The sequence below is a fragment of the Streptomyces sp. LUP47B genome (assembly GCF_001746295.1).
Taxonomy (GTDB): Bacteria; Actinomycetota; Actinomycetes; order Streptomycetales; family Streptomycetaceae; genus Streptomyces.
In genome coordinates, this window is the sequence record NZ_MJAH01000006.1 from 703,014 (window position 1) to 933,699 (window position 230,686).

The window sequence follows — 230,686 nt, forward strand, 5'->3', positions numbered from 1 at the left end:
TGCACGAGTCGTTGTTCGTGGCGGCCGTGGCCCCGGTCGTCGTCGCGGTGAATCACGGGGATCTTCTTCCAGGGCACAGCGTGGAGTTGGCGGGCCTGGCCGCGGTAGCGGGCGCCACATTCGTGCAGGGCTGACGGTGTCTCAGGGACGGTTCCGGGAAGCCGCCGTGGACGGCGGGCCGAGACGCGCACGATCGCGGCCTGATGGCGGACTTCGTCCGTGGACGCTGGAGCGCCGAGCTCGAGGACCTGTTCCTGCGAGTGATCGGAAGATTCGGCCGGGTCGGCGCGGCGCCGGATGCGGGACTACATCCGGGCCTGCTGAGCTCGGTCGGCCGCAAGCACAGCCGGCGGCTGGCCGAGTACGCCGGTCACAACGGCCCGCACGGGCCGCAGCACCTCGTCGGTTATGGAGCGAGTGACGGAATCGGATGGCGTCCCGCCGGGTGGTGTAGCCGGTCAACGGACCGGAACTCGCAGGTCAGACCGGGTACTTCGGCCGGCTGGCGCCCTCTCGGCGTCTGACCGGGCCAGCGCTACCTCGTCGAGGGAATCGCTACCACGGGAATGAAATAGCCGCACGGCGGGCGATCACGGAACCGAACAACTGGGCGTCGCGTTGGAGTGGCCAATCATGCCGACCGGGTCCCGTACCGAACCGGCATGGTGTCAGTTTCACCATGCGCGCGTCCGGGGCGGGGCAACGGACCTGTGAGCGAGCCTCCCGTCCGGACGCGGCCGTACTCCCTGAGCCGGTGGCCCCCGCGAGACGGCCTGCCTCACATCGAGTTCAACGGCCCTGCCCGGCTTCCGTCGGGACGGGGTCCGCGCTCTCCCGCAACTCGCCGAGTACGCGCGCCTGCTCGGCCTGGTAGCGCTCAATGGCCGCGAGTTTGAGGCCTTCGTATCCACGGACCGCATCGGGCAGTTCCGCGAGTCGGCGGACTTCGGCCAGGTTCTCCTCGTTCAGGAGCGCGAGCGCGGTGCTGATCGACTCGCGGTACTCGGCGACGAGTTCACGCTCGATGCGTCGCATGTGCTGGAGTCCGAACACATCGAGGCGGGTCCCTCGAACGCGCCGCAGTGCACGCAGCAGTTTGAGGGCCGGGCGGAACCAGCTTCCGAGAGCGATCTTCCTTTCCATGCCCAGGGCTCGCAGGACGGGCGGATGCAGGCGGTAGGAGCGTCGGCTCGCGCTTCCGAATGCCGCGGTGATGTGGTCGTCCACGGCTGGGTCAATCGCGAGTCGTGCGACCTCGTACTCGTCCTTGTATGCCATGAGCTTGTGGAAACAGCGGGCGACAGCCTCGGTCAGCTCGGTCGAGCCGTCGGCGGCAGCGCGCTCCGTGGCCGCCACCGTGTGGACGAAGTCGACGTAGGCACGAGCGTAGCGCCTGTCCTGGTAGTCGATGAGGTCTGCCACGCGCACGGTGAGGAGGCGATGCAGCTCCGATTCCTCATCATCGGTGACCAACGCCACGAGCTCGGTGGTCCCGGCGGGCAGCCGCAGTTCCACGTCTGGGAGCGTCGGGCCGGCAAGCGCGGCACTCAGCGCCTCGGGGTCGGCGACCGCCTGGCGGCCTCGCCGGAAGGCTTGCACATTGCGTTCAACGGCGACTCCGTTCAGGGCGATGGCCTCTTCGATGGCCGAAGCCGGCATCGGCAGCAGCCCGGTTTGGTACGCGGCTCCCACCAGCAGCATGTTGGCGTACTGCTCGTCGTCGAACAGCCGCTCGGCCAGCGCGCCGGAGTCCAGAGCGATGAGCTGGCGCATTGCGTCGTGGACGGCATGACGTACGACATCGGGAGCCGGGAAACTGACGGCCGTGTCGACCACCATCTGCCCGGTGGGTATCTCGGTCGTGGTCATGACGGCGACGGTGCGATCCGCGGAGGCGACGGACAGGTACTGCGGGTCGGTCGCGACGAGCGGATCGCACGCGAGATAGAGGTCGCACTGCCCCGCGGCGATCTTGGCGCCCTGTTCGACGACATCCTCAGTGATCTTGATGTCGGAGACGACCGCGCCGCCCTTCTGGGCCAGTCCGGTCTGGTCGAGGCTGCGGGCGTGGCGGCCGTCGATGACGGCCGCGGTCGCCAGCACCTGCGAGATGGTGACGATGCCGGTTCCCCCGATCCCGGTGATCCGCATGCCGAAGGAGTCGGCGCCGGCCGTGCGGGCCGGCTCGGCGATGTCGGTGGCCCCCAGGGCGGGAAGCTCGGCGCGCTTCGGCTTGCCTGCGGGCGTGATGGTCATGAACGCCGGGCAGTCGCCGTCGAGACACGAATAGTCCAGGTTGCACGAGGACTGGTCGATCCTGGTCTTGCGGCCGAACTCGGTCGAGACCGGGTGCACCGACAGACAGTTCGACTTGCGGCCGCAGTCACCGCAACCCTCGCAGATGCGCTCGTTGATCCAGACTCGCGTCGTCGGCGCCTCGGCCTTGCCGCGCCGACGCGCACGCCGTTTCTCGGCGGCGCATTCCTGATCATGGATGAGGACCGTGACACCGGCAGTGGTCTTGAGCTCCGCCAACGCGCCCTCGATCTCGGCCCGGTCCAGAACCTTCACCGACTTCGGAAGCCGGGCCCGGGGTACGCGTGCCCTGTCCTCCGTCGTGATGATCACTTTGGCGACGCCTTCGTGCAGCAGCATGGCGGCGAGCCGGTCGACCGGAAGGGCGCCGACGGCGTCCTGGCCGCCGGTCATGGCGACCGTTCCGTTGTAGAGCAGTCTGAACGTGACGTTCACCCCCGCGGCGACCGCTGCCCGGACGCCCAGACTGCCCGAATGCATGAAGGTGCCGTCACCGATGTTCTGCACGAAGTGGTCGGCGTCGACGAACGGCTCCATCCCGATCCACTGAGCCCCTTCCCCGCCCATCTGGGTCATGCCGACGACCGGGCCGACCTGTTCGGGATCCATGAACACGACCATGGAGTGGCAGCCGATCCCAGCGCCGACCAGCGAGTCCCCGCCGGCGGTGGTCGAGGTGTTGTGCGGACACCCCGAGCAGTAGTACGGGCTGCGGGCCAGGAGCGGCAGCGACAACGCCGCACGGGCCTTGGGCCGCTGACGCCATGCGCGAGCGGCATCGATGCCGAGCCGCGCGAGCACCCTGGACAGCCCGGTGGCGATGCTGTCCGCGTCGAGCTCTCCTGAGTGACTGAACAGCGATCGCCCGTCCTGGTCCTGTTTGCCGTGGACGACCGGGGCGTTGGGGCGGCCGTAGAGGATCTCCTTGACGGCGGTTTCGAGGAACGGCCGTTTCTCCTCGACGACGACCAGCTGGTCGAGACCGTCCGCGAAGTCGACGATGGCATCGCGTTCGAGAGGGAAGATCATGCCGAGCTTGAGGATCCTGATGCCGTACCGGGCGAGGTCTTTGTCGGCGAGGCCGATGATGCGGAGGGCCTCGCGGACGTCGAGATAGGTCTTGCCGGATGTCAGGATGCCGATTTTGTCCGACGGCCCGCGCTGGACTACGCGGTTGAGGCCGTTAAGCCGGGCGTACTCCGCGGCGCGAGGGAGGCGGATGTCGTGCAGGCTGCGTTCGAGGGCCATGAGGTTGGCGCCCAGGAGCATGGAGCTCGGTTTGTGCGGGCTGGGGCTCCCGTCGCCCTCGGTGCCCGTGATCCGATCGCGTGCCACGACGGCCGTGGACGCTGAGTCCGCCACGGCGGTGGTGATCTTCAGGCCCGACCACAGGCCGCTGAACCGGGAGAGGAACTGCGCGTGGAGCCCGAAGTCGAGGACGTCCTGGGCATCGGCCGGGTACAGCGTCGGGATCGCCAGGTCCGCGAGCGTCGCCTCGCTGGCACACGGCACGCTGGACGACTTGGCTCCCGGGTCGTCGCCGACCAACGCGACGGCACCGCCGGAAGGGCCGGTTCCCACCAGGTTCGCGTGGCGGAGGGCATCGGAGGCGCGATCGAGGCCGGGGGACTTGCCGTACCAGATGCCCACGACGCCGTCGCACCGCGAAGCGCCGACCTGGCCGGCCAACTGGCTGCCCATGACGGCGGTCGCGGCGAGCTCCTCGTTCAGCCCCGGTTTGTGGACGATGTCGTGCTCGTGCAACAACGCCCCGCGTCGGCCCAACTCGATGTCGTAGCCGGCGAGTGGTGATCCCTCGTATCCCGAGACGAATGTCGCGGTACGCAGTCCGTTCGTGTTGTCACGCCGGGAGCGGTCCAGCAGAACGCGGACAAGAGCCTGGATCCCGGAGAGGTGCACGACGCCTTCCTCGCGGCGGTAGCGGTCATCCAGACGGAAGCGTCGGCTGCCCGGCTGCTCGGTCTCGGTGATGGGTGCAGTCATCGTCCTCTTCCTCACAACAATCTGGGGCTGCTGAAGGTCCCGCCCGTCTGCGCGTGCGCAGAGACGGCTTCCTCGCGGTCAGGCTGGTTCGGTCAGCCGCGCGGTCGCCCAGCCGAGCAGCGCGCCGCGGAACGCCGACACCAGTCGGTGCGTGATCTGCGTGGGCGACAGCGCGAGCGTGTCACGGAGATCGAAGATCTCCCGGGGGTCGAAGAGGACGTTCCACAGGAAGGCGGCCTCGTCCTCGACGCCGACGAGCTCGCCCACCCCGAGAATCATCACGAGCTCGCGGATGGGGCGGGCGAGGGCCTCCGCCTGGCCTTCCAAGTACGGCTCATCGGCCTTGTACCGCGCGAGGAACCCTTCCGATGACCGGCGGTGCACCAGCGCCGCGCCTTCGGCGAGGACGAGGTCCACCCAGAAGCCGCAGACACTCTCGAGCAGGGCCAGACCGTTGCTCGGCTGCTCGAGACTGTGATCGCGGAACTTGCTCACGATGTCCCGTCGGTAGGCACTGAGGGCGTCGTCCGCGGACTCGAAGTGCCGGTAAGCCGTCGCGACCGACACATCCGCCTGCCGAGCGATGTCGGCGAGGCTGATCGGCTGCTCGCAACGCTCGAAAAGCTCTGCGGCGGCCTGGATCAGCTTGGCGTTGTTCAACCGCTGATCCCTGCGCATGCGCGTCCTCTCCATGTACGCGGCTCATTTCGTGGGCGCCTGCTTGGCCTGCGTGCGCATGCCCTGCTCGGATTCCGCGATCCGCGCCAGCTCGGCGGCGATGTCATACGCCTTCTTCAGGGGCACTGCGACGATGCCGTCCGCGTCGGCCACGACCACGTCACCGGGGTTGATGACGACACCGCCGATAGCGACGGGCGTCCCGACGGCTCCCGGGCCGTTCTTCCACGGCCCTGCCGGCGTGACCGAACGCGACCACACGGGGAACTGCTGCTGCCGGATCTCGTCGCGGTCCCTGACCGCTCCGTCGACGATCGCTCCCACGGCTCCCCGTGAGGAGAAGTACTGGCTGAGGATGTCGCCCATCACGGCCCGGCCCGGGTAACCGAATCCGTTGATGACGAGGAAGTCGCCGGGTTCGATGTGCGCGACGGCGTCGATCACGGCCAGATCGTCTCCGGCGACCGTCAGAACCGTCAGGGCGCTGCCCACGGCACGGCAGCCGTCCCAGAGGGGTGTGATGCCACCGTCGGGCATGCCGAGGCGCCCGAGTGCGTCACCGATGTTCGCGACCGAGTGCCGCTGGAACTGCGCTAGCAACTCCCCGTCAGGACGCTGCCACTTCGGGCCGACCTCGATGTTGGGCGAGCCGGCCGATGTCGGCGCGTAGGTCATTTCTGTCCTTCCCCTGTCACGTGATGAATGGGTGCCTGGACGACGTCGATCTCGACGGAGGCGTCCGGGAGCCCGTGCGCCCGGGCTGTGACGGTGATCCGTCCCGTTTCCCCGGTGGCCCGGACGATCGCCAGGGCACGCCCCTTGAACGACGTGGCGGAATCGTCGAGGAAGCCCTCATCGGTGGCCGGAGCTCCCGTACCAAATCCTTGGAGGACACCAGGACCGTCGACCTGGATCGTGATCTTTGTGTCCCGGTTCGGGTTGAGCACACCGCCGTCGTCGATCAGGGTGATGTCGATGTAGACCAACCGCTGTGGATCGGCGCCGAGTTCGGTGCGGTCCGTCTCCAGGCTCAGGCGCGTGGGTTCACCGGCGGTGCGCAGCGCCGAGCGTCCCACCTCCGCTCCTCCGCGGTACGCCACGACCTCCAGGACGCCGGGCTCGTATGGCACGTCGGCTTCGGCGACGAAGTTCCGCTCGCTGCCGACGGGCACGGTCGCGACGGTAGTGCCGTTGAGCCGGAACTCGACCTCCTCGCCCGCCGCGTACGCCTCGACATGGAGCAGCGAGCCGACAGGAACGTCGAAGGTCCAGCTGGGGGAGACATCGGTCCAGGTCCATGCCCTGGGCTTGATCACGTAACCGTCCTCGCGGGGGCGTCGCACAGCGAGGTAGGGCGTCTGTGTGAGCCCGTAGACGATCTCGCGATAGTACGAGATCGGGTGACGCTGCCCGATGATGTCGATGTCCCCGCACTCGGCGGTGAGCCACGGGTAGGGGGCGCGGTGCACCTGCTGGTCCTCGGGATAGACGTGCCGGCCCGTTCCGACCTCCCCGAGGAAGTCCCATGCGGTCCAGGTGAAGTCGCCGATGACGTGAGAGTTCTCGGTGACGAGCTGCCACAGCCGGTCGATCTTCGTCGGGAAGGTCTCCGAGCCCACGACCACGCGGTTGGGATGGGCCTCCTTGTCCAGCACGTACCGGCTCTCGCCGTAGTTGAGCCCCACGACGTCGAGCAAGGAGGCGGGTTCGGCGAGTCGCTCACCGACGACCGGCGAGGCCATGAGGGCGTCGATCAGATGCGTCACCTGGCCCAGGTAGTCGTTCAGCCCCCGGACAGGCGCCGCGTCCTGCTCCAGTTCCGCCTTCAGCGCGGGGATCTTGTCGCGGGCGATGTACATGCCCTGGAGCGCGTGGGTGACCAGGCGGGTTGGGTCCTGCGCGCGTACCCGGTCGGCGATGCGGCGGCCCAGGCGCGTGCCGTGCGGGGTTCCGGCTTCGATGATCTCGTTGCCGATCGAGTACATGATGACGCTGGGGTGGTTGAAGTCCTTCGCCACGAGCGAGTCGACGTCGCGTTCCCACCACTGCGGGAATCTGCGCGAGTAGTCGTCACCGGACTTCGCGACCGTCCACACGTCGAACAGCTCGTCCATGACGAGCATGCCGAGACGGTCGCACGCGTCGAGCAGGGCAATGCTCATCGGGTTGTGCGCGGAGCGTACGGCGTTGAAGCCCGCGGCCTTCAGCATCCGCACCCGCCGCTCGGCGGCATCGGCGAAGTCGGCGGCGCCGAGAATGCCGTTGTCGTGGTGGATCGCACCGCCGCGGAGCTTGACGGTCTCGCCGTTGATCCGCAGGCCGCGGATCGGGTCGGCGGTGACGGTGCGGATACCGAAGTGCGTGGAAGCCTCGTCGAGCGGGTCGCTGTCGTCAACGAGGCGCACGGACGCGTGGTAGAGGTGGGGCGAGTCGACGCTCCACAGCGACGGCCGCTGGACGTACGCCCGCTGATGGGTGGTGATCCCTTCGCCCGCCAGGAGCGTGACCCGCGCCCGGTCGGACGCCACGACCTCGCCCCCGGCGTCCAGGATCTGGAGGAGCACTTCGACGACGCGAGTGCAGACGTCCTCGTTGACGATCTCGGTCTCCGCCACCACGGTGGCGAGATCGGCGTCGATGTCCGGCGTGGTGAGTCGCAGGCCGGTCGGTGTGACGTGGACGAGGTCGCCGACGAGGATGCCGACGGGGCGGTGGAGGCCGCCCCCCGAGTACCAGCGGGAGTCCTGGTGTGCCTGTGCGTCCACCCGGACGGTGTTGACCCGGCCGTACTGCAGGAAGGGGTCCGCGCTGACGTGGAAGCGGGAGTATCCGCCTGCCCACTGACCGGCGAGAGCACCGTTGATGTAGACCATCGCGTCGCGGTAAACACCTTCGAACTCGAAGGTGACTCGCTTCGTCGCCCATTCCTCCGGAACGTCGAACTGCTTCTCGTAGGTCCACTTTCCGTCGCGGAAGTAGCCCGTCTGCGGTCCACCGGAGTTCTGCGCGGACCGCCCTCCCCCCAGCATGGCGTCGTGCGGCAGTGTGACTTGTTCCTCACCGGCACCGGCGACCACGATCGCCTCGTGAACGGACACGAGAGGGCCGACGCGCCACGCGTCGTTGAACGGGATGCGGATCATTGAAACTTCCTTGCTCGATCGTTCTAGAGGGTCGCGGCCGTGGGGTCCCAGTTCTCGTCCAGGGGGGCCGGCGATGCCACGGTGGATTCGAGGGTCCGCGGTGCCCCGGCTCGTGCCGCCTCCTCTATGGCGAGGAGCACGTCGAGAACGTGGCAGGCGAGAGCGCCGGAGGCGCGTTCCGGTACGTCGTCGCGTATCGAGCGAGCGAGCTCCAGCACCCCCACTCCCCGGCCCCACGTGGACCCGACAGCGGGTACGTCTTCCGGTTCCGCATGGAGAGGGACGAACCTGCCTGTTCCAGCGAAGCGGTTGGGGTCGGGGACCTCGAGTGAGGCTTCCGTGCCGTGCAGTTCGAGGAGGTCGCGGCGGATCCCCGAATCGAAGCTCGTGACGAGGGTCGCCCGAGCGCCGGAGGCGAACTCGAGCAGAGCCATGTGCTGACTCGGTACGCGCACGTCGAACTCGGTCCCGGCGCCCGCACCGACTAGGACACGCCTGACGGCTCGTGCGGTGGAGGAAACCGAGCTCACGCGCCGGACGGCACCCAAGGTCTGCACGAGCGCGGTGACGTGGTACGGCCCCATGTCCAGCAGCGGGCCGGCTCCCTGGTCGTAATAGAAGGCGGGATTCGGGTGGGTGCCTTCCGGTCCCGGGGACTGCATGATCGCCAGCGCGCTCTTCGGTTCGCCGATGCGGCCCGCGAGGACCGCTCGTTGTGCCGTCTGCAGGGCACCACCGAGGAACGTGTCGGGTGCGCAGGCCACGCGAAGTCCTCTCCGGCCGGCCTTGTCCAGCAGCAGTCGTGCTTCGCGGCGGCTGATGGCGAGGGGCTTCTCACTCCAGACGTGCTTGCCGCTCGCGAGGATGCGGGCCGACACGTCGAAGTGGGCGGCGGGGACGGTGAGGTTCAGCACGATCTCGATGTCGTCGTGGGCCAGGAGCTCGTGGACGAGCAGGTGCCGCAACCCGAACTGCCGCGCACGAGCGCGGGCGCGCTCCTGGTCGAGGTCCGCTATCGCGACCACGTTCAGATCAGGGAACCGCGTCAGGTTCTCGAGGTAGTGGTTGCTGATGACGCCGGCGCCGATGACGCCGACACCCACTCGCTTGGAGTTCACCGGTCGACCTCCACCAGGTGGCGCAGGCTCTGCTGCACGGCTTCGAACGGGTCGCCCGCGTAGTCGTCCAGTTCCACGACGCGGACCGCGTCCGGTGCGGCCTTCAGGATGTCCGCCACCGGCATCGCACCCTGGCCAACCGGCTGCTGGTCCAGGAGGGTTGTGGTGTACGGGCCGTCCTTGACGTGCAAGAACCTGACGCGCGCCCCGAGCCGGGAGATCAACTCCACGGCGGACGTGCCACCGACCTCGGCCCAGAAGGTGTCGAGTTCCAGGACGACGTCCTCCTCCAGCGCCTCCGCGAAGACTTCGAGGCCGGTTCTGCCGCCGAAGTCCTGACGGACCTCGTGGTCGTGGTTGTGGTACCCGATGGTGACGCCTGCGGCCCGGGCAAGCCTCGCGACGCCGTTCAGACTCGCAGCCGCCGCTTCGATGTCTGCCCGCGTGGTCCAGCGCTGAGCGATGATGTGCGGTTCGATGAGCGTGCCGATTCCGAGCTCTGCTGCCACGCGGACAGCCGCGGAAGCATTTCCATCGACAAGGCTCGCGTGTGCGCTGAGAGGGCACAGAGGTGTCTCGGCCAGCGCACGCTGGTACGCGTCGCGGTACTGCTCGAACCTCCACAGCTCCACGTTCTCGAATCCCATACCGGCAACACGCGCGAGCGTCCCCGGGAGATCGGTCTCGATGGCGTTGCGCAGCGTATAGAGCTGCACTGAGTACAGGCGCTCCGTCATTCGCGTTCTCCCTGGTCCGGCGCGAGTTCTCCCGCATGAGCCGTTGTCACCGTCTCGGCCAGGACGGCGAGCGCGTGGTCCACCGGTTCAACTGAAGAGGGCAGGTTCAGGAAGCCGTGCAGTACGCCGGGCACCGTGACATGCCGCACGGGTACGCCCGACTTCACGAGTGAGGCCGCGAATGCCTCGCTGCTGGCGCGCAGATCGTCGTACTCGGCGTCGAGTACCAGGGTGGGACAGAGTCCGTCCAGGACGGCGCCCGCGGGGAAGGCGTAGCTGTGCGGATCCGGCGTGCCGCCCAGGTAGTTGGCCGTCATCTCGGCCACGTCCTCCGGCAGGATCCGGACCATGCGCGGCAACGGCGCGAACGCCTCGGCCAGCGGCGGCGCGAGGGGCGGCGAGACGGAGTGCATGGTCGCATAGGCCAGTACCACGGTGGCGGGCAGCCAGTTGTCGTCGCCCCGCAGGCGAAGTACGGCTCCTGCGGCGAGGTTCGCCCCCGCGCTCGCGCCACCGACGGTGATCCGCGCCGGCTCGATGCCGAGCACCGCGGCGTTCTTACGCACCCATCGGACGCCCGTCACGACGTCGTCGTGCGGCACCGGATACGTCACGCCGTCGGCCGCGAGCCGGTAATCCACGCTCACGACCACGGCGTCGGCCCTGGCGCACACCTCGCGGGCGGTCCAGTCGGCCTCGTGCATGTCGAGATCGCCGAAGGCCCATCCGCCGCCGTGCACCCAGACCAGGCCAGAGCGAGGCCGCTGCGGTGCTGACGGCGGCCGGTAGACGCGGACGGCTATCGGGCCGTGCGGGCCGGGAATGCTTTCGTCGCTGGTTTCGACGGAGGGCAGTGCCGGTGCCGCCTTCCAGGTCCGGTATTCCTGCAGGCGCGGTTGCACAGCCGGATCGGCGAGTGCCTGGCGCCAGGACGGGAGGTCCTCGATCAGGCTGAGCCGGGCGGAGATGCTGGGATGCAGGGTCATCAGGGTCAGGTCTCCAAGGGCACGGGGGGAAGCGGGTTGCAGCGTGCGTCGGCGGGAGGGGGCGGGGGAATTCCGCTCAGCCGCGTGGCCTGCCGGAGTGCCGGGCGGCAGGCCTACTTCACGCTCCCGGCGGTCAGGCCGGAGCGCCAGAAGCGCTGCAGGACGAGAAACGCGACGATCAAGGGGATCACCGAGAGGAACGCGCCGGTGATGGTGATGTTGTAAGGGATGCCTTGGTTCACCCCTTCCCGCCAGTTGGCCAGCCCGACGGTGACCGGCTGGAGTTCGTCGCTGTTGAGCATGAGCAGGGGCAGCAGGTAGTTGTTCCAGATGCTGACGAACTGGAACAGGAAGATGGTGACCAGCGCGGGGGACATGATCGGCATGGCGACCCGCCAGAAGATCCGGGCCTCGCCGGCACCGTCGAGTCGCGCGGCTTCGATCAGTTCGTCCGGTACCGACGCTCCGGCGTAGATGCGCGACAGGTAGACCCCGAACGGGCTGACGACGCTGGGCAGGAAGACGGCCCAGTAGGTGTTGACGAGATGGACCTGACTGAACATCAGGTACAGGGGCAGCGCGAACATGACGTCCGGGATCAGGACGGCGCCGAGGATGACGTTGAAGGTCAGGTCGCGACCACGGAAGGGGTACTTGGCCAGCGCGTACCCGGCCATGGCGGACAGCGTCGTGCTCACCGCCGCGCCGCCGATGCTGTAGAGGGCGCTGTTCAGCAGCCACCGGGCGAAGATGCCGTCCTGTTCCTGGAAGACGTCACGGATGTTGGTCCACAGATCGAAGTGGGAGAACCACAACCCGTTCGTGGTGAACAGGTAGCCGCTGTTCTTCGTCGCGGTGACCAGCAGCCACCAAACCGGGATGAGCGTGTACAGGGCGAAGAGCGCCATGACCGCGAACACGCCCGCCCGGCCGGCCAGCGATGACGTACGCAATCGCCCGGGAGGCCCGGCGGCGGCACGTGCTGCTGAGGGAGTGACGGTCGTCATGCGAAGGTGCCCTTCCGCTGGGTGAACTTGAGGAAGCCGAACGACAGCACGAAGGTCAGCAGGGCGAGGATGACCGACTGGGTGGCCGCGTAGTTGTAGTTGTTGATGTCCGCCGACTGCTGTGTGGCCAGGATCGGCGTGTAGGTCGGGGAGACGGTCGGGGCGACCTGACTCAGCACCGCGGGCTCGTTGAACAGCTGGGCGGTGCCGATGATGGAGAACACCGTGGTGAGGATCAGCGCCGGCCGTACCGCGGGAATCTTCACGTGCCAGGCGACCCGCCACCCGGAACAGCCGTCCATCACAGCGGCTTCGGTCAGTTCGCCGGGGATCGCCTGCAAGGCCGAGTAGATGATCAGCATGTTGAAGCCGGTCCAGGCCCACGTCATCATGTTGCCGATCGAGGCGAGCACGAGGTCGTCGGACAGGAAGTTCACTTCGAGCCCAAAGTGCCGCAGCGCGGCGGTGAACGGGCTGACGCTCGGCGCGTACAGGAACGACCACATGATCGCGGCGATCACGCCCGGCAGCGCGTAGGGCAGGAAGTAGATCTGCCGGAAGACCTTCTTGAACACGGCGCCACGCGAGTCCAGCAGCAGCGCCAGCAGGAGCGCCAGGCACAGCATCACCGGCACCTGCACGATGCCGAGCGTGAACACCCGCAGGAACGACGACATGAACCGGCTGTCGTGCAGAGCCGTCACGTAGTTGTCGAACCCGGCGAAGACAGTCGTCGACGGTCCCAGTCCGAGGCCGCTGCGGCGCGTCCTGAAGAAGCTCTGGTACACCGCGTAGCCGATCGGTGCGAGCAACATCGCCGTGAACAACAGCCCGAACGGTGCCAGGAAGAGCACCGCGGAACGAGTGTGGCCACGGCCGGGGACACGCTTCGCTGCCGAGCCGGCGATGGGGTGGGCGAGAGCGTCGCCAGGCGTTCTTGTCGCCATGCCTGCTCCTTGCTCGTGAAGTGGTCCCGTGAAGTGAGGAACCGACTGGTCATTGGTGCTGGTCGGGCTGGTCGTCGCCCTGCGGGGGCGCGGGCGGTGGTGGCACGGGGGAGGCCGGACCCCCGCATGTCGAGGCCAAGTGGGTGAACCCGCGGCGCCGGCGCCCGGCAGGTCAGGAAGGCCGCCGGGTGCCCGCCGTCGTTCACCGCGCGCGTCACTTCCCGACGCTCAGCCCCTGGCTCTTCATGGCCGCGACGGTGCTGTCCTGGACGGAGGTCACGGTCTTCGGGATGGTGCCCTGCCCGGCTCCGGCCTTCTTGAGCCCGTCCTTCATGTCGGACTGAACCTGGCTCATCGTCGGGCCCCACACCCAGCCCGTGCTCGTGTTCGCGGCCGCTGTCTTGAACACGTCGTAGATGTTCTGTCCGCCGAAGTACTTCGACGGCTGGTCCACGGCAGGCAGCTGCTGTCCGCTCGTCGCGGCCGGGTAGATGCCCGTGTTCTTGATCAGATTGGTGACACTGTTGCTGTCGGTGCTCATCCAGGTCGCGAACTCCGTGGCTTCCTTCGGGTGTTCGCAGCCCTTGAGCACCACGGTCGCCGAGCCTCCGCGGTTACCGGCCGCCTTCTGCCCGGCGGACCACTGGGGCATGGGCGCCACGGCCCACTTGCCGGACAGCTCGGGCAGGTTCTTGGAGATCAGCGGAGCAGCCCACACGGCGCTGACGAGCGACAGCAGCTGCCCGTCCTGCACCTTCTTGAACCAGGCCGTGTCCAGCATCGGGTCACTGGTGACCAGCTTCTTGTCCAGCAGGCCCTGCCAGTACTGCGCGACCTTGCTCGTCTGCGGGTTATCAATGGTCACCTGCCACCGGTCGTTCGCGGTACCGAACCACTTGCCTCCGGCCTGCCAAGTCAGCGCCCCCAGGTCATAGGCGTCCTGCGGCGTGGTCGTCAGGTAGGCCGAGGGGTTCGCGCTGTGCACCTTCTGCGCGGCCGCGGCGAAATCGTCCCAGGTCTTCGGTGGCGAGATCTTGTACTTCTTGAACAGGTCGCTGCGGTAGTACATCGCCATGGGCCCGGTGTCGACCGGGATGCCGAACACCCTGTCGCCGACGCTGGACATCTGCCAGGTCCACGGCACGAACTTGTCCTTGCCGGCGTCGGCGTACTGGGAGATGTCCTCCAGCGCGCCGGTGGCGATGAAGTTCGAGAGGGTGTCGTATCCCACCTGTCCGAGACAGGGTGCGTTGCCGGCCTTCACCGCGTTCTGCATCTTGGCGTAGCCGCCGATGCTGCCCGCCGGGATCTGGCTGTACTTGACCTTGATGTCGGGGTGCGACTTGTTCCACAGCGCCACGGACTTGTCGAGGCCGACCGCCGCCCCCCAGAACTCCACCGTCACCGGCTTGCCGCCGGAACTCGAACCGCCCGAGTCGCCGGACCCGCTACAGGCGCTGAGCGTGACGAGCGAGGCAACGGCCAACATGGCCCCAGCCCCCTTCACCCACCTTGAAGCCATGGGAACTCCTTCCGTCGGCCGTCCGCCTTGCGGAGCCTGCCGGTTGATCTGCGAGCGGCGTGTCGCGCATGGAGTCGTTGAGAGCTTCCCGTCATCGGGGACTCATCCCTACGAACACTGCCGAACGGCTTGCGATTGGGGTTTCACTTGAGGTGTGCGCCAGCCCTTGTTGGCCCGTCTGGCCTACGTGATGCGCTGGCCCCGCGGAGCAGGGTCCGAGGCTCGGAGTGCTTGCGTTCGAACTGAGCGGCTCACTCTGAAGTGCGAAGCGAATCTCAGTTGCGTCGACTATGGGGCCGGGTGCGCCGCCTGTCAACGCTTTCTCGTCGACTTTTGGTAAAGAGCCTGGCTCACCGAAAGGGCCGCTGGGCAGCACGGACTTCGGGACCTCTGTGACGCACTCGAGATCTCCGGGGGCCATGTGTATGCGCGCTGTCGGCCAGGCCGATATGTGATCGAAATCGAGGGGGCAGTGCTAAAGCGCGTTGATGACGTGCGTAAAGCGGCGCAGGCCCTCTTCGAGTGCCGCTTCGTCCGTGGCGAAGGACAGGCGTACGTGTCCCTCGCCCGACGGGCCGAATTCGGACCCGGCGCGTACGAGCACGCCTCCGTCGGCGAACCGTTGCACGAGTTCGACGGAGGGCAGGGCGCTGTCGATGCGGGGGAATGCGTAGAACGCTCCGAGAGGCCGGACGACGCTCACCGCGTCGAGACCGTCGAGGTGGCGCATGACCAGATCTCGCCGGCGCTGGAAGCGCCTCGAGAGTGCGTGCAGATCTTTGTCGGGAATGCGTAGCGCCTCGACGGCCGCGTCCTGGACGAAGGTGTTCAGAGGCCCATTGATCGTCCGGTGAACGAGGTTGATCTTTTCGGCGACAGCGGCGGCGGCGCAGATGAAACCGATGCGCCAGCCGGTCATTGAGTACGACTTGGAGAACGTGCCGGAGAGCACCACCCGGTCCCGCACAGAGATCAGTTCAGATGCCGAGGTGAACGTGATCTCGTCGAAGACGATGTCGCTGTATGCCTCGTCCGATAGGAGGTAGAGGTCGGGGTGGTCGCGGAGAATGGCGCCGACTCCTTCGATATCGGCTTTGGAGAACACCATTCCGGTGGGATTCACGGGATTGCACAGGATGAGCATGCGGGCTCCCGCTGCGGCCGCCGCGAGTTTGTGCAGGTCGATCGAGCCGTCAGGCCGCGTGGAGATCCACTCGGCCTTGGCCCCTGCCATGGCCGCGTGGTCCGCGTACAGGGAGTAGGTCGGTTCGGGGAGCAGTACTCGATCGCCCGGGTTCACCAGAGCGAGGACGGTGGCTGCGAGGCCGGCGCTGCCTCCGTGAGTGACGACGACATTCGCCGGGTCGACCTCGGGGCCCTGGGAACGCGCCAGGTGGGAGGCGATCTCCTGCCGGAGATCCGGCGACCCTGTGATCTGCGAGTAACGAGTGCGACCGGCGCGCAACGCCCGGACGGCAGCCTCCACCACTGGCTGCGGCGTGTTGCTGTCTGGTTCACCCATGGCCAGGGAGACGGCGCCCGGCACCGCAACGCCCAGCGTTTTGGGCCGCCTCGACGCTGCTCTGATGCGTTCCGGGAGAGAACCGGCCGTTAGGGAGGGGAGGGCGCTCATCCGATCTCCAGGGGGTCACGACGGAGGTAAAGTGCGAGCACATTCTCACATCGTGATGAGCGGTACAAGGGTGGGGGCGCGGATGGGTCGGCCGGAGGCAGGTGGTTGCAGAGGTCCGAGCGGGTGCCCGGTGGGCGCGCTGTGGTCCGGTGGGCATGCCTGAAGCCCACCGCAGACGCCGTGGGTGGTTGGTTCCTGGTGCTGAGCTACGGCCCCCGCGGGGAGCCGCCCCTCACCGGCTGCCGGTCGTGTGCCTCAGGATCCGGCCCAGCCCTGGAGAGCCCCGTAGTAGGCCGCCGTCAAACGGCTGATCGCTTCCTCCTCCGGGAGGCCGGTACTGATCAGGTCCAGGATCTCGCGTGGATCGAACATGGCGTTGTACAGGAACAACGCGTGATCGAAATGCTCGTCCGGCACGTCCAGGTGCCGCATCACACTGCGAATGGGGCGCTCCCAGGCGTCCCGGACCGGGGTGATCACCTCGTCGTTGTCGCGCAGGCGGGTGAGGAACCCCGTGCGCGACCGGATTTGGACCATGGCGGGGCCGTAGCTGCGGACCAGGCGAGCCCACTCCCGGACGACCTCCTCGAACAGGGCCGGGCCGGTCTTGGTGCAGTCATGGCTGTAATTGCGCAGCTGGACGATGACGCCGAGCAGGTAGGCCTTGAGGAGCTCCTCGACCGACGGGAAGTACCGATAGGCCGTGGCCAGCGACAGGTTGGCTCGCTCCGCGATGACCGCCATGGTCATCGCGCCGGGCTCGGTCCTGAGCGCTTCCCCCACGGCCTCCAGGAGCTTGCGCCGGTTGCGGACCGCGTCGCGGCGCATACCGCGCCCAGCACCCTGTTCCTCGTTCCTGACCGTCAGGGGGAGCCTCCCGGGATGCTTCGTCGGAGAGGTGTCTCACCTCTGGACAAGACGATAGTGATGTCCGTCCGAGTCGCTCAAGCGGCCGGCCCTTGGCTTGTGCCGGGATGTGTATGAATTGCTCTGCCGAGCTGGTACCGAGGCTGCACCATATGGACTGTCATTGCCTCGGAGAGGCTGGTGCGAGCCTGACCACCGGCGGGGCACCGGCGGCGATGCCCTCGACATTCTCCGGGTTCGGTGACAGCACCTGTGAGCGCCGGCCGAGTCCTGTGCTCGTAACGGCCCAGCACTCGGCATGGCGGGTGGTCCGTCGTAGGGGGCGACTGCCTGAAGGTGATCTTCCGCCGTCTTCCTCGGTGTCCCCCCGGCCTCAGACCGGCGGGCGAAGGGACGGATCTCAGCGTGGGGTGATCGTCACCTCGGCCCGGTTGAAGCGGGAGCTGTTGCCCCTGGTGTGGAACGGCGCGTTGTCGGGGCTGGGGCCCGTACTCGACGTGTCGGCCTGCGGCGAGTACTGCTGGTGCGGGTTGCCGGGGCCCAGTGCGAGCGGGATCGTCAAGCGCCCCTGGGCGTCAGCGGTGGCCGACCGCACTGAAGCTCCCGCGTGGTCGCGGACGGTGACGTGATACCGCGTGCCCGGTCGAGCCAGTGAGGGCGTCAGTACCGTGGCCGAGCCGTTCCCGACCACCGTGAAGCGGCGCTTACGGGCCACCTCCAGTGCGCTGAACTCGGTAACATCCCGCCGCATCCGTACGGTCCAGCCGTAGGCGCTGTACTGCGGCCTGATCGACGAGAAGGTGAACGACCGGGGAGTGGCGCGGTGCTGCGCGTGGCGGGCGAAGTAGGCCTTCAGGTGCGGTATCCAGTCCCGGAGGTCGGCCTGCCAGTAGGGCCATGTGTGGCTGCCGGGTCCGTAGTCGTGCCACCGGTGCCGGATGCCGAGATCCCGCAGGCGCTCGTGGAAGGACACGTTCTCCTGCCGGATCCGTTGTTCCGTGGCGTCCACGGCCTCGCCGTCGTGCCGGGGCTGGCCGTTGCCCGTGTACAGGGACATGTCCGTGTGGGCCAGATTGGCCGCCAGGTCCCAGGGGTTGTCCCCGCGCCAGCGGACTTCCTGCGTCGCCCACGGGCCCCAGAGGGAGGGGTGGAGCTGCTCGATGATGGTGCGCATCTGGACGTTCTGGTGGTCGACGTCTCCGGAGAACGAGCCGACGGCACCGAAGAGGTCGGGGTGCCGGGCGGCGTATGAGACGGCCCCGAACCCGCCCATCGACAGTCCGGCGGCAGCCCGCGCCCCGCGCTCGGGGATCGTGCGGTAGTGCTCGTCCACCCACGGGAGGAGCCTGGTGATATGGAAGGTCTCCCACATCGGCCGGCTGCGGTGGCCGTTGTTCCACCAGTCGGCATACCACTGCGTGGAGCCGGCGTCCGGCATCACTACGATCGCGGGCAGGCCAGCAGTGATCTTCTCCGCGGCACCGTCCTGTGTCCAGCTCGAAGCGCTCTGCCCTCCACCGTGGTACAGGTACAGCACGGGGTAACTACGTCCCTTCTCTGCGTCGTAGCCATGGGGGAGCAGTACGCGCACCTTGGTCGTGCCGTCGAGAGCGGACGAGGTGAAGGTCAGCTCGCTGAGCCGCGGCGAGAGTCGCTTTTTGTTCACCAGCGCGATGCCGGTTTCGGTGTGGGCTGCCGCGACTGCCTCGGCTGTCTTGGCGGGAGGGTGACTGCATCCGAAGACCATCACCGCGCCCAGAGCGAGTGCCGCGGGGATCCTCACGCGCCTGCCGTTCAAGATTGTCCGTCTCCTTGTCGTCATGTTTCGCTTCTCTGTCTGTTCCGGGCTCGCGGCGCGGACGGCAGGGCCGGTGCGAGACGCCCGCGGACCAGCCCGGTGGTCCTGGCCGACTCGCGGCCGAACTGGGGGTCTTGAGGTGAACGTGTCCTGGTCCCTGCGTCCGATGGCAGGGCGGCGGACCTGGATTCCGGCTGGGATCGAGGGGCGCTCGATGCCCAGCCGGGTCCCTCCTACGGGGTGGCGTCCGCGACGGTGTACACGGTGCTGTCGTCGTGGAACAGGACGCCCTCTCCAGGCTTGCTGACCTGGAGCTCGAGGTAGAGCGGCTGGTCGGTGTCCGGGGCCTCGAAGGCGAGTGGCAGTTGCCTGTTGCCGCCGAGCGCGATGCGGGTCTTGATCGTGCCGTGGTCGGTGACCTTCCCGTCGGAGGTGCCGACGTGGAGGCTCCAGGTGACGTTGACCCGGGTGCCGTGCAGGGTGTCGTTGAAGACCGTCAAGGCGCGGGTTGCCCGGCCGGGGCTGACACTGCCTGTGGTGGTGGGCCATTCTCCAGCTTCGTTGGAGATCTTGTTGGCGTTCCAGAAGCCGGTGTCGACGGCGGCGACAGGGTTGAACGCGTTCTGGATCAGTTGGATGTGGGGGTTGGCCCATGGGGCGGACAGGTTGTCCTCGCCGTACAGCGGATGCAGTCCCGCTGTCGGGTAACCCCATTCGACGTTGATGTCGGTGCGCTTGACACCGGGGACGACGGAGGACCAGAGGTCCAGCAGCGTGTAGGGCCGCACGTCCGAGGCACCCTGGCCACGCATCCGCAGGGACCCGGAGGCGAACCACACGGCACCCTGCGGAGTGTTGTCGCCGGGCCAGACGAACTCCGTTTGGCCCTGCGGCTTGCCGGCCGGTCCGTTGCAGACGCTCTCGGTGTAGGCGGCTGGGTATACCCCGTCGGCGTAGTGGCAGAAGACGGTGTAGTTGGCGTGCGCAAGATTGCCGGCGGTGGCGTCGACTGCGGAGTCGGTGCTGATGGGCCGGGTGGTGTCCATCGCCATGATCGTCTGGTACAGCGCCTCGTCGAACTCGGCACCGGCGCCCGGGTTTTCGGTGTAGCCCACGACCGGTTCGTTGGACTGGCTCCAACGCAGCACTGAGGCGTGGTTGCGGTCTCGCCTCACCAGATCGGCTGTGTGCTGAAGCATGTTTTCGCGGCCGGTGATGAAGTTCTGCCGGTTGTTGGAGCCACGGATGGCGGTCTCGTCCTGAATCATCAGACCGCGCGCGTCGGCGACGTCGAGCATGTAGGGCGTGGCCGGGATCTGGTGGATGCGGACGCCGCTGAAATTCAGCCGTAGATAGTTGTCCACGACCTGCGGCCAGCCGCCGTTGCCCTGCGAGGGCTCAAGGAACCCGGGCAGGGTGTCGTAGGCGTCGCTGCGGCCGTGGTGGTCGATGTTGTCGTAGTTCGCCCCCTGCAGGCTGTCGCCGCGGAAGTTGATGTGGCGCCCGTTGAGCTCGTAATGGTCTCCGTCCTGGGCGAGTTCGCGGAAGCCGAACCGAACTCGGGATCGGGAGGTGGTGATACCGGCGGTGGTGGCTTGCAGTCGCAGGTCGTGCAGCTGCGCGCGGTAGCCCGACCGGTGCGGGATGTTGGGCCACCAGTACGACTCCGAGCCTGCTCGCCACGACAGCGGACCCACGGTGATGGTCTTGGTGGCATGGGCCGGGACCGTGACCATCCTGCGGGGGACGGCGGGGTACGCCCAGTTCTCGTCGTTCCAGGAGTCCACCGTCCCGGTCAGGCGCACCTTGCGCGCCGTGCCGGTGGTGTTGGTGAGCTCGACGTCGTAGGTCAGGGTGCGGTCCGCGACCGAGGTCTGCACGAAGGTGTCGGAGATGTGCACCGCGGGGAAAACCTGGAGGTCGGCGGAGCGGAAGATGCCCTGAGCCACGTCGTCGGACCAGGAGGCGCCCTCGGGCACGGTGTAGCGGCCGTCGTCCCCGATCAAGGCCTTGCGCCCCTCGACCCGCACTCGGACGAGGTGAGAGCTTCCGGGCTCGACATAGTCGCTGATGTCGAACACCGACGGCGTGAACGCCGTCATCTGGCTGCCGACCTTCCGGCCGTCGACCCAGACGGTGGCCCGGTGGTTGATCGCCCCGAACGCGAGCTTGGTGGCCTGTGGTCCCGCGATGTCGGGCACGCGGATGCGCCGCTGATAATCGGCGACCGAGAGGTCGTCCCAGCCCTGCTTGAGCCAGCCGCCGCCGGGCACCTCGATGGTGGTCGACTCCTCGGTGGCGGGGGTGTCCTCACAGGTCATCGGCCCCATCGTGGGACGCGGACCGGGGGTGCAGGTAGTGGTCGTCACGGGATCGAACTGCCAGGTCCCGGCCAGGTCGACGTTCTCGGCGGGCCGAGGCCCGGACACCCCGCCCAGGTAGGAGTGCGCGAACGTGGGCGCCGATGTCTCCGGCGGGGCACCCCCGGCGCCCGGGGCACCACTCGCCGTGGACGCGACCGTGGCGGGGGAGAACAGGCCGGCGCTGACAAGCGCTGTAGCCGCCGCGATGGCGCGGAGCCAGCGGCGGGGGCCGTTCCTGGACGGGACCCTGGTTGGACGGGTGGTCATCCCTCACACTCCTCAGGTCTCCCGAGCTCGGCTCGGCTGCGTCGCACATCAACGCCAGGCGCGAGGCAGTGTGATCTCGGCGCTCGCATACCGGCCTGGTCGAGGATCCGGAGAGACCCGCCGCCAAGTCAATACCTACTCGAAGTAAATTTTCGAAGTGCCTGCATCAGCGCCACGTCGGCTGCGGTCAAAAGGCCCGACGTGGACACCGGCCGACGGCGCGAGTCAGTCTTGGTGCGAGGTGTGGTCGAGGAGGCAGGAGACGACCATGCGAAGAGCGGCGGTGGTGTCCAGGTCGGGGTCGAGCAGCCACTGGAGCTGCAGGCCGTCCATGAGGGCGGGGACAAGTTGGGTGAGGGCGTCGACGTCCACCGAGGCGTCCACAGTGCCTTCGGCGATCCGAGCCTCGATGTCACGCCGGCTCATGGCGCGCATGTGTTCGTAGCGGCGCTGGAACCACTCGTGTGCCGGGTGGTCGGGGTCGGTGGCCTCTCCGGCCAGCGCGGTGTACAGGCGGGCAAGCCCGGGTGAGCGCTTGGTCCTGGCCAACGCCCGTTCTGCCTCGCCCACCAGCGAGCCATCGGCGTCGTGCTCGATTGCCGCGGCCGCCAGGTCCCGCTTGTCCCGTTCCTCCAGCACCGCCAGGAGCAACTCCTCCCTGGAGCCGAAGTAGTGCAGCAGGCCCGGGCGGGTGATGCCGACGCGCGACGCGATTTCCTGCAAGGTGGAGTTGCGCAGCCCTTCTTTGGCCAGCACCTCAAGCGCGACCTCGATGATCTCCCGTCGCCGAGCGATCCCCTTGACGTACGGACCACGGGGAACGGGCTGACGACTCATGGCGCGAGAGTACTGGCGCGCTGGTCAGCACCACAAGAACCGACCGCGTGACGGCGGTGGCAGTGCTCCTCGGCTACGATCACGCGACCGAGGTGACGCTGTCTCGTCGGCGGCCGAGCTTTTCACGGGCCGGGTTGGTGTGGGTCGTAGCAGCCGACGCCGCTCAGTCGTCGTCGGCCTCCAACACTCGGCGAAATACCTCTTCACCGCTCAACGACCGACACGACCGCATGTCAACCTCGACTGCCCCCCCGGCTTAACGAACTGCCGGTAACAGGCCGATGTGCATCGTCCGCCGCTCTCGCTGCCGAGACCCTGGTGGAGGTCTTCACTCCGAAACCGGCCGAACGCTTCACCAACCGCTCGTTCGCCGGTCGGCGGTGAGTTCGGCGCGGGCCTCGTGCGGGTCGAGGACCTCGACGGTGGCACCCATGGAGAGCAAGCCGAGATGACCATCTCGTCGACGCGGGGCAGGTGCTTCTGTCGCTTCTTGACGATCTTCGGTTCGAAGTGGCCGTCGCGGTCGCGGCGCACGGTTATCTCCACCGGGCCCACGTCGGTCAGCACGGTCTTGGAGCGTTTGCCATTGCAGGAGTTACCGCGGTTCTTGCCGGCCGCATCGTGCTTGTCATAGCCGAGGCGGTCGGTGATCTCGCCCTCCAGGGCTGCTTCAGCAGCCGCATGGGCAGCTGCCGGCAGCCCGCCCTCGCCGGTCAGTTGCAGACCCTTGGCCTGGGCCCGGTGCACCAGTTCGTCGATCAAGTGGTCGTCCACGGCCTTCGCCGACACCATCTCTGCCGACTCGACAGACTTGGGATCGGTCACGTTCTCACTGGTCATCGATGTGTCTTCCATGATCGGGAGTTACATCGAATGTCTTACAGTCCCAACAGCCTCTGAGCTGGACAACGGTGTGAGGTTCCGGTCGGGCTGGGCCAGCCGGATCAGACGGTCCCGTTCCTCCTCGGTCGGGCGCAGTGTGTGGGCCACCGCGTCCATCACCTCGGCCGACATGGTTTCGCCGTAGCCCTGTTCCAGGCGTGGGTGGTACGCGTATGACACTCCCGCCAGCTGCGCCGGCTCCTCGCGTCGCAGGCCGGGTACCCGCCGTCGCTCGCATGAGGGCAGGCCGATGTCCTTGGGATTGAGCCGGGCTCTGGGAGACCGTGGAAACTGCTTGAGCTCGGCACGCCGGTCAGTCCGGCAGACAACTCGTCGTGGGTCGTACATGTGAAGACATCGCTGTCCTCCGTCTGCCAAACGTGCTCCCAGATGCAGAGGAGCGTAGCTTCTCCGGCTGGTCGGCGCGCAGTTGACGAGATCGCACACCGTGTGGCATCACCACTCGGCCCAACTGCGCGCCCACGAGGTATGTAGAGGTATGTACCCGTCGCCGAGACTCGGGCCCTGCTACGTGCCGGACGGAAGGCCGGCGCCGGCAACACTGCCGCTGACGCCGGTCATGATGGCGTTGATGATGCCCTGCTGGGTGACTGTGAGGGAGCGCCGGTTGAACAGCCCGAACCCGTACCGATCGGTTGCACCGTTGTCCCAGTAGATGGAGGCGGCGCCGTACTTCTTGGCGGTGGCCGCGACGGCCCGTGCGAAGTCCGCGCGATACCTGTTGTTCGACGAATCGAAGGATGACTTGTCGATGGCGCCGTATTCGCCCACCACCACCGGATACCCCTTCGTGACGAACACGTCGCGCATCATCTTGAACTGCGCGTCCAGATAGTCCTCCTGGCCCCAGGTCGAGGTCCTCGACGGGTTGGTCGCTGCCCGGCCCCACTGCGTGATGGTGCCGCTTTCCTCTCCGGCGAAGTCCCACGGGCTGTAGTGATGAACGGAGATCATGATCCGCCGCTCACTTGCGGGAATGGAGGAGGAGCGGTACTGGTCGGACGGAAGGGCGAAGCCGTAATTCCCCGCGGTGTAATCGATGTTCGTGTTCCAGCCGGCCACGAGCAGCCACCTCGAACTGTTGTTGCCGCCCGTCTTCCGCACGGTGTCCACGAAGATCTGGTTGTAGCTGTTGATGTTCGAGTAGCACGGTTGGGTCGGGCGGCCGTACTGCCCGTCGAACTCCTCGTTCATGGACTCCAGGATCAGACGCTGGTCGTAGTTCTTGAACCTGTTCGCGATCTGCTGCCAAGCCTTCTCGTACTTGGCCTTGATCGTCGTCTGGGAGGGGGAATCGCAGATCAGCCAGGAGCCGTTGACGCTCTTGTACCCGTCGCCGTGCATGTTGATCAGCACATGCAGGCCTCTGTTGTAGGCGTAGTTGACGACTTCTTGGACTCTGTTCAGCCAGGCTGCGTTGATCGTGTAAGTCGGGCCGGGCCCTATGGCTCCCAGGTAGGAGACCGGAATCCGGATCGTCTTGAACCCCGCCGCCCTCACTTTGTCGATGAGGGCCTGCGTCACCGTCGGCTGGCCCCACGCTGTTTCGCTGGGGTATCCGTTGGTTGTGGCTTCGAGTTGGTTCCCCAGATTCCATCCGGCGCCCATGTCGGCCACGATCTGAGAAGCGCTTGACTGTGCCACGGTATCGGCCGATGCCTGATGCGCCGCGCCGTACACAGATGCGGCAACTGTCAACAGGACGGCAAGGAAAGTGACTCTGATCTTCCCTGCTAGTGAAACCATGTGCTTTCCTCTCTTGCGTCCTTGAGGGTGTTGGGCCCTCAAGTGGATCTATCTGTAGGAGTGGGAGCGGCTGCCCGCTGTTCGGGTGGTGGTGTCCGGCCTGGAAACGTGCACAGCCGATTGCGCGGCGGCTGACCTCGCGGGCGTCCTTGGGCGGCCACGCGCCCTCTACGGCCCGGATGCGCGGCGATCGCGGCGGACGCGCGCACCCGAGCCGTGTGGTTGCTCCTCAGCTCAGGACGGATTCCCAGGTGGTGGTGGAGGAGGTGGCGTCGGCGCGAAGGCGGTCGCGGGCCCCTGCGTCGCGGTAGAGGCTCCACCGCATCCAGTCCACGGAGGTGTTGACGGTGCGGGAGTCGCCGAAGTAGTTGCTGTGACCGGCGCCGCGGAAGGTCAGGAACGCCTTTCCGGCGGGCAGTTCCCGGTACGCCTGGCGGGCGGAGGAGATCGGGCACGTTCCGTCCCGGTCGCCGTGCGTGAACAGGACCTTGGCGCGGACCGACGTGCTCGGGTTGCCCATGTCCACACAGGACATGGGGATCGCGGCGGTGATCCGTGCGTCCGGCCAGGCCGTGAGAAGGCCGTGAGTGGTCATGCCGCCCATCGAGTGGCCGGAGACACCGACTCCGACCGCTGTGTTGATGTGGCCGGCCAGCGGGTCGCTCGCCGTGTTGAGGGCGAGGGTCCGGGTGATGACCTCGGAGACGTCCTTGGACTGGTTGCCGTTGTAGACGTCCTGGCCACTGAGGTTGGCGAAGTGGGGGGCGGGGACGATGAAGCCGGCCTCGGCCAGGGGGCGGATGATCGCCAGGGAATTCTGCGGGCTGCTGCTCAAACCGTGCATGAACTCGCAGACCGGGAAGACGCCTTGGGCGACGGGGGCGTTGGTGACCGGGGAGCCACCGGGGGCGCCGGTGGCGGGGTAGTAGACGTAGGTGGTCCACCGGCGGCTACCGCGGCTCCAGGCGTACTGGCGCACGCCGACCGCGAACCGCTGGGTCGGGGCTCCCGCCCGCGCGGTGGCACCCGCCTGGCCCATGCCGAGCAGGGACATGCCTACGCCAGCGGCTCCGACCGCGCTCAAGGTCAGGAAGCTACGCCGTTGCATGGTCATGAAGACTCCTGGTGTGGGGGGTGTGCGGAGCGCTACTCGGTCAGGCGCCGGGAAGAGGCGTCGGTGATGCCGCGGCGGTGGGGCTGACCCAGGTGGTGGGGGGAGTGGTCGTGGGGGTGGTCAAGTCGCGAATCGCGCACGGTGGAGGACGTTCCGGTCCTGCCCGTGGTGGTCATCGGCGTGGTGTGGCCTTGCCTGCAGAGACGCGGCGAGCCGCTGAACACCGGCCGAACCGTGACTCATTGTGGGAGCGGCCTTCCGCGCCCACCTGCCCGCCTGTCTGATGGGGAGGCGTTGATTCTGCGGAAGCGGCGCAGGGGTGCCTCTCCTTCCACTCGTCGTGTGCCGCACCACTGGGAGCGTTCCCACCTGTCCTGCAACAGGTACATTCCCGATCGGGCGCCGATCTGTCAATCATTGGCGCCCAACTCTGTTGTCTTCGACGCGGATTCGACAGATCGCAGGCGCTGGAGGCACCGTGTGACGTCTTCGAAGCCCGCCCGATCACACTCGCGGCGGCCTGTTGTCAGCTGTGGCCGACGCCCGCACTCATGCCGGCGATCGTATGGGCCCTGATGTCGGGGTGCGGCCCCTGCGCGAATCGGGTCACTACGGAGCGGACATGGTCCTGGGCCGGCTGGAGCAGTCCGTCGTACACCGCGACGCAGACTTCCCGCGCCCGCGGCCGGGGCCAGTCGGGCGGCAGCAGACCGATGGGGAGCAGCGGGTCCAGAATGGGGAAGTGCCGGTAGGCGTGCATGACCTCGGTCCGTGCGCGCACCGCGTCGGCACCGGTGACACGGTCGGTGCTGATGTGCGGAAGCAGGCCGCTCCAACGGTCGATGAAAGCCCGGTAGTGCTCGGCGATGCCGGGCAGGTCCCACGCCTCGACCGGGTTGCGGTCGGCCTCCGTGTCCAGTTCCTCCTGCCGCGCGCGGAACACGGTCACCGCTCTCCGCGCCAGATCGGCCACCTCGATCCGCCCCTTCGGGGTCAAAGGATGCGGCGACACCCAGAGCGCGTCGTACAGCGGCGCGAATCCGCGCCACCGCAGCGCGGTGCGCAGTGCGCGCCGCCGCGTGCTCTCCTGTTCCGGGACGGAGAAGGCGATCAGTGTCCACCGACCGTCCCATGAGTCGGGTTGGGTGGTGAAGGTGGCGATCGAGCTGGCGCCGCTCCACAGATCGACGGCGGCCTGCGACGTCAGCCGGTAGGAGCTGTACCGTCCTTGTCGGCTGCTCTCCAGCACCCCTCGGCGCATCAGCCTGCTGATCGTCGTACGGGCGGCGCCCGCGGTCACGTTGAACTCTCCGAGCAGTGCCACGATCGCCGCCGACGGCAACCACGCCCGGACGGGGAACGTGTAGTCGGCGATCAATGTCACCGTGAGCCCCTGCGGCGATACGTCGCTTTGCCAGCCGGGCGACTGCACGGGGCCGGCGGCGCCGTCACCCTCGTCGGAGAAGATCTCCTCGAGGTGGGACAGGTTCGGCAAGGTCGGCTCCGGCGCGGTGGACAGGGTCGGCATCACTGTAACGGTTGTGGGATCGCCGGGTGCAGCTCCGCCGCGATTGCTCCACCAGGCGTGATCTCCGCGCGCAGCCGAAGGCGCGACGGCAGCGCCCAGGTGTGTAACACCGGTGCACTTGGAGGGCGGCGGCAGCGAACAGTCGTCCTTGGCTCCCTACTTGCGGGGGACGGCGCGTTGGGCGATGTGGGCGTTCGTCATCGTCAATGTGGTGGTCGTCGAGGTGCTGCCGGGTCGCGCAAGAACGAGGCGCTGACCGTCGCGGCTTCGTGACGACTCGTCACTACGACGAATTGAGGCGGCCTGGACAGAACCGACCCGGTGCAACGCCACCGAGGTTCTGGAACTACTTGGGGCCACGCGCGTACACGAGGATGCACTCCACGACGGCTGCAGCATCCAAAGGTGAGAGTCGGCGGCAGTCCGCGACCAATTCGGCAGCGATGGCCGCGAGCGTCCTGTGATGCTGGATCAAGACTTGGGCCAGGACGTACAGGCGGCGCAGGCCGCGAGAGGCGACGGCCAGCTTCGGGTCGAGTTCGTGCAGGAACCAGCGCGCGGCTTGTTGCCGATTGCGGTGCGCTGGGCCGCCGGGCGCCGTTGGTCGACCAACTGCTTGCGGCTACGGCGATCGCAGCAGCCGGGGTGGCGAGGAAGGCGTGCACTCCCTGGTGAGCGGGGAGTGCACGCCGGGGGTTGCACAGCGAGCAGGGTCGGATCACTCCGTTGCGAAGCGCCCTGGGGAGGATTCTGCGGCAGCTGCGGACGACGTGTCCGGCGGTGTGAGCACCCGGCGTACCGCGTCGGCGAGTGCGGGAGCCGCGTTCGCGTCGGCATCGGCGATCCCGACGCCGTAGCGGAACCGCACGGTCGCGCCGTCCTCGACGGTCAGTTCCTCGCTGAAGAACGGTGCCGGGTTGAGGCAGGCGAACTCCTCGGTCCGGGCGAACCACTGCGGCGGGTGGCTCGGGTTGGCCGCGTCGTCGACCATGAGCACGAGCGACTGCGTGTCCGTCTCGTCGTGGTGGCCCGCGAAGCCCATCCACTCCATGCGCCGCCCGCGGACCTCGTCGCCGCCCAGGCCTTCCTCGGTCACGAACTGTCCGCCGGTGAACGACCGAGGGCCCCGCCAGAACAGGCCGCCGTAGCCGGCGTTCTCCCGTCCCTTGGTGGTCGGGGACCCCATGGCGACGTCCGTTCCGGAGACGTTCGTCATCTGCGTCTCGAACGTCAACGCCCAGGCGTGCGGGGAGAGCAGGCTCGCTCGCAGCGTCCTGCGCTCGGTGAAGAACAGCGCGCCGGACTGGGTGGTCCAGTCCAGGTCGTGGGCGAACGTGGCCGTTCCGTCGGTCCTGTCCAGGTCGACGACCCGGCGGTGTGCCTGGGTTCCGTTGTTCTGCAGCTGGACGTAGAAGCGTCCGTGGATGTACGTGGGACCGCCCCAGAAGTTCTCCTCGCCCACGTGGGGCAGGGACCACGCGATGCCCTTGTGCCAGACGTGGTCGTGGGGACGGAACAGGCTGACCACCTTACCGGCCCGGGTGCGCAGGGGGTGGATGTAGGGCTTGGGCGATTCCAGCTGGACGGTGTCCGGCTGGTACACGTAGCGGAACAACTCGGTGCCGCCGTCGCGGACCGTGACCGAGGTGCCCAGGTCGTGGCGGATCTCAAGAGCGTTCATACGAGGGCCTCCTTGACCGGTTGCCACGGCACGGCTCCGCCGTCCATGCTGAGCGCGAAGGGGTCGTCGTCGGTCAGTTCGCCCGCGGCGACGCGGACACCGCGGAAGGCGGAGGCGTACGTCGCCGCCGCGAACTCCAGCGTGCGGCGCGCGTCTTGCAGACAGACGCCGGGTTCCTGTCCGGTCTCCCAGGCGTCGAACACGGCCTCGATCTGGAGCCTGTGGCCGCTCGTGATGTCCGGCTCGGCACCCTCGATCCAGAGGTCCGAGAGACCCTCGTGGCCGGGGGCCGGGGTGAACCGCCAGTGTTCCTCGCGGTAGCCGTAGAGGTGTTCGAGTTCGACCGTGGCGTATTCGAAGTCGAAGCGCAGGCGCGAGGTCTCCCGGGGGGACAGCAGGGAGTTGACCACCGTGGCGAGGGCTCCGTTGTCGAACCGGACGGCGGCGATCGAGACGTCCTCGGTGTCCGTGGGCCGGGCCTGGCGCTCGGCGAGTGCAGCGATCTGGGACCAGGGGCCGAGGACCGACAGCATGAGGTCGAACTGATGGATGCCGTGTCCCATCGTGGGGCCGCCGCCCTCGACGTCCCAGCGCCCCCGCCACGGCACCTCGAAGTACGCGTCGGGCCGGTACCAGAGGGTCTCGCAGGTGGCGACCAGTGGCCGGCCCAGTGCGCCGGAGCCGGCCAGCCGGCGCAGGCGTACCGCCGCCGCGCCGTAGCGGTGCTGGAAGACGGTCAGAACCTTGGAGCCGGTCTGCTCCTGCACCGTGGCCAGTTGGTCCATCTCGCGCAGGCTCAGTGCCGTCGGCTTCTCCACCAATGCGGTGACGCCGGCCTGCATCGCCATGGATGCCAGCGGTACGTGGGTCTGCGGGGGCGTACAGATGTGTACGAGATCGAGGTCTTCGCTCTCCAGCAGAGCCTGCGGGTCGTTGAACACGTGCGGCACGGAGAACCGGTCGGCGAACTCGGCGGCACGGGTGGGGTCGAGGTCGGCGACGGCGACCAGCCGGGCACGTTCGGAGAGTTCGGTGAGAGCTTCGGCATGAGCGTGGGCGATACCGCCGGTGCCGATGATGGCCACGCGGTACGGCGGCCGGGGGCTGGGCATGGGTGTTTTCTCTCTCTTGGTTCCTGACCCACTTCTCGTGGGGCTCCCGGGGGCCGTGGGCAGCGGCGGCGGCCCCCGGGGAGGAGGTCACTTGGCCGCGTCGATCTCGCCCTGGAGTTCCTTGATGAAGGCCTTCGCGGCGGCATCGGGCGAGGTCTTCTTGAAGTAGACCTCCTGGCTGTAGCGCTGCAGCTCCGGCTCGATGCCGCTGCCGCCGTTGGGGGTCACGACCGGCGACTCACCCGGGGTCACGGCGTTCATGTAGTCGGCTGCCGCCTTGTCGGTCCCGGCCAGAGTCGGCTGGAGGTGCTTGAGCATCTCCTTGTTGGCGGGGATGCCGCGCTCCGTCTTGAGGATGTCGGCGGCCGACGGGTCGTTGAGCATGAAGTTGATGAACGCGGCCGCCTCGGCCGGGTGCGCGCTCTGGCTCGAGACCGCCCAGTACATGGAGGGCTTGAAGAAGTTCGCCTTGGTGTCGCCGAGGCGGGGCATCTGCAGCAGTTGCACATGGGCGCCCGCGGCCTGCTGGATTGCGGTGATCTGGGTGTTGTACGCCCCCATCATGGCCGCCTTGCCGGTGGCGAAGCTGCCGGCGGTGACACCCGCGGTCAGGTCCTCGACCATCGTCGACGTATTGACGCTGGCCCCGGAGGAAAGCAGGTCCAGACCGTACTTCCACATGCCGGCGAGCGTCTCGGGCTTCAGCGAGACGTTGCCGTCCTTGTCGAAGAGGTTTTCACCGTGCTGACGGGCCCAGTACTTGACATCGCCGGCGGAGAAGCCGGGCGCGCCGGCCGCACCGTGGATCTTGCCGCCGCTCTTGTCCGTCAGCTCCTTCCCGATCTTGGCGTAGTCGTCCCACGTCCACGTTTTGTCGTCGGGAACCTTCACGCCGTACTTCTTGAACAGGTCGGTGTTCACGAGGATGGACATGACGCCGACGCCGACGGGAAGCGCGTACTGCGTTCCGTCGATCTGTCCGGTGGCCAGGGCCTGGTCGTCGAACTGCGAGGTGCTGAGGAGTTTCTTGGCCTTGTCGAGGTCGTACAGCGCTCCGCGGTCGGCGTACGAGGCGAGGTACAGCTCGTCCATCTGGACGACGTCGGGGGAGTCCTTGGCCGCGGTCGTCGTGGCGAGCGCGTCCCAGTAGCCGTTCCAGTCCTTGTACTGGCCCTTGACCGTGATGTTGGGGTACTTCTTCTCGAACGCCTTGATGACCTCGTCGGTGAGCTGGGCGCGGGCGTCCGCACCCCACCAGGTGGCGCGGATGGTGACCGGCTTGTCGCCGAGCTTGGGAGCGGACCCGGTGCTACTGCCGGAGCAGGCGGTCAGTGCGAGCGAGAGTGAGACCACCGCTCCGATCGCGACGCGTCTGAAGGGGCTGGGGTTCATGTGCTTGTCCTGTTCCTGAAGAGTGGGTCGGGTTGATGGCTGCGGTGCTCCCGAACGGCCATGACTCGGTCGCCTCCGCGTGTCCGGCAGTAGCCCCCGCGGTTACTTGCCGCCGGTGGTCGCGATGCCTCGCAGCAGGAAGCGCTGCCCTGCGAGGAAGACGAGGAAGACGGGAACGAGCGACACGACGCTCATGGCGAACACCGAGCCCCAGTCCGTCGCGCTCTGCTGGTCGACGAAGGTGCGCAGCGCGAGAGGTGTGGTGTACATGTCCGGGTCGGTCAGGTAAATGAGCTGGGTGTAGAAGTCGTTCCAGGTCCAGATGAAGGTGAAGATCGCGGTGGTCGCCAGGGCCGGGACCATCAGCGGCAGGATGACGTGGAAGAAGATCCGCGCGTGCCCGGCGCCGTCGATCCGCGCCGCCTCGTCGATCTCGCGCGGGATGCCACGGATGAACTGCACCATGAGGAAGATGAAGAAGGCGTCGGTCGCCAGGAACTTCGGCACAATCAGGGGCAGGAAGGTGTTGACCCAGCCGAGTTCCGAGTAGAGGACGTACTGGGGCACGATGATCACGTGGACCGGCAGCATGATCGTGACGAGCATGATGGCGAACCACACGCGCTTCGCCTTGAACTCGAGTCGGGCGAACGCGTAGGCCGCCAGGGAGCAGGCGAGGAGGTTCCCGAGGATCGCGCCGGTGACGACGATCGCCGAGTTGATCATGTAGTGGCTGAACGGTTGGGAGAAGGCGTTCCAGCCGTTGCTGTAGTTCTCGAAGCGCGGGTGCGTCATGGCGAGTCCCGCGCTGCGGAAGATCTGGCTGTTGGGACGCAGCGAGCTGACCACCATCCACAGGACGGGGTACAGCATCGTGAGGGCGCAGAGGGCCAACAGGCAGTGCTTGAGAGGGGCGCGCACGGCGCGCCTGACCCGGCGTATCGCGTGCGGGCGGGGGGCGGGCAGCGAGGGGGGTACGGCTGCGGTGTCAGTCATCGTAGAACACCCAGTACTTTGAGGCCCAGAAGTTGACGGCGGTGAAGGCCGCGACGATGAGGAGCAGGACCCACGCGAGCGCGGACGCGTATCCCATGTCGAAGTGGCCGAAGCCGCGCTGGTACAGGTACAGCGAGAAGAAGAGGGTGGAGTCGGCCGGCCCTCCGGTTCCGCCGGAGACCACGAAGGCCTGGGTGAAGGTCTGGAAGGCGTGGATGATCTGCAGCACCAGGTTGAAGAAGATGATGGGTGTCAGCAGCGGGATGGTGATGCTGCGGAACTGGCGCCAGCGCTTTGCGCCGTCGACGGAGGCCGCTTCGTAGAGGGAGGTCGGAATCTGCCGCAGCCCGGCGAGGAAGATCACCATGGGTGAGCCGAAGGTCCAGACGTTCAGGACGACGAGGGTCGACAGCGCGGTTCCCGGCTCCGAGATCCAGCCCTGCCCCTGGACACCGACGAGGGACAGGGCCTCGTTGACAAGGCCGTTGGTTCCGAACATCGCACGCCACAGCACGGCGATCGCCACGCTGCCGCCGATCAGTGACGGCAGGTAGAAGACGGAGCGGTAGAAGGCGAGGCCCCGTACTCCCTTGTCCAGCACCAGGGCGAGCCCGAGGGCCATTGCCAGCTGCAAGGGGACGGAGACGAGGACGTAGCTGAACGTCACTTCGAGCGACTTGTGCAGACGCTCGTCGTCGAGCATGCGCGTCCAGTTCTCGACTCCGTTGAACTGCGGCGGCTGCAACAGGTTGTACTTGGTGAAGCTGAGGTAGAGCGAGGCCAGCATCGGGCCGAGAGTGATCCCGAAGAGCCCGACGAACCATGGCAGTAGGAAGAAGAACGCCGCCTTGTTCTGCTGTCGCGCGCCCCGTTGGGACCCGCGCAGCCGGCGTAGTTCGTTGATGGAGCTCACGGCACTGCTCCCTTGAGCGGCGGCATCGGCACACAGTGGTGCGGGCCCGTCCCGGGCCTCGCGTCACCCGAAAAGTGATCGTTCACTTTGTGGGTTGCGAGGACCATAGTGAACGATCACTTTTTGCGTCAAGAGTGTGTAGTCTCTGACTTCACCGAACGTTGGCGGAAGGGTGGGGGAAGCGGATGGATGGCGCTGACACGGCGCGACGACGGCCTACGATCACCGACGTGGCGCGGCTCGCCGGTGTGTCACCCCAGACGGTGTCGCGGTATCTGCGGTACAACGGCGGGCTGAAGCCGGCGACCCTGGAACGCGTGGAGAAGGCCATACGGGAACTGGACTACCGTCCCAACCTGGTGGCGCGGTCGATGCGTACGCGGAAGACCGGCCGACTGGCGATCCTCATGCCCGCCATGGCCTTCAACCCCTCGCGCATGCTGGCGGGTGCTGGCGCGACGGCGCAGGACGCAGGGTTCTTCGTGGATGTCGTGAGTGCCGGGGGCGGCGTACGCGCGAGGAGCGACCGCCTGCTGGAGCTCGCCGATTCGGGACAGTACGAGGGCATCCTCTCCCTCGCCCCCGTGCTTCCCGCCGTGGAGAGCAAACTGCACCAGAGGACGGCCGTGGTGATCTCGGCCGACTTCGACGACGAGATGCGCGGCATCGGGCAACTGGCCGACGCCACGCCCCTGGTGCGGATGATCGAGCACTTGGCGGCGCTCGGTCACTCCCGGTTCCTCCATGTGGCGGGCGACGCGCAGTTCGCCTCCGCGAGGGCGCGCAAGCAGAGCTATCTAGAGACTGTCGAACGCCTCGGGGTCGAGTCCGTCGGGGTCTTCGACGGAGACTGGTCGGGAGAGTCTGGCATCGAGGCGATACGGTCGCTCCCGAGCCATGCGCGGCCGACCGCCGTGATCGCGGCCAACGACCTCGTCGCCGCCGGCGTCGTCCGGGGCGCCCGGGAGCGCGGCTGGGACGTGCCCGGCGACCTCAGCGTGACCGGTTGGGACAACGCCGGGGTCGGACAGTTCATGACCCCGTCACTGACCACCGTCGACGTGGAGCTCGAACAACTAGGCAGTACGGCCATGGCCAAGCTGATCGCGGGTCTGAGGGACAGCGCGCCCGAGACGGCTGAGGGCTCCCTGTTCCGCATCATCTGGCGGGAGTCGACGGCCGAGCCGCCCGCGGCAGGGCGTCTCAGCCGCAGGCGGTGACCAGCGCCACGGCCGGGTGGGCGCGGAGCAGGCGGACCGTGTCCGTCCCCTGCGCCTGCACCGCCCATCCGGCCCGGCCTTGGGGGCGGGCCGAACCGGCCGCGCACGCCGCACGTTCTCAGGTGCGCATCGTCCTCAGTTCGCGTAGACGTCAAGCCGGCCGCACATCCCGAACTTCCCCCGGGCAGCGGGCTGTTCAGACCTCACAGCGGCATCTGCGAGGTGGGGGGACTCTCCTCGCTCCAGCCAGTCGAGCTGCGCCCCGGTGGCCGCGGCGGAGGCCTCGGCACCTTGTCGCCACCGCTCGCGCCACTCGGCGATGCGGGGCCGTACGAGCGCGGCGGCCACACGGTGGAACGCGGCCAGGGCCTGCGGCCCCTTGGCCTCCCGGAGTGCCCGGTAGCCCTCCAGAGCGAGGTCCCGCCGGGCCCGGGCGACGCGCTCCTGCTCCTCCTCGGGCGCGTCGACCGGAATTGCGGTGACACGGGCGTACGTCTCCGGATCGGTCAAGTACTCCGGGGGCAGAGTGAGGACCGCATCCCCCGCCTCCGGCAGCCCGCTGTTCTGCATCAGAACGGTGATCCGCAGATCACCCTCGTTGACCAGCCGGTGGATGGTGCCCGGCGTGAACCAGGCGACCGTGCCGGCCTGGAGCGGAGTGACCTCGTACCCGGAAGCGGTCAGCGTCTGCACGGCCCCGCGACCGCCGGTGACGACGTAAGCCTCTGAACACGCCAGGTGCATATGAGGGGTACCGCCGCACACTCCGTCGGCAGCAGGCCAGTCGTACACCGACAGATGCGAGATGGCGACGCCCCCGGGTAGTCCGGTGTTGGTTGCGTTCATGTGTGTGTCAACACTCCAGTTCACTACAGTAAGCGCTTTCTATCTCTCTTAATTTACGTCCCGGCCGCCCAACCCGTCAATGTTCCGTTTAAAATCAGACCCGAATAGCGAAGCCGCAAGGAGGACGATGTGAACAATGGGTTGGTAGGCAAGAGCGTCTACGCCTTCGGCGACAGTATTGTGTACGGACATGTGTATCCCCACAGTTTCGTGGACGTAGTTGCAGAGCGCGAGGGCATGTCCCTCACCAAGTTCGCCCGGAACGGCGCGACCATAGGCGCCGACGCGCATGCTTCCGGAGGGCAGATACTCACGCAGGTCGAGCAAGCGACCGACATCGCGCCGGACTTCGTCATCTTCGACGGAGGCACCAATGACGCGCAGTCCATTTTCCGGGACCGCGCGTACACGCTCAGCACCTACGTGGAAGAGTTGGAGGAGACGCTGCACGTCATGGGGCGGAAGTGGCCCACCGCCCGCATCGTGTACGTCGCCGCCCACAAGCTCGGTTCGCGGGACTGGGACACTCAGGTGGCGCTGCGCGAGGTGACCCTGCAAGCCTGCCGCAAGTGGAACATCGCCGTTGCCGACGTCTTCGGAGAGACCGCGCTCGACACGCGCGATGACACCCAGCGTGCGAAATACACATTCGACGACCTGGTCAACGGTTTCCCTGGCACAGAGGGATCGGGAACACATCCCAATGAGGCGGGTATCGCCACGTTCTACGTACCGGTGGTGAGCGCCAAGCTGCAGCATATTTCACATTGACCAGTTGGCAATCGGATCTGCCTGGTCGATATCGACCAGGCAGATCCGATTCCTCATTTTCATGACGTCAGCCTGAGCCGAACATCGTGGGCGGGCGAGGAAGCGCTTACTGAATCGGTGCCCTTACCGAAATACTCACGCCACCAGCTGGCCTGGCTGTCACTGGCCGAACCCGGTACCGCGCGAGATCCGGACGTCGTCCACGTGGACCGCCCCGCGCTCACCCCCGTTCGAGTACCACGCGACCTTCGCGATCCCCGGCATCGAGGTGCGGAACGCCGCGTCGTTCAGCACGCGATGGCCGTCGATGTCCAGGTCGAAGCGCTGGTTCACGGTGTCCACGGTGAGCGTGACCCGGTACCACTTGCCATTCGTGTACGTACCGATCACGGAGTCCGTGGTTCCCTGATACGCGTGGATCTCGCCGCGGGCGAACGCGACGCTGACGGCCTGGACGCCGCTGGCGTTGTACACGTAGGGCAGCCCGAACCAGCCGGCCTGCGTGTCGTTGCGCATCACCTGCGTGTCGATGGTCACCACGCCCTGCAGCGGGGTGCTGAAGAGCCGGGCGAGGTTGGTACCGTCGGTGCCGCCGCCTTCGACGGTGCGGGTCAGCCGGACGCTCTTGTCGGTGGCGGACGGCGTCTCCACCACGGAGACGTCGTTGTTGGTCGAGATGACTCGCCATCCGTTGGTCCCGTCGGCGAGCGTGCCGGTCGCCCGGCCGTCGAAGGTGTCCGTGAACGCGATGTTGGGCGCGCCGCGTTCGAAGGCACCGATCTCCGGACCGTTCCCGATCGGCACAGGAGACCCGGCGTTGTCGAGGCCTCCGTTGCTGCTGACCGTGGCTCCGGCGTCGACGAACACCGATCCCGACTGGAGCGCGAAGTTCGCCGCCGTGCCGAGCCTCGGGCCGTTCTCGTCGCCGTAGGGCCCCGTGACGGAGGCATTCACGAACTGCGGAGCGCCGACCACGGCGTTCGCGTCGGACGTGGGCACGGTCGTCAAGTTGTCCGAGTAGCCGTTCTTGTTGTAGACGATGGTCGACTTTTGCACGAACGTGGGCGCGGACTGCCCGGAGACGAACAGGTTGTTGGTCAGCGTCGCCTTGCCGGAGACGCCGCCGGTCACCATGTTCGTCGAACTGGTGTTGGCGAAGGTGTTGTTGTAGATGTTCGCCACCGTGCCGCCCGTCTGCGACAAGTGGAGGTTCCACCGCGTGCTGCCGGTGATGACGTTGTAGCGGAGCACCACGCTGCCGAACTGGACGTTGGAGTTGCACGCGCAGAGCAGGATGCCGTCGCCGTTGTCGTGGAGGTAGTTGTACTGGAACACCTGGTTGGTGGTGCCGATGTCGGGGTCCAGGGCATTCTGGTCGGCGCCGCCCGACGAGAGGTGGGTGCCCATGATCTCGTTGTGCTGGACGGTGACGTTGTCGGCCATGTTGGTCTCGACGCCGGAGACGCCGACCCGGTCGATCACGTTGCCTTCGACGAGTCCGCCCCGGGTGCCGGTGAGGTAGATGCCATTGCAGCCGAAGGGGGTGTTCGCCTGCGTGATGTAGTTCCCGCGGAACGTGACGTTGGTGTACGGGGTGAACCTCGAGTCGGTGGCAGTGGCTCGCTTGCCCCAGCCGGTGAAGACGGCACCGGGCGCGTCACCGGCGTACTGCTTCGTGACGATCCCGCTGAACGAGGTGTTCTTGATGGTGGAGTTCTCCACGGTGATGCCGTCGAGGACTGTGGGGGCACCGGGCGCGGTGATGTCCTGGACGCCGGTGAGGAAGGCGATGCCGCCGGTGTCCTTCGAGCGGTCCCAGCCCTGCTGGAAGGTGATGCCGGGCTTGTTGTCGGCGGTGCTGCCGCCGACCCACTTGACCTCGCCGGTGACGTCGTGCACGTCCACCGAGTCGATCACGAAGTGGTGCAGGGTCTGGCCGTTGTCACCGTGCACGCCGATGCCGCGGAAGTCGCCGAGTTTCGAACCGTCGGTCGTCCCCGTGGGCACCGCGTTCGACACGTCGAGGTTGCGGATCTCCCAGTACTGCTGGTTGTTCAGCCGCACCGCGTCGCCCACTGCGCCCTGGCCGGCGATCTTCGGCTTGGCGCCCGTTCCGTAGCTGTCGATGGCGATCGGGGCGCCGTCGGCGCCGGACCCTTTCGGCCAGAGCTGCCCGGTCCAGCTGTCACCGGCCTCGAAGCGGATGGTGTCGCCGGGCTGGAACGTCGTTGCGTTCACCTTGCTCAGCGAGCGCCAGGGCGCGCTGCTGCTGGTTCCGGCGTTGCTGTCGCTGCCGCTTGTGCTCACGAAGTACGTGGTGCCCGCGGCGAAGGCCCGCTGCGCGGGGATGAGCACGATCGACGCGAGCACGACGGCCAGCGCGCACAGTGCGGCGGCTGTCGCTCGTGACACAAGTCTTCGGTTTACGGTCATTGTCCTCTTCTTGTCGTCCGTGGTGGTGAGGTACCGGCTCCTGTCGTGACGCCTCCAGCCGAGACGTCGCGTAACGACTCGGGGCGCCGGCGGCTCGGGACCGGACGGTGGACGCACCAACGGGTGCGCGACGACATGGGCACTGGTCCGGCCGGACACGCCCCATCGGGTGCTGAGCTCGGTGGCGGTTCCAAGAGTCGTGCTTCCGGTGTCACAGTGCCCTCCCGGATGTGCAGCGGGCCTTCGAGAACGTCATGCCTGCCCCTCGGAGCCGCGTCGGGAAAACGTATTCCGCGCAGTGTGCCCAGCGGTGATCGAGTGCGTCAAGGTTTCGAGCAGATGAACGTCAGCGTTGCGGAGGCCCCTGCCGGAAAGCCGACGGCGCCATGCGACAGCGAGCCGTGCGGCAGCCCGGCTGCTTCGTAAGGCGCTTGTCACTGGCTGCTCAACCCGTCGCCCGGCGGGGCCCAGCAGCGCAGGCGCATCTCATGGCCCCCGGCGCACGGGTGGGGCAGGCCGGGGGTCGGGCCTGCCCCACCCAAGGGCTCGGTTGCTCAGTCGGTCATGCCACCTTGACCAGCTTCCAGCGCTGGTTGCTGCCGCCGTTGGTGTACCACTGGTCGATGGGGGTGTTGTCGGTGGTCCCACCCTTGTACACGTCCACCTTGTACCCGTTCGACCGGGACTCGATCGTGTAGCCGCCGCTGTCGCCCAGGGCGATCAGCCACTGCTGGCTGACGCTCCCGCTGGGGGTCTTCAGCTGCAACTGGGTGCCGGGCCAGGTGGAAGCCGCGTTGATGTCGAGGGACTTGCCGCTGGTGACACCCGTGACGGTGAGGTAGCCGCCGCTGGTGTAGGCCAGTTTCCACTGCTGGCTGCCGCTGTTAGCGTCGGTCTTCTGAACGACGGGCGTGCCGTCGCTGGTTCCACCGTTGTAGGCGGTGAGCACCTTGCCGGTGCCGGCGCTGATGATCTTGTAGGTGCCGGACAGGTCGCTGACCGGCTCGTGGGTGACGGAGAAGTTGGAGTACTCGACGGGGTAGTAGCCGGCGGTGCCCAGGCCGGCCAGGCCCGCACCGTAGCTCGTGTCGGTGACCGTGCCGACGGTGTTTCCGTCGATCTTGGCGATGATGGTGCTGTTCTGGAAGGTCAGCGACAGGTTGTGCCAGGTGCCCGTGCCGGGAGCGGTGACGGTACCGCTGGCAAGGGTGGTCCAGTTCCACGCTTTGCTGCCGGCGGTGTCGGTCTTCAACAGCGACCAGGATCCGGTGTCGGACAGGCGCAGGTGGTAGGCGTTCATCCCCCCGGCGCTGAACTTCGTCTGGGTGCCGACACGGCCGAGGAGCTCTGCGGAGCTGCCGCTCTGCTCCAGCAGTACGTCGGAGCTGACCGTGTAGTTGCTCCAGCCGACGTCGCCCACGAGGGTGTAGGGCTGGAGGGCGTTCGTGGCCGGGTACCACCAGACGATCGGCTTCTGGGGTGCGGTCTGGCGCAGGCACTGGCCGGTGCGGCCCCCGGTGCAGGGGGCGGCCTGGAACGCGCCGTTCATGGAGGCGAAGTACTTCGCCTCCTGCCCGGTGCTGTAGCCGGCGAAGGAGTCCGAGTAGGGCATGACGAGCCGGTTGCGCGCGGGCGAGGTGGCCGTTCCGGCACCCTGACCGGTGGTGGTGGTCACGGTGTAGACGTGACCGGGGTCCAGGGTGAGGGTGTACGTGCCGTTGCTGGCGGTCAGGTCACTGTTCTGCACCATGCGCGGGGTGGCGCCGCCGGGCTGTGACAGGTCGGTGGACCACACGTGCAGGGCCCCGCCCGGCAGGCCGCCGGCGATGTCGAGGGTGACCGTCTGGGACGCGGTGGCGTCCATGGTCTCGAAGACGGTGCTCCAGGCGCTCTTGTCGGGCGCGGTGTAGCTGACGTAGCTGCCGTTGGCGCGGTCGCCGCCGAGGTAGCCGGAGGCGCTGTCGAGGTACTTCCAGCCGGGTGAGGTGAACTGCGTGGTCTGGGCGATTGACCAGGCGGTGCGGGAGACACTGTAGGCGCCGGACCACGGCTGGTTCGCGGTGACCAGGCCCTGGTCGTGGAAGTAGAGGTTCTGGTAGTCGGCGGCCAGCATGGGCCAGTTGATGTACGCGCTCATCTTGGCGTCGAGGTAGCCGCGGTTGATGGCACGGGCGACCGGGGCCGCCCCCGTCTCGGCGTTCTCCGAGCCGTTCTCGCTGGCCCAGAGCTGCTTGCCCAGCGACTGGGCGTCGGCGGAGGAGGAACAGGTGGTCATCGCGGACGCGTACGTGCAGGGATAGTGCGCGCCGACGATGTCCACGGCGCTGTTCAGGGCGCTGTCGGTCTTCATGGCGGTGGCGATGTTCCAGTTGGTCTCATCGCTTCCGACCAGCTTGGTCGAGGTGTAGCCGTTCGCGGCCAGGGCCGACTTCAGGTTCTCGTAGAAGGAGGCGCTGTACGTCTTCTCGTTCTGGCCACCGAGGTAGTCGATGCTCAGGCCGTGCTGCTTGGCGCAGCCCATCCAGTCGATCAGGTAGTTGATCCCGTCCGTCGAGTAGAAGTTGCCGTTCCCTATCCAGCCGGGGGCGCCCCAGGCCAGGGCGAAGAGCTTGATGTCGGGGTTACGGGCCTTGGCCTGCTCCATCACCCACCACTCGTAGCCGGCGTTGCAGTCGATGTCGCCCTTCGAGTGCTCGAAGCTGGCCTCGGAGCCGTCGGTCGAGTTGGTGTCGCCGCCGATCTCGACCTTGAGGATCTGCAGGGCCGCGCCGTAGCCGGGCTTGAACAGGTAGTCCAGGATCTGGTTGCGCTGGGTGGACGGGTAGTCGACCAGGAGGCGGGTGTTGCCGCCGCCGCCGCTAATCGCGCCCACGCCGTCGAAGGTGCGTCCGCCGCTGGTGCCGTCCACGGTGATCGCCGTGTCGGTGGCGGCATACGCGGGCGAAACTGCTCGGCCGGCCAGCAGGGCCAGTCCCATGAGCAGGGCGGCCAGGGCCGCCAACCGTCTGATGTGCCTGTCAGGCAGCCCTATGACGTCGTGCACGGGAGATCCTCCTAGGAGGGAGTGCGGGTGTGGGTGCGGCTTGCACTGAGACTCCGTCGCGTGGACCGCAGAGGCGGGGTCCGCCCGGGGGAGGAGTCTTTCCTCAGTGGGAAATCGTATTCCGCGCAGTGTGCCCGTCCGTGATCGAAGGCGTCAAGCATCGGTCAGCGGGTAAAAAATGCGGCTTTGATGCGGCAGTTCTGGTGGTCCGCAGGCGCTGTGCATGCCAGCGGGAGTGATCGGCTGTGAGGGTCGGTTCAGACGACGCGGATCGCGGTGCTGTCGCGCACCACGACCTGCCCGCGCATCATCAGATGCTCTGCTTCCGTACGGTCGGCGAGCGCGAGGCGGACGGCCTCGGCACCTGCCTGCGCCAGCGGCAACGACACGGTCGTCAGCCGCGGTGTCACGTCGATCGCGAGCTCGATGTCGTCGAAACCGGTCACCGAGACCTCGTCCGGCACCGCCACCCCGGCAGTACGGAAGGCGGACATCGCGCCGATGGCGATGGTGTCGTTGGCGGCGAGGACCGCGTGGGGCGGCTCCAGCCCCTCGGTGACCAGCCGCCGCGCCGCGTCGAACCCTCCTTGGCGGCTCACCGGGCAGTGCGAGATCCGGATGTGCCGCTCCTCGACGCCGCCGCCGCGGAGACCGGCTATGAAGCCTGCGGTACGGGCCGAGACGTTCCCCTTCCCGCGTACGCCGGCGAGGATCGTCACGTGCCGGTGCCCCGCCGCGGCGACGTAGCTGGCCAATTCCCTCGCAGGGCCGTGATTGTCGAAGCTGATGGAGTCGAACGGCATGTCGGTGTCACCGACGATCACTACCCGGCCGCCCTCGCGTTCGTAGCCGAGCAACTCGTCGAGCAGGCGCCCGCCGAGGGCGTTCGTGTCCAGGCGGCTTGACGTCAGAATGAGCGCACGCGGCCGCAGAGCACGCTGCAGGCGGACGGTTTCGAGCTGCCGCTCGGCGGTGCCGTGGGTCGACGAGACGGTCACGAACGCCCCAGCGTCACGCGCCCGCCGTTCCATCGCCGCGGCGACCATTCCCATCGACGGGGTCGTGAGATCGTCGCCGACGACCGCGATCGAGTCGTTCGCGCGCCGCATCGCCCGGGCCGCGGCGTCCGCGGTGTAGCGCAACGCTGCGGCGGCGGAGACGACCCGCTGCCGGTATTCCTCCGCGACCGTCCGGGAACTGCCGCCCAGCACTCGCGACGCGGTCGAAACCGACACACCGGCGGCCGCCGCCACGTCACGCAGGGTGACGGTCGGCCTGGCTGAATGGGGCATCGCGCCATCCCTCCCGCACCACGAAAACGAGCCGCCGCCGACGCTACCCGAGGATATCCCCGGCCAGGCCGCGGAGGTGCGGACGAAAGTGCCGGTGGCCGACTCGGGATACGGTCGCCCGGCTGGAAGGAGGTCGCGTCGGCTTGGTCGGATTCCGCAAGGCATGTGCGACAGCGGTGAGGGCACCGGCCTGCGGAGTGACCGTCGGTAGTGATGCCGTGACTTCCGGGCGCTGGGCGGCTCGGTGCACAATGTGCGGCATGGAAGATGGAGCGGCAGCGCCTGTACGGCGTCGCGGGGAGGCCGTATCCGAGGGGCGCCAGGTGACCCTGCATGATGTGGCGCGGACAGCGGGCGTCTCACAGGCGACGGCGTCGCGGGTGCTCAACGGCAGCGTCCGCAACGTCCGGCAGGAGAACATCGACCGCGTGCTCACCGCGGCCGCGGAACTGGACTACGCACCGCACCTGTCCGCCCAGGCGATCGCGCGGGGTTCGACGAACATCGCCGCGCTGGTCGTCAGCGGTGTCGACGACCCGTACTTCTCCTCCATCGCGGCAGGTGTGACGCAGGCAGCCGAGGCCGCCGGACTCATCGTGACCATGGCGGTCGCGGACCGCTCCCCGGAGCGGGAACTCCAGATCGTCGGGACGCTGCGCGGCATGCGCCCCCGCGTCATCATCATGACCGGCAGCCGCGTCGACGGCGCCGATGCCCGCGACGCACTCGTCGAGGAGCTCCACGCCTACCGGGAAGCGGGCGGCAGCGTAGTCCTGATCAGCCAGCACGACCTGCCGTTCCACACCGTCAGCATCGACAACTACGGGGGAGCGCGGCAGCTTGCCCGCGCGCTGGTAGGGCTCGGCTACCGGCGGTTCGCGGTGGTCCGGGCGGGGACCGGCCTCAGGACGTCCCGTGACCGGTGCAGCGGTTTCGTGGAGGGTCTGCGCGAGTTCGGCATCGACGTCGACGAACGGCTGGTGGTCGAAGCCGAGTTCAGTCGCCGAGGGGGGTGTGCGGCGGCCAGGGAGCTCGTCCGGCGGGGACTGGACGGAACGGAACTCGTCTTCGCGGTCAGCGACGTCATGGCGATCGGTGTGATGACCGCATTCCGCGACACCGGGCTCGTCCCTGGCCGGGACGTCGCCGTCGCCGGCTTCGACGACATCGGCCCGGCGGTGGACGTCGTCCCGGAGCTGACGTCCGTGAACGTGCCTCTGCAGCAGGTCGGACTCCGTGCGATGGAGCTCGCGCTCTCCGACGATGACGCCCCGCGGATCGTACCGGTCGACACGAACGTCGTGCTGCGGGCAAGCACACCGCCTCGATGATTGTGCCGGCTGATCGCGTGGTGAGCGTCGGCTGTCCGGCCCTGAGCTGCTCCGCCGGCCGACGCCCTCCTTGCGGGTGACGGTCTTCCGGCCTGTCGAGCGAGCTGTAGCCGATGAGTACGGCGCCGTCCTCGGGAGAAGCTCCGCTCAGATCAGGGCAAGACGTCGAGCCGAGCCGGGCGGCGGACCATGAGCAGGCCCGGAGCGGGCTCACGGCGATAGCCGGGAGCGAGCCGCCAACGGGGCCAGTGGTGCGGACGCAGTGGGCGCCGCAGGACTCCATCGGCTGGCCTGGCGGGTCAGCTCGGCGGGTTCGGGCAGTGAGACACCACCACCAGGAAGCCCGCCACATCCATGCCCAGGCTGCGGCCGCGGCGATGTGCTGGGCGGAGATGCCGGTCTCGGTGCAGTGGGTGGCCACGCGCACGGAGCGGATGCCCGGCGAGTGAGTGCGTCGCAGGTTGTGCTGGGCGCCGATGCCGGGCAGCAGCGGGTGGTCGAGAGCCGGATCGCTACTTCGGTCACCTCTGCCGTGAACCGTCGCTCGCGAGTGCCACGCAGGCTCGACGGCTTGGCCGGGAGCTGTGAACGAAGGTGGAGTTACTCATGCTCAAGAATCCACAGAGGAACGACTTGATACTGAGTATCAGAAGGGTCTAGAGTCTCGTATTGCAAGTTCGTTTCGAACGGGAGTGTCCTCATGAGCAAGATCTGGTTCGTCACCGGTTCCTCGCGTGGCTTCGGTCGTCAGTTCGTCCAGGCGGCCCTGGAGCGTGGTGACAAGGTCGCGGCCACCGCCCGCAACACCGACTCCCTGGCGGACCTGGTGGCCGCCCACGGTGAGGCGGTGCTGCCGCTGAAGCTGGACGTCACCGACAAGGCCGCCGCATTCGAGGCCGTCCAGCGGGCGCACGAGCACTTCGGCCGCCTGGACGTGATCGTCAACAACGCCGGACACGGCCTGTTCGGCGCGGTCGAGGAGTTGACCGAGCAGCAGGTCCGCGGTCAGATGGAGACCAACTTCTACGGCGCCCTGTGGGTCACTCAGGCCGCCCTGCCCCTCCTGCGGGCCCAGCGCAGCGGTCACATCGTGCAGATCTCCACGGTCGGCGGCGTCATCTCCTTCCCCAACCTGGGCGGTTACAACGCCTCCAAGTGGGCCCTGGAGGGCCTGACCGAGGCCCTCGCCCAGGAGGTTGCCGGCTTCGGCATCAAGGTCACCCTCGTCGAGCCCGGCGGCTTCGAGACCGACTGGGCCGGCTCCTCCGCCACGTTTGCCGCGCAACTGCCCGCCTACGACGACCTGCGCGCCGCCGTCGCCGCCGCCTGGGGCGACGTCAAGTCCGGCGACCCCGCTGCAACCGGCCCGGCCCTGCTGGGGATCGTCGACACGGACAACCCTCCGCTGCGTGTCTTCTTCGGTACGGCCCCCCTCCACCTCGTCCCCCAGGTCTATGCCGAGCGGCTGAAGACCTGGGAGGAGTGGGCGGCGGTCTCCGCCGAGGCCGAGGGCGCCGCGGCCTGAAGCCGCCGCGCGGCAGCGAGACGCCGCAGGCCGATCCGTGACGAGATGGATGGTTCGGGCGGCAGCCCGCAGACATGAAGGCGGGCTCGGTGGCCAGGAGCCACTCGCGGCTCCCGAAGTGTCCCGGGCGGCCCCGGCGCACTGTAGGCCCTTCCCGGCGAGGTGACGGGAAGGGTCGGGTGGGTACGGGGCGGTCATCCTCCCCTTCTGTCACCGGTGGCCGTCCAGTCGCCTGACCACCGACCGGAACCCCAGTCGGGCCCGCCCCCATCCGCGTCCAGAGTCATCCGTTCGACAGGGGACAGAGTCATGCCGGGCCCGGAGGGCAGCGGCCCCCTTGCGGGACCGCAAAAAGCATGACGGGGGTGCGTGCGTACGAGGAGGGTCAACTTTTCGGGGCAGGTGCCGGAGTCACCGCCGACCTCGGCGCGGCCGGTACGCCCGGCCGGGAGCGCTGAGCGGGCCTGCACTCACCGTCACGTTCCCTGCGCGCGGCGAGCGTTTCGTCGTAAGCGCTGCCGTCCCCGAGGAAGGACTGGGTGCGGCCGAGCAGGTCTTCCGGGTCAAGTGGAAGCGCCTCACGTTGCATCCGCTGGCGCGCTCCGTGGGAGTGACTTGAACGGCGGGCGTGGACAGTGTGGCCGCCGGGATCCCATGTTTCTGATGCTCAGTATCAGATTGAGTCGCTGTTGTACTCTTTACTCATGACCGACTCCGCCCGCACCTCCGCCCAGTCCGCAACCAAACCGCCCGGCCTGCGGGAGCGTATGCGCGCGACGGTCCGGAAGGAAGTCGTCGAGGTCGCGCTCCGGCTCTTCATCGAGCAGGGATTCGACGGGACGACCGTCGACCAGATCGCCGGTGAGGTCGGGCTGTCGCGTGCCAGCCTGTTCCGGTACTTCGGCACCAAAGAAGACATGGTCTTGCAGGGCTTGGAGGAGACCGGCCGTCAGATCGCGGAGGCGTTCGCCGCCCGCCCCGACACCGAGCGTCCCTGGGAGTCGCTGCGCAGGGCGTTCGACGTCCTCACGCAGTCGAACGAGCAGGCGCCCGAGCAGGCGCTCAGCTATCTGCGCATGCTCCAGGAGACTCCGTCGCTGCGCGCCCGGCACTTCGAGAAGCAGCTGAGCTGGCAGGCGATGCTGGAGCCGGAGATCGCCCGGCGGCTGGGCGTCAGCGCCGACCAGCCGGACGAGGTCGGGCCGAACGCGCTTTCCGGGGGCGCGCTCGCTTGTCTGGATGCGGCCGCGACGGGCTGGGTGGCCTGCGGGGGCGCCGTTCCCCTGGCCGTACTGCTCGACCGTGCGATGGGCACGCTGACAGAATAGTTTCACCAAGGTCCCCTGCCTCCTGGAGCCACGGGGGTAGGCAATGGGGTTTGTCCCTGGCGGAGTTGGCCGGGCAGGCGAGGCCGGCGAAGCAGACGCTCTCGAATCTGGAGCAGGACGCGGGCAATCCCATGGTGGACACGCTGTTCTCGATCGCCGTGGTGCTCGGCGTACCCGTGACCCGGCTGGTGGCCGAGTCGGTGGCCGCGAACCCCAGTCCGCGCTTGGCCACCTCCGAGCGGATCCCAGTGATGCGTTGACCGACGGTCGCGCAGCGTAGGCGAGGTTGTTCTCGACTGCCCGATGAACGCTTGGCGTTCTGTGCCGGGGCGTGCGTAGGGCGGCCCGCTGTTCTGGGACGGCGCGGTCGTGCCGGGCGCGGGCACGGCCCCAGCCACGTGCTTCAGGAAGCGGTGTCGTGTGTCTCGCCGAGGCCGAGGAGCGCGGTGAAGCGGGCTTCGGCCCGGTCGATCTCCCCGAGCTGAGTGAGGATCGAACCGGGGGTGGAGTCACCCACCACCTTCTGCATCAGCGGGGTGCGGTCCAGGATCGCGTCCCGGATCGGTTGCAGTGCGCGCGGCGCGTGATGGAAGACCTGCCCGAGGGCGTAGGCGTGCTGGGACTGTCGGGCGGTGTGCGGCTTGCGGGGGGCCTCGAAGGCGTCGAGTGCCTGGCGGACAGCGGCGTAGTCGCTCAGGTCCACCCCTGCCAGGCGGCGGCCGATGAAATAGCCGTCCTCAGTGGCCATACCGGCGCCGTACCCGGCGTACGGGGACGTGGGGTGAGCGGCGTCGCCGACGAGAGTGGCGCGGCCCTTGGACCACTGCTTCAGAGGCTTGCGGTCGCGGATCACCCAGCGCTGAACGTGCGCGGGGTCGGTCGCGGCGATCAGCTGGGGGAGCGGACGGGCGAAGGCCTGACCGAGGCTGGTCGCGATCGAGTGCAGGTCGCCCGAGAACTCCCGGCTTGCGTCGAACGCTTCGAGCACCCACCACTGGTGGCCGCCACGTCCCTTGTTACGGATGGCGGTCCAGCTCCCCTGCACAGTGCGGGTGTGGGAGAGGACGCACATCCCGGGCTCGGTCTCGACGCTCTCGTCGAAGGTATAGCCGCCGAAGATGTGCAGGTTGTGCTCGCGCTTGGGGCTGTCGCCCCACAGAGTGCGGCGGACCAGGGAATCGATGCCGTCCGCGCCGATCACGAGGTCCGTCTCGTGGACTCGTCCGTCCGCGAGGTGCAGTCGAACACCGTTCTCGTCCTGCTCGACGCGCTCCACCGTGTGGTTGACCTGCAGGACGCCCTTGGGCAGCGCGTCGAGCAGCCGCTCGTACAGCTCGGGGCGCAGCAGGCCGATGAAGCCGCCGCCGTAGTCGCGGACAACCTGCTCAGGAAGGGCCGCGCGGACCCGGCGGCGACCGCGGGCGTTGCGGAACTCGGACGTACAGGGCGCACCCAGGTCCTCGGTGTTCACCCCTAGCAGCCCGAGTGCCTTGATGGGGGGCGGCCACAGGTTGAGGATGTTGCCGGCGGGTCTGGCGTGCGGGTAGCGCTCGAACAGCACGACGTCGTGGCCGGCCTGGTGGACGGAGAGTGCGGCGGCCATGCCACCGGGTCCGGCACCGATGACGGCGACGCGGCCGCGCTTGGCGGGAGGCTTCTTCATGGTGGGTTCCTCAGCCTTGGTCGTCGTTGACCTGCCTCAAGCGACGGTGTGGAGTTTCGCGGCGGTGGCGGCGGTGATGTCGTGGTGGGTGACGCCGGGGGCGATTTCGACAAGGACCAGGCCGTTGTCGGTGACGTCGATGACGCCCAGGTCGGTGATGACGCGGTGGACGCAGGCCCGTCCCGTGAGGGGCAGGGTGCACTCGTCGAGGATCTTGGGGCTGCCGTCCTTGGCGGTGTGATCCATGAGGACGATGACGCGGCGAGCGCCGTGGACGAGGTCCATGGCACCGCCCATGCCCTTGATCATCTTTCCGGGGATCATCCAGTTGGCGAGGTCGCCGGTCGCGGACACCTGCATGGCCCCGAGCACGGCGGTGTCGATGTGGCCGCCGCGGATCATGCCGAAGGACAGGGCGGAGTCGAAGAAGGCTGCTCCCGGGAGCACGGTGACGGTTTCCTTGCCGGCGTTGATGAGGTCGGGGTCGACGTCGCGTTCACTGGGGTAGGGCCCGGTGCCGAGGATGCCGTTCTCGGAGTGGAGGACGACGTGGACTCCTGGTGGGAGGTGGCCCGGGACGAGGGTGGGCAGGCCGATGCCGAGGTTGACGTAGGAGCCGTCGGTGAGTTCGGCGGCGGCACGGGCGGCCATCTGGTCGCGGGTCCAGGGCATCAGCTGTGCACCGTCTCTCGTGCCTGGGGCGCGGAAGTCGTACGCCGTTCGATCGGTTTGTCGGCGGCTTGCGCGGGCGTGAGGGCGACGACCCGCTGGACGAAGACGCCGGCCAGATGGATCGCGTCAGGAGACAGCTCGCCCGGCTCCACGAGTTCCTCGACCTCGGCGATCGTGATGCGGCCGGCCATGGCGGCCAATGGGTTGAAGTTGGCGGCGGCCTTGTTGAAGACCAGGTTGCCGTGAGTGTCGCCGCGCCAGGCGCGGACGAGCGCGTAGTCGGTGGTGATGCCGTGTTCGAGGACATGCGGGCGACCCCCGAAGGAGCGCTTCTCCTTTGCGGGGGAAGCGAGGGCGATGCTGCCGTCCGCCGCGTAACGCCAGGGCAGGCCGCCGTCTGCTACCTGCGTGCCCACGCCTGCCGGCGTGTAGAAGGCCGGGATGCCGGCCCCGCCGGCCCGTAGCCGCTCGGCCAGGGTGCCTTGCGGTACGAGTTCGACCTCCAGCTCGCCGCTGAGGTACTGGCGGGCGAACTCTTTGTTCTCGCCGACGTAACTGCCGGTCACGCGGCTGATGCGGCCGTCGGCGAGCAGTAGGCCGAGTCCTTGGCCGTCTACGCCGCAGTTGTTGGAGACGACCTTCAGACCGGTGGTGCCCTGGGCGTGCAGGGCGTCGATGAGGGCGGCCGGTATGCCGGACAGGCCGAAGCCGCCAACGGCGAGTGAGACCCGGTCGGAGATGTCGGCGACCGCCTCGGCGGCGCTCGCGCTGACCTTGTTCACGTGCGGGTCCTTTCAGTCGGAGGTCGGCCGGGGGCGAACGGAGGAGCCGGGCAGTACCGCCGACTTGTCGCCGACGGCGACGAGACCGGCGCCGGTGATGTACGAGGCCTCGCCAGAGGCGAGGAGGACGACGGCGTTGAGCACCTCGTCAGGGAGGCGGGCCCGACGGAGTGGGATGTGGCAGCCGACGGCGTGGAGCGGGTGCTCGTCGGCGAACAGGTGGCCGCGCGTGGCTCTTGGCGTCGATCATTCCGGGATGACCCAGTTGGCCGGGCGTTTGTGTCATATCGGTGGCGGTCACGGTCGCTCTCGCCCGGGCCGGTGCCTCGATCGTGTCCTGCCCGCGCGGCCTCGGTGACCTTGTCGTCCAGCCTGCTCTCCGCCGCGTGGTTCATGGGCGCGTTCGCGGGCGTCTACGGGCGCGAGGGACGAGTTCCGGTTCGGCACCGACAACCACGGTGTTGGAGACGCTGCCTATGCCCTCGACGCTGAGGGTGACGGTGTCGCCGGGCTTGAGCGGCGGCGGGTCCTGGCGGCCGCGTACGCCCCAGAGTTCGGCGAGGCAGCCGCCGTTGCCGCAGGTGCCGGAGCCGAGTACGTCGCCGGGGCGGACCCAGGTGCCGCGGGAGGCGTAGGCGGTCATCTCCTCGAAGGTCCAGCTCATGTTGGACAGCAGGTCCTTGCCGACGACCTCGCCGTTGATCTCGGCGGTCAGCGCCAGGCGCAGGAAGCCGTCGCTGTCTCGGTAGGGCTCCAGCTCGTCCGCGGTGACGAGGTAGGGGCCGAGGGTGGTGGCGGTGTCCTTGCCCTTGCAGGGGCCGAGACTGACCTGCATCTCGCGGGACTGGAGGTCGCGGGCGGACCAGTCGTTGTAGAGGGTGTAGCCGATGATGTGGTCGCGGGCCTGCTCGGGGGTGAGGTCGCGGCCCTCGCGGCCGATGACCGCGGCGACTTCGAGTTCGAAGTCCATTGCCTGGCTGCCGGGCGGTACGGGGACGTCGTCGTGAGCGCCGATGACGGCGTAGGGGTTGGTGAAGTAGAAGGTGGGCGCGTCGTACCAGGCGTCCGGGGCACCCGAGACTCCGTCGATGCTGCGTCGTACAGCTTCGACGTGTTCCTCGAACGTGACGAAGTCGCGTACGGACGGCGGTTGGAGCGGCGGCAGCAGTCGCACCTGGGAGACGTGCGGCCCGCGCGGCACGTCCAGGCTTGCGTTGCCCGCCTCGCGCAGCGCCTCGGGACCGGCCTGGACCAGGTCGAGAAGCGTCCCCGTGCCGGGGCAGGGGTAGAGGGTGCCGTCGTCCTCGACGGTGGCGAGACGGCTGCGGCCGTGCTGCTCATAAGTGGCGAAACGCATGGCATTCCTAGGGAACTGGATGAGTTGACACAGGCCGGGGGCCCGGCGACATGGCAGGCGGGGGAGTACGCCGGGCCCCCGGGGTCAAGGGGTCAGACCGGCGGAGCGACGAAGACGCCGCGGTCGACGTCGTTGAGCATTTCCTTGGCGACCATCTCGTTCATCGGGTTGGACGTGCCCCACTGGTCGGCGTTCTCGGGCTTCGTCAGGTCGTAGATGTGCGGGTGCCAGGTGTCCTCGTCCAGCTTTTCGAGCTCGGTGGTGTACTCGACGGTGTTGCCGTGCGGGTCGAGGAAGTACGTGAAGGTGTTGTCGCCCGCCATATGCCGCCCGGGGCCCCAGATCTTGCGGGCGCCGGAGCGCATCACGCGGCCGGAACCGCGCATGTACTCGTCGATGCCGCGCATCTCGAAGGAGAGGTGCTGCAGGGAGGCGTGCGGACCGCTGGCGATGGCCATGGAGTGGTGCTGGTTGCTGATCCGCATGAAGTGCATGACGTCGCCCATGTGCGGCAAGGTCATCGTGTCGGACAGCCGGAAGTCGAGGTGCTGCTCGTACCAGGCGCGGGTGGCGTTGATGTCGGGAGAGTTCAGGACGACGTGCGAGAGACGGACCGGGATGGACTCCTTCTCCTCGATACGACGGTGCTGACGCGCCTCGACGTCGGCCGAGACCTCGATGGTGCGGCCGTCGGTGTCGAAGAAGCGGAAGCCGTAGCCGCCGCCGGGGGTGTCGACCTGGCCCGGCTGGGAGATCAGCTGCACTCCACCCGCGAGGAGTTGCTCGGCGAGCGTGTCCACGTCGGCGGGGTTCGCCGCGCCGTAGGAGATGAGGTCGAGGCGCTTCTCCTCGGCCTTGCGCAGCCGGACGATGTACTGCTCGGGGGAGCCCTCGGCGGCCAGGAAGGAGATACCGGAGTCCTCGGCGACCTTGGTCAGGCCCCAGACGCCGGCGTAGAAGTCGAGCTGCTTGTCGTAGTCCGGCACGGCCAGGTCGACGTGTCGCAGGTGGGTGAGCAGACGGTTGGTCATGTCGGGCTCCTCAGTTGAGACGCAGCAGCGCTGCCGCGTTGCCGCCGCGTACGGCGTGGAAGTGGGGGGCGGGCAGGTCTGTGACGTCGCGCAGAGCGCCGAGCGGGTCGTCGGTGCCCATGTCGAAGGGGAAGTCGGAGCCGAGCAGCACCCGGTCGGGGCCGGCCACCCGGATCAGCTCGCGCAGGACCTCCGGGTCGTGGACAAGGGAGTCGAAGTACAACTGCTTGAGATAGCTGCTGGGCGGGTGCGCGCAGCCGCGGGCGTCGGTGCGGGCGAGCCAGGCGTGGTCGGAGCGGCCGATGTGGGTGGGCAGATAGCCGCCTCCGTGGGCGGCGACGATGCGCAACCCCGGGTGCCGGTCCAGGACTCCGGAGAAGATCAGATGGGACAGGGCGACGGCGTTCTCGGTCGGCTGGCCGACGGTGTTGGACAGGTACCACCGGTTGAGGCGCTCGTCGAGCGTGCAGCCGAAGGGGTGCAGGAAGAGGATCGCGCCGGTTTCCTCGGCCCGTGTCCAGAACGGCTCGTACGCGGGGTCCGACAGTTCGCGTCCCGGCGCGTGGCTCGAGATCTCGACACCGCGCAGGCCCAGGCCGAGGGCGTGGTCGAGGGCTTCGACGGCGAGGTCCGGGTGCTGGAGCGGGACGAGGCCGAGGCCGTGCAGCCGCTGCGGGGCCTGGGCGATGTGCGCGGCGGTGCCCTCATTGGCCAGTTCCCACACTGTGCGGGCCAGGTCCTCGTCGGCCCAGTAGTGGTAGTGCGACGGAGACGGCGAGACCAGCTGGACGTCGACCCCGGAGGCGTCCATCCCGGCAAGCCGGGCCTTGACGTCGGTCAGCCTCGGGAAGCGGTCCCGGAACATCGGGCCGCTGACGGCGATGGCCTCGGGGCCGTTGCGGCGGGCGTCGAGATCGCGGGCCGCGGCCAGACCGGGGTGTCCGGCGACGGCTTCCTCGACCTGAGGGAGCAGGACGTGCGCGTGGACGTCGATCGTGGGTGTGGAGCTCTGGGGACTCACGGCGTTCACGGGGTCTCCTTCAGGACGGACATCGTGCGGCCCATCAGACCGGGTGCGTCGGCGTCACGGACGCCGTCCAGCTGCCACTGACCGAGTTGCACGGATGCCTCGACCACCATGCGGACACGGCCGATCCGGCGTTCGTAGAAGCCGGTCAGCAGAGCGTCGAGGGAACTCCAGTCCTGCTCCTCGCTCAGCATCTCGGCCAGTACGGAGGCGTCTTCCAGCGACATGGCCGCGCCCTGGGCGAGCGTCGGGGGACAGACGTGGGCCGCGTCACCGATCAGGACGACCCGGTCGCGGTGCCAGGAGCCCTCGACGAGCAGTCGCTCGAACCAGGTGTAGTTGACCTGGGCGGGGTCGGTGATGCTCGCGGCGATCTCCGGCCACGCACCCCCGTAGGGCGCGGCCAGCCGCCGCATCTCGTCCGCGTACGTGGCCGGGTCGATGGAGGCGCGGTCGCGGTTGGCCTCGACGAGGTAGGCGTAGATGGTGTTCTTGCTGGTGGGGCAGTAACCGGCGATGTAGCACGGTCCGCCGTAGGACAGCTGCATGCGCTCCACGCCCTCGGGGCGGGGCACGGGGACGCGCCAGATCGCCATGCCGGTCGGTTCGGGCTTGTCGCTGATGCCGATCATCGCGCGCGTGCGGGAGCCGACGCCGTCGGCGGCGATGACAAGGTCGTAGCGGCCCTCGGTGCCGTCGCTGAACCGGGCGGTGACGCCCGACGCGTCCTGGATCAGTTGCTCGGCGGTGGTGCCGAGGCGCACCGTCGCGCCGCTCTCGACGACGGCCTCACACAGAATCTCCTGGAGCCGGGGCCGCTGCATGCCGAAGATCGAGGGCAGGTCGTCCCCACCGGTGCGGTCGTCCTGCTGGACGTGGAAAACGGTCCCGTCGGGCGCGGCCATGCCGACGGCGTCCACGGCGTAACCGCTCTCCCGGACCTTGTCCCAGACGCCCACTTCGCGCAGCACACGCAGCGCGTTGCCCTGGAGGGTGATGCCGGAGCCGAGCACGTTCCAGTCGGGCTTGGCCTCGATCAGTTCCACAGCGATGCCCGCCCGCTGCAGCAGCACGGTCACGGCGTTGCCGGACGCGCCGCCGCCTATGACGAGGACGGTGCGGGGAATGGGGTCGTTCATGGGTTCTCCCTGAGATGGTGCCGCGCGACTGCGAGCGGCGGAGGGGGTCTTGCATGCCGGGCGGGCGAAGGGGGGAGCCGTCCGGGCGCAGCCCGCCCGGCAAGCCAGGGCGCTACTTGACGGCGATGGGGTTGACCGGTGAGCCGACGGACCCGGTGATGGGCAGGGGCGCGGCGGTGAGCCAGAACTCGTACCGGCCGTCGGCGGCGCAATGTGCGGCGAGGGCGTCGAGGTCCCACATCTCACCGATGAGCAGACCGATGTGGGGGATGGCGACCTGGTGCAGCGGCTGGAAGGCGTCGTCGAACTCGTTGGGCCGCACTTCGAAGCCCCAGGTGTCGGTGGCGATCCCGGCGATCTCGCTCCGGTGCAGCCAGCCGGCCGTACTGAAGCTCAGCCCCGGGGCCGGTCCGCCCGCGTAGGCGCCCCAGCCTTCGTGACGGGCGCGGGCCAGCCGCCCGGTGCGCACGAGGACCAGGTCGCCCCGGCCGACGGACACGCCGTGCGCCTCGGCGGTTGCGGTCAGGTGCTCCTCGGTGATGGCGAAGCCGTCGGGCAGTTCGCAGCCCTCACCGATGACCAGGCCCACGTCGAGGAGGACCCCCCGCCCGGCGACGTGCGGAGCCATGTGCTCGATGCCGGTGACCAGGTCGCCTTCACAGGTGACGACCTTCTCCGCCGGGCGGCCGTTCCACGCCATGCCGTGATCGAAGATGTGCCCGAGCCCGTCCCATTGGGTGGAGCACTGCAGGGGCATGGCGATCACGTCGTCGGCGCCACCGAAGCCGTGCGGAAAGCCCTGGCCGCCCAGAGCGGCCTCGGTGCCTGTGGCGAGCATCGTGTGCACCGGATTCGTACGCCGCAGCCAGCCTTGCTGCGGGCCGTCCATGTCGAAGGCCTGTGACAAGGAGAAGCTGACGCCGTCGCGGATCTGGGCCGCGCCCTCGCGGCGCTTGGCCTCGTCGAGGAAGTTGAGCGTGCCGAGCACGTCGTCCTCACCCCAGCGGCCCCAGTTCGAGTACGCCTCCGCGGCCTCGGCGATCGCCGCCTCGGGATCTGAACGGTCGATACGGCCGGCGCTCATCCGGCCTCCTCCGCGACACAGCGGGTGCGCTGGGCGCCGAGCCCGGTGACCGACCCGTCCATCACGTCGCCGTCGCGCAGCAGCCGGCCCCAGTGGATGCCGTTGCCGGCCGGGCTGCCGGTGAGGACGAGGTCGCCGGGAAGCAGTCGGGCGGTCTGGGAGATGTACGAGACCAGCCGTGCGACGCCGAAGATCATGTCCTTGGTGGACTCGTCCTGCATGGTCTCGCCGTTGAGTTTCAGGGTGACCTGCAGGTCGGAGGGGTCGGCGATGGAGCCGGCCGGGACGATCCACGGGCCGAGCGGGGTGAAGCCGGGGGCGTTCTTGCTGCGCAGCCAGTCGGTGCCGATCGGGGGCATGTCCCGGCGGAAGACGGTCGCGCGGTCGGTCAGGTCGTTGGCGATGGTGTAGCCCGCGACGTACTCCAGCGCCTCCTCCACGGTGACCCGGTAGGCGGGGCGGGAGATCACCGCGGCCACCTCCAGCTCCCAGTCGGGCTTCTCCGCCCAGGCGGGTAGCACCACGTCGTCGTAGGGGCCGCTGATCGTGGTCGGCAGGCCGATGAAGACGTACGGGAGGTCGTCGGCGGCCCGCTTGTCCATGACCGCCGCGACCTGGGCGCGGGCCTCCTCGACGGTGCCCGGGGCGTCCGGGGCGCGGTGTGCGACCGCCAGGTCGATCACGTGCTGCCGGTAGTTGGCGCCGGACTGGAAGATCTGCCGGGGCTCGACGGGCGCGTGCACCGTCATCTCCGCCAGCGGCCGCCAGTCGCGCGTCGGGTCCCCGGCGAGGGTGTGCAGCCGCGGCAGCTCCTCGTCCCAGCGCTCCAGGAGCGTGAGCGTGGTCAACGCGGGTTCGTTCAGTGCCGTGCGCAGGTCGAGCGCTCGGCCCTCCGGCGTCACGAGGCTCGGGAACCTGGTCTCGCCCGGTGCCGAAAGGGTGCCGATGGCGAACGGTCCGGAGAAGGGGGTAAAGGGTGCCGACGTGGCTGCGGATGTCACGGAGATTTCCTCCCGATTGCGGTGCCACTAATCTGGCCCGTAGATTGCAATCAGGGAAATTGATTTCCTGTATATAAGAATCCAGCCGGTGAATACCGATGGTGCCGGCTCCGGAATTGGGATGCTTCGTGAACTTGGCCAGCCTGGACCTCAACCTCGTCGTTGCCCTGCGCGCCCTCCTGCAGGAGCGCAACGTCACCAGGGCCGGGCAGCGCATCGGGCTCAGTCAACCCGCGATGAGCGCGGCCCTGGCCCGGCTGCGCCGCCACTTCGACGACGACCTGCTCGCCCGGGTGGGCGGAGGGTACGAACTGACCGCCCTCGGGCGGGCCCTCCTCGACCGGACCACCACCGCGTGCGACTTGCTGGAGCGCGTCTTCGCCAGTCAGGCCGAATTCGACCCTTCCCGCGAGGAACATGAGTTCACGCTGATCGCCTCGGACTACGCGGTTGCCGTCTTCGGCACCGAACTCGCCCGCACCATCCAAGCCGAGGCGTCAGGCATCCGGCTCAGGTTCAAACAGGTACCGAACGAATTCATCGACAGCACCGGGTCGCTGCTCAGCACCGTCGACGGGCTACTGCTGCCCCACGGCATCATCCGGGGCTTCCCCACGGTCGAGCTCTACCAGGACAGCTGGGTCTTCCTCGTCGCCGACGACAACCCCGAGGTCGGCGAGCAGCTCACCCTCGACGACCTGGCCCGACTGCCATGGGTGACGTACCAACGAGCCTACGACGCCCCCGCCGCCCGCCAGATCGCCATGCTCGGCATCGAGCCGCGCGTGGCGGTCTCCGTCGACAGTTTCCAGCTGATGCCCCTCCTGGTCGCGGGCACCCGCCGGGTAGCTCTCCTTCAGAGGCGTCTCGCCGACGAGCTGGACGGACTCGCACACGTCCGCATCATGGAACCGCCCTATGACGCTGTGCCGATCCAGCAGGCCTTGTGGTGGCATCCGGTCCACATGCACGACGCGGCGCACATGTGGCTGCGGGACACGATGGCCCGGGTCGCCGAGATGATGGAGGCGGCCGGTCGGCCTACGACTACGACCTCCTGTCCGCCCAAATGAGGGTGGGGCTTTGTGCAGCATCGGCAAAAGACACCGCCGAGCCACGGCCGACGCCGAATGGCGGCCGCCGCGTGGAGCCAGTTTGAGTAGTTCCGGTCCCGTACCAGCGGTGACGATCGCTGCTTGAGCTGCGTGCACCGGGTCGTGCCCCCGGGATGGGCGTGCAGGTAATCGCGGAAGATCCGCTCGTTCCGACTCCGCAGGCAGGGAGGAGGGCCGCTGCTGCCCCGCTTACAGCCCCTGTGGTCACGGACAACGGGAGGAGCGGACGGTCCATGGCTTCGTGGACCTGCACCGAGCCCACAGATGGAGGGCACTTCCGGTCCGTCTGTATCCGGCCTGGCCGCCTCGACAACGCACACGCGGTCGTGCGTCAGGTCGGCCAGTCAGCGCAGGAGTCTGCGGATGATGGTGGTGGCGGCGCTGATGTCGGTGGGCTGCCCGGTGAGGAGCTCGCGGTAATAGAAGGACTCGGCGACCCGGACGACGGCGTAGGCGAGGGTCGGGGCGTCGATGTCGTCGGGTTCGCCGATCTCGGACTGGATGAGCCGGCTGACGGTCTCGACTAGGCGGTCCTGGATGACGCCCTCACGCGAGGTCATCACCCGTAGTGCGGAGTCGGGGTGGTCGGCGACGAACCGACGCATGGCCGGCAGTTGTGCGCTGGTGGTCAGCATGGAGTGAACGAGGTCGGCGACCTTGTCGGCGCCTTGCCCGCGGCTCCGGGGATAGATCTGGGCGAACTCGGTTGTTGCGATCGCCCAGATCGCCTCGCCGATCAGGCGGTCGCGGTCGCCGTAACGCCGATACAGGGTGGCGCGGCCGATGCCGGCCTCGGCAGCCAGCGCCCGTGCGTCGATCCAGCCGTCCCGCAGGAACATCGCGACCGCAGCACGCAGCACCGGCTCGTCCGGGGGCAGCGGAGGCGGAACCTCTTGCATTTGAGACATCACCGCCCTAGTGTCTCACCTAATCTGACGAGACACATGCGCATCAGTGTCTCACTTTCGGGGGGAGTTGCCGTGGCCACAGTGAGGCGGACAATGCCGTTCGCGATCTATGTCGTGATGTTCGCGGCCCTTGCACTTCAGAGCGACCTGACGGGGTTCATGGTCTGCAACCTGCTTGTGCAACTGGCCGTCTTCGTCGTGGGCGCGTGCCTGCCGGCCCACCGCACCGGGTTCATGTCCTACGTGGATGTGGCCTGGCCGTGGGGCCTGGCCCTGATCGGGGTGCAGGTCCTGGCGTTCGGCGGCCTGGATTCGCCTGTGGCTGTCGCTACTGCGGCGATCTACCTGCTGATGGGCATGCGTATGGGCGCGTGGGCGCTGCGGTTCATGGTGTTCAAGCGGTTGCCCGGCGAGTTGCCGCGGTACCAGTACCAGCGGCGCCGATGGGAGCGCGACGGCTTCCGCAACGAGAAGGTGTCGCTCCAGGTCGAGATCATGGTCCAGTGCGGCGCCAACATCGCTGTGCTCGCGGTTCCGGCGGCGCTCGCCACCGTGCGCCCGGCCGGCCTCGATGTCGTGAGTGTCGCTGCGATCGCGCTGTGGGCGGTGTTCTGGGTCTTCGAATCGGTGGCGGACCTGCAGAAGGCCCGTTTCGCCTACCGCACCCGACGAGACGGTGTGCGCCGCACCTGCGACATCGGGCTGTGGCGCTACAGCCGTCACCCCAACTACTTCGGCCAGTGGATGCAGTGGAACAGTCTCATCCTGTTGTCGCTGCCCGCGCTGATCGACCGCTGGCCACACCATCACATCGTCTTCAGCCTGCTCACGGCCCTCGCCCTGGCCTGGATCTCCTGGACCACGTACCACATGCTCGTGCACTACACCGGCGCCGTTCCCGCCGAGTATTACAGCCGGCAACGACGCCCCGACTACATCCGCTATCAGCGCGTCACTAACCGGTTCTTTCCCGGGCCCCGACGGACCACTCATCAGTGAGCCCATCCGAGTGCCCCATCCGTGCGAGGCAGAGCGGCGGTCACGGGCGCCGTGTGCCGGGCGTGTCAGCGTCCTCGCGGTCTCGAACGGTGAGCCCCACCGGCCCTCGAGCCGGACCTCCGGCGAGCCGGGGTCCTCGGTGAGGGTGTCCCACCCCCACAGCGATTCTCGACCGCCCCCTGCACCGCTGCCGACTCGCCTCCATCGATGCCAGCAGCCAACGGCTCAACAACCGCCTCCAGGCCATCGAACGGGAAACCGGCGCGGCCTGATCGGTACGGCCCGGAAAGCACCCTGCTGACAAGGGAGTTGGCATCTATCACAAGCTTGTGGCCAAGGGCGGCTACCCGGTGTCACCACCGACTACGGGCCAGAGCGGTTCGTCTTACAGTCCCGCACGCGAAGATCACCGTTGTGGTGAGGTGAGGACGCCCCGCGAGAGAGCGACGGTGACGGCTGCGGTGCGGTCGTTGACACCCAGCTTGACGAACGTTCGCAGCAGGTGCGTCTTCACTGTCGCTTCGCCGATGTACAGCTGCCGACCGATCTCGCCGTTGGACAGACCTTGCGCGACGAGGCCGAGTACCTGAACCTCACGGGGGGTCAGCTGCTCCCCGGCCGGCGCCTGAAGGTGAGTCAGCAGCCGGGCGGCCACCGGCGGGGCGAGGACGGTTTCGCCGCGGGCCGCCGCCCGGATCGCGTCGGTCAGGGTTCCGATCGGGGTGTCCTTGAGGAGGTAACCGGTGGCGCCGGCCTCGATCGCCGGCAGGATGTCGGCGTCACCTTCATAGGTGGTCAGCACGAGCACGCGGATGCCGGGGTGCTCCTGGCGGATGCGCGCCGTCGCGGTGGCGCCATCGGTGCCCGGCATCCGCAGGTCCATCAGGACGACGTCCGGGTGCGTGGCGGAGGCGAGGACGATCGCCTCGTCGCCGGAGCCGGCCTCGCCCACGACCCGCAGGTCGTCGTAGGCCTCGAGCATGCCGCGGAGGCCGAAGCGTACGACGGGGTGGTCATCGACGATCAGGATGTTGACGGTCATCGAGCCGGTTCCGCCTGCTCAGTGGTCGGGTGTGGAGCTGAGATCACGCACAGGCCGTAGGCTACGCGCCGCCTGCTCGCTCTGGGGCATCGGCAGTTCTACCCGCACCGTGCTGCCCTGGCCGGGAGTCGATCGCACCGTGCAGGTTCCTCCCAGGGTGGTGGCGCGGCTGCGAATGCCGAGCAGGCCGTATCCACCTCGGATGGTGGCCGGGTCGAAGCCCTGGCCGTCATCGGTCACGTTCAGTGTCATGAGGCCGTCTTCGTGGCCCAGTTCGATCCGCACTGTTGTGGCGCCGGCGTGCTTGCCGACGTTGGCCAGGGCCTCCTGCGCGGTGCGCAGCAGGGCGATGTCGGTGCCGGTAGGTGCGCCGGACCGCTCGCCGACGATGGACACCTCGACGCGCGTACCCGTGTCGCGGGTATGCCGGGCGGCGAGCCGGTCCAGCGCATCCGCGAGGCTGCGGCCGGTCAGGTCGACCGGCGCCAGTGCGGCGATCAGCGAGCGTGCCTCCGCGAGGTTCTCGCGGGCGGTCTTTTCCAGGATGTCGAGCTGGCCGTCGGCGGCCGTCGGATCACGGGGCAGGGTCGTGCGTGCTGCCTGGGCGAGCATGAGGATGCTGGTGAAGCCCTGTGCCAGGGTGTCGTGGATCTCGGCGGCCAGGCGTTCCCGTTCGGCGTGGACGCCTGCCTCGTGGCCCGCGCGTTCCAGTGCGGCCCGTGTCCGGGTCAGTTCCTCGATCAGCGCGGCCCGCTTGCGGTTCTGCTCGCGGATGCCGGTCAGATAGGCGCCCACGAGGACCGTGACGGTCATGGGTACCAGCACGCTCACGCCGACCATCGCCAGCGTGTAGCGGCTGACTCCGACCCGCGCCACCATGGCCCAGGCGAGTTCGGCGTAGAGGATCAACAGCAGCGGTATACGTACCCGCCACCTCGCGACCATGACGAACAGCTGTGGGCAGAGCGCGAACAGCAGTGCGCCACCCATCGGGGCGATGGCGAGCAGAAGCGGGAACGCGACCGCCAGGGCGGCGAAGTAGGCCACCCCCCAACGCTCGTCGCGGTTTTCCATGGCCTGCGGTGCGACAAAGGCGTACCAGGCGACGATGACGACGAGCGTAAAGAGGGCAAGCAGGCGTTGTCCGAGCGCCACGGTGACGTCGGCCGCTATGGCGACGGCAAGGGGTATCGCGACGGCGCCGACGAGGACATGCCATCCGGCGCGGTAGCGGTATCCGAAGTCGACGGTGCTGCGTACTGCCACGCCTGCCCACCTTCGCCCGCCGAGATCCAGCCGCCAGTTTACGGGCGCCCACATCCAGGGTGCCGGGCTCGACGCCGAGGAACGTCCACGCACCGGTGGAGCCGTGCGTACGTCGATCGGTGGACAACGGAGTCCAACCAAGCGTTGTCGCCGCCGCCCCTCAGAACCGTCACGCTCGTTGTCGAGAACATCGGCTCCGCACCTGGAGGTACCCCTTGAAGAAGAACTGGTTCGTCCTCGGCCTCGGCGCACTGCTGGCCTTTATCGGCGTGGGCTGGACCTTGCAGGGACTCGACGTCATGAAGGGCTCGGCGATGAGCGGCGTGACGCTGTGGGCGGTCGTCGGGCCGATCGTGGCGATCGCCGGTCTCGTCGTGCTGGGTGTCGGATTCGCCCGGCTACGCCGGGTGGGCCGATAAGCGCCGATCAGATGTCCGGTATCGACATGGAGACTCAGAAGACAGATCGGCCGACACCGGGAAGACCGCCCAAGCAGTGGTACGGCGAGCTTGCCGGCGTTGCGGCCACCGCACTCGCCCTGGGCCTCGGTGAGCTGGTGGCAGCCGCGACGGGCGGGCCCTCAGCGCCCCTCGTAGCGGTGGGTGGCGTCGCCGTGGACGCCGCGCCGACTCCGGTCAAGGAGTTCGCCGTCGCGGTGTTTTACACGTACGACAAGCTGGCGCTGCAGGCGGGAATCGTGCTGGTGCTGGCGGTCTTCGCCGCGTTCATCGGTGTACTGGCGATGCGCCGGCTCTGGTACGGGCTGGCCGGCGTCGCTGTGTTCGGGATGATCGGCGTACTCGCGTCAGCCACCCGGCCCAGCGCCACGTGGGCGTACCCGCTGCCGACAGTGGCCGGTGCACTGGCCGCTGCGGGCCTTCTGGTGCTGCTGCGCCGCACCCTGCCGCGCCGTGCTGCGGTATCGGCGCAGGACCTGGGGGACGACATCGGCCCGGACACGGACGTGGCGGCACAGGGAACCCACGCCCCCGTGCAGGGAGCCAGTTCACCGTCGTCGAAGGCCGGCATCTCGGTGCTGGACGGCGCGGGACGGCCGCCGGGCCGACGTCGGTTTCTCGCGCTGGCGGTCGGGGCGATCGGTGCGGCCGCGGTGGCCGTACCGGGCGGACGCCGGCTCTGGGCACAGCGTGTGGCCGCGGCGCGGGCTGCAGTAGTTCTTCCGCCGCCGTCGAGCCCGGCACCGCCGCTGCCCGCCAAGGTCTCCGTCGGCGTTTCCGGAGTGGAGCCGTTCGTGACCAGGGCCGCGGACTTCTACCGGATCGACACTGCTTTGACGGTGCCGCAGATGGAACCGAAGGACTGGCGGCTGAGGATTCATGGCCGGGTGAAACGGCCGCTGACGCTGACGTACGAGCAATTGCTGGCACGGCCGATGGTGGAGCGGTACATCACGCTGGCGTGTGTGTCCAATGAGGTCGGTGGCGAGTTGGTCGGCAACGCGCGGTGGTTGGGGGTACCGATCAAGGATCTGCTGGATGAAGTCGAGCCGGATGACAGGGCGGATCAGGTGGTGAGCCGTTCCGTGGATGGCTACACCGCCGGTACGCCGACGGCGGCGTTGCGCGACGGGCGCGACGCGTTGCTGGCGGTCGGGATGAACGGGGAGCCACTGCCGGTCGAGCACGGGTTCCCGGTCCGGATGGTGGTGCCCGGGCTGTACGGATACGTATCGGCGACGAAGTGGCTGACGGAGCTGGAACTGAGTCGTTTCTCGGACTTCAGCGCCTATTGGGTACGGCGGGATTACGCGGCGCTGGCTCCGGTGAAGACCCAGTCGCGGATCGACACACCGGCCGCGGGCAAGCGTCTGAAACAGGGGCAAGTGATGGTGGCCGGGGTGGCGTGGGCGCAACATCGTGGGGTGTCCGCGGTGGAGGTCCGCGTGGATGACGGCCCGTGGCAGCAGGCACAGCTCGCGGCGGTGCCGTCGGTGGACACCTGGCGGCAGTGGAGCTGGCCGTGGCAGGCGACGCCCGGCGAGCATCGGCTGCAAGTACGCGCCACCGACAACACCGGCCAGGTGCAGACAGGACAGGTGCACGAGCCGTTGCCCGACGGGGCGACCGGCCGGCACACGATCAAGGTCACGGTTGCCTGAGCATTTCTCGCCGGGCGGGGGTTCCCGCCTGAAAGCTCGAATCTTCAAAGGGCTGCGGCCGTCGGCGCGGTGAGCGACTGGGCTGCTCACCGAACACCGAAGTGGCCCGTCGGCGGATGGTCTTGGGGTCGGACAACTGCTCGCTACCAGCATGAGTAGGAGATCCACAGCGGCTCGCGAGCCTGCCCCCAACCGCGTCGGCACAGAGCACGGGCGCAAGGTGCCACTGCCCGAGCACACCTGGCAGGAGGCTGGTTGGTGCCTCACGTTCGAGGCGATCCCGAGCTTTCCCGGCAAGCGAGGTGACCGGTCGAGCAGGACGATCGTCATCTACCCGCGATGTGGTTGGACGACGAATCGAGCCTTGTGGTCGACGCGGTCAAGAGGAAGGGAGGACAGTGCGGCGATCTCGCCGCCGGGGCCGGGGCCGGGGCCGGGCGCCCACGCAGGCAGCGGAGACGCCCGCCTGCGCGTCGCAGTCCGGCGGCCCCGGCCCTCCCTCACATACCGATCCGCGCCGCGATGACGCGGTGCCCCTGGTCGTTGGGGTGGACCGAGTCCGTCAGGTCGCCCGAACCCAGCCAGCCGGTGGTGTCGACGAAGGAGACCCGGGAGTCGCCACCGTCGACGGCCGCCTCGACCGCCGCCTGGGTCTGCGGGACGTACCGGCCGCGGAAAGTCTCCAATGCGAAGATCCACGCCTGTGGGTACGCAGCGCGGACCTTGCGCAGCAGGCTGGTGTACGCCGTCTGGAACTGCGCGGAGCTGACTCTGTGCCCCACGTCGTTAGTGCCGAGGTTGATGCCGACCGCGTTCGCCTGATAGCGGGAGAAGTCCCAGTCGGGGGTGGCCGCGTTCGGGTTGAGCTTGGTGAACTGCCGCTCCAGACCGACGCATCCGTCCCCCGCGGCGACCAGACAGGCGCCGCCCTGGGCGATCTGGGTGTGCTCGGCGCCGAGCCGTTCCCCGATCAGCCAGCCGTGTGCGTTTCAACGCGTGAAGGCCGGCAGCACTGGCGACTGATCAGCCGCCAGTGCTGCCGGTAGAGCATCGCCTGTCTGGTGGCACCGCGAACCCGAGAGGATGCGGTGCGCGACCAACTGTGGCCGCGAGGAGTTCCCTCGCGGCCACAGTGCTACCCGGTGCCGCACTACTCCGTTGATGTGAGCACCGGCTACTGAGCTGTTTCAGAGTGGCCACCGATGGGGTGACGGCGTCGAGGTCGCAACGCACGAGGCACCCGCGCCGTTGAGGGAGGTGTTCGAAGTCTCAACTCGTCAGCTCAGGTGCCTCGTTGATTCGCCATCCTGCCGTACTCGACCTCCCGCATGCGCTGGTCGAGTGGGTCACCATGCTCATCGTCACCCGCGAGGGTGACCGCCGCTGCAAGCTCCCTCCGCACCAGCGTGCGCTGGTCGCCCTGGTGTACCTGCGCAAGAACGACCCCCTGCCCCAAATCGCCGCCGCTTTCGGGATCTCTGTCGGTACCGCACACGCCTACACCACCGCGGTCATCGGCCTGCTCGCCGAGCGCGCCCCGGGACTGCTGAAGGTCTTGCGTGAGACCGACCCGGAGTACGTCCTGCTCGACGGAACCCTGGCGGAGTGCGACCGGGTCGGCGACAGCCGGGCCGACTACTCCGCCAAGCACCGCCTGCACGGAGTGAACCTGCAGCTGGTCACCGACCCGGCCGGCGCACTGCTGTGGATCTCGCCCGCACTGCCGGGCCGCACGCACGACCTGACCGCCGCCCGCACCCACCGGATCATCCGGATCTGCGAACGCCAAGGAGTCCCGGTCCTGGCCGACTGTGCCTACATCGGCGCAGGACCGTGGGTGACCACGCCACGGCGACGCCCGCCCAGAGGCGAACTGTCCCCCACGCAGCGGACCGTCAATCGAGCGCTGTCCCAGGCCCGCGCAGCGGTCGAGCGCGGCCCGGCACGACTCAAACGATGGCGGATCTTCCGCAAGGCGCGTTGCAGCCCGAATCGAATGACGTCAATCGCGGCAGCCGTTCTCACTCTGGAGCGGCAACGCTGAAAGAGCTCACTGAAGACACCAGTGCGGTCCGGTTGAGAACTGAGTGGCCTGCCGAGCGAAACGTCGATTACTAAAGTAATCCGAAATCAAATTCGACCCCGAATCGACCCCGGCGCCCCAGCTGGATCTACATCGTGGCCCTGACCTGGAGAAATATTACTGGACGAGAGTCAAGTCCTACAACCGCCAGTACTCGGCTGTCGAACTCGCGCAGACCCGCGGCTTCGAGGACGTCTGGCATCTCCTGGTCCACGGCGAACTGCCGCACGCCGGACAGGCCGTGGTCTTCCGTGCCGAGACCGCGGCACTGCGGCGGCTGCCCGACGAGGTGCGGGCGGCGCTGCCCGCGATCGCGGCGGCGAGTGGGCGGTCCGGACCGTTGGCCGGCATGCGCACCGCGTTGTCGCTCCTCGGAGCGGCGAAAGGGTTCCGGCCGGTGTACGACATCGACCCGGAGGAGCGGCGACGGGACACCCTCGTGGCCGCTGCGGCCGTGCCGACGCTGCTCACCGCGTTGCACCGGCTGAGCAACGGGCTGGAGCCGGTGGAGCCGCGTGAGGATCTCTCGTACGCGGCGAACTACCTTTACATGTTGACGGGTTCTGAGCCGGAGCCTCAGCGGGCGCGGGCGGTCGAGCAGTACTTGATCTCAACCATTGATCACGGATTCAATGCATCAACCTTCACGGCGCGAGTCATCGCGTCGACGGGAGCGGATGCGGCCGCGTGCCTCGTTGGGGCTGTAGGGGCGTTGTCCGGGCCGCTGCACGGGGGTGCGCCCAGTCGGGCGCTGGACACCCTCGACGCGATCGGCACGCCCGAGCGCATCGACTCCTGGATCCGTGAGCGGGTACTCTCCGGTGAGCGGATCATGGGCTTCGGTCACGCGATCTACCGCACGGAGGATCCGCGTTCCCGGATGCTCCGGGAGGTCGCCCAGCGGTTCGGCGGTCCCCGCGTGGACTTCGCTGTCGAGGTGGAACGCCAGGTCGAGGCGATCCTGGCGGAGCTCAAGCCGGGACGGGAGCTGCACACCAACGTCGAGTTCTACGCGGGCGTGGTCATGGAACTGTGCGGCCTGCCCCGCGAGATGTTCACGCCGACGTTCGCGGCGGCGCGGGTGGTGGGGTGGAGCGCCAACATCCTGGAGCAGGCGGCGGACTCGAAGATCATTCGACCGGTGGCGCGGTATGTGGGGCCGGGGGCGCCGGTGGCGGTGCCGCAAGCGGCCTGAGGAACGCGAAGGTCCGGCACCGGGAATGGTGCCGGACCTGGTGGGCTACCGGTCAGTGTGGGCTGCCGGTTCTACCGATGCCGTCGCGGGATCCGGGACGGCGAAGCACGACGGTGAGGCGCAGGTCGTCCTTCCGGAGCCGATCTTTGCGGTGGCGGCGCCGCGTTGGTGCCGGAGCTTCCCTGAGGGGGGACCGACAAGTGCGGTCATCTGCTCGATTTGGGCCATGACATCGCCTAGGTGTCGGGAATGTCGGCCTTGGCCCGCACGAGTGTCTCGCGCGTGATGACTACGATGCGTTCGTAGTCGGCCCGTGCCGCGTCCGCGGGAAGCTGGGAGTCCAGAGAGCCGGTCGCGTCCGTGCCGATGACGGCGAAGTTCCCGTCGGCCAACTCGAAGATGTCCGGGCACGTCGCGCCGGAGGTGCTGCCTCGTTCGCGCGGCGATGCGCCGAGGCGGCGAATGATCTGACTCACTGTTGTTTTCCCTCTGGTCTCACGAATGACGAGCAAGCGCACGGCGGTACGAGGCGAGGCGGCCCTGTGGGGTGCACGCGTCATCTGGCGACGTGGGCGGCGGTGGTGTGGGGCTGCCGTACGCGATCACGTGTGAGTCAACCCCGGCGGCTGAGTCAACCTCAGCGGCGCCTGGGACAACGGGATACTTGACCTGTTCGTTATGGGCCATGGGTGTGATTTCCACAGACGGTGGCTCGAGAGTTTTGCTATGCGCCAGGCGGCTCGCCGACCACCCACCACTCGTCTGTGTCCGAATCCTCCAGCTGCTGGAGCAGATCGTCCACCAATTTGCCCAGTTCTGCCTCGTCGGTGTCCGCAAGGCTCGCCCGCTGCTGCTGGGTGGCGTACCAGTACTCCCTGACGATCGGGTTCTGGAAGATTCCGCGGACGTGCTTGAAGAACTCCTCCTTGGACAGGTTGCCGATGCGGTAGTAGAAGAGCAGGTTCGTGTACAAGGCGTTGGCGAACAGGTACTGGCGGCGCTGCTTGGCGGACACCGGCGCCTCGTAGAGATCCAGGACCTCGGCCAACTCGGGATCGTCTATGGCCTTGCTGAGCAGTTCCCAGTGCTGGTGCTGTTGACTTGCAAGGTCGGCGTGCTGATGGGAACGGGCGACCTCTTCCAGTTGGTCCAGACGCGCATGGAGCGACCGCATCCTGTGTTGCTGCGCTGCGAGGGAGGCGACGGCACCCGCCACAGCGCCGACGCCGACCGCGGCAGCCGTGCGCAGGCCTCGCGTCCAAAAGCTCTGTGTGACCATGTCAACCCCCGATTCAAACGGCCGTCCGCCGGTCGTCGGGGTGCGGGTCGACTGATGGGGACCGGCGAGCGGTGGGCGGCGCTTGCCGTCTCCCAGGGTGCCGAGCGGCTCTGATCGGCGGGGGAGGCGGAGAGGAGGCGCACGGAGGGAAGTGAGGGTCGCACGAACCGGCGCCTTCCCCAACGTCTGCCCCGCAAGTGCTGCTAACAATCGTTCACTTCGCGGTGATTCTTCCGGCTCGTATCCTGGTCCGGCATTCAAACCCCGTACGTGCGCCGGGCCCGCGATCCGGCGCACGCGGCAGCGCGAAAGAGGTCGCACGTTGAGTCAGCCGAGCGGGAGCCACCGGCAGGTCCCGGTCGTCGTCCTTGCCGGATTCCTGGGTTCCGGCAAGACCACCCTCCTCAATCATCTCCTCCACCGCAGCGGCGGCAGCCGTATCGGAGCCATCGTCAACGACTTCGGTGCCATCGAGATCGACGCCATGGCCGTAGCCGGCGCGCTCGGCGACTCCACCGTCTCCCTCGGGAACGGCTGCCTGTGCTGCGCCGTCGACGTCAGCGAGCTCGACAGCTATCTCGCGCGGCTCGCCCATCCCGACACCGGCATCGACGTCATCGTCATCGAGGCCAGCGGGCTCGCCGAGCCGCAGGAACTCGTCCGCATGGTGCTCGCCAGCGAACAACCCGGAATCGTCTACGGCGGTCTCGTCGAGGTCGTCGACGCCGCCGAGTTCGACGACACCCGCGCCCGGCATCCCGAGATCGACCGGCATCTCGCCCTCGCCGACCTCGTCGTCGTCAACAAGCTCGACCGGGTGGCCGACGCCGAACACGTCCTCGCTCTGGTGCAGCGGCTCATCGACCGCGCGGCTGTCGTTACCGCCACCTACGGTCGCATCGACCCAGAGTTCCTCTTCGACTGCCGGCCCGCCGAGGAGCGCATCGGACAGCTCTCCTTCGACGACCTGCATGACGACCATGGCCACGGTGACGATCACGCCGGACATCTGCACTCCGGCTACGACAGCCTCTCCTTCGCCTCCGAGGAACCCCTTGACCCCCGCCGGCTGATGACGTTCCTCGACAGCCGCCCCGAGGGCCTCTACCGGATCAAGGGGTACGTCGACTTCGGGCCGTACGACGTCCGCAACCGTTACGCCGTCCATGCCGTGGGGCGCTTCCTGCGCTTCTACCCGGAGGCCTGGGCGCCGGGTGACGCCCGCCTCTCCCAGCTCGTCCTCATCGGCTCCGGCATCGACGCTCCCGCCCTCGGCAAGGAGCTGGAGGCGTGCAAGGCGGACAAGGGCACTCCACACGCAGACGGGAACGCCCCGCACGCCGACGAGGCCGGCATGTGGGGCGTCCTTCGCTACGTACAGGATCCCGACGAGCAGGACCCCGGCTTCTAGACCGGTCCCGCCACCACCGACACCGTCTTCGCCAGCGACACGCCCGAGCCGTCCCGGCGCGGGTCCATCTCCGGGAGGTCCGCCGGTGTGCCGTTCTTCTGCGCGGCGCGGGCCGGGACGGCGCCCGCCCAGGCCAGGGACAGGCAGTCCTCGCCCTTCAGGAACCGCTGGCAGCGCACACCGCCCGTGGCGCGGCCCTTGCGCGGGTACTGGTCGAACGGAGTCAGCTTGGCCGTCGTCTGGACCGAGTCGTCGAGCGTGCCGCGCGAGCCCGCGACCGTGAAGACGACCGCGTCCACCGCCGGATCCACCGCGGTGAAGGAGATGACCTTCGCGCCCTCGGTGAGCTTGATGCCCGCCATACCGCCCGCCGGGCGGCCCTGCGGACGGACCTGCGAGGCCTGATAGCGCAGGAGCTGGGCGTCGTCGGTGATGAACACGAGGTCCTCCTCGCCGGTGCGCAGTTCGATGCCGCCGACGATCCGGTCGCCCTCCTTGAGCGTGATGACCTCCAACTCGCCCTTGTTGGACGGGTAGTCGGGGACCACGCGCTTGACGACGCCCTGTTCGGTGCCGAGCGCCAGACCGGGGGAGGACTCGTCGAGCGTGGTCAGGCAGACCAGCGTCTCGTCGCCCTCCAGGGAGAGGAACTCCGACAGCGGGGCCCCGCCCGCGAGGTTGGGGGCCGCGGCGGTGTCCGGCAGCTGCGGAAGGTCGATGACGTTCAGCCGCAGCAGGCGGCCGGAGGAGGTGACCGCGCCGATCTCGCCGCGCGCGGTGGCCGGTACCGCCGAGACGATCACGTCGTGCTTGCTGCGCCTGGCGTCGGCGTCCTGCGGGAACGGCTCGCCGTTCGACGTACGGGCCAGCAGACCCGTCGAGGACAGCAGTACCCGGCACGGGTCGTCAGCCACCTGAAGCGGCACGGCGGTCACGGGGGCCGTCGCTCCGGCCTCCAGCAGGACCGTACGCCGCTCGGTGCCGTACTTCTTGGCGACCGCGGCCAGTTCGGCGGAGACCAGCTTGCGCAGTTCGGCGTCCGAATCCAGGATCCGGGTCAGCTCCGCGATCTCGGCGTTGAGCCGTTCCTGCTCCGACTCCAGCTCGATGCGGTCGAACCGGGTCAGGCGTCGCAGGGGCGTGTCCAGGATGTACTGCGTCTGGATCTCGCTCAGCGAGAAGCGCTCGATCAGGCGCTCCTTGGCCTGCGCGGAGTTGTCGCTGGAGCGGATGATGCGGATGACCTCGTCGATGTCGACCAGGGCGGTGAGCAGGCCCTCGACCAGGTGCAGCCGGTCGCGCCGCTTGGTGCGCCGGAACTCGCTGCGGCGGCGCACCACTTCGAAGCGGTGGTCGAGATAGACCTCGAGGAGCTCCTTGAGGCCCAGGGTGAGGGGCTGACCGTCCACCAGCGCGACATTGTTGACGCCGAAGGACTCCTCCATCGGCGTCAGCTTGTAGAGCTGCTCCAGAACCGCCTCCGGCACGAAGCCGTTCTTGATCTCGATGACCAGACGCAGGCCGTGCGCGCGGTCGGTGAGGTCCTTGACGTCGGCGATGCCCTGGAGCTTCTTCGAGCCGACCAGGTCCTTGATCTTGGCGATCACCTTCTCCGGGCCGACCGTGAAGGGCAGCTCGGTGACGACGAGGCCCTTGCGGCGGGCCGTCACCGTCTCGACGGCGACCGTCGCGCGGATCTTGAAGGTGCCGCGGCCCGTCTCGTAGGCGTCCCGGATGCCCGAGAGCCCGACGATCCGGCCGCCGGTGGGCAGATCGGGGCCCGGGACGTGCCGCATCAGGGCGTCCAGGTCCGCGTTCGGGTAGCGGATCAGGTGGCGGGCGGCCGCGATGACCTCGGCGAGGTTGTGCGGCGCCATGTTGGTGGCCATGCCGACCGCGATGCCAGAGGAGCCGTTCACCAGCAGGTTCGGGAAGGCGGCGGGCAGCGCGCCCGGCTCCTGCTCCTGGCCGTCGTAGTTGGGCGCGAAGTCGACCGTGTCCTCGTCGATGGACTCCGTCATCAGGCTCGCGGCCTCGGCGGCGCGGCACTCGGTGTACCGCATGGCGGCCGGCGGGTCGTCATTGCCCAGCGAACCGAAGTTGCCGTGGCCGTCGACCAGCGGGACGCTCATCGAGAAGGGCTGGGCCATGCGCACCAGGGCGTCGTAGATCGACGCGTCGCCGTGCGGGTGCAACTTACCCATGACCTCGCCGACCACGCGGGCACACTTCACATAGCCGCGGTCGGGGCGCAGGCCCATCTCGTTCATCTGGTAGACGATGCGCCGGTGCACCGGCTTGAGGCCGTCGCGGGCGTCCGGGAGCGCGCGGGAGTAGATGACCGAGTACGCGTACTCGAGGTACGAGCCCTTCATCTCGTCCACGACGTCGATGTCGAGGATCCGCTCCTCGTACGAGTCGTCGGGCGGCGGGGTCTTCGTGCTGCGGCGGGCCATCGCTGCCGGCTCCTCTTTTCTGGTCGCTCGCCTACGGGTCGCTCACGGCCCTTTGGCTCACTCTTGCTGAAGCGTGAACGGGATCTGACGCGGACCATTGTGGACCGCGGCACTGACAGTCCGGGCCGGGACCCGGCTGGGGCGCCCGGCCCGGTGCCGGCACAGCGCCTCCCTCACGATTGCCCGCAGGCTACGCGATCCGCTGTGGGCGTACGCGCTCCGGGAACTTCGCCGAGGGTCCGCACGCTTGCATACAGTGGCAGGACCGGCAGGACAACCGCGGTTTTCCACGACCGCGACCGCGATCGAAGGGACGTACATGCCCATGGGTCACACGGCCACAGACCAGGCAGGCACCGGGGGCCTGACAGCGACGGAGCACCGCCTGGCCAACGGCCTGCGCGTGGTGCTCTCCGAGGACCACCTGACCCCGGTCGCGGCGGTGTGCCTCTGGTACGACGTCGGCTCACGCCATGAGGTCAAGGGACGTACCGGTCTGGCTCACCTTTTCGAGCACTTGATGTTCCAGGGCTCGAAGCAGGTGCAGGGCAACGGGCACTTCGAGCTCGTCCAGGGCGCGGGCGGCTCGCTCAACGGCACCACCAGCTTCGAGCGGACCAACTACTTCGAGACCATGCCCACCCACCAGCTGGAGCTCGCCCTCTGGCTGGAGGCCGACCGCATGGGCTCCCTGCTCGCCGCCCTCGACGACGAGTCCATGGAGAACCAGCGGGACGTCGTCAAGAACGAGCGACGCCAGCGCTACGACAACGTCCCGTACGGCACGGCCTTCGAGAAGCTCACCGCCCTCGCCTACCCGGAGGGCCACCCCTACCACCACACCCCGATCGGCTCGATGGCCGACCTGGACGCGGCCACGCTGGAGGACGCGCGCGCGTTCTTCCGCACGTACTACGCGCCGGGCAACGCCGTTCTGTCGGTCGTCGGCGACATCGACCCGGAGCAGACGCTCGCCTGGATCGAGAAGTACTTCGGCTCCATCAAGTCGCACGACGGCAAGCCCGCGCCCCGCGACGGTTCCCTGCCCGAGACGATCGGCGAGCAGCTGCGCGAGGTCGTCGAGGAAGAGGTCCCGGCACGCGCCCTGATGGCGGCCTACCGGCTTCCGCACGACGGCACGCGCGCGTGCGACGCGGCCGACCTCGCCCTCACCGTCCTGGGCGGCGGCGAGTCGTCCCGCCTGTACAACCGGCTCGTACGGCGCGACCGTACGGCCGTCGCGGCCGGCTTCGGCCTGCTGCGCCTGGCCGGTGCGCCCTCCCTCGGCTGGCTCGACGTGAAGACCTCCGGCGACGTCGAGGTGCCGGTCATCGAGGCCGCCATCGACGAGGAGCTCGCCCGGTTCGCCGAGGAGGGCCCCACTGCCGAGGAAATGGAACGCGCCCAGGCCCAGTTGGAACGCGAGTGGCTGGACCGGCTCGGCACGGTCGCGGGCCGCGCCGACGAACTGTGCCGCTTCGCCGTTCTGTTCGGCGACCCGCAGCTCGCCCTGACCGCCGTACAGCGCGTCCTGGAGGTGAGCGCCGAGGAGGTGCAGGAGGTCGCCAAGGCCAAGCTGCGCCCCGACAACCGCGCGGTGCTCGTCTACGAGCCCACCGCCCCGGCCGAGATCGCCCAGAGCGCCGAGGACGCCGAGGGTGCCGAAGACCCGGAGTCCGCGGCCACCGTGGAAGCCACCGACGAGAACGAGGAGGCGGCCAAGTGACCGAGCTCGCCGCGATGGAGTTCCACCCGCAGCCGCAGGCGGGCGAGCCCAAGGTCTGGGCCTTCCCCGCCCCCGAGCGCGGGACGCTCGACAACGGCCTCACCCTCCTGCGCTGCCACCGCCCCGGCCAGCAGGTCGTCGCCGTCGAGGTGCTCCTGGACGCACCCCTGGACGCCGAGCCGGCGGGCCTGGACGGCGTCGCCACGATCATGGCGCGCGCCTTCTCCGAGGGCACCGACAAGCACTCCGCCGAGGAGTTCGCCGCAGAGCTGGAGCGCTGCGGCGCCACGCTCGACGCGCACGCCGACCACCCGGGCGTCCGCCTCAGCCTCGAAGTGCCCGCCTCCCGCCTCGCCAAGGCGCTCGGTCTGCTGGCCGACGCGCTCAGGGCGCCAGCGTTCGCGGACAGCGAGATCGAGCGGCTCGTCCGCAACCGCCTGGACGAGATCCCGCACGAGCTGGCCAACCCGTCCCGCCGCGCCGCCAAGGAGCTCTCCAGGGAGCTGTTCCCGGCCGACTCGCGCATGTCGCGCCCGCGCCAGGGCACCGAGGAGACGGTCGAGAACATCGACTCCGCGGCCGTGCGCGGCTTCTACGAGAAGCACGTGCGCCCCGCCACCGCGACCGCCGTGGTGGTCGGTGACCTCACTGGCATCGACCTGGACGCCCTGCTCGGCGACACCCTCGGTTCCTGGACCGGCTCCACGGGCCGACCGCGGCCGGTACCGCCGGTGACCGCCGACGACACCGGCCGGGTCGTCATCGTGGACCGCCCCGGCGCCGTCCAGACACAGCTGCTGATCGGCCGTATCGGCGCCGACCGGCACGCACGCGTGTGGCCCGCGCAGGTGCTCGGCACGTACTGCCTCGGCGGCACCCTCACCTCCCGCCTGGACCGCGTCCTGCGCGAGGAGAAGGGCTACACCTACGGTGTGCGCTCGTTCGGGCAGGTCCTCCGGTCCGCTCCGGACGGTTCGGGCGCCTCGATGCTCGCCATCAGCGGCTCCGTCGACACCCCGAACACCGGTCCCGCCCTGGACGACCTGTGGAAGGTGCTGCGCACGCTCGCCGAAGGCGGCCTCACCGACGCCGAGCGCGATGTCGCCGTCCAGAACCTCGTCGGTGTGGCGCCGCTCAAGTACGAGACCGCGGCGGCCGTGGCGAGCACGCTGGCCGACCAGGTCGAGCAGCACCTGCCGGACGACTACCAGGCGACCCTGTACCAGCAGCTCGCCGCGACCGGCACCGTCGAGGCCACCGCGGCCGTGGTGAACGCCTTCCCGGTGGACCGGCTGGTGACGGTCCTGGTCGGCGACGCCGCCGCCATCAAGGAGCCCGTGGAGGCCCTCGGCATCGGCGAAGTCAAGGTCGTGACGGCCGAGTAGAGGAATCCGACCTCAGGGGCCCTGGTGACGCAAGCGTCACCAGGGCCCCTGGATGTCCGAATTGGGCAGGAGGTTGCCTGTCTGCCCTGTGGGATGCGCTACAAAAGCCGTCATCGGTTTGGGGATTGAAAGTGGCCCCGCTTAGCGTCCTCTGGGCTGTCCGTCAGGCACTGCGCCGCGTCCGCGGCACCGGGCAGCCATCGCCGAGTCCCCGCATGGCGCGAGCCAGGGGAGCCGGGGACCCAACCACAAGTCCCTGGGGTGAATCGGACGCCCGCGCGCACCGCGAGGGGGTCCGTAGGAGACCTTCCTGCTCCGAACCCGTCAGCTAACCCGGTAGGCGAGAAGGAAGGAAAGGACCAGCCACCACATGGCGTTCACCTGCGCCACCGGGAAGCACCGTCGTCCCAGCCGCATGAAGCGCACCACCGCCCGCGCGGCGGGCGTCGCGGCCCTCGCCACCACCGGCGTCATCGGCACCCTCGCCGCCCCGGCCCTCGCCGCCGACAACTCCGTCGAGCAGACCGGTCTCATGCCCGTCGTCAGCGTCGGCGACTCCCTCGCCGACCAGCTCGACGCCCAGGCCGAGGCCCAGGCGCAGGCCGCCGCGCAGAAGAAGGCGGCGGCTGAGGCCAAGCGCAAGGCCGAGGCGCGCGCCAAGGAGATACGCGAGGCCAAGGAGCGCGCCGCCCGCGAGGCCGAGCGCAAGCGCCTCAACCGCTTCGTCGCCCCGATCTCCGGCTCCTACGTGTCCACCGGCTACAAGACCGGCGGCTCCCTGTGGTCGTCCGGCAGCCACACCGGTATCGACTTCCACGCCGCGAGCGGCACCTCCGTGCACGCGGTCGGCCGCGGCACCGTCGTGGAGACCGGCTGGGGCGGGTCGTACGGCAACGAGATCGTGATCAGGATGGCCGACGGCACGTACACCCAGTACGGCCACCTGTCGTCCATCGGCGTCTCGGTCGGCCAGTCGGTCACCCCGGGCCAGCAGATCGGACTGTCCGGCGCGACCGGCAACGTCACCGGGCCGCACCTGCACTTCGAGGCGCGCACCACCGCCGAGTACGGCTCGGACATCGACCCCGTCGCCTACCTGCGCTCGCACGGCGTGAACGTCTGACGACCCACCGCGCGATCTCCGCGAGGCCCCGGCTCTCCCGAGCCGGGGTTTCGTCGTTTCCGCGGCCCCGTTGTCCAAAAAATATCCTCGGATTCCGGTCCGCCGTCGGAAATTCCCGTTCATTGCAATAGAGTCACTGAACACACGTCAATCGGCGACGTTTCACGGGGATTAAGATGGAGGTCGGACATGCGTATTCCGGCGCACTCGGTATGCACGGCGATCCGGGACGACATCGTCGCCGGTGTCTACGAGCGCGGCAGCCGGCTCACCGAGGAACTGCTCGCCCGCCGCTACGGCGTCTCCCGTGTCCCGGTCCGGGAGGCCCTGCGCACGCTGGAGGCCGAGGGCTTCGTGGTGACGCGCCGGCACGCGGGCGCGTGCGTGGCCGAACCGACCGAGCAGGAGGGCGCCGACGTCCTGGAGATGCGGATGCTCCTCGAGCCGCTCGGCGCCTCGCGGGCCGCCCAGCGCCGCACCGAGGCCCATCTGAAGGTGCTGCGCGGCCTGGTCAGGCTGGGCCAGGAGCGGGCCAGGCGGGGCAACAGCGAGGATCTGCGCTCTCTGGGGGGCTGGTTCCACGAGACGCTCGCCCAGGCCTCCGGCAGCCCCGCGCTGACCTCGATGCTGACCCAGCTGCGGCACAAGATCGCCTGGATGTACGTCGTGGACGCGCCGGCCAACCCCGCGGAGTCCTGGGCCGAACACGGCGCGATCGTGGACGCGGTGGCGCGCGGGGACGGCGAGCGCGCGCGGGCGATCACGGCACTGCACACCGAGCGCTCGGGCGCCGTGCACCGGCTGCGGTTCGCCTCCGGGCAGGACCGCACGGACCGTGTGAGGACCTCGCAACATCCTGTAAACGTGACAGGTCTGCGGCATTAACACGGGCGCCGTATACAAAGAGAGGCTAATTCGAGGGGGAGTATTTCTGCTGCCCGTAAAAGGGAAATGCGAAGGGCCCGCCCGGTAATTCGGACGAGCCCCTCGATGCTTTTTAAGGCACCTTCCCTCAGACGGTCTCGGGAAGCTCCTCGAGCCCCTCGGCGACCAGCTTCGCGAGGCGGTCGAGGGCCGCGTCCGCGCCCTCGGCGTCGGAGGCGAGGACGACCTCCTCGCCGCCCTGCGCCCCCAGGCCGAGAACGGCCAGCATGGAGGCCGCGTTGACGGGGTTGCCGTCGGCCTTGGCGATCGTCACCGGGATACCTGCGGCCGTGGTGGCCCGGACGAAGATGGAAGCGGGGCGGGCGTGAAGGCCCTCGGCCCAGCCGACGTTGACGCGGCGCTCAGCCATGTGATGCTGCCCTTCGGTGTTCAGGGTTGTCTAGACCAGTTTCCCACACGTGAAGCGCCTCCGGACAGGACCCGAAGTCCCTCCGGGGGCAGTGGTCGGACCGCGGCCTCGGCCCGACGTGCGTCCTTGTGCGTTCTCGCGCGTTCTCCACAGACTGCCTCGCGCCGTTGTCGTACGCGAGCCGTACTCTGGGGCCCATGCAGAGCGCGTCGGACCGGCACGAGTATCCCGCCCACTGGGAGGCCGACGTGGTGCTGCGCGACGGCGGCACCGCGCGCATCAGGCCCATCACCGTCGACGACGCCGATCGCCTGGTCAGCTTCTACGAGCAGGTCTCGGACGAGTCGAAGTACTACCGCTTCTTCGCGCCCTACCCTCGCCTGTCCGCCAAGGACGTCCACCGCTTCACGCACCACGACTTTGTGGACCGGGTGGGGCTCGCCGCCACGGTCGGCGGCGAGTTCATCGCCACCGTACGCTACGACCGCATCGGCACCGACGGCATGCCCGCCGCCGCCCCTGCCGACGAGGCCGAGGTAGCCTTCCTGGTCCAGGACGCCCACCAGGGACGCGGCGTGGCCTCCGCCCTCCTCGAACACATCGGGGCGGTCGCGCGCGAGCGCGGCATCCGGCGCTTCGCCGCCGAGGTGCTGCCCGCCAACGTCAAGATGATCAAAGTGTTCACCGACGCCGGGTACACCCAGAAGCGCAGCTTCGAGGACGGCGTCGTACGCCTGGAGTTCGACCTGGAGCCCACCGACCGCTCGCTCGCCGTGCAGTACGCGCGCGAGCAGCGCGCGGAGTCGCGGTCCGTGCAGCGGCTGCTCACCCCCGGTTCGGTCGCCGTCGTCGGTGTCGGCCGCACCCCCGGCGGGGTGGGCCGCAGCGTGCTCGGCAACATCCGGGACTACGGGTTCAACGGCCGCCTGTACGCCGTGAACAAGGCGTTCCCCGACGAGCAGAAGGAACTCGACGGCATCCCCGCGCACCGCTCGGTGCGCGACATCGACGGCCCCGTCGACCTCGCGGTCGTCGCCGTGCCGGCCGAGCACGTCCACGAGGTCGTCGCCGAGTGCGGGGCACACGGCGTGCAGGGACTCGTCGTGCTCTCCGCCGGGTACGCCGAAAGCGGCCCCGACGGACGCGAGCGCCAGCGGGAACTCGTGCGGCACGCGCGCGCGTACGGCATGCGGATCATCGGCCCGAACGCCTTCGGGATCATCAACACCTCCCCCCAGGTCCGGCTGAACGCCTCGCTGGCCCCCGAGACACCCCGCCCCGGCCGGATCGGCCTGTTCGCCCAGTCCGGCGCCATCGGCATCGCCCTGCTCTCCCGGCTGCACCGCCGCGGCGCCGGCGTCACCGGCGTGACCGGCGTCTCCACCTTCGTCTCCGCCGGCAACCGCGCGGACGTCTCCGGCAACGACGTCCTGCAGTACTGGTACGACGACCCGGACACCGACGTCGTCCTCATGTACCTGGAGTCCATCGGCAACCCCCGCAAGTTCACCCGCCTCGCCAGGCGTACGGCGGCCGCCAAGCCCCTGGTCGTGGTGCAGGGCGCGGGCACCGCCCCGCAGGGCCACGCCGTTCGCGCGACGCGACTGCCGCACGCCACGGTCTCGGCGCTGCTGCGGCAGGCCGGCGTGATCCGGGTCGACACCATCACCGAACTGGTGGACACCGGCCTGCTGCTCGCCCGCCAGCCGCTGCCCACCGGCCCCGACGTCGCGATCCTCGGCAACTCCGAGTCGCTCGGCCTGCTCACCTACGACGCGTGCGTGGCCGAAGGTCTCCGGCCGTCGACCCCGCTGGACCTCACCACGGCAGCCGCGCCGGAGGACTTCCACGCGGCCCTCGCGCGCGCGTTGGCCGACGACTCGTGCGACGCGGTGATCGTGACCGCCATCCCGACGGTCGGCGAGGGATCGGCAGGCGACGCCGCGCTCGCCGAGGCGCTCAGGTCCGCGGCGGAGCAGGTCCCCGGCAAGCCGGTCCTCGTGGTCCACGTCGAGCTCGGCGGCCTCGCGGAGGCCCTGTCCGCGGCGACCAGCACCGCGCCGCAGGCCGCCGCGGGTCCGCCGGCGATCCGCCCCGACCACCCGTTCCGCGCCCTGGACCGGCTGCGCGCCACTCCGGCCCCCGCGGAACAGCCCGCCCCCGGGAACAGCGACCGCCTCATCCCCGCCTACCCCGCCGCCGAGCGCGCGGTGCGGGCCCTGGCCGACGCCGTGCAGTACGCCCAGTGGCGCCGGGAGGCCGCCGAACCCGGCAAGGTGCCCGAGTCCATCGACGCGGCCATCGACGAGAAGGGCGCCGCCGCCCTGATCGACGGCCTGCTCACGCGCGGGCAGGGCCTCACCCTCGGCAGCGAGGAGACCTGCGAGCTGCTCGCCATGTACGGCATCCAGGTCCACCGCGCCCTGCCCGCCACCACCGCCGACGCGGCCGTCCGGGCCGCCGCCGCCCTCGGCTACCCGGTCGCCCTCAAGGCCACCGCCCCGCACCTGCGTCACCGCGCCGACCTCGGCGGCGTACGCCTCGATCTCGCCGACGAGGAGCAGCTGCGGCGGGCGTACGCCGAGCTGACCGAGTTGTTCGGCACCCCCGACGAACTGCGGCCCGTGGTGCAGGGGATGGCCCCGCGCGGGGTGGACACCGTGATCCGGGCCGTCATCGACCCCGCCGCCGGCGCCGTGCTGTCCTTCGGGCTCGCCGGGGCCGCCTCGCAGCTGCTCGGCGACACCGCGCACCGGCTGGTTCCGGTCACCGACCGGGAGGCGGCGACCCTCGTCCGCTCGATCCGGACCGCACCGCTCCTCTTCGGCTGGCGGGGTTCCACCCCGGTGGACACACCGGCGCTGGAGGAACTCCTGCTGCGGGTGTCCCGGCTGGTCGACGACCATCCCGAGGTCGTCGCGGTCACCCTGGAGCCGGTCGTCGTCGCCCCGCGCGGTCTGAGCGTGCTCGGCGCCTCCGTGCGGCTCGCGCCGCCGCCCGCCCGCGACGACCTCGGCCCGCGGACACTTCCCGCGTACTGAGCAGCGGCGAGCGGTGCCTCGCAGTCAGTGCGCCCCCGTAGGATGGACGTCATGGCCAAGACCAGTACGACGACCCAGGGGCTGCGAACGGCGATCGAGCGCAGCGGCTACTACCCGGCCCTCGTGGCCGAGGCGGTGGAGTCCGCGCTGGGCGGCGAGCCCATCCGGTCGTACCTGGTCCACCAGGAGACGACGTTCGACCAGAACGAGGTGCGGCGGCACGTGACCGTGCTCGTCCTCACCGGCAACCGCTTCATTGTCAGCCACACCGACGAGCAGGCCGCCGACAGCACGTCCCCGACGCCGTACGCCACCACCTCCACGGAGTCCGTGAAGCTCGGCCGGATCTCGTCGGTCGTGGTCAGCCGGGTCGTCGCCAACCCGGAGCAGTACCAGCCGGGCAGCCTGCCCCGCGAGGTCGTGCTGACCATCGGCTGGGGCGCCGTCTCCCGCATCGACCTGGAGCCCGCCGCGTGCGGCGACCCCAACTGCGAGGCGGACCACGGCTACACCGGCAGCTCCACGGCGGACGACCTCAGCCTGCGCGTCAGCGAGGCGGGGGACGGCCCGGACACCGTGCGTCAGGCGCTCGCCTTCGCCCAGGCCATCTCCGAGGCGACCGCGGACGTCACCCGCTGATGGCGCAGCCCGCCGCCTGGGACCACCCGGAACCCCTCGCCCTCGACACCGCGCCCGTCCCCGAGTACGGCACCGGCTCCCTCGCCGACCTGCTGCCCACCCTCGCCGCCGGCATGGGCGTACCGGGCACGACCGCCGCGATCTCCGAGCTCACCCCCGCCGACCGGAACTGCGTGTTCCTGATCGACGGCCTGGGCTGGGAGCAGCTGAAGGCGCACCCGGACGAGGCGCCCTTCATGACCTCCCTGCTGGCCAGCTCGCGCGGCGGCACCGGCCGCCCCCTGACCACCGGCTACCCGGCGACCACCGCGACCTCCCTCGCCTCCGTCGGCACCGGCCGCCCGCCCGGAGCCCACGGCCTGCCCGGCTACACCGTGCGCAACCCGGCCACCGGCGAGCTGATGAACCAGCTGCGCTGGCAGCCGTGGACCAAGCCGCAGGTCTGGCAGCCGTACCCCACAGTCTTCCAACTCGCCGACCAGGCCGGCGTGCACGCGGCCCAGGTCTCCTCGCCGACCTTCCAGAACACTCCGCTGACCAAGGTCGCGCTCAGCGGCGGCACGTTCCACGGCCGGTTGTCCGGCGAGGACCGCATGGACCTCGCGGCCGAGCAACTCGCTGGTGGCGATCGCTCGTTGGTGTATACGTACTACTCCGAGGTCGACGGCGCGGGCCACCGCTTCGGCGTCGACTCCGACACCTGGCGCGGCCAGCTGATGTACGTCGACCGCCTGGTCCAGCGTCTCGCCGAGCAACTGCCCCCGAACAGCGCGCTGTACGTCACCGCCGACCACGGCATGATCGACATTCCCTTCGACGAGCAGCACCGCTTCGACTTCGACGAGGACTGGGAACTGCGCGCGGGGGTCGCCCTGTTGGGCGGCGAGGGCCGCGCCCGCCATGTCTACGCGGTGCCGGGCGCCGCGGGTGACGTCCTGACCTGCTGGCGCGAGGTCCTCGGCGAGCAGTTCTGGGTCGCCTCACGCGACGAGGCGATCGCCGCGGGCTGGTTCGGGCCGCCGGACCAGTGCGACGAGCGGGTGTACGACCGCATCGGCGACGTGGTCGCCGCCGCCCGCGACGACGTGCTCCTCATCGCCTCCGAGCGGGAGCCGAAGGAGTCGTCCATGGTCGGGAACCACGGTTCGATGACCCCCGCCGAGCAGCTTGTCCCGCTGCTCGAAGTACGCTCCTGAAACCGACCCGGCCCCATCCACCGCAGAAACCGAAAGGTGCTCGACCTCCCATGCCCGAGCTGGTGTTCTTCTCCGGAACCATGGACTGCGGGAAGTCCACACTGGCTCTCCAGATCGAGCACAACCGTTCGGCGCGTGGCCTGACGGGCATCATCTTCACCCGGGACGACCGGGCGGGCGAGGGCAAGCTGTCCTCGCGGCTCGGTCTGGTCACGGACGCGGTCGAGGTCGAGGACGGCCAGGACCTCTACGTCTACCTCGTCGACCACCTCTCCCAGGGCGGCCGGGCGGACTACGTGATCGCGGACGAGGCGCAGTTCCTCACGCCGGAGCAGATCGACCAACTGGCCCGTGTGGTCGACGACCTGGACCTCGACGTCTACGCCTTCGGCATCACGACCGACTTCCGCTCCAAGCTGTTCCCGGGCTCCCAGCGCCTGGTGGAGCTGGCCGACCGGGTCGAGGTCCTCCAGGTGGAGGCACTGTGCTGGTGCGGCGCCCGGGCCACGCACAACGCCCGTACGGTCAACGGCGAGATGGTCGTCGAGGGTGCCCAGGTCGTCGTCGGGGACGTCAACCAGGCCGACGACATCGGCTACGAGGTCCTGTGCCGCCGGCACCACCGCCGCCGTATGACCGCGGGGACGGCCCGCGCGGCCGCGCTGTCCCCGGACGTGCTGCCGGTCCCGTCGGCGGGGGCCCACTTCTGACCTGACGTGGTCAGGGCCGGTCCGCGCAACTCTCGACCGCACCGGGCCTCAGCGCGGGTCCTCGATCAGCGCGAACCGTGCCCCCTCCGGATCCGCCACCGTGGCCACACGGCCGTGCGGGCTGTCGTGCGGTGGGTGCAGGACGTGGCCGCCGAGGTCGGTGAGGAGGCGGGTGGAGGCGGTCGCGTCGGCCACCTCGAAGTAGGTCATCCAGTGCGGCCCCCGGTCCCGGGGAAGAGTGTGGCCGACGCCGTGAAGTCCGGCGACCGGACGGCCGCCGGCGTGCAGGGTGACGTAGTCGAAGTCGGCGGAGACCACCGGCTCCTCCTCGTAGCCGAACACCGTCTCGTAGAACTTGGCGACGCTCACCGTCTCGAAGGTGAGCAGCTCGTGCCAGGCGGGAGTGCCCGGTACGCCCGCGACGGACGTGCCGAGATGCGCCGCCGCCTGCCACACCCCGAAGACGGCCCCGGAAGGGTCGGAGCCGATCACCAGCCGCCCGGCGTCGCCTGCGTCCAGCGGTCCCACTCCCACCGTGCCGCCGCACAGCCGTACCGTTTCGGCGGTCAGGTCGATGTCGTCCGAGGCGAGGTAGGGCGTCCATGCCACCGGAAGATGGCGGTCGGGCGGCAGCTGGCCGATCCCGGCGACCTCCTGGCCGTCCAAGAGGGCCCGCACATAGGGCCCGAGCTGCTGCGGGCCCGGCACGAACTCCCAGCCGAACAGCGATCCGTAGAACTCCTGGGTCGCGGCCATCCCGTGCACCATCAGACTCACCCAGCAGGGCGTACCGGGCGTGTGCCGAGCGGGCGGGGCGGCCGACCCCCTTGCCTCGGTCATCGTCACTCTCTCCTCGGCCCCTCGCGGTGGCCGTGTCGTGTCCGTGGTCCGGACCTCCGTGCCGATGCTCGCACCACCCGCGGTGCCGCGCGCTCCGGGCACGCCGCCGCGAGGCCACCCGTGCCAGGAGGGTGCCTGCCGCGCGGCTTCCTGACCGTTGCCACGCGATGGCCGACGGGTGTCGATCGGCGGTACAGCATGTGCCCGGTCCCGTACGCCTCGTGATCGGGCCTGTCCGGCGGAGCACAGTAGCCGGAGCTGGACGACGCGGCCACCCCGTGCGCAAGGATGGTGGCCATGAACGCCATCATCTCCGCATCCGAACTCGCGAGCGACCTGGCGGGCCCGAACCCGCCCGTCCTGCTCGACGTCCGCTGGCAGTTGAGCGTGGCCAAGGCGGCCGGTGAGCCGCCCTTCGACGGCCGGGCCGAGTACGCGGCCGGGCACCTCCCGGGCGCGGTCTACGTGGACCTGGACCGGGAGTTGGCCGGTCCGGCCGGCTCCGGCGGGCGGCACCCGCTGCCCGACCTCGCCGAGTTCGGCGCTGCGATGCGCCGGGCCGGTGTCTGCTCGGGCAGGCCGGTGGTCGTGTACGACGGCGGACAGGGCTGGGCGGCCGCCCGCGCGTGGTGGCTGCTGCGCTGGACAGGTCACCCGGATGTGCGAGTCCTCGACGGCGGGTTGACGTCCTGGCAGGGGCCGCTGCAGTCCTCCGTGCCGGGTCCGGCGCTTGCCGAGGGCGACTTCCAGCCGGTGCCCGCGGCGGCCGGTCTCCTCGACGCCGACGCGGCCGCGGCGCTGGCCCGCGCGGGGGTGCTGCTGGACGCACGCGCGGGGGAGCGGTACCGCGGTGAGGTGGAGCCGATCGACCGCGTCGGCGGCCACATCCCGGGCGCCCGGTCCGCGCCCACCACGGACAACGTCGGTCCGGGCGGCCGCTTCCTGCCCGCGGAGGAGCTCAACGCCCGCTTCAAGGCCCTCGGTGCCGGCGACGACACCGAGGTCGGTGTCTACTGCGGTTCGGGCGTGTCCGGCGCCCACGAGGTCCTGGCCCTGGCGGTCGCGGGCATCCCCGCGGCGCTGTACGTCGGCTCCTGGTCGGAGTGGTCCTCGGACCCGGAGCGCCCGGTCGCCGTGGGACCGGATCCCCAGTAGCCCGCCCCTGTCCGGAGCACGAGAAAGGGCCGCACTCGGTGAGCGCGGCCCTCTTCCTCGTACGAGCGACTACTCCTGCTTCTTCCTCCGCGTCCCGAACACGATCTCGTCCCAGCTCGGGACCGCCGCTCTGCGGCCCGGACGGACGCCGTCCGCCTCGGCCTGACGGTCGGTCGCGCCGACGAGGCGGTCGCGGTGGCTGGCCACCGAACGCGGCATGAGGACGTCCGCGTAGGCGGAACCGGCCGAGGCCGCGGGAGCGGGCGGCTCCTCCACCTCGGGCTCCGGATCGGGAGTCTCCTCGGCGGTCGCCGGCTCGGACGGCCGCTCCGGTACGACCATGTCGCCCCGGAAACTCGGTACGGCCTCCAACAGGCTGGTCAGTGAGTCCCGTTCGGCGACCGTCTCCTCGACGGGCTCGGCCGGGGGCAGGCTCGGCCGGTCGAGGGCACGGTCCAGCGGACGGTCGCGCGGCAGCCGTGCGATACGCGGCACGAACGGAAAGCTGGGCTCCGGCGCGCCGAGGTCCTCGGACTCGCCGATCAGCGAGCGCGCCTCCTCGTCGACGGCCTGGACGAGCCGCCGGGGCGGGTCGTAGGTCCAGCTCGCCGAGTGGGGTTCGCCCGCGACGCAGTAGACCAGCAGCACCTCCCAGGTGCCGTCGTCACGACGCCACGAGTCCCACTGGACGGTGTCCTTCTCGGCACCGCGCAGCAACAGCCGCTCCTGGACGGCCTCGCCGAGCTGCGGACCGGCGTTCTCGCCGGGCCGGCGGACCGGAGTCTTGCGGGCTCGTTCGGCCATGAAGGCGCGCTCGGCGAGCACAGGGCCCTCGAAGCGCCGTACACGGTCTACGGGGATACCTGCGAGCTGGGCTACCTCTTCCGCGGTGGCACCTGCGCGTATACGCGCCTGGATGTCGCGGGGACGGAGATGGCTTTCGACCTCGATCTCGATCTGGCCGAGGCGCGGACGGTCGCCGCGCACCGCTGCGCGCAGCCGCTCGTCGATCGGAAGCGTGTACTCCGTTGAGTCGGCAGCCTTCAGCACCAGCCGTGTGCCGTCATTCGAGACGGCCACGACACGCAGTTCGGGCATGGGGACCTCCCGGGTGGTGCCTGCCGACGTCACGTGCGTCGCTGCTTCCGCTAGTCGAGTGTGACCTGCCCGGGTGCAGCCTGCCACAACCTTGCCGAGTTGCCCGGCGTGTCGGGCACAGGCCCTGGATCGCCGTTATGGCACGGTTACTTATTCGCAACGCTGAGTGACCAACTCCGTCACCCTGTGCAACTAGCCCCCTCCCGGCGTCCTTTGAAGGTCACGGACGCCCTGGCGGGAGACCGTACCCAGGGCTCGCAACAGTACTCCATTTGGGCCACGTGCGTGGATTGGCGCGCCACTCAACTTCGTTCAAGAAACGGCGTCCGGCCGTCCGTCGAGCGGTTGTCCGGATCTTGGGCGTGGCGTACTTCACGGAATCACCCGAAACGGAACTGCCGGCTTCCCGCATACGTCCGCCGATCATTGCGCTACGCCCCCAACACCCGCCGCAAGTAGTCGTTCTGGAAGCGCCGGTCGGGGTCGAGCCGGTCCCGGAGCGCGGTGAACTCGCCGAAGCGCGGGTAGACACCGGCGAAGTACTCCGCGTCGCGCGTGTGCACCTTGCCCCAGTGCGGGCGCCCCTCGTGCGCCGTGAAGATCCGCTCGGCGGCCGTGAAGTACGCCTGGTACGGCGTCCCCTTGACCATGTGGACCGCTATGTACGCGCTGTCGCGGCCCGAGGCGGTGGACAGAGTGATGTCGTCGGCGGGCGCGGTGCGCACCTCCACGGGGAAGCTGACCCTCAGTCCGGAGCGCTCGATCATCGTCTTCAGCTCGCGCAGTGTCGCAACGACAGCCTCGCGCGGGACGGCGTACTCCATTTCCACGAACCGCACCCGGCGTGGCGAGGTGAAGACCTTGTACGGGATGTCGGTGTAGGTCCGTGCGGACAGCGCCTTGCTGGAGATCCGTGCGATCGAGGGGATCGTGCCCGGCACCGCGCGGCCGACCCACTGGGCCACCTGGAACACGCCGTTGGAGAGGAACTCGTCCTCGATCCAGCCCTGCAGCTGAGGCACCGGCTTCTCGGGGCCCGTGCTGCGGTTGTTGCGCTTGGTGCTGGTGCTGCCGGTGTGCGGGAACCAGTAGAACTCGAAGTGCTCGTTCTCGGTCCAGAGTTCGTCGAAGGCGCTGGTGACCTTGTCGAAGCTCATGGGCTCCTCGCGGGCCGTGAGCAGGAAGACCGGCTCGACGGCGAACGTGATCGCGGTGACGACACCGAGCGCGCCCAGGCCTATCCGGGCGGCCGCGAAGACCTCGGGATTCTCCTTCTCGGAGCAGCTGAGGACCGAGCCGTCGGCCGTGACCAGCTCAAGTCCCCTGATCTGGGCGGCGATCGAACCGGAGTCGCGGCCGGTGCCGTGGGTGCCGGTACTGGTGGCGCCGGAGACCGTCTGCTCCATGATGTCGCCCATGTTGGTGAGCGACAGGCCCTCGCGCGCGAGAGCCATGTTGAGCCTCTTGAGCGGCGTACCGGCCTCCACCGTGACGGTCATGGCGTCCCGGTCAATGTTGCGGATGCCGGTCAAGAGTTGAGGGCGGATCAACACACCGTCGGTCGCGGCGATCGATGTGAAGGAGTGCCCGGTGCCTACGGCCTTCACCTTGAGACCGTCCTCGGCGGCCTTCCGCACGGCAGCCGCCAGCTCGTCGACCGAGGCGGGCGTGACCTCCCGGGCGGGGCGCGCGGTCACATTGCCGCCCCAGTTACGCCACGTGCCGTTCTTCGCGCTCGCTGCCGTGCTCAACGCTGCCTCCCCGACGTGGAGCCGGCCTGCTGAGCCGGCGGTACCCGAGGAAACCGACCGCGACCGCGACGGCCCCGGACACCGCCGGAACCCCGTACCCGGCGCGCGCACCGGCCGCGTCGATCACCCAGCCGGCCACGGAGGAGCCGAGCGCGACCCCGACCGCGAGCCCGGTACTGATCCAGGTCATCCCCTCGGTCAGCTGCGCGCGTGGTACGTGCTGCTCGATCAGGGACATCGTCGTGATCATCGTGGGAGCGATGGACAGGCCCGAAACGAACAACGCCACGGCCAGAAACGGCAAGTTTCCGACCAGTAGGAGGGGGATCATACTCACGGCCATGGCGCATATGCCCAGCAGCCAGCGAGGTTCGGGCCGTCCCCCGAAGTGCAGCAGCCCGAACACGAGGCCCGCGAGGCAGGACCCCGCCGCGTAGAGGGCGAGCACGAGGCTCGCGGCGCCCTTGTGGCCCTGCTCGTCGGCGAAGGCCACGGTGACCACGTCCACCGCCCCGAAGATCGCCCCGGTCGCCACGAAGGTGGCCACCAGGACCTGCAGACCCGGCGCGCGCAGTGCCGTACGGCCGCCGTCGTGCTCGCGCGGGTGCGGGGCCGGTTCGGTGGCCCGCTGCGTGGTCAGCCAGAACACACCGACCGCCAGGAAGCAGGCGGCCAGCAGCGGACCCGCCTCCGGGAACCAGGCCGTGGACAGCCCGATGGAGATGATCGGCCCGAAGATGAAGCAGACCTCGTCGACGACGGACTCGAAGGAGTACGCGGTGTGCAGCTGCGGGGTGCCGCGGTACACGGCCGCCCACCGCGCGCGGATCATCGCGCCGAGACTCGGCACCGAGCCGATGCCGACGGCGCACACGAACAGCACCCAGTCCGGCCAGCGGAAATGCGCTGCGAGCAGCATCCCGGCGGACGCCACCAGCGCGACAAGCGTCGCCGGGCGCAGCACCCGCCGCTGGCCGTGCAGGTCCACCAGCCGGGATACCTGAGGGCCGATCGCCGCGGCGGCCAGCGCGATGGTCGCCGACAGCGAGCCCGCGAGGCCGTACCTGCCGGTGAGCTGGGAGATCATCGTGACCACGCCGATGCCCATCATCGACAGCGGCATCCGGCCGACGAAGCCCGCGGCGGAGAAACCCTTGGAGCCGGGGGCGGCGAACAGGGCGCGGTAAGGGCTGGGCACAAGGTCTCCGGTCGGCCGGCGAGCGGCGGCTCGTGTGGCGGTAAGGCGCGAATACGCCTCATACAGCTTACGGGTGGGGGACCCCGACGCACCCGGCCGGACGGCCGGGAACCCGGTGGGCCACCCCGCCGTTTCCCGGCTGTCAGTACCGGATGACAGGATCGACCCATGCGAGACGTGCTCGACGCCACCCCCTACGACGCCCTGCTCCTGCTCTCGTTCGGAGGCCCCGAGGGCCCCGACGACGTGGTCCCGTTCCTGGAGAACGTGACGCGCGGGCGTGGCATCCCCAAGGAACGCCTGAAGGAAGTCGGCCGGCACTACTTCCTGTTCGGCGGGGTCAGCCCCATCAACGACCAGAACCGCGCCCTGCTGGACGCCCTGCGCAAGGACTTCGCGGAGCACGGGCTGGGCCTGCCGATCTACTGGGGCAACCGCAACTGGGCGCCCTACCTCACCGACACCCTGCGCGAGATGATCGCCGACGGCCACCGCCGCATCCTGGTCCTCGCCACCAGTGCCTACGCCTCCTACTCGGGCTGCCGCCAGTACCGCGAGAACCTCGCCGAGTCGCTGGCGGCCCTTGAGGCCGAAGGCCTGGAGCTGCCGAAGGTCGACAAGCTGCGGCACTACTTCAACCACCCCGGTTTCGTGGCGCCCATGGTCGACGGGGTGATCGAGTCGCTCGCCGAGCTCCCCGAGGACGTCCGCGACGGCGCCCACATCGCCTTCTCGACCCACTCGATCCCGAACGCGTCCGCGGACACCTCCGGCCCGGTCGAGGGCCATGGCGAGGGCGGCGCGTACGTCGCTCAGCACTTGGAGGTCGCCCGGCTGATCGCGGACGCCGTCCGTGAGCGCACCGGCGTCGACCACCCCTGGCAGCTCGTCTACCAGTCGCGCTCCGGTGCCCCGCACATCCCGTGGCTGGAGCCCGACATCTGCGACCACCTGGAGGAGCGCCACGCATCCGGCGTCCCGGCCGTGGTGATCGCCCCCATCGGCTTCGTCTCCGACCACATGGAGGTCCTCTACGACCTCGACACGGAGGCGAAGGCCAAGGCCGAGGAGCTGGGCCTGCCGATGCGCCGCTCGGCGACCGTCGGCGACGACCCGCGGTTCGCCGCCGCGATCCGTGACCTGGTCCTGGAGCGGGCCGGGGTGGAGCGCGGGCAGGAGGTCACGCCCTGCGCCCTCGGCGCGCTCGGGGCGAGCCACAACGTCTGTCCGGTCGGCTGCTGCCCGGCCCGTGCCGCCAAGCCCGCAGCTGCGGGCGTCGACAGCCCGTACGCGTGAGGAGCGCCGTGACCGACCCCCTGCACGCGGAACTGCTTCGGCTGGCCCAGGAGGCGGCCCGTCGCGCCGGCGCCCTGCTGCGGGACGGCCGCCCGGCCGACCTCGCGGTCGCCAGGACCAAGTCCAGTCCCATCGACGTGGTGACCGAGATGGACATCGCGGCGGAGAAGCTGATCACGGACCTGATCTCCGAGCACCGTCCGGACGACGGCTTCCTCGGTGAGGAGGGCGCCTCCACCGAGGGCACGAGCGGGATCCGCTGGGTGATCGACCCGCTCGACGGGACGGTCAACTACCTCTACGGGCTGCCGACTTGGTCCGTCTCCATCGCGGCCGAGCAGGACGGCGAGACCGTCGTGGGAGTCGTCGACGCTCCGATGCGCGGCGAGACGTACCACGCGGTCCGGGGCGAGGGCGCCTGGGCAACGGGTGCGTGGGAGGGCGAGCGCAGGCTGACGTGCCGCCCGGCGCCGCCCCTGGAACAGGCCCTGGTGTCGACGGGCTTCAACTACGTCACCGAGGTCCGTACCCATCAGGCCGAGGTGGCCCGGAAGCTGATCCCCCTGCTCCGTGACATCCGCCGCGGCGGCTCGGCGGCGGTCGACCTGTGCGATCTCGCCGCAGGCCGCCTGGACGGCTACTACGAGCGAGGCCTGAACGCCTGGGACTACGGGGCCGGTGACCTCGTCGCCCGGGAAGCGGGCGCCCTGACCGGCGGGCGCCCCGGAGAACGCCCGAACCCCAGCCTCACCGTCGCCGGCGCCCCCGGGGTCTTCGAGCCCCTCCAGGAGCTCCTGGAGGCCTTCGGCGCCTGGCACGACTGACGGACCGACTCCGGACGAACACGAGGTGAACGCGTCCGGACCGAGACGCAGCGGACCCCCGGCGCTGGATTCGCCGGGGGTCCGCTGTCGTGCCGCGAAGCCGATCAGACGCTAGGCGCTGACCTCCACACCGTGTTCGGCGGCCAGGCGGCGCAGGTCGTCGAGCTCGCCCTGCTCCACCTCGACGAGGAAGTCGTCGCCCTCGTTGCGAGCCCGTGTCAGATCGGTCTCGGTCGCCCTTATGCGCTGCAGAAGTCCTGCGGTGAATGCGTCCATGCTGCGCCCCCTCGTCCTGGGTCGTGGGTCGGTGGCACGGGGGTGTGCCGTTCGGAAGGGGCGATCACGTCTCCTGTGGGTGCCCAGCGCTGCCCTGCCGGGCGGCGACGGTGCCGGACACCCACGCCCGCTCTGCGGAAGCGGATCGCGTCGTGCCGCATGGTGGTACGGCACATGCAGAGCGTGATCGCGGGGTGTAAAGCCGTCCTCCCCCCGCTCCTTCCGACGGAAACCTCAACCGCGCGAGAAAATCCCGCATTCCCGCTCTCACACCCGTCTTTCAGCTGCCGCTCACCCGCCTTACAGCCGACTTATGGCCGAAAAGGGCAGGATGGAGGCCAACACTCACCCGGCCCCCTGCCCGCGCGTGCCCGAAGCGCGCTACGCGGGTGGACACAGGAAGGACAAGCGACGTGCGCGTACTCGTCGTCGAGGACGAGCAACTGCTCGCCGATGCGGTGGCCACCGGACTGCGCCGGGAGGCCATGGCCGTCGACGTCGTGTACGACGGTGCGGCCGCCCTGGAACGCATCGGAGTCAACGACTACGACGTGGTGGTCCTCGACCGCGACCTCCCTCTCGTCCACGGCGACGACGTCTGCCGCAAGATCGTCGAACTCGGCATGCCCACGCGCGTGCTGATGCTCACGGCGTCCGGCGACGTCAGCGACCGCGTCGAGGGCCTGGAGATCGGCGCCGACGACTATCTGCCCAAGCCGTTCGCGTTCAGCGAGCTGACGGCACGCGTGCGTGCCCTCGGCCGGCGCACCAGCGTGCCGCTCCCGCCGGTCCTGGAGCGCGCCGGGATCAAGCTCGACCCCAACCGCCGCGAGGTCTTCCGCGACGGCAAGGAGGTCCAGCTCGCCCCCAAGGAGTTCGCCGTCCTGGAGGTGCTGATGCGCTCCGAGGGCGCCGTCGTCTCCGCGGAGCAGCTCCTGGAGAAGGCCTGGGACGAGAACACCGACCCCTTCACCAACGTGGTGCGGGTGACCGTCATGACGCTGCGCCGCAAGCTGGGTGAACCCGCAGTGATCGTCACCGTCCCCGGCTCCGGCTACCGGATCTGATAGCCCGTGGCCTCGACTCCCGCTCCTCCCCAGGCCCCTCCGAAGCCCACCTGGGACCCCAGGCGGCCGGCACCGCCGCTGCCGTGGCTGCGCCCGACCATCCGCATAAGGCTCACGCTGCTGTACGGCGGCATGTTCCTGATCGCCGGCATCCTGCTGCTGTCGATCATCTACCTGCTGGCCGCCCAGGCGCTGAATGTGGGCAGCGAGCTGCCCTTCAAGATCACCGAGGGCAGACTCGCCAGCACGACGTGCGATCTGCCCTCCACCGCCCAGTCCGACGTCATGAACAAGGCGATGGCCGACTGCGTCAATGTGCAGCGCCAGCACGCCCTGGACAACCTCCTCAGCCGCTCGCTGCTGGCCCTGCTCGGCCTCGCGATCATCGCCTTCGCCTTCGGTTACGCCATGGCGGGACGCGTCCTGTCGCCCCTCGGCCGGATCCTGCGCACCGCGCGCTCGGTGGCCGGCTCCGACCTCTCCCGCCGTATCGAGCTGGACGGCCCGGACGACGAGATCAAGGAACTGGCCGACACCTTCGACGACATGCTGGAGCGCCTGGAGCGGGCCTTCACGGCCCAGCAGCGCTTCGTCGGCAACGCCTCGCACGAACTGCGGACACCGCTGGCGATCAACCGCACGCTCCTGGAAGTGCATCTGTCGGATCCGGGGGCGCCAGTGGAGCTGCAACAGTTGGGCAAGACGCTGCTGGCCACCAATGAGCGCAGTGAACAGCTCGTGGAGGGTCTGCTGCTGCTCGCCCGCAGCGACAACCAGATCGTCGAGCGCAAGCCCGTGGACCTCGCCGAGGTCGCCGAGCAGGCGGTCGACCAGGTCCACGGCGAGGCGGAGGCCAAGGGCGTGGCGATCCGCGGCGACCGGATGACGGCAGTGGTGCAGGGCAACGGCGTCCTCCTTGAGCGGATCGCCCTGAACCTGGTGCAGAACGCCGTGCGCTACAACGTGCCCGAGGACGGCTGGGTCGAGGTGACCACGGAGATCCAGCACGGCCAAGCGGTGCTCACGGTGTCCAACACGGGCCCCGTCGTGCCGGCGTACGAGGTCGACAACCTCTTCGAGCCCTTCAAGCGGCTGCGGGGCGCCGACCGCACCGGCAGCGACAAGGGCGTCGGGCTCGGTCTGTCCATCGTGCGGTCCGTGGCGCGGGCGCATGGCGGGCACATCACCGCTCAGCCGCGCGAAGGGGGTGGGCTCGTGATGCGAGTCACCCTTCCGGTCTGAGACCATGGCCCCCGCACTGAGACCGATACACAGGGATGTTCGCTTTGCGCGGAATTTTCTGGGCACCCGAGGGGCTACCCCATGTGTGATCGATCACAAGGAAGGTTTTCCCGCCATCTACTCTCCGTGATCATGCACCCTGTCGGAAAGCCGGGAAAATCCGGGTTTTCAGGGGTCCTGATCACGGGAAGTACACGGTGAGACGCCTTTGAAGTGCGGGATTCGGACCGTGTACGGTCCCGATCGCCATCCAACCCGATCACTCAAGAGGAGTCCGGTTGGGTGTCGATTGAGTAACAGACCTTGATGTGAGGCAAAATCTCCGCCTCAGGTCGGGCACAAGTCCGGCCTCTCACGCGTTACGTGCGCTGAGACACCGCAGACACCCAGAGGGGGAGAGCGACATGGCTACGGATTACGACACCCCACGCAAGACCGACGACGACGTCGACTCGGACAGCCTTGAAGAGCTCAAGGCACGTAGGAACGACAAGTCGACCTCCGCAGTGGACGTCGACGAGTTCGAGGCCGCCGAAGGCCTGGAACTGCCCGGAGCGGACCTTTCGAACGAAGAACTGGCCGTCCGGGTACTGCCCAAGCAGCAGGACGAGTTCACCTGCATGAGCTGCTTCCTGGTGCACCACCGCAGCCAGCTGGCCCGGGAGAAGAACGGCCAGCCGATCTGCCGCGACTGCGACTGAGGGCGGGTCGGGCATGACTGGCTCGACCCCTCCTTGGAAGCGCCGCTCTCTCCGGCAGGGAGCGGACCAGGGGCCGTCCGACGGCCCTCACCGCGCGCGTGACGACGAGCGGGGCTCTTCCGAAACGGGAGCCTCGCTCGAACCGGTGGCCGACCGGGCCGACCTTCCGGCGCCCACCGATACGACCAGGACGCCCGCACCCGTCGCCGGACGACGGGGGGCGGCGGTCCGGGACAGGGCCCGGGAAGGGGTCCGCAAGAGCGGCAGCAGGGCCAGGGCGGCCCTGGCGTACGTGACCGACCGGATCATCGAGAACGCCCCGCGTATCCCCGTACGGGACCTCGCGACCCTCCGCCGCCAGTTCCCCGGCCTCGGTCCCGAGGAGCTCGCGGACAAGCTTGTCGCGGGCGCCGCGAGCGCCACGGCGACGGTCGGGGCGGGGGTCGGAGCGGCGGCGATGCTTCCCGTGCCGCCGGCGATGCCGACCGAACTGGCCGCCGAGATCACCGGTGTGGCCGCGATCGAGCTGAAGCTGATCGCCGAACTCCACGAGGTCTACGGCGCACGGCCGCCCGGCAACCTCAAGGAGCGCAGCACCGCGTATCTGACCTCCTGGTCAGGAGAGCGCGGGATCGACGCGAAGAAGCCGTCGACCGTGAGCGTCGCGCTCAACAGCCAGATGAAACAGCAGCTGCGGCAGCAGATCATGAAGCGCACGGTCCGCAACCTGCCGAACCTGATGCCGTTCCTGGTCGGCGCGGCCGTCGGAGCGGTCATGAACCGCCGGGAGACCAGAAAGCTCGCCGAGCGGATCCGCAAGGACCTGCGCAGGAGCCAGGTGCCGTGGGACGAACTGACCCGGCTCCCGGCCCTGGAGACGCCCGCCGATCCGCTTCGGCTGGAGACGTAAGACTTCCGTGAGACTTCGGCCTCCACTGTCCGGACGGACGGGTGAAGTCCTGCACCAATGTTCTAGGCAGCGGCGGTTCGGGCTGCCTTCAGCGCCTCGGCCAGCCGCTCCGGCTCCCGCGTCGACAGATACAGATACGGCGTCGGGTCGTCCGGGTCGGTGACCTCCACCTTCAGCGCCCTGGGAATGTAGGAGCGCAGCAGCAGGAAGGCGCGGGTGTCCGCCTTGTGGGTCCGCCAGGCCCGGGCCTCCTCCGGGTCCAGGATCTCCGCCTCGCCCAGCGCCGCCACCGGGATCTTCGCCTCGCCCGCGATGAGGGAGTCACCGACGACGCGGATGCGCAGCGAGCCGTAGGCGCTCGCCATGATCGCCGCCACGGCGGTGCCGCCGACCAGGCCGCCGAGCAGCGGAAGCGTTCCGAAGGGAAGCAGGATCAGCGCGAAGGCGACCCCGACCAGGAAGGAGATCAGCCACCAGGAGCGGGGGGCGGTGAGACGTTCGTCGTACGGGGCGGCGGAGGGCTGCATGGAACCAAGCTTGGCACGGTGTCCTCGCGCGGCCGATGTCAGGGGGAGTCGGCGCCAAGCGCCGTCAGGCACGGTGGCGGTGGGAGACGGGCGGGCGGGTAAGGTCTGCGCCTGTGAGTGGTACTTCCCCGGCTCTCAAGCCTCCCGCCGACGCGGCGCAACCTGTGCGACACCCGGACGCTCCCGCGCCCGGTGAGCTGCTCGGTGCGCATTACGGCCAGTGTTTCGGCTGTGGCGGCGAGCAGCCCCACGGGCTGCACCTGGAGGCGCGGGCCGGCGAGGGGGTCTCGGTCACCGCCGAGTTCACGGTGCGCCCCGCCCATCAGGGCGCTCCCGGGCTCGCGCACGGCGGGGTGCTCGCGACCGCCCTCGACGAGACCCTGGGCTCGCTCAACTGGCTGCTGCGCACCGTCGCCGTGACCGGGCGGCTGGAAACCGACTTCGTACGGCCGGTGCCCGTGGGCACGGTGCTGTATCTGGAGGCCGAGGTGACGGCGGTGGCCGGGCGGAAGATCTACTCGAGCGCGACCGGCCGGATCGGCGGACCCGAGGGGCCCGTGGCGGTCCGTGCCGACGCCCTGTTCGTCGAGGTCAAGGTCGACCACTTCATCGACAACGGCCGTCCGGAGGAGATCCGGGCCGCCATGGACGACCCGGACCAGGTCCGGCGTGCCCGTGCCTTCGAGGTGAACCCGTGAGCCGCGACCCCCTGAACGTGCTGATCCGGCGCGTCGACCCCGACGTACCGCTTCCGGCGTACGCGCACCCCGGTGACGCGGGGGCCGATCTGCGGACCACCGAGAGCCGTGAACTGAAGCCCGGAGAGCGGGCCGTACTGCCCACCGGAGTGTCTGTGGCGCTGCCGGAGGGGTACGCGGCCTTCGTGCACCCTCGATCCGGTCTCGCCGCCCGCTGCGGTGTCGCTCTCGTGAATGCCCCGGGGACGGTTGATGCCGGGTACCGTGGGGAGATCAAGGTGATCGTGGTGAACCTCGACCCGCACGAGTCGGTGCGGTTCGAGCGCTTCGACCGGATTGCCCAACTCGTCGTCCAGCAGGTCGAGAGGGTCCGCTTCCAGGAGGTCGCGGAGCTTCCCGACTCGGCGCGGGCCGAGGGGGGCTTCGGGTCCACCGGCGGTCACGCCGCCGTGGGCGACGGGGGCGATACAAGCGCTGAGGCCGCCGTGGGCGGCACAACGGGTGGGAATCGATACGCTTCGGTCGTATCCGACCGGGAAGGACAGTGACGTGTTCGGACGTCGCAACAAGAAGGGTGCCGCCGAGGACGCGGCCGGCGAGGCCGAGCAGGTCGTCGACAGCGTCGACACTGAGGCGGACGAAGTAGAGCGCGAGCGCGTACGGCTGGAGCCGGAGCCGCGCCCCGACGGGCCCTGGGACGACACCGAGGTACGTGACCCCGCTGAGGGCCGCGTGGACCTGGGCGGAATGTTCGTGCCGGGCGTCGACGGCATGGAGCTGCGGGTCGAGGTCGCGGGTGACGCCATCGTCGCGGCCACCGTCGTGCTGCGCGACAGCGCCATCCAGTTGCAGGCCTTCGCGGCTCCCAAGCGCGAGGGCATCTGGGGCGAGGTGCGCGAGGAGATCGGCTCCGGCATCACCCAGCAGGGCGGCATCGTCGACGAGGTCGAGGGTCCGCTGGGTTGGGAGCTGCGGGCCCAGGTGCCGGTGCAGCTGCCGGACGGCACGGGCGGCTTCCAGGTCGTGCGGTTCGTGGGTGTGGACGGTCCGCGCTGGTTCCTGCGCGGGGTGATCTCGGGCCAGGGCGCCGTGCAGCCGCAGGCGGCCGGACTGCTCGAGCAGATCTTCCGGGACACGGTCGTGGTTCGCGGCGAGGGCCCGATGGCGCCGCGCGACCCGATCGTCCTCAAGCTGCCGAACGACGCCCAGATGGTCCCCGAGGGCGTCCAGCAGCAGGACGAGGGCTCCCGCTTCTCCGGCGGCATGGGCCAGCTCCAGCGCGGACCGGAGATCACCGAGGTCCGCTAGTAGAACGACATCGAGGGCCGTACCCCGTGAAGGGGTGCGGCCCTTTTTCATGCGCGGGACCTTGACGCCGTATTGGTCTGTACCTACGGTCATCCGCCAACGCCTATGTTCATAGGGGCGCTTCACGTTCACATACGAGAACGGAGCCGCTATGCGTCATTCCGTCCGGCTGGTGGTCGTCACCGCGTTCGCGCTGGGTGTCCTCGCAAGACCCGCCGACGCCGCCCCCGCCGCATTCGTCCATCCCGGAGTCACGGTCTCCCAAGGGCAGTTGGACTTCGCCCGCAGCAAGGTCAACGCCGGTGCCCAGCCCTGGAAGGGTGCCTTCGACGCGATGCTGGCGAGCAAGTACGCCGATCTGAACCGCACGCCCAAGCCGCGGGCCGTCGTCGAGTGCGGGTCGTACTCGAACCCCAACAATGGCTGCACGGACGAGCGCGAGGACGCGATCGCCGCCTACACCGACGCCCTCGCCTGGTACATCACCCGGGACGACCGGTACGCCAAGAAGGCCATCCAGCTCATGGACGCCTGGTCGGCGGTGATCACGGACCACACCAACAGCAACGCGCCCCTGCAGACCGGCTGGGCCGGCTCCTCGTGGCCCAGGGCGGCCGAGATCATCAAGTACACGTACACCGGGAGTTGGGCGAACTCCGGACGCTTCGCGACCATGCTGCGCGGCGTCTATCTCCCGGAGATCATCAACGGCTCGAAGTCCAACGGGAACTGGGAGCTGTCGATGATGGAGGCGGCCGTCGGCATCTCCGTCTTCCTCGAGGACAAGTCGTCGTACGACAAGGCCGTGGCGAAGTTCCGCACCCGTACCGCGGCATACGTCTACCTGGACTCCGACGGCGAGCTGCCGAAGACCGTGCCGAGCCAGAACCTCGACACCCGCGACAAGATCGTCGACTACTGGCAGGGGCAGTCCACCTTCGTCACCGGGCTCACCCAGGAGACCTGCCGGGACCTCACGCACACCGGATACGGCATCTCCGCGATCTCGCACGTCGCCGAGACGAGCCGTATCCAGGGTCAGGACCTGTACGGCACGGATGTGGGCGAGCGGCTGCGGCAGGCGCTGGGGTTCCAGGCCAAGTACGAGCTGGGGACCGCGGTGCCGAGTTGGCTGTGCGGCGGGTCGCTGAAACTCGGGCTCGGGCCGGTCACCGAGGTCGGGTACAACGCGCTGCACAACAGGCTTGGCATGGGCATGACCAACACGCAGACGCTGACCGAGCGGAACCGTCCGGCCGGCAGCAACAACCTCTTCGTGGCCTGGGAGACCCTCACCCACGGGGACAACCCGAACTGAAATCGTTGAAGGCCGGGCGTCGGGCAGTGATACTGGCGCCCGGTTCCACGAGTTCACGGGGTTCGCGGGTTCACGGGTTTCACGGTTTTCACGGGGGAGGACGCAATGACTCAGGTGGTCACGGAGACCATGGTGCGGGTCGAGGACATCCACAGGTCGTTCGGCGAGGGGGCCGCCGCGGTGCACGCGCTGCGCGGGGTCTCGTTCGAGGTGCCGCGCGGTGAACTCGTTGCCCTCAAGGGGCGTTCGGGATCCGGGAAGACCACACTCCTCAACATCGTCGGCGGGCTCGACCGGCCCGACCGGGGACGGGTCGAGCTCGACGGGGTCGACATCGCCGGGCTGGACGAGGACGGGCTGCTGGGGCTGCGCCGGGACCGTATCGGCTTCGTCTTCCAGTCCTTCGGGCTCATCCCGATCCTCACCGCCGCGGAGAACATCGGCGTCCCGATGCGACTGCGCCGGGTGGACGCACGCGCGCGTGAGGAGCGCGTCGAGCTGCTGCTGGCCCTGGTCGGCCTCGCGGAGCACGCGAAGCAGCGCCCCGGTGAGCTCTCCGGCGGCCAGCAGCAGCGCGTCGCCATTGCCCGCGCCCTCGCCAACAACCCCTCGCTCCTCGTCGCCGACGAGCCGACCGGCCAGCTGGACGCGGAGACCGGCCACGCCGTCATGGAGCTGCTGCGAGCCGTCGTACGCAGCGAGAACGTCACCGCGCTGGTCGCCACCCACGACGCGACCCTGCTGGACCTGGCCGACCGGGTGCTGGAGCTGGGGGACGGGGAGATCGTGGGGCACTGAGGGCGGGGCGGAGCTCGGCGCTCTGGTCGGCCACGGTCGGCTCCGGCGGTGCCGAGCAGATCGTGCGGCGTCTCGACCGGGGCGGCGGTCTCCGACGTGCCGTTCGGGCTCCCACTGCTCCTGAGTCGTGAGGGGCCACACCGCGGTGCCGTAGGCGCTGGAGAGGGCCGTGACGCACCGCCGCCGGTTGTACGGGAACGGCCCGGGAGCTCGTGGCCCTGGACGAGCGCCATGCCGCTCCGGCGCCACGTCCTGGTCTTCCCGCACCCTCCGCGCGGCGGTGACCCGCAACGGCGCCGGGCGCGACCGAGGACGCCGTGATGTGGCCGGCCGAACTGATCGGAGCCCCGGACAGGCCCGCACCGGAGAAGCTGCGGCTACGGCAGGCGCTCGCGTGGCTTGTCGCTGCCGACCCCGGCCTGCGGGCGCTGTTGCGGACGGGGCGGGGCCGGTGACGCAGACTTTGCTGTCGTGCGGGTGTTCTGGGCGGGCTTCTGTCCGAGGGACGCGTCAGAGTTGCGTCAAAGGCGGGCCCCGCGTCGGTCCCGGCCCCCTTTGCCGGGATTGTTGGCCGTAGGGTCGACGCTGCGTAGGCAGTAGTGACCGGAAGACAATGGGCTCATGGGACGCGGCAGGCTTCGGATCTATCTCGGTGCGGCACCGGGCGTCGGCAAGACGTACGCGATGCTGTCCGAGGCGCATCGCAGGATCGAGCGGGGGACCGACTGTGCCGTGGGCTTCGTGGAGCACCACGGGCGGCCGCGCACCGAGGTGATGCTGCACGGTCTTGAAGAGGTCCCGCGCAGGGAGCTGGAGTACCGCGACGCCGTCTTCACCGAGATGGACGTCGACGCCGTCCTGCGCCGGGCCCCCGCCGTCGCCCTGGTGGACGAACTCGCCCACACCAACATCCCTGGCTCGCGCAACGCCAAGCGCTGGCAGGATGTCGAGGAACTGCTGGCGGCCGGGATCGACGTGGTCTCGACCGTGAACATCCAGCATCTGGAGTCGCTCGGCGACGTCGTCGAGTCGATCACCGGCGTACGGCAGCAGGAGACGGTGCCCGACGAGTTCGTACGGCGGGCCGACCAGATCGAGCTTGTCGACATGTCGCCGCAGGCACTGCGGCGGCGGATGGCGCACGGCAACATCTACCAGCCGGACAAGGTCGACGCGGCCCTGTCGAACTACTTCCGGCCCGGCAACCTCACCGCCCTGCGGGAGCTCGCCCTGCTGTGGGTGGCCGACCGGGTCGACGAGTACCTCAAGCAGTACCGCAGCGAGCACCGGGTCTCGAAGATCTGGGGTTCCAGGGAGCGGATCGTGGTCGGGCTGACCGGCGGACCGGAGGGCCGGACGCTGATCCGGCGGGCCGCGCGGCTGGCCGAGAAGGGCGCAGGCGGCGAGGTGCTCGCCGTCTACATAGCCCGCAGCGACGGGCTGACCTCCGCCTCGCCCAAGGAACTCGCCGTCCAGAGGACCCTCGTCGAAGACCTTGGAGGAACCTTTCACCATGTCGTCGGCGACAACATACCGGCCGCGCTGCTCGACTTCGCCCGAGGCGTCAACGCCACCCAGATCGTCCTCGGCTCCTCCCGCCGCAAGACCTGGCAGTACGTCTTCGGACCCGGCGTCGGCGCGACCGTGGCCAGGGAGTCCGGGCCCGACCTGGACGTGCACATCGTCACCCACGACGAGGTCGCCAAGGGACGTGGACTGCCCGTCGCCCGGGGCGCGCGGCTCGGGCGGGCCCGGATCCTGTGGGGCTGGCTGGTCGGCCTGGCGGGCCCGGCGCTCCTGACGATCCTCCTCACCACCGTCGAACTCGGCCTCGCCAACGACATGCTGCTGTTCCTGGCGGTCGTGGTGGCCGCGGCCCTGCTGGGCGGACTCTTCCCGGCGCTCGCCTCGGCCGCGGTCGGCTCGCTGCTGCTGAACTACTTCTACACACCGCCCCTGCACCGCTGGACCATCGCCGACCCGAAGAACATCGTCGCCATCGTGATCTTCGTGGGCGTCGGCATCTCGGTGGCCTCCGTGGTCGACCTCGCCGCCCGCCGCACCCACCAGGCCGCCCGGCTGCGCGCCGAGTCGGAGATCCTGTCCTTCCTCGCCGGGAACGTGCTGCGCGGCGAGACCCGTCTGGAGGAGCTCCTGGAGCGCGTCCGAGAGACCTTCGGCATGGAGTCGGCGGCCCTGCTGGAACGGGCGAGCGACGTCGAGCCGTGGACCTGCGCGGGCCGTGCGGGACTCGGACCGCCCGTGGAGCGGCCCGAGGACGCCGACGTGGACATGCCGGTGGGGGACCACATGGCGCTCGCGCTCACCGGCCGGGTGCTGCCCGCCGAGGACCGCCGGGTGCTGGCCGCCTTCGCCGCCCAGGCCGCCGTCGCCCTGGACCGTCGCAGGCTCCAGGAGGAGGCCGACCGGGCCCGCACGCTCGCCGAGGGCAATCGCATCCGTACGGCGCTCCTGGCCGCCGTATCGCATGATCTGCGGACGCCGCTGGCCGGCATCAAGGCGGCCGTCTCGTCGCTCAGGTCCGACGACGTGGCGTGGTCCGAGGAGGACCAGGCCGAGCTCCTGGAGGGCATCGAGGAGGGCGCCGACCGGCTCGACCATCTCGTGGGCAACCTGCTCGACATGTCCCGCCTCCAGACCGGCACGGTCACCGCGATCATCCGGGAGATCGACGTCGACGAGGTGGTGCCGATGGCCCTCGGCGGGGTGCCCGACACAAGCGTGGAGCTGGACGTCCCGGAGACCCTGCCGATGGTCGCCGTCGATCCGGGGCTGCTGGAGCGGTCGGTGGCCAACCTGGTCGAGAACGCCGTCAAGTACAGTCCGCCCGGCACTCCCGTCCGGGTGTCCGCCAGTGCCATCGCCGACCGCGTGGAGGTACGGGTCGTCGACCGGGGCCCCGGTGTCCCTGACGAGGCCAAGGAGCGCATCTTCGCGCCCTTCCAGCGCTACGGCGACGCCCCGCGCGGTGCCGGGGTGGGACTCGGGCTCGCGGTGGCCCGGGGTTTCGCGGAGGCCATGAACGGCACCCTCAACGCCGAGGACACGCCCGGCGGAGGCCTCACCATGGTGCTGACGCTGCGCGCGGCGGACGCGCACGCGGAGCTCCTCGACGCAGCCGTCGCGGAAGCAGAGGCAGCAGAACCCGAAAGGCAGGCCACATGACCAGAGTGTTGGTCATCGACGACGAGCCGCAGATCGTGCGCGCCCTCGTGATCAACCTCAAGGCGCGCAAGTACGAGGTCGACGCGGCGCACGACGGCGCCACCGCGCTCCGGCTCGCCGCCGCCCGCCACCCCGACGTGATCGTCCTCGACCTGGGCCTGCCCGACATGGACGGCGTGGAGGTGATCAGGGGGCTGCGCGGCTGGACCCGGGTGCCGATCCTCGTGCTGTCCGCCCGGCACTCCTCCGACGAGAAGGTCGAGGCGCTGGACGCGGGCGCCGACGACTACGTCACCAAGCCCTTCGGCATGGACGAGCTGCTGGCCCGCCTCCGGGCCGCCGTGCGCCGCGCGGAGCCCACCGGGGGCGGCGAGGAGGACGTCCTGGTGGAGACCGACGAGTTCACCGTCGACCTGGCCGCGAAGAAGGTCCAGAAGCACGGCAGAGACGTACGCCTCACCCCGACCGAGTGGCATCTGCTCGAGGTGCTGGTCCGCAACACAGGCCGGCTGGTCGGGCAGAAGCAGCTCCTCCAGGAGGTCTGGGGGCCGTCCTACGGGACGGAGACGAACTACCTGCGGGTCTACATGGCCCAGCTGAGAAGGAAGCTGGAGGCGGACCCCTCGCATCCCAAGCACTTCGTCACCGAGCCGGGCATGGGTTACCGGTTCGAACGCTAGTGCTGCGGGTACAACGCTGTCGGCGCACCCCGGTAGGCTTTCGGATATGAGTGCTGTTCCGCGTTCCGAGAAGCCGGCGGGCCGGTTCCGGCGCATGCTCGACCGGCTCTCCTCGTCGCAGGAGGACCTGGAGTCCGAGGAGCTGCGGGAGGACACCGAGACCACCGGCTGCACCCGTATAGGCGACTGTCACGACCGCCAGATCGTGACCGTTACTGGTACCTTGCGCACGGTCACCCTGCGGCCGCGCGCGGGCGTCCCGGCCCTGGAGGCCGAGCTGTTCGACGGGTCGGCCGCCTTGGACGTGGTGTGGCTCGGCAGGCGCTCCATCGTCGGGATAGAGCCGGGGCGCAAGCTGATCGCATCCGGGCGGATCTCGATGAGCCGGGGCCGCCGGGTGCTGTTCAATCCGAAATACGAACTCCGACCCGTGGGACGGGAGTAGCCGGTGACGTCTCTCGACAAGCCGACCGAAGACACTGAGGCCGATGACGCGCGGGCGGTGACCGAGGCGGCCCTGTTCGAGGCGTTCGGCGGCGTCCGGGGCATGGTCGAGACGGTTCTGCCGGGCCTGCTCTTCGTCACGATCTTCACGATCAACAAGGATCTGCACCTGTCGGCGATCGCCGCGCTCGCGGTGTCCCTGCTGCTGGTCGTGGTCCGCCTGGTGATGCGGGACACCGTCAAGCACGCCTTCAGCGGCGTCTTCGGCGTCGCCTTCGGTGTCGTCTTCGCGATGATGACGGGCAACGCCAAGAACTTCTATCTGCCGGGCATGCTGTACACGCTGGGCCTCGGCCTGGCGTACGTGATCACGGCGTTCGCGGGTGTGCCGCTGATGGGGCTCATCCTCGGCCCGGTCTTCAAGGAGAACCTCTCCTGGCGGACCCGCAACCCGGGCCGCAAGAAGGCGTACTCCAAGGCCAGTTACGCCTGGGGCGCGATCCTGCTCGCCAAGTGCGCGATCCTCTTCCCGCTGTACTGGTGGGCCGACACCGCGCAGCTCGGCTGGGTCCTGGTCGCCCTCAAGATCCCGCCCTTCCTGCTGGCCGTATGGCTGACCTGGGTCTTCCTCGCGAAGGCGCCGGCTCCGATCGACGTGTTCGCGGAGATGGAGGCGCAGGAGAAGGCCGAGGAGGAGCGCAAGGCGGCGCAGGCCGCGGAGCGTGGCGACACGGAGGCCGCGGCCGGGCGGCACCGGCGCGAGGCGTAGTCCCGGTACTTCCACTGACGACGTAGGGCGCCCCGCACACGCAGGGCGCCCTCCGTCGTCGTATGCCTCGAAGACCTCAGCCCGTCGCTTCCTCGCGGCGCACCGACAGCAGATCCTCCAGTTGCTCCTCGCGGGCCTGGGCGGCCACGAACAGGAGTTCGTCGCCCGCCTCCAGGGAGTCCTCCCGCGACGGGGTGAGGACGCGGGTGCCGCGGATGATGGTGACCAGGGAGGTGTCCTCGGGCCACTCCACGTCGCCGACCGTCGTGCCGGCCAGGGCCGACTCCTCCGGCAGGGTCAGCTCGACCAGGTTCGCGTCGCCGTGGCTGAAGCGGAGCAGGCGGACCAGGTCACCGACGCTCACCGCCTCCTCGACCAGGGCGGACATCAGGCGCGGGGTGGAGACGGCGACGTCCACGCCCCAGGACTCGTTGAACAGCCATTCGTTCTTCGGGTTGTTCACCCGGGCGACGACGCGCGGGACGCCGTACTCGGTCTTCGCCAGCAGGGAGACGACCAGGTTGACCTTGTCGTCGCCCGTCGCGGCGATCACCACGTTGCAGCGCTGGAGCGCGGCCTCGTCCAGGGAGGTGATCTCGCAGGCGTCGGCGAGCAGCCACTCCGCCTGCGGGACGCGCTCGACCGAGATGGCGGTCGGCGCCTTGTCGATGAGAAGGACCTCGTGGCCGTTCTCCAGCAGTTCGCCCGCGATCGAGCGGCCGACCGCACCGGCACCGGCAATGGCGACCCTCATCAGTGACCGCTCTCCTCTTCGGGGCCCTCGGCGAAGGACGCCTCGACCTTCTCGATGTCGTCCGTGCGCATCATCACGTGGACCAGGTCGCCCTCCTGCAGCACCGTCTGCGAGGTGGGCAGCATCGCCTCGCCGAGGCGGGTCAGGAACGCCACGCGGACGCCCGTCTCCTCCTGCATCTTGCTGATCTTGTGGCCGACCCAGGCGGTCGAGGCGTGCACCTCGGCCAGCTGGACCCCACCGGTGGGATCACGCCACAGCGGCTCCGCGCCGGACGGCAGCAGCCGGCGCAGCATCTGGTCCGCGGTCCAGCGGACCGTGGCCACCGTCGGGATGCCCAGGCGCTGGTAGACCTCGGCGCGCCGGGGGTCGTAGATCCGGGCCGCGACGTTCTCGATGCCGAACATCTCGCGGGCCACGCGCGCGGCGATGATGTTGGAGTTGTCGCCGCTGGAGACCGCGGCGAAGGCGCCGGCCTCCTCGATGCCCGCCTCGCGCAGCGTGTCCTGATCGAAGCCGACCCCGGTGACACGGCGACCGCCGAAACCGGAGCCCAGTCGTCGGAAGGCGGTGGGGTCCTGGTCGATCACGGCGACCGTGTGCCCCTGTTGCTCCAGGGTCTGGGCGAGAGCGGAACCCACTCTCCCGCAGCCCATGATGACGATGTGCACGACCGTCCTTCCGGTGTCATAAGTACTGCTCAGCCACATCAGGGTCTCAGACCGACGCCCAAGCTACACACGCGCGGTAGGACGACGGCACCCCCGTGCACGGTTGCCCTGACTTGATGTCGGTCAACGGCGGCTGATGCTGCGGACGCTTGCCAGAGTCAGGACTCCGAGGCCGACGAGGGTGGCCGCGGCGCCGATCAGCTCTGCGGTCGTGTGCATGGAACCTCCTGGGACCGTAGGGGGGCGAAGTCTTGTCATATAGGCATGCCGCTTCGCTCACCTGCGGAATCCGTAGCCGGAGCGGGTCCGGATTTCACCCGGAGAGCAGATGCGGGGTGCCGGGTGGTTGGGCGCCCGTTCGAACGCTTACGCTTCACTGTTGTGTCCAAACTGACCGACGTGCCCAAGCGGATCCTGATCGGGCGCGCACTGCGCAGTGATCGGCTCGGCGAAACGCTCCTGCCGAAGCGCATCGCCCTCCCCGTCTTCGCCTCCGACCCACTGTCCTCCGTGGCGTACGCGCCCGGCGAGGTGCTGCTGGTCCTGTCCATCGCGGGCGTGTCGGCCTACCACTTCAGTCCCTGGATCGCGCTCGCGGTCGTCGTGCTGATGTTCACCGTGGTCGCCTCGTACCGGCAGAACGTGCACGCGTACCCGAGCGGCGGCGGCGACTACGAGGTGGCCAACACCAACCTCGGCCCCAAGGCCGGCCTCACGGTCGCCAGCGCCCTGCTCGTCGACTACGTCCTCACGGTCGCCGTCTCCATCGCCTCCGGCATCGAGAACCTCGGCTCGGCGGTGCCCTTCGTCGTCCAGAACAAGGTGCTGTGCGCGATCGCCGTGATCGTCCTGCTCACGCTGATGAACCTGCGCGGCATGAAGGAGTCCGGCTCGCTGTTCGCGATTCCGACGTACGTCTTCGTCACGGGCGTCTTCATCATGATCGCGTGGGGTGCGTTCCGCGGTCTGGTCCTGGGCGACACCATGCGGGCACCGACGGCGGACTACCACATCAAGGCCGAGCACCAGGGCCTGGCCGGATTCGCCCTCGTCTTCCTGTTGCTGCGCGCCTTCTCCTCCGGCTGCGCCGCGCTCACCGGCGTCGAGGCGATCTCCAACGGCGTACCGGCCTTCCGCAAGCCCAAGTCGAAGAACGCGGCGACCACGCTCGCGATGATGGGCCTGCTCGCCGTCACCATGTTCTGCGGGATCATCGCGCTGGCCATGGTCACCAAGGTCCGCATGGCCGAGAACCCGGCCGTCGACCTGATCCACAACGGCGTCGCGCTCGGCTCCGACTACGTGCAGAACCCGGTGATCTCCCAGGTCGCCGAGGCCGTCTTCGGCAAGGGCAGCTTCCTGTTCGTCGTACTGGCCGCGGCCACCGCGCTGGTCCTCTTCCTCGCCGCGAACACCGCCTACAACGGCTTCCCGCTGCTCGGTTCGATCCTCGCCCAGGACCGCTACCTCCCGCGCCAGCTGCACACCCGCGGCGACCGCCTCGCCTTCTCCAACGGCATCGTGCTGCTGGCCGGTGCGGCCGGACTCCTGGTGTGGATCTACGGCGCCGACTCGACCCGGCTGATCCAGCTCTACATCGTCGGCGTGTTCGTGTCCTTCACGCTCAGCCAGACCGGCATGGTCCGGCACTGGAACCGCCACCTGGCCACCGAGAAGGACGCCGCGAAACGCAGCCACATGGTCCGCTCCCGCGCGATCAACGCCTTCGGCGCCTTCTTCACCGGGCTCGTCCTGGTCGTCGTCCTGGTCACCAAGTTCACCCACGGCGCCTGGGTGGCGCTGCTCGGGATGTGTATCTTCTACGCGACGATGACGGCGATCCGGAAGCACTACGACCGGGTCTCCGAGGAACTCGCGGCGCCCGAGGGCCCGAGCGACGACAGCCTGCGGCCGTCCCGCGTCCACTCCGTCGTCCTGATCTCCAAGATCCACCGCCCGGCACTGCGGGCGCTGGCGTACGCCAAGCTGATGCGCTCGGACTCGCTGGAGGCGCTGAGCGTCAACGTGGACCCGGCCGAGACCAAGGCACTGCGCGCCGAGTGGGAACGACGCGGGATCGACGTACCGCTGAAGGTCCTGGACTCGCCGTACCGCGAGATCACCCGGCCGATCATCGACTACGTGAAGGGGCTGCGAAAGGAGTCGCCGCGTGACGCGGTGTCCGTGATCATCCCCGAGTACGTGGTCGGTCACTGGTACGAGCATCTGCTGCACAACCAGAGCGCGCTGCGGCTCAAGGGCCGGCTTTTGTTCACGCCGGGGGTCATGGTGACCTCGGTGCCCTACCAGCTCCAGTCCTCGGAGGTGGCGAAGAAGCGCGCCCGCAGGCGCCAGGAGTGGAACGCGCCCGGCGCGGTGCGACGCGGTCCGGCCGAGCAGCGGGCGAAGGAGACGCCGGCGCCGAAGTAGACTGGTTGGCTGTCGTGTCGGCCGCTCGCTTTTGTGTCCGGCCGATGCGTGTCCGGTCGTTTTCGTGGCCGGCCGTGTTCCCCTTTCCCCTTGACGTTGTGGAGTCACCCCGCCATGCAGGCAGAACCGAAGAAATCGCTGGTGGGGCTGGAGTTCGAAGTCGAGATCGGCCCCGTCGCGCACGGCGGGCACTGCATCGCCCGCACGGACGACGGCCAGGTGCTGTTCGTCCGGCACACGCTGCCCGGTGAGCGGGTCGTGGCCCGGGTGACGGAGGGCGAGGAGGGGGCGCGTTTCCTGCGCGCCGACGCGGTGTCGGTCCTGGAGCCGTCCAAGGACCGCATCGAGGCGCCCTGCCCCTACGCCGGTCCCGGCCGCTGCGGCGGCTGCGACTGGCAGCACGCCAAGCCCGGCGCCCAGCGGCGTCTCAAGGGCGAGGTCGTCGCCGAGCAGCTGAAGCGGCTCGCGGGCCTGACCCCCGAGGAGGCCGGCTGGGACGGCACGGTGATGCCGGCCGAGGGCGACAAGCTGCCGGCGGGCGAGGTGCCGGCCTGGCGCACCCGCGTGCAGTACGCGGTGGACGCCGACGGCAACGCCGGTCTGCGCCGCCACCGTTCGCACGAGGTGGAGCCGATCGAGCACTGCATGATCGCCGCGCCGGGCGTGAGCGAGCTGGGCATCGAGGACCGCGACTGGTCCGGGATGGCGTCCGTGGAGGCGATCGCGGCGACCGGCTCCCAGGACCGCATGGTCATCCTGGAGCCCCGGCCGGGCGCCCGCCTGCCCCTCGTGGAACTCGACAAGCCCGTCTCCGTCATGCGCGTCGAGGAGCACGACGGCGGCATCCACCGCGTCCACGGCCGCGCCTTCGTACGCGAGCGGGCCGACGGCCGCACCCACCGGGTGGGCAGCGGCGGCTTCTGGCAGGTCCACCCGCAGGCGGCCGACACACTGGTCAAGGCGGTCATGCAGGGCCTGCTGCCGCGCAAGGGCGAGATGGCGCTCGACCTGTACTGCGGTGTCGGGCTGTTCGCGGGGGCGTTGGCCGACCGCCTCGGCGACAAGGGCGCGGTCCTCGGCATCGAGTCGGGCAAGCGCGCGGTCGAGGACGCCCGGCACAACCTCGCCGACTTCGACCGGGTGCGGATCGAGCAGGGCAAGGTGGAGGCCGTGCTGCCGCGCACCGGGATCACGGAGGTCGACCTGATCGTGCTGGACCCGCCGCGGGCGGGGGCCGGCCGCAAGACGGTGGAGCACCTGTCGTCCCTGGGCGCGCGCCGCATCGCGTACGTCGCCTGCGATCCGGCCGCCCTTGCGCGGGACCTGGGGTACTTCCGGGACGGGGGGTACCGGGTGCGGATGCTCCGGGTGTTCGACCTGTTTCCGATGACGCATCACGTGGAGTGCGTGGCGGTGCTGGAGCCTGCGGCGAAAGGGCTCTGAACTGCAGCTTTCCTAGGTTGCTCAGGCGATTCCAGGTGCGCTCGACGTGTTCCCCGAACTGCACGACGTGGAACGTGTACTGGTGCCGGGGAGTGGGCTGACCTACGACTTCGTGGGGCGTCTCGCAACGTGATGAGGGACGTGTTCTCCTCGGTCCATGGGGGCGTATGAGACCGTCCTGACGCTCAGTTGGCGCTGTTTCCCACGGAGCGGCAGGTGGGTGAGGCTGCTCAAGCGGTGTGTGACAAGAAGGGTCGCGTATCAGAGCGTCATCCGTGACGTCGATGACGGAAGCGGCAACTCCCAGGATCTGCCCGCGGGCATCCTCGAGCCGTCACCAGCGCATGACGCTCAGCTGCCCGTCACCCAGGTCGAGCCCGCATGCGTCGCCGAGAGCATGCCGCACCCGCGTGGCCGCCACGAGAACACGGGACCCCGTCCACCGCGCGGAGCTCGGCCCCCGCATGCCCCGAAGCCCCTGCCTCACCACGCGCGTCGGGTCGTACGCGCGTCGGCTTGCCGTTCATCACACCGCCGCCCCCGGCCTCCTGGGGCCGTACCAGGTCGCTGAGCGCCGCCAGGGCGGCGGCACAGGCGCCAATGCTTAGCGGGGGCGCATCACGGGACGACCGTCCGACTCACTTGTACACAAGGGCTTCGCTTCGGCTTACCCTGATTTTCCGCACGGGTGACGAGGGGGACGACGTGGGGTTACGGGACGCTGGTGCCTCCGTATCGCCGGGCGCGAGTACATGGCGGGCCCGGCTGCGGGACCGTCAGGGCGCGGGCATCGCCGGGGCCGGCCTGCTCCTCACCGACAACACCGTGCTGACCTGCGCGCACGTCGTCGAAGCGGCCCTGCGTCTCCCTCGTTCCGACACCGGCGACCCTCCCCGTGGAACGGTACTGGTGGACTTTCCGGCCGCACCAGAGGGGGCGGAGCCGATTCCGGCCCGCGTGTCCGAGGGCGGCTGGCTGCGCCACCCACCGGCCGGTGATCTGGCGGTACTGGAGCTGGACGCCCCGCCGCCGCGTTCCGTGAGACCGGCGCCTGTCGGACGGTGCGGCACGGAGTCCGGCGCTCTCGTGTCGGTGTTCGGGCACCCGGTGGCCGTACCGAACGGTCTGTGGGCCCGCGGGCGGGTGGTGGGGCAGGGCGGGCCGCTGCCCGGATGGCGGCAGATCGACGGGCTGGACGCGGTCGGCGCCGCGGTGGAGCGCGGCTTCAGCGGAGCTGGGGTGTGGGACCTCGGACGCGGCCTGGTGGTCGGTGTCCTCGCCTCCGTGCTGACCCCCCGCAGGACGGAACCGGCCGCGGCAACGCCACGGGTCGCCTGGATGATCCCCCTCGACGCGCTGGGCCCCGGCCACATCCCGGCGACCCTTGTCGTGGGTCCGGTCACCGACTGGGCGGCGCCGCCCAGTTCACTGTGGCCACTGGTGGACCGGCTGCTGGCCATGGAGTCGTTCCGGGTGGACGCCGGAACACAACTTCTCGCCCAGCTGCCTCCCGAGATCACCGCCGGCATCACCCGGTCGACCAGCCCCAGACTGCAGCTCTACCACGTGGTCAGCCGCTGCGGGGAGTTCACCATGGGGCCGACCGCTCTGGCGCGTGCGGTGCGATGGATGGAAGGGGACACCCTCGCTGTGACGGACTTCGTGGCACAGGCCAAGAAGACCTGGCCGGGCCGGCTGGACGACGATGACTGAGCCCGCCGCGGCGCGCGACCCGAATGCCGCTGCCCGGCTGGCGGACGCCCTGATGAAGGTGTCGGTCCTGGACACCGTCGACGCCCGCAGGCTCTGTGTGCTCGACGCGATGGAACGACTCCGACTGCGCCTGTCGGTAGCCGAGTTCGACGACAAGAAGATGCACATCGTGACCATGGTGCGCGCCTTCGGCAGCGTCGCCGCCGGCTGGCAGCGGCTGACCGAGGCGGTGCAGCACCTCGCCGACTACGACCTGCCTTCCCGTCACGCGGCTTCCCTGGCACACCCCGTGGTGCCCCCCGTCCTGGACGACCGCACCCAGGAGCAGCTCAAGGCGTTGCTCGAAGGGCTCGACCGCACGAACGTGCCCGAACTCCCCGCCGTCTACCACGCGGCGGCCGGTGCGCACTTCGGGCCACTGCCGGATTTCGTGCACACCGCCTGGGACGCCCATCAACTGCTCGCCCACACCAACCGGCCCACCGACGGCGCGCCCCGCACCGTGCGCTTCTTGCAGGGCCTCGCGATGGTCCTCACGCCAGAGCGGGGCGACGCGGTCCGCTCCTGGGTCAGCCACCAGGTCCGGGCCGGCGCGCGGGGCCACCTGGAGGCGCAGCGCATTCTGGACGACTCTCGTGAGTCCGCGGGCGGTTCGGCCGAGAAGTCGGTGCGCCCCGCCTACCTGCTGATCAGGCTGGCACCGTCCACGACGTCACCCGATCGGGTCGACATCAGCTGCTGGGCGAGCAGCGGCGCGACCTGGGAGCCCCGCCGCCGCGAGCAGTGCTCCGTGCCCGCGTCCACGGTGCGCCGTCATGTCGCCACGCTGATCGACCGCGAGGAGAGCCGGCTGCGCACTCACCGGGGCAGTCTCGTGCTGGAGTTCATACTGCCGCTCTCGATGATGAACGAACCCGTCGAGGAATGGTCCCGCCACGCCGCCTTCGGTCAGCACTCGGTCTGGGACAGCGAACTCGGCGGTCCACCCATCGGCACGGACTACAAGGTGGTCGTACGCAGCAAGGAGCGCATCGACGCACTGCAGTTGCACCGAGTGTGGAACGAGCGCTGGGACGTGCTGTCGACGGATGAGCAGCAGGCCGGCACGCACCATTGCGCCGCGGGTGACGGCGCGAGAGCCGAGTCGCTCTACGAATACCTCAGACGCACGCCGGACATCGTCCTGATGATCCTGGGCTCTCCGCCCGACGACGACAACGGCAGGAAGGAGTTGCTCGCCGGGTTGCAGGCGGGGCTTCCGCTGCTCCTGTGGAGGCGCCGGGGCGCGTCCGCCGGGCATCCGGTCACCTTGGCCGAAGGCTTACTGGAAGGGGACCTGCACGAGGTTCTGGACCGGCTGACGTGCTTGCGCTCCGCTCCCCATCCGGGGGACCATGACGCTGGGGGTTCCGGCCCTCGTCTTGCCGTGCTGTGGGACGATCCGAACCGGCTTCCGGAAGTCCCGGAGCCCATTGCTTGAGAGCGACCGAGGCGCAGCGTTACCCACTAAGGTGTGACCGACTTGAGCACCGGTCACAGCACCGTTGCGATGTGACTTGCCGGCACGACATTCGACCGACGCCCGGGCCCTGACCGGCCGGGACAGGTCGCCCAGTGAGCCCGCGAGGGTTCCGGGAAGAGGGGGTGGCTATGAGCGGCGGCGAACCGCGGGAGCCGCGGGTACCCGAGGGAGCGTCCGATTTCACTGGCCGCGCCCGCGACTGGTGGATCTACCGTGGCACGGGCGACGAGCCACGTGCCGCTGACCGGCCCCTCGACCAGTTGCCGCCCCCACCGCCCTGGCGAGACTTCGACGGTGGCCCCGTCGTGACCGGCCCCACCCCCCGCGACGACGCGGAGATCCGCCGCCGTCTCGGCGCTCCCGGCTTCGGTGTCCACGCCTCCTCGTCGGAGGAGGTCGACATGGTCAACGCGGCCCTTTTCCTGCGGCGGCCGCTCATCGTCACCGGCCCTCCCGGCGTGGGCAAGTCCAGCCTGGCCCACCGTGTGAGCCGCGAACTCGGACTGGGCCGCGTGCTGCGGTGGACGATCACCAGCAAGTCGGTCCTGAAGGACGGTCTGTACGCGTACGACGCGATCGGCCGGGTGCAGGAGGCTTCCGCGCGCGGCGCAGGGGACGGCCGGGACGCGCACGACGGTTCGTTATCCGACGACCCCGCTCTGCACGGACTCGGTGACTTCATCCAACTCGGCCCACTGGGCACGGCGTTGGTGCCCCATGAAATTCCCCGGGTGCTGCTCATCGACGAGTTCGACAAGGCCGACACCGACCTCGCCAACGACATGCTGGAAGTGTTCGAGGACGGTGAGTTCCGCATCCCCGAGCTGGCCCGTGTCCGTTCGCGCATGCCGAGCGTGACAGTGCACACCGACGACCCGGACGACACCCATGAGGTGCTGCACGGGCGGATGCGTTGCCGGGCCTTCCCGTTCGTGGTGATCACCAGCAACGGCGAACGCTCGCTTCCCCCGGCATTCCTGCGACGCTGTCTGACGCTGGAGATGCCGCCGCCGGACGCCGACCGGCTCGCGGCGATGCTGGCGGCGCAGTTCGCCGACGGCGGCGGAGCCGAACGCTCCACGATGATCCGTGACTTCCTCTCGCGCGCCCTGGCGGGCGGCACCCTGGCCGCCGATCAGCTTATGAACGCCGAGTACCTCCGCCTGTCTCCCAACGGCCCCGACGCGGACTCCCTGAACCGCCTGCTGCACTCGCTGTGGCATAGGCTCGATGAAGTTGGTTCTGCATGATCCTGCCGCCCTCCCGCCAAGGCAGGGTGAGCAACGGCTCCGTGCCGCCCGTCGCCTCGCTCGGGGAGGCATGCGCGGAATGGACCGTGCACGCCGCGGGCGAGGTCGTCTGGCTGGCCGCGCAGATCGACCAGCGGCTTCGCGCAGCGCGCGCGCCACGGACGGCGGACGTGGACGAGGACCGGGAGGATACGGGGCCCGCCGCCCCGCCCGTTCCGGACATCGCGCCGGACGAGTACCCGGACGACCGGCCGGAGCCGGGGCCGACCGCCGAGGAGGTGCCGAGCTCACCGGAACCGTGGCCGGAGCCGCACATCCCGTCGGCTCCCGTGCCCGCACGCCCGGACGTCGTCGTGCCTTCCGAGCGGTACAGGCCGGCCGACGCGTTCGTCGGCCCGGCCCTCAAGCGGTCCCGCCTCATCGAGAAGGGACTGCGGCCGCTGCGGCTGCGGCTGCCCTCGCGCAGTACACGTGTCCTGGACGAGGAGGCGACTGCCGAGTCGCGGGCCGAGCAGGGAAACTGGCTGCCGTTCTTCCAGCCGGCGCCGGAGCGCTGGCTGACGCTGACACTGGTGGTCGACAGCGGTGCCTCGATGGGCCTGTGGGCTCGGTCGGCCCGGGAGTTCGAGGCGGCGCTGGTCGGCTCTGGCGCTTTCCGCGACGTGCGGGTGTGCCGCTGGTCGTCTCCGCGGGGCGGCCGACGGCATGCCGTCGTACCGGAGGAGACCGACCGCCACACGGTGTTCGTGCTGACCGACATGTACGCGCATCACTGGCGGGACGGCAGTGCTCACCGCCAGCTCGCCCGCTGGGCCTCAATGGTGCCGACGGCCGTCGTCAGCACGCTTCCCGAGCACCTCTGGTCGTACCTGTCGACGGTGCCCCTGCGCAGTCTCCTGCGCAGCCCTGAGCCCGCCGCCGCCAACGCGCTGTGGTGGCACCGGCCGGACGACTTCGCGCTTCCCGGGTTCCCCGAGGAGCGGAAGCCGGCCTGGCTTCCCGTCCCCGTGCTGGAACTGACGCCGGACGCCGTGTCGCAGTGGGCCCGGTTCGTACGTCGCGAGCACGCGGCGGAGTACACGATGCGGGTGCTGCCGGTGTCAGCCACCTCGCCGGTGGCGCCACTGAGGCCACCCGCCACACCCCAGCCCCTGTCGGCAGCCGACCACGCGCGTCGGCTGCGGGCCCAGCTGAGCCCGGTCGCCCTTCATCTGGCCCAGCTCGGCGCCGCTGTTCCGCTCAACCTGACGATCCTCCAGCTGCTGCGGCGCGAACTGCTTCCCGAGGCCCGTCCGTGGCATGTCGCCGAATTGCTGGTGAGCGGACTTCTGGTGCCTACCCCGGCTGGCCCGAATGCCGAGAAGGCGCCCGCGTCGGCCCGGGTCGACCTGGAGTTCGCCACCGAGGGCCTGCGGCAGGAGCTGCTGGCGGAAGGCACCCGCAGGGACACGGCTCTCGCGATGAAGGTGGCGTTTGACCACCTCTCGAACGCTGTTCGGGACGCCACCGGGGACGTACTGCGCCAGGTCCTGGACCTCGTCGCGCATCCGGGCGGAGCCGTGCATGTTCCCCTGGACGGGGTGCGGCCATGGCTCGTTCCCGCGCTACCGGCCCTGACCGCCCTGGACGGGCAGCACACGGCCGCCGCCGCGCTGCTCCATGAGCGATTGCGCCGCTTCGAGGACCGGGCTCGCGCGCCCGCGCCGACCGACGCCCATTCCAGCATAAGCACCGATTGTCACTACAGTGATACACAGGGTAATGATCGCAGTAGTTCGAAGTCCGACCTGGTCCATGGCGAGACCCCGGATCTTCTCACGGGAGAAGGCGCGGTCGGCGCAGACCAAGATGATGGAGGGAACGTGTCCGTGAGTGGCGTGCAGTCCGATGCCGCGACGACCAGGGGTGATGGGGCTCGGAAACCGCCACCCGTCTGGGGCAACGTGCCTCCACGGAACCGCGCTTTCACCGGACGCGAACAGTTGCTCGAAGACCTGCACCGGCGGCTGCAGGAGGGAACCACGGCCGTCCTTCCCGAGGCCCTGCAGGGCATGGGCGGCGTGGGCAAATCCCAACTCGCGGTGGAATATGTGTACCGCCATTTGAACGAATACCAGGTCATCTGGTGGATTCCGTCCGAGCAGTCGCAACAGATCCGTCAGGTACTGGTGGAACTCGCCAGGCGACTCGGACTGGATGTCGGAACCGGTGAGGCCAACACCGCCGTACCCGCGGTCATAGAAGCCCTGCGCGTCGGCGAGCCGTACAAGAATTGGCTCCTCGTATTCGACAATGCGGAAGTTCCCGAAGCCGTTCGCGAATTCTTCCCCACCAATGGCCCAGGACGCATTCTAGTGACTTCTCGCAACGCCCAGTGGGCGACGGCGGCACGACCTCTTGAGGTGGACGTCTTCGCCCGCGAAGAAAGCCGCCAGCTGCTGCAGCTGCGTGCCCCGAACCTCGACGACGACACGGCCGACCGGCTCGCCGAGACGCTGGGCGACCTCCCGCTCGGCATCGAGCAGGCCGCCGTATGGCTGTCCGAGACCGGTATGCCGGCCGACGAGTACCTGCGGCTGTTCGAGCAGCAGGCCGCCGACCTCATGGTCAGCGATCCTCCGCCGGACTACCCGCTGTCCGTGGCCGCCGCTTGGAACGTCTCCCTGGAGCGCCTGCAGAAGAACCATCCGGCCGCTCTGCAACTTCTGCAGGTATGTGCCTTCTTCGCTCCGGAGCCGATCTCCAGGCGCCTTCTCACCGGTGTCCGTGACGCTCCGGTGCCGCCCGAACTGGCCGCGGCCCTGAGCGATCCGATCCGGTTGAGTCGCGCCATCCGGGAGATCAACCGGTACGCGTTGGCCAGGATCAATCACGCCACCAACACCATCCAGCTGCACCGACTGGTTCAGCGGGTGCTGATCAACCAGATGCCCGACCCCCTCAAGGAGCAGATGCGCAACGGGGCCCACCGCCTGCTGGCCAAGGGCGACCCGGGCGCACCGGCCGACTCCCGCCAGTGGAGCCAGTACGGCGAACTGCTGCCGCACGTCATCAACAGCCGTGCGGTGGAATCAACCGACCCGTGGGTGCGGCAGCTCGTCCTGAACGAGATCCAGTACATGTTCACGTGGGGCGACCATGAGGGCTCGCGCGATCTGGCGAAGCAGGCGTACGAGACGTGGCGCGGCATCGACGGGGAGCGGGCGGAGCCGGTGCTGATGGCCGCCAAGCTCTACAGCGACGCGCTGCGGATCCTCGGGCACTACCGCGTCGCATACGAGCTGGACCAGCGCACGCACGAGCTGATGAGCGAAACCCTCGGTCCCGAGCACGAGATGACCCTGGAGATCACCGGCATGCTCGCCTGGGACCTGCGCATGCGCGGCGACTTCGGCGCGGCCTCCGAGCTCGACCGGCAGTCCTTCGAGACCAGTCGGCGTCTGTTCGGTCCCAACGACCTGTCCACGCTGATCGTGGCGCACCGCGTGGCACTGAACCTGCGCCTGACCGGTGACTTCCGTGAGGCGCTGGATCTAGACCAGGACACCCACCGCCGCAAGGTGGAGGAACTCGGCGAGAACGCCCTCTCCACCCTGGGCACCCTGGCGGGCGTGGTCGTCGACCGTCAGGAGGCCGGGGAGTACATCGAGGCCCGCGACCAGCAGCAGGACGTGGTGGGGCGCTACGAGTACAACTACGGCCCCACCAACCCCACCACAGTCTCCGGCTACCGCGGACTGGCCGTCGCCGAGCGGCGGGCGGGGCGCCACGAGGAAGCCATCGAGCTGTCCGCCAAGGCGCTGACCCTGTTCCGCAACCGGTACGGCGACAACTACCCCGACACGTTGGCTGCGTTGCTCGCCCACTCCGTCGACGTGCGGCACAGCGGCGACCTCCCGCGCGCGCTGGAGCTGAGCGGCCAGGGCTGCAAGGGGTACGAGCGGCTCTTCGGCGCCCACCACCCGCACACGCTCGGCGCCCAGGTCAACCACGCCATCTGCCTGCGCCTCCTGGGCCGTTGCGAGGAGGCGCGTGCGATGAACGAACGGCTGCTGTCGGCGCTGGCCGAGTCGCTGGGCGAGGACCACCCGAACACCCTGGCGTGCGCTACCAACCTCGCCGCAGACCTGTACGAGTTGGGCCAGGTACAGGCCTCCGTGGAGCTGAGCACCCGCACACTCGACCAGAGCCGCCGCCGCCTCGGCGAGGACCACCCGGCCGCGCTGGCCACGGCCGTCAACCTCTCGGTGGGCCTGCGGTTGCTGGGCCGCACGGAGGAAGCCGACGACCTCCACGCGGACACGATGACGCGCTATGAGCGAGCGCTCGGCGCCGACCACCCGGCAACGGCCGCCGCCGCCGCCCACAAGCCGGCGAACTGCGACATCGACCCGATGCCGCTGTAAGGCCGCACCGTGCCCGGCACCATCGCGCACCCCGGCTGTCCTCGTCCCGGACGGCCGGGGTCGCGGCTGCCCCAACCGACCACGGCCATGGCAGGAAACACCACCGCACGCCCAGTCAGCCCCCGCCCAGCACCACAGGGCTCCGGACAGCTCCCATCGGCCACGGGGCCGGGCGCACTACCGCACACCGGGTCAACGACCTCCTCCCACCTCAGAGGCGTGGTTGACCCCGGCGGCCGCGGAGTGGTGCGCGTCCGCGTGCGCCCCGGTCAACCCGCGTCCCGTACCGCCGGAGTCCGGCCGATCCAGTCGGCCAGGGGCACGGGGTCGGGGGTGGCTCTGTGGGGCGCGGTCGTTTGTTCGTAGACGGCGCGGACCAGTTCCGGATGGGCGAGGAGGGCGTGGGCGGCGATGGGTTGACCGGTTTCGGCCAGTGCGAGCCCGAGGCCGGCCCAGGCCGACGCGGAGCCGGGGTGCTTGGCGAGGACGTCCCGGTAGCCTCGTACGGCCTGGTCGGCGGAGCCGCGCAGCAGGTCGACGTCGGCCGCGGCCAGGGTCTCGGGCCGGCCGTCCTGGGTCGATCCGAGGACCGCCCTCTGTTCCAACGCGCCGGAGTCGGCCAGCAGTACCCGTCGCAGTTCGCTGCGGAGGTCGGGGGTACCGGAGTGCGGGTCGGGGCGCAGCGAGGGCCGCACCACGCGGGCGGTCTCGGGCTCCGCGCCGCACCGCCATGCGTCGGCCACGACCGCGACCTGGTCGGGGGGCAGCCGTAGGTGCCGGGCTCGCCACACCGCGCGCAGGTCGGCGGTCTCGGACCGGGCCAGCGCAAGTGGGCGTCCCGGCACCGGCTCGGCGTGCCAGGCCGAGGTCTCCTCGGCCATGCGGGTGACGAACAGCCGTCCGGCGTCGGTCAGTCCGCTCGACTCCAGCAGGGCTTCGAGGGCGCCAGCGACCGCGTCCCGCCACACGGCGAACTCGAAGTGCGCCAGGTCGGCCGGGGGACCGCCGAGCGCCCCGCGCTCCACCCGCCAGAAATCCGCCACTCCGGCGAACGCGTAGGTGCCGTGCAGCAGGCCCGACAGCGGCCTCGGGTCGCCTCGCCAGGGGGCGTAGTGGAGCGGACCGTCGTCCTCACAGAGCGGAAGCTGGTGGAGGAGTGCGTTGAGGACGGAGTGCCGTGCCTCGTGCACCAGCGTGACGGCGAGTTCCGTGGCGTCGGTCGGCAGCGACAACAGGGCGCTGCCGACCGCCTCGTTGTAGGAGGCGCTCGCGGTGCGGAACCGGGAGTCGGTCGGTAACGGCACCACCACCCGCAGGGACTCGGTCAGCAGGCTCGCCGCCCGCGGGTGGCGGCCGTGCAGGACCTCACCGGCCTCACCCAGCAACCGCCGCCAACGGCGTGTCTCGGCGCCCGCCAGGCCCGCCGTGGAGGCCTGTGCCAGGTCCCCCCGGAAATCCCGGTAGGGGTCGCCGTCCTCGAGTACCAGCGGCGGATCCTGGGGCCGGGGGCTCCACGAAATGCGGTGCGACGGCTCCCACGCGCCGGACGGCTCGCGCAGATCGACGGGCAGACTCATCCGCCGCCCGCCGACGACAAGCCCCGCCGGGCCCTTCCCCGGGTGCGGAGCGGTCAGGGTCACGACATCCGGCGACTGCGCTCCGGGGCCGTCGGCGGCGGTCGCCGGAAGCCGGAAGCGGCCCAGAGTGGGCAGCGTCAACAGGGCCCCACGGACCGGTAAGCGAATCGTTCCTTCGACGCCGGCGCGCAGGGCTCCGGCGGCCGCCAGGCAGTGCAGGTACCCGGCCTCTGCCCACAGGGGCGTCGTGGCATGGGGATGTTCACCCGAGAGCAGTCGCTTGAGCGTACGAACGGCCCAGATCCCGGTGCCGGGGTGCTCCAGCAGGTCGGCGACCACGTCCGGGCGGGCCTCCTCCACGCGCAGCAGTACCTCCAGGGCGGCTGCGGGAGGCAGGGGCGTGCCGGCCAGTGGCTGCCGCGCGGATTCCACGACGGCACGCAGCATGAGCATGCGTCTGCTCCGCTCGACGGCCCACAGCCGACGGGCGGTGCAGGGTCCCACGCGCCCGACGGCCAGGTCGTCGAGGTCGGATCTCGGGGTGCGATGCTTGCCCAGCACGGCACGCGAACCTGAGGACGGCTGGATCATGTGGTGCTAGGACTCATCGCCGTCACACTCGGCGGCCAGATAGGGGCTGCCCGCACCACCGCTGGCGCTCTGGAACGCCGACCTCTCGTCCAGGTGACGTACCAACGTCCGCAACGCGTCCGCGAGCAGGGGGTCGTGCAGGGTCATCACCCCGTGGAGCCCACATCGGCTGAGATCGACCAGATCAGTTTCGAACTCGGTCGCAGTAGTCGTCACGTCCCGGTGCCCCCTAGTCGGCGCGTCGCGATCGCTTGCAGCACATCCACAGGCTTCCTTTCATACTGACCCTTCGATTGCGTCACCGAAAGGGCACCCTGAAGCCACATGAGCCGGAAGCGGGACGTTGGAAGGGTTAGTTCAGGCCACCGCTGCGCCGCCGCGAGGGGAGGTGGGGCAGGGTTGGTCGGACATGGCGGCGGGCACAGAGAACCCGTCGGAACGACGGAGCGGGACGGGGGGACACTACCGTGGGTGAGTTGCTGCGTTTCGAGTTGGAGGACGGCGGGTCCGTCGTTGCCCAGATGGACCACATCGGCGGCGGGGTCGTGGACGCGACCGGCGCGTCCGACTTGGTGGCTCGGGCGACCAGTTCGTTCGAGGGGGCGTTGGAAGGCGTGCGCCGCGCGGCGGCCGTCACGCTGCGCCGCATGAGCGAGTTGCCCCAGCGCCCGGACGAGGTCACGGTCCAGTTCGGGATCCAGTTGGACGCGGAGGTGGGAGCGGTCATCGCGCGTACCGGCGCGCAGGGCCACCTCCAGGTGCAGGTGACGTGGCGCCGTACGCCTTCGGAGGACGAGAGCGACACCGGCTGACGCCCGGGCGCAACCGGCCGCGCACGCGGGACGCCCGCACCTTCGACAAGGGCGGCACGCAGTACGACCGGCTCCGGCTGCTGATGGGCGACAGCGTCGTGACCTGCCTGCACGCGGACCACCGTGGACAGCGCAGGCTGTTGCAGCGCGCATTCCGACCGTCCCGCGTCACCGGTCACACCGAACTGATGGGCACCCATTGGGCGAGAGCCTGATGAACTGCGTCCTGCTCCAGCTCCCGCCTACGACCTGCTCTTCGGGCAACCGCCACCGGGCTGACCACCACCGGTCGTCAATCGCACCGACGGAGCCAGCGCGACAGGCTCGGAGGAACGGAATCCGGGCAGCTCCGGGGATGCCGGGCAACTCTGGTACGCCTGTTCAACCAAGCAGCGGAATCTGGACACCGCGGGGAGGTGACCACTGCACTGGCAGGCGAGGAAGAGCAGGCGAGGAAGAGAAGGGGAAGGAGCAGTGGGTTCAGGACGGTGGCGCTGGCCGCGAGCGTGGCTGTCGCTGCGAGGACGTCCTGCGCTTCTCGACGAGGGCAGGGGTGACCTGGGCGCCGCGGTCGGCGATGTCGTAGGCGTCGTTGTAGCCGGGCTTGTGGTTGGCGGCCAGTTCCGCGCCGAGCGCGGCCTCGATCATCCTCAGCTCCGCTGCCCGGCCGAGTACCGGGCGCAGACGGCCGGTCAGCCAGACGACGGTGATGCCCAGCAGCGCGCGCAGGCCGGTGGCGGCGATCACGGCCAGCTGCGGGGCGGCGTCCCACAGCCGCTCGGTGATAGCCCCCTCGGAGATCAGCGCGGTGATCGTGCCCGTGACGACCAGGAGGCCGAGGGCCGCGAGGACGCCGGTCCCGATCCGGCACACCAGCAGGCCGATGATCGCCGCCGCGGTCCACGCGCCAGACCCTCTGTGCCGAGTGCGGCACAAGCGAGGGCACACGCCGCCCCATGGCGCGGGAGGTCAGCAGGGAGCCTCCACTCGCCGCGGTAGAGGCATCCTCCTCTCGAACACCGGCTTCCTGCGGATCGTCATCCGGCGCGGTCCCTATCAAACACACGTCATTCGGTCGTGCTGGGGAGCCCGCTGTTTCCTGCGTCAGAGAACCCCGCGGGCGTGGGACCCCTGGCCTGGCTTGGAACGGATGCGGACAGGAAATGGCCGAAACGTCGACACCGCCCAACAGCGTGCGGCGGGCCATCACGGTCGCCCCTCCTGGCCGGGATCTGGTTCGCCTGCAGCAGCCATGGTGGCTCACACCTGCGGGCGCGAGGGTCAGCCCGGTGAGGTGTTGCCTTGGTGCGGTGGACCAGGGGGATGCGCCGAGGGGGCAGTAGAAGGTCCAGAAGCCTTCGGGGAGGTAGGCAGGGTGCACCATTGCGTTCTCCCTTTGCGATGATCCAACGGCGTGGGAGACCGGTGGGCGCTTCGACATCAGCGGTGCCCCTGATGGGTCAGTGGTCGCGGCGGGTGATCAGGTCGGGTGAGCCGCCAGCTCTGTCGAGGTCGACTTCCTTGGGCGCCGGCCGATCGATCCGATGTACCGGACGGCGGTTGACCGCATGGGCTATGGCAGGGGCTCGTCTCTCGGCCATGTGCTCGACCCGCAGCTGGACTCTTTCACCAAATGCGTCCCGGTCGGGTGAAGGCTGGCGAGTGCTGCGTCTATCCACCGGCGGAGGGAGCGACCATACCGGTAATGGGTCATCCCGAGGTAAAGGGTCTCCGTGTGAACCCGCCGATGACCGCCGCACATTGGCCAGGTCCACTCCGCCGACCAGCAGGCCCGGGCCCCGCGAGGTTGTCGCCAGCCCTGCCGTGGTCGTCGCCACGCCGCTCCGACGCACCAGAAGGCACCCGCGGCCGGTTCGGTCACCACGTGGGCCGCGAGTAGGCGTCGTACGAGCTGAGCGGTCAGTTGACAGGGGAGGAGGCCGGCAGGTCCTGGTCGGCGGCCCACGAGGCGAGGATGCGCAGTCGTTCGTGGGTGGGGGAGCCGGGTTCGGCGGTCCAGACGGTCAGATTCTGGTCGGGGTCCGTGTTGGCGGTGAGGGTGTCCCAGTCCAGGACGAGTTCGCCGACGACGGGATGGTTGAGGGTCTTCGTGCCCACGGTGCGGGCGGCGACGTGGTGATCGCCCCACCACTGTGCGAACTGCTGGTCACGCAGGGACAGTTCACCGACCAGTTCGATCAGGCGGGGGTCCTCGGGGTACTTCGCGGCCTCCATGCGCAGCTGGGCGACGGCGATGTGCGCCGAGCTCTTCCAGTCCGCGTACAGGGTGCGCATGGCGGGGTCGGTGAAGATGATCCGCGGGTAGTTGCGGTGCTTTTCCGGGATGCCGGAGAAGTCGGTGACCAGGGCGGCGGCCAGCGCGTTCCAGGCGAGGATGTCCCCCCGCCGGCCCTGCACGATGGCCGGGGTGGCGGTGAGGTCGTCCAGGACCCGTTGCAGCTGCGGCTGGACCTTCTGCCGGCCACGGCGCCGGGTGCGGGTGGTGGTCTTGCCGGCGAGCTGGAAGAGGTAGCCGCGCTCGTCGTCGTCCAGGTGGAGCACCCGGGCGAGGACATCCAGCACGGGCGCCGACGCCTGCATACGGCCCTGTTCCAGACGCGTGTAGTAGTCGGTGCTGATGCTGGCGAGCTGGGCGACCTCCTCGCGGCGCAGCCCCTCCACCCGGCGGGGCCGGTCGGTCTCGGGCAGACCGACCGTGCGCGGGCTCAGCTCGGAGCGACGCTTCTTGAGGAATTCTCCCAGCTCATTGAGGGGAACGTTGGCGGTCATGGTTCCCAGGATGGCATCGATCGCACTCGCGTAAGGGGGGAGAATTTCCTCCCCGGATGTTCTTCTCCCGGGATGAATCCCTCCGCTTTTCGCGCCTGCCCCCGCGTGTGAGGCTCGATATCGGGCAGCCGGTTGCCATCACCGGCTGCGGCTCACCGACCCTCGCACCGAAGGAAGCACCCCATCATGCGCGGAGCAGTCATCTACGCCCCCGGCGACGTGCGCTTCGAGACCCTGGACGACCCGAAGATCCTCCAGCCGACCGACGCTGTGATCCGTACGGTCGCCACCTGTGTGTGCGGCTCCGACCTGTGGCCCTACCGCGGAGCCGAACCGGTGGACGAGCCTCATCCGATGGGCCACGAGTACGTCGGCATCGTCGAGGAGACCGGCAGCGAGGTCACCCACGTCAGGCCGGGCCAGTTCGTCGTCGGTTCCTTCGCCACCTCGGACAACACCTGCGCGAACTGCCGGAACGGCTGGCAGTCCTCCTGTCTGCACCGCGAGTTCATGAGCACCTGTCAGGCCGACTACGTGCGCATCCCCAACGCCCACGGCACGCTGGTCGCCACCGACGAGCACCCGGCCGGCGAACTCGTGCCGAGCCTGCTCGCCGTCTCCGACGTGATGGGCACCGGCTGGTACGCCGCCCGCGCCGCCGAGGTGAAACCCGGCTCCACCGCCGTGGTCGTCGGTGACGGGGCGGTCGGCCTGTGCGGTGTCATCGCGGCCAAGGAGCTCGGCGCCGAGCGGATCATCGCCATGTCCCGGCACGAGTCGCGGCAGAAGCTCGCCCTGGAGTTCGGTGCCACCGACATCATCAGCGAACGCGGCGACGAAGGCATCGCCCGCGTCAAGGACCTCACCGAAGGGATCGGCGCCGACTCGGTGCTGGAGTGCGTCGGCACCGCCGAGTCCATGCGGCAGGCCCTGCACTCCACGCGCCCTGGCGGCAACGTCGGCTTCGTCGGCGTCCCGCACGAGGTGGCCGTCGACGGCCAGGAACTCTTCTTCTCCCACGTCGGCCTGCGCGGCGGCCCCGCCCCGGTGCGCCGCTACCTGCCCGACCTGATCGACCGCGTCCTCTCGGGCCGGATCAACCCGGGCAAGGTCTTCGACCTCACCCTGCCCCTCGACCAGGTCGCCGAGGGCTACCAGGCGATGGACGAGCGCCGCGCCATCAAGGCCCTCCTCAAGCCCTGAGGACAGACGCGTCCCCACCTGTGGCCGCACCGAGGCGGTGCGGCCACAGGAGCGGAAACCACCCCGCCCACTCAAGGACTGACCATGACGACCTTCGCCCTCGTCGGCGCCGGCCCCGGTCTCGGGCTGGCCACCGCCCGCCGCTTCGGAACCGCCGGCCACACCGTCGCCCTCGTCGCCCGCGACGCCGAGCGCCTGCAGGAGATGACCGCCGAGCTGGCCCGCGACGGCATCCAGGCCCGCGGTTACACCGCCGACGTCCTCGACATCGAGTCCCTGACCGCGGCGCTGCACACGGCCGCGGCCGACCTGGGCGCCGTCGAGATCCTCCAGTACAGCCCCGTGCCCCGCGCCGACTTCATGAAGCAGGTCCTCGACACCAGCGCCGACGACCTCGACGCACCGCTCGCCTTCTCCGTCAAGGGCCCCGTCACCGCGGTGCACGCAGTCCTGCCCGGCATGCGCGAACTCGGCCGCGGCACCTTGCTGTTCGTCAACGGCGCCAGCGCCGTACGCCCCAACCCGAGGGTCGCCGGCACCTCGATCGCCTTCGCCGCCGAGAGCGCCTACGCCCGCATGCTGCACGACACGCTCGCCCCGGAGAACATCCACGCCGCCCAGCTGATCATCCCCGGAGCGATCCGGCCCGACGCCGAGCACAGCAGCCCCGAGGTGCTGGCCGAGCGCCTGTACGACATCCACGCGAAGCGGGACGGCTTCCGCCACTATGCCGAGCCCCTGCCCGACTGACGTACGGACGACACCATGACCTCGGCCACCCTCCGCGCCGTCGCCCGTGCCGCCATGGCCACCACTGTCCTGCTGGCCGCGGCGGCCTGCGGCGACACCTCGTCGGTCTCCCCGCACAAGACATCCTCCGCGTCCTCCGCCCGCCAGCAGAAACCGACGGCCGAGGCACGCACCACACCGTCCGACAGGAACACCGCCATGGACATCCGGGTCACCCTCGACGGCCGCCCCGTCGACGCCGCCTTGAACGACAGTCCGGCCGCCGGTGACTTCGCCGAGCTACTCCCGCTCACCCTGGATCTGGAGGACTTTCACCAGACGGAGCGGATCGCCGACCTGCCGCGCAAGCTGACCATCTCGGGCGCTCCCGAGCCGCGCGCGCCGAAGGCCGGCGACCTGACCTACTACGCGCCCTGGGGCAACCTGGCCCTCTTCTACCGCGACGGCGACTCCGCCAACCCCGACCTGCTCATCCTCGGCCACATCGACGCCGACGCCGACCGGCTTGCCGGGGCAGACCGGATCACCATCGAGGCCGCGCCCTGACCCGCCCCACCGTTTGCCCCTGCACGAAGGGGGGAGGAGATCCTCCTCTTTTCGTCCGGTTCGTCGCATGGGACCGTCGAAGAGGTGGCCGCGCCCTCCACCGTCCGCGACGGCCTCAGCCGCCACCATGATCCACCGATTTCCACGCAAGGAGAGACGCACGTATGCCTTCCGCGTCCGGGACCACCCCCGGCAAGCTCCCCTTCGTCGTCTGGGTGCTCGCCGCCGGCACGTTCCTGATGGGGACCACCGAGTTCGTCGTCGCCGGCCTGCTGCCGGATCTGGCCGGTGACCTCGGCGTCAGCGTCTCCCACGCCGGCCTGCTGATCACCGCCTTCGCCCTGGGCATGATCGTCGGCGCGCCGACCATGGCCATGGCGACCCTGCGCCTTCCCCAGCGCAGGACGCTGATCCTGGCCCTGTCCGTGTTCTGCCTCGGACATCTGGTCGCCGCCCTCAGCACGTCCTTCACGATCGTCCTCGCCGCCCGCGTCGTCACGGCCCTGGCCACCGGGGCGTTCTGGTCGGTGGGCTTCGTCGTCGCCACGACCGCCGCGGGACGGCACAACGCCACCCGCGCCACGGGCGTCATGATCGGCGGCCTGACCCTCGCCAACGTCGTCGGCGTGCCGGTCGGCTCCTTCGCAGGCCAGTTCACCGGCTGGCGTGGCCCCTTCTGGGCGCTGGCCGTCCTCTCCGGGCTCGCCGCCGTGTTCATCGGCCGCTTCATCCCGGCCCGGGAGCAGCGCGTCGAGGTGTCCCTGCGGGCCGAGGTCCGGGCGCTGCGGCAGGGCCGGCTGTGGCTGGCGCTCGGCGCCGCGATGCTGATCATGGGCGGTGTCCTGGCGACGTACACCTATGTCACGCCACTGCTGACCGACCGCGCGGGCATCCCCGAAGGGGCCGTGCCGCTCGTCCTCATCGCGTTCGGCGTGGGCGCGCTGGGCGGGACCACCACGGGCGGCCACCTGGGTGACCGGCGTCCGATGGCCACCACCATCACGGCCGCCGCGGCCACCGCCGTGGTCCTCCTCCTGATGATCCCGCTGTCCGGCAACCCGGTCACGGCCACGCTCCTGGTCTTCCTCATGGGCCTGACCGGTTTCACGGTCAACCCGGTGGTCACCGCGCTGGCCATGCGCTTCGCGGGCGATGCGCCCACCCTCACCTCGTCGCTGACCACTTCCGCCTTCAACACCGGTATCGCAGCCGGATCGGTGATCGCGGGTGCGGCCCTGGACTCCTCCCTCGGCCTGACCGGACCGCCCCTGGTCGGCACTGTCATCGCCGCCCTCACGCTGCTGCCCCTCATCGCCCTTGCCGTCCAAGGCTCGACCGGCAGGGGCCGGATCCTGGCCCGGAGCAATGCGCCCACGCACGCGCCACGCGACGAACCCGCGCAGGCGCCGTCGCAGAACTGACTCGAGCCCGGATCCGCGTCCTGCCGATCCGAACCGCCCGACGCACCAGCGAACAAGAGGGCTGCGCGCATGACGGTGAGCAGCGCGCGCTTCAGCGGGAAGGCGGCCTCCCCGGACGGCCTCCGAGAGACCGCACGGCCCAGCGAGGAAGCGGGCGGACAGGCGCCGATCCCTCGTCTCGACGGCACCGGCGATGACGGTGTGCAGTCCCACGCAGATCATCCAGGCATCCCTGACATGCAGTTTTGCCCCACATTCCCCCCACCTCAAGGGAGAACAGCAGTGAATCCCACGTACGACTTCACCGGCCAGGTCGCCTTCGTCACCGGCGCCGGCGCCGGTATGGGCCTGGCTACCGCCCGCGCGTTCGCCGAGGCCGGTGCCGCCGTCGCCCTCACCGACATCGACGAAGCGGCCCTGAACGCCGGCGCGAAGGAACTCACCGACGCCGGCCACCAGGCCCTTGCCCTCGCCTGTGACGTCAGCGACGAGGACCAGGTCGCCGCCGCCGTCGACCGCACCGTGGAGACCTTCGGCCGCCTCGACATGGCCTACAACAACGCCGGCATCCAGATCCCGCCCAGCGACGCCGCCGATGAACCCGCCGAACGCTTCGACCGCGTCAACGCCATCAACCTGCGCGGGGTCTGGGCCTGCATGAAACACGAACTGCGCCACATGCGCGCCCAGGGCAGCGGCGCCATCGTCAACTGCTCCTCCCTCGGCGGCCTGGTCGGCCTCCCGGGACGGGCCTCCTACCACGCCTCCAAGCACGGCGTCATCGGCCTGACCAGCAGCGCCGCCCTCGAATACGCCCCGCGGGGCATCCGCGTCAACGCCGTCTGTCCGGGCACCATCGACACCCCGATGGTCAGCGACATGATCGCCAAGGGCGAGCTCGACCGTGCCGAGGCCGAGGCCAGCCAGCCCATCAACCGGCTCGGCACCGCCGAGGAGATCGCCCAGGCCGTCCTGTGGCTGTGCAGCCCCGGAGCGGGCTTCGTCATCGGCGTCGCCCTCCCCGTGGACGGCGGATACGTCGCCCGCTAGAGCCGCGGAACCGGGGAACCGGCGGCAACCCACGCATCGACAGCACCGGAGAGACATCATGGAATTCATCAAGCAGCAGCCCAGCAGCAAGGCCCCGGCGGACTGGTTCACCGGCGACGTCTGGTGGGACGTCATCGTGGCCGGCCAGGCCCCGTCCAGGATGCGCGCCAACCTGGTCCGCTTCTCGCCGGGCGCCCGCACCAACTGGCACTCCCATGTCCTGGGGCAGACCCTGCACGTCGTTTCCGGGATCGCCCTGATCGGCACCCGGGACGGCACCGTCTTCGAGGCCCACCCCGGCGAGACCGTCGCGTGTCCGCCGAACGAGGAGCACTGGCACGGCGCCGCCCCCGACCGGTTCATGGAGCACATCGCCCTGTGGGAGGGCACAGAAGACGGCTCCCCCGAGACCGCCTGGGCCGAGCCGGTCACCGACCAGCAGTACAACGGCCCGCGCACCCGCAAGCAGTAGTCCCGGCCACGCGAAAACGCCTCCAGGACGTCGGCCACCCGCTCCTGACGGAGCGTAAAGGGGGAGAAAAGTCTCCCTGCCACGGGCGGTGCCGGTGGTGCGAGACTCACGACGTGAGCGGTCGCCGCTGCCGAAGCGCGCGGTTGCCCCATTCCCCGCGGTGACGACGATCCCACTCTCCCGTCCCGCTGTTGTGTACGGCCGATCCGTCCGCGATACGAAGGCGTACGTATGTCAACTGAACTCCCCGAGCCTGCCGCTCCACCCCCCACCGGAGCCGGCGAATCCGCCCCGGCGCCCACCCGGCGCACCTTCATCGCCACCAGCACCGCCGTCGTCGCGGGCGGCGTGATCGGAGGCACGTTCCTCGCCGATCCGGAGGAAGCGACGGCCGCCGAGAGGCCGCCGTCCAGCCGCGTCTCTCTGACGGTCAACGGCAGCCGCCACACGGTGACGGTCGACAACCGCACCTCGCTGCTGGACCTGCTCCGCGAGCACCTCGGGCTCACAGGCTCCAAGAAGGGCTGCAACGCCGGCGCCTGCGGGGCCTGCACGGTCCTGGTCGACGGTCAGCGGCACAACGCCTGCCTGACGCTCGCCGTACGTCTGGAGGGCGCCGCCGTCACCACGATCGAGGGCCTGGCCGAGGGCGATCAACTCCACCCGCTGCAGCAGGCGTTCGTCGACCAGGACGCCTTCCAGTGCGGCTATTGCACCCCCGGCCAGATCGTCTCCGGTGTCGGCTGCATCCAGGAGGGACACACCGGCTCGCCGGAGGAGATCCGCGAGTGGATGAGCGGCAACATCTGCCGCTGCGGCTGCTACGTCAAGATCGTGCGCGCGGTGGAGCAGACCGCGGGCCGGAAGTGAGGGCTTGATGCATCCCTTCTCCTACACCCGCGTCTCCGACACCCGTGAAGCCCTCAACACCGGTCGCGGCGGCGGGCGTTACATCGCCGGTGGCACCACCCTGGTCGACCTCATGCGGGAGACCGTCGAACGCCCCGAGACCCTGGTCGACATCAGCGGTCTGCCCATGCGCGACGTCACGGTGACCGAGCGCGGGGGTCTGCGGATCGGCGCCCTGGTGACCATGTCCGAGGCCGCCGCCCACGCCAAGGTGCGCACCCTGTATCCCGTCGTCTCCGAGGCGCTGGAGCTGAGTGCGTCGGCCCAGCTGCGGAACATGGCCACCATCGGCGGCAACATCATGCAGCGCACCCGCTGCACGTACTTCCGGGACGTGAGCGCCGACTGCAACAAGCGCGAGCCCGGCTCCGGTTGCGCCGCGCTGCACGGCGTCAACCGCACCCACGCCATCCTCGGCACCTCCGACGCCTGCGTGGCCACCCACCCGTCCGACGCCGCCGTGGCCTTCGCCGCCCTGGAGGCACGGGTGCACCTGCTGAGCCCGGAAGGGGCACGTCAAATCCCCTTCGCCGACTTCCTGTTGCGACCCGGCAGCACCCCACAACATGAACAGGCGCTGCGCAGAGGCGAGTTGATAACGGCGGTCGAGATCCCCGCTCTTCCGCGCCCGCTCAGGTCCGGCTATCTGAAGGTGCGTGACCGTCAGTCGTACGAGTTCGCCCTGACGTCGGCGGCCGTCGCGCTGCACATACGCGGCGGGGTGATCCGCCAGGCCAAGGTTGCCGCCGGGGGCGTGGGCACCGTGCCCTGGACACTGCCCGCCGTCGAGCGGCACCTCGTCGGGGAACGCCCCTCGGGGGCCCTGTGGTCGGCCGCTGCCGCCAAGGCGGCGGACGGCGCCCGTCCCCTGCAGCACAACCGCTTCAAGGTCGAGCTGCTCCAGCGCACCGTCGAACGCCAGCTGCGCGTCGTAGGAGGTACCAAGTGAGCCCTCAGCCGCAGGCAGCCGTGGGTGCGCCGCTGTCCCGGGTGGACGGCCGGCTCAAGGTCACCGGACAGGCGCTGTACGCCGCCGAGCACGACGTCGACGGATCCGTGCACGCCGTCATCGTCGACGCGGCGATCGGCCGCGGTCGCATCACATCGGTCGACAGCGCCGCCGCCGAAGCCCTTCCGGGCGTGCTGAAGGTGCTCCACCACCGCAACGCGCCGAAGCTGCCGTACCGCGACAACTCCGGGTCGAACAATCCGCCCGGCCGGCGACTCCGCGTCTTCCAGGACGATCTCGTCCGCTTCCACGGCCAGCCGGTCGCCGTCGTGGTCGCCACCACCCTGGAGGCCGCACAGCACGGCGCGAGCCTGGTCGAGATCGGCTACGACGCCGAACAGCCCTCGACCGACCTGACCGAGGCCGAGCCGGACGAGCCGATCAACTACGCGCGCGGCGACGCCGAAGCGGCCCTGCGCTCGGCGGCCGTACGGCTGGACCTGACGTACCGCACGGCCCGCAACCACCACAATCCGATGGAGCCGCACGCCACCATCGCCCGCTGGAACGGCGACCAGCTCACCGTGTGGGACAAGACCCAGTGGGTGGTGGGCACACAGACCGAACTCGCCGCGGTGTTCGGCCTGGACACGGCCGCGGTGCGCGTCATCTCGCCGTTCGTCGGCGGCGGTTTCGGCACGGCGCTGCGCTGCTGGCCGCACGTGGTCGTCGCCGCGCTGGCCGCCCGCGAGACGAAGCGCCCGGTCAAGCTGGTCCTCAGCCGCAAGCAGATGTACCTCGGTACCGGTTTCCGGCCCTCGTACGAGTACCACCTGCGCCTCGGCAGCGACCGGCGCGGCCGGCTGTCCGCAGCGATCCACGAGCTGGACGCCGAGACGTCGTCGTACGAGACGTTCACCGAGTCCGTCCTGGCGGCCGGGCAGATGCTCTACAGCATGCCCAACGTGACCCAGCGGTACCGGACGGTGCCGCTGGATGTGCCCACGCCGCTGTACATGCGCGGGCCCGGCTTCCAGACGGCCTCCTTCGTCATCGAGTCGGCCATGGACGAACTCGCCCACCAGCTCGGCGTCGACCCGATCGAGCTGCGCCGACGCAACGAACCGAACGAGGACGAGTCGTCGGGGCTGCCGTTCTCCACCCGTCGACTGCGGGAGTGCTACGCCGTCGGGGCCCGCGAGTTCGGCTGGCACCGCCGGGATCCCGAGCCCCGCTCGACGCGTGAGGGGGACTGGCTGATCGGCAGGGGCATGGCCGCCGGCGTCTACGACACCGCCCGCATGCCCGCCCAGGCCCGGGCCCGGCTGGACGCCGACGGCACCGCGCTGGTCGAGGCCGCCGCCACCGACATGGGCCCGGGTACGTACACCTCTCAGACCCAGGTCGCCGCCGACGCCCTCGGGCTGACCGTGCGCGCGGTCACCTTCCGGCTGGGGGACTCCCTCTACCCGCCGACCCCACCCCACGGCGGCTCGATGACCATGGCCAGCGTCGGCTCCGCCACCCTCGACGCCTGCAACCAGGTCCGCCGCCAGGCGATCCGACTGGCCGTCGAGGACCGCGAGTCACCGCTGTACGGAGTGGCGGCAGACGAGGTCGTGGTGCGGGGCGGCCGACTGCACGTGAAGAACGACCCCACGCGCGGGGAGACGTACCGCCGATTGCTGGCCCGCAACGACCGCACCCACCTGGAGGCGGACGGCTCCTTCGCCCCGCCGTCGGGTCCCGAGCGGCACTCCTTCTACGGCTACAACGCCACCTTCGCCGAAGTGGCCGTCGACGCGACACTCGGCCTGGTGCGGGTGCGGCGGGTACTCGGCGTGTACGACGCGGGCCGCATCATCAGCCCCAAGCTCGCCGACAGCCAGGCCCTCGGCGGCATGGTCGGCGGCATCGGCACGGCCCTGCTTGAACACACGGTCACCGACCACCGCGACGGACGCGTCGTCAACGCCAACCTCGCCGACTACCTCGTCCCCGTCAACGCCGACGTCCCCGACCTCAAGGCGATCTACCTGGACGGCGAGGACCGCGAGGCCGACCCGCTCGGCGTCAAGGGCCTCGGTGAGCTGGTGATGATCGGGGTGGCGCCCGCCATCGCCAACGCGGTCTTCAACGCCACCGGCCGCCGCATCCGTGAACTGCCCATCACCGCCGAGGCGTTGCTCTGAACCGCGGACTTCGGTCCGGCGGAGTGCACACAGCTCGTCCGGCAGCCTGCCCCGTCCTGCCCGGAGGCTGCCGGACTTCCCAGGGCCGCCGCCGCATGACGTTTCCCCGCGTCGTGGCGGCGGCCCGCTCACCTTCCCGTCCGGTCCCGCCCTGGAGAACCATGCTGAACATCGCGGACACACTGCACCGCTGGTGCCGCGAGGCACGCCCCTTCGCCCTGGCCACCGTCGTCACCGTGCGCGGCAGCGCTCCTCTGCCGGTCGGCACGTCGGTCGCCGTGGGCGACGAAGGCGACACGGTCGGCAGCATCTCCGGCGGCTGCGTGGAGGGCGCGGTCCACGAACTGTGCCGACAGGTCCTGCATGACCGAGGTGCCCCTCAGCGCGTCTCGTTCAGCTACTCCGACGACGACGCCTTCGCCGTCGGACTGACCTGCGGCGGTGAACTCGACGTCCTCGTCCAGCGCATCGACCCCACGACCCGGCCGCACCTCGGCGACGCCCTGGCCGAGGTCGTACACGGCAGACCGGCTGCCGTGGCGCAGGTAGTCGACGGCCCTGACGACTTCCTCGGCTCAACCCTCGGTGTCTTCGGAGACGACCAGTCCGCCCACGGGCGCGTGGACGGCGGACCGGCGGACCGGGCGGTGGCCGACCGGGCCAGGGCTCTCTTGCGGGCCGGCCGCACCGCCCGCACCGACATCGGGGGGACGGGGGAGGGGTGCCCCGAGCACCTGTCCGTCCTGGTCCACGTGGCGGCCGCCCGCCCCCGCATGCTGATCTTCGGCGCGGTCGACTTCGCCGCCGCCCTCAGCCGGGCCGGCCGCTTCCTCGCTTACCGGGTCACCGTCTGCGACGCCCGCCCCGTCTTCGCCACCCCCGCCCGCTTCCCGCACGCGGACGAAGTGGTCGTCGACTGGCCCCACCGCTACCTGGAACGCACCGAGGTGGACGAGAGAACCGCCGTCTGCGTCCTCACCCACGACGCCAAGTTCGACATCCCCCTGCTGCGCCTGGCACTCGACCTGCCCGTCGCCTATGTGGGGGCCATGGGCTCCCGCCGCACCCACGACGAGCGCCTGCGCCTCCTGCGCGAACAGGGCGTCACGGACGACGACTTGGCCCGGCTGCGCTCCCCGATCGGCCTCGACCTCGGAGCCCGAACGCCCGAGGAGACGGCCGTCTCCATCACGGCGGAGATCATCGCTGAGGCCCACCAGGGCACGGGCCGACCCCTGACCCGAACCACCGGCCCGATCCACCGGGCACCGACGGCGACGAGCTGAGGGCCCCGGCCCGGGCAGCTCGGGGAACTGCTCGAGGAGGGCATGGCCGGCCCCTGTCAGCGGGACGCGCTGTCGCTCGTAACGCCCGTTTGACGCTCCGGCTGGGACGACCAGCAGCGGCGGCACGCGGTTGAGCGCTGGATCAATCGCCTCAAGCGTCACCGGGCCGTGGCCGACCTGCAGCCCCTGGGACTGCCCTGTGACAGTGCAGGTCACAGACACCCATCGAGAGCTGCGATCAGCACGGTCGCTTCGTAGCGAACGGCGAGCTTGTCGTACCTGGTCAGCCTCAATGAGCTCGTTGACCCGGTCCGTCGTTGGGCGATGCCCTGCGTTCACCGAGTAGGCCGCAGCTCCGGCTGGTCAGCTTTCTGGTGTCCCGTGTGGCTCAGTGCCGCGCGTCGACGGGATGGCAACGAGTTCGACCTCGAATTTGTCGCTGTTCTCCAGGTACGCCGCATGCTGATGTCTGCCGCCGGCGTGTGGGTGTTCGTCCGGGAACAGCAGTGTCCAGCCATGGTGTGGAGCCTCTCCGACGAGGCTGTCCAATGTGGCGGTGTCTGTTACGTGGAAGGCCAGATGATTCAGACCGGGCCGCATCCGGTCGTGGGTGCTCGCGCTGAGGGCGGGGGACTGCTCGAAGACGATGTACGTGGTACCGAGCCGCCAGCTGCAACCGTCTGGCCATTCCTGGAACGGCGTGTAGCCGATCTGTTCCAGGAGCCATCCCCATTCGGAAATGGCTCGCTGAAGATCTGGAACCCACACCTCGACATGGTGGAGGAGGCCGGCGACGAGCGGGCTCCCCATCGAGTGAGCGGATGACTGCGGCTGTGGTGGATTCATGGCAACTGGCTCTTTGGATGGGCTTGGATCTCTGCGGATGGCCGCGGCAGCGCGACGCATGTCTGGCCCTTTTGGCCAAGGGGCTGACGAGCACTGAGCCGAGCTGGGAACACTGCACAAGCACAACCAGCGGCGGCAGGGAGGTCATCGCAGAGATGTCTGTACATGATCGGTGAGCTGCGGGCCAGAGCGTGTTCTCGGGCAGTCTTCAACGAGTCTCGGACATCCTCCAGGCGCATTACACAACCGAAACACTAGCCCCTCGAGCCACGCCTAGGGTCTGTCCGTCGATCGATGCTCCGCCCTGCTCCACGCAGGTGGTGCCGTCGTCGTGCCGGCCAGGTATGGCAGTGGTGCCGGTCTGCTACCGCGTCACCGGGTCTTGGCCCGGTAAACGAGAGGATGCACAGCGACCACGGCGATAGAGATCTACTCCACGGACACCGACTCCGGACAGATTACGGTGGTGCGCAAGGACGGGCCCTCCGAGTACCGCACGCTCCAGCAGGTCGCGGTCGGTAACGCCCCGCGCGGAGGCGTGAAGTTCACCGCCGACGGCCGAGGTTTCGTGCCCAACACGAGCACGAACACCGTCTCGGAACTCGATGCCCTCACCCGGCGAGAGGTAGCACGCATCACCGTGGGCTCCGGCCCGCGCGGTCTGGGGATCGTGCCCGGCGAGCACTACCTGCTGGTGTCGAACTCCGGGTCCAACACAGTCTCCGTGGTCGACCTGGAGTCGCGCAGCGAAGTTGCCCAGGTCGCGGTGGGCCGTGACCCACGGCACATGGCCGTCACCGCTGACGGCAGGACCGCGTACGTGTGCATCTGGGGCTCCAGCTACATAGCCAAGTTGGACATCGCAGGCCTGGCGGAAGGACGCGTCGACAGTGTCCGCGAGGTCGGGCGGATCCGGATCACGCAGAACGCCCACCCGTACAGCATCAACATCGACCGGTCGGGCCGGCGCGCCTTCGTCGCGTGCAACTCCATCGCCGCGACGCCCGTCATCGACCTCGCCACGGACTCGGTCATCACAGAGGTCCCGGTCCAGAGCGACGGCGGCCGCGCGGTCGCGTTCACCCCGGACAACGAGTACGCGCTGCTGACGCTGGAGCGCGACTCGGCCATCGCAGTGATCGACATGCGTGAACTGGAGGTCACCCGCTACATCCCGGTCGGCCCCGGCCCGCGCGGCATCGCGGTCGACGAGAACGACAACACGGTGTACTGCTCGTCCTTCGCGCGGGGCCAGACGGTCATGCCGAACTCCCCGAAGTTCGCCCCGCACACAGTCACCGTCGTCCACCTGGACGGGGTCGATCTGTCCAACCAGGACGGAAACCCGCAGTACGACGAGATCCCGGTCGGGTTCGGCCCCTGCAGCGTCGCGATCTTCGATCCGGATCGCATCGCCTACGACGGGTCCAAGCTGGATGCCGCAGCGGCGAAGCTGACCGAAGGCACCAAGGCCACCGCCTGACCGTCCTGCCCTCGTTACCGGGCGGGTTTCTCCGGGCCAAGGCCTGGGGAAACCCGCCCCCGTCCCGAAAGCCAACACTGCCACGTGTCTGTCTCGGTTGCCTTCCACCGCATCCACCCCTGGGCCCTGCCACCGCGAAAGCACACGGTCGACCGGTCCCAGGGGCGCACCGATGCAGGTGTGTACCAGGAGTCCTTCCGCTACGTGCGCTCCGAGCGCCGGGCTGAGCACTGTCCGCCCTGGGTGATGGGCCAGGAACCGGGCTGGCGGATACACAGCCCCGTCGATGTCACGCTCACTCCGCTCCCTCAGACGGAAGTCGCAGCCGACGCCGAACCCCAGGAGGTCGCTCGGATCACCGGCCAGAGCGAGGTATGGGGCAGGGAGAAGTCCCAGCTCGCGGTGGGCCGCACCAACTGGCTGCACCTTTTCCAGTTCCGCACCGAGCAAGGCTGGGAGAACATGTTCCTGCCCAATGGGCAGGGCAGCGTGGAATGGCGCCTGGGCTGGAGCGCGGAGATCCCACGCGGTTACTTCCTGCTGGTCCTGCCGTCAGAGCAAGGTCCGGAAGGACTGGAGATTCCACCGGGATCCTCTCCAGCACGGTTGCCACCCGCATGGGCAAAGCGAGCGGCGGCGGCATCGCTGTCCGCCCCGGCGCGCCGGTCTCCCTTCGCCGAGGACAGGAAATCGCCCGGCTGGTGCTGCTGCATGCCGACAGCCTGCAGGCTGCGACCAGTTACCCCACCGCGGAGCTGACCGAGAATGCTTGATCTCAGCCTTGCCGAAGCCCGTGCTCTGGCCGTCACGGCGCAGCACCTGCACACCGTCGACAGCGTCGACAGCACCCCGCGTGACATGCTGACTCTTCCGGGGTGTGTGCAACTCGACACCATTCACGTCGTGCGTCGCTCGCACGAGATGGTGCTCTTGTCCCGCCACGCGGCAGCCCCGTACGAAACCTCCTTTCTGGAACACTCCGGCCCGCCTTGGTTCTTCGAGTACTGGGCTCACGCCGCCTCTGTGCTCCCGCTCGAGACCTGGCCGCTGTTTGCCTTTCGGCGCCGGCACTTCGCGGCCAACGGGTGGCGCGGCCCGGTTGTCGACCCGGCCGCCGTGGAACGAGTCCGCCAGCATGTCATCGATGCCGGGCCGGTGACGGTCACCGACCTCGGCGGCGCACAGGGCAGCGGCTGGGAACGCGGATCACCCGCCAAATGGGCCGCTGAATGGCTCCTGGCCACAGGCGAGTTCGTGTGCGTACGCCGACGCGGATTCAGCCGTGTCTATCAGACCGCGGCATCCGCACTCCCTGCGGCTCTCCTCACCCGAGGACCCTCCGACCAGGAATGCCTGCGCTCTCTCACAGAGATTGCATTGAAAGCCCTGGGCGTAGCGACTGCCGACGACATCGCGGACTATTTCCGGCTGCCCAAGAGTGCCATCGCCGGATATCTCGCGGAGGACGGCACGGCTACGGCCGTACAGGTCGAGGGCTGGAAGGAACGCGCGTGGATGCACCGCGACCGGCTCGACCGCCCGGTGGTGGTACGCCCTGACGCGGTGACTCCGCTTTCCCCCTTCGACTCACTGATCTGGCACCGCCCGCGGATGCGGCGCCTCTTCGGCGTGGAATACCTCCTCGAGGCCTACAAGAAGCCTGCCCAACGCCAGTGCGGCTACTTCGGAATGCCAGTTCTCGCCGGCACCAACATCATCGGGCGCCTAGCTCTGCGTGTCGCCGGCAAGCAGGCCACCGTCGAGGGCTACCAACTCCACGACGGAGCCGACCGCGCGCATCTCACCCAGGCCGCCGCCCTCGCGGCCGCCTGGGCCGGCGTCGCACCTCCCGCCAGCCCTCACCCATGGGCACCCCAGCCACTTGCTGCAGGAGCCGCATCGTGACCGTCCCCACCGACAGCTACCGCCAGGTTCTCAGCACTCCACGGGTCAAGTCGCTCCTCATGGCGGGAGTCATCGGCCGCCTCGCCTACGGCATCATTCCTTTTGCCGTTGTGGTCGCCTTCGCTGAACGGCATGGATTCGGTGTCGCAGGTGTCGCTTCCACGGTGCTCATGGCCGCCATCGCACTCCTGGGACCATGGCGCGGCCGACAGGTAGACCGCCATGGCCCGAAAGTAGTGCTGGCGTGCGCAGCGATCTGGACTGCTGCCTTCGTCCTGCTCGCCGTCTTCCTGCGTCACATCCCCTGGCCGGCTGCACTCGTCGTGGTCGGCATCGCCGGCGGTCTGGCACCGCCGCTCAGCCCCATCCTTCGGACGGGCTGGAGCCAACTGCTTCCCGACAAGAAGCAACTGCAGCGCATTCACAGCCTGGACTCCATCATCGAGGAGACGACCTTTGTCGTCGCGCCGCTCCTGACGACCGCCACCCTCACCTTCGCCTCGCCGGCATGGGCTCTGGCCCTGGGCGCCGTGCTGCCGGCCATCGCCAGTCCGCTACTCATCACGTTCGCAAACATCAGCCTCGGCTCCGACGCAGTCTCCTTCAGAAAGCCGGAAACCAACGCAGGCCCGACGCCGACAACGCCCTCCAGCTCCGGGCGCAAACGATCTCTGTTGTGGGGACGCGAAGGCCAAGGCACCGTGCTGCCCATCGCGGCCCTGGGCACCGCCGGCGGCGGACTCGCCATCGTGCTGCCCGCGCTCGCAGAACACGGAGGCCGTATCTCCTCCGCCGGATACGGTTTCGCCGCCTTCTCCCTCGGCGGCGTCCTCGGCGGGCTCCTCTACGGACGCAACAGGTCACAAGCCAGTCTGCGCAGCAAGTACCTCGCCGCTACCGTCTTCCTCACCGCTGCGCTGCTGACCCTGTTCGTCCCCGGCGGTACCACGATCACCGTCGTGGCGGTGTTCCTCGCCGGGCTGGCCGTCACACCGCTGTTCGTGATCGGCTACCTCCTGGTTGACGAGTACTTCCAGCGCGACCGCCACACCGAAGCCAACGCTCTCCTCGGATCCGGATACAACCTCGGATCCGCGCTGGGATCCTCACTCGCCGGAATTCTGCTCACCGCCGCAGGAGTGCACACCACGCTGGCCGCGCTGGCCATCGTCGCCGCACTTGGAGCCTTCGCCGTAGTGCTGCTGCCCAAGCGCGCCACCGGCCTCGCGGGCGACATGGCAACAGAAGGCAGCCTGAGCGGACCCTGAGCAGGTGAACACCGAACGGCACTGGCGGGCCTGCGCGTTCCGCCCGATCGGCTGGAGCCGCTCCACACCGCACGCCGGAGACGCCGAAGCACACGCGCAACCCCTCAGGCAGCTTCGCCTATTGGCGAGGCCAGTCAGCGGACACAGCGGAGGCCGTCGCCGCAACGACGCAACTGCTGGAGCGCATCCGACAATGGGCGCTCGCCGGCACCGCCCGCCAGGATCACCAGGGCATCGTCGTTGTTCCGACGACGGCCTCCGCTCACTCTGGTCGCCCAGGCAGTGGTGGTCTACGCGGGGATACGCCAACGTCGCGCCGCCCGGGCCGCAGCTCTCCAAGCAGTTCTGACCTGCGGTTTCTCTGGCCTTCGTCGACTTTGGCATGATTCCCCCCATGAGGATCTCGCAGCGCGCCCAGTCCGTCGCGCCGTTCTACGCCATGGAGTTCGGCAAGCATGCCGCGGCGCTGGAGGCCGAGGGGCACCGGGTCGTCAAGCTCAGTCTCGGGGAGCCGGACTTCGGGGCGCCGCCGGCCGTGCTGGACGCGCTGCGGGAGGCCGTGGGCAGCAGGCCCATGACGTACACGGGGGCGCTCGGGCTGCCCGAACTGCGGCTGGCCATAGCGCGGTTCTACGGTGAGCAGCACGGCGTCGACGTCGATCCGGGCCGGGTCGCGTCGGCCGCACTGGTGCTGGGCGCCGCCGCCCTCGTCGACCCCGGGGACGAGGTGCTCATCGCCGACCCCTCGTACCCCTGCAACCGGCAGATCGCCGAGAGCTTCGGCGCGCGGGTCACGCTCGTGCCCACCAGCGCCGAGTCGCGGTACCAGTTGGACACGGCCTCGGTGCGGTCGCACTGGACGGACCGCACCCGCGGGATCATGGTCGCGAGTCCCTCCAACCCGACCGGCACCTCCGTCCCGGCCGACGAGCTGGCGGCCATCTGCGAGCTGGCCCGGGAGCGGGGCGCCTGGCGGATCGTCGACGAGATCTACCTCGACCTCGGCGATCACGACGCACAGGGGCGGCCGCCGCGCAGTGTGCTGTCGTACGACCAGGAAGCCGTCGTCATCAACAGCTTCTCGAAGTACTTCGGGATGACCGGCTGGCGGCTGGGCTGGTGTGTCGTGCCCGAGGCGCTGGTGCCCGCGCTGGAGCGGCTGGCCCAGAACTACATGATCTGTGCCTCCACCCCCGCCCAGCACGCCGCGCTCGCGTGCTTCACGCCCGGGTCGCTCGCCGTGTGCGAGGAGCGGCGGGCCGAGTTCGGGCGGCGGCGGGCGCTGGTCCTCGATGGACTGGAGCAGATCGGGCTGCCGGTGCCCGTGCCGCCCGACGGGGCGTTCTACGTCTACTTCGACGTCAGCGGCACCGGGCTCAGCTCGTGGGAGTTCTGCGGACGGGCGCTCCGGGAGGCGCACGTGGCCCTCACACCGGGGCGGGACTTCGGGGTGGGGACCGCCGAGACGCATGTACGGCTGTCCTACGCGGCCTCGGCCGACGAACTGCGCGAGGGGATCGCGCGGCTCGGGAAGTTCGTGGCCACGCTCGGCTAGGCATGGCACGGGGGCCGGTCCGTGTGGACCGGCCCCCGCTTCGTTCACATGCTCAGACCAGGTCGAAGCGGTCCAGGTTCGAGACCTTGACCCACGCGTCGACGAAGTCCTTCACGAACTTCTCCTTGGCGTCGTCGCTCGCGTAGACCTCGGCGAGGGCGCGCAGCTCGGAGTTGGAGCCGAAGACCAGGTCGGCACGGGTGCCGGTCCACTTCAGCTTGCCCGTCTCCGCGTCGCGGCCCTCGAAGGCCGTCTGGTCCTCCGCGGTGGACTTCCACGTCGTGCCCAGGTCGAGCAGGTTGACGAAGAAGTCGTTGGTCAGGACGCCCGGACGGTCGGTGAAGACGCCGTGCGCCGTGCCGCCCTGGTTGGCGCCGAGGACACGCAGACCACCGACGAGAACGGTCATCTCGGGGGCGCTCAGGGTGAGCAGGTTCGCCCGGTCGAGCAGCAGGTACTCGGCCGGCAGGCGGTTGCCCTTGCCGAGGTAGTTGCGGAAGCCGTCCGCGACCGGCTCCAGCGCCGCGAAGGACTCCACGTCGGTGTGCTCCTCGGTGGCGTCCACGCGGCCCGGCGTGAAGGGGACCTCCACGTAGTAGCCGGCGTCCTTGGCGGCCTGCTCGACCGCCGCGGCACCCGCGAGGACGATCAGGTCGGCCAGGGAGACCTTCTTCGCACCGGTGTTGAACTCGGCCTGGACGCCCTCCAGGACGCGCAGGACCTGGGCGAGCTGCTCGGGGTCGTTGACCTCCCACTCGCGCTGCGGCTCCAGGCGGATGCGGGCACCGTTGGCGCCGCCGCGCTTGTCGCTGCCGCGGAAGGTGGAGGCCGAGGCCCACGCCGTCGACACCAGCTGCGAGACGGTCAGGCCCGTCTCCAGGACCTTGGCCTTCAGTGACGCGATGTCGCCGGCGTCGATGGTGTCGCCCTCGGCCTGCGGCAGCGGGTCCTGCCACAGCAGCGTCTCCGCCGGGACCTCAGGGCCGAGGTACAGGGACTTCGGGCCCAGGTCACGGTGGGTCAGCTTGTACCAGGCGCGGGCGAAGGCGTCCGCGAACTGGTCCGGGTTCTCGTGGAAGCGCTTGGAGATCTCCCCGTAGATCGGGTCGAAGCGCAGCGAGAGGTCGGTGGTGAGCATCGTGGGCAGACGCTTCTTGGACGGGTCGTGGGCGTCGGGGACGATCGCCTCGGCGTCCTTGGCCACCCACTGGTTGGCACCGGCGGGGGACTGGGTCAGCTCCCACTCGTAGCCGAAGAGGATGTCGAAGAAGTCGTTGCTCCACTGGGTGGGCTTGGTGGTCCAGGTGACCTCGAGACCGGAGGTGATGGCGTCGCCGCCCTTGCCGGTGCCGTGGGTGGACTTCCAGCCCAGGCCCTGCTCCTCCATGGAGGCGGCCTCGGGGTCGTTGCCGACCGCGTCGGCCGGGCCCGCGCCGTGGGTCTTGCCGAAGGTGTGGCCACCGGCGATGAGGGCGACGGTCTCCTCGTCGTTCATCGCCATACGGCGGAACGTCTCACGGATGTCGCGGGCCGCGGCCAGCGGGTCCGGGTTGCCGTTGGGGCCCTCCGGGTTGACGTAGATGAGGCCCATCTGGACCGCGCCGAGCGGGTTCTCCAGCTCACGGTCGCCGGTGTAGCGCTGGTCGTCGAGCCAGGTGGTCTCGGGACCCCAGTAGACGTCCTCGTCGGCCTCCCAGACGTCGGCGCGGCCGCCGGCGAAGCCGAAGGTCTCGAAGCCCATGGTCTCCAGCGCGACGTTGCCGGTGAGGATCATGAGGTCGGCCCAGGAGATGGACTGGCCGTACTTCTTCTTCACCGGCCACAGCAGACGGCGGGCCTTGTCCAGGTTGCCGTTGTCCGGCCAGCTGTTCAGCGGCGCGAAGCGCTGCTGACCGCGGCCGCCACCGCCGCGGCCGTCGCTGATGCGGTAGGTGCCGGCGCTGTGCCAGGCCATCCGGATCATCAGCGGGCCGTAGTTGCCGAAGTCCGCCGGCCACCAGTCCTGCGAGGTGGTGAGCACCTCGGCGATGTCCCGCTTCACGGCGTCCAGGTCCAGGGCCTGGAAGGCCTCCGCGTAGTCGAACTCCGCGCCGAGCGGGTTCGCCACGACCGGGTCCTTGGCGAGGATCTTCAGGTTCAGCCGCTCCGGCCACCACTGACGGTTGCCGCCGCCCTGGGTGGGGTGCGGGGCGCGCCCGTGCGCGACCGGGCAGCCGCCGGCGCCCTCGGGCTTGGGATCGGTGACGATTGCGTCGTGGTTCTCAGACATGGAAGTCCTTCCGAACTGGGTGGATCACGGTGCTGAAATAAGCCTTTGGGCGGAACAGTCGGGGCACAGGCCCCAGTAGATGACCTCGGCCTCGTCGATCGAGAAGCCGCGGTCGTCGGAAGCCGTCAGACAGGGCGCGTGACCGACGGCACAGTCGACGTCGACGACGGTCCCGCACGACCGGCAGACCAGGTGATGGTGGTTGTCCCCGACCCGTCCCTCGAACCGTGCCGCGCTGCCGGGCGGCTCGAGGCGGCGCACGAGACCCGCCGCGGTGAGCGAGTGCAGGGCCTCGTACACGGCCTGGAGGGATATGTGGCCGAGACGGTCGCGCACACCCGTGGCGATCGCGTCGGCCGGGAGGTGGTCACCGGCCCGGACGGTCTCGAGCAGTGCGACGCGCGCGGCCGTCACCCGCAGGCCGGCACCGCGCAGCTCATCGGCGGTGTTCGGAAGCTGGGGGGCGGTCATGCGACCAACCTACCCCCACAAACACGAATGGTTCAAGAAATGGAACCGTTCCAAAATTGTGCGCGTCGGATCGGGTCTCCGGAAGCATCACCAGGCGCTCACAAGAGTCCCCGGTCAGGTGTGCGGGCGGTGTAACCCCTGATGAACGGCTCGGGAGACATCTGTGTAATGGGCGTTTCGTACGGTCGGTGGAGATCGAATCGGCTGAGCTCAGGGAGGCGTGCCCGTGGTGCGGACGGTCTGCTCGTACTGCGGTGTGGGCTGCGGCCTGGTCCTCGACATCGGCATGGGCCCGGACGGACGGCGTACGGTCCTGAAGGCGTCCGGGGACAAGGAGCACCCCGCCAACTTCGGCAAGCTCTGCACCAAGGGCGCCACCACCGCCGACCTGCTCGCCGCGCCCGGGCGGCTGACCACGGCCCTGGTACGGCCCGAGCGGGGTGCGGAGCCGGTGCCCCAAGCCGCCGGTGCGGCGATCACCGGGACGGCCCGGCGGCTGCGGGAGATCATCGACGAGCACGGCCCCGACGCGGTCTCGCTCTACGTCTCCGGCCAGCTGAGTCTGGAGGCCCAGTACCTGGCCAACAAGCTCGCCAAGGGGTTCATACGCACCAACCAGATCGAGTCGAACTCCCGGCTGTGCATGGCCAGCGCGGGCACCGGCTACAAGCTGTCGCTCGGGGCGGACGGGCCGCCCGGCTCGTACCAGGACTTCGAGAAGGCCGATCTGTTCTTCGTCATCGGCTCCAACATGGCCGACTGCCATCCCATCCTGTTCCTCAGGATGATGGAGCGGGTGAGGTCGGCGGGCGCCAAGGTGATCGTCGTCGATCCGCGGCGCACCGCCACGGCCGCGAAGGCGGACCTGTTCCTGCAGATCGAGCCGGGTGCCGACCTCGCACTGCTGAACGGCCTGCTGCACCTGCTGCACGCCGAGGGCCACGTCGACCCCGAGTTCATCGCCGCCCACACCGAGGGCTGGGAGGCGATGCCGGAGTTCCTCGCGGACTACTCGCCGGCCGCGGTGGCCGAGATGACGGGCCTGGCCGAGGAGGACATCCGGGAGGCCGCGCGACTGATCGGCTCGGCGGGTGAGTGGATGAGCCTGTGGACCATGGGACTCAACCAGTCCACCCACGGCACCTGGAACACCAACGCCCTGGTCAACCTCCATCTCGCCACGGGCGCCATCTGCCGCCCCGGCAGCGGCCCCTTCTCCCTCACCGGCCAGCCCAACGCCATGGGCGGCCGCGAGATGGGCTACATGGGCCCGGGTCTGCCCGGCCAGCGGTCGGTCCTCGTCGACGACGAGCGGGCCTTCATGGAGAACCTCTGGAAGCTGCCCCCGGACACCCTGCGCGCCGACGGTGTCGGCAAGGGCACGGTCGAGATGTTCCAGAAGATGGCCGACGGCGAGATCAAGGCCTGCTGGATCATCTGCACCAATCCGGTCGCCTCCGTCGCGGGCCGCCGCACGGTCATCGAGGGTCTGGAGGCCGCCGAGTTCGTCGTCACGCAGGACGTCTTCGCCGACACCGAGACCAACGCGTACGCCGACGTCGTGCTGCCCGGCGCGCTGTGGACGGAGGGCGAGGGCGTCTTCGTCAACAGCGAGCGCAACCTCACGCTGACCCCGGCGGTGGCCGACCCGCCCGGCGAGGCGATGCCGGACTGGCGGATCATCGTGGCCGTCGCGTGCGAGATGGGCTACGAGAAGGGGTTCTCCTACGACAGCGCGGAGGACGTCTTCGAGGAGATCAAGCAGGCCTGGAACCCGAAGACGGGCTGGGACCTGCGCGGGGTCTCGTACGAGCGGCTGCGAAAGACGCCGGTGCAGTGGCCCGCGGCGAGTGCTGACGGGCCGGACCGCAACCCGATCCGGTACGTGGGGGAGGACGGTTCGCTGAGGTTCCCCACCGCGAGCGGGCGGGGCGTCTTCCACGCCCGGCCGCACATCCCGCCGGCCGAGATGCCGGACGACGACTATCCGTTCGTCCTCAACACGGGCCGGCTACAGCACCAGTGGCACACGCTCACCAAGACGGCGAAGGTGGCGAAGCTGAACAAGCTGAACCCCGGGCCCTTCGTGGAACTGCATCCTCAGGACGCGTCGGCCCTGGGTGTGCTCGACGGTGACTCCGTCGAGGTGGCCTCCCGGCGCGGACGGGCCGTGCTGCCGGCCGTCGTGACGGACCGGGTGCGGCCGGGGTGCTGCTTCGCGCCCTTCCACTGGAACGACCTGTTCGGGGAGTACCTGAGCGTCAACGCGGTGACGAGTGACGCGGTGGACCCGCTGTCGTTCCAGCCGGAGTTCAAGGTGTGCGCGGTGTCGCTGACGAAGGTGGCCGTGCCGGTGACCTTGCGGGCTCCGGCGGCCGCGGTGGCTCCGGCTCCGGAAGCCGCGCTGGAGGTCGCTGAGGCTGTTCCTCCCGCCTCCACGGCCGCGTCCGTCTTCGGCCTCGAACCCGCACCGCCGCCCGTCCTCACCGCGCAGGAACGTCAGTACCTGGTCGGCTTCCTTGCCGGGGTCCCCGCCGGGGTGCCCGGGGTGCCGGTCCTGCCGCCCGACGCGCCCTTCAGCCCCGAGCACGCCCTGTGGGTGAACGGCACGCTCGCCGGAATGTACTCACGGGCGGCGGCCACACAGCCCTCGGCCACACTGCTGCGCCGGGAGGTCGTCATCCTGTGGGCCTCGCAGACCGGCAACGCCGAGGAGTTCGCGGCGGCCACCGCCGAGCGGCTCACCACCTCCGGCCACAGCACCTCCATGGTCGGCATGGACCAGGCGGACCTCGGCGAACTGCCGCCCGGCGCCGACCTGTTGCTGATCACCAGCACCTTCGGCGACGGCGACGCCCCCGACAACGGCAGCGGCTTCTGGGAGACCCTGGCCGACCCCGGCACCCCCCGCCTGGAGGGGCGGCGGTACGCGGTGCTGGCCTTCGGCGACTCGTCGTACGACGACTTCTGCGGTCACGGCCGCCGTCTCGACCAGCGCCTCGACGAACTGGGCGCGCTGCGGCTGGCCCCGCGCACGGACTGCGAACCGGACTTCGAGGACGCGGCGCACGGCTGGGTGGACCAGGTCCTGACGGCGCTGTCCGACACGCCGGGGTCCGGACCGGGCACGCGCGCGGGCGCGGGCACGGGCACGGGGGATCAGGCCCTCGGAGTCGTCCAGTTGGCGCCCACCGCGATCCAGCCGGCTCCCGCCATGACTCCCTCGGCAGCCCCGCCCTTCCCCACCGCCCCGTCCCGTCCCAGGAAACCCGCCCCCGTCCTCGCCCGCCTCACCGGCAACCGCCTCCTGAGCCTGCCCGGCGCCGGCAAGGAGGTCCGCAGGTTCACCTTCGACACCCGGGACAGCGAGAGCCCGCTCCTCTACGACGCCGGGGACGCCCTCGGTATCCGGCCGCTCAACTCGGCGGACCTGGTCGAGGAGTGGCTGGCGGTCACCGGCCTGGACGCCGGGGCCGCGGTGGACGTGAACGGTGTGGGAGAGGTCCCGCTCGGCGAGGCGTTCCTGCGGCACCTCGACATCACCAGGATCACCCCCGGCCTGCTCCGGTTCGTCGCCGAACGCACCCGGGACCCACGGGAGTTGAAGAAGCTCCTGCGTCCGGACAACAAGGACGAGCTCGCCAAGTGGGGCTGGGGCCGCCAAGCCGTGGACGTGATCACGGAGTACGGCGTGACGGCCGGTCCGCAGGAGTGGACGCGGACCCTCGGACGCCTCCAGCCGCGTCTGTACTCCATATCGTCCAGCCCGCTGACCGACCCGCACCTCGTCTCGCTGACCGTCTCCGTCGTGCGCTACGAGAACCTGCACGGCAGGCTCCGCCAAGGGGTCTGCTCGCCCTTCCTCGCCGATGCCGCCGCGGACACTCCGGTGCCCGTGCACGTCCAGCGTTCCCCGCACTTCCGCCCGCCGGCCGACTCCGGCACGCCCATGGTCATGGTCGGCCCCGGCACCGGCATCGCCCCCTTCGTCGGCTTCCTGGAGCAGCGCCGCGCCCTCGGCCACCGGGGCCCCAACTGGCTCTTCTTCGGCGAACAGCACCAGGCGACCGACTTCTACTACGAGGACGAGCTGACCGGCTTCCTCGCGGACGGCACCCTTGCCCGCCTGGACACCGCCTTCTCCCGTGACCAGCGCGCGAAGGTCTACGTCCAGGACCGGATGCGCGAACACGGCCCGCTGCTGTGGTCCTGGCTCCAGGACGGCGCCCACTTCTATGTGTGCGGCGACGCCTCCCGCATGGCGAAGGACGTCGACCGGGCGCTCAGGGACATCGCAGTCCTCCACGGCGGCTTGGACCAAGCGGGCGCGGCGGCCTATGTGAAGCAACTCGCGACGGACAAGCGCTATGTGCGTGACATCTACTGACCGGACCCGTGGGCAAGGCCCCGGCCACACATGGGAGTATCGGTCGCCATGAAAGCGTCCCCAGCGGTCCGGAGCCTGCGCGCGGCGGTGTTCGCCGAGCTGTGCGTGCTGCTGGCCACCGGGGGCCACGCACTGGCGACCGGGATGGCGCCGCCGGTGTGGGCGCAGGCGGCCGGGTTCGTGCCGATGTTCGTGACCGGCTGGCTGCTCGGCGGCCGGGAGCGGTCGCTCGGGGCCATCGGCGGGGCGACCCTCACTTCCCAGGGCGGACTGCATCTCGCCTTCGGCGCGGCACGCCCCCGCTCCATGGGAACGCCGTACGGCACAGCGATGCACCACATGTCGGCGACACACACGATGACCATGCACGGCATGCGCATGGCGCATATGGCGGCACCGCACTCTCACGCCCTGACCCCGCACGCCACCGCCGCCCACGTCTCGGCCGCTCTCCTGCTCACCTGGTGGCTCCGACGCGGTGAGGCCGCCTTGTGGTCCCTGCTGCGCCGGGCGGTCACACTCGTACCGGGCCTCGCGGCCTGGTGGCGGGGGTACGGCGAACCGGTCGCCCCGCACCCCGTCCGCCCGCCCGCCGACGGGCAGCGCGCACCTCGTCCCCTCCTGCTCCGCCACACGGTCCACCGGCGCGGACCGCCCACCACGATCCCGTACGCGATCTGACCCTTCATCCCTTTTCTGTCAGTACGGAGATCCCTCACTCATGTCCTCAGCACGCACCTGCCTGCGCCGCATCGGCCTCGGTGGCGCACTCGCCGCCGCCGCGGTACTGACCGCCGCGGGCGCCGCCTCCGCGCACGTCACCGTCCACCCCGACAGCTACGCCAAGGGCGCCACCGACGGTGCCCTGACCTTCCGGGTCCCCGACGAGAGCGACACCGCGAGCACCACCAAGGTCCAGCTGTTCCTGCCCACCGACCACCCGTTGCTCGGCGTGCTCGTCTCCCCGCACGACGGGTGGACCGCGAAGGTCACGGACACCAAGCTCAAGACACCGGTGAAGACGGACGACGGCACGATCACCGACGCGGTCTCCGAGATCACCTGGACCGGCGGGAAGATCGGCCCAGGCCAGTACGAGGACTTCGACGTCGCCTTCGGTCAACTCCCCGACGACACCGCGCAGCTGAGCTTCAAGACCCTCCAGACCTACTCCGACGGCAAGGTCGTCCGCTGGATCGAGGAGGCCGCCCAGGGCGACGAGGAGCCGGAGAACCCGGCGCCGGTCCTCAAGCTGACGGCGGCCGGGACCACGTCGGACACCGCGTCGAAGACCTCCGCGGCAGCGCCTGAGGCGTCGAAGGCCTCCGCGAGCGACTCCACCGCCCGCGGTCTCGGCGTCGCCGGGCTGGTCGTGGGTGTGCTGGGGCTCGCGGCCGGGGCCTTCGCCGTCGTACGGAGCCGCCGTACGCAGTGAGCGGGAACCTGTGGATTTCCGTACCCACAGGTGGTGTTCGGTGCCCGGATGGAAGGATGAGGCGCCATGACGGCAGGGTGGTGTTCGCGCACGGTACGAGCCGCGGTGTTCGCGGCCGTCTGTGTGCTGCTCGCCGCCCTGGGCCACGTCCTCATGTCCGGCACCCATGTGCCCGGGTGGACACTGGCCGCGGGCCTGGTCGTGACCGGGTGCGCGGGCTGGTGTCTGACCGGCCGTGAACGCGGGCTGCCGCTGATCGTGGCCGTCGTGGTCGGTGCCCAGACGGCCCTCCACGCGGCGTTCTCCCTCGCGCAGCCCGCACCGGCGGCGCCGGACGTCGGCGCGATGCACATGGAGTCCATGCACACGAGTGGCATGGACTCCATGGATATGTCCCCCATGGGGACGTCGGCGGGCGTCGGTGCTCTCTCGTTCTGGATGCCGTTCGGGATGTACGCCGCCCACCTGCTCGCCGCTCTCCTGACCGGTCTCTGGCTGGCGCACGGCGAGAGGGCCGCGTTCCGCATCCTGCGGGCCGTCGCGGGACGGCTCGCGGCCCCGCTGCGGCTGCTGCTCGCCCTGCCCGCCACCCCGCACCGCCCGCGTCTGCGGGTGCGCCGGCCCCGCTCGGAGCGGGAGCCCCGGCTTCTCCTTCTCGTCCACGCGATCACCCACCGGGGCCCGCCCCTGGGGACCGCTGTCGCCTGACGACAGACGGCACCCCGAGGAAGCCCCTGTGCGCCTCGGGCCCGGTCGTGCACCCACGTATGTGCTCCCGGCACATGTGGTCGCCGTACGGCCGCATCCCCTCACCGGACCGCCGCGCACCACCCCTGCGCAACACGCCATCACAGCGGTGGCCCGGATCACGGCTGACCCGAGAAGGACACCTGGTGATCACTTCCGCCGCGCCCACCCCGGCCGACCCCCGCTCCCAGCGGGAGTCCGCCGATGCCTCCGCCACCGCCTGGGCGCTCGCCGCCCGTGCCGGTGACGCCGACGCCGTCGACCACTTCGTCCGCGCCCTGCACCACGACGTGCTGCGCTATGTCTCCTACCTGTGCGCCGACCCCCAGGCCGTGGACGACCTCGCCCAGGACACGTTCCTGCGAGCGCTCGGCAGTCTGCACCGGTTCGAGGGGCGGTCCTCGGCACGGGCCTGGCTGCTGTCCATCGCCCGCCGTGCGGTGATCGACGGTTTCCGGCATGCCGCGGCGCGGCCCCGCCGGTATGACGGTCCGGACTGGCAGGCCGCGGCCGAGCGCGCTCAGCCGCGGAGCGTGCCCGGCTTCGACGACGGGATAGTGCTGCTCGACCTGTTGGCCACGTTGCCCGGCGAGCGGCGTGAGGCGTTCGTTCTGACGCAGATGCTGGGGCTGTCGTACGAGGAGGCGGCTCTGATGAGCGGGTGTCCGGTGGGGACTGTGCGGTCTCGCGTGGCGCGGGCCAGGGCGGTGCTGGTGGAGTTGGTGGGCTGAGGGCGCCCAAGGGGGGTGGCTCGGTCGTTGTCTGGCGGCTGCGGCAGCGTTGTGGCTGGTCGCGCAGTTCCCCGCGCCCCTGGGGAAGATCCAGTCACCGCCTGTTCTGGAGGTACCGGGCTGCCGTGGCCGCTGCGGCCAGACCTGCGAGCCCTGCCCCGGCCAAGGCCAGTGCCCTGGCCCTGCGGGTCGGGGTGGTCGGTCGGGCGCCCGGCGCCACGCCGTACGCGCTGCCCGGCGCCCCCGGCAGGGCGGACGCCAGCAGTTCCGCCAGGTGCACCGCCTCGTGGCCGCCGCTGTCGAGTTCGTGGATCTGGGTGCGGCAGCTGAAACCGTCGGCCAGGACCACCGTCTCGGGGGGCTCGTCGCGCAGGCGCGGCAGCAGTACCCGCTCAGCGCATGCCTCGCTGACCTCCAAGTGGCCCGGTTCGAAGCCGAAGTTGCCGGCGAGGCCGCAGCAGCCGGAGTCCAGTTGTTCGGCGTCGACGCCGGCGCGGTGCAGCAGTTTCCGGTCGGCCTGCCAGTCCACGACCGCGTGCTGGTGGCAGTGCACCTGGGCGAGGGCCTTGGCGGAGCGTTCCGGGACGTGCGGGGGCTCGTAGCCGGGGGAGTGCTCGGTGAGCAGTTCGGCGAGCGTGACCGTCTGGTCGCGCAGCCGCCGTACGTCACGGTCGCCGGGGAACAGCTCGGGCGCGTCCGACCGGAAGACGGCCGTGCAGCTGGGCTCCAGTCCGACCACCAGACCGCCCGCCCGGACGTGCTCGGCGAGACTGCGCACGGTCCGGCCCAACACGCGCTCCGCGGTGGCGAGTTGTCCCGTCGAGATCCAGGTCAGCCCGCAGCACAGCGGCTCCTCGGGCAGCACGACCCGCCAGCCCGCGTGCTCCATGAGAGTCACGGCCGCCTGGCCGATGTGCGGGTGGAAGTGGTTGGTGAAGGTGTCCGGCCAGAGCAGGACGCTGCCGCGCGCCCCGTCGCCGTACGACTCGTGCCGGGCGAACCACTGCTGCAGCGTCTCGCCGGCGAACAGCGGGACTTCGCGGTTCTCCACGCCCGCGATCGCCACGGCGGCCCTGGACAGGGGCGGGGTGTGGGTCACCGCGTTGACGACGGGCCCGAGCCGGGTGCGTCCGACCACCTGCGCCACGGCGGGCAGCCAGCCCATGGAGAGATGGGCGCGGGGCCTGCGCCACCAGCGGCCCTCGTAGTGGTGGGACAGGAACTCCGCCTTGTACGTGGCCATGTCGACGTCCGCCGGACAGTCCTTCTTGCAGCCCTTGCAGGCCAGACACAGGTCGAGGGCGTCCCGCACCGCCTCGGACCGCCAGCCGTCCCGCAGTGTGCTGTCGCCGTGTCCGTCGAGCATCTCGAACAGCAGCCTCGCCCGCCCGCGCGTGGAGTGCTCCTCCTCGTGTGTGACCTGGTAGGACGGGCACATCACCGCACCGCCCTCGGTGGTGTGCTGTCGGCATTTCCCCACGCCCACACAGCGGTTGGCGGCCTCGGCGAAGGATCCGCCGTCGTGCGGGAAGCGGAAGTGCAGGTCGCGGGGGTCGTACGGCGCCCAGTCGCCGCCGAGGCGCAGGTTCTCGTCCAGCCGGTACGGCGCCACGACCTTCCCGGGGTTCATCCGGTCGAGCGGGTCGAAGACGGCCTTCAACTGCTCGAACGCGGTGACGAGCCGGTCCCCGAACATCCGCGGCAGCAGTTCGCCCCGGCTCTGCCCGTCGCCGTGCTCGCCCGAGAAGGAGCCGCCGAACTCGACGACCAGGTCGGCCGCCCGCTCCATGAACCGCCGGTAGGCGGCCACCCCGTCGGCGGAGTACAGGTCGAAGGGGATCCGGGTGTGCACACAACCGTGCCCGAAGTGGCCGTAGAGACTGGGCCCGGTCTCACTGAGGTAGCCGAACTCGTCGTACAGGCCCCGCAGTCGGCGCAGATAGTCGCCCAGCCGCTCGGGCGGAACCGCCGAGTCCTCCCAGCCCTCGAAGGTGTCGGGGCGGCCCGGGACATGGGCGGTGGCGCCGAGTCCGGCCTCGCGGACCTGCCACAACTCCTGCTCGTGGGACGGGTCGTCGAGGAAGGCGACCGCGGGATCGTGCTCGGACTCGTGCAGGCCGTCCAGCATGCGGTGGGCGTGTTCGTCGGCGTCCTGGAGGGTCTCCCCGCCGAACTGCACCATCAAGAAGGCGTTCCCGTCGGGGAGTTCGGCGCGGGCCTTCGGGTTGAGGTGCTTGATCCGCTCGTCCCGGAGCAGTCGCGAGTCGATGCCCTCCAGCGCGATCGGCTCGTACGGCAGGATCGCCGGTACGGCGTCGGCGGCCGTCTCGATGTCGGGGAACCCGAGGACGACCAGGGTGCGTTCCTTGACCACCGGCACCAGTTCCAGCTCCGCGCGCAACACCGTGACCAGGGTCGACTCGCTGCCGACCAGCAGTCCGGCGACGTCGAAGCCGTGCTCCGGGAGCAGCGAGTCGAGGTTGTAGCCGGAGACCCGGCGCGGGATGTCCGGGAAGCGGGCGCGGATCTCGTCGGCGTAGGTGTCACGCAGGGCGCGCAACTGCCGGTACAGGGAGGCCCGTAGATCTCCGTGCCGCTCGATCTCGGCGTACTCCTCGTCGCTGGTCTCCCCGCACCAGAACCGGGTGCCGTCGTACAGCTGCACTTCCATGCGGGCGATGTTGTCGACGACCTTGCCGTAGGCCTGCGCGGTGGCCCCGCAGGAGTTGTTGCCGATCATTCCGCCGATGGTGCAGTTGGCGTGGGTGGCGGGCTCGGGGCCGAACCGCAGCCCGGTCGGGGCGAGCCGGCGGTTGAGCTCGTCGAGGACGATGCCGGGCTGGACGACACAGGTGCGGGCGTCGGGGTCCACGGACTCCAGACGGTCACAGTACTTCGACCAGTCGATCACCACGGCGGTGTTGGTGCACTGCCCGGCGAGGCTGGTCCCGCCGCCCCGGGAGAGCACCGGGGCGTCGTGCTCGCGGGCCACGGCCACCGCCTCCGCGGCCGCCTCGGGTGTGCGGGGCACGACCACGCCGATCGGGGTCTGACGGAAGTTCGAGGCGTCCGTCGAGTAGGCGGCCCGGCTCCCCGCGTCGAAGCGGACCTCGCCGTCGACCCGCTCGCGCAGTGCGCGCTCCAGGGCCGCCGTGTTGGGCGGGGGTGCGTCGGGCCGTCGTACGACAGGAGCGGGCAGGTCGGAGGTCGACATGAACTCCTCCTTCGGTGTCTGCGCGGGCACCGGCCGGGTACCCGCAACCGCACCGACGACTACTCCGGCCTTGCCTCCAGAGCGAGATCGGGCAGCAACGCGCGCAGCGCCTCGCGCTGGTCGGCGCCCACGAACCGGGTCAGGGCCTCCTTGACCGTCGTGGCGAGGGCGCCGGAGGACTCCGCCAGCAGGCGCCGGCCCTTCTCGGTGAGGGCCACCTCGACGCCCCGCTTGTCGCCGCACACCGACTTGCGGGTGACCAGACCGGCGTGCTGGAGACAGGCGATCTGGTAGGTGAGCCGGGTCTTGGGGCGGCCGAGGAGCTCCGCGATCTTCGTCATGCGCACCCCTTCGGCGGGGCGCGCACCCAGCAGACACAGCACCAGGAACTCGTCGTGCGAGACGTCCAGACCGTCCTTGACGGCGGAGCGCAGCTCCTGTTCCACGGCTCCCGTCGCGGCCAGCAGCAGCATCCAGGCATGCAGCTCGGGCGGCAGGAGCCCTTCGGACACGGACGGACATTCGGACGGGTCGGCCATGGATTCAAGTGTAGCCATTGTCCAAATTTGAAGTATCGGCTAGCGTGATGTCATCCAAATTTGGACCACCTGAGTGAGGAATCATGACCGTCGCCGTCGAAACCGGAACCTGGCAGCTCGACCGGACCGCCACCACCGTCGCCCTCAAGCACAAGACGATGTGGGGCCTGGTCACCGTGAAGGGCGCCTTCGCCACCGTGGACGGTCAGGGCGAGGTGCGGGCCGACGGGTCCGCCGTCGGCACCGTGACCCTCGACGCCGCCTCCCTCGACACCAAGAACGCCAAGCGCGACGAGCACCTGCGCGGGGCCGACTTCTTCGACGTCGCGAACCACCCCGAGATCACTTTCGCGGTGCGCAGCGCCGAGCTGCGCGACGGCGACCAGGTGCATGTGATCGGCCAGCTGACCGCGCGCGGCATCAGCCGCCCCCAGTCCTTCACCGCCCAGCTCGGCGACGCGAGCGCCGACGCGGTCACGCTGACCACCGAGTTCTCGGTGGACCGCGACCACTTCGGCCTGGGCTGGAACCAGATGGGCATGATCCGCGGCCTGACCACGGTCACCGCCACGCTCCGCTTCACACGGTCGGCAGCCTGACGTCAGCGCTCGACAGCGTCTGCGGCGAGGACGTGAACACCCGGAGCCGGATCCGCTGACCCGGCTTCGGCAGGGCGTACGTCCCCCCGGGCGGCCGCAGCTCGTACGTCGCCGTCGCGTGGGCGGGCAGCGTGGCCGGCCCCCGCACGACCGAGAAGTACGGGTACATGCCCTGACCCCGGGTCAGCGTGAAGTGCGGCGTGAGCGCGTCGTCGTCCGTGTTGGTGACCCGCAGCGTCAGCCGGGAGAGCGTGCGGACGTCGTGGCGCACGGAGGTGACCTCCATGCGCAGGGGCGGTGAGCCGGTGGCCGCCAGCGCCGCGCTCGCCACGGCCGGGCCCAGCAGCAGGACGGCCGCGGCGATCCGCGCCGGACGCCGGTACGGGCCGGCGAGCCGGCTCGTGAACGGCTGCCAGGCCCCCGCGAACTCCGTCGCGGGCGCGGTGACCGCCGCCGCCAGCCACAGCGGGGTCATCATCAGGTAGTAGCCGTCCTGCGAACGCGTCGCCAGCCAGAAGGCCAGCCACGGCAGCACGGTCGCCGCCGGGCCCAGACGGCGCACGAACACCACGAACAACGCCAGCAGACCGGCGAACAGCAGCAGACTCGCGTACCCGTACCAGTCGAGCCGGTCGCTCCCGTTCGTGAGATACAGCGACACCCCCACCAGGCCCTGGCCGTGCAGCACCGCGCCCTGGACCAGCGGCAGCGCGATCCCCTTCAGCCATGCGACCGGCTGGCTCACGACGAAGTACGTGTTGATCAGCAGCCACGCGGTGGCGGCGACCCCGGCCAGCCGCAGCACCACCGGACCCGCCGCCCGCGCGCCCAGCTCCCCACGCCGCACGGCGTAGATCCCGGCGAGCAGGAACGGCGCGAGGAACCACGGCAACTGCTGCGCCGCGCACGCCGCGCCCAGACAGGCGGCCTGCGCCACCCCGGCCGGACCCAGCCGCCCGCCCCGCCCGATCCGGGGCCAGCGCACCACCACCGGCACCAGCAGGGCCAGCGCCAGGATCGCCGGGTAGCCGAGACGGCCGTACATGGAGATCATCGAGAACCCCAGGCACGCCATGGTCGCCGCCGACCGCCACGGCGCGGGCAGCAGCCACCACAGCACGACCGTGCCGACGAGCAGCGCGCCCGTGCTCATCGCTATGGCCGGCAGACCGCCGTGGCCGAGCCACAACAGGGGGGCGGTCAGCAACGGGGCGAGCGGGGGATAGCCGTACGTGTAGTCGTAGCCGCCCGTGACGGTCGGGGTGAGCGCGATGCCGTTGCCGCCGAAGAGCCAGGGCCAGGGGTGGCCGTAGACCCCGTGCCCGGCGACCAGTTCGCGCGCCGCCTGGGCGGTGAGTACGGACTCGTCGGAGCCGCGGTGGAACAGGACGAACGTGCACAGGGCGAGCGTCAGCCCGGTCACCAGCACGCACAGGTCCACCCGCGCCAGGGCCCGCCGGCCGCGCACCACCAGCGCGAGAACACCGCAGCCGAGGATCGAGGCGTAGCAGACCGAGATGACCGCGGCCACGGCCGGACGGTGGGTGGCCGCCTGCGTCCACACCTCACGGGTGCCGATGAAGAGGCTGACGTCCGCGAGCAGCGTCAGGACGCGATGCCACTGCACGGGGGGCTGCGGGGCGGTGGACACCGCCGGCTCGGTGGGCCGGCCGGGTGCCGACAGCTGAGTATCTGCCAGGAGCACGACATCGGACGCTAATCGGACCTGGTGAGCGAGGTGTCGACGGAGGCCAAGAGTCCGGTGTGAGGGGAGTAAGACCCCATTTCGGCACGGCCGACGCGCCGGGATGTGTGAGCCGACGCGGTCGCGCACCGTGTCGCTGTTGGGCCGAACGGGTGACTTGGCGTAAGAATTGGCTGGTGCAGGCATCGAAGGCAAGTCGGAGCGGGGGCAACCGGTGAACAGGTACGACGTCACCGATGAACAGTGGGAGGGGCTCGCCCAGGTCGTTCCGTTGCGCGGGCGGGACGCATGGCCGTCCGCGATCGACCACCGGTCCATGCCGGAGGCGGAGACCGAGGCCCGGCGCCGCTTCGTCGTCCTGCGGATCAACGTCTTCGCGGACGCCCGCGAGGTCGCCGAGACCCTGATGGCGGGCATACCCGTCCTGCTCGACCTCACCAGCGCGGAGACGGAGGTCGCCAAGCGGGTCCTCGACTTCAGCACCGGAGTCGTCTTCGGCCTGGCGAGCGGAATGCACCGCGTGGACCGCAACGTGTTCCTGCTGACACCGGCCGGGACCGAGGTCACCGGCTTGATGGAGGGCGCGGGCATGCCGGGATCGTGAGCCTCGGGGCGGTTCGCTCTTTCGTAGGAAGGGCACTGCGGAGGAACGGTACGCCCGGTGGCGGAGTCCTACGGTCCGGATATGCGTGTCTCCCCCACCTCCCCTGTCGTGCCCGCTCAGTCGGCTCCTCCGCGCCCCGAGGGCTCGGGGGGCAGTGAGCGCCGCCCCGACCGGCCGTGTCTCACCGAACTGCGGCTGTCCGCGTACGCCGTCCACCGGCGGGCCGGATTACCGCTCGCGCCGCTGACGCTGATCGCCGGGCCCAGCGGGAGCGGCAAGACGAGCGCCCTCAGGGCGTACGAGGCACTCGCCCGGCTCGGCGGCGGCGCGAGCCTCGACGAGGTGTTCCCCAACCCCCTCGCGTACGTCCCCGACCGGGCCCGCCCCGACGCACAGCGCCGCCGCGGCTTCCGGATCGGCTGCACGGCCGACGGACCCGAGGGACCGGTCCGGCTCGATGTCGCGGTCCAGGCCGAGCCCGAACTGCGCATCGTGGGGGAGCGGTTGACGTCCGGCGGGCTCGTCCTGCTGCAGACCGCCCTGCGCGACCCCTCCCGCCGGGCCGTGCAGGCCGCCTGGCACACGGCCGGGACCGCGCCGGTCACCCGCGCCCCGCTCCCGGACGACCGGCTCGGCACCGCCCTGCTGCCGCTGCGCGTGGCCGGCAAGACGGACGGACAGCGCCGCGTCCTCGCCGCCGCCGAGCAGATGGTCGTCGCCCTGCGCTCCGTCTTCGGCTGCGACCCACGGCCCGGCCGCATGCGTCTGCCCGTCCCGACCGGTACCGGACGGCTCCTCGGCGGCTGCGACAACCTCGCCGACGTCCTGTGGCGCACCCGCACGGAATGCGGCCGGCGTCACGCGCAGCTCGTCGCCGCGGTGCGCGCCGGCTGCGCGGGCCCCGTCACCGACGTCCTCGCCGAACCCCTTCCCACCGGGACGGTCCGGGCGCTGCTCGACCGCGGGGACGGCAGCCGAACGGCCCTCGGGCGGCTGGGCGACGGCGAGTTGAGGTACCTCGCGCTCGCGCTGGTGCTGCTCACCGGACCCGGGGTGCTGGAGGTCGACCCGGTCGGTGAGGTGCCCGCGGCGATGCAGACGCTCACCGTGCTCGCCGACAACCTCGACCGGAGCCTGGACCCACGCCAGCGGGCCGAACTGCTGCGGCTGGCCGTGCGGATGTGCGAGCGCGGACACATCCGGCTCGTCGGCGCGGTGAGCGACGCCTCCTGGGCCGCCGGGGTGGACGGGGTCACGGTGGTACACCTGGAGCCGTGACAGAACCTCTCGACGTGGCGAAACTGCAGCGCCGGCTGGCCGAGTTCGCGGCCGCCCGCGACTGGCAGCCGTACCACACCCCCAAGAACCTCGTCGCCGCGCTCAGTGTGGAGGCCTCCGAACTGGTCGAGATCTTCCAGTGGTTGACTCCCGAGGAGTCGGCGCGGGTCATGGACGACCCCGACACCGCGCACCGCGTCACGGACGAGATCGCCGACGTGCTCGCGTATCTGCTCCAGTTGTGCGAGGTGCTCGGCGTCGATCCGCTGACCGCGCTGGACGCGAAGATCGACCGGAACGAGCGGAGGTTTCCGGCACCGTAAGGAAGGGTTCAGTCCTCTTTCACTCTCCGTGATGAAAAGTCGGTCCGAAACCGATTTGTTGTCCACAGATTTCCGTCTACCTCTGGTTTTTCGTTCCGAGCGAGCTCACTCTGGGTAGTGGACAAGCAGGTTCGGGCGGACGTGCCCGGGGGTGTGCCGGGACAGACGGGGGCAGCCGATGGACGCGGTGCGGCTCATCGTGACGAGCAGGCGTGCCCTGGCCGGGGGCGGCGAGGCGCCTCGGGTCATGGCGGAGGTGTGGCAGGCGCAGGCCCTGGCCCAGGCGATAGGGAGCCGCCTCGCGGTCGCCGGGCCTCCCGAACTCCGGGGTGAGGCCTTGGGGTTGACCGAGCTGGCGGGCCGCGGTTGCGGTGTCCTCGACCGCCCCGACATCACCATGGCGGAGTTGCGGGCCGCGCAGCTCACCGAGCTCGGCGACGCCCGCCAGGCCCTCCTCTGCCTCGGCGGTCTCCTCGGCGAGGTGGGCATAGCCCTGGTCGGCCTGGCGTCCGCGGCGGACGACGAGACGACGTACTGGCAGTGCATGGAGGCGATCGACGCGGCGGACGAGTCGCGGGACCGGGTGCTGCAGATGCTGCGAAGACTGGCGGACCGGGGGGAGGAGTTGCCGGAGGCGGGGTGAGGGGGTCGTGGCTCGGCCGCGGGCCGGTGGGGGCTGGTCGCGCAGTTCCCCGCGCCCCTAGGTGGGTACAGCTGGGCCTGCTTCGACTGCACCCACTCAGGGGCGCGGGGAACTGCGCGACCAGCCACGACGCGCCCGCTCCTCACCACCCCCTTCGGCTGCCCAGCCCCCGCAGTCAGCGGCACCCCAAGAACCCACGCCGGTAACTGATCACGCACCGGCGGCGACAAGCCGCTCCGCCTGAGCCAATGATCACCAAAGAGCTCGGTCACCGGCGCGGCCCACGGGGACCGATGGGACCAGGTCGCACTCCTGCGTGCAGGATGGAGTCATGGATCTCCGCATCTTCACCGAGCCCCAGCAGGGCGCAAGCTACGACACCCTCCTCACCGTCGCCAAGGCCACCGAGGACCTCGGCTTCGACGCGTTCTTCCGTTCCGACCACTACCTGAAGATGGGCGACGTCGACGGCCTCCCCGGCCCCACCGACGCCTGGATCACCCTCGCCGGCCTCGCCCGCGAGACCAAGCGCATCCGACTCGGCACCCTGATGACCGCGGCCACCTTCCGGCTCCCCGGCGTCCTCGCCATCCAGGTCGCCCAGGTCGACCAGATGTCCGGCGGCCGCGTCGAACTGGGCCTGGGCGCCGGCTGGTTCGAGGAGGAGCACGCGGCGTACGGCATCCCGTTCCCGAAGGAGAAGTTCCCCCGCCTGGAGGAACAGCTGGAGATCGTCACCGGCCTGTGGGCCACCCGGCCCGGCCAGACCTTCGACTTCCACGGCGAGCACTACGACCTCACGAAGTCGCCCGCGCTGCCCAAGCCCGCCCAGGACAAGATCCCCGTGCTGATCGGCGGCCACGGCGCGACCCGCACCCCGCGCCTCGCCGCCCGCTACGCCGACGAGTTCAACATGCCGTTCGCCTCGCCCGAGGACAGCGAGACGCAGTTCGGCCGGGTCCGTGCCGCCGCCCAGGAGGCGGGCCGCGCGGCCGACGCCATCACCTTCTCCAACGCGCTCGTCGTCTGCGTCGGCAAGGACGATCAGGAGGTCGCCCGCCGTGCCGCCGCGATCGGCCGCGACGTCGAGGCGCTCAAGACCGACGGCCTGGCCGGCACCCCCGCCGAGGTCGTCGACAAGATCGGCCGCTATGCCGCCGTGGGCTCGCGCCGGATCTACCTCCAGATCCTCGACCTCGACGACCTGGACCACCTGGAGCTGATCTCCACGCAGGTCCAGTCGCAGCTCTCGTAACCCGGTTCCGCGCCTTTCGATTAATCGAAGGCGCAGGTCGGACGGATCGTGCGAAGCTGAGGACGTCGTCCTGCCGGCCCCCCGGGATCACCGTCCTCGGGGGCCTTCGCACGTACGGCGTTCCTGTCCCGTCCACCGGCCGGAGAGGCCACTCGCATGTTTCTGACGATCAGTACCACCGGCACTCCCGAGCGCCCCGCCACCGACCTCGGCTTCCTGCTGCACAAGCATCCCGAGAAGGCGCAGGCGTTCTCCACCTCCTACGGCAGGGCGCACGTCCTGTATCCCGAGGCGGACGATCAGCGCTGCACGGCGGCGCTGTTGCTGGAGGTCGACGCGGTGGCGCTGGTCAGGCGCGGCAAGGGCAAGGGGCGCGGCGGCGCCCCGGACGCGGCGCTCGCGCAGTACGTCAACGACCGCCCCTACGCGGCGTCCTCGCTGCTCGCGGTGGCGCTGAGCGCGGTCTTCTCCAGCGCGATGCGCGGGGTGTGCGGCGCCAAGCCAGAACTCCCGTCGCAGACACGGCCGTTGCGCATCGAGGTGCCCGCTGTGGCGGCCCGCGGCGGCCCGGAACTCGTACGCCACCTGTTCGAGCCGCTGGGCTGGACCGTGACGGCCGAACCGGTCGCGCTGGACACCGAGTTCCCCGAGTGGGGCGACTCGCGCTATGTCCGCCTCGAACTGGAGTCCACGCAGCTCACCGTCGCCGAGGCCCTGCGTCATCTGTACGTCCTGCTCCCCGTCCTCGACGACGCCAAGCACTACTGGGTGGCCTCCGACGAGGTCGACAAGCTGCTCAGGGCCGGTGAGGGCTGGCTGCCCGCGCACCCGGAGCAGAAGCTGATCACCAGCCGTTACCTGTCCCGCCGCTGGTCGCTGACGCGTGAGGCGATGGAACGCCTGGAACTGGTGCGGCTCGCCGAGGCCGACGACAGCGAGGTCGAGGACATCGACAACGCCGTCGAGGCGGAGACCGAGACCGAGGAGAAGCCGACCCCGCTCGCCGTCCAGCGCCGTGAGGCCGTCCTGGAGGCGCTGCACGCGGCCGGCGCCGCCCGGGTCCTCGACCTCGGCTGCGGCCAGGGCCAGTTGGTGCAGGCGCTGCTCAAGGACCCGAAGTTCACCGAGATCGTCGGCGTCGACGTGTCGGTGCGGGCGCTCACCATCGCCTCCCGGCGGCTGAAGCTGGACCGCATGGGGGAGCGGATGGCCTCCCGCGTCCAGCTCTTCCAGGGCTCGCTCGCATACACCGACAAGCGGCTCAAGGGGTACGACGCCGCCGTGCTCAGCGAGGTGATCGAGCACCTCGACCTGCCCCGGCTGCCCGCCCTGGAGTACGCGGTGTTCGGCGCGGCCCGCCCGCGGACCGTCCTCGTGACGACCCCGAACGTCGAGTACAACGTCCGCTGGGAGTCGCTCCCGGCCGGGCACGTCCGGCACGGCGATCACCGCTTCGAGTGGACGCGGCAGGAGTTCCGGGCCTGGGCCTCGTCGGTGGCCGAACGGCACGGCTACGACGTGGAGTTCAGGCCGGTGGGGCTGGACGACCCGGAGGTTGGGCCGCCCACGCAGATGGCCGTTTTTGCATTGAGCACAGCTGTGATCAGGACCGAGAAGGAGGCGAAGGCGGCATGACCGAGATCCAGCGCACGGGACGGACTCTTCCCGTCACCGACCTCTCCCTCGTCGTCCTCGTCGGCGCCTCGGGTTCCGGCAAGTCCACCTTCGCCCGCCGGCACTTCAAGCCGACAGAGGTGATCTCCTCGGACTTCTGCCGGGGCCTGGTCTCCGACGACGAGAACGACCAGGGCGCGACGAAGGACGCCTTCGACGTCCTGCACTACATCGCGGGCAAGCGCCTGGCCGCCGGCCGCCGCACGGTCGTCGACGCGACCAGCGTGCAGCAGGACAGCCGACGGCAGCTGATCGACCTGGCCAAGCAGTACGACGTGCTGCCCATCGCCATCGTCCTGGACGTGCCCGAGGAGGTGTGCGCCGAGCGCAACGCGGCCCGCACCGACCGGGCCGACATGCCGATCCGGGTCATCAAGCGCCACATCCGTGAACTGCGGCGATCGGTCCGCCACCTGGAGCGCGAGGGCTTCCGCAAGGTGCACGTCCTGCGCGGGGTGGCGGACATCGAGAACGCCACCGTCGTCACGGAGAAGCGCTTCAACGACCTGACCCACCTCACCGGCCCCTTCGACATCGTCGGCGACATCCACGGCTGCGCCCTGGAACTGGAGTCGCTGCTCGGCAAGTTGGGCTACATCGACGGCGTCCACCCCAACGGCCGTACCGCGGTCTTCGTCGGCGACCTCGTCGACCGCGGTCCGGACAGCCCCGGAGTGCTGCGCCGCGTGATGTCGATGGTCAAGTCGGGGAACGCGCTGTGCGTGCCGGGCAACCACGAGAACAAGTACGGCCGTTACCTCAAGGGCCGCAAGGTCCAGCACACCCACGGCCTCGCGGAGACCATCGAACAGATGGAGAGCGTCTCGGACGAATTCCGGTCCGAGGTGAGGGAGTTCATCGACGGACTCGTCAGCCACTACGTCCTCGACGGCGGCCGCCTGGTCGTCTGCCACGCCGGTCTGCCGGAGAAGTACCACGGCCGCACCTCCGGCCGGGTCCGCTCGCACGCCCTGTACGGCGACACCACCGGAGAGACCGACGAGTTCGGGCTGCCGGTGCGCTACCCGTGGGCGGAGGACTACCGCGGCCGGGCGGCCGTGGTCTACGGCCACACCCCGGTCCCGGAGGCGACCTGGCTCAACAACACGATCTGCCTGGACACCGGAGCGGTCTTCGGCGGCAAGCTCACGGCACTGCGCTGGCCGGAGCGGGAGCTCGTCGACGTACCGGCGGAGCGGGTCTGGTACGAGCCGACGAAGCCGCTGAAGTCGGAGGCGCCCGGCGGGCAGGACGGCCGGCCGCTGGACCTCGCCGACGTGCAGGGCCGCCGGGCGGTCGAGACCCGGCACGCGGGCCGGGTCGCCGTCCGGGAGGAGAACGCGGCCGCGGCCCTGGAGGTGATGAGCCGCTTCGCGGTGGACCCGCGGCTGCTGCCGTACCTCCCGCCGACCATGGCACCGACGGCGACCTCGCGGGCCGAAGGCTTCCTGGAGCACCCGGAGGAGGCGTTCGCGCAGTACGCCGCGGACGGTGTCGAGCGGGTCGTGTGCGAGGAGAAGCACATGGGCTCGCGGGCCGTGGTCCTGGTCTGCCGGGACGCGGAGACGGCCCGTAAGCGCTTCGGCGTGGACGGCCCGACGGGCTCGCTGTACACGCGGACCGGCCGCCCCTTCTTCGACGACGAGTCGGTGACGGAGACGATCCTGGACCGCCTTCGCGAGGCGATCGGCGAGGCGGACCTGTGGTCCGAACTGGACACCGACTGGCTCCTGTTGGACGCCGAGCTGATGCCGTGGTCGCTGAAGGCCTCGGGCCTGCTGCGGTCGCAGTACGCGGCCGTCGGCGCCGCGTCCGGCGCGGTCTTCCCGGGCGCGCTGGCCGCGCTCCGGGGTGCGGCCGACCGGGGCGTGGACGTGACGGACCTGCTGGCCCGGCAGCGCGAACGGGCCGACGCGGCAGGCGCGTTCACCGACGCGTACCGGCGCTACTGCTGGACCACCGACGGCCTGGACGGCGTCCGCCTGGCGCCGTTCCAGATCCTCGCGGTCCAGGGCCGCAGCCTCGCCGCGCTCCCGCACGACGAGCAGCTGGCCCTGCTGGACCGCCTGGTGGAGCACGAGGGCACCGGCCTGCTCCAGACCACCCGGCGGCTGTACGTCGACACCGGCGACCCGGAGTCGGTGCGGGCGGGCGTCGACTGGTGGCTGGAGATGACCGGCCGCGGCGGCGAAGGCATGGTCGTCAAGCCGCTCGGCGCCGTGGTCCGCAGCCCGGAGGGCCGCATGGTCCAGCCCGGCATCAAGTGCCGCGGCCGGGAGTACCTGCGGATCATCTACGGTCCCGAGTACATCCGCCCGGAGAACCTCGACCGGCTGCGCAAGAGGTTCCTGAACCACAAGCGCTCCCTCGCGATCCGCGAGTACGCCCTCGGCCTGGAGGCCCTGGACCGGCTGGCGGAGGGCGAGCCGCTGTGGCGGGTCCACGAGGCGGTGTTCGGGGTGCTGGCGCTGGAGTCGGAGCCGGTCGACCCACGGCTGTGAGCCAACGGTCCGGGCGTGAGGGGTGATCTGCCGGTCACCCCTCACCCCACCAACCGCAACCGCTCCCCGCACACCCCCACTTCCACGGTCTGCCCCCACGTCAGCTCCACCGCGTCCCCCTCCATCCCGTCTCCGAAGGCGATCAGGCGTTCGGACTCGACGGTCAGACGGAGGCGGGCGCGGGCGGGGAGTTCGCCGGCGACCAGGGACGTGCCGGTGGCGGGGGACGGCCATGCCTCCCGCACGAACCACAGCAGGCGGTCCTCCGTCGGGTCCGGCAGCCGCAGCCGGCCGCCCCGCTCCTGCCAGAGGGAGCGGAGCCAGCCGGTGGCGCCGGTGCCCGTCCCCACCAGCACCCCGGAGGAGGCCTGGGCCTCGACGACACCCCCGTCGCCCTCCAGGCCCAGGCGGTATCTGGCTGTCTGGTGTCCGGCGGCGCCCAGGTAGATCTCGTTCAGGGCGACCAACCGTTGGGTGTCGTCGGCGACGGCCTCGACCATGGTGAGTTCGTCCACGGTGGTGTCGAGGGCCGCCGGGAGGAGGGCCGCGGCCTGTGCGGGACGGTGACGTACCAGGACGCCGGGGTTGCGGCCGGGGTCGGTGTCGATGCCCACCACCCGTTGTCCGGCGAGGTATTTGGCCACGTTGGCCACCAGTCCGTCCTGCCCGACCACGATCACGACGTCCTCGGGTGCGAACAGGAAGCGGTCCAGGTCGGCGCGCTCCACCCGCGCCTGACGCCAGGTCAGGGGAATCGCTGAGGTCACCTCGGCGAGCGCCCGCCGGGAGCGCTCATGGCGTTCGGCGACCTCCGCGATGTCCCGGCCGCGGGAGGAGAGGAAGAAGGCGGCCTGGCCGTGGGTGCCGTGGTGGGCCACCAACTCCTCGTACTCCGTGGTGCGGTGCACCAGGACCGCTCGCGGTGCGAGGCTCACTCCGGCTCCCGTGCGCCCAGCTTCGCGAGCAGCCCAGTCAGCACGTCCGGGGAGATGGTCAGGCTGTCGATGTTCGGCAGGTTCTCAGCGAGCCGGGTCCCGGTGAGGGCGTGCAGCGTGGCGACGTCGACGTCCGCGTGCACCCGCAACCAGGCGGCCTGCGCCTGCGCCTTCGCGTCGCCCACCGTGCGCGCCCCCTCGGCCTCCGCGCGAGCCAGCCGTACCGACCGTGTCGCCTCCGCCTCGGCCCGTACCGCGTCCGCCGCCGCGTGCTCCTCCGCCTCCCGGCGGGCGTTCGTGCCGCGCTGCTCCACCAACTGCTCCTCGCGGCGGGCGAGTTCGATCTGGCTGGCCAGTTCGTTCTCGGCGATGGCCCGCTCCCGCTCCACGGCGACGGCCCGCCGTTCGTAGGTCGCCCGGTCGGCCTCCTGCTGGATCTGCTCGCGGGCCGGGGTGCGCAGCGCCCGCTCCACCTCCGGCTCGGGGCGCAGCGCCATCACGCGGACGGCCACCACCTCGATGCCGGTGGCCGGCAGCCGCGGCTCCGTGTCCAGGCCCGCCGCGATCCTCTCGCGCACCGCAGAGACGCCGTCGACCAGGGCGGAGGACAGGGAGGTCCGGGTCAGCACGTCGAGCGCGTGCTGCTGGGCCGTCTCCGTGAGCAGTGTGCCCAGTTGCTCCAGGGGAGCGCCCCGCCACACCCCGGTGTCCGGGTCGATCGAGAAGTCCAGGCGGGCGGCGGCGAGCGCCGGGTCGCCGATCCGGTAGGTCACGGTCGCCTGTACCGCCACGTCCTGGAAGTCCGACGTGCGGGCATGGAACGTCATGGCCAACTCGCGGTCGTCCACCGGAACCTCGGAGAGCGCGGCCGTCAGTGCGCGGAACCAGAAACTGAGCCCCGGACCGTCGTGCAGCAGGGTGCCGCCGCGGTGGTGCCGGATGTGCGCCGTGGGCGCGCCGCGCAGATGGCGCCAGCCGAGGCGCCGGGTGATGTCGGCCATGGAACCCCCTCTTTTCGTCTGTTGGACGATAACGGTCCGGGATGCTTGTCGTCAAGGGGACGAGAACAAGAAGCAGCGCGGACAGAGGGGTCAAGACGTCCCTCGTTGGTCAGGATGGAGTCATGGGATTCCATGTCGACTCCGAGACCGGGCGGCTGCGCCGCGTCATCCTGCACCGGCCGGATCTCGAGCTCAAAAGGCTCACCCCCAGCAACAAGGACGCGCTGCTCTTCGACGACGTGCTGTGGGTGCGCCGGGCGCGCGCCGAGCACGACGGGTTCGCCGACGTGCTGCGCGACCGCGGGGTCGCCGTCCATCTCTTCGGCGACCTGCTCACCGAGGCCCTGGAGATCCCGGCGGCCCGGTCCCTCGTCCTGGACCGCGTCTTCGACGAGAAGGAGTACGGCCCACTCGCCACCGACCACCTCCGGGCCGCCTTCGAGACGCTGCCCGCCGCGGAGCTGGCCGAGGCCCTCGTCGGCGGAATGACCAAGCGGGAGTTCCTGGCCGCGCACCCGGAACCGACCTCCGTGCGCTTCCATGTCATGGATCTCGACGACTTCCTGCTCGCCCCGCTGCCCAACCACCTGTTCACCCGCGACACCTCGGCCTGGATATACGACGGTGTCGCCGTCAACGCCATGCGCTGGCCGGCCCGGCAGCGTGAGACGGTCCACTTCGAGGCGATCTACCGCCACCATCCGCTCTTCCGTGACGAAACGTTCCACATCTGGTCGCAGGGGCAGGCCGACTACCCGTCCACCATCGAGGGCGGGGACGTCCTCGTCATCGGCAACGGCGCCGTCCTCATCGGCATGAGCGAGCGCACCACCCCCCAGGCCGTCGAGATGCTCGCGCACAAGCTGTTCGCCGAGGGCTCCGCGCAGTCGATCGTGGCCCTCGACATGCCGAAGCGGCGGGCCTTCATGCATCTCGACACCGTGATGACGATGGTCGACGGCGACACCTTCACCCAGTACGCCGGACTCGGCATGCTCAGGTCGTACACCATCGAACCGGGCGTCGGTGACAAGGAGCTCAAGGTCACCGACCACCCGTCGGAGCACATGCACCGCGCGATCGCCGCCTCGCTCGGGCTGAGCGAGATCCGTGTGCTGACCGCCACCCAGGACGTGCACGCGGCCGAGCGCGAGCAGTGGGACGACGGCTGCAACGTCCTCGCCGTCGAGCCGGGTGTCGTCGTCGCCTACGAGCGCAACGCCACCACCAACACCCATCTGCGCAAGCAGGGCATCGAGGTGATAGAGATCCCGGGCAGCGAGCTGGGGCGGGGGAGGGGCGGGCCGCGCTGCATGAGCTGTCCGGTGGAGCGGGAAGCCGTATAGGAGGGATCTTTTATGGAACGCGCGATCGCATAGTCGTACTACAGTCTGTATATAAATGCCGAACGTCGTATAGACTTCCAAGGTCCGTCTGTTCACGCACCTCTGGAGCGCCCCCCATGGCGACAGTCCCGACCGCCCTCGCCGGCCGCCACTTCCTCAAGGAGCTCGACTTCACCGAGCAGGAGTTCCTCGGGCTGGTCGAGTTGGCGGCCGAGCTGAAGGCCGCCAAGAAGGCGGGGACCGAGACGCGGTACCTGAACGGGAAGAACATCGCCCTGATCTTCGAGAAGACCTCGACGCGCACGCGCTGCGCGTTCGAGGTCGCGGCGGCGGACCAGGGCGCCTCGACGACGTACCTGGACCCGTCCGGCTCGCAGATCGGCCACAAGGAGTCCGTACGGGACACCGCGCGCGTGCTCGGTCGTATGTACGACGGGATCGAGTACCGCGGGGACAGCCAGCAGAAGGTCGAGGAGCTGGCCGCGTACGCCGGGGTGCCGGTGTACAACGGGCTCACCGACGACTGGCACCCCACGCAGATGCTGGCCGACGTGCTGACGATGACCGAGCACACCGCGAAGCCGGTCCGGGAGATCGTCTTCGCCTACCTCGGTGACGCGCGGTTCAACATGGGCAACTCGTATCTGGTCACCGGCGCGCTGCTGGGGATGGACGTACGGATCGTCGCGCCGAAGGCCTACTGGCCCGCGCAGGACGTCGTCGAGCGGGCGCGTGCGCTCGCCGTGGACAGCGGGGCGCGGATCACCCTCACCGAGTCGCTGGAGGAGGGTGTGCGGGGCGCGGACTTCGTCGCGACGGATGTCTGGGTCTCCATGGGGGAGCCGAAGGACGTGTGGGACGAGCGGATCGCCGCGCTGTCGCCGTACGCGGTGACCACGGACGTGCTGCGGGCCACGGGGAACGCGGACGTCAAGTTTCTGCACTGTCTGCCCGCCTTCCACGACCTCGGTACGAAGGTGGGGCAGGAGATCTTCGAGACTCATGGGCTGGAGTCCCTGGAGGTCACGGACGAGGTGTTCGAGTCGGTGCACTCGGTGGTCTTCGACGAGGCGGAGAACCGTCTGCACACGATCAAGGCGGTCCTGGTGGCGACGCTGGCCTGAGCGTCACGCCGGATGCCACTGATGCGGCACCACCGGTAGCCGGAACCACACTGCCTTGCCGGTCTCGGTCGGGCGGTGCCCGCACGACGAACTGAGCGCCCTGATCAGGAGCAGGCCCCGGCCGTGCTCCTGCCAGGGATCGGGGTCCCTGATGTCCGGCTGGGTCAGATGGCCCGGGGGCGCCGGGTCCGGGTCGTGCACCTCCACCTGGCAGCCGGTCGGCAGCAACTCGACGACCAGCTCTATCGGGGTGTCGCCGGAGGTGTGTTCCACGGCGTTCGCCACCAGCTCGGCCGTCAGCAGCTCCGCGGTGTCGCAGTCCGCCCCGTGCTCCAGCTCGGCCAGTGCGGTGCGGACCAGAGCGCGCGCCACGGGCACGGCCGCGGCGGAATGCGGCAGCGCGATGCGCCAGGAGGCGGAGGCCGGGGGGCGATCTTGCAAGGCGGTTCCGTTCATGAGCAGGCTGTCCTGCTTTCAACCGTATGAATGGTACGGCGCCGTCGGCAGAGTCGTCCGGCGGGCGCCGTGGGGGACCTTCGGCCCCGTTGGCAGGCGGCTTACCCGTAGCAACGGCTTGCCTCCCGCCGCTGATCCCGCCGTTGCCGGTCTGTCGGCGAACCGTGACGGATGTGACCCCGCCAGGTCACTTCCGGATGCCTTTATCGCGCACTCGTGACGACAGTCAAAGAGGGGTGATAGCTTCGAGGGAGAGCGCACCTGGATGCGCCCGGAACCTCGCCACTCGCACTTCGTCCGAGCACGAGGAGGCCGCACGCCATGAGTCCCTTCACCGGCTCCGCCGCCCGCACCTCCGACTGGCGGCACCTGCGCGTCGACCTCGCCGACGGGGTCGCCACCGTCACCCTCGCCCGCCCCGAGAAACTCAACGCGCTCACCTTCGGCGCCTACGCCGACCTGCGCGACCTGCTCGCCGAACTGTCGCACGAGCGGTCCGTCCGCGCCCTGGTCCTGGCCGGCGAGGGCCGCGGCTTCTGCTCCGGCGGTGACGTCGACGAGATCATCGGCGCGACCCTCGCCATGGACACCGCCCAGCTCCTCGACTTCAACCGGATGACGGGCCAGGTGGTGCGGGCCGTACGGGAGTGTCCGTTCCCGGTGATCGCGGCGGTGCACGGGGTGGCGGCGGGCGCGGGCGCGGTCCTCGCCCTGGCGGCCGACTTCCGGGTGGCGGACCCCTCCACCCGCTTCGCCTTCCTCTTCACCCGGGTCGGCCTGTCCGGCGGAGACATGGGCGCGGCCTATCTGCTGCCTCGCGTGGTCGGCCTCGGCCATGCCACCCGGCTCCTCATGCTCGGCGAACCGGTCCGCGCTCCCGAGGCCGAGCGCATCGGCCTGATCAGCGAACTGACCGAGGACGGCGGCGCGGACGAGGCCGCCGCGCGCCTGGCCCGGCGTCTGGCGGAGGGCCCGGCACTGGCGTACGCCCAGACCAAGGCGCTGCTGACGGCGGAGCTGGACATGCCGTTGGCCGCTTCCGTGGAACTGGACGCCTCGACGCAGGCCCTCCTGATGAACGGCGAGGACTACCGGGAGTTCCACGCGGCGTTCACGGAGAAGCGGCAGCCGAAGTGGCAGGGACGGTGATCATGTCCCTCTCCGTCCCCCGCATCGCGATCATCGGCGGCGGCCCCGGTGGGCTGTACGCGGCAGCCCTGCTGAAGCGCCTCGACCCCGGGCGCGAGGTCACCGTCTGGGAGCGCAACGCCCCCGACGACACCTTCGGCTTCGGCGTGGTCCTCTCCGACGAGACCCTCGGCGGCATCGAGCACGCGGACCCGGTGGTCTACGAGGCGATGCAGTCCGACTTCGTCCGCTGGGACGACATCGACATCGTGCGCCGGGGCGTACGGCACACCTCCTCAGGCCACGGCTTCGCCGCCCTCGGCCGCAGACGACTCCTCGGGATACTGCACGACCGCTGCCGCGCTCTCGGCGTGGACCTCCGCTTCCGTACGGTGGCCCCGGCCGGCCTTGAGGAGACGCACGACCTCGTCATCGCCGCCGACGGCGTCAACAGCACGACACGTGAACGCCACAGCCATGTGTTCGGCCCCCATGTGACCCCGCACCACTGCCGCTACATCTGGCTCGCCGCCGACTTCCCCTTCGACGCGTTCCGGTTCGAGATCGCCGAGACCGAACACGGCGTGATGCAACTCCACGGCTATCCCTACGCATCCGACGCCTCCACCGTGATCGTCGAGATGCGCGAGGAGGTCTGGAAGGCGGCCGGTTTCGACGAGGTCAGCCCGCAGGAGTCGACGGAGAGCTGCGCCAAGATCTTCGCCGAAGCCCTCCGCGGCCGCCCCCTGCGCTCCAACAACTCCACGTGGACCACCTTCCGCACGGTGGTCAACGACCACTGGTCGCACGGCAACACCGTGCTGCTCGGCGACGCGGCCCACACCGCCCACTTCTCCATCGGCTCCGGCACCAAGCTCGCCGTCGAGGACGCCCTCGCCCTGGCCGCCTGCCTGGAGGAACAGCCTTCACTGGAAGGGGCGTTGGCGGCCTACGAGGCGGAGCGCAAGCCCGTCGTCGCCTCCACGCAGCGCGCCGCCCGCGCCAGCCTGGAGTGGTTCGAGAACCTCGGCCTGTACCTCGACCAGCCGCCCCGCCAGTTCGCCTTCAACCTGCTCACCCGCAGCCGCCGCGTCACCCACGACAACCTGCGCCTGCGCGACGCACGCTTCACCGGCGCCGTGGAACGCGAGTTCGGCTGCGCGCCCGGTACGCCCCCGATGTTCACCCCGTTCCGGCTGCGCGGTCTGACCCTGCGCAACCGGGTCGTGGTGTCGCCGATGGACATGTACTCCGCCACCGACGGCATTCCCGGCGACTTCCACCTGGTCCACCTGGGCGCCCGGGCCCTCGGCGGCGCCGGGCTGGTGATGACGGAGATGGTGTGCGTCTCGCCCGAGGGACGCATCACGCCCGGTTGCACCGGCCTCTACAACGGCAGGCAGGCCGCGGCCTGGAAACGGATCACCGAGTTCGTGCACACGCGGTCGCCGGGCACCGCGATCGGCGTGCAGCTCGGACACAGCGGTCGCAAGGGCTCGACCAAGCTGATGTGGGAGGGCATCGACGAGCCGCTGCCGGAGGGCAACTGGCCGGTCGTGGCGCCGTCCCCGATCCCGTACAAGCCCTTCAACCAGACCCCGCGCGAGCTTGGCCGTGCCCAACTGACCGACATCCGTGAGCAGTTCACGGCGGCGGCCTGGCGTGCCGCCCGGGCCGGCTTCGACCTCCTCGAACTGCACTGCGCGCACGGCTATCTGCTCTCCGGTTTCCTCTCCCCGCTGACCAACCGGCGCACGGACGCCTACGGCGGCTCGCTCGCGAAGCGCCTGCGCTTCCCGCTCGAAGTCTTCGACGCCATCAGGGGAGTGTGGCCGCAGGAACGGCCCATGACCGTCCGTGTCTCCGCCACCGACTGGGCCGAGGGCGGCAACACGGCCGAGGACGCCGTCGAGATCGCCCGCGCCTTCGCCGCGCACGGCGCCGACGCGATCGACGTGTCGACCGGGCAGGTCGTGGCCGAGGAGCACCCGGACCACGGGCGGTCCTACCAGACGCCGTACGCCGACCGGATCCGCCACGAGATCGGTGTCCCGGTGATCGCGGTCGGCGCCATCTCCTCCTGGGACGACGTCAACTCACTGATCCTGGCCGGGCGTACGGACCTGTGCGCGCTGGCCCGCCCGCATCTCTACGACCCGCACTGGACCCTGCACGCGGCCGTCGAGCAGGGGTACGACGGTCCCGGCGTCGTCTGGCCGGACCCGTACCGCGCGGGCAGCCGCCGACCGCAGACCGGACGCACCGATGCCCCCAAGCCCCGGCTCACACTGGGCACTTGAGGGCTGTTTGGGGCTGACGTCCGGTGCCTGGGGTCACAGACCGGCGAAGCCGGCGCCCGCGTCCCGCAGCCGTTCGTGCAGGCCTTGGAACACCGCCGCCGCCCGCCGGCCCGGCCAGTCCTCCGGGAGCAGCGGGGCGGGCAGGCCGGGGTCGGCGTAGGGGAGATGGCGCCAGGAGTCGAGGGCGAGCAGGTAGTCGCGGTAGGCCTCCTCGGGCGGGGTGTCGGCCCGGTCCTCCCAGTCGCGCAGCACGCGCGCGTGGCGGTCGAGGAAGGCTTCGTGTTCCTTGGCGATCGCGGCCAGGTCCCACCAGCGGGACACCGCCTCGACGGTCGCGGCGAAGCCGAGGTGCTCGCCGCGGAAGAAGTCGACGTACGGGTCGAGCCGCAGCCGCTGGAGGGTGTGCCGGGCCTCCTCGTACAGGCGCGCCGGGGCGATCCACACCCCGGGGGCCGCCGTGCCGAAGCCCAGTGCGGCCAGCCGGGAACGCAGCACGTGCCGCTTCTGCCGCTCCGACTCCGGCACCGAGAACACCGCGAGCACCCAGCCCTCGTCCTCGGGCGGGGTCACCGCGTAGATGCGCCGGTCGCCGTCGTCGAGCAGCTGACGGGCCTCGGGCGACAGTTCGTACCCGGCCGAGCCCTGTGCCGTGCGGGCCGGCAGCAGCAGGCCGCGCCGCTTGAGGCGGGACACCGACGAGCGCACGGAGGGGGCGTCCACACCGACCGCGGCCAGCAGCCGGATCAGCTCGGCGACGGGCACGGGGCCCGGCATGAAGCGGCCGTAGGCTCCGTAGAGCGTGACGATGAGAGACCGTGGTGCATGCTGGTCGGACACGTTGATCATCTTAGTTCGTGTGGATCACTGCTGGTCACCATCGGTGCGTAGCCTGAACCGCTGGAGTTTGCCGGTTGCCGTGCGCGGGAGCGCGTCCAGGAAGACGATCTCGCGCGGGCATTTGTAGGGTGCCAGTTCGGACTTGACGTATGCGCGCAGCGCCTCGGCGTCCCGCTCGGCGCCCTCCTTGACGACGGCGAAGGCCACGACCACCTGACCGCGTGCCTCGTCGGCCCGCCCCACGACGGCCGCCTCGACCACGTCCGGATGCCGCAGCAGGGCGTCCTCGACCTCCGGTCCGGCGATGTTGTACCCGGCGGAGATGATCATGTCGTCCGCGCGGGCCACATAGCGGAAGTACCCGTCCTTCTCGCGGATGTATGTGTCGCCGGTGATGTTCCAGCCGTCCCGTACGTATTCCGACTGCCGGGGATCGGCGAGGTAGCGGCAGCCGACGGGACCGCGCACGGCGAGCAGGCCGGGCGCGCCGTCGGGCCTCTCCCGACCCTCCTCGTCGACCACGCGCGCGTGCCATCCGGGTACGGGCACCCCGGTCGTCCCGGGCCGGATGTGCTCGTCGGCGGCGGAGATGAAGATGTGCAGCAGCTCGGTGGCGCCGATGCCGTTGACGATGCCCAGCCCGGTCCGCTCCTGCCAGGCCCGCCAGGTGGCGGCGGGCAGGTTCTCACCCGCGGAGACACAGCGGCGCAGCGACGAGAAGTCGTACGCGTCGAGTTCGCCGAGCATCGCGCGGTAGGCGGTGGGGGCGGTGAACAGGACCGAGACCCGGTGCTCGGCGATGGCCGGCAACAGCTGCTGGGGACCGGCCTGTTCCAGCAGGAGCGAGCTGGCGCCCGCGCGCATCGGGAAGATCACCAGGCCGCCGAGTCCAAAGGTGAAACCGAGCGGGGGACTGCCCGCGAACACATCGTCCACATGTGGCTTGAGCACATGCTTGGAAAAGGTGTCGGCTATCGCGAGCACATCCCGGTGGAAGTGCATACAGCCCTTGGGCCGCCCCGTGGTCCCGGAGGTGAAAGCGATCAGCGCCACGTCGTCGGCCGCGGTCGCCACTGCGGGGTACGGCATCCCGGGCGCCTCGCGGTTCAGGAGGTCGTCGGGGGCGTCGCCCCCGTACGTCGTGATGCTGAGCCCCGGTATCTCGGCCTTGGCGAGATCGTCGACGGCGCGGATGTCGCACAGGGCGTGCTCTATGCGCGCGATCCCGCACATCGTGGCCAGCTCGTGAGGCCGCTGCTGGGCCAGCACCGTCACGGCGACCGCGCCCGCCTTCAGCACCGCCAGCCAGCAGGCCGCGAGCCAGGGTGTGGTCGGGCCGCGCAGCAGGACCCGGTTGCCGGGGACGACCCCGAGGTCGCCGGTGAGGAGATGCGCGAGCCGGTCGACGCGGGCACGGAGTGTGCCGTACGTCCATGTGTCCCCGGCCGGGGTGTGGAACACCGGGCGGTCGTCGGGTGGGCCCGCCAGCAGCTCGGCGGCGCAGTTCAGCCGATCGGGGTAGCGCAGCCCCGGAAGGTCGAAACGGAGCTCCGGCCACTGGTCGGGGGGCGGGAGGTGGTCGCGCGCGAAGGTGTCGACGTGGGCCGAGACGTTCATGGCGGGTCGCCCCCTTGCCGTGGGCCGCCTTGTGGGCGTCGATGGTGGGCTCGCACAAGGAGCGTATCGTGTTGGTGACGACAGTCAACGCCGCGCGATACTGTCGTAGGGCCCTGTCGAGAGAGGGGACCGGCAATGCCCGCATTCTCGCTCGAACCGTCCCAGACCGCCCGGTGTGCGGAGCTGCGCACCCTCGCCGCGGAACGGCTGCACCCGCTCGCGGAGAAGGGCGAGCCGGGCCGCGTGAACCGTCCACTGGTCGCCGAGCTAGGCCGACTGGGCCTCCTGGAGCGTCTGTTCACCTCAGGCGCACTGGATCTGTGCCTGATGCGGGAGTCCCTCGCGTACGCCTGCACGGAGGCGGAGACGGCCCTCGCCCTCCAGGGCCTCGGCGCCCACCCCGTCCACGCGTACGGCACTCCGGCCCAGCGGGAGCGTTGGCTGCCGGCGGTGAGCGACGGCAGCGCGGTGGCCGCGTTCGCGCTGAGCGAGCCGGGGGCGGGGTCGGACGCGGCGGCGCTCTCCTTGTCCGCCGTCCCCGACGGCCCCTCCCGCTGGCGGCTCACCGGGGAGAAGTGCTGGATCTCCAACGCCCCCGAGGCCGACTTCTACACCGTCTTCGCGCGGACCACCCACGACGCCGGCGCCCGGGGAGTGACCGCCTTTCTCGTGCCCGCGGACCGGCCGGGGCTCAGCGGTACCGGCCTCGACATGCTCTCCCCGCACCCCATCGGCGCCCTCGCCTTCGACGCCGTGCCGGTGAACGCCGACGACGTCCTCGGGGAGGTGGACCGCGGCTTCCGGGTCGCCATGGGCACCCTCAACCTCTTCCGGCCCAGTGTCGGCGCCTTCGCCGTCGGCATGGCGCAGGCGGCGCTGGACGCGACACTCGCGCACACCTCCCGACGGGACGCCTTCGGCGGCAAGCTGAGGGACCTGCAGAGCGTCGGGCACACGGTCGCCGAGATGGCCCTGCGCACGGACGCGGCCCGCCTCATGGTGTACGCGGCGGCGACGGCGTACGACGAAGGCGCCCCGGACGTGCCCAAGCGCGCGGCGATGGCGAAGCTGCTCGCGACCGAGACCGCGCAGTACGTCGTCGACAGCGCGGTCCAGTTGCACGGCGCACGCGCACTGCGACGCGGTCATCTGCTGGAGCACCTGTACCGGGAGGTGCGCGCCCCGCGCGTCTACGAAGGGGCGAGCGAGGTGCAACGGGGCATCATCGCCAAGGAGTTGTACGCGGAACCGGCGACCGTGAAGGCCTTGGAAGCCGTAGAGACGATGGAGGCTTCATGACCGCCGAGCGCATCAACCCACCCGAACTGTCCCCGCCCACCGGCTTCTCGCACGCGGTCGTCGCCACCGGGTCCCGGTTGGTCTTCCTCGCGGGGCAGACCGCTCTCGACGCCGACGGCAAGGTGGTGGGGGAATCCCTGCCGGAGCAGTTCGAGAAGGCGCTCGACAACCTCCTCACCGCCCTGACGGCCGCCGGTGGCACTCCGTCCGACCTCGCCCGCGTCACCGTCTACGCCACCGACATCGCCGCCTACCGCGCCCACGCCCCCGAACTGGGCCGCATCTGGCGGGAGTCGGCGGGCCGGGACTACCCCGCGATGGCGGTCGTGGAGGTCGTACGGCTGTGGGACGACCAGGCGGCGGTGGAGCTCGACGGGTTCGCGGTGCTGCCCTAGCGCGCCCCGCACGGGGGCCGGCCGGGACGTTGCTCGGGGTGGCGTTCGTGGTGCCGATGCCGATGCCGATGCCGGGGCCGAAGCCGCTGCTCGGACCGCCGGCCGGGATCCGCCGGGGCACTGGGCGGCCGGTGCCGGACGAGATCGTCGACGGTGGGCTGCGCTGGGCTTGGGCGGGCCGCGGCCGCTGCGGGCGGACGTCGCGACCCGGCGGGGTTTACGGCGTCGCGGGGGCGTGCATCCGGGAGACGGAGGGGCGGCTCCTGCGGGCCGAGGGCTCGCGGGAGCTCATCGCCGAGGACCAGCCGCAGCGCGATGCCTCCGCGTCGCGGGAGTTCACCGCGGGGTGGTGATCAGGCGGCGACGGCCAGCTGTCCGGCCGGTACCCGGTGCGGCGCGACGATCCGGCCGTCGGGCAGCAGCTCGCCGCTGTCGTCGAAGACGATCGCGCCGTTGCACAGCAGATTCCAGCCCTGCTCCGGGTGGGCCGCGACGATGTGCGGGGTGGTGCTGTCGGACGAAGCGCACGAAGACTGGTGAGAACACATGGCGCACCTCCACATTGGTGGGACCGTCCCCATGGGGTCCGTATCCGTATGGGTAGACCATGCTCCCGTCGCGAACTCATCGGAACGGCCCAGCGTGAAGCGTGACAACACGCGGACAACTCTCGGACGGTTCCACGACGCTCGGTGCGGACTCGCCACCAAAGGAGTGACGATCACGGCTGTCGGCGTGTGTTCCCGGTAGCAGTGGAGGCCCCCATTCCACTCGACCGGGAGACACACCATGTCCGTCCGTCCCCAGCTCGTCCGCCCCCCGCTCCTGCGCTCCGCCCTCGCCACCGCTGTCGGTGCCGCGCTGTTCCTGCTGGCCGCCCCGGCGCTGCCCGCGAGTGCCGGGACCTCCGACGCCGTCACCGTCGGCCCCGTCGGCCGTATCGCCGAGGACGGCACCGTGACCCTGTCAGGCACCTACCGCTGCACTGACAGTACGGGTCCCGTGTTCGTGAGCTCCTCCGTGAGCCAGAGCTCCCCGTTGGTCCGGCAGAGCATCGGCGGCACCCGCGCGGTGTGCGACGGTGTGGAGCACAGCTGGGTGAACACCGGCCGGCCCGGCTCCGAGGACCTGGAGCCGGGCCAGGCCCACGTCGAGGCCACCCTCATGGAACTCAGCCCCGTAGGCGGCCTGCCGCTGCCCCGTTTCCACGCGGCCGCGCAGCAGGACATCACGTTGACGAAGAGCTGAGCGCGGCCCGGGTGCGCCGGCGGGACCCGCTCACCCGTCGGCAGCTCACCGCACCAGTCTGATCTCCGGAGGCCACAGCACACCGTCGGCCAACAGCAGTGCGGGGCCCAGGTGTTGAGGACACACGAGCAGCGGTGGCCGCGCATGACGGGAGATCTCGAATCGGGCGCGGGCCCCGCACTCCTCGCCGTCCCGCGGGCCGGAGTACCGGCTCGCGCAGCGCAGCGCGGGGGTGGGGTCCGCGGCCGTCATCGCACGACCGAGGTGTCTTCGAGGGGGGCCGGGGCCATGGTCTGCTCCTCCTGCGGTGCCGCGGCCGGGCGCGGGCCGCATGCCCTCACGCTAGGAACGGGCGGGCCGGGCAGCCTGTCAGGGGGGCCGTTCGGGTGAAGGGGCCGATCGCGTGTTCCGGGTGTTCACAGGGACGTGATGCGTCCAAGCGGGCCGGTTCTTCTCACCGGGAGCGCCCGCAGCGTGGGATCACCCGCGAGTCGGGGGCTCGGATCGCGGAGAGCCGTCTCAGACGGGATACGCGTGTGTCTGCGCCGCCTTCACCGCCGCCCACACCTCCGCGCCCGGGTGGAGGTCGAGTTCCGCCGCGGCAACCGTGGTGAGGTCCGCTGCGAGCGGGAGCTCGCCGGTGAGGTCGGCGCGGATCTGGTCGCCGTGGGTCTCCAGGCCGGCCACCTCGCAGCGCCAGTGGTTGCGGGCGCTGGAGCCGGCGGGCGGTTCACGGTAGAGGGTCACGGCGCTCGGCGGGAAGGCGACGAACACGGGCCCGAAGAGGTCGTCCGTGGTGGTGAGCGCGGGCCCGGCATCGAGGCGGACCGTGTGACCGTCGGCCTCCCCCCGGTAGAGGTTCAGGCCGACCAGCTGGGCGATGTAGTCGGTGCGCGGGTGGCGGGCGATGTGGGACGGGGCGCCTTCCTGGACGACCTCGCCGTGCTCGACGACCACGAGACGGTCGGCGAGGACCATGGCGTCCAGCGGGTCGTGCGTGACGAGTACGGCGACGGCCTCGAACTCCGCGAGATGGCGCCGCAGTTGGGCACGGACCTCGAGTCGGGTGCGGGCGTCGAGGGCGGCCAGGGGCTCGTCGAGGAGCAGCAGCCGGGGGTGGGTCGCCAACGCGCGTGCGAGGGCCACGCGTTGGGCCTGGCCGCCGGACAACTTGCGCGGCTTGGCGCCCGCGTGGGCGGCGAGACCCATGCGCTCCAGCCACGCGGCGGCCCGCGCACGGGCCTCCGCCTTGGTCGCGCCCTGACAGCGCGGGCCGAACGCGACGTTGTCGAGGGCGGTGAGATGCGGGAAGAGCAGATAGTCCTGGAAGACGACGCCGACGGGACGGGATTCCGGCGGCGTGCGCTCCAACGCGACGCCGTCCAGGCGTAGATGACCGTCGGTGAGCGGGGTCAGACCGGCTAGTGCGCGCAGGGCGGTGGTCTTGCCGGCACCGTTCGGACCGAGGAGGGCGACCACTTCGCCGGGAGCGACGGTGAGCGAGACGTCCAGGCGGAAGGCGCCGCGGTCCACGACGAGACGGGCGTCTAGACCGTCGGGGGCGGTGTCGGGGCGGCTGCCGGGGGCGGCGGCTTGCGTCTTCTCGATCATCGGGCGCGCTCCGCTCCCCGTCGACCGGGCGCCTCGGCTCCCGCCGCTCGGCTGTCACTGGTCCCCGCTGTCACCGGCCTCGACCGCCGGCCCGCTCCGCCGAAGACCCTCCCGTCACCGGCCTCGGCAGTCCGGCTGTCACCGGCCTTGGCCGTCCCGCCGTCACCGATCCGGGCAGGCCCGCCACCACCGGCCTTGGCCGTCCCGCCGTCACCGATCCGGGCAGGCCCGCCACCACCGGCCTTGGCCGTCCCGCCGTCACCGGCCCTGGCAGGCCCGCCACCACCGGCCTTGGCCGTCCCGCCGTCACCGATCCCGGCAGGCCCGCCACCACCGGCCTTGGCCGTCCCGCCGTCACCGGCCCTGGCAGGCCCGCCACCACCGGCCTCGGCCGTCCCGCCGTCACTGATCCCCGCAGGCGAGCCACCACCGACCGGGTAGGCCTCGCCGCCACCGACCCGGCCCGCCTCGCCACCACTGACCCCGCCGGCCTCGCCGTCACTGATCCCCGCAGTCCAGCCACCACCGGCCCCGCCCGCCTCGCCGTCACTGATCCCCGCAGTCGAGCCACCACCGACCGGGTAGGCCTCGCCGCCACCGACCCGGCCCGCCTCGCCGTCACTGACCCCCGCAGTCCAGCCACCACCGGCCCCGGCCGTCCCGACCTCACCGACCCCCGCAGGCCCGCCACCACCGATCCCGGCCGTCCAGTCGTCACCGACCCCGGCCGTCCCGCCTTCACTGATCCCCGCAGGCGAGCCACCACCGACCGGGTAGGCCTCGCCGCCACCGACCCGGCCCGCCTCGCCACCACTGACCCCGCCCGCCTCGCCGTCACTGACCCCCGCAGTCCAGSCACCACCGGCCCCGGCCGTCCCGACCTCACCGACCCCCGCAGGCCCGCCACCACCGATCCCGGCCGTCCAGCCGTCACCGATCCCGGCCGTCCCGCCGTCACTGATCCCCGCAGTCGAGCCACCACCGACCGGGTAGGCCTCGCCGCCACCGACCCCGCCCGCCTCGCCCCCACCCATACCGCTCATCCCGCCGTCATCCATCGATCGCGCAGCCCCGCAAGCACCGCCACGGACACGGCCAGGAGGACCAGGCTGAGGGCTACGGCCGCCTCCGGGTCGCTCTGGAGGGCGAGGTAGACGGCGAGCGGCATGGTCTGGGTACGGCCCGGGAAGTTGCCCGCGAAAGTGATCGTCGCGCCGAACTCGCCCAGCGCCCGCGCCCAGGCCAGTACCGCCCCCGCAGCGATGCCCGGTGCGATCAGCGGCAGTGTGACCCGGCGGAACGCGGTGAAGCGGGAGGCGCCCAGGGTCGTCGCCGCCTCCTCGTACCGCGGGTCGGCGGCCCGCAGGGTGCCCTCCACGCTGATGACGAGGAACGGCATCGCGACGAACGCCTCGGCGACCACGACCCCGGCCGTGGTGAAGGGGAGCGTGATCCCGAACCAGGCGTCGAGCCACTTGCCCACGACCCCGTTGCGGCCCAGTGCCATGAGCAGCGCGACACCGCCGACGACCGGCGGCAGGACGAGCGGCAGGGTCACCAGGGCCCGGACCAGGCCGCGGCCGGGGAACTCCACGCGGGCGAGCAGCCAGGCCAGCGGAACCCCGAGGACCAGGCTCACCGCGGTGGCGGCCGTGGCGCAGACCAGGGACAGCTGAAGCGCCTGCCACACATCGGTGCTGGTCAGCTGCTCGGGCATGCTGCGCCAGGGCGCCCGTACCAGAAGCGCGACCAGCGGCACGATCAGGAACGCCAGACCGATCAGCGCCGGTACGAGCAGCGGCAGCGGCACCCCGCGGCCGACCGCACCCGTCCGGACACGCCTGCGCCGCGGCCCGCCCCGGAGGGTCTCGGTCGCGGCCTCGGACGGGTCTGCGCGGGTCACGGCTTCAGGAACCCGGCTCCGGTCAGGACCTTCTGGCCCTCGGCGGACCGCACCAGTGCGATGAACGCCTTGGCGGCGTCGGTGTTCTGCGCGTCCTTGAGCAGGGTGATCGGGTAGTCGTTGACGGCGTCGGCGGACTCGGGGAACTCCACGCCCCCCACCTTGTCACCCGCGGCGTGCACATCGGTCTTGTAGACGACGGCCGCGTCGGCCTCCTTCAGCTCGACCTTCGTCAGCGCGGCCTTGACGTCCTGCTCGTAGGAGACCGGCGTGAGCTTCAGGCTGCTCGCGTCGAGGGCCTTCTGCGCGGCGGCGCCGCAGGGCACCTCCTTGTCGCACAGCACGACCTTCAGGTCCGGGTTCGTGAGGTCCTTCAGCGAGGCGACCTTGTCCGGATTGCCGGGCAGGGTGGCGATCTCCAGCTGGTTGCGCACGAAGGTGGCGGGCGTGCCGGAGGCGTCCCCGGCGTCCGTGACGATCTTCATCGTCTTGGGGCTGGCCGAGGCGAACACGTCCGCCGGGGCGCCGCCGGTGATGCTCGCGGCCAGGGAGTCGCTGCCGCCGAAGCTGAAGGTCACCTTCGTGCCGGGGTGGGCCCGCTCGAACTGCTCGCCCAGCGTCGTGAAGCTCTCCTTGAGCGAGGCCGCGGCGAAGACGGTCACCGTGCCGGAGAGCTTGTCCGAGGCGGACGCGGAGGAGCCCGACGTCGTGGACGAGGAGTCCGAGTCGGACGACGAGCAGGCGCTGAGGGCCAGCAGCGCGGCGGCCCCTGCCCCGGTCACCTGCAGGCTCCGGCGGTTCCGACGTGCGGTACGGGTCATCACGGGTCCACTCCCTCTGGGTCCTGACGGACACCTTCACCTGCGGTCCCGGCGGACCGTCCAGGATCCACAATACTGGCGCAGATGCGAGGTGAAAGTCCCCTGTCGCTTCGCATGAGCTTGGACCATGATTGATCAGGGTGGCATGTGCGTTCGTACGGGGTGCGGTAATTCCGTTTGCCGGGGATGATCCCGGTGATTACGTTCGCCTCCATGGCGGATGACGAATCCACGCGCGCGGCAAGGCTGCTGGACGCTCAGGCGAAGGCCGTTCGGCTCTTCGCGGAGATCGAGGAGCGCGGGCTGGTGGCGCCGGGGGAGGGGGAGCGGGCGGTCAGCGACCGGATCCGGGACCTGGCGAACGAGTTGTTCGGCACCACCCGGCACTGGCACAAGCGGATCGTGCGCTCCGGAGCGAACACGCTCGAGCCGTACCGGGAGAACCCGCCGGACCGGGTGATCGGCACGGACGACATCGTCTTCGCCGACTTCGGCCCGATCTTCGAGGAGTACGAGGCCGACTTCGGCCGGACCTTCGTCCTCGGCGACGACCCGGTCAAGCACCGCCTCCGCGACGATCTGCCGAAGATCTTCGCCGCGGGCCGGAGCCGCTTCGAGGCCGAACCGGACATCACCGGCGCACGGCTGTACGCCGAGATCGAGCGGCTGGCCGCCGAGTCCGGCTGGGCACTGGGCGGTTGGCACGCGGGCCACCTGGTCGGCGAGTTCCCGCACGAGTGGATCGACGGCGCCGACGCGGAGTCGTACATCACGCCCGCCAACGGCACCCCACTGCGCCGTACGGACAAGGCCGGACGGCGCGGCCACTGGATCCTGGAGATCCATCTGGTCGACACGGAACGGCGGTTCGGCGGCTTCCACGAGGAACTGCTCACCCTCTGACCCCGCACGACTCCCGCTCAGGTGCGGTCGATGTGCACGTTCGTCGACTTCACGCGGGCCGTGGCCTCCACCCCGACCTCCAGCCCGAGTTCCTCCACGGCCTCCCGCGTCAGCAGTGACACCAGGCGGTGCGGGCCTGCCTGGATCTCCACCTGGGCCGCGACATCGCCCAGCTTCACGGCCGTGACGATGCCGGGAAAGGCATTGCGGACCGAGGTGTACGAGGTCTCCTCGTCGCCCTCGCTCTTGGCCAACTCCACCGAGAACGCGGCCAGGTCCTTCCCGTCGATGAGGCGTCGCCCGGTCTCGTCCCGGTGGGTGGCCACCCGGCCGGCGTCGGCCCACCGCCGCGCGGTGTCCGGGCTCACTCCGAGCAGACGCGCCGCCTGGCCGATCGTGTAGGACTGCATACGCGCCAAGATAGGCGATCAACACCGGCGGGGCTGCCCCGATCGGCTGCCGTTCGACGATGCCGTCGAGCAGGCAGGCATCCGCGTCCGCGAGGCGACCGAGGTCCTGGAACGAGCGGGCCCGGATCCGCGTCGAAGAGGCATGCTGGTGTCCGTACGCGGGCCTGGAGGTGCCGGAATGCGATGCTGGGCCGGAGTGTGGGCGGCAGCCGGGGTGGCCGTCCTGGTGGCGTGCGGTACGTCGGCGGGAGGGCCGTCCGGGCCTTCGGGAGGGAGCGGTGGTGCGACAGAGCCGTCGGGGGGTGCGTCGACTCGCGCCTCCGCCGTTCCGTCCCCGTCTCCGACCCCGTCCTCGTCCGTGAGTCCGACCGGAGGGAGCCCGTCCGAGCACCCGTCCGGCTCGGCCGGCGTGCCGTCTCCGTCGGCGGCGAGCTGTGTCTCCGGGCGCACGGAGGTCCTCTTCAGCCCCGATGACCCGGTGGTCCAGCGGCTGTGCCTGCGGCCGGGAGCCGTCGTGTCCCTCGTCCTGCGGCCCCGGGCGGACGACAGGCGTTGGACGGCCGTACGGAGTTCCGCGCCGGTCTTCGTCCTCGCGTCCGGCTGGCGGGTGGACGCGGACGGCACGGCCCGCGCCTCGCTGCGGTGCGCCGGCACCAGGGGCGGTACCGCCGAGGTCACCGCGCGGGCGAAGGCGCCGGACGTGGCGGGCGCGGCGCGGGTCGCCTTCACGCTGCATGTGGACGTGCTGCCGTACCCGACGAAGGGGTGACCCCGGAAGCCGGGGCCACCCCTTTCGCACGGCTGTCAGCCGCAGTCACGCACCTTGATCGTGTAGATGCCGCGGCCATGGGTGGCCGCGTACAGCGTGCTGCCGTCGGGGCTCAGCTTCACCTGGAGCACGGCGACCGCCGGGAGGTTGCCGACGCGCTGCCAGGTCGTACGTCCCGGCGCCCGGTAGACGACGCCGAGGTCGGTGCCCACGGCGAGACCACCGTTCGGCGTGACGACCGCGGAGTCGGCCGGCACGTCGGGCAGGTTCTTCGAGATGTCCTTCCAGGTGGTACCGCCGTCCTTGGACTCGAAGGCGTGACCCACGCCCGCGCCCGGTCCCTCGGTCCACTGCCGGGAGAAGCCGTTGACCGTGAGGTAGACGTGGTCGGCGTTCTTCGGGTCGACGGCGAAGCCGCTGAGGTAGCGGTTGGGCACGGTCCCGGCCGCCCCGGTGGCCGGCAGGGCGATGTCGTGCCAGCCGGTGCCGTCCGTGTTGCCGACGGAGATCCCGCGCGTGAAGCCCTGGTTGTTGCAGGGCCCGCACCAGGCCGCGTAGACCTTGCCGCCGGAGGTGGCGACGGCGGTAGCGGTGCGGCCTTCGCCGAGGTCGTACAGGCTGGTCCACTCGCTGCCGCTGCGGATGGCGTAGCCGTGGGTCTGCACCCACACATGGCGGCCGCCCGCGACCCAGGTCGAGGGCTTCTTGGCGTCGGCCGCGAGCGGGGCGATGAAGCGGGCCTCGCTGGTCGCGTTGTCGGCCGGGGCCACGTTGTACGACGTGGCCTTGGCGGGATCGTCGATCCAATTGCCGTCGTTGACGGCGCAGTTCTGGGTCACCTGGATGGAGAGGTAGACGTACTCCTCGGCCATGTTGCACCCGTTGGCCGGGTCGGTGAGCGTGTCGCCGCCGTCCCCGCCGAAGTTGGAGCCCATCACCTTGTCGTTGCTGCGCAGGAGTGACTGGCCGTTGTCCTGGAGGCCGCCGGTGACGGAGACGCCGCCGTGGTCCAGGTCCTTGCCGATGCCCACCGAGTAGTACTGCAGGGTGTCGATGGTGCCGTCGTTCAGCGAGGTCCAGTCGGTGGCGTGTCCGGAGGCGTCCTGGGAGCCGTTGACCGGCCGCTTGTAGACACCGCCGTCGTTGCCCACGTACACGAAGCTCTTGCCGTGGTAGCTGCCGATCGCCACGCCGTGCTGGTCGGAGTGGGTGGTCGGGTTGCAGTCACCGGTCTGCTTGGCCGGGTCGATGTTCCAGCAGGGGAAGGAGAAGTTCCAGTACGGGCCCACGGTCGACCAGGTGCCGCCGCCGTCCTTGGTCTCGTAGACCTCCTCCAGACCCGCGTACACGTGCTCCGCGTTCGCCGGGTCGACCGTCAGGAACTGGTTGTACCAGGCCTGCACTCCCGGCATGTAGCCGCTGGTGGTCAGCGCGGAGCCGTCGGCGGCCAGTCCCTGGTAGTCGGCGATCTTCGTCCAAGGACCGGTGGGGGAGCCGGACTTGGAGACGTAGATGCCCTCCAGGCCGCTGTCCGGGTTGGTGTTCAGCTGCTCCGGTGACTGGTCGATGGCGTAGTAGCGGGAGCCGTCGGCCGAGCGGGCGAAGGTGACGTTGCCGACGTTGTCCGCGTCGGCGGGCAGGTCGCCCAGGCCGCTGGTGATCCGCGTCCAGGCGCCGCCCGCGCCCTTGGTGTAGAAGCCGTTGTAGTCGTCACCGCTGCGCCAGCCCACCGCGAGAACGACCTTGCTCGGGTTCTTCGGGTCGATTGCGATGTCGTTGGCGATGTTCTTGTACGGGGCGCTCGGGTCCTTCGCCTCCGAACCGCCCGGCAGATAGTCCGGGTTGGGCGCGAACTCCAGCTTCCAGGCGCCCTTCAGCGTCTTCGTGGAGTGGCTCCACACGCCCTCGCTGGTGGCCGCCCACACCTTGCCGCCGCCGAAGCGCAGCTCGTGGATGCTGGTGGACTCCAGCTCATCGCCGCCGACCCGGCTGCGGGTGGAGAAGGTGCCGTGGTGCGGGTGGGACAGGACGTAGACGCCGCTGCCGAGGTAGGCGTCCGCGTTGGTGGTCGCCTCGCCGGTGCCCAGCCACAGCCGGCCGGCCCCGTCGAGCGAGAGCGCGCCGGTGGACTGCGCCGGCAGCCGGTCACTGATCGGCTGCCAGTGTCCGCCGCCGGACCGGGACCGCCATACGCCGCCGCCCGCACTGCCCGCGTACACGTACCCGCCGTCGTCGGCGGCCATCGCCGCCATCCGGCCGGTGACGTTGCCCGAGCCGCCGCTGGAGTTGGAGTCGATGTCGCGGTAGCGCGAGTCGTCGGAGTTGTACGGCAGATCGGTGACGTTGCGCCAACTGCCGCCGCTGCTCGGCAGCTTGGTCAGATCGGACCAGGCGGCGCCATAGGCGCCCGGCGCGACGATGCCGGGCGAGGTGCGCGCCTCGGCGTACTGGTCCGCGCCCTCGGCTATCTCGTCGGCCTCGTTGCCGTCGTCGCCGTCACCGTCCTCGGCCTTCGCCTTGGGGGTCATCGCGCCCACCGAGTCGGCGCGTTGGGCGGCGAGTCGATCGAGGGCGCGGGCGCCGAAGGGGTTGCTGCTCTGGCCGGACGCGGCGCTGGCGGGTATCGCGACTAGTGCGGCGGACGCGGTGATGGCCCAGGTCGTGAGCCATCGTCTCTTACGGGTCGGTACTGACACGGGGGTCCTCCCAAACAGGCATGCGTACGGCCTTCGTTGGGACCTGACCATGGGTGGGAGGAAGTGTCCGGCACTTGGGAAGTGTTTGACCGGGGCCTGTCACTTCGTGTACTGGATTGTCGATCGGGCGAAAGGGTGGCGGCCTGCCGGTCTGCTGCCTTCGAGGCTCCGGGTTTGCTCCGTGTTGGTCCGGGCTTGCTCCGTGCTGACTCTGGAAGGCGCCGAAAGAGACAGCGCGGGGCCTGATCGAACGGCGGTGTCGACCGCCCACCTCGACTGCACCGGCGCGCTCGACCCCTGACCTGCCCTGCATCGCCTACGCGCTGCTGGGCATCCTGATCGCCCACCGGCGATGGGACCGACGCGGTGCAGCGTGCTCCCGCCCGGCCACGGAACCGGCCCTGCGGCGCGGCTCAGGATTCGCGTCGGTCGCCGCCGCGGCGATCACCTGGGCGACGATGGCAGGGGCATCGCCGTCCCGTGCCGCGTGGGGCTTCGGTGCGCCTGGGGGTCTGGGCGAAGGTGGGGCGGAGCGCTGTCGTGACGCGCGGCGACCTGGCGCTCCGACTCATGGCGGTCGGCATTCCGTGGTGCCAAGTCGAACGCACGCACGCCGTCGCTCACGGCACCCCGAAAAATGGGGCGCGAGCCCGTGAGGGTCGGTCGCGTCAGCGCACGCCCGCCGTGTCGAGCAGGGTCGTCACCGTGGGCGTGATCAGCCCGGTCAGGTTGTCGGCCTGGACTCCCGCGCGGGCGCTGGCGCCGTCGAAGACCAGGATGAGCTGGCGGGACAGCAGTTCGGGATCGCTCGCGCCGCCCTGCTCGGCCTCGGAACGGAAGAAGCCCGTCAGGTTGGCCTTGATCCGGTGGGCCACCTGGCTCGCAGGGTGGCTCTGGTCCTTGAGCTCGACCTGAACGGTCAGATATCGGCAGCCCAGAAACTCGGGAGCGCCGGCCTGCGACTCCAGCTGCTCGAAGACGTGCAGGATCCGCTCGCGGTGGGGACGACCGTCGTCCGCCGGGGGCACGAGCCCGGCCACGAAGGCGGCGGCGCGTTCCTCCAGGCTCGCGGCCAGCAGTTCGTCCTTGCTCTCGAACAGCTGGTACATGGAACGCTTCGACACCTTCGCCGCCTTGCACAGCGCATCGACACCGATGCCGACACCGTCCCGGTAGGTGAGCCTGGCCGCCGCCTCCAGCAGCCGCTCCCTCGAATTTGACTTCGCCTCGGTGGTCATACCGCGAGGTTAACTCGATTCCGAGCAAAAGAAAACTGATCGGTTTACGATGTGCTGACGGACACGTCGGCCAGGGCGGCGATCACCGGTATGAGGGTGGGCGCCGCCCACCTGCCGCAGCCGGGGACTGGTGATCACGCCAGTCTTCATCGGGGTGGCGGAGCCGACACGTTCGATGCCTGGCTGGATTCAGACTCAGTGGGCGATGACGGGCTCGCCTTCCGACGGTGCCAGAGGCGTGTTCGGTATCAGGAACGCCGCGAGCACCGCACCGACCACGAAGAACCCGGCGCCCCACGCCAGGGTGGCGGTGTAGCCCTCGACCCCGGCCTGTGCCGCGGTCAGCGCGCCGGCCTTGTGCGAGGACAGATAGTCGGCCGCGGCCGACGACGCGACGGTGGTCAGCAGGGCCGTACTGATCGAACCACCCACCTGCTGGCTGGTGTTGATCAGCGCCGAGGCGACGCCCGTGTCCTCGTGGTGCACGCCTGCGGTCGCCCCTTGGAACGCGGTGGTCATCACCCCGCCGAGGCCGAGACCCAGCAGGATCATCCCGGGCATGATGTCGGCGACGTAGCCGCTGTCCAGCGCGAGCCGGGTCAGCAGGGCCATACCGGTCGCGGAGACCAGGAAGCTGGCGGAGACCACGATCTTCGGGCCGACCCTGGGCAGCAGCAGCGAAGGCGCCGTGGTCGCCGCGGCGACGATTCCCCCGACCATCGGCAGGAAGGCCAGACCAGTTTTGATCGGTGAGTAACCGATGCCGGCTTCAAGGTAATAGGTCAGGAAAAGGAAGATCGAAAACATCCCCATGCCCACGACGAACACGGCCAGGAACGAACCGCCGCGGGTCCGGTCCAGCACGAGTCGCAGCGGCAGCAGCGGATGCGCGACCCTGGACTCCAGCCACACGAACACGGCGAGCAGCACCAGGCCGACGATCATGGAGCCGAGGGTGACCGGGTTGGTCCAACTCGTGGATTCCACGTGTGCGAACCCGTAGACGATGGCGAACAGCGCGGCGCTCACCACGATCGTGCCCGGAATGTCGAGCTTGGGCCGCTCGGTGACCGCCGGCTTGGCCAGCCACAGCAACGCGCCGACCAGCGCGACCGCCGCGAAGGCGACGTTCACGTACATCACCCAGCGCCACGACGCCCACTCGGTGAGCATGCCGCCGAGCAGCAGTCCGACCGCGCCGCCCGCCCCGGACAGCGCGCTGAAGATGCCGAAGGCCTTCGCCCGCTCGGACGGGTGGGTGAAGGTCACGCTCAGCAGTGAGAGGGCCGCGGGTGCGAGCAGCGCGGCGAAGAGGCCCTGGGCCACACGTGCCGCGACGAGGATTTCGAAGCTGCCGGCCGCTCCGCCGGCGACGGACGCGGCCGCGAAACCGATCAGGCCGATGACGAAAGTGGTACGCCGGCCGAACAGGTCACCGAGTCGGCCGCCGAGCAGCAGCAGGCTGCCGAATGCCAGGGCGTACCCCGTGATGACCCACTGCCGGCTGCCGTCGCTGAAACCGAGGTCGTGTTGTGCGGCGGGCAGCGCGATGTTCACGACGGTCGCGTCGAGCGTGACCATCAGCTGTGCCACGCCCAGCACGACGAGCACCCACCAGCGCACGGCATGTGAGCCGCGGCGGCCCTGGTCTGATTTCCCGGAGGCGGGCGCCCCACGGTCGTAGGTGGTAGTCATCGTTTCCCTTTGTCGCTGGTCATGGCCCGGGCACCGGTCGAAAACCGATCTGTTTCCACACAGGAAAACAGATCGGTTTCCATGACGCAAGCGGAGAGGCGGCCTCCAGGGTGTGAGCGGTGCCGCGCGCCAGGACCGCTTGGCTTGCGCTCGAAAACCGATCGGTTTACTGTGGCGGAAACCGAACGGTTCCCCATCGTGGGGGCAGTCGCGACCGCGCGAAGCGGGTCACCTCTGCGCAGGTCGCACACAAGGAGTCAGAGAGATGCCCCACCAGGAGCCACGTCCCACGATCCGCATTCCGGGGGCCACGAGCCACACCCTCGCCCCGCGCGACGAAGGCCGCGGCCGCGAGGGGGCGCTGCGCTATCTCAAAGCGGGCACTGGTGCCCCTCTGGTCCTGCTGCACACCGTGCGCACGCAGGCCGAGCACTTCCGCTCCCTCATCCCGTTGATCTCCGAGCAGTACACCGTCTATGCCCTCGATCTGCCGGGGATGGGCTACTCCGAGATCGTGCCCGGGGCGTCGTACGACGAGCCGGCGATGCGCGCGGGCGTCGAACGGCTCCTGACCGAACTCGACCTCCACGACGTGACGTTGGTCGGGGAGTCCATGGGGGCGGTGCTCGCGCTGACCACCGCGGCCGATCTGCCGGAGCGGGTACGCCGCGTCGTCGCGGTGAACGCGTACGACTTCCGTGACGGGATCGCCCGGTCCGGTCTCCTCGCCCGCGTGGTGGTCGGTGCCGTTCTCACGCCGGGGGTGGGGCCGGTGGTCGCCGGGGTGGAGCCCAAGCCGGCCCTCCGCAGGATTCTGCAGGGCGGCCTCGGCGACAGGAGTGCTCTGCGGCCGGACTACGTGGACGAGCTCCTCCGGGTGGGCGGCCGCCCCGGCTATCCGACCGTCGCCCGGGCCGTGTACCAGAGCCTGCCCAGCCTCATCGCGGCCCGCTCGCGCTACCCCGAGGTCAAGGCGCCCATCCACTTCGTCTACGGCGAGAAGGACTGGTCCCGGCCCACTGACCGGCAGGCCAACGAGAACCTGCTGCCCGCCGCCGACTTCACCCAGGTGCCGGGAGCGGGCCACTTCATCGCCCTGGAACGGCCCGACGTACTGGCCGACCTGTTGAACACAGCGGTGTGAACACCCCGCACCCGGGTTGCGTGCGCGAGGTCGGCCTTCCGGAGCCACGACGCGTCTTCGAGGCCGGCGCCGCGCTGCCGCCAGGGGCGTGACGCGACGAGCGGGATGCCGGTGTTCCCGGGCGGTGTTCTGCGCAGCTGCTGTCGAGATCCGTGGTCTGAAAATGCCGCTGTCCGTCGGCCCGCAGATCCAGCACATCGACGGAGCGCCGGGCTCCACGTTCAGGCGGCGAGGCGGCGCCCGGTACGTCGAAAGCCGACCGGCACCCTGGTCGGCGTAGCAACGCCTTCCCGCGCCTCCCGTGCTCCGCCTGCACCTCGCCCCTGACACCGTGCCGGAGTGGCTCCACGGCACGGCACGGTCGGGAACCTCGGCTTCAAGCTCCGACTCGGCCTGGGCGACGCGGACATCGGCCAGGCCGGACAGGCAGGCGGACGGCTCGTCGTCCTCGGCATCCACAGGTGCGCCACCACGGTGAAGCCGGCCGCGGGCCTGCTCATGGCGGTGTGCGAAGCGTCCGGCAGACGGTTCAGATGTCCCGGAAGATCTCGATCTGCGCCCCCACCGAGTTGAGCCGCTCGGCCAGGTCCTCGTAACCGCGGTTGATGACATAGACGTTGCGCAGCACGGACGTGCCGTCGGCCGCCATCATCGCCAGCAGGACGACCACGGCAGGGCGCAGGGCCGGGGGGCACATCATCTCGGCGGCGCGCCAGCGGGTCGGGCCCTCCACCAGCACCCGGTGCGGGTCGAGGAGTTGGAGGCGCCCGCCCAGCCGGTTCAGGTCCGTCAGGTAGATCGCCCGGTTGTCGTAGACCCAGTCGTGGATGAGGGTCTGACCCTGCGCGACCGCCGCGATGGCCGCGAAGAACGGGACGTTGTCGATGTTCAGACCGGGGAACGGCATCGGGTGGATCTTGTCGATCGGCGCCTCCAGCTTGGAGGGCCGGACCGTGAGGTCGACCAGCCGGGTACGGCCGTTGTCCGCGAAGTACTCCGGCGTACGGTCGTGGTCGAGCCCCATCTCCTCCAGGACCGCGAGCTCGATCTCGAGGAACTCGATGGGCACCCGGCGCACGGTCAGCTCCGACTCCGTCACCACGGCCGCGGCCAGCAGGCTCATCGCCTCGACCGGGTCCTCGGAGGGGAAGTAGTCGACGTCCACGTCGATGTGCGGCACGCCGTGCACGGTGAGGGTGGTGGTGCCGATGCCCTCGACCTTCACTCCCAGGGCCTCCAGGAAGAAGCACAGGTCCTGGACCATGTAGTTGGAGGAGGCGTTGCGGATGACGGTGACGCCGTCGTGGCGGGCGGCCGCGAGCAGCGCGTTCTCCGTCACGGTGTCGCCGCGCTCGGTCAGTACGATCGGACGGCCGGGGCGGACCGACCGGTCCACACGCGCGTGGTACTGGCCCTCGGTCGCCGCGACGTCCAGGCCGAACCGGCGCAGCGCGATCATGTGCGGCTCGATGGTCCGCGTGCCGAGGTCGCAGCCGCCGGCGTAGGGCAGCTTGAAGCCGTCCATGCGGTGCAGCAGCGGGCCGAGGAACATGATGATGGAGCGGGTGCGGACGGCGGCCTCGGCGTCGATGGCGTCCATGTCCAGCTCGGCCGGCGGCACGAGTTCGAGGTCGACGCCGCCGTTGATCCAGCGGGTGCGGACCCCGATGGAGCTCAGCACCTCCAGAAGGCGGTAGACCTCCTCGATGCGGGCGACCCTGCGCAGCACCGTGCGCCCCTTGTTGAGGAGCGTGGCGCACAGCAGGGCCACACACGCGTTCTTGCTCGTCTTGACGTCGATCGCGCCGGACAGCCGACGACCGCCGACCACGCGCAGATGCATGGGGCCCGCGTAGCCCAGAGAGACGATTTCGCTGTCCAGTGCTTCACCGATGCGGGCGATCATCTCAAGGCTGATGTTCTGGTTGCCGCGCTCGATGCGATTGACGGCGCTCTGGCTGGTGCCGAGCGCCTCGGCCAGCTGCGACTGTGTCCAGCCCCGGTGCTGCCGGGCGTCACGGATGAGCTTGCCGATGCGTACGAGGTAGTCGTCTGCCATGAGCTCGAGGCTATCTCAGATATGAGATGGCGCATTCCGGGTGGTCCATTCGGGTGAGGGACCTCCGCGGACCTGAGGGAGCCTCAGTGGCGCTTGGCGGTACGGGTGCGACGCCAGCCGAAAGGTCCGGGCAGATCCATCGATGTCGTACGGCGTCCCGTGCTGCTGTGCGTGTGCCGCGGGCCGTGCTTGCCGCCGCCGGTGGTGATGGACCAGGAGTGCCGGTTGATGTTCAGCCGCACGCCGGGCAGGATCCGGAAGCTCTTGCGGAACGTGAGGCCCATGTGGGTCTCCCCTCGGGTCGGTCTGGTGCTCCCAACTCCCTCCGCATACCCCGACTTGGCGAACTGATGACCGGGGCCGCGCCGACCCGGGGATCCTGGCGGCGGACATCACAAGGAAGCCGGGCATGACCATCCGGGCCTCATGTACTAGAGTTATCTCGACATCGAGATATCTGCCGAGGCGTACCGCAGTCGCACGCTTCCGCCGGGTCTGGCAGTAAGGCATGCCTAACTTAGCCTTACCTTAGCGGATCGGTCAGAGCGGCGTGGCGGCAGGATGCGGTGGTAAGCGCACAAAAATGAAGGAGACTGTCGTGTCGGCGAACAGCTTCGACGCCCGCGCCACGCTGAGCGTGGGCGACGAGTCGTACGAGATCTTCCGGCTGGACAAGGTGGAGGGCTCGGCCCGCCTGCCGTACAGCCTCAAGGTTCTCCTGGAGAACCTGCTCCGTACCGAGGACGGCGCGAACATCACCGCCGACCACATCCGCGCCCTCGGCGGCTGGGACTCCCAGGCCCAGCCGTCGCAGGAGATCCAGTTCACGCCGGCCCGCGTGATCATGCAGGACTTCACCGGCGTGCCCTGTGTCGTCGACCTCGCCACCATGCGTGAGGCCGTCAAGGAGCTCGGCGGCGACCCGGCGAAGGTCAACCCGCTCTCCCCGGCCGAGCTGGTCATCGACCACTCCGTCATCGCCGACAAGTTCGGCACCAACGAGGCCTTCGCACAGAACGTCGAGCTGGAGTACGGCCGCAACCGCGAGCGCTACCAGTTCCTGCGCTGGGGCCAGACCGCCTTCGACGACTTCAAGGTCGTCCCGCCCGGCACCGGCATCGTGCACCAGGTGAACATCGAGCACCTCGCGCGTACGGTCATGGTCCGTAACGGCCAGGCCTACCCCGACACGCTGGTCGGCACCGACTCGCACACCACGATGGTCAACGGCCTCGGTGTGCTGGGCTGGGGCGTCGGCGGCATCGAGGCCGAGGCCGCGATGCTCGGCCAGCCGGTCTCCATGCTCATCCCGCGCGTCGTCGGCTTCAAGCTGACCGGCGAGCTCAGCCCCGGCACCACCGCCACCGACCTCGTGCTGACCATCACCGAGATGCTCCGCAAGCACGGCGTGGTCGGCAAGTTCGTCGAGTTCTACGGAGAGGGCGTCGCCGCCACCTCCCTCGCGAACCGCGCCACCATCGGCAACATGTCGCCGGAGTTCGGCTCGACCGCCGCGATCTTCCCGATCGACGACGAGACCATCAAGTACCTCAAGCTCACCGGCCGCTCCGAGCAGCAGCTCGCGCTCGTCGAGGCGTACGCCAAGGAGCAGGGTCTCTGGCTGGACCCGAAGGCCGAGCCGGACTTCTCCGAGAAGCTGGAGCTCGACCTCTCCACGGTCGTCCCCTCCATCGCCGGCCCGAAGCGCCCGCAGGACCGCATCGTCCTCGCGAACGCCGCCGAGCAGTTCAAGCAGGACGTCCGCAACTACGTCGACGACGTGGACGAGGCCGGCCAGGAGTCCTTCCCGGCCTCCGACGCCCCGGCCGTCGCCCCGAACGGCGCCCCGTCCAACCCGGTCACCGTGACCGCCCCCGACGGTTCGACGTACGAGATCGACCACGGCGCGGTGACGGTCGCGGCCATCACCTCCTGCACCAACACCTCCAACCCGTACGTCATGGTCGCCGCCGCGCTCGTCGCGAAGAAGGCCGTGGAGAAGGGCCTGACCCGCAAGCCGTGGGTCAAGACCACCCTCGCCCCGGGTTCCAAGGTCGTCACCGACTACTTCGACAAGGCGGGGCTCACCCCCTACCTCGACAAGGTCGGCTTCAACCTCGTCGGCTACGGCTGCACCACCTGCATCGGCAACTCCGGCCCGCTGCCGGAGGAGGTCTCCAAGGCCGTCAACGACCACGACCTCGCGGTCACCTCGGTCCTCTCCGGCAACCGGAACTTCGAGGGCCGTATCAACCCCGACGTCAAGATGAACTACCTGGCGTCCCCGCCGCTGGTCGTCGCGTACGCCCTCGCCGGCTCCATGAAGGTGGACATCACCAAGGACGCCCTGGGCACCGACCAGGATGGCAACCCGGTCTTCCTCAAGGACATCTGGCCGTCCGAGGCCGAGGTCAACGACGTCGTGGCGAACGCCATCGGCGAGGACATGTTCAACAAGTCCTACTCCGACGTCTTCGCGGGCGACGCCCAGTGGCAGGCGCTGCCGATCCCGACCGGCAACACCTTCGAGTGGGACGCGGAGTCGACGTACGTCCGCAAGCCCCCGTACTTCGAGGGCATGACGATGGAGACCACCCCGGTCTCCGACATCACAGGCGCCCGCGTGCTCGCCAAGCTGGGCGACTCGGTGACGACGGACCACATCTCGCCCGCCGGTGCCATCAAGGCCGACACCCCGGCCGGCAAGTACCTCACCGAGCACGGTGTGGAGCGTCGTGACTTCAACAGCTACGGCTCGCGCCGCGGCAACCACGAGGTCATGATCCGCGGCACGTTCGCCAACATCCGCCTGCGCAACCAGATCGCGCCGGGGACGGAAGGCGGTTACACCCGCGACTTCACGAAGGACGACGCCCCCGTCTCCTTCATCTACGACGCCTCGCGCAACTACATCGAGCAGGGCACCCCCCTGGTCGTCCTGGCCGGCAAGGAGTACGGCTCCGGCTCGTCCCGCGACTGGGCCGCCAAGGGCACCGCGCTCCTCGGCGTCAAGGCCGTCATCGCCGAGTCGTACGAGCGCATCCACCGCTCGAACCTCATCGGCATGGGCGTCCTGCCGCTGCAGTACCCGGAGGGCGCGAGCGCCGAGTCCCTCGGCCTGACCGGCGAGGAGACCTTCTCCTTCACCGGTGTCGAGGAGCTCAACAACGGCAGCACGCCGCGCACGGTCAAGGTCACCACCGACACGGGCGTGGAGTTCGACGCGGTCGTCCGCATCGACACCCCCGGTGAGGCCGACTACTACCGCAACGGCGGCATCATGCACTACGTGCTGCGCCAACTCGCCAGTTCTTGACCTGACGTGAACGAGCGCCCTGCCCCTGCATCTCGCGCGCGAGGGGGGCGGGGCGCTCGCGCTCGACGGGGCGGAAGTCGCGCCTGCGAGCATGATCGCAGGCGATCTGTTCCCGGAGCTGCGCTTCTGCCCTTGCGAGCGTGAGGCGAACGAGCGTCGCTGGGCGATGACGGGTGGACAAGCACGCGAAGCTCCTGGCGGACACGGGTGATCTCGGTCGAGAACCCGTCCACCAGGAGCTTCGTCGTTGTGCAGAACGGTCCAACTCGCGGTCAGCGCCGCCAGCTTGAAAAGGGCTCCGTAAGCGCGACAGCCGACTCAGGCGGCTGCTGTCTCAGCGGCCGTCCCGGTCGCCATAGGTGCGCGGACCCGGTTGCGGAGCTGGCGCAACGCGTAGTGCTGCCGGGATTTGACGGTACCCGCGGGGACGCCCAGGAGGTGGGCGGTCTCCTGCACGGTCCTGTCGTGTAGGTAGATGTGCACAAGGACCTCTTGATGCTCCCGTGACAGATGCCGCAGAAGGGCCACGACGTCGACCGAGGACGCGACCGTGTCGGCGTGGTCGCTCTGCAGCGTGCCTTGTTGTTCCGCGCCCGGGGACTCATGGCGGAAGTAGGCGCTGCGTATCCGGTCGATGGCGAGGTTGCGAGCCACGGTGAGCAGCCAGCCGCGCATCGATCCTTCGTTGGCGCACAGCCGGTCGGAGCGGTGCCAGGCGCGTATCAAGGTCTCCTGCACGATGTCCTCTGCCATGTGACGATCGCCCAGCATGCGTTCGACGTAAGCCAGGAGTGGCTTGGTGTGGTCGGCTGCCAGCGCCTGCGGGAGGTGCCCGCAACGTGCGGCCACAGGCTCGCCCGGAGCTGTTGCGTTGGTCACGACGTCCTGGGCGGCGGCCTCCTTGACCGTGGCCGCGGTCAGGACGGGGCCGGCGGCTGCGAGCGGACGTAACGGCATTCCAGGGCCGCGGCTGTTGTTGTTGATGACGATTACCTGTTCGCCGGCGGCGACCGGGCGCTGGGCCAGGGCGGTTCCGATGGCTCCGGCTCCTTTGATTCCGCTGGGCATGGCGTGGTCCTCTGCTTAAAGGGATGGAGCCGAGCGGTGTCGGGCCTGGGACGGGGTCGGCGTTGATGTGTGGAGCAGCCCACCGCCCGCGAGGCGGCCGAGGCGCCGCCGCACGGCCGTAACGACACCTGCGCCACCCTCGGCTGTCTGCTGGTGCAGTCCGCGCTGGTCCGCGGACGCGAGGGCGAGCGGGCTCGACGCGACCCGGCCGAGCGCCGGGAGCGCAGTGTCGGTGGCCTGTGCGCGGTTCGAGCGTGCGCAGGCCAAGGGCGACCTGAGTCCGAAGGCCGACGCGGAGGCCCCGCCCGCTGCCTGATGGCCTTCGGGGCAGGGCATCTCGTGCAGGTCACCGGCGGGGCGAGCCGCGAGGATTCACACCCAGTCACGGACCAGGCCCTCGGTGCGTGGCCGAGCTGGGCGATTACTTGCTCAGGAAAGCCAGCAGCGCGGCGTTGACCTCCTCGGCGTGCGTCCACAGCAGACCGTGCGGGGCGCCCTCGATCTCGACGTAGTCGGCCGAGGGCAGCAGCGCGTGGAAGGGCCGTCCGGTGGAGTCGATCGGCAGGATCCGGTCGGCCGTGCCGTGCAGGATCAGAGTCGGTACGTCGATCTTGGCGACGTCGGCGCGGAAGTCGGTGATCCAGGTGGGCACGCAGGCCACCGACGCGTACGCCGACGCACCCGCTGCCACGCTCCAACTGGCCCGTACCACCTCTTCGCTGATCCGGCCGCCGAGCGTCTCGTCGAGGTTGTAGAACGCCTCGTAGAAGCCGGTGAAGTAGGCGTAGCGGTCCTTGGTGACCGCCTCCAGGATGCCGTCGAAGACGGACCGGTCGACGCCGTCCGGATTGTCGTCGGTTCTGAGTAGAAAGGGTTCGAGGGAGGCCAGGAAGGCGGCTTTGGCGACGCGCTGCGAGCCGTACGTGCCCAGGTAACGGCCGACTTCCCCCGTGCCCATGGAGAACCCGACGAGTACCGCCTCGGTGAGATCCAACTCGGACAGCAGGGTGTCGAGATCGGCGGCGAAGGTGTCGTAATCGTAGCCGGTGGTCGGCTGCGACGACCGGCCGAAGCCGCGCCGGTCGTAGGTGATGACCCGGTGGCCCGCGTCGAGCAGGGCCGGGAGCTGCTTCTCCCAGGAGTGGCCGTCCAGCGGGTAGCCGTGGATCAGCACGACGGGCTGCCCGCTCCCGTGGTCCTCGTAGTACAGCTCGATGTCGGTGGAGTTCTCCTGGCCGGCGGTGATGTACGGCATGTCGGATTCCCTTCGCTCGTTGGTGGGTCAGCGCGGTGACGGCGCCGATGTGGGTGAGATGGATGGCGTACGGGGCATCGGCCCCGAATCGTGGGGGAACGGCCCGCTCCGCCAGGAAACGCTGAGCAGCCTTCGGGGATCGGCGTGCCGGGATCGTCGGTGAGGTATGTGCCGGGGAAACTCGCCGGCAGCGCGGCAAGCCGGTCGGTGAACGTGCGCCCCAGGCGTTCGGTGGCCACGGCCGTAGAGGTGATGGTGGGCGTCCGATCAGCTCCAACTCTCGGCCCGCAGCGGAGCCGTGACCGACCCTGACGCAGCAGCAGACCGCCGACCACGCCCCCGTCATCATCGACAGGATCGACGCGACGCGCCGCAGCCGCACCTGGTTCGAGGAGTCCTGCGGTCGTCAGGGGGAGAACCGTCGTGGTCAGGTCGGGGACTGCCAGTCGGCGGACCACGGCGTTCTGCGCGCCCATCGCGACAGCCGGCAGTGCGACGAGAAGGAGACCGGGTCAGGAGGTGGCGCGGGCGGCGGCCTCGATGAGGTGCGCGGTGGCGTCGGGATGCGAGACGAGGACCGCGTGCGAGGCCCCGCGGATCACCGCGGTACGAGAACCCGCACGACGCGCCATGGCCTGCTCGGCGGCAGGCGGGATGGCGCGGTCCGCGCCGGCGACCAGGAACCAGGAGGGAATGGTCTTCCAAGCAGGCGCGCTGCTGGGTTCCCCGAACGCGGCCAGCGCCACGGGCCGTTGACCGGCCGCCATCAGCCGGGCCTCCCCGGCGGGCACATCGGCGGCGAAGACCTGCCGGAAGTCCGCGGGGCTGACGTAGGCGTCCTGGCCGCCCGGGAACGGCCGGACCGCCAGCGCCGGCGGGAGCATGCTGCCCGGGTACTTTCCGAGGATCGCCAGGCCGGACTCGCCCTCGTCGGGAGCGAACGCAGCGACGTACACCAGGGCCTTCACGTTGGGGTGGTCCACTGCGGCGTCGGTGATGACGGCCCCGCCGTAGGAATGGCCGACCAGGATCACCGGCCCGGGAATGGTGTCCAGGACACTGGACACATAGGCCGAGTCGCCGGCCAGGCCACGGAGCGGGTTCGCGACGCCGATCACGGGATACCCCCGGCGCTCGAGCCGCGATATCACCGCGTCCCAGCTCGACGAGTCCGCGAACGCCCCGTGGACCAGGACCACGGTCGGCCGTGGGGTGCTCGGAGTGGCCGACGCCGGCGCGGCGTTCGCGGCGGAGGCCGAGCCGCCGGGCGTGGCGGCGGACAGTGCCGGGACCGCGAGCAGTGTCCCGACCACCAGCGCCGAGAACATCAGCTTCCTGCGGCGTTGCCCGACCTCGCGGGATCGGACAGGTTCGATGCCTGTCATGACTGTTCTCCTCGTCTTTCCTGCTCGTTCTGGGTGGTCTGACTCACAAGGACGGCGGCGGTCCGGTGACGCGCAAGTGGAAAGCCTCGGCGGATGCAACGACCGCCGCGAGATCGAACTCCGGTGGCAGGTCCCCGGCCTCTGCCACCGGGGTGCCGTTGGCCCGGAAGTACTCTTCGATGTAGGCCGGGCTGAACAGCACCGCGATCCGCGCCCCCTCGGGCGAGCGCACCAGATAGCTGTGCGGCACCCCGCGTGGTCCGTACGCGACCTGTCCGGGCACCAGGTCGTGACGCTGGTCGCCGACGAAGAACGTCACCTCGCCGTCGAGGACGAACCAGACCTCCTCCTCGTCCTCGTGGACGTGGTGCGGGGGTGCGTGGCCGGCCGGGTCGGTGAACTCCATCAGGCTGAGCCGGTTGTCGGTCGCGGCGCCGGGAAGCAGGATCCTGGCCTGGCCGCCGAGGAACCAGAAGGGTTCGCGGTCGGCCGTCGGGCCGAAGGTGGGGAAGAACCGGGTCATTTCCGCTCCTGACGTCATCGTCGGCCGCCCAGGAAGTGCAGCAGCATGTCGGTCGTTTCCTTTGGGTGCTCTTCGTAGATCCAGTGGCCGGAGTCGGGGATGACCGCCGGGGTGACGTGGGTGGCGTAGTGGCGTACCTGCTTCGCGACCGACGAACCGAGGCTGCCGTCGGCGCCGATCGCGAGGACCGGCATGGTCAAGGGCCTCTTCTGGAGCCGCGCATTGTCGGCGATGTCCTGCGGGAACGTCCGGAACCAGGCGAAACTCGCTTCCAGGTGCGCGTAGTCGCGCAGGTAAGAGGAGAAGACATCGAGGTCCTCCGGGGTCAGGGCGTCCTTGTGCACCGCGATGCCCCGCATGAAGCCGGAGGTCCAGGTCAGTTCGCGGCCCTGGATCAGGCTCTCGGGGAGGCCGGTCCGCAAGGAGAAGAAACCGAAGTTCCACACCCCGGGACCCTTGGCCGTCAGCGCCGGGAACTTGTAGATGCCGGGGTCCGGGATCGGTGCCTCGCTGAGCACGAGCTTCCTGACGCTGTGCGGATACTGCGCGGCGTAGGAGTAGGCGACCATCGTGCCGATGTCGTGGCCGACGACGTTCACGTCGTCGGCCTTGCCGAGCGAGACCAGGAGCGTGTGCAGCTTGGCGGCCATGGTCTTCTTGTCGTAGCCGGACGCCGGGGCGTCGCTCTTGCCGGCGCCGGGCAGGTCAGGTGCGATGACGGTGTAGTGCTTGGCGAGCGCGGGCATGATGCCGTGCCACTCGTACCAGGTCTGGGGATAGCCGTGGATCAGGACCAGGGTCGGACCGTGGCCGCCGATCACGTAGTTGATGCCGGTCCCGGCGACCTGGGTCTTGTGTTCGCTGAAGCCGACGGGCATCTGCTCGTCGGACGACGGCGCCGGCTTGTCGAAGGCCGAGGCCGTGAGGGTGAACGAGCCGAGGGCGACGGCCAGGGCGAAGGCCGCGGCCACCAGGCGGCGGGATCTGGGCAGGCGGAATCTCACTGTTCTCTCCAAAAGATGCGAGGGGAAGCGACGCGTGAGGGCTCGGTGCCCGCCGCGCCGTGACGGCCGGTCAGCGGGATTCGACGAGGCCGCCGTCGATGACGAAGTCGACGCCGGTGACGGCGCTGATACCGATCAACTTGTGCAGGGCCATGAGAGGGAGTCTTTGCAAGGGAAAGTCAGATCTGGCGCAGCGCGCCGCCGTCGACGGCCCACTCGGCGCCGGTGATCTGGCGGGCGAGAGGGGAGAGCAGGTAGGCGATGACCCGTGCGACGTCGTCGGGGCTGCCGAGCCGGGCGGTGGGCAGGCGGCGCACCTCGCGGACGAAGTGGTCGATCGCCGCCTCCGGCTCCAGGCCGTACTGAGCGGCGAGCTGCTCCGCGAAGCCGCCGGGGCTGTCCCACAGCCGGGTCCGGGTCGGTCCCGGTGCGACGACGTTGGAACGCACCCCGCGCGGACCGAATTCGGCCGCCAGTGTCTTGGACAGTGACAGCAGCGCGGTCTTGGCAGCCGCGTAGTCCACCATTGACACGTCCGGCATCCTCGCCGCCTCGCTGGTGAGATGGACCAGGGAGCCGCCACGCATGAGCAGGGCGGGCAGCGCGGCGCGGGTCATCCGCACTGCGCAGTGGAAGTTGAGCTCGAACGTTGCCTGCCACTGCTCGTCACTCACGTCCAGGAAGCCGGTGCGGGAGTCCAGTCCGCCGACGTTGTTGACGAGCCCGTCCAGACGCCCGTGCCGGGCGAGCACCTCCTCCACCACACGCTGGGCCGCGCCGGGCTCGGTGAGGTCGGCCGCCAGGCCGTTCACCTGCGGGCCGAGGGCTTCGACGCCCCCGGGGTGGCGGGCCACGGCGACGACGGTGGCGCCCTCGGCCGCCAGCACGCCTACCGTGGCCTCGCCGATCCCGGCGGACGCGCCGGTCACCACCACGACTGCATCGTTGAGTCGAAGATCCATCAGTCGGACTCCTTGCGGGCGAGCCGACCGTCGTCGACATGCGGCAGGGTGGCAGCGTGGCCCGGGTCGGCACCGGACGTTCCGGTGGTCCTGGATGGGCGGGAACTCATCGCCCGGTCTCCAGACCCTGCTGCCGCAGCCAGGTGAGGACGGTGTCCGCGACCTCGCGCCAGCCGTCGTCGATCGTCAGGGAGTGCCCGCGGTCGGGGAAATCGGTGATGTCGGTGACGGCCTCGGAGTGCCGGTACTGCTTGAGGGTGGCCCGGGTGACGGTCTCGGGCACCGTGTGGTCCTTGCCGCCGGAGATGAGAAGCAGCGGACCACGACCACTGTTCTCCGTGTCGACCTTCGCCGGCGAGTGCGGATTGAAGTTGGCGGAGGCGGCCTCGTACAGCGGCTTGCCCGGCGCGGGGATGGTCCAGCGCTCGTACAGGGCCGTCGACTCCTCCTCCGAAACGGCGTTGCCGAACGCGAACCGGAACTGCTCTGCGGTCAGGGACACCGACCGGTTCTTGTTGGCCGGGTTCTTGAAGACCGGGAACGTCGCCCTCAGCGCGGACAGCGGCAGGGGCAGAACACCCTTGATCTGCGCGGCATCTATCGCGACCGCCGCGGCGGCGCGGTCCTGGCCGAGCAGCTTCTGCGCGATCATCCCACCGAACGAGTGACCGATCACGACGGGCCGCGTCGGCAGGTCCGCGATCAGGGCCGCGTAGTGCTCGACGACATCGTCGATCCCGTGGCCGGCGATGCTCTCCGGGTTCTGGCGCGCCTCCTCGACGGTGTCCGGGGTGCCGGGCCACCCGGGCGCGGACGGGTCGTAGCCCTCGTCGCGGAACAGTTCGGTCCACGGCTGCCAGGAGGTGCTGTGCAGCCAGAGTCCGTGGATGAAGACCACGGGAAGCGGAACGGTCATGACTGGGCCTTCCTTGTACGGGCGCGCCGGCCCGGCGTGTGCACACGAAACCGGGAACCCCGGTGCTCTCGCACCGGGGAGAGACCCCAGTGGTTCAGGGCCGGACGCCGAACGGCCCGAGGACCCCCGCGTCTATCCGCAGGGACTCCAGCAGCGCCCACGCGTTGTCCTGCGTGAAGACGTCGGCGGCTGCGAGGACTCCGGTGTACTTCGCGGCCACGGGAGCGGCCGCGGCGTCCGCCACCGCGTCGAGGAAGGTCTTGAAGACCGCCCACGAGTTTCCCTGCGCGCCGTACTTGTCGAAGAACGGGGACGGGTCGACGGAGGCGATCGCGGACCGGGTGCTGGCCTCCAGATCGTCCATGTACTGGATCTGCAGGGCGCCGTCCGAGCGGACTCCGAGCCGCCCGAGATGACCGCCGACGAACGTCTGCCACGGGTAGTCCATGGCGATGCTCTGGGCCTTGATCCAGTCGGGGATGTCCTGGGAGACCGCGAGGCCCTTGAACGGAACCCAGCCCGGGTACAGGACGTCGACCAGCATCAGGGTGGCGTATTCGGGCGCGTGGATGAAGATGTTGTCCGGGGAGTGGTTGGGCCCGTGGTACGCCAGGCGCAGAGTTTCACCACCGACCTTGAGCTGGTACTTGTCGTGGAACGTGACCGTCGGCAGCGGACGGTTGGGATCCGCCGCGCGGGCCAGCAGGCCGGCCGTCGCGGCGTGCGAGATCCGGACGACGTCGGTTCCGAACAGACCGGCGGCGCCGATGTGGTCAGCGTGCGAGTGCGAGTAGACCAGGTGTGTCACCTTGCTCGGCCGACCGTTGGCCCGGGTGATGTCGTCGATCGCGCGGAGCAGGTTGTGCCCGATGGTCGGTGGTGCGTCGACGAGGACGACGCCCCGCGTGGTCGTCAGGAACATGGACTGGTAGTAGGAGTCGGTGACCCAGTACAGGTTTCCGGCGATCTGGCCGACGTAGTAGCCGTCCTTGTTCGGCGTGGGCCCGACCGAGGCGGCCGGGATCGGCGCGAAGTCGGGCAGTCCGCCCTCGTCGGCGCGGGCGGGCTCGGCCAGCGCGCCGACGAGGGTCGCGGCGGCCGGGACGGCGAGGGCACCGGCGGCGCCCTTGAGGAATCTGCGGCGGCCGGTCGGAGGCAGGAGTTCGGGAGACATGGGAGTGTGGTCGCCTTTCGGTTCAGAGGAAACTCGGGGTCGGATTCAGGGGTGGAGGTGTTCAGCTGAAGCAGGGATCGAAGGTGTCGAGTGGCCGGTGACCGTCGGTGGCCCGGCCCGTCCGCTGTCGCCAACGGAGGTGTTCGGCGGATTCGGCGGCTGCGTCCCGGACTCCCTCGGTCGGCCTGGCGCAGCCCGGAACGAACGCGCCCGTGGCCCGCCTGCCAGCCGCCGAAGTGCGCGACCGGACTCCAGTCCGGCTGGACGAGTGGCATGGGCGGCGCCAGGCCTTCGAAGAAGCCGACAGTCGTGAACGACCCGACCGCCCACGACTGTCAGTAGCGCCTCGATCTCGGGGATCCGCTCTTCGGGGATCTCGAAGAAGTCGCCGCTCAGCACTGCGAAGTCCGCGTAGCAGCCGGGACTGAGGGTGTCCTTGACGTCCTGCTCGCCCGTGAGCCGGGCACCGCCGGTGGTGTACGAGGCGAGGGCTTCGGCCCGGTCCATGCGGTTCTGCCCGACCACAGGCACATCGGCGACGTTGCGTCCGTACACCAGCCAGTACAGGGCGACCCAGGGGTTGTACGTCGAGACCCGGGTGGCGTCCAGTCCGCGCGGCCTGCTCCCGCACCATCGCCGGACCCTGCCGCAAAGTCAGCACGCCGTCCCACCGGAGTTCGAGGACGAAATGCAGACCGCCGCGGACGACGTGGTTGTGCGAGTCGTTCAGGCCCGGCACGACGCGGCGCCCCAAGGACCAGCGGGGCGACCTCCCGATCCCCGCCGACGACGGTCACCGAACCGTCCCGCACGGCGCGAGCGTTCGCGGCGGGCCGCTTCGGGTCACCAGTGAAGATCTTCGCATCGCGCAGGACAAGGTCCGCGGGTTGCGCGGGAGCACCTGCCTGGATGCCGGCCCCCGGCATGGATGTCATGGTCCCTCCCTCGGGATGCTGCCGACGGCCTCAGCGCTCCTCGCCGCGCAAACCGTGATCGCCGACCGCGTCAGGACATCACCGCGTGAGCAGCGTTCGCACCGGGGCCCCACCCCAGCGGGACGCGCCCACCGACGGCCGCACGGACTGGGGTGGACCCCGGTGCGAGCCGCGTCGGAACACCTGTTACCTGGAAAACAGGCTTCGGAAGGAGAGCACGGAAATGGATGGGACCGCAGCACCACGTCCCTCCGCGGGGTGGGCGTCGGGGTCGTGGGCACCGCTGGCTGATCGCGTCTTCCGCATCCTGTGGCTGGCACAGTTCGGCTCGAACATCGGCAGTTGGATGCAGACCGTCGGCGCGCAGTGGCTCCTCGTGGACCGCGGAGCCGCGTACGTGGCCGGGGTGCAGGTCGCCTACAGCCTCCCGGTGCTGCTGCTCGCGCTGCCCGCAGGCACGCTCGCCGACCTCGTGAACCGGCGCGTGCTGCTCATCACGGTCCAGATCGTGATGGCCGCGACGGCGTTCCTGCTCGCGGCACTCGCGTGGGCCGGCCGCCTCCCGCCATCCGCGTTGTTGTCCCTGACGTTCGCCATGGGCTGCGGACTCGCACTGTCGACCCCGGCCTGGCAGGCACTGCAGCCCAGCCTCGTCCCGCGGGACCAGATCGCGAGGGCGTCGGCTCTCGGCGCCGTGAACATGAACACGGCACGGGCCCTTGGACCTGCCCTCGGCGGGTTCCTGGTCTCCTGGGCCGGAGTCGGCTGGACGTTCGCGGGCAACGGCGTGTCGTTCCTGGGTACGGCGATCGCGCTCGCCGCTTGGCATCAGCCGGCGGTCCGAAAGCCGGCCCAGGAGCGGGAGCGCATCCGAGGCGCGCTGGCAGCAGGCAGTCGTTACGTCCGCAACGCGCCTCGCGTACGGCGTCTGATCCTGCGCACAGCGCTGTTCATCCCGGGTGCAGTCGCACTGTGGGCCCTGTTGCCCGTGGTCGCCCAAACGGAACTGGGGCTCGGCGCACCCGGCTACGGCGCGCTTCTCGGCGCAGTGGGGGTCGGAGCCGTAGCGGGGTCGTTTCTTCTGCGGCCACTGACCAGTCGGCTCGGCGGCGAACGGACGCTCACAGCGTCGATGCTCGGCTACGCCGCGGTCATCGCCGTCCTGGCCCTCACCCACTCGGCGTGGATCGCGGCAGTCGCACTCGTCGGCGGCGGCGTCGCCTGGATCGGGGCCCTGACCACGCTCAACGCGTCGCTGCAGCTGACGTTGCCGGACTGGGTGCGGGCGCGCGGCCTGGCGTTCTACCTGCTCGTCTTCCAGGGCGGTCAGGCCGTCGGATCGCTGCTGTGGGGAGGCGTCGCGCAGCGGGCGGGGGTACGGCCCGCGCTCGCCGCGGCGGCAGCCTCTCTTGTCCTGGCCGCGCTCGCTCACGTCCGATGGCCGCTGCACGACGCCGCGACCGCCGACCCCACGCGCACGCACGCCTGGCCCGAACCCGCAGTCCTGACCGAGGGCCCACCGGCCGACAGGACGACACTGGTGATCGTCGAGTACCGGGTCCGACCGGGGAACACCGCCGCCTTCCTGGCCGAGATGGACCACATCGGACGATCACGGCAGCGCACCGGCGCGTTCAGCTGGGGCCTCTACGCGGACATCGCATCCCCCGACCGCCTCATCGAAACGTTCCTCGTCCGGTCGTGGTCAGAACACCTGGCGCAGCACCACGAGCGGCAGACCGGCCTGGACAGCGCCATGGAGGCAAGAGCCCGAAACCTGCTGACCGAACCGCCGCAGGTCGTTCACGCGGTCGCACACGGACAGGCCTAGGTGTTCCGCCCCGGGAGGTCGGGGACGCGGCTGATGGGTGATCGGCACTTCAGCCCGGTGGGTTCGCGGCAGTGATCGTAGTTGGGCAGTCACTCGTCGAAGCCGGCGCGCCACCCCAGCTGGGGAGGGCCTTTTCACTCGGCCATGGCAGCCGAGGTGCCGTCGGCCCTCAGCACGTCACCGGAGTTCGACGTCGCATCCGGTACGCCGTCGGCGGAGAAGGACGAGGTCTGCAGCTTCGTCCTCACCTCGACCGCCCACGGGGGATCGATCTCCGTGAGGATTTCCGCCGCCTGCGTCCACACCGCACGGGCGAGCGCGTCGTCGCCGGTCGCCGCGTGGGTGTCGCCGAGCCGGGTGAGGCTGCCGGCCTCGTTGTAACGGTCGCCGTTCCTGCGCAGCATGCCGATGGCTCGCAGGTAACAGGTGCGCGCCCGCCTGAAGTTGCCCAGATGGTGATGGGCGTAGGCAAGGGTGTCCCAGGCGTTGGCCTCGTTCGGGCCGCCTCGATCGCGCATCCGTCGGTACAGGGAAAGCGACCCCACGGCGGTGGCCATGGCCTTGTCGTAGTCGCCGAGTACCGCTTGGTACCAGGCGATCGCGTTCATCGCGTCCGCCTGCCCGCTCAGATGTCCGGCGATGCGGTACAGGTCCAGGGCGTGCCGGGTGTGCCGTATCGCCTCACCGTGCCTCTCGGTGCGGGTCATCACCCATCCGAGGGCGCGTCGTGTGTGTGCCTGGCTGAGATCGTCGCCCAGCGCCTCGAACAGGGACAGGGCCTGTCGCAGGTGGTCTTCGGCCTCGGCATAGCGGCGGAGCAGTGAACAGGCGCGCCCGAGACCACCGTGGGCATGCGCCATGCCGACGGGGTCGGCAAGCTGCTGGGCCGCGGCGAGGGCGATGCCCTGGAGGTCCGCCCAGTCGTGCCAGTGTCCGAACCGTTCGTGCACCGGGTCCAGCAGCCGCGCCAGTTGCCACGCGTGGGCGCCGAGCCCTTCGTCCACCGACTGCCGCACCAGCCCCAGCAGGACGAGCCGCTCCGTACTGAACCAGCTGAGGGCGGACTCGGCGTCCCCCAGGACCACCGGGGTCCCCGTTGTCTCCGGTGACGGGGCCGGCGAAGGGAAGACACCCGCCGGATCGAGAAGGGGGGCGCTGGCATACGCGGTGAGCAGATAGTGATCGAACATGCGGCACAGTGCGTCGCGCCGTTCCTCCTCACTGTCCCCCTCGCCGTCCTCGGCACGAGCGAGTTCGTTCGCATACGCGCGCAGAAGGTCATGGAAGCGGTATCGGCCCGGGGCCTCCTCGGTGAGGAGGTGCGTGCGCGTCAGTTCGCCCAGCAGGGAGCGGACCCGGACGGTTGGACGGTCCGCGAGTGCTGCGGCCGCGTGTGTCCCGATGTCCGGCCCGGGATGCAGGGACAAGAACCGGAACAGCCGGGCCGCTTCACCGGTCAGGGTGCGGTACGACCAGCCGAACACTGTCCGCACGTCTGTCGTCGCATCGAGGCCGTCGAAGGCGTCGAGGCTTCCGTTCGCCTCCATGAGTTCCGCCGCGATGCCGGACAAGGGGAACGACGGGTTCATCAGGGCGCGGGCCGTGATGATGGACAGCGCCAGTGGCAGCCCCCCGCAGAGCGAGATGATCGTGTCGACAGCAGCGGGCTCGGCGGCCACCCGGTTGGCCCCGAGCCGTCGTACGAGTGACTGCCTGGCGTCTTTCGGAGCCAGTAGGTCCAGCGTGAGGGGGTGCGCGCCGCCGGCGACCACCAGGCTCGTCAGTTGATTGCGACTGGTGATCAGGACCAGGCAGCCGGCGGCGCCGGGCAGCAGCGGACGTACCTGGTCGGCGTCGCGCGCGTTGTCCAGCAGGACCAGGACGCGTCGGTCCGCGAGAAGGCTTCGATACAGAGCCGCCTGGGCTTCCGGGCTGTCGGGCATCTGCTTGCGGCTGACTCCCAGGGCCTCGAGGAAGCCGCGTACGGCTTCCGCCGGGTCCATGGCCGCGCCGTGGAGATCGAATCCCCTCAGATTGACGTAGAGCTGGCCGTCCGGGAACCGGTCCGTCACTCGATGGGCCACCTGGACGGCCAAGGTGGTCTTGCCCACTCCGGCCATGCCGCCGATCGCGTTGATCACCATGGTGGTCCCGGGTCCACCGTGGCTCGGGATGGCCGGAAGGCGGCGCAGCAGGTGGTCGATCTCGGCCTCGCGGCCTGCGAAGTGTTCGTAAAAAGCCGGGAGTTGGGCCGGCCGGGGCAGCGGAACGAGTAGGTCGCCCCGAGCCGGGGAGGCCGTCTCGGAAGCAGCGTCCCGGCCTGTTGAGCCCTCACGGTCCGAGGCCGCGAAGGGCATCGGGTGCGTGGGTGCGGTCCGCGCACTCAGCACTTCGCGGTGAGCGGCCAGCAACTCGGAGGAGGGCTCGACGCCCAGTTCCTCCGCCAGCAGCACCCGGATCTTCTGATAGGTCTCCAAGGCCTGGGACTGCCGGCCCGTCAGCGTCAGCGCCCGGATCAGCCGGCTGTGCAGCGGTTCGTCAAGGGGATGGTGGTCCGCCAGGCCCTGCAGTTCAGCCAGCACCGGTTCCACGCGGCCGTAGCGCAGGGCGGTGTCGACGGCCTCCTTGACCGTGGCCAGACGCTCGCCGTCGAGTCCCGCGAACACCGGGTGGCTGCGCGCCCCAGCCGGTATCCCGGCCGCCGCGTGACCGCGCCACAGCGCCAGGGCCTGCGCATACAACTCAAGGGCGGACGCGGGATCGTCCGCTCGGTCGGCCGCACGCGCCTGCGTGCGCAGGTCACGGAAGCGCAGCAGGTCAAGTGCGGTGACGCCGACGTTCAGCCGGTATCCGCCGCCCTCTCGGAGCAGCCATCTCCCGGTCGCCATCCGAGGCAGCCCCGGCTCCAGCACACGGCGTAGCGCCCCCACATAACGGCGTACGACATTGACCGCGCTCGGCGGCGAATCCCGCCCCCACAGCAAGTCGACGACTTCCGCGACAGCGACGGGTCGGCCGGCGTTCGCCATCAGCAACGCCGCGAACGCCTGCTGCTGCGGGGGCCCCAAGTGCAGTTCGGCATCGGCGCGCCAGGCGCGTACCGGACCGAGCACGGCGAAGTGCACCGTCTGCCCCGGGGGTTGGAGCTCCCGCCCGCCGGAAGGACCGGTCGTGGGCCCGGCTGACGGTCTCCGTGTGTCGGCCGGGCGCTTCATCCGGCGGTCGGCCGAGCGCGATGACCGGCGGAGCGGGAGCCGGTGCCCGTACATGCCGTTGCCCTGCTGAACGCGTCGAGCACCATGGTCATGATCCTCCCCCTCCCGAGGCCCCGACCCGCCCTCACCGCCCGCGACCGATGCGCGTTCCAGCTGTGCCGTCAGGGACCTTCCCCCCAGCTCACAGTACCCCGGTCCGCGGGGCGAAGGCCGGTCGTGCGGGGTCGAGGCCGGACGGCCGCGAGCGCGCAGGACGACCACGGGGTGCACGTCGTCCCTCACCATGACGTTCTCTCCCTCGCTGGGCCAGTACAGCGCGGTCGCGGGGGCGACCGCGGCGACAGGACCACGGGGGCGGGGAATGACCAGGACCGGAAAAGATCGGCATCGGTCAGGGCGGATTGCCGACGTCCTAGACTCCGAACTGTGCGTTTCACCGTGTTGGGGCCCGTCAGAGCCTGGCGAGGCGAAATGGAGCTGCCCCCGGGGCCGCCCAAGCGGCGAGCCCTGCTGGCCCTGCTCCTGACGCGGGCGGGGGAGCCCGTTCCCGTCCACGAGATCGTCGACGTGCTGTGGGGCGAGAACGCGCCCGTCAGCTCCGTCAATGTGCTGAGCCGTCATGTGGGATCTCTGCGCGGGATGTTGGACACGGATACGTCCGGACAGACCACGTCGAGCCGACTCGTACGTGGCTCCGGAGGCTACCGCCTGATACTCGGTTCAGGGGAGCTCGACCTCCAGCGGTTCCGTGCCCTGCGTGACGAGGCGAGTGCGGCCCGGGATCTGGGCGACCCTGCCCGAGCCGCCGCGTCACTGCTCGAGGCACTCGCCCTGTGGCGCGGCCCCACAGCGTCAGGGATCGCACCGGAAGTGCGCGCGCACCCCGCCTTCGCCTCGGTGGACCGGGAGTATCCGGCTGCGGTGAAGGAAGCCGCTGCGGTGGCCCTCGAAGCCGGACCGGCACTCGCCGGGCAGTTGCTGCCGATCCTCAGACAGACGGCCGCGGATCACCCCTTGGACGAGGTGCTCCACGCGAGTCTCGTCACAGCGCTCGCGGCGACCGGACACCGGGCCGAGGCATGGAACGCCTACCGGGACGTCCGTACGCGACTCGTCGACGAGCTCGGTCTGGACCCGGGCCCGGAACTTCTGGCTGCCGAAGAGCAGTTGCCGCGCAGCACCGCCTCCGCACCGCCGGGCTGGTCGGGGCCCCGGGGCAGTGCTCAGAGCAGTGCCGAGAACATCGCCCCCCAGCCGTCGCACGCCGGCACCCGCGTGCCGGAAACCTCCACCGGCACGACGGCAGACGGCGCGAGGTGGGTCCGCCCCGCACAACTCCCGGCCGACCTGGTCATGTTCACCGGCCGCCACACCGAACTGGACCGGGTGCACGCCCTCTTGTCCCCGTCGGACGATCGGCCGAACGCCGTGGTGATCAGTGCGATCGGCGGCATGGCGGGCGTCGGCAAGACCAGCCTGGCGGTGCACTGGGCCCACCAGATCGCCCACCGCTTTCCCGACGGCCAGCTGTACGCCGACCTGCGCGGCTTCGACCCTTCGGGTTCGATCGCGGATCCCGCGGAGGTGATCCGCGGCTTTCTCGATGCCCTGGGCGTCCCCGCGCACCGCATACCGGCCGGCCTCGACGCCCAGACCGCCCTCTACCGGAGTCTGCTGGCCGGCCACCGAGTCCTGGTGCTGCTGGACAATGCGCGCGACACGGAACAGGTCCGCCCGCTCCTGCCGGGCTCCGCCGGATGCCTGATCGTCGTCACGAGCCGCAACCACCTGCACGGACTGGTCGTCGGGGACGGAGCCCATCCCCTCTCGCTCGGCCTCCTGACGGCCGCGGAGTCCAGGGAGTTCCTCATCAGGCGACTCGGCCCGAAGCGGGTGGCCGAGGAACCGACCGCCGCTGACGAGATCGTCGCGCTGTGCGGCTCCCTGCCGTTGACACTGGCCATCGTCAGTGCCCGTGCCGCGGCCCATCCGGGCTGGAGCCTCTCGTTCATCGCCGAGGACCTGCGCAAGACCCGCGGCAGCCTCGCCGGCTTCACCGACGATGATCCCACCACCGACCCCCGTACGGCGTTCTCGTGGTCCTACGACGCTCTCACACCGGGTGCGGCGCGACTGTTCCGCCTTCTGGCACTCCATCCCGGCCCCGACGCGTCCACCGCGACCGCGGCGGTTCTGCTGGGCCTATTGGTCAAAGACATACGCCCTCTGCTCGCCGAACTGGTCGGCGCGCATCTGCTCACCCAGCGATCCCCGGGCCGCTTCGGTTCGCATGAACTCCTGCGGATCTACGCTGCGGAACTGACGGAATCACACGACACCCTCGAGGAGCGGGACGCCGCACGGCACCAGCTGCTCGACCACCTCCTGCACACCGCTCACCGGGCCGACAGCCTGCTCGCACCCCACCGGGAACGTCTCACCCTGTCCGCGCGGGTCGCCGCGGGGGCCAGTCCGGTGGCGTTCAACAGCCGGGAGAAGGCGGCGAGCTGGTTGAACGCCGAGCGTCCCGTCCTCCTCGCAGCAGTGCAGGAGGCGGCCCGATCCGGCTTGGGCGCCCACTGCTGGCAACTTGCCGCGACACTGGAACTCTTCCTCGACCGGCATGGCCGGTGGCAGGACCAACTAGTCTCTCAGGCCGCGGCGTTGCAAGCGGCCGAGGACCTGGGCGACCTCTCGGGACGCGCTCACGCGCACCGGGCCCTGGGCTTCGTGAACGGGCGCCTGGAGCGCCCCGCCCAGGCGCACGAGCACTTGTCCACCGCGCTGGAACTGTTCGCCGCCATCGGCGACTTGCCCGGCCAGGGGCGCGTCCACCGCTACATGGCCTTCCAGGCCAACCGCCAAGGCCATCACCACGAGGCACTCGACCACTACCGCGAGGCGCACTCGCTGTACGAGGCGGCCGGTCATCGCAGCGGACAGGCAGGCATCTCCAACGAGGTCGGCTGGACCCACATTCTGCTCGGCGCGTACGAGGCAGCCCTGACCGACTGCCAACGGGCGATCACCATGAACCAGCAACTCGGCGACCGCAACGGGGAGGCCGCCGCCTGGGACAGCCTCGGCTACGCCCACCACCACCTCGGCCAGTACCAGCAGGCCCTCACCTGCTACGAACGCGCCTTGACCGCCTATCGCGAGATCCACGACGACTACCTGGAAGCGGACACCCTCGTCCACATCGGTGACGCGTGGGAGGCCGACGGTTCCCAGGAGCGGGCGGCGGTCGCCTGGAAGCAGGCACTGGGGATCCTTGAGACCATCGCGCACCCCGATGCCGAGCACGTACGCGACAAGCTCCGGCGCCCCGACGACACATGACTCGCGCCCCTGAGTACCGGCGGAGTGCGGCCGCTGCGTCCCCGCGTACCGTGTGCTCTCGACCGCGGAGAAATGCCCCGGTGTCGCCTTGGGTCACCGCCTCGGACAGGGTGTGGACCCCGCGCTCGCACAGCCTGTGAGGCGCTACGGCGCGCCCCCGGTGCCGCGGCGGCGGCCCGCGCGCGGACGGACGGGCTGCTGAAAGTCCGGTACATCGACGACAGCCCCGCAGGGCTCGCTGGACGACTGCTCTCCTTCGGCGCCACCACGGTGGGCGAACTACCCGCCGTGGCGCACTGGTCAAGGAAGTCGGGGAGCCGGTGGAGTCGAGAGCCGCTCGCGTCTGACGATCGAGGAGGTCGGGACCGTGGCCTGTACGCGGTGACCCTGCGGGCCGGCGGGGGCACCTCGGCGTACCGGCGTGTGGGGTTCGAGACGGTCATCACTGCCGACAGTGCACGCTGCCGCAGGGGTGAACGCCCACCCGACGGGGTGTTCACCTTCTCGGCACGCTTTGCACACTCCGACCCGCTTACCGTCAATCGACAGCGTCCAATGACTGATCAGTGAGATTCCGGGGGGACCGTGCTTGTTTGGCCTGGTGACGCGAAGCCGGCCAGGCGAATGAAGCATCTCCGAGCAGCTGCTGGGACACGACGCGAAATCAAGGATCCAGTCGTCGCCGTTGGGTGACTCACGGCGTCGGAGCACCGAGTCGCCGAACGCGTCGCCAAGGCGCTGACCAGCCGGGAGGCTGCGGCACTGCTCTTTCCGCCGCCCTTGGCCCGTTGAGGCGCGCCCACCGTCTGAACTGGGCGAAGCATCGCGAAAGGAGATCTCATGGTGTGGTCCGGGGTTCACCCTGTGGCGGTGACGCAGATGGTCGGTCGGCACGCGGAGCGTGAGGCGATCGGGAGGCTGCTCGTATCGGTCCGTGACGGCTTCAGCGGAGTCCTGGTGCTCACCGGCGACGCGGGAGTCGGTAAATCCCGGCTACTGGAGTACGCCGCCGAGTCCGCCCAGGACCTGACAGTGGTCAGGCTGGTCGGCGTGGAGGCCGAGACACGACTGGGCTACGGCGCGCTGCACCGACTCCTGCGGCCGTACCTCGGCCGGCTGTCAACTCTGCCGGAGCGTCAGCGTGACGCCCTGAACGCCGCGTTCGGGCTGACCGATGCTCCGCCGTCCGACCGCCATCTGGTCGGATTGGCCGCGCTGACACTGCTCTCGGACGCGGCCACGGCGGCGCCGATGCTCTGTCTGGTCGACGACGTGCAGTGGCTGGACCGCGAGTCGGCGGAGACCCTGGCCTTCGTAGGCCGACGCCTGTACGCGGACTGCCTCGGGCTGCTGTTCGCCGGGCATGACGGGACCGGCGTCCACGACGTCTTCGGCGCCCTGCCCGTGCTCCGGCTGGAGGGACTCACGGACGTGGAGGCCCGGGCCCTGCTGGCCGACGGTGTGACCGGACACCTGGACCAGGCGGTCGCCGAGCGGCTCGTGGCGGGCACCGGAGGCAACCCGCTCGCGCTTCTGGAACTGGCGGTGAACCTGGGCTCGGAGCAGCTGGCCGGGATCACACCACTGCCCGAGCCGCTGCCGGTGAGCCGACAGCTGGAAGCACATTTCCGGCAGGCGGCGGAGCTGCTGCCCGCCGACACCCAGACCCTGCTGCTGCTCATGGCCACGACGCCGACGGACGACCAGGCGACGCTGTGGCGCGCCGCCGGAGCCCTGGGGCTGTCCATCCGGTCGGCCACGCCCGCGATCGCCGCGGGGATACTCAACCGCGGGATCGTCGCCGAGTTCCGCCACCCGCTGATCCGGTCGGCGGTCCACTCAGCCGCGTCCGCCGAGGAGCGACGCAATGTCCAGGCGGCACTGGCCGCCACGAGCGCCCCCGAGCGCCGGGCCTGGCATCTGGCCGAGGCGACCGACGGGCCGGACGACAGCGTGGCCGCACAGCTGGCAGCCGCCTCCGAACTGGCCCAGACACGTGGCGGATACTCCGAACAGGCCCTGTTCCTCACCCGGTCGGCGGAGATGACCAAACATCCGGGCAAGCGGGCCGAGCGATATCTCGACGCGGCGGCGGCACATCTCGCTTCCGGCAATCTGCCGGCGGTGCAAACACTGCTCGAACTCGCGACCCCGGACCTGACCGGGCCGACCGGCCGGACCCACGCGATACGGCTGCGGGCGTCCGTCGAGATGGTTCACGCCCGCCCTCGTGAGGTACCCGCGATGCTGCTGGAAGCGGTGGCCGACCTCGGCACCACCGACCACATGGCGAGCTGGGACCTGTTGGGCGAGGCGACGCGCGCCGCGATCATGGGCGGCCGGACGATCACGGGGACGACACCCCGCGAGGTCGCCAAGGCCACCGCCGACGCCTGGTGCGAACCGGCGTTGCCGGCCTCGAGCCCCGATCCGCTGATGGCGGCACTGGCGCGCTTGATCGCCTACGGCTACGCCGCGGGAGCCCCGGCCCTGGCCGCGGCACTGGCCCGGTTGCGCACCGCCGACGAACTCCAGGACCAGAATACGTTCAGCGCCATGGTCAGTCTCGCGGGCGACGAGTTGTGGGACATCGAGGCCAAGCGGGAGATCCTCGGGAAGCTGGTGACGGCGGACCGTGACCGCGGAGCCCTCTACGGGCTCAGTATCGCGTTGGTCTCCCTCGCCGGCGTGGAGATCTGGGACGGCCGGTTCGCCGCCGCCGAGAGCTGCTACGACGAGGCGGACGACTACATGACCGCGACCGGATACAGCCCGTCGGGAGACTTCCACAAGGCCCTGCTGTATGCCTGGACCGGCCAGGAAGTCGAGTTGCGGGCCGCGGCCGCGACGATGAACGCCATGGCCGAGAACCTGGGCCTCGTACTGTATCGGCGGTCGATCGGCCAGGCCCTGAGTATCTTCGAGATCGGTCGCGGACGGTATCGGGAGGCGCTCGACGCCCTGCTCGCGGTGTTCGACCATGACCCGTTGGTCCTCGGCGACATCAATCTTGCCGGAATGGTCGAGGCCGGGCTGCGGGCCGATGACCGGAAGGCCGCCGCCATGGCCATGGAGCGAATGGAGGAGCGCGCTCCGCTGGCCGGAACCCCATGGGCGTGGGGGCTTCTCGCGCGCTGCCGGGCTCTCATGACCGACGATGACCGGGCCGAGCAGCTGTATCAGGAATCGATCTCGCAGCTGGAGAAAGTCCCGGTGGCCGTGGAGCTGGCATGGTCGCGCCTGCTCTTCGGCGAATGGCTCCGCCGTCGCAGGCGTCGTGCCGACGCCAGGGTCCAGCTGCGGGCCGCGTACGAGTCCTTCGAATCCTGGGGAGCCGCGTCCTTCGCCGAGCGGGCGAGAGTGGAGCTGCTGGCCACCGGGGAGACCGCACGCAAACGCACGGTCGACACCCAGTTGGACCTCACCTCGCAGGAACGTCATGTGGCGATGCTGGCCGCGTCGGGTTTGACCAACGCGGAGATCGCCACCCAGTTGTTCGTCACCACCTCGACCATCGAGTTCCATTTGAGCAGGGTTTTCCGCAAGCTCGGTATCACGTCGCGCAAGCAGATCGGGCGCAAGCTGAGTGAGGCCGATTCCGACGATTGACAGGGGGCCGTCGGCGGACATGCTCCGCCCGACCCAGTCGGGTCGCCCGGCTCGGCCGACCTGCTCAGTGACGGGCGCCGCCCACGGTGGCAGCCGAGCAGTACCCCGACTCCCCGGCCCGGCCGCCGCCCCGACGGTGATCGCACCCACCGCGACCGTCATCGGCCACGTCGAATGACCGAGCACCCGGTCCGCCATCATGCTTCGGGCCCGGGGAGGGCGAGAGTCGCCGGGGCGACCACGAGACAGCCAGGAATTCGGAGCGGTTGAGCTGCGGCCAAAGCCGTTCCGCCGACGATCCGGCAGACGCGGCCGACGCCGTGGCACACCGCGGGGAACGAGCAAGAACCCTGTGATGACACACCGTTCGGCGCGCCCTCGCACCGGGGTGGCTCCCCGGTGCGAGCGAAACGTCGACCGGTGTGGAATGTGATCGATCGGCACCCTTGGTGCCGACAGGGACCTGAGACGAGGGGGCGGCGATGACCAGATCCGGAGCGCCGAGGATGACAGATCACGTCGGCGAGCCGCTCACCCACGGCCGGCCACGGGTCAACGGGGTCGATCTGCACTATGCGACGGGCGGCAGTGGCGACCCGGTCGTCCTGCTCCACGGCGTGCCGAAGAACATGTTCTTCTGGCGGCACGTCATCCCGCTGCTCACACCGCACTACACGGTCGTCGCGGTGGACCTGCGCGGATTCGGCGGCTCCGGACGTCCGGCGACCGGGTACGACACGCGGACCCTGGCCGCCGACATCGCCGCGCTCATGACAGTGCTGGGACACGACCGGTACCGCGTGGTGGGCGAGGACTGGGGTGCGGCCGTCGCCTACGCCGTGGCGGCCTTCCACCGCCCGAAGGTCGTCCAACTCGTCTTCCAGGAGACGAGACTGCCCGGCCTGCCGGTCCCCGACCTCGGGCCGCTCGTCGCCGAGGATCCCCGCACTGGCTGGCATCGTTCGTTGTTCAGCCTGCCGCACTATCCCGAGTTGCTGCTCGCCGGCACGGAACGCGCCTTCTGGACGTACTTCATGCGGCGGATCATGTGGGACCCGAGCGCGTACACGGACGCCGACGAGGACGAATACACCCGAGGGCTCGAAGAACCGGGCGGCCACCACGCCGTGTTCGAGCTGTACCGGGCCACCGAGACCGACGCCGAACAGAACCGGCCGCAGTTCGCCATCCCGCTGGAATGCCCGGTGTTGGCCGTCGGAGGTCGCGCCTACCTCGCCGCGGAGCCCGGGGAGCAGATGGCTCAGGTCGCGGTGGACGTCACACCTGTGGTGATCGAGCAGGCGGGGCACAACATCCCGTTGGAGGCGCCCGTCGAACTCGCGCGCTGCTACCTCGACTTCTTCGCGTCCGCGAAAGAATGACAGTTCAGCAGTGCGGCCGTAGCGCTGCGCCGACGACGGTCACCGCGTCACCTCGATGCGGTCGTGGACGACGGTCGACCGACTCCCACCGCAGGGAACTCCCCTTGCCGCCGGGCGGGAAGAGAGCGGGCCGCAGAACCGTACCTCGCAGGGGCGGGCGGCTGAAAGCGCACCTTCTCTCACGGAGACGGCAACGTCAGCGCACCGCTTTCTGCCCCGTCGGTCCGACAGCGAACCACCTGCCGTCGACGCCCTGTCCGTTCAGGTCACCGGCCCCGGCATCGCCGGAGAAGCGGTAGACGGGCCAGCCACCCACCGTGACCTGGACCTGTCCGTCCTGTCGGCGGATGGCCCCGACCTCCTTCGGGTTCACACCCGCCAGGTAGACGTTGCCACCCTCCTTGATGGTCACCGGTGGCCACTTCGAGGCACAGGCGTCATCGCAGTTCGACTGGGACGGGTCGGCGGTGTCGCCGTCGAAACGGTAGAGCGCCGCTTGGTTGACGTTGATCAGGTGGGCCACCGGCAATTGCGGCGAGGTCACCGCCGACAGCTGCACCCACTGGGGCGGAGTCTCCTGCACCGCCGCGCCGACCACCGTGCCGCCGGTGCCGTTGAGGCCCGCGTCCCGCGCCGTGGAGTCCACCACCTGCAGCGCCGAATTGCCGGCTCCCTGGCTGGGCGCGGCCGTCGTGGGCAACGCCGAGGACGTGGCCGGGGCGGGGGCCGGGGTGGACGGATCCTTGCTGTCACCGATCTGGATCGTCTTGCCGCAGGCGGTCAGGCTCACCACACCGCACACCGCGAGGACGGTGGCGACAGTGGCACGGTGCTTGGCGGCGCCGGGGGACAGCAGGCCGCTGAGAAACGAGGTCATGCGAAGAACACGACACGGAGGCCGCCGAAGGTTCAATGCCGTGCCCGGACCGCCTCACACTCGGCCCGGTTGAACGATCCGGCCCTGTGACCTCGTGTCCCTTGCAGAGACGGATGGCCAGCGCACAGGAACGGGAGCCGGCAGTGACAGACATCCACGTCCCCGATGACGCACTCAAGGACGGCGCGAAGAGAATGCGCCTCGTGCAGGACAACATCGACATCGGAAACACCACGTTCGACTTCGATGCCGCCTTCGGACGCGAGCTGTCCAGCGGCGCTGCACAGAACTTCGAGGACCGGTGGAACGACGGCAAGCACCAGCTGCAGAAGCAGGTGGGGGGCATCATCGACGCCATCACCCAGATCTCCGACGCCTTCGACGAGGCGGACCGGCGCTCGGCGGCGAGTCTCGACGACAGCCAGGGCAATTGACCTCCCCGACGGACACGGTGAAGGGTGACCGATGAGCACGGCACAGCGATTCCTGCTGGAGATCCCCGACGGGTGGGACCAGGTCGATCTGAGCGGCGAGGAGATGGCGCGGGTTCGCGCACAAGCTCTCGCCTCGACCGACGACCCGCGGCAGAAGGCCGAGATCAACGACATGTTCCGTCAGGGCCGTGAGGTGACCCGCGCCGCACGCCGCTACGGAGCGCTGCTGGCCTCGGGCACGGCGACCATGTACCCGGACGGACTCTTCATGGCGTACGGCATGGTCTTCGCCGTCACCACACCCGAAGGCCAGGAGCTGACGCTGCCCGTGCTGTCCGCGCAACTGGGTGTCTCCTCCGGCACCGGTGCGGCACCGAAGGACCGCGTGATCACCTCGGTGGAGGTGCCCCATGTCGGCCCGGCGGCGCGCGTGACCGGCACGGAGGTGACACGGGTGACCGCGGACATCTCCGTCAAGCTGCTGACGATGCACACGATGATGCCGGTGCCCGGCACCCCCCAGGACTTCCTCGCGGTTTCCCTCGCCAGCCCGAACCTGCCGTTGAAGGACGAGGTGTACGACCTCTTCGACGCCATCACGAGCACGTTCCGGTTCATCACCGACGACGGCGTCCAGGTTCCCGCGGGAGCGAGCAGCACCGGCGAGAGCCCCTCCGGCTGAGGCCCCTGCTGTCGGTTCAGGGCGGCCCTTGGTACGACAGCCGCCCTGCAGCGGGGCCGCAGCAGCCCCACGCCTCGTCACCGGGGGGAAGGAGGCGCACATCCAGGGGGACCTGGGGGTGCGCCTCCGGCTATTACCGGTCCGTGTCCAGGTATGGCACCTGCACGGTCCTCAGCACTCCGTCGCCCAGGTGCAGCAGGCCCCGGCCCGGCTGCGGGGCCTGGCCGACGACACCGCGGCTCAGCTTCACGCCGATGACCTCGCCGTCGCTCAGTCCCTGCGGGGAGAGGAGCATGCCGGTGCGGTTGCGCTTCACCTGACCCATCCATCCGGCCAGGCTCAGTGACAGCGACTCGGCGTTGCCGGCCGCGAGCACGCCCCAGCCGGTTCCGGCGCCGCCGCGGGCGAGCAGAGCGAGGTCGGAGTCGATCTCGGCGCCCATGAAGAGTTCGGCGTCGTCGACGACGATCACGCCGTACTCCTGCGAGACGTTGTTGAGTGCCTGCCGGAAGTCACCCACCGGCACCTCCGCGTCGGTGATGACGGTGACCACGCCCGGCCGCCCCTGCAGATCGCGCAGGGGTGAGCGCCGCGGGGCCAGCACGATCAGGCCGGTGCCGGCCGCCAGCAGCGACTCCGCCGTCGTGAGCAGGGTGGTGCTGCGTCCGGTGCGCGGCGGCCCGGCGATCACGAAGGTCGGCACGTCCGTGAGGTCGGGACCGAGCGAGGTGAGGGTATCCCCGCCGACGGCCACCAGTGGGCGCATCGGTCCCCCCGCGGTGTGCAGGGCGAGGGCGTCGGCGTACGTGATCCGGTCGGGCAGGACGTCCAGCCGGAGCGCGCGGCGGGCGTCGGGGACCGCGGCCTCACGCTCGATCAGCTGCCGGCCCAGCGCGGCCAGGACATCGGCCTGCGCGGTGCCCGCGAGGTCCTCGCCGAGCACGGCGATCTGGACCTCGCTGAGGTCCTGGGGGCGGATGCCCCGGCCGGGCCCGGGGTCGGACGGCGCGGACTTGGTGGGGATTCCGACGCCGGAGTAGTCCTGCCGGTCGTTGAGCCTGAGGACGATCTTGTCCTCGGTGGTGCCGGAGAAGCGGCTGCCGCCGAGCACCCGGTCACCGGCCGGCACGACGTGGATGCCCACGCCCGCACCGTCGCGCAGCAGACGCAGCATGCGCTCCATGTAGCTGCCGTTGTCGTACGAGGTGAACTCGCGCTCGAAGACCTCGAACCGGTCGACCAGCAGCACGATGTGCGCGAGCCTCTCGTGCAGTGGCTGGCTGCTGCGCAGTTCGGTCAGGTCCGCCGTGCCGCGCGCGCCCAGAATGCTCTGGCGCCCGGTGAGTTCGGCGCCGAGGCGGTCCAGCAGCCGGCCCAGCCGCTCGATCTGGGTACGGTCGACGACGGCACCGCAGTGCGGCAGTTCGGTGAGCACGTTGAGAGCGCCGTTGCCGCAGTCGATGCCGTACAGGTGCACGTCGTCGGCCCCGTGGGCCTGGCCGAGCGCCGCGGCCAGGGTGCGCAGCGCCTGGGAGCGCCCGCTGCGGGGCGAGCCGATGATGTGCAGATGGCCCGTCCGGTCCAGGTCGAACGTCAGCGGCGCCCGGCTCTGCTGGGCGGGCAGGTCGACAATGCCGTACGCGACCGGAGGCAGCGCTGCCTCGCGTTCGGCGGCCGGCTTCGGCGCGGGTGCCGCAGTCCACGGCAGCAGGGCGGGCAGGGGCGGCAACCACGGGCTGGGCTGGCGCGGCACCCCGGCCAGCGTGGCGGCCTCGGCGACGGCGCCGACGAGCACTGCGAGGTCGGTGACCGCCTCGGTCTGCGCCGCCGCGGAACCACTCCGCGCGCGCAGACTCGGCAGCGGGCCTCCCAGATCGTTCCAGGACACCGGCATCGCGGTGACGGCCACCTCCGTGCCTGCGTCGGACAAGCCTCCGGGACGGCGGCCGCCGACACGTCCGGACTGGAACGGCAGCAGCGCCGACGGGCCCAGACGGGCATAGGCACGGCCGGGGTTGGCCGGGGAGATGTCACCGGAGTCGGGAGCGTCGATGATGTCCCGGCTCTCGCCGGTGTCGGTGGTGCGCAGGGCGATCCGCAGGTTGGTGTTGGCGCGGATGTCGGGGGTGACCGCGCCACCGGGCCGCTGGGTGGCCAGCACCAGATGGATGCCGAGGGACCGGCCGCGCTGCGCGATGTTCACCAAGCCCGAGATGAAGTCGGGCAGTTCACGCGCCATGGAGGCGAACTCGTCGATGACGAGCAGTAGCCGCGGCAGCGGCGGCAGGACGTCACCGCCCCGCGAGCGCTTGTCGAGGTAGTCCTCGAGGTCCTTGGCGCCGATGTGGGCCAGCTGCGTCTCACGGCGGCGCAGTTCGGCACCGAGGGAGACCAGGGCGCGTTCCACCAGCCGGGTGTCCAGGTCGGTCACCAGACCGACGGTGTGCGGCAGGTCGGCGCATTCGGCGAAGGCACTGCCGCCCTTGTAGTCGACGAGGACGAACGTCATCTCGTCGGGCCGGTTGACCACGGCGAGGGTGGCGACGAGGGTCTGCAGCAGCTCGGACTTGCCGGAGCCGGTGGTGCCGGCGATGAGGGCGTGCGGGCCGTCGCGCACCAGGTCGACGGCGAACTCCCCGTCATAACCGACGCCGAGGACCGCCTTCGTGGACCGGCCACCCAGGGACCAGCCCGCCGCCAGTGCCTGTGCGGTGGGCGGCTCGATCTGCAGCAGATCCAGCAGCCGTACGGATCCGGGCAGCGCGCCCTCGTCGCTGTCGCCCACACCTCGCAAGGGGGCGAGTGCCCGAGCGAAGTCCTCGTACCAGGCGGGCTCCGGGGAGTCACCGCGCACGTTCTCCAGCGCGGCGGCGGAACCGGTGCGTACCTTGGCGGTGCCCGTACCGGCCTCGGTGACGACGACGGCGCCGCACTCCTCGGGCAGCAGCCGCTCCTCCCGGTCGATGCAGATGGTGTGAACTCCCACCGCCGGCCCGTCGCGCAGCAGGGCGATCACGCCGGGCAGTGAACGGGCCCGGCGCGCCTCCTCCAGGACGACGAGGATGTCGGGGTAGCCGTTGGCACCGCCCCGCGTGATGTCCGGTCCGGCCGCGCCACGGGCGGCGACGATCTGGCCGAGTTCGCCGACGCGACGGGCCAGCGAATCCGCGGTGCTGCCGATCAGGGCGTAGGCGTCCTCGCCCTGCGCCCGGGTGTGCGGCAGCCAGCGGGTCCAGGACCAGTCGCGTTCGCCGGACGGCCCGGCGAGGACGACGATACGCAGGTCGGTGGGGCTGTGCAGGGCGGCGGCCTGCGCGGTCAGCCATCCCGCCAGCCGGGTCGCGCCCGATCCGGCGACACCCGCGACACCGACCCGGCGCAGGGGAAGGGCCACCGGCACCTGGTACAGCCACGGCACGGTGTTGCGGCGGTGCTCGTCCTGTTCCGGGTCGTCGACGCCGACCGACGACGGCAGATCGGCGGTGCCCGCGCGCACGGACAGGAAGTCGGGGTCCTGCCAGCGGCGTTCCCACAGCCGTTCCGACGGCTGGACCGCCATCTGCAGCAGCGTGGCCGGATCGGGCAGGGAGAGACGGAGGTTGTGCTGTTCGTCCAGAACGGCGGCGTCGATGTCCGCGCGGACGCCGGCCACCGCCCGGTCGTACTCCTCCTTCTTCTCCAGGTACTTCAGCATCGCCTGCTTGCGCCCGCCGAACTGGGTGACCAGGGCGGCGAGCGGCGAGAGCAGGGCGATGAAGACGAACGACCACCGGTGGGTGACGAAGATGGCGATCGCGGCGCTGCCGGCCGGCAGCAGCAGGATCGGCAGCAGCGGGATGGGCCGCTTGTCGGGCTTGATGGGAGGCGTGGGCAGCCGGAACTTCGCCCCCGCCGCGGGCGGCAGGAACCTCGGCGGCCGGTTGAACTCCAGGCCGATCCCGTCCTCCGCCGCGACCAGCGGTGCGCGCGCCGTTCGCCTGGAGGTGAGCTCGAGCAGGATGTTGCCTACGGCGAGCTGGCTGCCCTCGCGCCAGGGGGACCGGGTGCCCGAGGGCTTGCCGTCGAGCAAAGCGTTCTCGGTCTCGAGAAGTTCGGCGCGGCCGTCGAGGTGGACGCGTACCCGTGCCGCGAGCGCCGGGGCGCCCTCGGCCAGGCGGATACGGCAGCCCGGGGCGGTGCCGATGTCGTAGTCGCCGGGGACCAGGCGGTAGGTAGTGCCCGCGCCGGGCCCGGAGACGATGCGGACCTCGGTGCGGCCCTCGGGCTCGGCCTCCCCGGAAACGGGAGCGCCGAGCCCCAGGTCCATGCCGTCCCGTACCCCCGCCACCTGCAGAGTGCTGCGCGGGTCGACGAGCGTCGAGCCGATGTACAGGGCCGGCTCCGGCGGCGTGGTGCCGTCGGCCCCCGCGTACCCGACGGCGCGTGCCAGATCGGACGCGAACCTGCCTGCGGTGGCGGTGGGTTCGGTCTGCACGGAGACGGTGGAGGACGCCTCCTCGGCCCGCGGGTCACGAACGCTGACGGTCAGTCGCACTGCTCATCGTCCTTCTCGAGTAGCGGTGGGTCGGCCCCGCACGCCGAGGCGGCGAGCCGGGCCGGATGGGTCAGGACAGGGCGGAACCGAGCTGGTTGTCGGTTTGGTCGAAGGCCTCACCGACGGTCTTCACGTACTGGCCGATGCCCTGCAGGCCCTGGTTGACCTGCTCGAAGCCCTTGGCGAACTCGTCAAAGAACGGCGAGAACTTCTGCTGGGCGGCCGGGGTGCTGTAGCCGTCGGCGAGCAGGTTGGTGATCTTTCCCCTGACCTCGTTCAGCTTGTCCTGGAGCTGGGAGAAGTCGTTGAGCAGAGCCTGCGACGTCGACGAGGTGGTGTCGGAGTTGACGCTGTAGTTGGGCACGGAAGTACTCCTTGCTGGTGGTTGGTGCCGTCCATCCGTTCAGGGATGGAGAACTGGCAGGCGTGGGGCCTAGCCGCCTTGGCCGTCGGCCGGCGGGGTGACGGGTCGCGCCGCGGACGCACCGTCCGGGACGGTGGGCGACGGCGGCAGCGGGACGTCGACAGGGTTCACCGGCAGCGGGCTTGTGGGCCGCGTGTCGGTCGGGGGCGGTGCGGGAGGGGCTGGGCTTGTGGGCTGTGTGTCGGTTGGAGACGGCGGAGGTGTCACTGGGCTTGTGGGCCGTGTATCCACTGGAGACGGCGGAGGTGTCACTGGGCTTGTGGGCCGTGTATCCACTGGAGACGGCGGAGGTGTCACTGGGCTTGTGGGCCGTGTATCCACTGGAGACGGCGGAGGTGTCACTGGGCTTGTGGGCCGTGTATCCACTGGAGACGGCGGAGGTGTCACCGGGCTTGTGGGCCGTGTATCCACTGGAGACGGCGGAGGAGTCACCGGGCTCGCGGGCCGTGTATCCACTGGAGACGGCGGAGGAGTCACCGGGCTCGCGG

Annotated in this window: 185 protein-coding genes, 2 pseudogenes and 1 riboswitch (2 of these 188 only partly in view); of the genes and pseudogenes, 90 read left to right on the forward strand and 97 right to left on the reverse strand. The window is 69.9% G+C overall.

The annotated features are described in order from the left end of the window. The 25 genes and pseudogenes from BFN33_RS54400 to BFN33_RS21410 all read right to left on the reverse strand — a co-directional run. On the reverse strand, positions 1-56 hold the beginning of the coding sequence (locus BFN33_RS54400; RefSeq protein WP_069761654.1) for a hypothetical protein. The gene continues 160 nt to the left of window position 1, outside the view; only the first 56 of its 216 coding nucleotides appear in the window; it begins with the start codon at positions 54-56; its stop codon lies off the left edge, out of view. Positions 57-789: 733 nt separating this feature from the next. Next, positions 790-4,320 (reverse strand): indolepyruvate ferredoxin oxidoreductase family protein, encoded by a 3,531-nt coding sequence (locus BFN33_RS21285; RefSeq protein WP_069761656.1) that lies wholly within the window; start codon positions 4,318-4,320, stop codon positions 790-792. Positions 4,321-4,398: 78 nt separating this feature from the next. Continuing rightward, a complete protein-coding gene (locus BFN33_RS21290; protein WP_069761895.1) occupies positions 4,399-4,998 on the reverse strand; it encodes a TetR/AcrR family transcriptional regulator in 600 nt (199 codons plus the stop codon). A 24-nt stretch (positions 4,999-5,022) separates the two neighbouring features. Further along, a complete protein-coding gene (locus BFN33_RS21295; protein ID WP_069761657.1) occupies positions 5,023-5,673 on the reverse strand; it encodes an RraA family protein in 651 nt (216 codons plus the stop codon). Beyond that, a complete protein-coding gene (locus BFN33_RS21300) occupies positions 5,670-8,141 on the reverse strand; it encodes a glycoside hydrolase family 2 TIM barrel-domain containing protein (protein ID WP_069761658.1) in 2,472 nt (823 codons plus the stop codon). The genes BFN33_RS21295 and BFN33_RS21300 overlap by 4 nt, the downstream gene beginning before the upstream one ends. Before the next feature lie 23 nt (positions 8,142-8,164). Further along, positions 8,165-9,259: a Gfo/Idh/MocA family protein gene (locus BFN33_RS21305; protein ID WP_069761659.1), complete on the reverse strand. Its 1,095-nt coding sequence runs from the start codon at positions 9,257-9,259 to the stop codon at positions 8,165-8,167. Next, positions 9,256-9,996 (reverse strand): sugar phosphate isomerase/epimerase, encoded by a 741-nt coding sequence (locus tag BFN33_RS21310; protein WP_069761660.1) that lies wholly within the window; start codon positions 9,994-9,996, stop codon positions 9,256-9,258. Before BFN33_RS21310 ends, BFN33_RS21305 begins: the two co-directional genes overlap by 4 nt. Then, complete coding sequence (locus BFN33_RS21315; protein WP_069761661.1) at positions 9,993-10,982, reverse strand: alpha/beta hydrolase; 990 nt, start codon at positions 10,980-10,982, stop codon at positions 9,993-9,995. The genes BFN33_RS21310 and BFN33_RS21315 overlap by 4 nt, the downstream gene beginning before the upstream one ends. 113 nt (positions 10,983-11,095) lie before the next feature. Continuing rightward, positions 11,096-11,989, reverse strand: a complete 894-nt coding sequence (locus tag BFN33_RS21320; protein ID WP_069761662.1) for a carbohydrate ABC transporter permease — start codon at positions 11,987-11,989, stop codon at positions 11,096-11,098. Beyond that, entirely contained in the window at positions 11,986-12,936 is a 951-nt protein-coding gene (locus BFN33_RS21325; protein ID WP_069761663.1) for a carbohydrate ABC transporter permease, read from the reverse strand. Before BFN33_RS21325 ends, BFN33_RS21320 begins: the two co-directional genes overlap by 4 nt. A gap of 214 nt (positions 12,937-13,150) precedes the next feature. Continuing rightward, positions 13,151-14,425, reverse strand: a complete 1,275-nt coding sequence (locus BFN33_RS21330; protein WP_079140908.1) for an ABC transporter substrate-binding protein — start codon at positions 14,423-14,425, stop codon at positions 13,151-13,153. A 508-nt stretch (positions 14,426-14,933) separates the two neighbouring features. Beyond that, the gene (locus BFN33_RS21335) at positions 14,934-16,091 is read right to left on the reverse strand and encodes a pyridoxal phosphate-dependent aminotransferase (RefSeq protein ID WP_069761665.1); all 1,158 of its coding nucleotides are present in this window, start codon (positions 16,089-16,091) and stop codon (positions 14,934-14,936) included. 255 nt (positions 16,092-16,346) lie between these two features. Then, a complete protein-coding gene (locus BFN33_RS21340) occupies positions 16,347-16,919 on the reverse strand; it encodes a TetR/AcrR family transcriptional regulator (protein WP_069761666.1) in 573 nt (190 codons plus the stop codon). Between the two features lie 439 nt (positions 16,920-17,358). Further along, entirely contained in the window at positions 17,359-18,756 is a 1,398-nt protein-coding gene (locus BFN33_RS21345) for an alpha/beta hydrolase family protein (protein WP_176742431.1), read from the reverse strand. Positions 18,757-18,989: 233 nt separating this feature from the next. Then, the gene (locus BFN33_RS21350) at positions 18,990-21,386 is read right to left on the reverse strand and encodes a glycoside hydrolase family 2 (protein WP_069761668.1); all 2,397 of its coding nucleotides are present in this window, start codon (positions 21,384-21,386) and stop codon (positions 18,990-18,992) included. A 225-nt stretch (positions 21,387-21,611) separates the two neighbouring features. After that, complete coding sequence (locus tag BFN33_RS21355) at positions 21,612-22,223, reverse strand: TetR/AcrR family transcriptional regulator (protein WP_069761669.1); 612 nt, start codon at positions 22,221-22,223, stop codon at positions 21,612-21,614. A gap of 444 nt (positions 22,224-22,667) precedes the next feature. Beyond that, positions 22,668-23,063: pseudogene (locus BFN33_RS21360) on the reverse strand (transposase); the annotation flags it as partial. A gap of 570 nt (positions 23,064-23,633) precedes the next feature. Then, positions 23,634-24,872 carry a glycoside hydrolase family 5 protein gene (locus BFN33_RS21370; protein WP_088245364.1) on the reverse strand — a complete coding sequence of 413 codons (1,239 nt, stop codon included), beginning with the start codon at positions 24,870-24,872 and terminating at the stop codon, positions 23,634-23,636. Between the two features lie 229 nt (positions 24,873-25,101). Next, complete coding sequence (locus BFN33_RS21375) at positions 25,102-25,986, reverse strand: hypothetical protein (RefSeq protein WP_069761670.1); 885 nt, start codon at positions 25,984-25,986, stop codon at positions 25,102-25,104. Between the two features lie 526 nt (positions 25,987-26,512). Beyond that, the gene (locus BFN33_RS21385; RefSeq protein WP_069761672.1) at positions 26,513-27,514 is read right to left on the reverse strand and encodes a PaaX family transcriptional regulator C-terminal domain-containing protein; all 1,002 of its coding nucleotides are present in this window, start codon (positions 27,512-27,514) and stop codon (positions 26,513-26,515) included. A 718-nt stretch (positions 27,515-28,232) separates the two neighbouring features. Further along, entirely contained in the window at positions 28,233-29,195 is a 963-nt protein-coding gene (locus BFN33_RS21390; RefSeq protein WP_069761673.1) for a PmoA family protein, read from the reverse strand. Then, entirely contained in the window at positions 29,192-30,307 is a 1,116-nt protein-coding gene (locus tag BFN33_RS21395; protein WP_069761674.1) for a Gfo/Idh/MocA family protein, read from the reverse strand. Before BFN33_RS21395 ends, BFN33_RS21390 begins: the two co-directional genes overlap by 4 nt. An 87-nt stretch (positions 30,308-30,394) precedes the next feature. After that, positions 30,395-31,699, reverse strand: a complete 1,305-nt coding sequence (locus tag BFN33_RS21400) for an ABC transporter substrate-binding protein (RefSeq protein WP_069761675.1) — start codon at positions 31,697-31,699, stop codon at positions 30,395-30,397. Between the two features lie 102 nt (positions 31,700-31,801). Then, positions 31,802-32,695 (reverse strand): carbohydrate ABC transporter permease, encoded by an 894-nt coding sequence (locus BFN33_RS21405; protein WP_069761676.1) that lies wholly within the window; start codon positions 32,693-32,695, stop codon positions 31,802-31,804. Then, positions 32,688-33,608 carry a carbohydrate ABC transporter permease gene (locus BFN33_RS21410; protein WP_079140910.1) on the reverse strand — a complete coding sequence of 307 codons (921 nt, stop codon included), beginning with the start codon at positions 33,606-33,608 and terminating at the stop codon, positions 32,688-32,690. Before BFN33_RS21410 ends, BFN33_RS21405 begins: the two co-directional genes overlap by 8 nt. A 230-nt stretch (positions 33,609-33,838) precedes the next feature. Here BFN33_RS21410 and BFN33_RS21415 point away from each other — a divergent pair, with 230 nt between their 5' ends. After that, positions 33,839-34,828: a LacI family DNA-binding transcriptional regulator gene (locus BFN33_RS21415; RefSeq protein WP_218109003.1), complete on the forward strand. Its 990-nt coding sequence runs from the start codon at positions 33,839-33,841 to the stop codon at positions 34,826-34,828. 135 nt (positions 34,829-34,963) lie between these two features. On the opposite strand, the gene BFN33_RS21420 is transcribed toward BFN33_RS21415, so the two are convergent. Then, positions 34,964-35,674, reverse strand: coding sequence for a cupin domain-containing protein (locus BFN33_RS21420; RefSeq protein ID WP_069761679.1), 711 nt, complete (start codon positions 35,672-35,674; stop codon positions 34,964-34,966). A gap of 129 nt (positions 35,675-35,803) precedes the next feature. Here BFN33_RS21420 and BFN33_RS21425 point away from each other — a divergent pair, with 129 nt between their 5' ends. Next, positions 35,804-36,445 (forward strand): SGNH/GDSL hydrolase family protein, encoded by a 642-nt coding sequence (locus BFN33_RS21425; protein WP_069761680.1) that lies wholly within the window; start codon positions 35,804-35,806, stop codon positions 36,443-36,445. A 159-nt stretch (positions 36,446-36,604) separates the two neighbouring features. Here BFN33_RS21425 and BFN33_RS21430 read toward each other — a convergent pair whose 3' ends face one another. From BFN33_RS21430 to BFN33_RS21440, 3 genes are all read right to left on the reverse strand, one after another. Further along, positions 36,605-38,857, reverse strand: coding sequence for a right-handed parallel beta-helix repeat-containing protein (locus BFN33_RS21430; protein ID WP_069761681.1), 2,253 nt, complete (start codon positions 38,855-38,857; stop codon positions 36,605-36,607). Positions 38,858-39,440: 583 nt separating this feature from the next. Continuing rightward, positions 39,441-41,921: an RICIN domain-containing protein gene (locus BFN33_RS21435; RefSeq protein ID WP_256122812.1), complete on the reverse strand. Its 2,481-nt coding sequence runs from the start codon at positions 41,919-41,921 to the stop codon at positions 39,441-39,443. 257 nt (positions 41,922-42,178) lie between these two features. Beyond that, positions 42,179-43,213: a LacI family DNA-binding transcriptional regulator gene (locus BFN33_RS21440; protein WP_069761682.1), complete on the reverse strand. Its 1,035-nt coding sequence runs from the start codon at positions 43,211-43,213 to the stop codon at positions 42,179-42,181. A 323-nt stretch (positions 43,214-43,536) separates the two neighbouring features. On the opposite strand from BFN33_RS21440, the gene BFN33_RS21445 reads away from it, so the two are divergent. Beyond that, entirely contained in the window at positions 43,537-44,544 is a 1,008-nt protein-coding gene (locus BFN33_RS21445; RefSeq protein ID WP_218109005.1) for a LacI family DNA-binding transcriptional regulator, read from the forward strand. Between the two features lie 235 nt (positions 44,545-44,779). On the opposite strand, the pseudogene BFN33_RS54405 reads toward BFN33_RS21445, so the two are convergent. After that, a pseudogene (locus BFN33_RS54405) lies at positions 44,780-45,034 on the reverse strand (4-hydroxy-2-oxovalerate aldolase); the annotation flags it as partial. Between the two features lie 210 nt (positions 45,035-45,244). On the opposite strand from BFN33_RS54405, the gene BFN33_RS21455 reads away from it, so the two are divergent. From BFN33_RS21455 to BFN33_RS21465, 3 genes are all read left to right on the forward strand, one after another. After that, positions 45,245-46,069 carry an SDR family oxidoreductase gene (locus tag BFN33_RS21455; protein WP_069761685.1) on the forward strand — a complete coding sequence of 275 codons (825 nt, stop codon included), beginning with the start codon at positions 45,245-45,247 and terminating at the stop codon, positions 46,067-46,069. 704 nt (positions 46,070-46,773) lie between these two features. Continuing rightward, positions 46,774-47,397, forward strand: a complete 624-nt coding sequence (locus BFN33_RS21460; protein WP_256122813.1) for a TetR family transcriptional regulator — start codon at positions 46,774-46,776, stop codon at positions 47,395-47,397. A 50-nt stretch (positions 47,398-47,447) separates the two neighbouring features. Beyond that, positions 47,448-47,657, forward strand: coding sequence for a helix-turn-helix domain-containing protein (locus BFN33_RS21465; protein WP_069761686.1), 210 nt, complete (start codon positions 47,448-47,450; stop codon positions 47,655-47,657). Positions 47,658-47,800: 143 nt separating this feature from the next. Here BFN33_RS21465 and BFN33_RS21470 read toward each other — a convergent pair whose 3' ends face one another. The 10 genes from BFN33_RS21470 to BFN33_RS21510 form a co-directional block, all read right to left on the reverse strand. Next, positions 47,801-49,060, reverse strand: a complete 1,260-nt coding sequence (locus tag BFN33_RS21470) for an NAD(P)/FAD-dependent oxidoreductase (RefSeq protein ID WP_069761687.1) — start codon at positions 49,058-49,060, stop codon at positions 47,801-47,803. A 36-nt stretch (positions 49,061-49,096) separates the two neighbouring features. Continuing rightward, entirely contained in the window at positions 49,097-49,732 is a 636-nt protein-coding gene (locus tag BFN33_RS21475; RefSeq protein WP_069761688.1) for a CoA transferase subunit B, read from the reverse strand. Continuing rightward, complete coding sequence (locus BFN33_RS21480; protein ID WP_069761689.1) at positions 49,732-50,514, reverse strand: CoA transferase subunit A; 783 nt, start codon at positions 50,512-50,514, stop codon at positions 49,732-49,734. The genes BFN33_RS21475 and BFN33_RS21480 overlap by 1 nt, the downstream gene beginning before the upstream one ends. Positions 50,515-50,526: 12 nt before the next feature. Continuing rightward, entirely contained in the window at positions 50,527-50,658 is a 132-nt protein-coding gene (locus BFN33_RS54410) for a hypothetical protein (RefSeq protein ID WP_256122814.1), read from the reverse strand. Positions 50,659-50,905: 247 nt separating this feature from the next. Beyond that, entirely contained in the window at positions 50,906-51,871 is a 966-nt protein-coding gene (locus tag BFN33_RS21485; RefSeq protein WP_069761690.1) for a fumarylacetoacetate hydrolase family protein, read from the reverse strand. Positions 51,872-51,963: 92 nt separating this feature from the next. Further along, a complete protein-coding gene (locus tag BFN33_RS21490; protein ID WP_069761691.1) occupies positions 51,964-52,902 on the reverse strand; it encodes a VOC family protein in 939 nt (312 codons plus the stop codon). A gap of 10 nt (positions 52,903-52,912) precedes the next feature. Further along, positions 52,913-53,932 carry an amidohydrolase family protein gene (locus tag BFN33_RS21495; RefSeq protein WP_069761692.1) on the reverse strand — a complete coding sequence of 340 codons (1,020 nt, stop codon included), beginning with the start codon at positions 53,930-53,932 and terminating at the stop codon, positions 52,913-52,915. Next, positions 53,929-55,068, reverse strand: a complete 1,140-nt coding sequence (locus BFN33_RS21500) for an FAD-dependent oxidoreductase (protein ID WP_069761693.1) — start codon at positions 55,066-55,068, stop codon at positions 53,929-53,931. The genes BFN33_RS21495 and BFN33_RS21500 overlap by 4 nt, the downstream gene beginning before the upstream one ends. A 112-nt stretch (positions 55,069-55,180) precedes the next feature. Further along, entirely contained in the window at positions 55,181-56,152 is a 972-nt protein-coding gene (locus tag BFN33_RS21505; RefSeq protein ID WP_069761694.1) for a cyclase family protein, read from the reverse strand. Next, positions 56,149-57,153, reverse strand: coding sequence for a fumarylacetoacetate hydrolase family protein (locus BFN33_RS21510; protein WP_088245366.1), 1,005 nt, complete (start codon positions 57,151-57,153; stop codon positions 56,149-56,151). Before BFN33_RS21510 ends, BFN33_RS21505 begins: the two co-directional genes overlap by 4 nt. A gap of 128 nt (positions 57,154-57,281) precedes the next feature. Between BFN33_RS21510 and BFN33_RS21515 the strand changes: the two genes are divergently transcribed. After that, entirely contained in the window at positions 57,282-58,226 is a 945-nt protein-coding gene (locus tag BFN33_RS21515) for a LysR family transcriptional regulator (RefSeq protein ID WP_069761899.1), read from the forward strand. Between the two features lie 386 nt (positions 58,227-58,612). Here BFN33_RS21515 and BFN33_RS21520 read toward each other — a convergent pair whose 3' ends face one another. Continuing rightward, entirely contained in the window at positions 58,613-59,167 is a 555-nt protein-coding gene (locus tag BFN33_RS21520; RefSeq protein ID WP_069761696.1) for a QsdR family transcriptional regulator, read from the reverse strand. Positions 59,168-59,269: 102 nt separating this feature from the next. On the opposite strand from BFN33_RS21520, the gene BFN33_RS21525 reads away from it, so the two are divergent. Continuing rightward, positions 59,270-60,175 carry a DUF1295 domain-containing protein gene (locus tag BFN33_RS21525; protein WP_069761697.1) on the forward strand — a complete coding sequence of 302 codons (906 nt, stop codon included), beginning with the start codon at positions 59,270-59,272 and terminating at the stop codon, positions 60,173-60,175. 406 nt (positions 60,176-60,581) lie between these two features. On the opposite strand, the gene BFN33_RS21530 is transcribed toward BFN33_RS21525, so the two are convergent. After that, positions 60,582-61,217, reverse strand: a complete 636-nt coding sequence (locus tag BFN33_RS21530) for a response regulator transcription factor (RefSeq protein ID WP_069761698.1) — start codon at positions 61,215-61,217, stop codon at positions 60,582-60,584. An 18-nt stretch (positions 61,218-61,235) separates the two neighbouring features. Next, positions 61,236-62,483, reverse strand: a complete 1,248-nt coding sequence (locus BFN33_RS21535; protein ID WP_069761699.1) for a sensor histidine kinase — start codon at positions 62,481-62,483, stop codon at positions 61,236-61,238. A 215-nt stretch (positions 62,484-62,698) separates the two neighbouring features. On the opposite strand from BFN33_RS21535, the gene BFN33_RS21540 reads away from it, so the two are divergent. Next, positions 62,699-62,902: a hypothetical protein gene (locus tag BFN33_RS21540; protein ID WP_069761700.1), complete on the forward strand. Its 204-nt coding sequence runs from the start codon at positions 62,699-62,701 to the stop codon at positions 62,900-62,902. Between the two features lie 11 nt (positions 62,903-62,913). Beyond that, on the forward strand, positions 62,914-64,602 hold the full coding sequence (locus BFN33_RS21545) for a molybdopterin-dependent oxidoreductase (RefSeq protein ID WP_256122815.1): 1,689 nt from the start codon (positions 62,914-62,916) through the stop codon (positions 64,600-64,602). Between the two features lie 500 nt (positions 64,603-65,102). Here the strand turns inward: BFN33_RS21545 and BFN33_RS49990 are convergent, their stop codons facing one another. After that, entirely contained in the window at positions 65,103-65,576 is a 474-nt protein-coding gene (locus BFN33_RS49990; RefSeq protein ID WP_370743305.1) for a GDSL-type esterase/lipase family protein, read from the reverse strand. Between the two features lie 320 nt (positions 65,577-65,896). Between BFN33_RS49990 and BFN33_RS21555 the strand changes: the two genes are divergently transcribed. Together BFN33_RS21555 and BFN33_RS21560 are read left to right on the forward strand one after the other, a co-directional pair. Next, the gene (locus BFN33_RS21555; protein WP_069761702.1) at positions 65,897-66,646 is read left to right on the forward strand and encodes an IS5/IS1182 family transposase; all 750 of its coding nucleotides are present in this window, start codon (positions 65,897-65,899) and stop codon (positions 66,644-66,646) included. Between the two features lie 145 nt (positions 66,647-66,791). Further along, positions 66,792-67,880, forward strand: a complete 1,089-nt coding sequence (locus BFN33_RS21560; RefSeq protein ID WP_088245367.1) for a citrate synthase — start codon at positions 66,792-66,794, stop codon at positions 67,878-67,880. 236 nt (positions 67,881-68,116) lie between these two features. On the opposite strand, the gene BFN33_RS21565 is transcribed toward BFN33_RS21560, so the two are convergent. Beyond that, on the reverse strand, positions 68,117-68,356 hold the full coding sequence (locus BFN33_RS21565) for a hypothetical protein (RefSeq protein ID WP_069761704.1): 240 nt from the start codon (positions 68,354-68,356) through the stop codon (positions 68,117-68,119). Between the two features lie 248 nt (positions 68,357-68,604). Continuing rightward, positions 68,605-69,159: a DUF6082 family protein gene (locus tag BFN33_RS21570; protein WP_069761705.1), complete on the reverse strand. Its 555-nt coding sequence runs from the start codon at positions 69,157-69,159 to the stop codon at positions 68,605-68,607. Between the two features lie 322 nt (positions 69,160-69,481). Here BFN33_RS21570 and BFN33_RS21575 point away from each other — a divergent pair, with 322 nt between their 5' ends. Then, positions 69,482-70,570, forward strand: coding sequence for a GTP-binding protein (locus BFN33_RS21575; protein ID WP_069761706.1), 1,089 nt, complete (start codon positions 69,482-69,484; stop codon positions 70,568-70,570). On the opposite strand, the gene BFN33_RS21580 is transcribed toward BFN33_RS21575, so the two are convergent. After that, positions 70,567-73,026, reverse strand: a complete 2,460-nt coding sequence (locus tag BFN33_RS21580; protein ID WP_069761707.1) for a DNA topoisomerase (ATP-hydrolyzing) subunit A — start codon at positions 73,024-73,026, stop codon at positions 70,567-70,569. The genes BFN33_RS21575 and BFN33_RS21580 overlap by 4 nt on opposite strands. A 325-nt stretch (positions 73,027-73,351) precedes the next feature. Between BFN33_RS21580 and BFN33_RS21585 the strand changes: the two genes are divergently transcribed. From BFN33_RS21585 to BFN33_RS21600, 4 genes are all read left to right on the forward strand, one after another. Further along, positions 73,352-74,752, forward strand: coding sequence for a pitrilysin family protein (locus BFN33_RS21585; RefSeq protein WP_079140914.1), 1,401 nt, complete (start codon positions 73,352-73,354; stop codon positions 74,750-74,752). After that, positions 74,749-76,137, forward strand: coding sequence for a pitrilysin family protein (locus tag BFN33_RS21590; protein WP_069761709.1), 1,389 nt, complete (start codon positions 74,749-74,751; stop codon positions 76,135-76,137). The genes BFN33_RS21585 and BFN33_RS21590 overlap by 4 nt, the downstream gene beginning before the upstream one ends. Positions 76,138-76,328: 191 nt before the next feature. Continuing rightward, positions 76,329-76,494: riboswitch (cyclic di-AMP (ydaO/yuaA leader) on the forward strand. A 13-nt stretch (positions 76,495-76,507) separates the two neighbouring features. Then, positions 76,508-77,260, forward strand: a complete 753-nt coding sequence (locus tag BFN33_RS21595; protein WP_069761710.1) for a M23 family metallopeptidase — start codon at positions 76,508-76,510, stop codon at positions 77,258-77,260. Between the two features lie 189 nt (positions 77,261-77,449). Further along, the gene (locus tag BFN33_RS21600) at positions 77,450-78,145 is read left to right on the forward strand and encodes a GntR family transcriptional regulator (RefSeq protein WP_057611288.1); all 696 of its coding nucleotides are present in this window, start codon (positions 77,450-77,452) and stop codon (positions 78,143-78,145) included. 127 nt (positions 78,146-78,272) lie between these two features. Here the strand turns inward: BFN33_RS21600 and BFN33_RS21605 are convergent, their stop codons facing one another. After that, positions 78,273-78,554 (reverse strand): HPr family phosphocarrier protein, encoded by a 282-nt coding sequence (locus tag BFN33_RS21605; RefSeq protein WP_069761711.1) that lies wholly within the window; start codon positions 78,552-78,554, stop codon positions 78,273-78,275. A gap of 197 nt (positions 78,555-78,751) precedes the next feature. Between BFN33_RS21605 and BFN33_RS21610 the strand changes: the two genes are divergently transcribed. From BFN33_RS21610 to BFN33_RS21625, 4 genes are read left to right on the forward strand one after another with little or no spacing between them, the layout of a single operon-like run. Then, the gene (locus BFN33_RS21610) at positions 78,752-81,595 is read left to right on the forward strand and encodes a bifunctional GNAT family N-acetyltransferase/acetate--CoA ligase family protein (protein ID WP_069761712.1); all 2,844 of its coding nucleotides are present in this window, start codon (positions 78,752-78,754) and stop codon (positions 81,593-81,595) included. A 42-nt stretch (positions 81,596-81,637) separates the two neighbouring features. Beyond that, entirely contained in the window at positions 81,638-82,234 is a 597-nt protein-coding gene (locus tag BFN33_RS21615) for a DUF5998 family protein (RefSeq protein ID WP_079140915.1), read from the forward strand. Then, positions 82,234-83,430 carry an alkaline phosphatase family protein gene (locus tag BFN33_RS21620; RefSeq protein WP_069761714.1) on the forward strand — a complete coding sequence of 399 codons (1,197 nt, stop codon included), beginning with the start codon at positions 82,234-82,236 and terminating at the stop codon, positions 83,428-83,430. Before BFN33_RS21615 ends, BFN33_RS21620 begins: the two co-directional genes overlap by 1 nt. A gap of 50 nt (positions 83,431-83,480) precedes the next feature. Continuing rightward, complete coding sequence (locus BFN33_RS21625; RefSeq protein ID WP_069761715.1) at positions 83,481-84,140, forward strand: thymidine kinase; 660 nt, start codon at positions 83,481-83,483, stop codon at positions 84,138-84,140. A gap of 48 nt (positions 84,141-84,188) precedes the next feature. On the opposite strand, the gene BFN33_RS21630 is transcribed toward BFN33_RS21625, so the two are convergent. Beyond that, complete coding sequence (locus tag BFN33_RS21630; protein WP_069761716.1) at positions 84,189-84,980, reverse strand: VOC family protein; 792 nt, start codon at positions 84,978-84,980, stop codon at positions 84,189-84,191. 297 nt (positions 84,981-85,277) lie between these two features. Between BFN33_RS21630 and BFN33_RS21635 the strand changes: the two genes are divergently transcribed. Then, complete coding sequence (locus BFN33_RS21635) at positions 85,278-86,135, forward strand: sulfurtransferase (RefSeq protein WP_069761717.1); 858 nt, start codon at positions 85,278-85,280, stop codon at positions 86,133-86,135. Positions 86,136-86,204: 69 nt separating this feature from the next. On the opposite strand, the gene sepH is transcribed toward BFN33_RS21635, so the two are convergent. From sepH to BFN33_RS21650, 3 genes are all read right to left on the reverse strand, one after another. Continuing rightward, positions 86,205-87,233: a septation protein SepH gene (sepH, locus tag BFN33_RS21640; RefSeq protein ID WP_069761718.1), complete on the reverse strand. Its 1,029-nt coding sequence runs from the start codon at positions 87,231-87,233 to the stop codon at positions 86,205-86,207. Between the two features lie 431 nt (positions 87,234-87,664). Beyond that, positions 87,665-88,984, reverse strand: a complete 1,320-nt coding sequence (locus BFN33_RS21645; RefSeq protein WP_069761719.1) for a D-arabinono-1,4-lactone oxidase — start codon at positions 88,982-88,984, stop codon at positions 87,665-87,667. Continuing rightward, on the reverse strand, positions 88,944-90,182 hold the full coding sequence (locus BFN33_RS21650) for an MFS transporter (protein ID WP_069761720.1): 1,239 nt from the start codon (positions 90,180-90,182) through the stop codon (positions 88,944-88,946). The genes BFN33_RS21645 and BFN33_RS21650 overlap by 41 nt, the downstream gene beginning before the upstream one ends. Positions 90,183-90,350: 168 nt before the next feature. On the opposite strand from BFN33_RS21650, the gene BFN33_RS21655 reads away from it, so the two are divergent. Together BFN33_RS21655 and BFN33_RS21660 are read left to right on the forward strand one after the other, a co-directional pair. Beyond that, the gene (locus BFN33_RS21655; protein ID WP_069761721.1) at positions 90,351-91,478 is read left to right on the forward strand and encodes a ferrochelatase; all 1,128 of its coding nucleotides are present in this window, start codon (positions 90,351-90,353) and stop codon (positions 91,476-91,478) included. An 8-nt stretch (positions 91,479-91,486) separates the two neighbouring features. Further along, positions 91,487-92,302 carry an inositol monophosphatase family protein gene (locus BFN33_RS21660; protein WP_069761722.1) on the forward strand — a complete coding sequence of 272 codons (816 nt, stop codon included), beginning with the start codon at positions 91,487-91,489 and terminating at the stop codon, positions 92,300-92,302. 111 nt (positions 92,303-92,413) lie between these two features. Here the strand turns inward: BFN33_RS21660 and BFN33_RS53210 are convergent, their stop codons facing one another. Then, complete coding sequence (locus BFN33_RS53210; protein ID WP_020121920.1) at positions 92,414-92,578, reverse strand: hypothetical protein; 165 nt, start codon at positions 92,576-92,578, stop codon at positions 92,414-92,416. A gap of 413 nt (positions 92,579-92,991) precedes the next feature. On the opposite strand from BFN33_RS53210, the gene BFN33_RS21665 reads away from it, so the two are divergent. From BFN33_RS21665 to BFN33_RS21680, 4 genes are all read left to right on the forward strand, one after another. Continuing rightward, positions 92,992-93,645, forward strand: coding sequence for a response regulator transcription factor (locus BFN33_RS21665; protein ID WP_030605557.1), 654 nt, complete (start codon positions 92,992-92,994; stop codon positions 93,643-93,645). Between the two features lie 6 nt (positions 93,646-93,651). Next, entirely contained in the window at positions 93,652-94,887 is a 1,236-nt protein-coding gene (locus BFN33_RS21670; RefSeq protein WP_069761723.1) for a HAMP domain-containing sensor histidine kinase, read from the forward strand. Positions 94,888-95,291: 404 nt separating this feature from the next. Next, complete coding sequence (locus BFN33_RS21675; RefSeq protein WP_005481602.1) at positions 95,292-95,588, forward strand: DUF4193 domain-containing protein; 297 nt, start codon at positions 95,292-95,294, stop codon at positions 95,586-95,588. Between the two features lie 13 nt (positions 95,589-95,601). Beyond that, positions 95,602-96,498, forward strand: coding sequence for a hypothetical protein (locus BFN33_RS21680; RefSeq protein ID WP_069761724.1), 897 nt, complete (start codon positions 95,602-95,604; stop codon positions 96,496-96,498). Between the two features lie 62 nt (positions 96,499-96,560). Here the strand turns inward: BFN33_RS21680 and BFN33_RS21685 are convergent, their stop codons facing one another. Beyond that, complete coding sequence (locus BFN33_RS21685; RefSeq protein WP_069761725.1) at positions 96,561-97,025, reverse strand: DUF3093 domain-containing protein; 465 nt, start codon at positions 97,023-97,025, stop codon at positions 96,561-96,563. A 113-nt stretch (positions 97,026-97,138) separates the two neighbouring features. On the opposite strand from BFN33_RS21685, the gene BFN33_RS21690 reads away from it, so the two are divergent. From BFN33_RS21690 to BFN33_RS21730, 9 genes are all read left to right on the forward strand, one after another. Beyond that, positions 97,139-97,723, forward strand: a complete 585-nt coding sequence (locus tag BFN33_RS21690) for a PaaI family thioesterase (RefSeq protein WP_069761726.1) — start codon at positions 97,139-97,141, stop codon at positions 97,721-97,723. Continuing rightward, the gene (gene dut, locus BFN33_RS21695) at positions 97,720-98,271 is read left to right on the forward strand and encodes a dUTP diphosphatase (protein ID WP_069761727.1); all 552 of its coding nucleotides are present in this window, start codon (positions 97,720-97,722) and stop codon (positions 98,269-98,271) included. The genes BFN33_RS21690 and dut overlap by 4 nt, the downstream gene beginning before the upstream one ends. Position 98,272: 1 nt before the next feature. Next, entirely contained in the window at positions 98,273-99,031 is a 759-nt protein-coding gene (locus BFN33_RS21700) for a DUF3710 domain-containing protein (protein WP_069761728.1), read from the forward strand. Positions 99,032-99,182: 151 nt separating this feature from the next. Then, positions 99,183-100,349: an alginate lyase family protein gene (locus BFN33_RS21705; protein WP_069761729.1), complete on the forward strand. Its 1,167-nt coding sequence runs from the start codon at positions 99,183-99,185 to the stop codon at positions 100,347-100,349. Positions 100,350-100,454: 105 nt separating this feature from the next. Beyond that, a complete protein-coding gene (locus BFN33_RS21710) occupies positions 100,455-101,147 on the forward strand; it encodes an ABC transporter ATP-binding protein (RefSeq protein WP_069761730.1) in 693 nt (230 codons plus the stop codon). A 621-nt stretch (positions 101,148-101,768) separates the two neighbouring features. Then, positions 101,769-104,333: a sensor histidine kinase KdpD gene (locus tag BFN33_RS21715; protein ID WP_069761731.1), complete on the forward strand. Its 2,565-nt coding sequence runs from the start codon at positions 101,769-101,771 to the stop codon at positions 104,331-104,333. Beyond that, the gene (locus tag BFN33_RS21720; protein ID WP_069761732.1) at positions 104,330-105,013 is read left to right on the forward strand and encodes a response regulator; all 684 of its coding nucleotides are present in this window, start codon (positions 104,330-104,332) and stop codon (positions 105,011-105,013) included. Before BFN33_RS21715 ends, BFN33_RS21720 begins: the two co-directional genes overlap by 4 nt. A 46-nt stretch (positions 105,014-105,059) precedes the next feature. Then, complete coding sequence (locus BFN33_RS21725) at positions 105,060-105,458, forward strand: OB-fold nucleic acid binding domain-containing protein (RefSeq protein ID WP_079140917.1); 399 nt, start codon at positions 105,060-105,062, stop codon at positions 105,456-105,458. Between the two features lie 3 nt (positions 105,459-105,461). Beyond that, positions 105,462-106,226, forward strand: coding sequence for a DUF3159 domain-containing protein (locus BFN33_RS21730; protein WP_069761734.1), 765 nt, complete (start codon positions 105,462-105,464; stop codon positions 106,224-106,226). A 76-nt stretch (positions 106,227-106,302) separates the two neighbouring features. Here BFN33_RS21730 and BFN33_RS21735 read toward each other — a convergent pair whose 3' ends face one another. Then, positions 106,303-106,980 (reverse strand): TrkA family potassium uptake protein, encoded by a 678-nt coding sequence (locus tag BFN33_RS21735; RefSeq protein ID WP_069761735.1) that lies wholly within the window; start codon positions 106,978-106,980, stop codon positions 106,303-106,305. Continuing rightward, on the reverse strand, positions 106,980-107,651 hold the full coding sequence (locus tag BFN33_RS21740; protein WP_062036013.1) for a TrkA family potassium uptake protein: 672 nt from the start codon (positions 107,649-107,651) through the stop codon (positions 106,980-106,982). The genes BFN33_RS21735 and BFN33_RS21740 overlap by 1 nt, the downstream gene beginning before the upstream one ends. A 381-nt stretch (positions 107,652-108,032) precedes the next feature. Between BFN33_RS21740 and BFN33_RS21745 the strand changes: the two genes are divergently transcribed. From BFN33_RS21745 to fxsT, 6 genes are all read left to right on the forward strand, one after another. Further along, a complete protein-coding gene (locus BFN33_RS21745; RefSeq protein WP_069761736.1) occupies positions 108,033-110,081 on the forward strand; it encodes an APC family permease in 2,049 nt (682 codons plus the stop codon). 114 nt (positions 110,082-110,195) lie between these two features. After that, on the forward strand, positions 110,196-111,524 hold the full coding sequence (locus BFN33_RS21750) for a class I SAM-dependent RNA methyltransferase (RefSeq protein ID WP_069761737.1): 1,329 nt from the start codon (positions 110,196-110,198) through the stop codon (positions 111,522-111,524). Between the two features lie 705 nt (positions 111,525-112,229). Beyond that, complete coding sequence (locus BFN33_RS21755; RefSeq protein ID WP_069761738.1) at positions 112,230-113,237, forward strand: trypsin-like peptidase domain-containing protein; 1,008 nt, start codon at positions 112,230-112,232, stop codon at positions 113,235-113,237. Beyond that, complete coding sequence (locus BFN33_RS21760) at positions 113,230-114,717, forward strand: hypothetical protein (protein ID WP_069761739.1); 1,488 nt, start codon at positions 113,230-113,232, stop codon at positions 114,715-114,717. The genes BFN33_RS21755 and BFN33_RS21760 overlap by 8 nt, the downstream gene beginning before the upstream one ends. Positions 114,718-115,064: 347 nt before the next feature. After that, positions 115,065-116,009, forward strand: coding sequence for a MoxR family ATPase (locus BFN33_RS21765; protein WP_256122816.1), 945 nt, complete (start codon positions 115,065-115,067; stop codon positions 116,007-116,009). Then, positions 116,006-120,415 carry an FxSxx-COOH system tetratricopeptide repeat protein gene (fxsT, locus tag BFN33_RS21770; protein ID WP_069761741.1) on the forward strand — a complete coding sequence of 1,470 codons (4,410 nt, stop codon included), beginning with the start codon at positions 116,006-116,008 and terminating at the stop codon, positions 120,413-120,415. The genes BFN33_RS21765 and fxsT overlap by 4 nt, the downstream gene beginning before the upstream one ends. A gap of 269 nt (positions 120,416-120,684) precedes the next feature. Here the strand turns inward: fxsT and BFN33_RS21775 are convergent, their stop codons facing one another. Together BFN33_RS21775 and BFN33_RS21780 are read right to left on the reverse strand one after the other, a co-directional pair. Continuing rightward, positions 120,685-122,553: an HEXXH motif domain-containing protein gene (locus BFN33_RS21775; RefSeq protein WP_176742432.1), complete on the reverse strand. Its 1,869-nt coding sequence runs from the start codon at positions 122,551-122,553 to the stop codon at positions 120,685-120,687. A gap of 36 nt (positions 122,554-122,589) precedes the next feature. After that, on the reverse strand, positions 122,590-122,799 hold the full coding sequence (locus BFN33_RS21780) for a hypothetical protein (protein WP_069761743.1): 210 nt from the start codon (positions 122,797-122,799) through the stop codon (positions 122,590-122,592). A gap of 251 nt (positions 122,800-123,050) precedes the next feature. Between BFN33_RS21780 and BFN33_RS21785 the strand changes: the two genes are divergently transcribed. Next, on the forward strand, positions 123,051-123,395 hold the full coding sequence (locus BFN33_RS21785) for a CU044_2847 family protein (RefSeq protein WP_069761744.1): 345 nt from the start codon (positions 123,051-123,053) through the stop codon (positions 123,393-123,395). A gap of 480 nt (positions 123,396-123,875) precedes the next feature. On the opposite strand, the gene BFN33_RS54415 is transcribed toward BFN33_RS21785, so the two are convergent. Then, positions 123,876-124,268 carry a hypothetical protein gene (locus BFN33_RS54415; protein WP_256122817.1) on the reverse strand — a complete coding sequence of 131 codons (393 nt, stop codon included), beginning with the start codon at positions 124,266-124,268 and terminating at the stop codon, positions 123,876-123,878. A 1,047-nt stretch (positions 124,269-125,315) separates the two neighbouring features. Further along, complete coding sequence (locus BFN33_RS21800; protein ID WP_069761746.1) at positions 125,316-126,185, reverse strand: helix-turn-helix domain-containing protein; 870 nt, start codon at positions 126,183-126,185, stop codon at positions 125,316-125,318. Between the two features lie 186 nt (positions 126,186-126,371). Here BFN33_RS21800 and BFN33_RS21805 point away from each other — a divergent pair, with 186 nt between their 5' ends. From BFN33_RS21805 to BFN33_RS21850, 10 genes are all read left to right on the forward strand, one after another. Then, the gene (locus BFN33_RS21805) at positions 126,372-127,388 is read left to right on the forward strand and encodes a zinc-dependent alcohol dehydrogenase family protein (protein WP_069761747.1); all 1,017 of its coding nucleotides are present in this window, start codon (positions 126,372-126,374) and stop codon (positions 127,386-127,388) included. An 84-nt stretch (positions 127,389-127,472) separates the two neighbouring features. Then, on the forward strand, positions 127,473-128,138 hold the full coding sequence (locus BFN33_RS21810; protein WP_069761748.1) for an SDR family oxidoreductase: 666 nt from the start codon (positions 127,473-127,475) through the stop codon (positions 128,136-128,138). A gap of 15 nt (positions 128,139-128,153) precedes the next feature. Beyond that, positions 128,154-128,684, forward strand: a complete 531-nt coding sequence (locus BFN33_RS21815) for a cyclophilin-like fold protein (protein ID WP_069761749.1) — start codon at positions 128,154-128,156, stop codon at positions 128,682-128,684. A 164-nt stretch (positions 128,685-128,848) separates the two neighbouring features. Next, complete coding sequence (locus BFN33_RS21820) at positions 128,849-130,105, forward strand: MFS transporter (RefSeq protein WP_069761750.1); 1,257 nt, start codon at positions 128,849-128,851, stop codon at positions 130,103-130,105. A 282-nt stretch (positions 130,106-130,387) separates the two neighbouring features. Further along, entirely contained in the window at positions 130,388-131,155 is a 768-nt protein-coding gene (locus BFN33_RS21825) for a glucose 1-dehydrogenase (protein ID WP_069761751.1), read from the forward strand. A gap of 58 nt (positions 131,156-131,213) precedes the next feature. Continuing rightward, on the forward strand, positions 131,214-131,627 hold the full coding sequence (locus BFN33_RS21830; RefSeq protein WP_069761752.1) for a cupin domain-containing protein: 414 nt from the start codon (positions 131,214-131,216) through the stop codon (positions 131,625-131,627). A 231-nt stretch (positions 131,628-131,858) separates the two neighbouring features. Next, positions 131,859-132,497, forward strand: a complete 639-nt coding sequence (locus BFN33_RS21835; protein WP_069761753.1) for a (2Fe-2S)-binding protein — start codon at positions 131,859-131,861, stop codon at positions 132,495-132,497. 7 nt (positions 132,498-132,504) lie between these two features. Continuing rightward, a complete protein-coding gene (locus BFN33_RS21840) occupies positions 132,505-133,485 on the forward strand; it encodes a xanthine dehydrogenase family protein subunit M (protein WP_069761754.1) in 981 nt (326 codons plus the stop codon). Beyond that, complete coding sequence (locus tag BFN33_RS21845) at positions 133,482-135,677, forward strand: xanthine dehydrogenase family protein molybdopterin-binding subunit (RefSeq protein ID WP_069761755.1); 2,196 nt, start codon at positions 133,482-133,484, stop codon at positions 135,675-135,677. Before BFN33_RS21840 ends, BFN33_RS21845 begins: the two co-directional genes overlap by 4 nt. A 161-nt stretch (positions 135,678-135,838) precedes the next feature. Beyond that, complete coding sequence (locus BFN33_RS21850; RefSeq protein ID WP_069761756.1) at positions 135,839-136,963, forward strand: XdhC/CoxI family protein; 1,125 nt, start codon at positions 135,839-135,841, stop codon at positions 136,961-136,963. 363 nt (positions 136,964-137,326) lie between these two features. On the opposite strand, the gene BFN33_RS21855 is transcribed toward BFN33_RS21850, so the two are convergent. Further along, on the reverse strand, positions 137,327-137,809 hold the full coding sequence (locus BFN33_RS21855) for a VOC family protein (RefSeq protein WP_256122818.1): 483 nt from the start codon (positions 137,807-137,809) through the stop codon (positions 137,327-137,329). Between the two features lie 466 nt (positions 137,810-138,275). On the opposite strand from BFN33_RS21855, the gene BFN33_RS21860 reads away from it, so the two are divergent. The 5 genes from BFN33_RS21860 to BFN33_RS21875 all read left to right on the forward strand — a co-directional run bounded on the left by BFN33_RS21860 (position 138,276) and on the right by BFN33_RS21875 (position 144,020). Beyond that, entirely contained in the window at positions 138,276-139,292 is a 1,017-nt protein-coding gene (locus BFN33_RS21860) for a YncE family protein (RefSeq protein ID WP_256122819.1), read from the forward strand. A gap of 617 nt (positions 139,293-139,909) precedes the next feature. After that, complete coding sequence (locus BFN33_RS53215) at positions 139,910-140,065, forward strand: hypothetical protein (protein WP_176742433.1); 156 nt, start codon at positions 139,910-139,912, stop codon at positions 140,063-140,065. A 106-nt stretch (positions 140,066-140,171) separates the two neighbouring features. Continuing rightward, positions 140,172-141,197: a DNA glycosylase AlkZ-like family protein gene (locus tag BFN33_RS21865; RefSeq protein WP_176742434.1), complete on the forward strand. Its 1,026-nt coding sequence runs from the start codon at positions 140,172-140,174 to the stop codon at positions 141,195-141,197. Then, positions 141,194-142,465: an MFS transporter gene (locus BFN33_RS21870; RefSeq protein WP_069761760.1), complete on the forward strand. Its 1,272-nt coding sequence runs from the start codon at positions 141,194-141,196 to the stop codon at positions 142,463-142,465. The genes BFN33_RS21865 and BFN33_RS21870 overlap by 4 nt, the downstream gene beginning before the upstream one ends. Positions 142,466-142,859: 394 nt before the next feature. Next, positions 142,860-144,020 carry an aminotransferase class I/II-fold pyridoxal phosphate-dependent enzyme gene (locus BFN33_RS21875; RefSeq protein ID WP_088245369.1) on the forward strand — a complete coding sequence of 387 codons (1,161 nt, stop codon included), beginning with the start codon at positions 142,860-142,862 and terminating at the stop codon, positions 144,018-144,020. Positions 144,021-144,072: 52 nt separating this feature from the next. Here BFN33_RS21875 and katG read toward each other — a convergent pair whose 3' ends face one another. Both katG and BFN33_RS21885 read right to left on the reverse strand, forming a co-directional pair. Continuing rightward, on the reverse strand, positions 144,073-146,289 hold the full coding sequence (gene katG, locus BFN33_RS21880) for a catalase/peroxidase HPI (RefSeq protein ID WP_069761762.1): 2,217 nt from the start codon (positions 146,287-146,289) through the stop codon (positions 144,073-144,075). A gap of 24 nt (positions 146,290-146,313) precedes the next feature. Then, positions 146,314-146,760: a Fur family transcriptional regulator gene (locus BFN33_RS21885; protein ID WP_069761763.1), complete on the reverse strand. Its 447-nt coding sequence runs from the start codon at positions 146,758-146,760 to the stop codon at positions 146,314-146,316. A 286-nt stretch (positions 146,761-147,046) separates the two neighbouring features. On the opposite strand from BFN33_RS21885, the gene BFN33_RS21890 reads away from it, so the two are divergent. From BFN33_RS21890 to BFN33_RS21910, 5 genes are all read left to right on the forward strand, one after another. Further along, entirely contained in the window at positions 147,047-151,147 is a 4,101-nt protein-coding gene (locus tag BFN33_RS21890; protein WP_370743306.1) for a molybdopterin-dependent oxidoreductase, read from the forward strand. A 48-nt stretch (positions 151,148-151,195) separates the two neighbouring features. Continuing rightward, positions 151,196-151,828, forward strand: coding sequence for a hypothetical protein (locus tag BFN33_RS21895; RefSeq protein ID WP_069761765.1), 633 nt, complete (start codon positions 151,196-151,198; stop codon positions 151,826-151,828). 40 nt (positions 151,829-151,868) lie between these two features. After that, the gene (locus BFN33_RS21900) at positions 151,869-152,582 is read left to right on the forward strand and encodes a YcnI family protein (protein WP_069761766.1); all 714 of its coding nucleotides are present in this window, start codon (positions 151,869-151,871) and stop codon (positions 152,580-152,582) included. Positions 152,583-152,648: 66 nt separating this feature from the next. Beyond that, positions 152,649-153,290: a hypothetical protein gene (locus tag BFN33_RS21905; protein WP_069761767.1), complete on the forward strand. Its 642-nt coding sequence runs from the start codon at positions 152,649-152,651 to the stop codon at positions 153,288-153,290. A 185-nt stretch (positions 153,291-153,475) separates the two neighbouring features. Continuing rightward, positions 153,476-154,060, forward strand: coding sequence for a sigma-70 family RNA polymerase sigma factor (locus tag BFN33_RS21910; protein ID WP_069761768.1), 585 nt, complete (start codon positions 153,476-153,478; stop codon positions 154,058-154,060). 94 nt (positions 154,061-154,154) lie between these two features. On the opposite strand, the gene BFN33_RS21915 is transcribed toward BFN33_RS21910, so the two are convergent. Together BFN33_RS21915 and BFN33_RS21920 are read right to left on the reverse strand one after the other, a co-directional pair. Beyond that, the gene (locus BFN33_RS21915) at positions 154,155-157,274 is read right to left on the reverse strand and encodes an FAD-binding and (Fe-S)-binding domain-containing protein (RefSeq protein ID WP_069761769.1); all 3,120 of its coding nucleotides are present in this window, start codon (positions 157,272-157,274) and stop codon (positions 154,155-154,157) included. Positions 157,275-157,333: 59 nt separating this feature from the next. Next, positions 157,334-157,813: a MarR family winged helix-turn-helix transcriptional regulator gene (locus BFN33_RS21920; RefSeq protein ID WP_069761770.1), complete on the reverse strand. Its 480-nt coding sequence runs from the start codon at positions 157,811-157,813 to the stop codon at positions 157,334-157,336. Positions 157,814-157,896: 83 nt separating this feature from the next. Here BFN33_RS21920 and BFN33_RS21925 point away from each other — a divergent pair, with 83 nt between their 5' ends. Beyond that, complete coding sequence (locus BFN33_RS21925; protein ID WP_069761771.1) at positions 157,897-158,412, forward strand: YceI family protein; 516 nt, start codon at positions 157,897-157,899, stop codon at positions 158,410-158,412. On the opposite strand, the gene BFN33_RS21930 is transcribed toward BFN33_RS21925, so the two are convergent. Next, positions 158,393-160,117, reverse strand: coding sequence for a hypothetical protein (locus BFN33_RS21930; protein ID WP_370743301.1), 1,725 nt, complete (start codon positions 160,115-160,117; stop codon positions 158,393-158,395). The genes BFN33_RS21925 and BFN33_RS21930 overlap by 20 nt on opposite strands. 214 nt (positions 160,118-160,331) lie before the next feature. On the opposite strand from BFN33_RS21930, the gene BFN33_RS21935 reads away from it, so the two are divergent. The 7 genes from BFN33_RS21935 (at position 160,332) to BFN33_RS21965 (ending at position 168,395) form a co-directional block, all read left to right on the forward strand. After that, positions 160,332-160,721 carry a cell division protein SepF gene (locus BFN33_RS21935; RefSeq protein WP_176742435.1) on the forward strand — a complete coding sequence of 130 codons (390 nt, stop codon included), beginning with the start codon at positions 160,332-160,334 and terminating at the stop codon, positions 160,719-160,721. Positions 160,722-160,802: 81 nt separating this feature from the next. Then, positions 160,803-161,999 carry an AAA family ATPase gene (locus tag BFN33_RS21940; protein ID WP_069761903.1) on the forward strand — a complete coding sequence of 399 codons (1,197 nt, stop codon included), beginning with the start codon at positions 160,803-160,805 and terminating at the stop codon, positions 161,997-161,999. Then, positions 161,996-162,322 (forward strand): nucleotide pyrophosphohydrolase, encoded by a 327-nt coding sequence (locus BFN33_RS21945; RefSeq protein WP_069761772.1) that lies wholly within the window; start codon positions 161,996-161,998, stop codon positions 162,320-162,322. The genes BFN33_RS21940 and BFN33_RS21945 overlap by 4 nt, the downstream gene beginning before the upstream one ends. Before the next feature lie 178 nt (positions 162,323-162,500). Then, positions 162,501-162,965 (forward strand): DUF6099 family protein, encoded by a 465-nt coding sequence (locus tag BFN33_RS21950; protein ID WP_069761773.1) that lies wholly within the window; start codon positions 162,501-162,503, stop codon positions 162,963-162,965. Positions 162,966-163,296: 331 nt separating this feature from the next. Beyond that, entirely contained in the window at positions 163,297-164,220 is a 924-nt protein-coding gene (locus BFN33_RS21955; RefSeq protein ID WP_069761774.1) for an LLM class F420-dependent oxidoreductase, read from the forward strand. 156 nt (positions 164,221-164,376) lie between these two features. Then, positions 164,377-165,855, forward strand: a complete 1,479-nt coding sequence (locus BFN33_RS21960) for a 3' terminal RNA ribose 2'-O-methyltransferase Hen1 (protein WP_069761775.1) — start codon at positions 164,377-164,379, stop codon at positions 165,853-165,855. After that, positions 165,852-168,395 carry a polynucleotide kinase-phosphatase gene (locus BFN33_RS21965; RefSeq protein WP_069761776.1) on the forward strand — a complete coding sequence of 848 codons (2,544 nt, stop codon included), beginning with the start codon at positions 165,852-165,854 and terminating at the stop codon, positions 168,393-168,395. The genes BFN33_RS21960 and BFN33_RS21965 overlap by 4 nt, the downstream gene beginning before the upstream one ends. A gap of 41 nt (positions 168,396-168,436) precedes the next feature. Here BFN33_RS21965 and BFN33_RS21970 read toward each other — a convergent pair whose 3' ends face one another. Then, positions 168,437-169,330: an NAD(+)/NADH kinase gene (locus tag BFN33_RS21970; protein WP_069761777.1), complete on the reverse strand. Its 894-nt coding sequence runs from the start codon at positions 169,328-169,330 to the stop codon at positions 168,437-168,439. After that, entirely contained in the window at positions 169,327-170,331 is a 1,005-nt protein-coding gene (locus BFN33_RS21975) for an SPFH domain-containing protein (RefSeq protein ID WP_069761778.1), read from the reverse strand. The genes BFN33_RS21970 and BFN33_RS21975 overlap by 4 nt, the downstream gene beginning before the upstream one ends. Before the next feature lie 122 nt (positions 170,332-170,453). On the opposite strand from BFN33_RS21975, the gene BFN33_RS21980 reads away from it, so the two are divergent. Continuing rightward, the gene (locus tag BFN33_RS21980) at positions 170,454-171,677 is read left to right on the forward strand and encodes an arginine deiminase (RefSeq protein ID WP_069761779.1); all 1,224 of its coding nucleotides are present in this window, start codon (positions 170,454-170,456) and stop codon (positions 171,675-171,677) included. Between the two features lie 116 nt (positions 171,678-171,793). Then, the gene (gene argF, locus BFN33_RS21985; protein ID WP_069761780.1) at positions 171,794-172,801 is read left to right on the forward strand and encodes an ornithine carbamoyltransferase; all 1,008 of its coding nucleotides are present in this window, start codon (positions 171,794-171,796) and stop codon (positions 172,799-172,801) included. Positions 172,802-172,804: 3 nt separating this feature from the next. On the opposite strand, the gene BFN33_RS21990 is transcribed toward argF, so the two are convergent. Next, on the reverse strand, positions 172,805-173,257 hold the full coding sequence (locus BFN33_RS21990; RefSeq protein ID WP_069761781.1) for an ATP-binding protein: 453 nt from the start codon (positions 173,255-173,257) through the stop codon (positions 172,805-172,807). Between the two features lie 321 nt (positions 173,258-173,578). On the opposite strand from BFN33_RS21990, the gene BFN33_RS21995 reads away from it, so the two are divergent. Beyond that, positions 173,579-174,406: an enoyl-CoA hydratase family protein gene (locus tag BFN33_RS21995; protein WP_069761782.1), complete on the forward strand. Its 828-nt coding sequence runs from the start codon at positions 173,579-173,581 to the stop codon at positions 174,404-174,406. A 2-nt stretch (positions 174,407-174,408) separates the two neighbouring features. Then, positions 174,409-176,685 carry a bifunctional salicylyl-CoA 5-hydroxylase/oxidoreductase gene (locus tag BFN33_RS22000; protein ID WP_069761783.1) on the forward strand — a complete coding sequence of 759 codons (2,277 nt, stop codon included), beginning with the start codon at positions 174,409-174,411 and terminating at the stop codon, positions 176,683-176,685. Between the two features lie 33 nt (positions 176,686-176,718). Here BFN33_RS22000 and BFN33_RS22005 read toward each other — a convergent pair whose 3' ends face one another. Continuing rightward, complete coding sequence (locus BFN33_RS22005; RefSeq protein WP_069761784.1) at positions 176,719-177,531, reverse strand: PaaX family transcriptional regulator C-terminal domain-containing protein; 813 nt, start codon at positions 177,529-177,531, stop codon at positions 176,719-176,721. Positions 177,532-177,546: 15 nt separating this feature from the next. Then, positions 177,547-179,139: an AMP-binding protein gene (locus BFN33_RS22010; RefSeq protein WP_069761785.1), complete on the reverse strand. Its 1,593-nt coding sequence runs from the start codon at positions 179,137-179,139 to the stop codon at positions 177,547-177,549. A gap of 135 nt (positions 179,140-179,274) precedes the next feature. Here BFN33_RS22010 and BFN33_RS22015 point away from each other — a divergent pair, with 135 nt between their 5' ends. The 3 genes from BFN33_RS22015 to BFN33_RS22025 are packed head-to-tail and all read left to right on the forward strand — an operon-like array spanning position 179,275 to position 181,186. Next, positions 179,275-180,438 carry an acyl-CoA dehydrogenase family protein gene (locus BFN33_RS22015; protein ID WP_069761786.1) on the forward strand — a complete coding sequence of 388 codons (1,164 nt, stop codon included), beginning with the start codon at positions 179,275-179,277 and terminating at the stop codon, positions 180,436-180,438. Continuing rightward, entirely contained in the window at positions 180,435-180,833 is a 399-nt protein-coding gene (locus tag BFN33_RS22020) for a RidA family protein (protein WP_069761787.1), read from the forward strand. Before BFN33_RS22015 ends, BFN33_RS22020 begins: the two co-directional genes overlap by 4 nt. A gap of 38 nt (positions 180,834-180,871) precedes the next feature. Continuing rightward, a complete protein-coding gene (locus BFN33_RS22025) occupies positions 180,872-181,186 on the forward strand; it encodes a hypothetical protein (protein ID WP_069761788.1) in 315 nt (104 codons plus the stop codon). Here BFN33_RS22025 and BFN33_RS22030 read toward each other — a convergent pair whose 3' ends face one another. Further along, the gene (locus tag BFN33_RS22030) at positions 181,187-181,381 is read right to left on the reverse strand and encodes a DUF5999 family protein (protein WP_069761789.1); all 195 of its coding nucleotides are present in this window, start codon (positions 181,379-181,381) and stop codon (positions 181,187-181,189) included. A gap of 241 nt (positions 181,382-181,622) precedes the next feature. Here BFN33_RS22030 and BFN33_RS22035 point away from each other — a divergent pair, with 241 nt between their 5' ends. Continuing rightward, entirely contained in the window at positions 181,623-182,081 is a 459-nt protein-coding gene (locus BFN33_RS22035; protein WP_069761790.1) for a DUF6299 family protein, read from the forward strand. 45 nt (positions 182,082-182,126) lie between these two features. Here BFN33_RS22035 and BFN33_RS50005 read toward each other — a convergent pair whose 3' ends face one another. The 5 genes from BFN33_RS50005 to modA all read right to left on the reverse strand — a co-directional run bounded on the left by BFN33_RS50005 (position 182,127) and on the right by modA (position 186,416). Then, positions 182,127-182,333, reverse strand: a complete 207-nt coding sequence (locus BFN33_RS50005; RefSeq protein WP_088245371.1) for a hypothetical protein — start codon at positions 182,331-182,333, stop codon at positions 182,127-182,129. 267 nt (positions 182,334-182,600) lie between these two features. Further along, entirely contained in the window at positions 182,601-183,692 is a 1,092-nt protein-coding gene (locus tag BFN33_RS22040; RefSeq protein ID WP_069761791.1) for an ABC transporter ATP-binding protein, read from the reverse strand. Further along, positions 183,689-184,735, reverse strand: coding sequence for a hypothetical protein (locus BFN33_RS52680; protein WP_141757980.1), 1,047 nt, complete (start codon positions 184,733-184,735; stop codon positions 183,689-183,691). Before BFN33_RS52680 ends, BFN33_RS22040 begins: the two co-directional genes overlap by 4 nt. Beyond that, positions 184,732-185,595, reverse strand: a complete 864-nt coding sequence (gene modB, locus BFN33_RS22045) for a molybdate ABC transporter permease subunit (protein ID WP_069761792.1) — start codon at positions 185,593-185,595, stop codon at positions 184,732-184,734. The genes BFN33_RS52680 and modB overlap by 4 nt, the downstream gene beginning before the upstream one ends. After that, positions 185,592-186,416, reverse strand: coding sequence for a molybdate ABC transporter substrate-binding protein (gene modA, locus BFN33_RS22050; protein WP_069761793.1), 825 nt, complete (start codon positions 186,414-186,416; stop codon positions 185,592-185,594). The genes modB and modA overlap by 4 nt, the downstream gene beginning before the upstream one ends. Before the next feature lie 213 nt (positions 186,417-186,629). On the opposite strand from modA, the gene BFN33_RS22055 reads away from it, so the two are divergent. After that, on the forward strand, positions 186,630-187,319 hold the full coding sequence (locus tag BFN33_RS22055) for a M24 family metallopeptidase (protein WP_069761904.1): 690 nt from the start codon (positions 186,630-186,632) through the stop codon (positions 187,317-187,319). 17 nt (positions 187,320-187,336) lie between these two features. On the opposite strand, the gene BFN33_RS22060 is transcribed toward BFN33_RS22055, so the two are convergent. Further along, positions 187,337-187,729 carry a molybdopterin-binding protein gene (locus BFN33_RS22060; protein ID WP_069761794.1) on the reverse strand — a complete coding sequence of 131 codons (393 nt, stop codon included), beginning with the start codon at positions 187,727-187,729 and terminating at the stop codon, positions 187,337-187,339. A gap of 358 nt (positions 187,730-188,087) precedes the next feature. On the opposite strand from BFN33_RS22060, the gene BFN33_RS22065 reads away from it, so the two are divergent. Beyond that, positions 188,088-188,498 (forward strand): acetyl-CoA synthetase, encoded by a 411-nt coding sequence (locus tag BFN33_RS22065; RefSeq protein WP_256122820.1) that lies wholly within the window; start codon positions 188,088-188,090, stop codon positions 188,496-188,498. A 35-nt stretch (positions 188,499-188,533) separates the two neighbouring features. On the opposite strand, the gene BFN33_RS22070 is transcribed toward BFN33_RS22065, so the two are convergent. From BFN33_RS22070 to BFN33_RS22080, 3 genes are all read right to left on the reverse strand, one after another. Next, entirely contained in the window at positions 188,534-191,194 is a 2,661-nt protein-coding gene (locus BFN33_RS22070) for a glycosyl hydrolase (RefSeq protein WP_069761796.1), read from the reverse strand. Positions 191,195-191,862: 668 nt separating this feature from the next. Continuing rightward, positions 191,863-192,432 carry a TetR/AcrR family transcriptional regulator gene (locus BFN33_RS22075; protein ID WP_069761797.1) on the reverse strand — a complete coding sequence of 190 codons (570 nt, stop codon included), beginning with the start codon at positions 192,430-192,432 and terminating at the stop codon, positions 191,863-191,865. A 195-nt stretch (positions 192,433-192,627) separates the two neighbouring features. Then, entirely contained in the window at positions 192,628-194,127 is a 1,500-nt protein-coding gene (locus BFN33_RS22080; protein WP_069761798.1) for an MFS transporter, read from the reverse strand. Between the two features lie 265 nt (positions 194,128-194,392). Between BFN33_RS22080 and BFN33_RS22085 the strand changes: the two genes are divergently transcribed. Next, positions 194,393-195,271, forward strand: a complete 879-nt coding sequence (locus BFN33_RS22085) for an alpha/beta fold hydrolase (protein WP_069761799.1) — start codon at positions 194,393-194,395, stop codon at positions 195,269-195,271. A gap of 529 nt (positions 195,272-195,800) precedes the next feature. Here the strand turns inward: BFN33_RS22085 and BFN33_RS22090 are convergent. After that, positions 195,801-197,330 (reverse strand): UDP-N-acetylglucosamine 1-carboxyvinyltransferase, encoded by a 1,530-nt coding sequence (locus tag BFN33_RS22090; protein WP_069761800.1) that lies wholly within the window; start codon positions 197,328-197,330, stop codon positions 195,801-195,803. Between the two features lie 83 nt (positions 197,331-197,413). After that, a complete protein-coding gene (locus tag BFN33_RS22095; RefSeq protein WP_057611210.1) occupies positions 197,414-197,614 on the reverse strand; it encodes a DUF4236 domain-containing protein in 201 nt (66 codons plus the stop codon). Positions 197,615-197,928: 314 nt separating this feature from the next. Between BFN33_RS22095 and acnA the strand changes: the two genes are divergently transcribed. After that, the gene (gene acnA / locus BFN33_RS22100; protein WP_069761801.1) at positions 197,929-200,646 is read left to right on the forward strand and encodes an aconitate hydratase AcnA; all 2,718 of its coding nucleotides are present in this window, start codon (positions 197,929-197,931) and stop codon (positions 200,644-200,646) included. A 318-nt stretch (positions 200,647-200,964) separates the two neighbouring features. Here the strand turns inward: acnA and BFN33_RS22105 are convergent, their stop codons facing one another. The 9 genes from BFN33_RS22105 to BFN33_RS54420 form a co-directional block, all read right to left on the reverse strand. Further along, complete coding sequence (locus BFN33_RS22105; protein WP_256122821.1) at positions 200,965-201,714, reverse strand: sigma-70 family RNA polymerase sigma factor; 750 nt, start codon at positions 201,712-201,714, stop codon at positions 200,965-200,967. Positions 201,715-202,135: 421 nt separating this feature from the next. Further along, on the reverse strand, positions 202,136-202,969 hold the full coding sequence (locus BFN33_RS22110; protein WP_069761802.1) for an alpha/beta fold hydrolase: 834 nt from the start codon (positions 202,967-202,969) through the stop codon (positions 202,136-202,138). A gap of 512 nt (positions 202,970-203,481) precedes the next feature. Next, entirely contained in the window at positions 203,482-204,354 is an 873-nt protein-coding gene (locus tag BFN33_RS22115; protein WP_079140924.1) for an alpha/beta fold hydrolase, read from the reverse strand. A gap of 43 nt (positions 204,355-204,397) precedes the next feature. Beyond that, complete coding sequence (locus BFN33_RS22120) at positions 204,398-204,877, reverse strand: cupin domain-containing protein (protein WP_069761803.1); 480 nt, start codon at positions 204,875-204,877, stop codon at positions 204,398-204,400. 14 nt (positions 204,878-204,891) lie between these two features. After that, positions 204,892-205,881 (reverse strand): alpha/beta fold hydrolase, encoded by a 990-nt coding sequence (locus BFN33_RS22125; protein WP_079140925.1) that lies wholly within the window; start codon positions 205,879-205,881, stop codon positions 204,892-204,894. Positions 205,882-206,060: 179 nt separating this feature from the next. Further along, positions 206,061-206,843: an SDR family NAD(P)-dependent oxidoreductase gene (locus BFN33_RS22130; RefSeq protein WP_069761804.1), complete on the reverse strand. Its 783-nt coding sequence runs from the start codon at positions 206,841-206,843 to the stop codon at positions 206,061-206,063. A 106-nt stretch (positions 206,844-206,949) separates the two neighbouring features. After that, positions 206,950-207,759 carry an alpha/beta hydrolase gene (locus BFN33_RS22135; RefSeq protein ID WP_069761805.1) on the reverse strand — a complete coding sequence of 270 codons (810 nt, stop codon included), beginning with the start codon at positions 207,757-207,759 and terminating at the stop codon, positions 206,950-206,952. Between the two features lie 94 nt (positions 207,760-207,853). Further along, positions 207,854-208,933: an MBL fold metallo-hydrolase gene (locus BFN33_RS22140; RefSeq protein ID WP_088245372.1), complete on the reverse strand. Its 1,080-nt coding sequence runs from the start codon at positions 208,931-208,933 to the stop codon at positions 207,854-207,856. A 45-nt stretch (positions 208,934-208,978) separates the two neighbouring features. Further along, positions 208,979-209,488, reverse strand: coding sequence for an amidohydrolase family protein (locus BFN33_RS54420; RefSeq protein ID WP_256122822.1), 510 nt, complete (start codon positions 209,486-209,488; stop codon positions 208,979-208,981). Between the two features lie 603 nt (positions 209,489-210,091). On the opposite strand from BFN33_RS54420, the gene BFN33_RS22145 reads away from it, so the two are divergent. After that, positions 210,092-211,699: an MFS transporter gene (locus BFN33_RS22145; RefSeq protein ID WP_069761806.1), complete on the forward strand. Its 1,608-nt coding sequence runs from the start codon at positions 210,092-210,094 to the stop codon at positions 211,697-211,699. A 134-nt stretch (positions 211,700-211,833) separates the two neighbouring features. Here the strand turns inward: BFN33_RS22145 and BFN33_RS22150 are convergent, their stop codons facing one another. Further along, positions 211,834-214,824, reverse strand: a complete 2,991-nt coding sequence (locus tag BFN33_RS22150; protein WP_069761807.1) for a BTAD domain-containing putative transcriptional regulator — start codon at positions 214,822-214,824, stop codon at positions 211,834-211,836. 561 nt (positions 214,825-215,385) lie between these two features. On the opposite strand from BFN33_RS22150, the gene BFN33_RS22155 reads away from it, so the two are divergent. The 3 genes from BFN33_RS22155 to BFN33_RS22165 all read left to right on the forward strand — a co-directional run bounded on the left by BFN33_RS22155 (position 215,386) and on the right by BFN33_RS22165 (position 223,247). Beyond that, positions 215,386-218,256, forward strand: coding sequence for a BTAD domain-containing putative transcriptional regulator (locus BFN33_RS22155; protein ID WP_069761808.1), 2,871 nt, complete (start codon positions 215,386-215,388; stop codon positions 218,254-218,256). An 879-nt stretch (positions 218,257-219,135) separates the two neighbouring features. Beyond that, the gene (locus BFN33_RS22160) at positions 219,136-221,865 is read left to right on the forward strand and encodes an AAA family ATPase (RefSeq protein WP_256122830.1); all 2,730 of its coding nucleotides are present in this window, start codon (positions 219,136-219,138) and stop codon (positions 221,863-221,865) included. A gap of 506 nt (positions 221,866-222,371) precedes the next feature. Then, positions 222,372-223,247: an alpha/beta fold hydrolase gene (locus BFN33_RS22165; RefSeq protein WP_069761810.1), complete on the forward strand. Its 876-nt coding sequence runs from the start codon at positions 222,372-222,374 to the stop codon at positions 223,245-223,247. Between the two features lie 196 nt (positions 223,248-223,443). Here the strand turns inward: BFN33_RS22165 and BFN33_RS22170 are convergent, their stop codons facing one another. Further along, the gene (locus tag BFN33_RS22170; RefSeq protein WP_069761811.1) at positions 223,444-224,124 is read right to left on the reverse strand and encodes a hypothetical protein; all 681 of its coding nucleotides are present in this window, start codon (positions 224,122-224,124) and stop codon (positions 223,444-223,446) included. Positions 224,125-224,267: 143 nt separating this feature from the next. Between BFN33_RS22170 and BFN33_RS22175 the strand changes: the two genes are divergently transcribed. Together BFN33_RS22175 and BFN33_RS22180 are read left to right on the forward strand one after the other, a co-directional pair. Then, positions 224,268-224,558, forward strand: coding sequence for a hypothetical protein (locus BFN33_RS22175; protein WP_225886161.1), 291 nt, complete (start codon positions 224,268-224,270; stop codon positions 224,556-224,558). 31 nt (positions 224,559-224,589) lie between these two features. After that, complete coding sequence (locus BFN33_RS22180) at positions 224,590-225,240, forward strand: hypothetical protein (protein WP_069761812.1); 651 nt, start codon at positions 224,590-224,592, stop codon at positions 225,238-225,240. A gap of 133 nt (positions 225,241-225,373) precedes the next feature. Here BFN33_RS22180 and BFN33_RS22185 read toward each other — a convergent pair whose 3' ends face one another. The 3 genes from BFN33_RS22185 to BFN33_RS22195 form a co-directional block, all read right to left on the reverse strand. Beyond that, positions 225,374-229,774, reverse strand: a complete 4,401-nt coding sequence (locus tag BFN33_RS22185; RefSeq protein ID WP_256122823.1) for an FtsK/SpoIIIE domain-containing protein — start codon at positions 229,772-229,774, stop codon at positions 225,374-225,376. 70 nt (positions 229,775-229,844) lie between these two features. Then, positions 229,845-230,138, reverse strand: coding sequence for a WXG100 family type VII secretion target (locus BFN33_RS22190; protein WP_062036124.1), 294 nt, complete (start codon positions 230,136-230,138; stop codon positions 229,845-229,847). A 69-nt stretch (positions 230,139-230,207) separates the two neighbouring features. Beyond that, positions 230,208-230,686, reverse strand: the 3' end of a protein-coding gene (locus BFN33_RS22195) for a putative T7SS-secreted protein (RefSeq protein ID WP_069761813.1). It continues 1,600 nt past the right edge of the window; only the last 479 of its 2,079 coding nucleotides appear in the window; the start codon falls outside the window, past its right edge; it ends in the stop codon at positions 230,208-230,210.

What these genes read in the sequence shown, in the direction of transcription:
- BFN33_RS21815 (WP_069761749.1), top strand. Translation starts at nt 128,154, where the DNA reads ATGACCTCGGCCACCCTCCGCGCCGTCGCCCGTGCCGCCATGGCCACC.
- BFN33_RS21600 (WP_057611288.1), top strand. Translation starts at nt 77,450, where the DNA reads ATGCGTATTCCGGCGCACTCGGTATGCACGGCGATCCGGGACGACATC.
- BFN33_RS22155 (WP_069761808.1), top strand. Translation starts at nt 215,386, where the DNA reads ATGGAGCTGCCCCCGGGGCCGCCCAAGCGGCGAGCCCTGCTGGCCCTG.
- BFN33_RS53215 (WP_176742433.1), top strand. Translation starts at nt 139,910, where the DNA reads ATGGGCAAAGCGAGCGGCGGCGGCATCGCTGTCCGCCCCGGCGCGCCG.
- BFN33_RS21885 (WP_069761763.1), bottom strand. Translation starts at nt 146,760, where the DNA reads ATGACCGCCCCCCAGCTTCCGAACACCGCCGATGAGCTGCGCGGTGCC.
- BFN33_RS21400 (WP_069761675.1), bottom strand. Translation starts at nt 31,699, where the DNA reads ATGAACCCCAGCCCCTTCAGACGCGTCGCGATCGGAGCGGTGGTCTCA.
- BFN33_RS21705 (WP_069761729.1), top strand. Translation starts at nt 99,183, where the DNA reads ATGCGTCATTCCGTCCGGCTGGTGGTCGTCACCGCGTTCGCGCTGGGT.
- BFN33_RS22115 (WP_079140924.1), bottom strand. Translation starts at nt 204,354, where the DNA reads ATGACAGGCATCGAACCTGTCCGATCCCGCGAGGTCGGGCAACGCCGC.
- BFN33_RS21340 (WP_069761666.1), bottom strand. Translation starts at nt 16,919, where the DNA reads ATGCGCCGCGACGCGGTCCGCAACCGGCGCAAGCTCCTGGAGGCCGTG.
- BFN33_RS21890 (WP_370743306.1), top strand. Translation starts at nt 147,047, where the DNA reads ATGGGCCCGGACGGACGGCGTACGGTCCTGAAGGCGTCCGGGGACAAG.
- BFN33_RS21370 (WP_088245364.1), bottom strand. Translation starts at nt 24,872, where the DNA reads ATGGTTTCACTAGCAGGGAAGATCAGAGTCACTTTCCTTGCCGTCCTG.
- BFN33_RS22075 (WP_069761797.1), bottom strand. Translation starts at nt 192,432, where the DNA reads ATGACCACCGAGGCGAAGTCAAATTCGAGGGAGCGGCTGCTGGAGGCG.
- BFN33_RS21420 (WP_069761679.1), bottom strand. Translation starts at nt 35,674, where the DNA reads ATGAACGCAACCAACACCGGACTACCCGGGGGCGTCGCCATCTCGCAT.
- BFN33_RS21980 (WP_069761779.1), top strand. Translation starts at nt 170,454, where the DNA reads ATGGGATTCCATGTCGACTCCGAGACCGGGCGGCTGCGCCGCGTCATC.
- BFN33_RS21915 (WP_069761769.1), bottom strand. Translation starts at nt 157,274, where the DNA reads ATGTCGACCTCCGACCTGCCCGCTCCTGTCGTACGACGGCCCGACGCA.
- BFN33_RS21330 (WP_079140908.1), bottom strand. Translation starts at nt 14,425, where the DNA reads ATGTTGGCCGTTGCCTCGCTCGTCACGCTCAGCGCCTGTAGCGGGTCC.
- BFN33_RS21300 (WP_069761658.1), bottom strand. Translation starts at nt 8,141, where the DNA reads ATGATCCGCATCCCGTTCAACGACGCGTGGCGCGTCGGCCCTCTCGTG.
- BFN33_RS21625 (WP_069761715.1), top strand. Translation starts at nt 83,481, where the DNA reads ATGCCCGAGCTGGTGTTCTTCTCCGGAACCATGGACTGCGGGAAGTCC.
- BFN33_RS21615 (WP_079140915.1), top strand. Translation starts at nt 81,638, where the DNA reads ATGGACGTCATGGCCAAGACCAGTACGACGACCCAGGGGCTGCGAACG.
- modA (WP_069761793.1), bottom strand. Translation starts at nt 186,416, where the DNA reads ATGACCCGTACCGCACGTCGGAACCGCCGGAGCCTGCAGGTGACCGGG.
- BFN33_RS22140 (WP_088245372.1), bottom strand. Translation starts at nt 208,933, where the DNA reads ATGTCTCCCGAACTCCTGCCTCCGACCGGCCGCCGCAGATTCCTCAAG.
- BFN33_RS21285 (WP_069761656.1), bottom strand. Translation starts at nt 4,320, where the DNA reads ATGACTGCACCCATCACCGAGACCGAGCAGCCGGGCAGCCGACGCTTC.
- sepH (WP_069761718.1), bottom strand. Translation starts at nt 87,233, where the DNA reads ATGCCCGAACTGCGTGTCGTGGCCGTCTCGAATGACGGCACACGGCTG.
- BFN33_RS21505 (WP_069761694.1), bottom strand. Translation starts at nt 56,152, where the DNA reads ATGAGCGCCGGCCGTATCGACCGTTCAGATCCCGAGGCGGCGATCGCC.
- BFN33_RS21635 (WP_069761717.1), top strand. Translation starts at nt 85,278, where the DNA reads ATGAACGCCATCATCTCCGCATCCGAACTCGCGAGCGACCTGGCGGGC.
- BFN33_RS21520 (WP_069761696.1), bottom strand. Translation starts at nt 59,167, where the DNA reads ATGCAAGAGGTTCCGCCTCCGCTGCCCCCGGACGAGCCGGTGCTGCGT.
- BFN33_RS22180 (WP_069761812.1), top strand. Translation starts at nt 224,590, where the DNA reads ATGAGCACGGCACAGCGATTCCTGCTGGAGATCCCCGACGGGTGGGAC.
- BFN33_RS21580 (WP_069761707.1), bottom strand. Translation starts at nt 73,026, where the DNA reads ATGGCCCGCCGCAGCACGAAGACCCCGCCGCCCGACGACTCGTACGAG.
- BFN33_RS22000 (WP_069761783.1), top strand. Translation starts at nt 174,409, where the DNA reads ATGTCCCTCTCCGTCCCCCGCATCGCGATCATCGGCGGCGGCCCCGGT.
- BFN33_RS22120 (WP_069761803.1), bottom strand. Translation starts at nt 204,877, where the DNA reads ATGACCCGGTTCTTCCCCACCTTCGGCCCGACGGCCGACCGCGAACCC.
- BFN33_RS21850 (WP_069761756.1), top strand. Translation starts at nt 135,839, where the DNA reads ATGCTGAACATCGCGGACACACTGCACCGCTGGTGCCGCGAGGCACGC.
- BFN33_RS22170 (WP_069761811.1), bottom strand. Translation starts at nt 224,124, where the DNA reads ATGACCTCGTTTCTCAGCGGCCTGCTGTCCCCCGGCGCCGCCAAGCAC.
- BFN33_RS22130 (WP_069761804.1), bottom strand. Translation starts at nt 206,843, where the DNA reads ATGGATCTTCGACTCAACGATGCAGTCGTGGTGGTGACCGGCGCGTCC.
- BFN33_RS21390 (WP_069761673.1), bottom strand. Translation starts at nt 29,195, where the DNA reads ATGAACGCTCTTGAGATCCGCCACGACCTGGGCACCTCGGTCACGGTC.
- BFN33_RS21710 (WP_069761730.1), top strand. Translation starts at nt 100,455, where the DNA reads ATGACTCAGGTGGTCACGGAGACCATGGTGCGGGTCGAGGACATCCAC.
- BFN33_RS21385 (WP_069761672.1), bottom strand. Translation starts at nt 27,514, where the DNA reads ATGCCGACCCTGTCCACCGCGCCGGAGCCGACCTTGCCGAACCTGTCC.
- BFN33_RS22040 (WP_069761791.1), bottom strand. Translation starts at nt 183,692, where the DNA reads ATGATCGAGAAGACGCAAGCCGCCGCCCCCGGCAGCCGCCCCGACACC.
- BFN33_RS21290 (WP_069761895.1), bottom strand. Translation starts at nt 4,998, where the DNA reads ATGCGCAGGGATCAGCGGTTGAACAACGCCAAGCTGATCCAGGCCGCC.
- BFN33_RS22060 (WP_069761794.1), bottom strand. Translation starts at nt 187,729, where the DNA reads ATGCAGTCCTACACGATCGGCCAGGCGGCGCGTCTGCTCGGAGTGAGC.
- BFN33_RS21830 (WP_069761752.1), top strand. Translation starts at nt 131,214, where the DNA reads ATGGAATTCATCAAGCAGCAGCCCAGCAGCAAGGCCCCGGCGGACTGG.
- BFN33_RS21995 (WP_069761782.1), top strand. Translation starts at nt 173,579, where the DNA reads ATGAGTCCCTTCACCGGCTCCGCCGCCCGCACCTCCGACTGGCGGCAC.
- BFN33_RS21840 (WP_069761754.1), top strand. Translation starts at nt 132,505, where the DNA reads ATGCATCCCTTCTCCTACACCCGCGTCTCCGACACCCGTGAAGCCCTC.
- BFN33_RS21715 (WP_069761731.1), top strand. Translation starts at nt 101,769, where the DNA reads ATGGGACGCGGCAGGCTTCGGATCTATCTCGGTGCGGCACCGGGCGTC.
- BFN33_RS21920 (WP_069761770.1), bottom strand. Translation starts at nt 157,813, where the DNA reads ATGGCCGACCCGTCCGAATGTCCGTCCGTGTCCGAAGGGCTCCTGCCG.
- BFN33_RS21570 (WP_069761705.1), bottom strand. Translation starts at nt 69,159, where the DNA reads ATGGTCACACAGAGCTTTTGGACGCGAGGCCTGCGCACGGCTGCCGCG.
- BFN33_RS21545 (WP_256122815.1), top strand. Translation starts at nt 62,914, where the DNA reads ATGTCCGGTATCGACATGGAGACTCAGAAGACAGATCGGCCGACACCG.
- BFN33_RS21810 (WP_069761748.1), top strand. Translation starts at nt 127,473, where the DNA reads ATGACGACCTTCGCCCTCGTCGGCGCCGGCCCCGGTCTCGGGCTGGCC.
- BFN33_RS21620 (WP_069761714.1), top strand. Translation starts at nt 82,234, where the DNA reads ATGGCGCAGCCCGCCGCCTGGGACCACCCGGAACCCCTCGCCCTCGAC.
- BFN33_RS22105 (WP_256122821.1), bottom strand. Translation starts at nt 201,714, where the DNA reads ATGCCCAGCGGAATCAAAGGAGCCGGAGCCATCGGAACCGCCCTGGCC.
- BFN33_RS21585 (WP_079140914.1), top strand. Translation starts at nt 73,352, where the DNA reads ATGGGTCACACGGCCACAGACCAGGCAGGCACCGGGGGCCTGACAGCG.
- BFN33_RS22160 (WP_256122830.1), top strand. Translation starts at nt 219,136, where the DNA reads ATGGTCGGTCGGCACGCGGAGCGTGAGGCGATCGGGAGGCTGCTCGTA.
- BFN33_RS21965 (WP_069761776.1), top strand. Translation starts at nt 165,852, where the DNA reads ATGACCGAGATCCAGCGCACGGGACGGACTCTTCCCGTCACCGACCTC.
- BFN33_RS21750 (WP_069761737.1), top strand. Translation starts at nt 110,196, where the DNA reads ATGCAGGCAGAACCGAAGAAATCGCTGGTGGGGCTGGAGTTCGAAGTC.
- BFN33_RS21460 (WP_256122813.1), top strand. Translation starts at nt 46,774, where the DNA reads ATGACCGACTCCGCCCGCACCTCCGCCCAGTCCGCAACCAAACCGCCC.
- BFN33_RS22145 (WP_069761806.1), top strand. Translation starts at nt 210,092, where the DNA reads ATGGATGGGACCGCAGCACCACGTCCCTCCGCGGGGTGGGCGTCGGGG.
- BFN33_RS21490 (WP_069761691.1), bottom strand. Translation starts at nt 52,902, where the DNA reads ATGACCAACCGTCTGCTCACCCACCTGCGACACGTCGACCTGGCCGTG.
- BFN33_RS22005 (WP_069761784.1), bottom strand. Translation starts at nt 177,531, where the DNA reads ATGATCAACGTGTCCGACCAGCATGCACCACGGTCTCTCATCGTCACG.
- BFN33_RS21485 (WP_069761690.1), bottom strand. Translation starts at nt 51,871, where the DNA reads ATGCGTTTCGCCACTTATGAGCAGCACGGCCGCAGCCGTCTCGCCACC.
- BFN33_RS21805 (WP_069761747.1), top strand. Translation starts at nt 126,372, where the DNA reads ATGCGCGGAGCAGTCATCTACGCCCCCGGCGACGTGCGCTTCGAGACC.
- BFN33_RS22055 (WP_069761904.1), top strand. Translation starts at nt 186,630, where the DNA reads ATGGCGGATGACGAATCCACGCGCGCGGCAAGGCTGCTGGACGCTCAG.
- BFN33_RS53210 (WP_020121920.1), bottom strand. Translation starts at nt 92,578, where the DNA reads ATGGACGCATTCACCGCAGGACTTCTGCAGCGCATAAGGGCGACCGAG.
- BFN33_RS21655 (WP_069761721.1), top strand. Translation starts at nt 90,351, where the DNA reads ATGCGAGACGTGCTCGACGCCACCCCCTACGACGCCCTGCTCCTGCTC.
- BFN33_RS22030 (WP_069761789.1), bottom strand. Translation starts at nt 181,381, where the DNA reads ATGTGTTCTCACCAGTCTTCGTGCGCTTCGTCCGACAGCACCACCCCG.
- BFN33_RS22010 (WP_069761785.1), bottom strand. Translation starts at nt 179,139, where the DNA reads ATGAACGTCTCGGCCCACGTCGACACCTTCGCGCGCGACCACCTCCCG.
- BFN33_RS22080 (WP_069761798.1), bottom strand. Translation starts at nt 194,127, where the DNA reads ATGACTACCACCTACGACCGTGGGGCGCCCGCCTCCGGGAAATCAGAC.
- BFN33_RS21685 (WP_069761725.1), bottom strand. Translation starts at nt 97,025, where the DNA reads ATGCAGCCCTCCGCCGCCCCGTACGACGAACGTCTCACCGCCCCCCGC.
- BFN33_RS21680 (WP_069761724.1), top strand. Translation starts at nt 95,602, where the DNA reads ATGACTGGCTCGACCCCTCCTTGGAAGCGCCGCTCTCTCCGGCAGGGA.
- fxsT (WP_069761741.1), top strand. Translation starts at nt 116,006, where the DNA reads ATGATCCTGCCGCCCTCCCGCCAAGGCAGGGTGAGCAACGGCTCCGTG.
- BFN33_RS21525 (WP_069761697.1), top strand. Translation starts at nt 59,270, where the DNA reads ATGCCGTTCGCGATCTATGTCGTGATGTTCGCGGCCCTTGCACTTCAG.
- BFN33_RS21475 (WP_069761688.1), bottom strand. Translation starts at nt 49,732, where the DNA reads ATGCCCTGGACCCGCGACCAGATGGCCGCCCGTGCCGCCGCCGAACTC.
- BFN33_RS21405 (WP_069761676.1), bottom strand. Translation starts at nt 32,695, where the DNA reads ATGACTGACACCGCAGCCGTACCCCCCTCGCTGCCCGCCCCCCGCCCG.
- BFN33_RS21610 (WP_069761712.1), top strand. Translation starts at nt 78,752, where the DNA reads ATGCAGAGCGCGTCGGACCGGCACGAGTATCCCGCCCACTGGGAGGCC.
- BFN33_RS21895 (WP_069761765.1), top strand. Translation starts at nt 151,196, where the DNA reads ATGAAAGCGTCCCCAGCGGTCCGGAGCCTGCGCGCGGCGGTGTTCGCC.
- BFN33_RS21530 (WP_069761698.1), bottom strand. Translation starts at nt 61,217, where the DNA reads ATGACCGTCAACATCCTGATCGTCGATGACCACCCCGTCGTACGCTTC.
- BFN33_RS21820 (WP_069761750.1), top strand. Translation starts at nt 128,849, where the DNA reads ATGCCTTCCGCGTCCGGGACCACCCCCGGCAAGCTCCCCTTCGTCGTC.
- BFN33_RS22015 (WP_069761786.1), top strand. Translation starts at nt 179,275, where the DNA reads ATGCCCGCATTCTCGCTCGAACCGTCCCAGACCGCCCGGTGTGCGGAG.
- BFN33_RS21975 (WP_069761778.1), bottom strand. Translation starts at nt 170,331, where the DNA reads ATGGCCGACATCACCCGGCGCCTCGGCTGGCGCCATCTGCGCGGCGCG.
- BFN33_RS21720 (WP_069761732.1), top strand. Translation starts at nt 104,330, where the DNA reads ATGACCAGAGTGTTGGTCATCGACGACGAGCCGCAGATCGTGCGCGCC.
- BFN33_RS22020 (WP_069761787.1), top strand. Translation starts at nt 180,435, where the DNA reads ATGACCGCCGAGCGCATCAACCCACCCGAACTGTCCCCGCCCACCGGC.
- BFN33_RS21440 (WP_069761682.1), bottom strand. Translation starts at nt 43,213, where the DNA reads ATGCCCCATTCAGCCAGGCCGACCGTCACCCTGCGTGACGTGGCGGCG.
- BFN33_RS21470 (WP_069761687.1), bottom strand. Translation starts at nt 49,060, where the DNA reads ATGAAGAAGCCTCCCGCCAAGCGCGGCCGCGTCGCCGTCATCGGTGCC.
- katG (WP_069761762.1), bottom strand. Translation starts at nt 146,289, where the DNA reads ATGTCTGAGAACCACGACGCAATCGTCACCGATCCCAAGCCCGAGGGC.
- BFN33_RS21990 (WP_069761781.1), bottom strand. Translation starts at nt 173,257, where the DNA reads ATGAACGGAACCGCCTTGCAAGATCGCCCCCCGGCCTCCGCCTCCTGG.
- BFN33_RS21395 (WP_069761674.1), bottom strand. Translation starts at nt 30,307, where the DNA reads ATGCCCAGCCCCCGGCCGCCGTACCGCGTGGCCATCATCGGCACCGGC.
- BFN33_RS21355 (WP_069761669.1), bottom strand. Translation starts at nt 22,223, where the DNA reads ATGAGTCGTCAGCCCGTTCCCCGTGGTCCGTACGTCAAGGGGATCGCT.
- BFN33_RS21605 (WP_069761711.1), bottom strand. Translation starts at nt 78,554, where the DNA reads ATGGCTGAGCGCCGCGTCAACGTCGGCTGGGCCGAGGGCCTTCACGCC.
- BFN33_RS22035 (WP_069761790.1), top strand. Translation starts at nt 181,623, where the DNA reads ATGTCCGTCCGTCCCCAGCTCGTCCGCCCCCCGCTCCTGCGCTCCGCC.
- BFN33_RS21455 (WP_069761685.1), top strand. Translation starts at nt 45,245, where the DNA reads ATGAGCAAGATCTGGTTCGTCACCGGTTCCTCGCGTGGCTTCGGTCGT.
- BFN33_RS21960 (WP_069761775.1), top strand. Translation starts at nt 164,377, where the DNA reads ATGTTTCTGACGATCAGTACCACCGGCACTCCCGAGCGCCCCGCCACC.
- BFN33_RS21325 (WP_069761663.1), bottom strand. Translation starts at nt 12,936, where the DNA reads ATGGCGACAAGAACGCCTGGCGACGCTCTCGCCCACCCCATCGCCGGC.
- BFN33_RS21955 (WP_069761774.1), top strand. Translation starts at nt 163,297, where the DNA reads ATGGATCTCCGCATCTTCACCGAGCCCCAGCAGGGCGCAAGCTACGAC.
- BFN33_RS21315 (WP_069761661.1), bottom strand. Translation starts at nt 10,982, where the DNA reads ATGACCCTGCATCCCAGCATCTCCGCCCGGCTCAGCCTGATCGAGGAC.
- BFN33_RS21835 (WP_069761753.1), top strand. Translation starts at nt 131,859, where the DNA reads ATGTCAACTGAACTCCCCGAGCCTGCCGCTCCACCCCCCACCGGAGCC.
- BFN33_RS50005 (WP_088245371.1), bottom strand. Translation starts at nt 182,333, where the DNA reads ATGACGGCCGCGGACCCCACCCCCGCGCTGCGCTGCGCGAGCCGGTAC.
- BFN33_RS22095 (WP_057611210.1), bottom strand. Translation starts at nt 197,614, where the DNA reads ATGGGCCTCACGTTCCGCAAGAGCTTCCGGATCCTGCCCGGCGTGCGG.
- BFN33_RS22090 (WP_069761800.1), bottom strand. Translation starts at nt 197,330, where the DNA reads ATGGCAGACGACTACCTCGTACGCATCGGCAAGCTCATCCGTGACGCC.
- BFN33_RS21375 (WP_069761670.1), bottom strand. Translation starts at nt 25,986, where the DNA reads ATGACCATGCAACGGCGTAGCTTCCTGACCTTGAGCGCGGTCGGAGCC.
- BFN33_RS21500 (WP_069761693.1), bottom strand. Translation starts at nt 55,068, where the DNA reads ATGAACGACCCCATTCCCCGCACCGTCCTCGTCATAGGCGGCGGCGCG.
- BFN33_RS21335 (WP_069761665.1), bottom strand. Translation starts at nt 16,091, where the DNA reads ATGAGCGCCCTCCCCTCCCTAACGGCCGGTTCTCTCCCGGAACGCATC.
- BFN33_RS21630 (WP_069761716.1), bottom strand. Translation starts at nt 84,980, where the DNA reads ATGACCGAGGCAAGGGGGTCGGCCGCCCCGCCCGCTCGGCACACGCCC.
- BFN33_RS21875 (WP_088245369.1), top strand. Translation starts at nt 142,860, where the DNA reads ATGAGGATCTCGCAGCGCGCCCAGTCCGTCGCGCCGTTCTACGCCATG.
- BFN33_RS21725 (WP_079140917.1), top strand. Translation starts at nt 105,060, where the DNA reads ATGAGTGCTGTTCCGCGTTCCGAGAAGCCGGCGGGCCGGTTCCGGCGC.
- BFN33_RS21675 (WP_005481602.1), top strand. Translation starts at nt 95,292, where the DNA reads ATGGCTACGGATTACGACACCCCACGCAAGACCGACGACGACGTCGAC.
- BFN33_RS21320 (WP_069761662.1), bottom strand. Translation starts at nt 11,989, where the DNA reads ATGACGACCGTCACTCCCTCAGCAGCACGTGCCGCCGCCGGGCCTCCC.
- BFN33_RS21905 (WP_069761767.1), top strand. Translation starts at nt 152,649, where the DNA reads ATGACGGCAGGGTGGTGTTCGCGCACGGTACGAGCCGCGGTGTTCGCG.
- BFN33_RS21310 (WP_069761660.1), bottom strand. Translation starts at nt 9,996, where the DNA reads ATGACGGAGCGCCTGTACTCAGTGCAGCTCTATACGCTGCGCAACGCC.
- BFN33_RS21950 (WP_069761773.1), top strand. Translation starts at nt 162,501, where the DNA reads ATGGACGCGGTGCGGCTCATCGTGACGAGCAGGCGTGCCCTGGCCGGG.
- BFN33_RS21735 (WP_069761735.1), bottom strand. Translation starts at nt 106,980, where the DNA reads ATGAGGGTCGCCATTGCCGGTGCCGGTGCGGTCGGCCGCTCGATCGCG.
- argF (WP_069761780.1), top strand. Translation starts at nt 171,794, where the DNA reads ATGGCGACAGTCCCGACCGCCCTCGCCGGCCGCCACTTCCTCAAGGAG.
- BFN33_RS22135 (WP_069761805.1), bottom strand. Translation starts at nt 207,759, where the DNA reads ATGACCGTTCCGCTTCCCGTGGTCTTCATCCACGGACTCTGGCTGCAC.
- BFN33_RS22110 (WP_069761802.1), bottom strand. Translation starts at nt 202,969, where the DNA reads ATGCCGTACATCACCGCCGGCCAGGAGAACTCCACCGACATCGAGCTG.
- BFN33_RS21800 (WP_069761746.1), bottom strand. Translation starts at nt 126,185, where the DNA reads ATGACCGCCAACGTTCCCCTCAATGAGCTGGGAGAATTCCTCAAGAAG.
- BFN33_RS21595 (WP_069761710.1), top strand. Translation starts at nt 76,508, where the DNA reads ATGGCGTTCACCTGCGCCACCGGGAAGCACCGTCGTCCCAGCCGCATG.
- BFN33_RS21855 (WP_256122818.1), bottom strand. Translation starts at nt 137,809, where the DNA reads ATGAATCCACCACAGCCGCAGTCATCCGCTCACTCGATGGGGAGCCCG.
- BFN33_RS21900 (WP_069761766.1), top strand. Translation starts at nt 151,869, where the DNA reads ATGTCCTCAGCACGCACCTGCCTGCGCCGCATCGGCCTCGGTGGCGCA.
- BFN33_RS21760 (WP_069761739.1), top strand. Translation starts at nt 113,230, where the DNA reads ATGACTGAGCCCGCCGCGGCGCGCGACCCGAATGCCGCTGCCCGGCTG.
- BFN33_RS21940 (WP_069761903.1), top strand. Translation starts at nt 160,803, where the DNA reads ATGCGTGTCTCCCCCACCTCCCCTGTCGTGCCCGCTCAGTCGGCTCCT.
- BFN33_RS22085 (WP_069761799.1), top strand. Translation starts at nt 194,393, where the DNA reads ATGCCCCACCAGGAGCCACGTCCCACGATCCGCATTCCGGGGGCCACG.
- BFN33_RS21295 (WP_069761657.1), bottom strand. Translation starts at nt 5,673, where the DNA reads ATGACCTACGCGCCGACATCGGCCGGCTCGCCCAACATCGAGGTCGGC.
- BFN33_RS21925 (WP_069761771.1), top strand. Translation starts at nt 157,897, where the DNA reads ATGACCGTCGCCGTCGAAACCGGAACCTGGCAGCTCGACCGGACCGCC.
- BFN33_RS22165 (WP_069761810.1), top strand. Translation starts at nt 222,372, where the DNA reads ATGACAGATCACGTCGGCGAGCCGCTCACCCACGGCCGGCCACGGGTC.
- BFN33_RS21350 (WP_069761668.1), bottom strand. Translation starts at nt 21,386, where the DNA reads ATGACCACCCGTCCAACCAGGGTCCCGTCCAGGAACGGCCCCCGCCGC.